The 229,184-nt window shown below is 59.4% G+C and carries 211 protein-coding genes, 2 tRNA genes and 2 pseudogenes (2 of these 215 cut by a window edge); 137 read left to right on the top strand and 78 right to left on the bottom strand.

Features of this window, described 5'->3' with window-relative positions:
• The 4 genes in view from FFH90_RS25640 to FFH90_RS25625 are tightly spaced (at most 59 nt apart) and all read left to right on the top strand, a layout consistent with a single transcriptional unit that may run on beyond the window.
• Positions 1–86, top strand: the final stretch of a protein-coding gene (locus FFH90_RS25640) for an efflux transporter outer membrane subunit (RefSeq protein WP_138866291.1). Its footprint begins 1,414 nt before the window's first position; only the last 86 of its 1,500 coding nucleotides appear in the window; its start codon lies off the left edge, out of view; the stop codon is at positions 84–86.
• A 59-nt stretch (positions 87–145) separates the two neighbouring features.
• On the top strand, positions 146–2,338 hold the full coding sequence (locus FFH90_RS25635; RefSeq protein WP_138866290.1) for an FUSC family protein: 2,193 nt from the start codon (positions 146–148) through the stop codon (positions 2,336–2,338).
• Positions 2,328–2,528, top strand: coding sequence for a DUF1656 domain-containing protein (locus FFH90_RS25630; protein WP_007896379.1), 201 nt, complete (start codon positions 2,328–2,330; stop codon positions 2,526–2,528). Before FFH90_RS25635 ends, FFH90_RS25630 begins: the two co-directional genes overlap by 11 nt.
• A gap of 10 nt (positions 2,529–2,538) precedes the next feature.
• Positions 2,539–3,402 (top strand): HlyD family secretion protein, encoded by an 864-nt coding sequence (locus tag FFH90_RS25625; protein WP_018927139.1) that lies wholly within the window; start codon positions 2,539–2,541, stop codon positions 3,400–3,402.
• Between the two features lie 45 nt (positions 3,403–3,447).
• Here FFH90_RS25625 and FFH90_RS25620 read toward each other — a convergent pair whose 3' ends face one another.
• Genes FFH90_RS25620 through FFH90_RS25610 form a run of 3 tightly spaced genes read right to left on the bottom strand, consistent with a single transcriptional unit; the run spans position 3,448 to position 5,214 of the window.
• Positions 3,448–3,846 (bottom strand): DUF4440 domain-containing protein, encoded by a 399-nt coding sequence (locus FFH90_RS25620; protein ID WP_111454319.1) that lies wholly within the window; start codon positions 3,844–3,846, stop codon positions 3,448–3,450.
• Positions 3,847–3,892: 46 nt separating this feature from the next.
• Positions 3,893–4,717: an SDR family oxidoreductase gene (locus FFH90_RS25615; protein WP_018927137.1), complete on the bottom strand. Its 825-nt coding sequence runs from the start codon at positions 4,715–4,717 to the stop codon at positions 3,893–3,895.
• A 32-nt stretch (positions 4,718–4,749) separates the two neighbouring features.
• Positions 4,750–5,214 carry a multidrug transporter gene (locus FFH90_RS25610; protein ID WP_138866289.1) on the bottom strand — a complete coding sequence of 155 codons (465 nt, stop codon included), beginning with the start codon at positions 5,212–5,214 and terminating at the stop codon, positions 4,750–4,752.
• Between the two features lie 178 nt (positions 5,215–5,392).
• Here FFH90_RS25610 and FFH90_RS25605 point away from each other — a divergent pair, with 178 nt between their 5' ends.
• The gene (locus tag FFH90_RS25605) at positions 5,393–8,110 is read left to right on the top strand and encodes an RHS repeat-associated core domain-containing protein (protein ID WP_138866288.1); all 2,718 of its coding nucleotides are present in this window, start codon (positions 5,393–5,395) and stop codon (positions 8,108–8,110) included.
• A gap of 82 nt (positions 8,111–8,192) precedes the next feature.
• Here FFH90_RS25605 and FFH90_RS25600 read toward each other — a convergent pair whose 3' ends face one another.
• The 13 genes from FFH90_RS25600 to yaaA form a co-directional block, all read right to left on the bottom strand.
• On the bottom strand, positions 8,193–9,644 hold the full coding sequence (locus tag FFH90_RS25600; RefSeq protein WP_138866287.1) for a mannose-1-phosphate guanylyltransferase/mannose-6-phosphate isomerase: 1,452 nt from the start codon (positions 9,642–9,644) through the stop codon (positions 8,193–8,195).
• Between the two features lie 258 nt (positions 9,645–9,902).
• Complete coding sequence (locus FFH90_RS25595) at positions 9,903–10,559, bottom strand: alginate O-acetyltransferase AlgF (protein WP_019581115.1); 657 nt, start codon at positions 10,557–10,559, stop codon at positions 9,903–9,905.
• Positions 10,560–10,574: 15 nt separating this feature from the next.
• A complete protein-coding gene (locus FFH90_RS25590; RefSeq protein WP_086944727.1) occupies positions 10,575–11,750 on the bottom strand; it encodes an alginate O-acetyltransferase in 1,176 nt (391 codons plus the stop codon).
• An 11-nt stretch (positions 11,751–11,761) separates the two neighbouring features.
• Positions 11,762–13,327 carry an MBOAT family protein gene (locus FFH90_RS25585; protein ID WP_018927131.1) on the bottom strand — a complete coding sequence of 522 codons (1,566 nt, stop codon included), beginning with the start codon at positions 13,325–13,327 and terminating at the stop codon, positions 11,762–11,764.
• Positions 13,328–13,581: 254 nt separating this feature from the next.
• Positions 13,582–14,715: a mannuronate-specific alginate lyase gene (locus tag FFH90_RS25580; RefSeq protein WP_306108680.1), complete on the bottom strand. Its 1,134-nt coding sequence runs from the start codon at positions 14,713–14,715 to the stop codon at positions 13,582–13,584.
• Positions 14,716–14,726: 11 nt separating this feature from the next.
• Positions 14,727–16,178: an alginate O-acetyltransferase gene (locus FFH90_RS25575; protein WP_018927129.1), complete on the bottom strand. Its 1,452-nt coding sequence runs from the start codon at positions 16,176–16,178 to the stop codon at positions 14,727–14,729.
• Positions 16,179–16,188: 10 nt separating this feature from the next.
• A complete protein-coding gene (algG, locus tag FFH90_RS25570; protein WP_111454314.1) occupies positions 16,189–17,790 on the bottom strand; it encodes a mannuronan 5-epimerase AlgG in 1,602 nt (533 codons plus the stop codon).
• A 26-nt stretch (positions 17,791–17,816) separates the two neighbouring features.
• Positions 17,817–19,304: an alginate export family protein gene (locus tag FFH90_RS25565; RefSeq protein ID WP_064620190.1), complete on the bottom strand. Its 1,488-nt coding sequence runs from the start codon at positions 19,302–19,304 to the stop codon at positions 17,817–17,819.
• On the bottom strand, positions 19,301–20,725 hold the full coding sequence (algK, locus tag FFH90_RS25560; protein WP_018927126.1) for an alginate biosynthesis TPR repeat lipoprotein AlgK: 1,425 nt from the start codon (positions 20,723–20,725) through the stop codon (positions 19,301–19,303). Before algK ends, FFH90_RS25565 begins: the two co-directional genes overlap by 4 nt.
• 9 nt (positions 20,726–20,734) lie before the next feature.
• The gene (locus FFH90_RS25555; protein WP_018927125.1) at positions 20,735–21,904 is read right to left on the bottom strand and encodes an alginate biosynthesis protein Alg44; all 1,170 of its coding nucleotides are present in this window, start codon (positions 21,902–21,904) and stop codon (positions 20,735–20,737) included.
• Between the two features lie 35 nt (positions 21,905–21,939).
• Positions 21,940–23,421: a mannuronan synthase gene (alg8, locus tag FFH90_RS25545; protein ID WP_370741111.1), complete on the bottom strand. Its 1,482-nt coding sequence runs from the start codon at positions 23,419–23,421 to the stop codon at positions 21,940–21,942.
• Between the two features lie 199 nt (positions 23,422–23,620).
• Positions 23,621–24,937 (bottom strand): nucleotide sugar dehydrogenase, encoded by a 1,317-nt coding sequence (locus FFH90_RS25540; RefSeq protein ID WP_064620187.1) that lies wholly within the window; start codon positions 24,935–24,937, stop codon positions 23,621–23,623.
• 835 nt (positions 24,938–25,772) lie between these two features.
• The gene (gene yaaA / locus FFH90_RS25535; RefSeq protein WP_111454313.1) at positions 25,773–26,552 is read right to left on the bottom strand and encodes a peroxide stress protein YaaA; all 780 of its coding nucleotides are present in this window, start codon (positions 26,550–26,552) and stop codon (positions 25,773–25,775) included.
• 322 nt (positions 26,553–26,874) lie between these two features.
• On the opposite strand from yaaA, the gene FFH90_RS25530 reads away from it, so the two are divergent.
• The 6 genes from FFH90_RS25530 to FFH90_RS25505 all read left to right on the top strand — a co-directional run bounded on the left by FFH90_RS25530 (position 26,875) and on the right by FFH90_RS25505 (position 32,051).
• Entirely contained in the window at positions 26,875–27,999 is a 1,125-nt protein-coding gene (locus FFH90_RS25530) for a polysaccharide deacetylase family protein (protein WP_018927121.1), read from the top strand.
• 335 nt (positions 28,000–28,334) lie between these two features.
• A complete protein-coding gene (locus FFH90_RS25525; protein WP_018927120.1) occupies positions 28,335–29,726 on the top strand; it encodes a PhoH family protein in 1,392 nt (463 codons plus the stop codon).
• A 141-nt stretch (positions 29,727–29,867) separates the two neighbouring features.
• Positions 29,868–30,341, top strand: a complete 474-nt coding sequence (moaC, locus tag FFH90_RS25520; protein ID WP_028940343.1) for a cyclic pyranopterin monophosphate synthase MoaC — start codon at positions 29,868–29,870, stop codon at positions 30,339–30,341.
• Positions 30,338–30,580 carry a molybdopterin converting factor subunit 1 gene (moaD, locus tag FFH90_RS25515; RefSeq protein ID WP_018927118.1) on the top strand — a complete coding sequence of 81 codons (243 nt, stop codon included), beginning with the start codon at positions 30,338–30,340 and terminating at the stop codon, positions 30,578–30,580. The genes moaC and moaD overlap by 4 nt, the downstream gene beginning before the upstream one ends.
• Before the next feature lie 3 nt (positions 30,581–30,583).
• Positions 30,584–31,036 carry a molybdopterin synthase catalytic subunit MoaE gene (moaE, locus tag FFH90_RS25510; protein WP_018927117.1) on the top strand — a complete coding sequence of 151 codons (453 nt, stop codon included), beginning with the start codon at positions 30,584–30,586 and terminating at the stop codon, positions 31,034–31,036.
• A 238-nt stretch (positions 31,037–31,274) separates the two neighbouring features.
• Positions 31,275–32,051, top strand: coding sequence for an ABC transporter substrate-binding protein (locus FFH90_RS25505; protein WP_138866286.1), 777 nt, complete (start codon positions 31,275–31,277; stop codon positions 32,049–32,051).
• Positions 32,052–32,137: 86 nt separating this feature from the next.
• Here the strand turns inward: FFH90_RS25505 and FFH90_RS25500 are convergent, their stop codons facing one another.
• The 5 genes from FFH90_RS25500 to FFH90_RS25480 form a co-directional block, all read right to left on the bottom strand.
• Positions 32,138–32,788 carry a transcriptional regulator gene (locus tag FFH90_RS25500; RefSeq protein WP_138866285.1) on the bottom strand — a complete coding sequence of 217 codons (651 nt, stop codon included), beginning with the start codon at positions 32,786–32,788 and terminating at the stop codon, positions 32,138–32,140.
• Between the two features lie 93 nt (positions 32,789–32,881).
• Positions 32,882–34,009, bottom strand: a complete 1,128-nt coding sequence (locus tag FFH90_RS25495; protein WP_064620178.1) for an FAD-binding oxidoreductase — start codon at positions 34,007–34,009, stop codon at positions 32,882–32,884.
• Between the two features lie 60 nt (positions 34,010–34,069).
• On the bottom strand, positions 34,070–35,017 hold the full coding sequence (locus tag FFH90_RS25490; protein WP_177431113.1) for an ornithine cyclodeaminase family protein: 948 nt from the start codon (positions 35,015–35,017) through the stop codon (positions 34,070–34,072).
• 139 nt (positions 35,018–35,156) lie between these two features.
• Positions 35,157–36,644, bottom strand: coding sequence for an ATP-dependent RNA helicase RhlB (rhlB, locus tag FFH90_RS25485; RefSeq protein ID WP_138866284.1), 1,488 nt, complete (start codon positions 36,642–36,644; stop codon positions 35,157–35,159).
• 85 nt (positions 36,645–36,729) lie between these two features.
• Positions 36,730–37,386, bottom strand: coding sequence for an alpha/beta hydrolase (locus FFH90_RS25480; protein ID WP_111454311.1), 657 nt, complete (start codon positions 37,384–37,386; stop codon positions 36,730–36,732).
• Between the two features lie 469 nt (positions 37,387–37,855).
• Between FFH90_RS25480 and FFH90_RS25475 the strand changes: the two genes are divergently transcribed.
• From FFH90_RS25475 to FFH90_RS25460, 4 genes are all read left to right on the top strand, one after another.
• Positions 37,856–38,887, top strand: a complete 1,032-nt coding sequence (locus FFH90_RS25475; protein ID WP_138866283.1) for an amino acid ABC transporter substrate-binding protein — start codon at positions 37,856–37,858, stop codon at positions 38,885–38,887.
• Between the two features lie 65 nt (positions 38,888–38,952).
• Positions 38,953–40,134, top strand: coding sequence for an amino acid ABC transporter permease (locus FFH90_RS25470; protein ID WP_018927109.1), 1,182 nt, complete (start codon positions 38,953–38,955; stop codon positions 40,132–40,134).
• Positions 40,135–40,144: 10 nt separating this feature from the next.
• Positions 40,145–41,242, top strand: coding sequence for an amino acid ABC transporter permease (locus tag FFH90_RS25465; protein WP_018927108.1), 1,098 nt, complete (start codon positions 40,145–40,147; stop codon positions 41,240–41,242).
• An 11-nt stretch (positions 41,243–41,253) separates the two neighbouring features.
• Complete coding sequence (locus FFH90_RS25460; RefSeq protein ID WP_007936266.1) at positions 41,254–42,018, top strand: amino acid ABC transporter ATP-binding protein; 765 nt, start codon at positions 41,254–41,256, stop codon at positions 42,016–42,018.
• A gap of 142 nt (positions 42,019–42,160) precedes the next feature.
• On the opposite strand, the pseudogene FFH90_RS25455 reads toward FFH90_RS25460, so the two are convergent.
• A pseudogene (locus FFH90_RS25455) lies at positions 42,161–42,619 on the bottom strand (transposase).
• 210 nt (positions 42,620–42,829) lie between these two features.
• Between FFH90_RS25455 and FFH90_RS25450 the strand changes: the two are divergent.
• The 5 genes from FFH90_RS25450 (at position 42,830) to FFH90_RS25430 (ending at position 46,751) form a co-directional block, all read left to right on the top strand.
• Positions 42,830–43,489, top strand: coding sequence for a FadR/GntR family transcriptional regulator (locus FFH90_RS25450; protein WP_018927106.1), 660 nt, complete (start codon positions 42,830–42,832; stop codon positions 43,487–43,489).
• Positions 43,479–44,795 carry a CynX/NimT family MFS transporter gene (locus tag FFH90_RS25445; protein ID WP_138866282.1) on the top strand — a complete coding sequence of 439 codons (1,317 nt, stop codon included), beginning with the start codon at positions 43,479–43,481 and terminating at the stop codon, positions 44,793–44,795. The genes FFH90_RS25450 and FFH90_RS25445 overlap by 11 nt, the downstream gene beginning before the upstream one ends.
• A gap of 100 nt (positions 44,796–44,895) precedes the next feature.
• Entirely contained in the window at positions 44,896–45,366 is a 471-nt protein-coding gene (locus tag FFH90_RS25440; protein WP_086944862.1) for a nuclear transport factor 2 family protein, read from the top strand.
• A 40-nt stretch (positions 45,367–45,406) separates the two neighbouring features.
• Positions 45,407–45,727, top strand: coding sequence for a GIY-YIG nuclease family protein (locus FFH90_RS25435; RefSeq protein ID WP_018927103.1), 321 nt, complete (start codon positions 45,407–45,409; stop codon positions 45,725–45,727).
• Between the two features lie 88 nt (positions 45,728–45,815).
• A complete protein-coding gene (locus FFH90_RS25430) occupies positions 45,816–46,751 on the top strand; it encodes a glutathione S-transferase family protein (RefSeq protein WP_138866281.1) in 936 nt (311 codons plus the stop codon).
• An 84-nt stretch (positions 46,752–46,835) separates the two neighbouring features.
• Here the strand turns inward: FFH90_RS25430 and FFH90_RS25425 are convergent, their stop codons facing one another.
• Both FFH90_RS25425 and yejK read right to left on the bottom strand, forming a co-directional pair.
• A complete protein-coding gene (locus FFH90_RS25425; RefSeq protein ID WP_018927101.1) occupies positions 46,836–47,186 on the bottom strand; it encodes a glutaredoxin family protein in 351 nt (116 codons plus the stop codon).
• Positions 47,186–48,190, bottom strand: a complete 1,005-nt coding sequence (yejK, locus tag FFH90_RS25420; protein ID WP_018927100.1) for a nucleoid-associated protein YejK — start codon at positions 48,188–48,190, stop codon at positions 47,186–47,188. Before yejK ends, FFH90_RS25425 begins: the two co-directional genes overlap by 1 nt.
• 397 nt (positions 48,191–48,587) lie before the next feature.
• Here yejK and FFH90_RS25415 point away from each other — a divergent pair, with 397 nt between their 5' ends.
• Positions 48,588–48,869 carry an HU family DNA-binding protein gene (locus FFH90_RS25415; RefSeq protein WP_007905514.1) on the top strand — a complete coding sequence of 94 codons (282 nt, stop codon included), beginning with the start codon at positions 48,588–48,590 and terminating at the stop codon, positions 48,867–48,869.
• A gap of 100 nt (positions 48,870–48,969) precedes the next feature.
• Here FFH90_RS25415 and rlmF read toward each other — a convergent pair whose 3' ends face one another.
• The 5 genes from rlmF to FFH90_RS25385 all read right to left on the bottom strand — a co-directional run bounded on the left by rlmF (position 48,970) and on the right by FFH90_RS25385 (position 55,654).
• On the bottom strand, positions 48,970–49,992 hold the full coding sequence (gene rlmF, locus FFH90_RS25410; RefSeq protein WP_018927099.1) for a 23S rRNA (adenine(1618)-N(6))-methyltransferase RlmF: 1,023 nt from the start codon (positions 49,990–49,992) through the stop codon (positions 48,970–48,972).
• A 175-nt stretch (positions 49,993–50,167) separates the two neighbouring features.
• The gene (locus FFH90_RS25405; RefSeq protein WP_138866280.1) at positions 50,168–53,014 is read right to left on the bottom strand and encodes a valine--tRNA ligase; all 2,847 of its coding nucleotides are present in this window, start codon (positions 53,012–53,014) and stop codon (positions 50,168–50,170) included.
• Between the two features lie 268 nt (positions 53,015–53,282).
• A complete protein-coding gene (locus tag FFH90_RS25395) occupies positions 53,283–53,666 on the bottom strand; it encodes a hypothetical protein (protein ID WP_018927097.1) in 384 nt (127 codons plus the stop codon).
• Positions 53,667–53,674: 8 nt separating this feature from the next.
• Positions 53,675–54,103, bottom strand: coding sequence for a DNA polymerase III subunit chi (locus FFH90_RS25390; RefSeq protein WP_018927096.1), 429 nt, complete (start codon positions 54,101–54,103; stop codon positions 53,675–53,677).
• 60 nt (positions 54,104–54,163) lie between these two features.
• Positions 54,164–55,654, bottom strand: coding sequence for a leucyl aminopeptidase (locus FFH90_RS25385; protein WP_138866279.1), 1,491 nt, complete (start codon positions 55,652–55,654; stop codon positions 54,164–54,166).
• Positions 55,655–55,948: 294 nt separating this feature from the next.
• Here FFH90_RS25385 and lptF point away from each other — a divergent pair, with 294 nt between their 5' ends.
• The 8 genes from lptF (at position 55,949) to pdxJ (ending at position 64,501) form a co-directional block, all read left to right on the top strand.
• Positions 55,949–57,067 (top strand): LPS export ABC transporter permease LptF, encoded by a 1,119-nt coding sequence (lptF, locus tag FFH90_RS25380; RefSeq protein WP_111454306.1) that lies wholly within the window; start codon positions 55,949–55,951, stop codon positions 57,065–57,067.
• Positions 57,060–58,121: an LPS export ABC transporter permease LptG gene (gene lptG / locus FFH90_RS25375; RefSeq protein ID WP_018927093.1), complete on the top strand. Its 1,062-nt coding sequence runs from the start codon at positions 57,060–57,062 to the stop codon at positions 58,119–58,121. Before lptF ends, lptG begins: the two co-directional genes overlap by 8 nt.
• Positions 58,122–58,358: 237 nt before the next feature.
• Positions 58,359–60,158: a translation elongation factor 4 gene (gene lepA / locus FFH90_RS25370; protein ID WP_018927092.1), complete on the top strand. Its 1,800-nt coding sequence runs from the start codon at positions 58,359–58,361 to the stop codon at positions 60,156–60,158.
• 5 nt (positions 60,159–60,163) lie between these two features.
• Entirely contained in the window at positions 60,164–61,018 is an 855-nt protein-coding gene (lepB, locus tag FFH90_RS25365; protein WP_018927091.1) for a signal peptidase I, read from the top strand.
• Between the two features lie 184 nt (positions 61,019–61,202).
• On the top strand, positions 61,203–61,892 hold the full coding sequence (gene rnc, locus FFH90_RS25360; protein ID WP_018927089.1) for a ribonuclease III: 690 nt from the start codon (positions 61,203–61,205) through the stop codon (positions 61,890–61,892).
• Entirely contained in the window at positions 61,885–62,787 is a 903-nt protein-coding gene (gene era / locus FFH90_RS25355) for a GTPase Era (RefSeq protein WP_111454305.1), read from the top strand. Before rnc ends, era begins: the two co-directional genes overlap by 8 nt.
• Positions 62,788–63,017: 230 nt before the next feature.
• Positions 63,018–63,707 (top strand): DNA repair protein RecO, encoded by a 690-nt coding sequence (gene recO / locus FFH90_RS25350; RefSeq protein ID WP_018927087.1) that lies wholly within the window; start codon positions 63,018–63,020, stop codon positions 63,705–63,707.
• 50 nt (positions 63,708–63,757) lie between these two features.
• On the top strand, positions 63,758–64,501 hold the full coding sequence (pdxJ, locus tag FFH90_RS25345) for a pyridoxine 5'-phosphate synthase (protein WP_138866278.1): 744 nt from the start codon (positions 63,758–63,760) through the stop codon (positions 64,499–64,501).
• A 65-nt stretch (positions 64,502–64,566) separates the two neighbouring features.
• Here pdxJ and mltF read toward each other — a convergent pair whose 3' ends face one another.
• Positions 64,567–66,027: a membrane-bound lytic murein transglycosylase MltF gene (gene mltF, locus FFH90_RS25340; protein ID WP_018927086.1), complete on the bottom strand. Its 1,461-nt coding sequence runs from the start codon at positions 66,025–66,027 to the stop codon at positions 64,567–64,569.
• Between the two features lie 274 nt (positions 66,028–66,301).
• On the opposite strand from mltF, the gene purL reads away from it, so the two are divergent.
• Together purL and FFH90_RS25330 are read left to right on the top strand one after the other, a co-directional pair.
• Entirely contained in the window at positions 66,302–70,198 is a 3,897-nt protein-coding gene (gene purL, locus FFH90_RS25335) for a phosphoribosylformylglycinamidine synthase (protein ID WP_018927085.1), read from the top strand.
• 19 nt (positions 70,199–70,217) lie between these two features.
• Positions 70,218–70,529 (top strand): YqfO family protein, encoded by a 312-nt coding sequence (locus FFH90_RS25330; RefSeq protein WP_018927084.1) that lies wholly within the window; start codon positions 70,218–70,220, stop codon positions 70,527–70,529.
• A gap of 185 nt (positions 70,530–70,714) precedes the next feature.
• On the opposite strand, the gene FFH90_RS25325 is transcribed toward FFH90_RS25330, so the two are convergent.
• Together FFH90_RS25325 and FFH90_RS25320 are read right to left on the bottom strand one after the other, a co-directional pair.
• Complete coding sequence (locus tag FFH90_RS25325; protein WP_086944740.1) at positions 70,715–71,218, bottom strand: murein L,D-transpeptidase family protein; 504 nt, start codon at positions 71,216–71,218, stop codon at positions 70,715–70,717.
• 66 nt (positions 71,219–71,284) lie between these two features.
• Complete coding sequence (locus FFH90_RS25320) at positions 71,285–71,836, bottom strand: NUDIX hydrolase (RefSeq protein WP_086944741.1); 552 nt, start codon at positions 71,834–71,836, stop codon at positions 71,285–71,287.
• 146 nt (positions 71,837–71,982) lie between these two features.
• Between FFH90_RS25320 and FFH90_RS25310 the strand changes: the two genes are divergently transcribed.
• The 5 genes from FFH90_RS25310 to purT all read left to right on the top strand — a co-directional run bounded on the left by FFH90_RS25310 (position 71,983) and on the right by purT (position 75,348).
• On the top strand, positions 71,983–72,582 hold the full coding sequence (locus FFH90_RS25310; protein ID WP_018927081.1) for a CoA pyrophosphatase: 600 nt from the start codon (positions 71,983–71,985) through the stop codon (positions 72,580–72,582).
• A gap of 68 nt (positions 72,583–72,650) precedes the next feature.
• Positions 72,651–73,175, top strand: coding sequence for a gamma carbonic anhydrase family protein (locus FFH90_RS25305; RefSeq protein ID WP_007936184.1), 525 nt, complete (start codon positions 72,651–72,653; stop codon positions 73,173–73,175).
• Positions 73,172–73,393 carry a DUF1289 domain-containing protein gene (locus FFH90_RS25300; RefSeq protein ID WP_018927080.1) on the top strand — a complete coding sequence of 74 codons (222 nt, stop codon included), beginning with the start codon at positions 73,172–73,174 and terminating at the stop codon, positions 73,391–73,393. The genes FFH90_RS25305 and FFH90_RS25300 overlap by 4 nt, the downstream gene beginning before the upstream one ends.
• Before the next feature lie 215 nt (positions 73,394–73,608).
• On the top strand, positions 73,609–74,076 hold the full coding sequence (locus FFH90_RS25295; protein WP_138866276.1) for a VUT family protein: 468 nt from the start codon (positions 73,609–73,611) through the stop codon (positions 74,074–74,076).
• 90 nt (positions 74,077–74,166) lie between these two features.
• Entirely contained in the window at positions 74,167–75,348 is a 1,182-nt protein-coding gene (gene purT / locus FFH90_RS25290; protein ID WP_018927078.1) for a formate-dependent phosphoribosylglycinamide formyltransferase, read from the top strand.
• 113 nt (positions 75,349–75,461) lie between these two features.
• On the opposite strand, the gene FFH90_RS25285 is transcribed toward purT, so the two are convergent.
• From FFH90_RS25285 to FFH90_RS25275, 3 genes are all read right to left on the bottom strand, one after another.
• On the bottom strand, positions 75,462–76,778 hold the full coding sequence (locus FFH90_RS25285) for an MFS transporter (RefSeq protein ID WP_019581065.1): 1,317 nt from the start codon (positions 76,776–76,778) through the stop codon (positions 75,462–75,464).
• 252 nt (positions 76,779–77,030) lie between these two features.
• A complete protein-coding gene (locus tag FFH90_RS25280; protein WP_138866275.1) occupies positions 77,031–78,263 on the bottom strand; it encodes a transporter associated domain-containing protein in 1,233 nt (410 codons plus the stop codon).
• A 12-nt stretch (positions 78,264–78,275) separates the two neighbouring features.
• Positions 78,276–79,088, bottom strand: coding sequence for an inner membrane protein YpjD (locus FFH90_RS25275; RefSeq protein ID WP_018927074.1), 813 nt, complete (start codon positions 79,086–79,088; stop codon positions 78,276–78,278).
• A 210-nt stretch (positions 79,089–79,298) separates the two neighbouring features.
• On the opposite strand from FFH90_RS25275, the gene ffh reads away from it, so the two are divergent.
• The 5 genes from ffh to rplS all read left to right on the top strand — a co-directional run bounded on the left by ffh (position 79,299) and on the right by rplS (position 82,870).
• Complete coding sequence (gene ffh, locus FFH90_RS25270; RefSeq protein WP_007941401.1) at positions 79,299–80,675, top strand: signal recognition particle protein; 1,377 nt, start codon at positions 79,299–79,301, stop codon at positions 80,673–80,675.
• 250 nt (positions 80,676–80,925) lie between these two features.
• The gene (rpsP, locus tag FFH90_RS25265; protein WP_003198088.1) at positions 80,926–81,177 is read left to right on the top strand and encodes a 30S ribosomal protein S16; all 252 of its coding nucleotides are present in this window, start codon (positions 80,926–80,928) and stop codon (positions 81,175–81,177) included.
• Between the two features lie 5 nt (positions 81,178–81,182).
• Positions 81,183–81,719, top strand: coding sequence for a ribosome maturation factor RimM (gene rimM / locus FFH90_RS25260; protein WP_019581061.1), 537 nt, complete (start codon positions 81,183–81,185; stop codon positions 81,717–81,719).
• Positions 81,701–82,474 carry a tRNA (guanosine(37)-N1)-methyltransferase TrmD gene (trmD, locus tag FFH90_RS25255; protein ID WP_172901170.1) on the top strand — a complete coding sequence of 258 codons (774 nt, stop codon included), beginning with the start codon at positions 81,701–81,703 and terminating at the stop codon, positions 82,472–82,474. Before rimM ends, trmD begins: the two co-directional genes overlap by 19 nt.
• A gap of 45 nt (positions 82,475–82,519) precedes the next feature.
• Positions 82,520–82,870 carry a 50S ribosomal protein L19 gene (rplS, locus tag FFH90_RS25250; RefSeq protein WP_003175895.1) on the top strand — a complete coding sequence of 117 codons (351 nt, stop codon included), beginning with the start codon at positions 82,520–82,522 and terminating at the stop codon, positions 82,868–82,870.
• A gap of 398 nt (positions 82,871–83,268) precedes the next feature.
• Here rplS and suhB read toward each other — a convergent pair whose 3' ends face one another.
• Positions 83,269–84,087 carry an inositol-phosphate phosphatase gene (gene suhB, locus FFH90_RS25245; protein WP_007941397.1) on the bottom strand — a complete coding sequence of 273 codons (819 nt, stop codon included), beginning with the start codon at positions 84,085–84,087 and terminating at the stop codon, positions 83,269–83,271.
• 146 nt (positions 84,088–84,233) lie between these two features.
• On the opposite strand from suhB, the gene trmJ reads away from it, so the two are divergent.
• The 21 genes from trmJ (at position 84,234) to FFH90_RS25140 (ending at position 103,148) form a co-directional block, all read left to right on the top strand.
• Positions 84,234–85,004, top strand: coding sequence for a tRNA (cytosine(32)/uridine(32)-2'-O)-methyltransferase TrmJ (gene trmJ / locus FFH90_RS25240; protein ID WP_018927071.1), 771 nt, complete (start codon positions 84,234–84,236; stop codon positions 85,002–85,004).
• A gap of 2 nt (positions 85,005–85,006) precedes the next feature.
• Positions 85,007–85,783, top strand: coding sequence for a serine O-acetyltransferase (gene cysE, locus FFH90_RS25235; protein WP_026286494.1), 777 nt, complete (start codon positions 85,007–85,009; stop codon positions 85,781–85,783).
• Positions 85,784–85,967: 184 nt separating this feature from the next.
• Positions 85,968–86,459, top strand: coding sequence for a Fe-S cluster assembly transcriptional regulator IscR (gene iscR, locus FFH90_RS25230; protein ID WP_003227911.1), 492 nt, complete (start codon positions 85,968–85,970; stop codon positions 86,457–86,459).
• A gap of 50 nt (positions 86,460–86,509) precedes the next feature.
• Positions 86,510–87,724 (top strand): IscS subfamily cysteine desulfurase, encoded by a 1,215-nt coding sequence (locus FFH90_RS25225; protein WP_007941393.1) that lies wholly within the window; start codon positions 86,510–86,512, stop codon positions 87,722–87,724.
• 85 nt (positions 87,725–87,809) lie between these two features.
• Positions 87,810–88,196, top strand: a complete 387-nt coding sequence (gene iscU / locus FFH90_RS25220) for a Fe-S cluster assembly scaffold IscU (RefSeq protein ID WP_003443374.1) — start codon at positions 87,810–87,812, stop codon at positions 88,194–88,196.
• A 34-nt stretch (positions 88,197–88,230) separates the two neighbouring features.
• Positions 88,231–88,554, top strand: coding sequence for an iron-sulfur cluster assembly protein IscA (iscA, locus tag FFH90_RS25215; RefSeq protein ID WP_007941391.1), 324 nt, complete (start codon positions 88,231–88,233; stop codon positions 88,552–88,554).
• 8 nt (positions 88,555–88,562) lie between these two features.
• Positions 88,563–89,084 carry a co-chaperone HscB gene (hscB, locus tag FFH90_RS25210; protein ID WP_018927068.1) on the top strand — a complete coding sequence of 174 codons (522 nt, stop codon included), beginning with the start codon at positions 88,563–88,565 and terminating at the stop codon, positions 89,082–89,084.
• A gap of 51 nt (positions 89,085–89,135) precedes the next feature.
• The gene (gene hscA / locus FFH90_RS25205) at positions 89,136–90,998 is read left to right on the top strand and encodes a Fe-S protein assembly chaperone HscA (protein ID WP_064620145.1); all 1,863 of its coding nucleotides are present in this window, start codon (positions 89,136–89,138) and stop codon (positions 90,996–90,998) included.
• A 3-nt stretch (positions 90,999–91,001) separates the two neighbouring features.
• Positions 91,002–91,343, top strand: coding sequence for an ISC system 2Fe-2S type ferredoxin (gene fdx / locus FFH90_RS25200; RefSeq protein ID WP_018927066.1), 342 nt, complete (start codon positions 91,002–91,004; stop codon positions 91,341–91,343).
• Positions 91,344–91,357: 14 nt separating this feature from the next.
• Positions 91,358–91,558 (top strand): Fe-S cluster assembly protein IscX, encoded by a 201-nt coding sequence (gene iscX / locus FFH90_RS25195; protein ID WP_007941386.1) that lies wholly within the window; start codon positions 91,358–91,360, stop codon positions 91,556–91,558.
• A gap of 92 nt (positions 91,559–91,650) precedes the next feature.
• Entirely contained in the window at positions 91,651–92,076 is a 426-nt protein-coding gene (ndk, locus tag FFH90_RS25190) for a nucleoside-diphosphate kinase (protein WP_018927065.1), read from the top strand.
• A 28-nt stretch (positions 92,077–92,104) separates the two neighbouring features.
• On the top strand, positions 92,105–93,253 hold the full coding sequence (gene rlmN, locus FFH90_RS25185) for a 23S rRNA (adenine(2503)-C(2))-methyltransferase RlmN (protein ID WP_007941385.1): 1,149 nt from the start codon (positions 92,105–92,107) through the stop codon (positions 93,251–93,253).
• A gap of 12 nt (positions 93,254–93,265) precedes the next feature.
• Entirely contained in the window at positions 93,266–94,024 is a 759-nt protein-coding gene (gene pilW / locus FFH90_RS25180) for a type IV pilus biogenesis/stability protein PilW (RefSeq protein WP_018927064.1), read from the top strand.
• On the top strand, positions 94,024–95,043 hold the full coding sequence (locus tag FFH90_RS25175; RefSeq protein WP_111454300.1) for a RodZ family helix-turn-helix domain-containing protein: 1,020 nt from the start codon (positions 94,024–94,026) through the stop codon (positions 95,041–95,043). Before pilW ends, FFH90_RS25175 begins: the two co-directional genes overlap by 1 nt.
• A gap of 3 nt (positions 95,044–95,046) precedes the next feature.
• Positions 95,047–96,156, top strand: a complete 1,110-nt coding sequence (gene ispG / locus FFH90_RS25170; RefSeq protein ID WP_003185136.1) for a flavodoxin-dependent (E)-4-hydroxy-3-methylbut-2-enyl-diphosphate synthase — start codon at positions 95,047–95,049, stop codon at positions 96,154–96,156.
• Positions 96,157–96,193: 37 nt separating this feature from the next.
• Positions 96,194–97,483, top strand: coding sequence for a histidine--tRNA ligase (hisS, locus tag FFH90_RS25165; RefSeq protein ID WP_018927062.1), 1,290 nt, complete (start codon positions 96,194–96,196; stop codon positions 97,481–97,483).
• 40 nt (positions 97,484–97,523) lie between these two features.
• Complete coding sequence (locus FFH90_RS25160) at positions 97,524–98,165, top strand: tetratricopeptide repeat protein (RefSeq protein WP_018927061.1); 642 nt, start codon at positions 97,524–97,526, stop codon at positions 98,163–98,165.
• On the top strand, positions 98,158–99,309 hold the full coding sequence (gene bamB / locus FFH90_RS25155) for an outer membrane protein assembly factor BamB (protein WP_064620135.1): 1,152 nt from the start codon (positions 98,158–98,160) through the stop codon (positions 99,307–99,309). The genes FFH90_RS25160 and bamB overlap by 8 nt, the downstream gene beginning before the upstream one ends.
• 135 nt (positions 99,310–99,444) lie before the next feature.
• The gene (der, locus tag FFH90_RS25150; RefSeq protein ID WP_018927059.1) at positions 99,445–100,917 is read left to right on the top strand and encodes a ribosome biogenesis GTPase Der; all 1,473 of its coding nucleotides are present in this window, start codon (positions 99,445–99,447) and stop codon (positions 100,915–100,917) included.
• 303 nt (positions 100,918–101,220) lie between these two features.
• Positions 101,221–102,369: a pyridoxal phosphate-dependent aminotransferase gene (locus FFH90_RS25145; protein ID WP_138866274.1), complete on the top strand. Its 1,149-nt coding sequence runs from the start codon at positions 101,221–101,223 to the stop codon at positions 102,367–102,369.
• Entirely contained in the window at positions 102,357–103,148 is a 792-nt protein-coding gene (locus tag FFH90_RS25140; RefSeq protein ID WP_138866273.1) for an amidohydrolase, read from the top strand. The genes FFH90_RS25145 and FFH90_RS25140 overlap by 13 nt, the downstream gene beginning before the upstream one ends.
• 68 nt (positions 103,149–103,216) lie before the next feature.
• On the opposite strand, the gene leuA is transcribed toward FFH90_RS25140, so the two are convergent.
• The 4 genes from leuA to FFH90_RS25110 all read right to left on the bottom strand — a co-directional run bounded on the left by leuA (position 103,217) and on the right by FFH90_RS25110 (position 108,524).
• Positions 103,217–104,896 (bottom strand): 2-isopropylmalate synthase, encoded by a 1,680-nt coding sequence (gene leuA / locus FFH90_RS25135; RefSeq protein ID WP_018927056.1) that lies wholly within the window; start codon positions 104,894–104,896, stop codon positions 103,217–103,219.
• 429 nt (positions 104,897–105,325) lie between these two features.
• On the bottom strand, positions 105,326–106,147 hold the full coding sequence (locus FFH90_RS25120; RefSeq protein ID WP_064620122.1) for a peptidoglycan DD-metalloendopeptidase family protein: 822 nt from the start codon (positions 106,145–106,147) through the stop codon (positions 105,326–105,328).
• A gap of 3 nt (positions 106,148–106,150) precedes the next feature.
• Positions 106,151–107,530, bottom strand: coding sequence for an exodeoxyribonuclease VII large subunit (xseA, locus tag FFH90_RS25115; protein WP_018927054.1), 1,380 nt, complete (start codon positions 107,528–107,530; stop codon positions 106,151–106,153).
• Positions 107,531–107,627: 97 nt separating this feature from the next.
• The gene (locus tag FFH90_RS25110) at positions 107,628–108,524 is read right to left on the bottom strand and encodes a LysR family transcriptional regulator (RefSeq protein WP_138866271.1); all 897 of its coding nucleotides are present in this window, start codon (positions 108,522–108,524) and stop codon (positions 107,628–107,630) included.
• Positions 108,525–108,624: 100 nt separating this feature from the next.
• Between FFH90_RS25110 and FFH90_RS25105 the strand changes: the two genes are divergently transcribed.
• The 4 genes from FFH90_RS25105 to guaA all read left to right on the top strand — a co-directional run bounded on the left by FFH90_RS25105 (position 108,625) and on the right by guaA (position 113,315).
• On the top strand, positions 108,625–109,392 hold the full coding sequence (locus tag FFH90_RS25105; protein WP_138866270.1) for a sulfite exporter TauE/SafE family protein: 768 nt from the start codon (positions 108,625–108,627) through the stop codon (positions 109,390–109,392).
• Positions 109,393–109,478: 86 nt separating this feature from the next.
• On the top strand, positions 109,479–110,027 hold the full coding sequence (locus FFH90_RS25100; RefSeq protein ID WP_111454295.1) for a sugar ABC transporter ATPase: 549 nt from the start codon (positions 109,479–109,481) through the stop codon (positions 110,025–110,027).
• Between the two features lie 141 nt (positions 110,028–110,168).
• Complete coding sequence (gene guaB / locus FFH90_RS25095; RefSeq protein WP_018927050.1) at positions 110,169–111,638, top strand: IMP dehydrogenase; 1,470 nt, start codon at positions 110,169–110,171, stop codon at positions 111,636–111,638.
• 99 nt (positions 111,639–111,737) lie between these two features.
• Positions 111,738–113,315, top strand: coding sequence for a glutamine-hydrolyzing GMP synthase (gene guaA / locus FFH90_RS25090; RefSeq protein WP_018927049.1), 1,578 nt, complete (start codon positions 111,738–111,740; stop codon positions 113,313–113,315).
• Positions 113,316–113,404: 89 nt separating this feature from the next.
• On the opposite strand, the gene FFH90_RS25085 is transcribed toward guaA, so the two are convergent.
• Both FFH90_RS25085 and treR read right to left on the bottom strand, forming a co-directional pair.
• The gene (locus tag FFH90_RS25085; protein WP_138866269.1) at positions 113,405–116,452 is read right to left on the bottom strand and encodes a membrane-targeted effector domain-containing toxin; all 3,048 of its coding nucleotides are present in this window, start codon (positions 116,450–116,452) and stop codon (positions 113,405–113,407) included.
• Between the two features lie 99 nt (positions 116,453–116,551).
• On the bottom strand, positions 116,552–117,256 hold the full coding sequence (gene treR / locus FFH90_RS25080; RefSeq protein WP_111454293.1) for a trehalose operon repressor: 705 nt from the start codon (positions 117,254–117,256) through the stop codon (positions 116,552–116,554).
• Between the two features lie 237 nt (positions 117,257–117,493).
• On the opposite strand from treR, the gene treP reads away from it, so the two are divergent.
• The 7 genes from treP (at position 117,494) to tadA (ending at position 126,801) form a co-directional block, all read left to right on the top strand.
• Entirely contained in the window at positions 117,494–118,936 is a 1,443-nt protein-coding gene (treP, locus tag FFH90_RS25075) for a PTS system trehalose-specific EIIBC component (RefSeq protein ID WP_138866268.1), read from the top strand.
• 41 nt (positions 118,937–118,977) lie between these two features.
• The gene (treC, locus tag FFH90_RS25070; RefSeq protein ID WP_138866267.1) at positions 118,978–120,627 is read left to right on the top strand and encodes an alpha,alpha-phosphotrehalase; all 1,650 of its coding nucleotides are present in this window, start codon (positions 118,978–118,980) and stop codon (positions 120,625–120,627) included.
• A gap of 93 nt (positions 120,628–120,720) precedes the next feature.
• The gene (locus FFH90_RS25065; protein WP_138866266.1) at positions 120,721–121,944 is read left to right on the top strand and encodes a carbohydrate porin; all 1,224 of its coding nucleotides are present in this window, start codon (positions 120,721–120,723) and stop codon (positions 121,942–121,944) included.
• A gap of 62 nt (positions 121,945–122,006) precedes the next feature.
• Entirely contained in the window at positions 122,007–124,535 is a 2,529-nt protein-coding gene (gene ptsP, locus FFH90_RS25060) for a phosphoenolpyruvate--protein phosphotransferase (protein WP_138866265.1), read from the top strand.
• A 2-nt stretch (positions 124,536–124,537) separates the two neighbouring features.
• Entirely contained in the window at positions 124,538–124,825 is a 288-nt protein-coding gene (locus FFH90_RS25055; RefSeq protein WP_138866264.1) for a PTS transporter subunit EIIB, read from the top strand.
• A gap of 102 nt (positions 124,826–124,927) precedes the next feature.
• Positions 124,928–126,304, top strand: a complete 1,377-nt coding sequence (locus FFH90_RS25050) for a multicopper oxidase family protein (RefSeq protein WP_064620084.1) — start codon at positions 124,928–124,930, stop codon at positions 126,302–126,304.
• Positions 126,304–126,801 carry a tRNA adenosine(34) deaminase TadA gene (gene tadA / locus FFH90_RS25045; RefSeq protein ID WP_018927040.1) on the top strand — a complete coding sequence of 166 codons (498 nt, stop codon included), beginning with the start codon at positions 126,304–126,306 and terminating at the stop codon, positions 126,799–126,801. Before FFH90_RS25050 ends, tadA begins: the two co-directional genes overlap by 1 nt.
• Positions 126,802–126,836: 35 nt before the next feature.
• On the opposite strand, the gene cmoB is transcribed toward tadA, so the two are convergent.
• From cmoB to plsB, 6 genes are all read right to left on the bottom strand, one after another.
• Entirely contained in the window at positions 126,837–127,793 is a 957-nt protein-coding gene (gene cmoB / locus FFH90_RS25040; RefSeq protein WP_018927039.1) for a tRNA 5-methoxyuridine(34)/uridine 5-oxyacetic acid(34) synthase CmoB, read from the bottom strand.
• On the bottom strand, positions 127,790–128,569 hold the full coding sequence (cmoA, locus tag FFH90_RS25035) for a carboxy-S-adenosyl-L-methionine synthase CmoA (protein ID WP_018927038.1): 780 nt from the start codon (positions 128,567–128,569) through the stop codon (positions 127,790–127,792). The genes cmoB and cmoA overlap by 4 nt, the downstream gene beginning before the upstream one ends.
• 216 nt (positions 128,570–128,785) lie before the next feature.
• Positions 128,786–129,421, bottom strand: coding sequence for a lysoplasmalogenase (locus tag FFH90_RS25030; protein WP_018927037.1), 636 nt, complete (start codon positions 129,419–129,421; stop codon positions 128,786–128,788).
• A 2-nt stretch (positions 129,422–129,423) separates the two neighbouring features.
• Positions 129,424–129,816, bottom strand: coding sequence for a protease inhibitor I42 family protein (locus FFH90_RS25025; RefSeq protein WP_019647790.1), 393 nt, complete (start codon positions 129,814–129,816; stop codon positions 129,424–129,426).
• Positions 129,817–130,015: 199 nt separating this feature from the next.
• Positions 130,016–130,705, bottom strand: a complete 690-nt coding sequence (locus FFH90_RS25020; RefSeq protein WP_138866263.1) for a DUF4197 domain-containing protein — start codon at positions 130,703–130,705, stop codon at positions 130,016–130,018.
• Positions 130,706–130,750: 45 nt separating this feature from the next.
• The gene (gene plsB / locus FFH90_RS25015) at positions 130,751–133,255 is read right to left on the bottom strand and encodes a glycerol-3-phosphate 1-O-acyltransferase PlsB (RefSeq protein ID WP_138866262.1); all 2,505 of its coding nucleotides are present in this window, start codon (positions 133,253–133,255) and stop codon (positions 130,751–130,753) included.
• A gap of 504 nt (positions 133,256–133,759) precedes the next feature.
• Here plsB and FFH90_RS25010 point away from each other — a divergent pair.
• Complete coding sequence (locus FFH90_RS25010; protein ID WP_007940478.1) at positions 133,760–133,969, top strand: cold shock domain-containing protein; 210 nt, start codon at positions 133,760–133,762, stop codon at positions 133,967–133,969.
• Between the two features lie 120 nt (positions 133,970–134,089).
• Here FFH90_RS25010 and FFH90_RS25005 read toward each other — a convergent pair whose 3' ends face one another.
• From FFH90_RS25005 to FFH90_RS24990, 4 genes are all read right to left on the bottom strand, one after another.
• Entirely contained in the window at positions 134,090–134,467 is a 378-nt protein-coding gene (locus tag FFH90_RS25005; protein WP_018927031.1) for a hypothetical protein, read from the bottom strand.
• Between the two features lie 95 nt (positions 134,468–134,562).
• Positions 134,563–135,372 carry a putative RNA methyltransferase gene (locus tag FFH90_RS25000; RefSeq protein ID WP_138866261.1) on the bottom strand — a complete coding sequence of 270 codons (810 nt, stop codon included), beginning with the start codon at positions 135,370–135,372 and terminating at the stop codon, positions 134,563–134,565.
• On the bottom strand, positions 135,372–136,523 hold the full coding sequence (gene dapE / locus FFH90_RS24995) for a succinyl-diaminopimelate desuccinylase (protein WP_138866260.1): 1,152 nt from the start codon (positions 136,521–136,523) through the stop codon (positions 135,372–135,374). Before dapE ends, FFH90_RS25000 begins: the two co-directional genes overlap by 1 nt.
• 142 nt (positions 136,524–136,665) lie before the next feature.
• On the bottom strand, positions 136,666–139,254 hold the full coding sequence (locus tag FFH90_RS24990) for a glycosyltransferase (protein ID WP_064621348.1): 2,589 nt from the start codon (positions 139,252–139,254) through the stop codon (positions 136,666–136,668).
• A 287-nt stretch (positions 139,255–139,541) separates the two neighbouring features.
• On the opposite strand from FFH90_RS24990, the gene tcdA reads away from it, so the two are divergent.
• Positions 139,542–140,354, top strand: a complete 813-nt coding sequence (gene tcdA / locus FFH90_RS24985) for a tRNA cyclic N6-threonylcarbamoyladenosine(37) synthase TcdA (protein ID WP_370741112.1) — start codon at positions 139,542–139,544, stop codon at positions 140,352–140,354.
• Between the two features lie 41 nt (positions 140,355–140,395).
• Here tcdA and FFH90_RS24980 read toward each other — a convergent pair whose 3' ends face one another.
• The 8 genes from FFH90_RS24980 to map form a co-directional block, all read right to left on the bottom strand.
• Positions 140,396–140,800 (bottom strand): SufE family protein, encoded by a 405-nt coding sequence (locus tag FFH90_RS24980; RefSeq protein ID WP_064620073.1) that lies wholly within the window; start codon positions 140,798–140,800, stop codon positions 140,396–140,398.
• Positions 140,797–142,002, bottom strand: coding sequence for an aminotransferase class V-fold PLP-dependent enzyme (locus FFH90_RS24975; protein ID WP_138866259.1), 1,206 nt, complete (start codon positions 142,000–142,002; stop codon positions 140,797–140,799). The genes FFH90_RS24980 and FFH90_RS24975 overlap by 4 nt, the downstream gene beginning before the upstream one ends.
• A gap of 94 nt (positions 142,003–142,096) precedes the next feature.
• Complete coding sequence (gene dapD, locus FFH90_RS24970) at positions 142,097–143,131, bottom strand: 2,3,4,5-tetrahydropyridine-2,6-dicarboxylate N-succinyltransferase (RefSeq protein ID WP_064620069.1); 1,035 nt, start codon at positions 143,129–143,131, stop codon at positions 142,097–142,099.
• A gap of 33 nt (positions 143,132–143,164) precedes the next feature.
• Complete coding sequence (locus FFH90_RS24965; protein ID WP_064620065.1) at positions 143,165–143,527, bottom strand: ArsC family reductase; 363 nt, start codon at positions 143,525–143,527, stop codon at positions 143,165–143,167.
• Between the two features lie 399 nt (positions 143,528–143,926).
• Complete coding sequence (locus FFH90_RS24955; protein WP_168206184.1) at positions 143,927–144,649, bottom strand: M12 family metallopeptidase; 723 nt, start codon at positions 144,647–144,649, stop codon at positions 143,927–143,929.
• 268 nt (positions 144,650–144,917) lie between these two features.
• A complete protein-coding gene (gene dapC, locus FFH90_RS24950) occupies positions 144,918–146,117 on the bottom strand; it encodes a succinyldiaminopimelate transaminase (RefSeq protein ID WP_064620059.1) in 1,200 nt (399 codons plus the stop codon).
• 157 nt (positions 146,118–146,274) lie between these two features.
• The gene (locus tag FFH90_RS24945) at positions 146,275–148,977 is read right to left on the bottom strand and encodes a [protein-PII] uridylyltransferase (RefSeq protein WP_064620056.1); all 2,703 of its coding nucleotides are present in this window, start codon (positions 148,975–148,977) and stop codon (positions 146,275–146,277) included.
• Between the two features lie 45 nt (positions 148,978–149,022).
• Positions 149,023–149,805 (bottom strand): type I methionyl aminopeptidase, encoded by a 783-nt coding sequence (gene map, locus FFH90_RS24940; protein WP_018927020.1) that lies wholly within the window; start codon positions 149,803–149,805, stop codon positions 149,023–149,025.
• Between the two features lie 372 nt (positions 149,806–150,177).
• Here map and rpsB point away from each other — a divergent pair, with 372 nt between their 5' ends.
• The 23 genes from rpsB (at position 150,178) to ispD (ending at position 176,336) form a co-directional block, all read left to right on the top strand.
• A complete protein-coding gene (gene rpsB / locus FFH90_RS24935) occupies positions 150,178–150,915 on the top strand; it encodes a 30S ribosomal protein S2 (protein WP_018927019.1) in 738 nt (245 codons plus the stop codon).
• A gap of 190 nt (positions 150,916–151,105) precedes the next feature.
• A complete protein-coding gene (gene tsf / locus FFH90_RS24930) occupies positions 151,106–151,969 on the top strand; it encodes a translation elongation factor Ts (protein WP_018927018.1) in 864 nt (287 codons plus the stop codon).
• Between the two features lie 210 nt (positions 151,970–152,179).
• A complete protein-coding gene (gene pyrH, locus FFH90_RS24925) occupies positions 152,180–152,923 on the top strand; it encodes a UMP kinase (RefSeq protein ID WP_003198235.1) in 744 nt (247 codons plus the stop codon).
• Positions 152,920–153,477: a ribosome recycling factor gene (gene frr, locus FFH90_RS24920; protein ID WP_007940501.1), complete on the top strand. Its 558-nt coding sequence runs from the start codon at positions 152,920–152,922 to the stop codon at positions 153,475–153,477. The genes pyrH and frr overlap by 4 nt, the downstream gene beginning before the upstream one ends.
• A 14-nt stretch (positions 153,478–153,491) precedes the next feature.
• A complete protein-coding gene (gene uppS / locus FFH90_RS24915; protein ID WP_064620052.1) occupies positions 153,492–154,247 on the top strand; it encodes a polyprenyl diphosphate synthase in 756 nt (251 codons plus the stop codon).
• Positions 154,247–155,053 carry a phosphatidate cytidylyltransferase gene (locus tag FFH90_RS24910; RefSeq protein WP_086944758.1) on the top strand — a complete coding sequence of 269 codons (807 nt, stop codon included), beginning with the start codon at positions 154,247–154,249 and terminating at the stop codon, positions 155,051–155,053. Before uppS ends, FFH90_RS24910 begins: the two co-directional genes overlap by 1 nt.
• Complete coding sequence (gene ispC, locus FFH90_RS24905; protein WP_138866257.1) at positions 155,050–156,240, top strand: 1-deoxy-D-xylulose-5-phosphate reductoisomerase; 1,191 nt, start codon at positions 155,050–155,052, stop codon at positions 156,238–156,240. The genes FFH90_RS24910 and ispC overlap by 4 nt, the downstream gene beginning before the upstream one ends.
• A 52-nt stretch (positions 156,241–156,292) precedes the next feature.
• Positions 156,293–157,645: a sigma E protease regulator RseP gene (rseP, locus tag FFH90_RS24900; RefSeq protein ID WP_064620049.1), complete on the top strand. Its 1,353-nt coding sequence runs from the start codon at positions 156,293–156,295 to the stop codon at positions 157,643–157,645.
• Positions 157,646–157,717: 72 nt separating this feature from the next.
• Entirely contained in the window at positions 157,718–160,096 is a 2,379-nt protein-coding gene (bamA, locus tag FFH90_RS24895; protein ID WP_018927013.1) for an outer membrane protein assembly factor BamA, read from the top strand.
• Between the two features lie 45 nt (positions 160,097–160,141).
• On the top strand, positions 160,142–160,645 hold the full coding sequence (locus FFH90_RS24890) for an OmpH family outer membrane protein (RefSeq protein WP_007940508.1): 504 nt from the start codon (positions 160,142–160,144) through the stop codon (positions 160,643–160,645).
• A gap of 3 nt (positions 160,646–160,648) precedes the next feature.
• Positions 160,649–161,704, top strand: a complete 1,056-nt coding sequence (gene lpxD / locus FFH90_RS24885) for a UDP-3-O-(3-hydroxymyristoyl)glucosamine N-acyltransferase (RefSeq protein ID WP_018927012.1) — start codon at positions 160,649–160,651, stop codon at positions 161,702–161,704.
• A 109-nt stretch (positions 161,705–161,813) separates the two neighbouring features.
• On the top strand, positions 161,814–162,254 hold the full coding sequence (gene fabZ, locus FFH90_RS24880) for a 3-hydroxyacyl-ACP dehydratase FabZ (RefSeq protein WP_007940511.1): 441 nt from the start codon (positions 161,814–161,816) through the stop codon (positions 162,252–162,254).
• On the top strand, positions 162,251–163,027 hold the full coding sequence (gene lpxA / locus FFH90_RS24875; RefSeq protein WP_018927011.1) for an acyl-ACP--UDP-N-acetylglucosamine O-acyltransferase: 777 nt from the start codon (positions 162,251–162,253) through the stop codon (positions 163,025–163,027). The genes fabZ and lpxA overlap by 4 nt, the downstream gene beginning before the upstream one ends.
• A 2-nt stretch (positions 163,028–163,029) precedes the next feature.
• Positions 163,030–164,157 (top strand): lipid-A-disaccharide synthase, encoded by a 1,128-nt coding sequence (lpxB, locus tag FFH90_RS24870; RefSeq protein WP_064620046.1) that lies wholly within the window; start codon positions 163,030–163,032, stop codon positions 164,155–164,157.
• Complete coding sequence (gene rnhB / locus FFH90_RS24865; protein WP_018927009.1) at positions 164,157–164,798, top strand: ribonuclease HII; 642 nt, start codon at positions 164,157–164,159, stop codon at positions 164,796–164,798. Before lpxB ends, rnhB begins: the two co-directional genes overlap by 1 nt.
• A gap of 82 nt (positions 164,799–164,880) precedes the next feature.
• On the top strand, positions 164,881–168,402 hold the full coding sequence (dnaE, locus tag FFH90_RS24860) for a DNA polymerase III subunit alpha (RefSeq protein ID WP_018927008.1): 3,522 nt from the start codon (positions 164,881–164,883) through the stop codon (positions 168,400–168,402).
• Between the two features lie 150 nt (positions 168,403–168,552).
• Positions 168,553–169,500, top strand: coding sequence for an acetyl-CoA carboxylase carboxyltransferase subunit alpha (locus FFH90_RS24855; protein ID WP_018927007.1), 948 nt, complete (start codon positions 168,553–168,555; stop codon positions 169,498–169,500).
• Between the two features lie 150 nt (positions 169,501–169,650).
• Positions 169,651–170,979, top strand: coding sequence for a tRNA lysidine(34) synthetase TilS (gene tilS / locus FFH90_RS24850; protein WP_064620043.1), 1,329 nt, complete (start codon positions 169,651–169,653; stop codon positions 170,977–170,979).
• A gap of 274 nt (positions 170,980–171,253) precedes the next feature.
• Entirely contained in the window at positions 171,254–172,885 is a 1,632-nt protein-coding gene (locus tag FFH90_RS24845) for a CTP synthase (RefSeq protein ID WP_026286489.1), read from the top strand.
• A 5-nt stretch (positions 172,886–172,890) separates the two neighbouring features.
• A complete protein-coding gene (gene kdsA, locus FFH90_RS24840; protein WP_015093773.1) occupies positions 172,891–173,736 on the top strand; it encodes a 3-deoxy-8-phosphooctulonate synthase in 846 nt (281 codons plus the stop codon).
• 157 nt (positions 173,737–173,893) lie between these two features.
• Positions 173,894–175,183 carry a phosphopyruvate hydratase gene (gene eno, locus FFH90_RS24835; RefSeq protein ID WP_007940523.1) on the top strand — a complete coding sequence of 430 codons (1,290 nt, stop codon included), beginning with the start codon at positions 173,894–173,896 and terminating at the stop codon, positions 175,181–175,183.
• A 170-nt stretch (positions 175,184–175,353) separates the two neighbouring features.
• A complete protein-coding gene (gene ftsB / locus FFH90_RS24830; RefSeq protein ID WP_007907178.1) occupies positions 175,354–175,632 on the top strand; it encodes a cell division protein FtsB in 279 nt (92 codons plus the stop codon).
• Positions 175,629–176,336, top strand: a complete 708-nt coding sequence (gene ispD, locus FFH90_RS24825) for a 2-C-methyl-D-erythritol 4-phosphate cytidylyltransferase (RefSeq protein ID WP_018927004.1) — start codon at positions 175,629–175,631, stop codon at positions 176,334–176,336. The genes ftsB and ispD overlap by 4 nt, the downstream gene beginning before the upstream one ends.
• Before the next feature lie 36 nt (positions 176,337–176,372).
• Here the strand turns inward: ispD and FFH90_RS24820 are convergent, their stop codons facing one another.
• A complete protein-coding gene (locus tag FFH90_RS24820; RefSeq protein ID WP_007907183.1) occupies positions 176,373–177,269 on the bottom strand; it encodes a LysR substrate-binding domain-containing protein in 897 nt (298 codons plus the stop codon).
• Positions 177,270–177,375: 106 nt separating this feature from the next.
• Between FFH90_RS24820 and FFH90_RS24815 the strand changes: the two genes are divergently transcribed.
• The 8 genes from FFH90_RS24815 (at position 177,376) to rpoS (ending at position 184,522) form a co-directional block, all read left to right on the top strand.
• Positions 177,376–178,488 (top strand): S-(hydroxymethyl)glutathione dehydrogenase/class III alcohol dehydrogenase, encoded by a 1,113-nt coding sequence (locus FFH90_RS24815; RefSeq protein WP_018927002.1) that lies wholly within the window; start codon positions 177,376–177,378, stop codon positions 178,486–178,488.
• Positions 178,489–178,496: 8 nt separating this feature from the next.
• On the top strand, positions 178,497–179,342 hold the full coding sequence (gene fghA, locus FFH90_RS24810) for an S-formylglutathione hydrolase (protein WP_064620040.1): 846 nt from the start codon (positions 178,497–178,499) through the stop codon (positions 179,340–179,342).
• 53 nt (positions 179,343–179,395) lie between these two features.
• Complete coding sequence (ispF, locus tag FFH90_RS24805) at positions 179,396–179,869, top strand: 2-C-methyl-D-erythritol 2,4-cyclodiphosphate synthase (protein WP_018927000.1); 474 nt, start codon at positions 179,396–179,398, stop codon at positions 179,867–179,869.
• Positions 179,866–180,924 (top strand): tRNA pseudouridine(13) synthase TruD, encoded by a 1,059-nt coding sequence (truD, locus tag FFH90_RS24800; protein WP_138866256.1) that lies wholly within the window; start codon positions 179,866–179,868, stop codon positions 180,922–180,924. Before ispF ends, truD begins: the two co-directional genes overlap by 4 nt.
• Positions 180,912–181,661, top strand: a complete 750-nt coding sequence (gene surE / locus FFH90_RS24795; protein ID WP_018926998.1) for a 5'/3'-nucleotidase SurE — start codon at positions 180,912–180,914, stop codon at positions 181,659–181,661. The genes truD and surE overlap by 13 nt, the downstream gene beginning before the upstream one ends.
• Positions 181,662–181,702: 41 nt before the next feature.
• The gene (locus FFH90_RS24790; RefSeq protein WP_173861137.1) at positions 181,703–182,338 is read left to right on the top strand and encodes a protein-L-isoaspartate(D-aspartate) O-methyltransferase; all 636 of its coding nucleotides are present in this window, start codon (positions 181,703–181,705) and stop codon (positions 182,336–182,338) included.
• Between the two features lie 211 nt (positions 182,339–182,549).
• On the top strand, positions 182,550–183,407 hold the full coding sequence (locus FFH90_RS24785; RefSeq protein ID WP_138866255.1) for a peptidoglycan DD-metalloendopeptidase family protein: 858 nt from the start codon (positions 182,550–182,552) through the stop codon (positions 183,405–183,407).
• Between the two features lie 107 nt (positions 183,408–183,514).
• A complete protein-coding gene (rpoS, locus tag FFH90_RS24780; protein ID WP_007940534.1) occupies positions 183,515–184,522 on the top strand; it encodes an RNA polymerase sigma factor RpoS in 1,008 nt (335 codons plus the stop codon).
• Positions 184,523–185,010: 488 nt separating this feature from the next.
• Here the strand turns inward: rpoS and fdxA are convergent, their stop codons facing one another.
• A complete protein-coding gene (gene fdxA / locus FFH90_RS24770; RefSeq protein WP_007940535.1) occupies positions 185,011–185,334 on the bottom strand; it encodes a ferredoxin FdxA in 324 nt (107 codons plus the stop codon).
• 142 nt (positions 185,335–185,476) lie between these two features.
• The gene (mutS, locus tag FFH90_RS24765; protein ID WP_026286487.1) at positions 185,477–188,056 is read right to left on the bottom strand and encodes a DNA mismatch repair protein MutS; all 2,580 of its coding nucleotides are present in this window, start codon (positions 188,054–188,056) and stop codon (positions 185,477–185,479) included.
• Positions 188,057–188,255: 199 nt separating this feature from the next.
• On the opposite strand from mutS, the gene FFH90_RS24760 reads away from it, so the two are divergent.
• The 24 genes and pseudogenes from FFH90_RS24760 (at position 188,256) to recX (ending at position 207,338) form a co-directional block, all read left to right on the top strand.
• A complete protein-coding gene (locus tag FFH90_RS24760) occupies positions 188,256–188,990 on the top strand; it encodes an XRE family transcriptional regulator (RefSeq protein ID WP_026286486.1) in 735 nt (244 codons plus the stop codon).
• 520 nt (positions 188,991–189,510) lie between these two features.
• Complete coding sequence (locus tag FFH90_RS24755) at positions 189,511–189,861, top strand: phage holin family protein (RefSeq protein ID WP_064620035.1); 351 nt, start codon at positions 189,511–189,513, stop codon at positions 189,859–189,861.
• 47 nt (positions 189,862–189,908) lie between these two features.
• Positions 189,909–190,421, top strand: coding sequence for a hypothetical protein (locus FFH90_RS24750; RefSeq protein ID WP_138866253.1), 513 nt, complete (start codon positions 189,909–189,911; stop codon positions 190,419–190,421).
• 3 nt (positions 190,422–190,424) lie between these two features.
• Complete coding sequence (locus FFH90_RS24745; RefSeq protein WP_138866252.1) at positions 190,425–191,036, top strand: phage baseplate assembly protein V; 612 nt, start codon at positions 190,425–190,427, stop codon at positions 191,034–191,036.
• A gap of 10 nt (positions 191,037–191,046) precedes the next feature.
• Positions 191,047–191,379 carry a phage baseplate protein gene (locus tag FFH90_RS24740; RefSeq protein ID WP_018926989.1) on the top strand — a complete coding sequence of 111 codons (333 nt, stop codon included), beginning with the start codon at positions 191,047–191,049 and terminating at the stop codon, positions 191,377–191,379.
• Positions 191,376–192,371 carry a baseplate J/gp47 family protein gene (locus FFH90_RS24735; RefSeq protein WP_138866251.1) on the top strand — a complete coding sequence of 332 codons (996 nt, stop codon included), beginning with the start codon at positions 191,376–191,378 and terminating at the stop codon, positions 192,369–192,371. Before FFH90_RS24740 ends, FFH90_RS24735 begins: the two co-directional genes overlap by 4 nt.
• The gene (locus FFH90_RS24730) at positions 192,368–193,003 is read left to right on the top strand and encodes a phage tail protein I (protein WP_138866250.1); all 636 of its coding nucleotides are present in this window, start codon (positions 192,368–192,370) and stop codon (positions 193,001–193,003) included. The genes FFH90_RS24735 and FFH90_RS24730 overlap by 4 nt, the downstream gene beginning before the upstream one ends.
• Positions 193,004–194,911, top strand: a complete 1,908-nt coding sequence (locus FFH90_RS24725) for a phage tail protein (protein ID WP_138866249.1) — start codon at positions 193,004–193,006, stop codon at positions 194,909–194,911.
• Between the two features lie 2 nt (positions 194,912–194,913).
• Entirely contained in the window at positions 194,914–195,336 is a 423-nt protein-coding gene (locus FFH90_RS24720) for a phage tail assembly chaperone (protein WP_138866248.1), read from the top strand.
• Positions 195,337–195,423: 87 nt separating this feature from the next.
• Positions 195,424–195,636 carry a hypothetical protein gene (locus FFH90_RS24715; RefSeq protein WP_138866247.1) on the top strand — a complete coding sequence of 71 codons (213 nt, stop codon included), beginning with the start codon at positions 195,424–195,426 and terminating at the stop codon, positions 195,634–195,636.
• 2 nt (positions 195,637–195,638) lie between these two features.
• Complete coding sequence (locus FFH90_RS24710; RefSeq protein ID WP_138866246.1) at positions 195,639–196,805, top strand: phage tail protein; 1,167 nt, start codon at positions 195,639–195,641, stop codon at positions 196,803–196,805.
• Positions 196,805–197,311: a phage major tail tube protein gene (locus FFH90_RS24705; protein ID WP_018926982.1), complete on the top strand. Its 507-nt coding sequence runs from the start codon at positions 196,805–196,807 to the stop codon at positions 197,309–197,311. The genes FFH90_RS24710 and FFH90_RS24705 overlap by 1 nt, the downstream gene beginning before the upstream one ends.
• A gap of 116 nt (positions 197,312–197,427) precedes the next feature.
• A complete protein-coding gene (locus FFH90_RS24700) occupies positions 197,428–198,009 on the top strand; it encodes a phage tail assembly protein (protein ID WP_138866245.1) in 582 nt (193 codons plus the stop codon).
• Positions 198,010–198,137: 128 nt separating this feature from the next.
• A complete protein-coding gene (locus tag FFH90_RS24695) occupies positions 198,138–200,297 on the top strand; it encodes a phage tail tape measure protein (RefSeq protein ID WP_138866244.1) in 2,160 nt (719 codons plus the stop codon).
• On the top strand, positions 200,297–200,680 hold the full coding sequence (locus tag FFH90_RS24690) for a phage tail protein (protein WP_086944772.1): 384 nt from the start codon (positions 200,297–200,299) through the stop codon (positions 200,678–200,680). Before FFH90_RS24695 ends, FFH90_RS24690 begins: the two co-directional genes overlap by 1 nt.
• Positions 200,673–200,885: a tail protein X gene (locus tag FFH90_RS24685; protein WP_111454266.1), complete on the top strand. Its 213-nt coding sequence runs from the start codon at positions 200,673–200,675 to the stop codon at positions 200,883–200,885. The genes FFH90_RS24690 and FFH90_RS24685 overlap by 8 nt, the downstream gene beginning before the upstream one ends.
• Positions 200,886–200,894: 9 nt before the next feature.
• A complete protein-coding gene (locus FFH90_RS24680; protein ID WP_086944774.1) occupies positions 200,895–201,911 on the top strand; it encodes a contractile injection system protein, VgrG/Pvc8 family in 1,017 nt (338 codons plus the stop codon).
• A 428-nt stretch (positions 201,912–202,339) separates the two neighbouring features.
• Positions 202,340–202,459: pseudogene (locus FFH90_RS30785) on the top strand (DUF2635 domain-containing protein); the annotation flags it as partial.
• 313 nt (positions 202,460–202,772) lie between these two features.
• Positions 202,773–203,378 carry a tail fiber assembly protein gene (locus FFH90_RS24670; protein WP_225602968.1) on the top strand — a complete coding sequence of 202 codons (606 nt, stop codon included), beginning with the start codon at positions 202,773–202,775 and terminating at the stop codon, positions 203,376–203,378.
• 703 nt (positions 203,379–204,081) lie between these two features.
• Positions 204,082–204,645 carry a glycoside hydrolase family 19 protein gene (locus FFH90_RS24660; RefSeq protein ID WP_138866243.1) on the top strand — a complete coding sequence of 188 codons (564 nt, stop codon included), beginning with the start codon at positions 204,082–204,084 and terminating at the stop codon, positions 204,643–204,645.
• Entirely contained in the window at positions 204,627–205,145 is a 519-nt protein-coding gene (locus tag FFH90_RS24655; protein WP_138866242.1) for a lysis system i-spanin subunit Rz, read from the top strand. The genes FFH90_RS24660 and FFH90_RS24655 overlap by 19 nt, the downstream gene beginning before the upstream one ends.
• 80 nt (positions 205,146–205,225) lie before the next feature.
• Positions 205,226–205,726, top strand: coding sequence for a CinA family protein (locus FFH90_RS24650; protein WP_019647843.1), 501 nt, complete (start codon positions 205,226–205,228; stop codon positions 205,724–205,726).
• Between the two features lie 83 nt (positions 205,727–205,809).
• Complete coding sequence (gene recA / locus FFH90_RS24645) at positions 205,810–206,862, top strand: recombinase RecA (RefSeq protein ID WP_007940559.1); 1,053 nt, start codon at positions 205,810–205,812, stop codon at positions 206,860–206,862.
• An 8-nt stretch (positions 206,863–206,870) separates the two neighbouring features.
• Complete coding sequence (recX, locus tag FFH90_RS24640) at positions 206,871–207,338, top strand: recombination regulator RecX (RefSeq protein WP_026286484.1); 468 nt, start codon at positions 206,871–206,873, stop codon at positions 207,336–207,338.
• Between the two features lie 42 nt (positions 207,339–207,380).
• Here the strand turns inward: recX and FFH90_RS24635 are convergent, their stop codons facing one another.
• On the bottom strand, positions 207,381–208,499 hold the full coding sequence (locus FFH90_RS24635) for a TIGR00730 family Rossman fold protein (protein ID WP_138866241.1): 1,119 nt from the start codon (positions 208,497–208,499) through the stop codon (positions 207,381–207,383).
• Between the two features lie 490 nt (positions 208,500–208,989).
• Here FFH90_RS24635 and FFH90_RS24630 point away from each other — a divergent pair, with 490 nt between their 5' ends.
• Positions 208,990–209,184, top strand: coding sequence for a hypothetical protein (locus tag FFH90_RS24630; protein WP_018926957.1), 195 nt, complete (start codon positions 208,990–208,992; stop codon positions 209,182–209,184).
• Here the strand turns inward: FFH90_RS24630 and FFH90_RS24625 are convergent, their stop codons facing one another.
• Positions 209,185–209,610 carry a PA3611 family quorum-sensing-regulated virulence factor gene (locus tag FFH90_RS24625; protein ID WP_018926956.1) on the bottom strand — a complete coding sequence of 142 codons (426 nt, stop codon included), beginning with the start codon at positions 209,608–209,610 and terminating at the stop codon, positions 209,185–209,187.
• Between the two features lie 190 nt (positions 209,611–209,800).
• Between FFH90_RS24625 and FFH90_RS24620 the strand changes: the two genes are divergently transcribed.
• The 3 genes from FFH90_RS24620 (at position 209,801) to FFH90_RS24610 (ending at position 211,857) form a co-directional block, all read left to right on the top strand.
• Positions 209,801–210,559 (top strand): tRNA-uridine aminocarboxypropyltransferase, encoded by a 759-nt coding sequence (locus tag FFH90_RS24620; protein WP_018926955.1) that lies wholly within the window; start codon positions 209,801–209,803, stop codon positions 210,557–210,559.
• A 209-nt stretch (positions 210,560–210,768) separates the two neighbouring features.
• Positions 210,769–211,419 (top strand): response regulator transcription factor ErdR, encoded by a 651-nt coding sequence (gene erdR / locus FFH90_RS24615; protein ID WP_138866240.1) that lies wholly within the window; start codon positions 210,769–210,771, stop codon positions 211,417–211,419.
• 75 nt (positions 211,420–211,494) lie between these two features.
• Positions 211,495–211,857 carry a diacylglycerol kinase gene (locus tag FFH90_RS24610; protein WP_018926953.1) on the top strand — a complete coding sequence of 121 codons (363 nt, stop codon included), beginning with the start codon at positions 211,495–211,497 and terminating at the stop codon, positions 211,855–211,857.
• Here FFH90_RS24610 and FFH90_RS24605 read toward each other — a convergent pair.
• The gene (locus FFH90_RS24605; protein WP_018926952.1) at positions 211,854–212,780 is read right to left on the bottom strand and encodes a LysR family transcriptional regulator; all 927 of its coding nucleotides are present in this window, start codon (positions 212,778–212,780) and stop codon (positions 211,854–211,856) included. The genes FFH90_RS24610 and FFH90_RS24605 overlap by 4 nt on opposite strands.
• A gap of 122 nt (positions 212,781–212,902) precedes the next feature.
• Here FFH90_RS24605 and fpr point away from each other — a divergent pair, with 122 nt between their 5' ends.
• Complete coding sequence (gene fpr / locus FFH90_RS24600; RefSeq protein WP_002554680.1) at positions 212,903–213,682, top strand: ferredoxin-NADP reductase; 780 nt, start codon at positions 212,903–212,905, stop codon at positions 213,680–213,682.
• Between the two features lie 149 nt (positions 213,683–213,831).
• Here fpr and tsaA read toward each other — a convergent pair whose 3' ends face one another.
• The 6 genes from tsaA to rimO all read right to left on the bottom strand — a co-directional run bounded on the left by tsaA (position 213,832) and on the right by rimO (position 219,000).
• Positions 213,832–214,530: a tRNA (N6-threonylcarbamoyladenosine(37)-N6)-methyltransferase TrmO gene (gene tsaA, locus FFH90_RS24595; RefSeq protein ID WP_018926951.1), complete on the bottom strand. Its 699-nt coding sequence runs from the start codon at positions 214,528–214,530 to the stop codon at positions 213,832–213,834.
• A 185-nt stretch (positions 214,531–214,715) separates the two neighbouring features.
• Positions 214,716–215,486 carry an SDR family oxidoreductase gene (locus FFH90_RS24590; RefSeq protein WP_138866239.1) on the bottom strand — a complete coding sequence of 257 codons (771 nt, stop codon included), beginning with the start codon at positions 215,484–215,486 and terminating at the stop codon, positions 214,716–214,718.
• Between the two features lie 192 nt (positions 215,487–215,678).
• Positions 215,679–216,149: a DUF1456 family protein gene (locus tag FFH90_RS24585; protein ID WP_018926949.1), complete on the bottom strand. Its 471-nt coding sequence runs from the start codon at positions 216,147–216,149 to the stop codon at positions 215,679–215,681.
• Positions 216,150–216,224: 75 nt separating this feature from the next.
• Positions 216,225–216,935 (bottom strand): rRNA pseudouridine synthase, encoded by a 711-nt coding sequence (locus FFH90_RS24580; RefSeq protein WP_019580978.1) that lies wholly within the window; start codon positions 216,933–216,935, stop codon positions 216,225–216,227.
• 128 nt (positions 216,936–217,063) lie between these two features.
• On the bottom strand, positions 217,064–217,537 hold the full coding sequence (locus FFH90_RS24575) for a GNAT family N-acetyltransferase (RefSeq protein ID WP_018926947.1): 474 nt from the start codon (positions 217,535–217,537) through the stop codon (positions 217,064–217,066).
• Between the two features lie 125 nt (positions 217,538–217,662).
• A complete protein-coding gene (rimO, locus tag FFH90_RS24570) occupies positions 217,663–219,000 on the bottom strand; it encodes a 30S ribosomal protein S12 methylthiotransferase RimO (RefSeq protein WP_018926946.1) in 1,338 nt (445 codons plus the stop codon).
• A gap of 290 nt (positions 219,001–219,290) precedes the next feature.
• On the opposite strand from rimO, the gene FFH90_RS24560 reads away from it, so the two are divergent.
• The gene (locus FFH90_RS24560) at positions 219,291–221,192 is read left to right on the top strand and encodes a potassium transporter Kup (protein ID WP_019580976.1); all 1,902 of its coding nucleotides are present in this window, start codon (positions 219,291–219,293) and stop codon (positions 221,190–221,192) included.
• A 61-nt stretch (positions 221,193–221,253) separates the two neighbouring features.
• Here FFH90_RS24560 and FFH90_RS24555 read toward each other — a convergent pair whose 3' ends face one another.
• From FFH90_RS24555 to FFH90_RS24530, 6 genes are all read right to left on the bottom strand, one after another.
• Positions 221,254–221,580 (bottom strand): DUF3077 domain-containing protein, encoded by a 327-nt coding sequence (locus tag FFH90_RS24555; RefSeq protein ID WP_086944782.1) that lies wholly within the window; start codon positions 221,578–221,580, stop codon positions 221,254–221,256.
• Between the two features lie 474 nt (positions 221,581–222,054).
• Positions 222,055–223,350 carry a virulence factor family protein gene (locus FFH90_RS24550; RefSeq protein WP_064619969.1) on the bottom strand — a complete coding sequence of 432 codons (1,296 nt, stop codon included), beginning with the start codon at positions 223,348–223,350 and terminating at the stop codon, positions 222,055–222,057.
• The gene (gene mprF, locus FFH90_RS24545) at positions 223,350–225,992 is read right to left on the bottom strand and encodes a bifunctional lysylphosphatidylglycerol flippase/synthetase MprF (RefSeq protein ID WP_018926943.1); all 2,643 of its coding nucleotides are present in this window, start codon (positions 225,990–225,992) and stop codon (positions 223,350–223,352) included. The genes FFH90_RS24550 and mprF overlap by 1 nt, the downstream gene beginning before the upstream one ends.
• A 278-nt stretch (positions 225,993–226,270) precedes the next feature.
• Positions 226,271–226,347, bottom strand: a tRNA-Met gene (locus tag FFH90_RS24540).
• A 216-nt stretch (positions 226,348–226,563) separates the two neighbouring features.
• Positions 226,564–227,786 (bottom strand): IS3 family transposase gene (locus FFH90_RS24535; protein ID WP_168206155.1). Its coding sequence is split into 2 segments (ribosomal slippage): positions 226,564–227,435 and positions 227,435–227,786, totalling 1,224 coding nucleotides; the frame shifts between segments, so codons are not numbered across the junction.
• A 98-nt stretch (positions 227,787–227,884) separates the two neighbouring features.
• Positions 227,885–227,961 (bottom strand) — tRNA-Met (locus FFH90_RS24530).
• 301 nt (positions 227,962–228,262) lie between these two features.
• On the opposite strand from FFH90_RS24530, the gene dinB reads away from it, so the two are divergent.
• A protein-coding gene (dinB, locus tag FFH90_RS24525) for a DNA polymerase IV (protein WP_138866238.1) crosses the window boundary here: on the top strand, positions 228,263–229,184 show its 5' portion. It continues 140 nt past the right edge of the window; 922 of the gene's 1,062 nt are visible here — the first part of the coding sequence; the start codon lies at positions 228,263–228,265; its stop codon lies off the right edge, out of view.

The raw sequence follows: 229,184 nt of genomic DNA, 5'->3' as shown, positions 1-229,184 counted from the left end.
CTTTGGGCGGAGGCCTTGGCGCTGGCAACGACGTCCCGAGTGCCGAGAAAACCCTGCCCCCGAAAACCCCGAGCCTTTTGAAGTGAGCACGACGTTTCAGGCACACCCACAGTTCCTCAAGCCCTAGACCATTGAGCAAAATTTCATGACTCCCTTGCCCGCACCTTTGCGCTGGCTGTACTCCCTTGAATGGCGCCGGGGGTTCTTCGACTGGGCGCGCAGCGACGGCGTGACCTGGGTCTACATTTTCAAGGTGCTGTTCGCCGCATTCCTCACGCTGTGGCTGGCCATGCGTCTTGAATTGCCGCAACCGCGCACCGCGATGATCACCGTGTTCATCGTCATGCAACCGCAAAGCGGCCAGGTGTTCGCCAAGAGTTTCTATCGCTTTCTCGGCACGTTGGCCGGGTCGGCGGTGATGGTCGCGCTGATTGCCTTGTTCGCGCAGAACACCGAACTGTTCCTCGGCTCGCTGGCGATCTGGGTCGGCCTGTGCACGGCTGGCGCAGCGCGTTGTCGCAACTTTCGCGCCTATGGATTTGTGCTCGCCGGATATACGGCGGCGATGGTTGGGCTGCCCGCTCTGGCTCACCCGGACGGCGCATTCATGGCTGCGGTCTGGCGAGTGCTGGAAATCTCCCTGGGGATTCTCTGCTCGACGCTGGTCAGCGCCGCGATCCTGCCGCAAACCGCCAGCGCCGCAATGCGCAATGCGTTGTATCAACGCTTCGGTGTGTTTGCGTTGTTCGTCACTGATGGCTTGCGCGGTCGCAGTCGGCGCGAAGCGTTTGAAGCAAGCAACGTTCGGTTCATCGCCGAAGCGGTGGGCCTGGAAGGACTGCGCAGCGTTACGGTGTTCGAAGACCCGCACATGCGTCGACGCAACGGGCGACTCAGTCGTTTGAACAGCGAGTTCATGGGCGTCACCACACGCTTCAATGCCCTGCATCAGTTGCTCGAGCGCCTGCGCGGCAGCGGCGCCGATCATGTTGTCGCGGCGATCAAACCAGGGTTGCAGGACCTGGCCGAAGTGCTCGACGGTTTCAGCGGCCGTGCGCTGACCAGCCCTGATGCCGCTCGCCTGGCCAGCGCCTTGGCGACCTATAAGGACAACTTGCCGGCGCGGGTGCGCAAGCTGCGGGCGAGCTTTCAGGAGAGCGATCCGAGCGACGCCGAGCAGCTGGATTTTCACACTGCCTACGAACTGCTTTATCGCTTCGTCGACGACTTGCACAGTTATGCACAGACCCACGCGTCCCTGGCCGATCACAGCCACGAACGGGAGCGTTGGGACGAACCCTTCACCCCGCAAACCAATTGGCTGGCCTCGGCCGCGTCGGGGATTCGCGCCGCGTTCATCCTTGTGGTGCTCGGCAGCTATTGGGTGGCCACCGCGTGGCCGAGCGGGGCGACCATGACCCTGATCGCCGCCGCCACAGTCGGCCTGTCAGCCGCGACGCCGAACCCCAAGCGCATGGCCTTTCAGATGGCCTGCGGGACCTTGCTCGGGGCGCTGATCGGCTTCGTCGAGATGTTTTTCATCTTTCCCTGGATCGACGGTTTTCCATTGCTTTGCGTGATGCTCGCGCCGGTGATCGTGCTCGGCTCGTTCCTCACTTCTCGGCCGCAATACGCCGGTGTCGGCCTGGGGTTGCTGATCTTCTTCAGCACCGGTTCGGTGCCGGACAACCTTACGGTCTACAACCCTTACGCCTTCATCAACGACTACATCGCCATGGTCATGGGCATGCTGGTGTGCGCGGCGGCCGGGGCAATCATTTTGCCGCCCAACAGCCGCTGGCTGTGGCGGCGGCTGGAGCAGGACTTGCGCGGGCAAGTGGTGTACGCCATCAGCGGCAAACTCAAAGGGCTGGCGTCGAGTTTCGAAAGTCGTACGCGGGACTTGCTGCATCAGGCCTATGGCCTCGCCGCAGGGCAGCCGCAGGTGCAGCGGGACTTGTTGCGCTGGATGTTGGTGGTGCTGGAAGTTGGCCACGCGATTATCGAACTGCGTAAGGAACAAGCGATTCTGCCGGTGCACCCGGCGTATGCCGAATCCCAGCCGTGGCGCCAGTCCATCCGGGTGATGGGGCGTTCGCTGGTGCGGCTGTTTCTGCAACCGGGCCAGAGCAATCTGGAGCGGGCGCTGGTCGCCGTCGACCACGCGATCGGCCGCGTGCAGGCCACCGACGAACCCTTCGCGCCGCACTTCGACACCTCTGCCTTGCGCCGGGTGAAGAGCTATCTGCACTTCATCCGCACCTCGTTGCTCGACCCGCAATCGCCGCTGGCCTCATACACCACTGCCAAGCCCCAAGGACTTGAACATGCCTCGTGAAATCGCCTTCCACGGCGTGTACATGCCGACCATGACCCTGATGTTTTTCATTGCGGCGGCGCTGGCCTGGGCGCTTGACCGGTTCTTGTCCGGGTTCGATCTGTACCGCTTCTTCTGGCACCCGGCGCTGCTGCGCCTGAGCCTGTTTACCTGTCTGTTCGGCGCCTTGGCGCTGACTGTCTACCGTTGAGAACACTTTGATGAAAAAGCTTTTCAGCCTGCTCGCGACCCTGCTGGTGCTGGCCCTTGCCCTGTGGATCGGCCGGACCTTGTGGGTGCATTACATGAACACGCCCTGGACCCGTGACGGCCGGGTGCGCGCCGACATCATCAATGTCGCCGCCGACGTGACCGGTGAGGTGGTGGAGGTGCCGGTACGCGACAACCAGTTGGTGAAAAAGGGCGACTTGCTGATGCGCATCGACCCCGAGCACTACCGTCTCGCGGTAAAACAGGCGCAGAGCCTGGTGGCCTCGCGCAAGGCCACGTGGGAGATGCGCAAGGTCAACGCCCATCGCCGCGCCGACCTCGACAACCTGGTGATCTCCAGGGAAAACCGCGACGACGCCACCAACATCGCCGACTCGGCCCTGGCCGATTACCAGAACGCACAAGCGCAACTGGAGGCCGCCGAACTGAACCTCCAACGCACCGAAGTGCGGGCGGCGGTGGACGGCTACGTCACCAACCTCAACGTCCATCGCGGTGACTACGCGCGCATCGGCGAAGCGAAAATGGCGGTGGTCGACATGAATTCGTTCTGGGTTTATGGCTTCTTCGAAGAAACCAAACTGCCGCATGTTCGCGTGGGCGATAAAGCCGACATGCAACTGATGAGCGGCGAAGTGCTCAAGGGCCACGTGGAAAGTATTTCTCGCGGCATCTACGACCGCGATAACCCGGAGAGTCGCGAGCTGATCGCTGATGTGAACCCGACCTTTAACTGGGTGCGTCTGGCGCAGCGGGTGCCAGTAAGGATTCACATTGATGAAGTGCCGGAGGGCGTGCTGTTGGCGGCGGGGATTACGTGTACGGTGGTGGTGAACCCCCCGGCTGGCGAATAACCTGTGGCGAGGGGGCAAGCCCCCTCGCCACAAAAAGTGGCCGTGTCAGCCTTGGCAAAACGTCTCATGCAAATGCCGCCAAACCACCTTGCCATCGGCCTGTTTCTCAAACACCGCCGAGGACCGCCGATCAGAATGCAGCCCCATCGCATCGGTCTGTTGCTCGCGGTAACTGACCACTGCGCCACTGTCATACAGCGCGACACCTCGCAACTCGCTGAGCTCAATCCTGAACCCGAGCTTCTTCCCGCCCGCCAGCAGAAACAATTCATTCAACGCCGCGAAATCCAGTACCCGGCCCAACGGCGAGACCATGGAAAACTGCGGTGAAAAACGCGTCAGCAATTGCTCAAGCTCGGCCTCGTCCCGTTCCTCGGCCAACCATTGCTCGATGGCTACGTGGGCCTGGATCACTTCGTCAAAGTATTCGGTGTAGTCGGTCATGCTGTTTCCTGAAAGTCTGAAAGTGTGTTTTGACGCCTTCGCGGTCTCAGAGCTGCCCGCGCAACCCGAACCGCTTCATCAACCCTGACTCCAGCAACCCTTTTGGCAATAACCCCGCCATCAACGGCAACGCCCGGCTGCCGTTACCCAAACGCACCAGACGCGGTGGTTTGCTCTGTTGCACAGCCTTGAGCAAACCGGCGGCAAATTCACTGGCCGGCGTTGGTTTATCTTGAGAGGCCTTGGCCCGTGCACGAATACCTTCACGCAGCGGAAACCACGGTGATTGTTCGGTGATCAGTTGCTCGGCTTCGTGGCCGGCATTCTTCGCGAAGCTGGAGGCGATGGCCCCAGGCTGAACTTCCATGACCCGCACGCCGAACGGCGCCAGCTCCATGCGCAGCGCATCGCTCAAGGCATGCACGGCGGCTTTCGAGGCGCAGTAGGCCCCGGCAAACGGCGTGACCAGAACCCCGGAAACGCTGCCGATGTTTATCACCAGCCCCCGGGCGCGACGCAGTACCGGGAACATCGCGCGAGTGACGCCGACAATCGCAAACACGTTAGTTTCGAACTGGCGCTGCATGGCCGGCACGCCGCCATCGAGCAGCGGCCCCATGGCGCCATAACCGGCATTGTTGATCAGCACATCGAGACCGCCGCGTTGCTGGTTGATCCGCTCGCTCAGCTGTTCGAGGGCCGGGCCATCGTTAACGTCCAGCTGCACGGCGGTGAAACCGGCGGCGGTGAGGGCTGCCACGTCTTCAGCCTTGCGGGCACTGGCCCAGACTTCGTAACCGGCATTTTTGAAGGTGTCGGCGAGGGCGCGGCCAATGCCGCTGGAGCAACCGGTAATCAACGCAACAGGCATGGCGCGGTCCTTGTGCAAAAGAAAAAGGGGGATCAGTCGGAGAAACTACCCTGCAACCGTTCAGCGCGAAATTCCAGGGTTTGCGGGCGGTAGCCGGGGCGCAAGGGCGGTAGCGGCAAGCAGTCTTCCCAACTGCCGCCGGCCTGCAATTCGCCGGGGCCGCGATAACGTGGCGCGGCGTATTGATTGTCGGCCAGGTTCACCGTATCGCCCGGCGCATACGCCGCGATGCGCCAGCGCAACTCGATCAGTGGCACGTCGTTGCCGTTTTTCATCGTGAGCTTCAATGGCCGATCTGCCGGGCAGTGCTCGGGTGCGTAAGTGATGCGCAGCTCAAGGCGTGCCAGTTGCTTGATTTCGCGATTGTCCATCCAGAACACCCACGTCGCCACCAGGCCCAATCCGACAGCGGCCGCCACGGAAACCGGCACGGCCTTGGTCGGGTAGCGCAGCAGCAGGATCAGCCAGGTGATGACCAGCAGGACGCCGATGAACATGTTTGAACGCTCCATGAACGGATAACCGACATCCTACCGAAGGGGCACGAGAATGGATATTCGGTGAGCAAGGGGTTGTACCGTTGGTCGGTACTGTAATTTCTGACAGTAGCCAGCCATGTTCTTGAAACGTTAGAAGACATTGGCCGACGGGGCTGTTATTCGATGGACGGTGGCGATGGAGATGCACCTCAAGACACCTACACTGACGGTCTTCGATCCGCGCGGCCTGTCGATCCGCTTGGTAGATTACTGGCGCGGCATCGAAAACCTGCCCGCTGAGGCTCGCATCAATCGCACTGCTCACAATGGCGCAGGACGTGCAGTCAAACAGTGGGATCCGCGGTTATGGGCGCTGCAAGAAGGCGATCCCCTGACCCCTCCCAATCTGATCACGGTGTATTCGCTGTCCGGGAACGCGTTGCGCACGGACAGCGTTGATGCCGGAACGCAGATCACCCTGCGCGGTCTGGCCGACGAAGTGTTGTCGGACTGGGACAGCCGCCAAACACGTCGCGAGGTCGAATATGACGATTTGCTGCGGCCCGTGGCGGTGTTCGAACAGGGCGCCGTGGAGCCCCGTCGCTGTGTCGAGCGCTTTACTTATGGCTACCCGGGCCAGGGTAATCAGGACCTTAACCAGTACGGCAAACTGATTCGCCATGACGACCCGGCGGGCAGCGTACTGTTCGACTCGTTTGCGATCAGCGGTGAAGGCATCGAAAACACCCGCCACTTCACCCTTGAGCCGGTAACCCCCGATTGGCCGGAATCGATTGATGATCGCCGACGGCTGCTCGAACCGGGGACTGGGGCGACGTCCAGGTGGCGTTTCGGCCCGTTGGGTGATGTGCTGGAACAGACCGATGCCAAGGGTAATCGTCAGACTTTCGGTCTGACCGTCGATGGCCGATTGCGCGAAAGCCGACTGCAATTGAAGGATCAATCCATTTGGCAAACGTTGGTCAGCGAGATCCGCTACAGCGCCCAAGGGCAAGTCGAAGAGGAGGTCGCGGGTAACGGGGTGCGGACGACGCTGGCCTATCGACCCGAAGACGGTTTGTTGATGGAGCGTCGGGCACAGGATGCCAGTGCCCGAATGTTGCAGCATCTGATCTACGACTATGACCGGATGGGCAATGTCTTGAGCATCGAGGACAAGGCCCTGCCCGTGCGCTACTTCGCCAACCAGCGCATCGACCCGATCAGTCGCTTCATCTACAACAGCCTGTACGAGTTGATCGAAGCCTTTGGCTGGGAGGCGGGCGGTCCCGATCAAGGACCCGAGTCGGTTGGTCGCACCGATCCGGCGGCGGTTAGCAACTATCGGCAGATTTACCACTATGACGAGGGCAGCAATCTGCTGAAGGTGACCCACATCGGCGCGCAAAAACATGGGCGCGATTTGAAAGCTGCCCGCTACAGCAATCGCTGCCTGCCCTGGCGCAACGGCGTGCCGCCCACTGAAGAGGACATCGCCGCCGCATTCGACGCCAAAGGTAATTTGCTGGAGTTGGACCAGGGACGGTTGTTGACCTGGGATCTGCGCAATCAATTGCGCTCGGTCAGCCCGGTGGAACGCGCCTCCCGACGCAATGACGGTGAGTGCTATTTTTACGATGGCGCTGGCCAGCGGGTGCGCAAAATCCGCGCGTTGCAGACCAGGGCTCGCACCGTGATAGCTGAAGTGCGTTACTTGCAGGGTTTGGAACTTCGTACCGACAGTGGCACCGGGGTGGTGTTGCAGGTCATCACCGCGCAGGCTGGCCTCAACACCGTGCGGGTGTTGCATTGGGACAGCGAGCCACCGTCCGGTGTCAACGATCAGTACCGCTACACCCTGGTCGATCACCTGAGCTCCTGCACCGTGGAACTGGCCGATGACGCGCAAATCATCAGCCGGGAAATTTTTTATCCCTTTGGCGAGACCGCGTGGTACGACGCGATTGAAGTGGACTATAAAACCATTCGTTATTCGGGCAAGGAACAGGATGCCACGGGGCTTTATTGCTATAGCTTCCGGTACTACATACCGTGGTTGCAGCGATGGGCGAGTACCGATCCGGCAGGCGCTGTGGATGGCTTGAACCTGTATCGGATGGTTCGAAACAACCCGTTAACGTTCTTTGACGAGCAGGGTGAAAACTCAAAATCCAACTCGGCAGTGCGTACCGCGATCGAGATTTTTGAATCGTATAAGGACAATTACAGCGATACGGATAGAGTGACTCCTTACAACATGATGAACACAATCACTCAGGACAAACTGAAGTTCAAAACAGCAAAGGCAACACCTACGGTGCTTGAAAAGACCAAGCCCCAGAGCTTTACCTTGCGCCATTACACGGTCTACGGGAGCAGCGGCGAAACACCTCCCTTTATGGAAATCGCGTCTAACTTTTCTTTGGTTCACAAGAACTTGAAGACGTTGGGCGGAAAGGGCGGCAATACCAATGAAAAGGATTGGACCAAGGCCGGAAACATGGGCTTCACCTTCTTTCTTCTGGCGATAAATGGAGAAGTGAATGAACGCAAGTTTCTCGGCTCGATGACACACTTTGCCGAATACGATCTTGAGGATGACAAGGCGCTGGAGGCAGCCTTGGGTAAAGATTTCGATAAGGTAGAGTTTTTTGCTTCTCCCGATGTACTCGATCCCAAACACTCTTCGGACCTGAGCGCGGTGCCAATGGTTAAAGGCCCACTGAAAGAATTGAAGGCGCTGCTGTTAGGCAACTCGGGAATCAGTCCGGTTCAGGTGGGGAGAATGAGTTCACGAGCATTACTTGACAGTATCGATAGTGCGTTTCATGGAACACTTGAGATCAAAATACCAGGATCAATAAAGGTCAGTGGCTGGCATAGAAAACCAGCCACAACCCGTAAGGCTGCATGAATGTGTAAAAAAGCCCCCGCCCAACCCGCTGCGGATAGGGAACGCAGCGGGCTGGACGAGGGCTTTTTGATTTGCTGATTGATTACTGCGCGATGGTTTTCACCGACACGCCGCGCTCGATCGGGGTGGAGCGACCGTAGATATCTTCAAACCGCTCGATATCGTCTTCGCCCAGGTAGCTGCCCGATTGCACTTCGATGATCTCGAGTGGAATCTTGCCCGGGTTGCGCAGACGGTGTACCGAGGCGATCGGGATGTAGGTCGACTGGTTTTCACAGAGCAGGAACACGTTTTCGTCGCAGGTCACTTCAGCGGTGCCGCTGACCACGATCCAGTGTTCGGCGCGGTGATGGTGCATCTGCAGCGACAGGCACGCGCCCGGCTTGACCGAGATGTGCTTGACCTGGAAACGACCGCCCATGTCCACCGAGTCGTAGGAACCCCACGGACGATAGACTTCGCAGTGGTTCTGGGTTTCGCTGCGGCCCTGTTCGTTGAGGGTGTTGACCATCTGTTTGACACCTTGGACCTTGTCCTTGTGGACGATCATCATGGCGTCCTTGGTTTCGACCACCACGATGTTTTCCAGGCCGATCACCGACACCAGTTTGCCGTTGCCGTGGATCATGCAGTTTTTGCTGTCCTGGATGACCACGTCGCCTTTGGTGACGTTGCCGTTGGCGTCCTTTTCATTGACTTCCCACAGCGACGACCAGCAACCGACATCGCTCCAGCCCGCGGTCAGCGGTACGACGCAGGCGCGCTGGGTTTTTTCCATCACCGAATAGTCAATGGAATTGTCCGGGCAGCAGGCAAAGGTGGCGGCGTCGATGTCAATGGTGTCGGCATCCTGCACGCTACGTTCCAGGGTCAGTACGCAGGTGTCGTAGATGTCCGGATCGTGCTTTTTCAGCTCTTCGAGGAAGCGGCTGGCGCGGAACAGGAACATGCCGCTGTTCCAGAAATAACCGCCGGACTGGACGAACTCGGTGGCGCGTTTCACGTCGGGTTTTTCGACGAAGTGCGAGACACGGCTGACGCCTTCCGGCAGCAGGGCATCGTTGGTGGATTTGATGTAGCCGTAACCGGTTTCCGGTTTGGTCGCCGGCACGCCGAACAGCACCATTTCGCCACGCTCGGCCGCCACAGTGGCCAGGGCCAGGGCGCGTTGCAGGGCTTTCTGGTCTTCCAGGACGTGGTCGGCCGGCAGCACCAGCATCAACTCGTCGCGACCTTCATTGACCAGCATCATCGCGGTCAGGGCCACGGCCGGCGCGGTGTTACGGCCGAACGGTTCCATCAGGATGCGCTGGGTTTCCAGTTTACGGGCGCTCAGCTGCTCGTTGACGATGAAGCGGTGATCCTTGTTGCAGACCACGATCGGGGTATCCATGCCTTCGAACACCAGGCGTTCCAGGGTTTGCTGGAACAGCGTGTGTTCGCCGGTCAGGGCGAGGAATTGCTTGGGGAATTGCTTACGGGAAAGCGGCCAAAGACGTGAACCGCTACCACCTGACAAGATCACCGGAATCATGTTGTTACTCCCTTAAATCGATTGGTTAGAGCCACGAACGTTCTGTCGTTTCACTCTTGTTTTTGTTCCGTAATCAGATCGGCTCACCGATTCTGTAGCAGCTGCCGAGCCTGCGAGGCTGCGTTCGGCGACGTAGTCGTCGTGAATCCCGTCAATGCGGTCATTCAGAAAGACCGAGTTGCTTGGATTGCGACTGCTTCGCAGTCGGACGCAGGCTTCGCCAGCTGCTACAGGGTGATCACCGTCCTGATGAATTAATCAGCGCGTCGAGACCGGGCGCTTGACCCAGACTGGCGACAGGCTGCTGCCGTTGCCGGTGACGTACAGCACCGCTGCTTCACCGCGCTCCAGGGCAACCGGCTTCACGTCGCCGACTTTCTTGTCGCCTTCGTACAGCGCCAGGCTGACTTTCACCGGGTTGATTTCACGCTCGCCACGGCCCTTGGCGGCCACGTTCGGCACCACATCGGTCTTGCCGTCGGCGGTTTTCAGAGTCAGGGCCTTGTCGCTGAGGTTCTGCACGCGTACCAGGGATTTCTGTTTGTTCTTGAACGGCGGCTCTTCGATCAGTTGTGGCGCGCCGCTGGCGTTGTTGACCAGAGTGTAATAGTGATCGCCGGCCAGTTTCACCGGCAAGGTCTGGCTACCGACCTTGGCGCTGTAGTCGCCGCCCGGCATGAAGCTGAAGTCAGTGCTGGACAGCGGCGCGACTTCGTTCAGGTTGGTGGTGCCGACTGTAGCACTGACTTCAGCGTTACCGGCGTTGTAGACCCGCACGAAGGTGGAGCCTTTCGGTGCGGTCGGGCCGTAGAGGGCGGCGTCGCCACCGGCAAAAGCCTGCATCGAGAGCACGCTCATGCCGGCAACGAGAGCGAAGGTCTTGGCGAGACGGCGAGGAGTAGTAGTGAAAGTCATGGGTGTACCTCTCTTTCAGTTTTGCGCCCGGTCGGGCGTCTCGGATTTGGTGTTTACAGCTACGTTTTGTTGGCGCGCGCCGGCTTGTTTAAGCTCTGCGACCCACTGCGGGTCGGCGTCACCGATTTCGTTGTTCACAGGCAGATATCGTTCAGGGAATTCCCAGATCAGCACTTGTGGCGGGCTGTTCTTGAAGGCATCGCTTTTCAGGTAGCTGAGCATCGGCAGAATCGGGCCATGGCCGTCTTCGGCGTAATTGACCACGTCGCTGTGCAGCGCTTCTTTCAGCGCACCGACGAAGTTCCAGTTAGGGTTGGCGCTGTAGCTGGTGCCGATCAGGGCCACCGGCACTTCCGTGTTGGCGAACAACGCGTCATCACCGGTCGGTTGATCCTGGGCCGCCACGGTGTTGCGCTTCTGCAAAGGTTCTGGCGCCGGCATCAGGTTTTCGAACAGCGGGTCCAGCGGCAGGAACAACCGCAGGTCGCCCTTGTGCGTCACCTTCTCCGCCGGTTCAGTGACGAAGTTTTGCGGTTCGCCGCTGAGCGGAGCCTTGTCGGCGATGGTTTTGGCCAGGGTCTGGGCAGCAACTTGTGCGCCTTCCGGGGTCCAGTGGGTGTCGGTACGCAGGAACACTTGCTGACCGTTGCGCTTGGCTTGTTGCAGCGGGCCGAGCAGGTCAGGGGCGAGGATCTTGTCGGCCGCCACGCGAGCGTGGAAGTCCTTGTACAGATTGGTGTGGATACTCGCTGGCTTCACTTCACCCAGGTGTTCCGGGTACAGACGCGTCTTGGCCGGAACAATCGCCATCACTAGTTGCACGCCTCGCTTTTTCAGTTCCTGGCGCACGCCTTCGACCAGCGCGTAGTTGCCTTGCAGGTTCAACTCTTCGTTGACGATCGGGTGGAACTCTTCATCGCTGTAGAGCCACTGATCGCGACCGAGCACCACGCCCGGACGACCTTCGTTGAACAGTTTGAAATCCAGCGCGGCCCAAAGGTTGGTGCCCAGGCGCTTGATCGGGAACTCGTCGTCATAGTGCGTCTCGACGGCTTTGGTCCAGCGCCCGTTGAGCACGGTGGCATCGGCGTTGGTACTGAAGCCGAAGAAGCTGCGTACCGACCACACGCCCAGGACCAGCAAGGTCACCAGGAACAGCGCGATGTAGAAGATGCGTAATGAGCGGGTCATGGTCAGATCCCTCAGAACTGGAAGTAAAGGAACGGCGAGAAGCTTTGCGCCGAGAGTTTGAGAATCGAGGCGATGAACAGCAGCAGTACCAGGGCGCGCATCACGTAACGGGACCAATCGGCGGTCCAATAGGCCGGTTGCACAGTCGCTTCAACGCCAACGGTGTAACCCGGCTCGTGGATGCTGGCCGGGTTGTCGCCCGGTACGGCTTTGATCATTCCAGGCGTCGCCGCGGCCGGGCCGTCGGTTTCGATGTTCACCGCAGGTTTGGTCTTGACCGGCGGCTGGTTGGTGTAGAAATCACGCAGGCCGAAGAACGCCAGGGTCACGTAAGCCACCACCAGGGTTGCCACTTGCAGACCGGTGAGGCTGGCCTGGTTGAGTTCCGACAGCGACCATTCGCCGAAGCTGAACATTGCGCCGTACATGCGACCGGCGACGTGCAGGTTCTCTGCGCGGAAGATCACCCAGCCCATCACCACCAGCAGGAAGGTCAGGACCCAGCGGATCGGGTTGAAGCTGCGCGGCGAAGTGTTCAGGCCGATGGCTTTTTCGATTGCCAGCCACATGCCGTGCCAGGCGCCCCAGACGATGTAGGTGATGTTCGCGCCGTGCCACAGACCACCGAGCAGCATGGTCAGGAACAGGTTGCGATAGGTCATCAGCGTGCCTTTACGGTTACCGCCGAGGGTGATGTACAGGTAGTCACGCAGCCAGGTGGAGAGGCTGATGTGCCAGCGCCGCCAGAACTCGGTGATCGACTGGCTGACGTACGGCTGTTTGAAGTTTTCCATGAAGCGGAAACCCATCATCAAGCCCAGGCCAATCGCCATGTCGCTGTAGCCGGAGAAGTCGAAGTACAGCTGTGCGGTGTAGGCCAGGGCGCCGAGCCAGGCATCGCCCGTGGTCGGGTTCTGCAAGGCGAAGCAATGGTCGGCGACCACCGCCAGGGTGTCGGCGATGAACACTTTCTTGATGAAACCCTGCATGAACCGCGTGGCACCTTCGGAGAACTTGTCGAGGGTGTGGGTGCGGTTGTTGAACTGGTCGGCCAAGTCGCGGAAACGCAGCACGGGGCCCGCGATCAAGTGCGGGAAGATCGCTACGAATGCGGCAAAGTCGATCAGGTTGCGGGTGGCCGGGGTATCGCCGCGGTAAACGTCGATGATGTAGCTGATGGACTCGAAGATGTAGAACGAGATCCCGATCGGCAACAGCACGTGGGTCAGGATGAACGGCGACAGACCGACCGAGGTCATCATCGCGTTGATGCTCTCCACGCCGAAGTTGGCGTACTTGAAGTAGCCCAGGATGCACAAGTCCACCGCGACGCCGAGCAGCAGCCAGCGCTGGGCCGGTTTGGTCCGGACACCAGCGGCGCCAACTTTCAGGCCGATCCAGTAGTTCCACAGCGTGACGGCTGCGAACAACGCAAGGAAGTCCACACGCCACCAGGCGTAGAACACGTAGCTGGCGATCAGCAGCAGCAAGTTGCGATAGCGTTGCCCGCTCAAGTAGTACAAGCCGAGAAAGATCGGCAAGAACAGAAACAGGAACACGTTGGATGAAAATACCATCCTGATCTCTCCATGTTTAACCAACAGTCAAGGGCCAACGGCCCCCCCAAACCCCCCACGAAAATCCGGGGGTGTATTACTCAATTCATGCCTGACACTGACCCTGTGGCGAGGGGGCTTGCCCCCGTTCGGCTGCGAAGCAGTCGTAAAACCGGTAAACGCGTTATGCCTGAGTCACCGCGCTGTCAGGTTTTGGGGGCGCTACGCACCCCAACGGGGGCAAGCCCCCTCGCCACAATGGATAGCGCTGAGCTTTAAGAGCCCTTGTTGCCTTTCTCGTTGGCCGGGTCGTAGACCTTGGTCAAGTCCCCGCCGAGGCGGAAAGACTTGAACGGCTGCATCTTGTGCTTGAGTTCCAGCACATTCGGCGCGCAGGTGTAGAGCGAGCAGAACGGTTCGAGCCAGGCGAATTTCGAGTCGATCTTGAGATCGGTCATGTCCTGGCCTTTACCGTTTTTCTTCTCGAATTGATCCGGGTCGTCCACGCCGGCCAGCACGCGATCACCCAGGCGTTTCAAGGCACCGTTGTTTTCCTGACGCAAATCCACACCGTTGGCCTGGGCGAAACTGGCGATCATCGCCAGCGGCGGCAGGGCATAGTTGTGGTAGGCGAGGGCGCGTTGCTGGCGCTTGAGTTCGTTAGGCAGGAAGCCTTGGGCATCGATCTGATTGGCGCCGACCTTGAATTCCTTCACGGCCCAGTCGAACAGGTCGCGGCGGTTGGTGGCGACCGACGTGGCCATCACCGACCAGGCGGCCCAATACGAGTGGTTGTTGGTCTGTTCGAGCGGCAGGTTGTCCCAATCGCTGACCACCTGATCGGCCATTTTGCTGAACCAGGCTTCAATCACCTGCGCTTGTTCCTGGTGGGTGGCCAGGGGATGGGAGTCAGAGAATTTCAGGCGGATATAGGACGACGCCATGCTGCCCAGCGCCCATTTGCGCATGGACTTGCCGGTGTGGTTGAAGTCCCTGGACATCAATGCATCGGCCTTGGCCCAGGCGGTCAACCAGTCGAGGGTGCATTCCAGTTGTTCCGGGCGACCGTCACGCATGAACTGCATCACTCGCTTGCTGGTGCCGCGCTCGATCTTGGTGATGTCGGCGGTGGTGTCGCGGAAGGCCTTTTCCGATTCCTCGTTCAGAGTCGAACGGGCCTTGTCGGAGCCTTCGTATTTGCTGCGAAACTGCAGGGCGCCGGTGTAGGGCGTCGGCATTGCGTCGCAGCCTTCGCTCTTGTCGCCGGTCTTGAATTTATCCACTGGCGCAAAATACCCCTGAGGCGGGCGCAGTGGCGCGGCGGCCTGGGTGGCGCCAGCGAACATCGCCAGAGCCAGCAGGGAAGGCGCGAGTAACTGTTTCAAAGCTCGGGTTTGCATGCAGTTCATAAGAGGTAGCCTCATTGCCCGGCTTGAGCAGTACGCTGCCCGGTGCCGGAGAACACGTTACGTTTGCAGATTTTCGCTTCGACTTTCTGCGGCGCGGCACCTGGTGTTTCAGGCCCCTGGACTTCAACGGCCAGCAGATTCTGCGAGGCCCAGTCTTCGTCCGTGCGCAACTCGAAGGCGAAACGCCCGTCGGTTTCGGAGGTTTCCGGTTTCTCGATCTTGATGTCCTCATGACGCCCATTCATGTACCAGAGGGTGGCATGCAAGGTTTTCACCGACGTATCGGCGAAGCGGATGTCGACCTGGTGGTCGCTGTTGCGCAGGTCCAGGTTCTTGCTGTTGACCAACAGTTCGTTTTTGCCCGGCTTCACCATGGCGCTGCTGCTCATCTGTGCATCCTTGCCTTCGCAACCGTTGTCGAGCAGCGCCATCATCTGGCGGTAGATGGTTTCCTGGTCGAGGCGATAAAGCGGTGAGAACTCCCAGATGAGAATCTTCGGTGGTTTGGTCTGGAACTCCTGGCTGCCCAGGTACTGCAGCATCGAACCTTCCAGGCCACCGCCGGGGAATGCCACGTTGAGGATGTCGGCGCCGATGGCCTCTTCGAGGAAACCGGCGAAGTTGTAGTTCTTGCCACTGTGGCTGGTGCCGACCAGGGTGATTTCCGGGTTGCCGGATTCACCGAACAGATCGCCATCCGCCGCTTCGCCCTTGGGCTCGGTGGTGAACTGATCCATGTACTGGATCGCGTAGCTGGTGCCACAGAGTTGACCCGCCATGTTGTGTAACGTTCCGGTCTTGCCCATGCGACCCGACTTATGGGTCTCGAATTCACGCTTGGGAATGTCGGCGAAGGCCGGCAACTGCTTGACCTTCTCGGCGACGATCTTCGCGGTGCGCTGGGCGCCATACGGGGTCCAGTGCTGGTCGCCGCGGAAGTAGAAATCGTGGGCGGGCAGGGTGTCGGGCAGCGATTCGTTGGTCAGTGGTGACAGGTCGGGGACCACGTAGCCCATCTGCGCGAAGCGCCCGAGCATGGTCTTGTAGTTGGTCAGGGCCTTGTCGAAATCGTATTTGGCTTTTTCTTCCGGGTTCAGCTTGTTGCGGTTCACCAGGCCACGGGTCGGCTGGTAAACGATGACCAGCTCCACGCCTTTGCTCTTGAACGCATCGTGCAGTTGTTTCAGGCGTTTGTAGCCGGCGGGTGTGGTGTCGAACTCGGTGCGCAAGTCTTCTTGGGTACGGAACAGCCAGTCGCCCTGGGCCTGCACCAGCGTGGTGAAGTTCTGCTGATAGCGGGTGGTGTAGTTCTTCGGGTCGTGGGCTGCCGGGCACAGGCTGCAGCACGGCTCGGCGCTGAAGCTCGGTGCCTTGGCGTCTTCGGCACGCACGCCAGTGCTGGCCGCGAGAATACCCGCGGTCAGGGCCGACAGGCTGAGTAATTTGATCAAGTGTGGGTGCATAAAATTATCCTCAGTCCCGCATTTCGGTCTGGCGTTCGACAGGGTCGATCAGCACGGCTTTCTGCTGGCGCACCAGCAGGTCGAGAATTTCATCCTGACGCTCGCCGAGAATTCCCGAGAAGCTGATGCCGCTGGTTTTGGTCGGTGCGAGCATCGACACGCGATACAACTCCACGCTCAGCGGCGAGTCGATCGACAGCGGTCCGCTGCCGTTGGCAGCCAGTTCACCACCGACCACGATCAGCGACACTTCGGCATCGAACGGGTCGAGCTTGATGTCCCGGTCGGTGTCGCTCAGGTCTTTGATGTGCCCGTAGACACCGGTCAGGCCGTTGGCCATCGAGACGTTTTCGTACAGGCGAATGTTCACGCTGTTACGAATCCGGATGCCGTGACGCTTATTGCTGATCACCTTGTTGCCCCACAACAGGTTGTCGGCACTCTCGTAGAGGGTGATGCCGTCGGTGTGGTTCTTGTAGATCTCGTTGTAGGCGATCAGGTTGTTCACGCTGTTACGGTCGATCACCAGGCCTGACAGGTGGTTGTCGTAGCTGCGGTTGTTGAAGATGAAGCTGTCGTTGACCTCACGGGAAATAATGATCCCGTGCTTCTTCTTGGTACCGTACACCGTGTTGTCGGCGATGATCAGACCGTGGGAACGGTCATGGGGGTCGATGCCGTAGACGATGTTGTCTTTGTAGGTGTTGCCCTTGACCACGAAGTCGCGGGTTTCGTAGCAGTAGAAGCCGTACCACATGTCCGAGAACTCGGAGCCGACGATCCAGCCGGTCGGTTCAGGGCGCTTGAGCACCTTGGCCATGTTCGGCGTGTACTGGGAAATACTCACGCCGTAGGACTTACTGTTGGCGTAACCGAAACTGGCGATCTTGCTGTTGGCGATGTAGGTCTCGGTGCCGCCCCAGGACAACAGGAACGGCCGGAATTCCTTGGGCGACGAGAAGGCCGCCGGGCCGTTGGCCTTCTCGCTCCAACCGGTGATCTTGGTATCACGCACAAACAGCTGACCGTCGTTGACCAGGAACGAGCCGGCCTCCTGGGACAGGCGCAGTTCCTGGGTCTGTTTGTCGATTTCCAGAATGCCGTGTCTGCCCACCACGATCGGCAACTTCGCCAGGAACACACCTGGCGACGTTTCGCTGAGGTACTGCTTGGGCAGCTTCTTGGTCAGGTCCTTGAGGTTCATGTAGCCGTCGTCGACGAAGATCGCCTGCGGGATGCCGTGCTGACGCACCACCCACTCGGCCATCTTGTTGTCGCCGCCGATGAAGTCCTTCAGGGCGTCTTCCTGCATCATCCGGCGCACGCTGATCTTGCCGGGTTTGGTGCGCACGATTTTCGCGGCAATAGCTTGGGCGGTGTAGCCAGAAGTGTCCGGCAGTTTCGGCTTGGCCAAGTCCAGCGGCGCGGTGGGTGCGCTGCTGACGGTGTAGGTCTTGGCCTGTTGCAGTCCTTTGGCTATGGTCGTCGGCTTGCTCTGCTGTTCAGGCTGGTGCACAGCCTTGACCGGTTCGACGGTGGCGAAGGCGGCTGTGCTGGCCAGCAGCAGCGCGCCGGCCAGCAGGCTGATCGAGCCTTTCTTGGCGCTGTTCATGTCGGGCACTCCCTTCGCGGTTTGCATCAGAAGCGCCAGATCACGTCGATAAACGCACGGTGCATGTACGAGTCGACTTCTTTGCCATAGGCATCGCCGGGCTTGAACACACCGCCACGGAACCGCACCAGGGCCGAAGGCTCATCGATCGACTGGCTCAACGCTGCCGGCAACAGGCCTTGCTTGAAGTACTTGGTGACCACCAGGTCCATTTCCTGACCGAGGTCCTTGTTGCCATCTTCCAGCGGCAGGGAGGTGCTGGAGAGGATCGCGCCGGTCGCGTCGTCGGTGTTGTTTTCAACAGCGTTGATGCCGTTGTTGCCCACCGGCTTGTTGCCGTCCACACGCCAGAACTTGTGGTAGATCAGGCTGGCGTCGTATTCGTCGTTGAGCATCCAGGAGCCGAACAGCGTAGCGGTCTGCATGTTGTTCATTTCGCCACGGAAGGCTTCGCCGAAACGGTGAACCCGCGAGCGAGTACCGGTGTAGTTCGAGCGGTTGCTTTCCAGGCCGTTCTGTTGGTACTCGGCGCTGGCGCGGGCATAGGCTGCACCGACTTGCCACTGCGGATCGAGACGCAGACGAACACCCAGGTCGGTAGCCCAGCCGTTCAGGTCTTCACCACGCTTGGCTTCTGCCGGGCGAGTGCCGTCGGCATTCAACGGGTTGACCGTGTCACGGTCGCCGTTCATGCCGGTGATGCTGCCCCAGTAATTGACGGTGTTGGTGTTGCGCCAGTTGTAGGCATCACTGTCGGCGGTGAGGCCGAGCCAGCTGATGTCGCCGTTCTGTTTCTTGTCCAGGGTATCGCCAGCCACGCCCGGCTCCGGATAGTCGAGCTTGCCGTTATCGTGGGTGTGATGACCGCGAATGCCGACCCAGTTACCGGGTGTCCACTGATACGCTGCATCGGCGTAGGCGTGCAGGCGATCCTTGTCTTTGGGGGACAGTTCTTTCAGGTCGGTACGGTATTCGCTGAAGCGTTCGGCGACACCGACGTTGGCGCGCAACAGGGTGGTGTCGAAGGTCCAGTTCAGGGCTTCGATGTTGGTGTCGCGCCATTGGCCGTCGTCGTTACGCAGGCGTTGGCGACCGAACTTGAGGATCTCGCCAGGGTAAGGCGTGAGGCCCTTGTAACCGACCCAGAACTCGCGCATCGCCAGGTAGTTTTTCCTGGTCTTGCGATCACCGCTGTCGGTGGTCTGGGTGCCGCTGTTGTCGGACTGCTGCAGGGTGTCGGTTTCGATGATGTCGGTGGACGTCACGGCCTGACCCATCGCGTAGGCGCTCCACGCGCCGCTTTCGCCATAGACCCATGGGCGCAGGTCGAGGCCGACGCCGTTAACGTCGCCGCCACCGGCGGTGCCCAGATCACTGTCGTTCTCGGACTGGCCGGTAACTTTGACTTCGAGACCGAAGTTCTTGTCTTCGGTCAGGGCCGCCAGGGTCGGGCACGACCACAGCAGGGCGAATGTCAGGCCAATACCGGCCTGCACGAATGGATTGAGTTTCATAGGGATTCCTCGCCGTCTTCTTCTTGCAAAGCGTGCAGTTCCAGCGTGTCCGGACTCACGGTGCTACGAATGGCTTGCTCTTGTTTGAGCAGGCGTTGGGCCTCGGCCAGCCGGTCAGGTGGCAGTTGCGCTTCGAGTGTTTGCGCAAGCTCAGTGGCTTGCGGGGTGTCTTGAGCCTTGGCCAATTGGCTGAAGACGTAAGCGTTGACCGGGTCGGGCCGGGTGCCCTTGCCTTGGGAGAACAGTTGGGCGATGGCGAAATCGGCGCTGTTCTGGCCGTTGCGCGCAGCGGTCAGCAGGTGATCCAGGGCTTTCTGCGGATAGACCTTGCCCAGGTAACCGCGACGGTAAATCTGGCCGAGGTAGTAATCGGCGGCGACTTCCCGGCCGAGGGCTTTCTTGAAGTGCTCTTCGGCGACCTTGGCGTCGGCCGGCACCATCTTGCCTTCGTAGTAGAGCTTGCCCAGCAACAGTTCGGCGCGCGGCTGGTCGGCGGCGCGGCCGTTGTCCAGGTACTTCATCATCGTGTCGACGTCGCCCAGTTCAGGGAAGTCGTAGAGCAATTGCGCCAGGCTGACCCAGGACGCCGGGTAGCCCGGGGCGATGCCTTCGAGCAGCGACTGAGCGGTTTTTTCGTCGGTCTTGCCCAGGCTCGCATCGCCCAGCACGCGGGCCACGCTGTCGACCCGTTGCGCGGAGACGGTGCCACGGCTGTGAGCAGCCTGCATCTGCTTGATCAACTCGGCCTGTTGTTCGGGCTGGCCACGTTTCTGATAGACCGTGGCCAGTTCGACGTAGCAGATGTCGGTGGTGTTCAACGCCGCTTTGCAGATCTTTTCCACGTCATTCAGGTGTTGGTCGTAAGTGCCCTGGGTGCGATAGAGCAGCACCTGGGCCAGACCTGCTTCCGGTTTGCCTTCGGCGCGCCATTGGCTGATCTGCTGCTGCGCGTTGACGTTGGGGAAGCTGTGTGGGAATTGCAGATACAGCATCGCCAACGGGATGAGGGTGTTGCCTTCGCCGTTGGTCGCGGCTTTCTTCAACAGTGCCTCGGCTTCGTGGTGTTCGGCTTCGGTGGCGCCAGGTTTGGCCACCAGCAGGCGACCCAGGCGAGCCTGAGCCCGCGGCGAGACGCTGGCTGCGGCGCGGTAAGTCGCCTCGGCCTTTTTGATCTGTGCCGGGTCGCGGCTGTCGACCTGAATGTCGGCCAGCCCAACCTGGGCTTCGCTGTAACCCAGGTCGGCCAGTTGCTGATAGTTCTGCGCCGCCAGCGTGGTATCACCGCGCTTGAGGGCTTCATTGGCCAGGCGCTGGTCGGGCAGGCCGGCGCAACCGGCCAGGCTTACGGCCAGTGCAACTGCACACAGTGATCCTATGTGGGTGCGCGGTGTTCTGAGGATTTGTGGAGTCGTCACGGGCATGTCCTCTGTTTAAAGACCGGCGGCCATGGCTTTGTTGATCAGCCAGTTCAGGTTCGGGCCACGGGTGCTGTTCACTTCCGCCGGGCGACCGGCGAGTGCGCTGTCCAGCGGCTCGTCAGGTTTGATCTGCACGCGGATATCGGATGACAGGTCTTCGCTTTTCAGGCTGGTGCTGCTGACGATCTTGCCGGTACGGGTCTGGTCTTCGCCGGCGATCTGGAAGCTGACCGTGGTGCCTGGGCGCACGTCGCCGAACTGGCGATAGGAGAAGCGTGCTTCAACGTTGGCTTCGGTATTGCGTGGCACCAGTTGGAAGATCACGTCACCTTTGTTGGCGTATTGACCGTTAGCCACCAGTTGCTGGGCCACGGTGCAATCGCACGGAGAGGTCAGGGTGCCGGTCATTTGCTTGCCGAAGAGCTCTTCAACCTTGGACGGTTGCAGTTGGTTTTCGTCCAGATGGCCTTTGAGTACGTCGAGCATGCTGGTGCTGAAGGTCGCCAGCGGGGCGCCTTTGGCGGCAACGCCGTCAGCCTTGATCAGGCTCTGCACGGTGCCGTCGCGCGGCATGGTGATGTTCATGCCTTGCACGCTGACCAGACCAGCCTGGGCGTGGCTGACGAAGTACATGCCGTACACCGATTTGAAGATAAAACCGAACGCCACCAGGCCGACCACGAAGATACCGGCGCTGAAGGTCACCGCTTTCAGACGGCCGAGCGCGGTCATGCCATGACCGCCGTCCTTGACCTTGCGCGCCTTGGTGAAGTTGTCGCGTTGCAGGGTTGCGAGCATTTCACCCACGCTGACGATGTCACCGGCCAGGTGCGAAGTAATCAGGTGGCGCAGGGTGGAAATGTCCCGGGGTTCCAGGTTCTGGAACTGGCAACCTACGCGGCCGGTCTGGCGGTCGACGGAGCGGATCTGCAACTCCACGTCCATGGCCAGACCGAGGTTGTCGATGACGAATTGCAGGCGGGCCTTGTGCACATCGCCGACCTTCAGCGGCAACTGACCGGCGTTGAACGCCAGGCCGCCGGCGGAAAGGTCGATGACCCGGGCTTCGACCGGGGTACGGTCAGGGCCGAAGAAACGCAGCTTGGCCGGAATTTTCACGCGGGCGTGTTGGCGCTGGGCTTCGGATTCGTGCACTACGTTGCTGTTGACGGCGGTATTCATATGGGCGATTTCCTAGTTAATTCAGGCGAGTTCGGTCAGACCATCATCAGCAGCACGGCGACAAAGATGCTGCCGGCGGAGAAGGTCATGGTCCGAGACGACCAGGTGTTGAACCAACGTTGAAAGCTGGCGAGATCACGGGTCAGAGAAGTGGGCTGGCGAGTCCAGGATTGTTGATCGAGGCGGAAGAACACGTAGATCTTCACCAGCGCGCCGACGATCTGGTTGTAATAGAGAATGGCCGGGTATGCCGGGCCGATCCGGTGACCGGAACAGGACAGCAACAGGGTCAGGATCAGGCGGGTGATGCCGATCCACAGCAGGTAAACCAGGATGAACGCGGTGCCGTACTTGAAGGTGGCGATGAGCGCCACCGTCAGGCCCAGCAGGGACGTCCACATCGACACGCGCTGATCGAACAGCACCACTGACGTGAACAGGCCGAGGCGTTTCATCCCCAGGCCCAAGGCGCGGGAGTTCTGCCGCAGGTTGTTGCCGTACCAACGGAACATCAGTTTGCGACTGGCCTTGATGAAGCTCTTTTCCGGCGGGTGTTCCACGGTATGGATCGCGGCGTCGGGCACATAGAACGTGTCGTAACCCAGGCGCATCAGGCTGAACCAGCTCGACTTGTCGTCACCGGTCAGGAACTTGAAGCGGCCCAGGCGCCAGTGTTGCAGCGAGTCGCTTTCCACGTCGGCGATGAAGTCCGGGTTGGTGACCACGGTGGCGCGGAACACCGACATCCGGCCAGTCATGGTCAGCACGCGCTTGGACAGGGCCATGGAGCACATGTTGATGTGGCGCTGGGCGAATCGCAGTTTGTGCCATTCGCTCATGATGTAGCCGCCGCGCACTTCGCAGAACTCGTTGGTGGTCAGGCCGCCGACATTGCCGAACAGCTGGAACCACGGCACGGTCTTGAGCACGACGCCTTCGGCCAGCACGGTGTCGCCATCGATCACGGCAACCACGGCACGGTCGTCCGGCAGGTGGCGGGAGATGGCGCGGAAACCATAGGCCAGGCCGTCGCGCTTGCCGGTGCCGGGAATGCGCACGAAGTCGAGCTTGACCCGTGTCGGTGGGTTCATGCGTTTCCAGAGGCTCTTGACCAGCAGCTCATCGGACATTTCGACGATGGAGCACACCACGGTGGTCGGCAGGCCGCAGTCGATGGCCTCGCGGATCACCGAGCTATAGACCTGAGCGGTGGTCAGTGCATCGATACGGAAGCTGGTGACCATCAGGAACACGTGGGACGGGTCTGCCTCTTTGCCCAGCTTGCGCACTTTGCGCCGCAGGTGCGGGTAGACCACGTACAGAAACAGCATGCCGCGCAAAAAGTGCGTGGCACCCATCGAGTAGCGCCAGATACCGACGATACCGATCAGGAAGATGAAGTCCTTCGACTCGGAGTCGAACGTGGACGGAGGCAACGCCAGGGCGATGCCCATTAATAAACTTAGGTAAAACAGCCAACCGGCGGCCTGAAGTAGGCCGTGCTTTAGCCTGTGCATAATCTGCATCCGTCTCGATCTCGGGCGGAGCCCGATTGGGTTAAGGCAGGCTTGTGAAAACTGGCGCCACCCGGTTTGGATAACGCCAGAATCCCTGTAGGAGCTGGCGAAGCCTGCGATCTTTTGATCTTTCGCTTGGGATTCAAGTGAGCTGGGAAAGATCGCAGCCTCGTTTCACTCGACAGCTCCTACAGGCGTGTTACCAGCAGATACCTTCGGTGCGCTTGCTGACGCTGGTGGCTTGAGACATGAAGCCGACTAGGTCGACCACTTGCTTGCCGTGCGGTGCTTCCAGTGCCAGGGCGCGGAATTTCTCATCACGGTTGCCGAGGATGATCACGTCGGAGTTGTTGATCACTTCCTCGAAGTTCGAGTTGAGCAAGGACGAGACGTGAGGGATCTTCGACTCGATGTAATCCTTGTTCGCACCGTGGACACGGGCGTACTCGACGTTGCTGTCGTAGATGCTCAGGTCGTAGCCCTTGCCGATCAACATTTCCGCCAGATCGACCAGCGGGCTTTCGCGCAGGTCGTCGGTGCCGGCCTTGAAGCTCAGGCCCAGCAGGGCGACTTTGCGTTTGTCGTGGCTGGAGACGATGTCGAACGCGTTCTGCACCTGGGACTCGTTACTGCGCATCAGCGAGTTGAGCAGTGGTGCTTCGACGTCCAGGGAACCGGCGCGGTAGGTCAGGGCGCGCACATCTTTCGGCAGGCAGGAGCCGCCGAATGCGAAGCCAGGACGCATGTAGTACTGGGACAGGTTCAGTGTCTTGTCCTGGCAGACCACTTCCATCACTTCACGACCATCGACGCCGACAGCCTTGGCGATGTTGCCGATCTCGTTGGCGAAGGTCACCTTGGTGGCGTGCCACACGTTGCAGGTGTACTTGATCATCTCGGCAACGGCGATGTCCTTGCGGATGATCGGTGCGTCGAGTTCTTCGTACAGCGATTGCAGAACGTCGCCCGAAGCCTTGTCGAACTCGCCGATGACGGTCATTGGCGGCTGGTCGTAGTCGGCGATCGCGGTGCTTTCACGCAGGAACTCAGGGTTCACGGCAACGCCGAAGTCGACGCCTGCTTTCTTGCCGGAGCAGTCTTCGAGAATCGGGATGACCACGTTTGCCACGGTGCCCGGCAACACAGTGCTGCGCACGACGATGGTGTGGCGGGTGGTTTTGTCACGCAGAACAAAACCGATTTCGCGGCACACAGCCTCGATGTAGTTCAGTTCCAGGTCGCCGTTCTTTTTGCTCGGCGTGCCGACGCAGATCATCGACAGGTCGGTGTCGCGAATCGCCTCGGCGAAGTTGGTCGTGCCGCGCAGGCGGCCAGTCTCGATGCCCTGTTTCAGAAGTTCGCCCAGGCCAGGTTCAACGATCGGCGAACGACCGGCGTTGATCATATCGATCTTGTCTTTGGCAACATCGACGCCAACGACGTCATGGCCCCGTGCAGACAGGCAACCGGCACAGACTGCACCGACGTAACCCAAACCAAATATGCTGATGCGCATCGCATTTACCTCTCAGTTAATCAAGACTGTGTTCAACAAGCCATTACATGGCCGGAGTTAATGGTGTTCAGCGGTCATAATGCACTCGCAAGTGCGGCCTTAAAGGCGTCACAATGCCGGGTGCAGGCATACTAAGTTCCGAGTGTCTAAATAAGTGCACTCAAGAAGTGCGCAACCAGGCCTTATTGTTATGACGTGCCCTGTTATGCAGCCGACCCTCTAATCAGAGGACGTTCGTGCAAAGGTCTTGCGCGCTCAATGCCAGGCCAGAAGCCCGTAAATCAAGCGGTTGGGTGCTCGGGTGAGCACGTTTATAGGGGCGCAGCCGTGGCCTTGTAGGGGATATTAATGATGCGTTATCTCCTGTCCTTCATGTGTTGCCCAAACAAGTGATCCATAAGTTCAAGTTAATATGACAACTTCGCTATCGGGACCGCTTCTCTGTGTAAGTTATCTCGTACGTTCGCCGAGAGAATCGTTACGGGTGGTATGAGCGACGCATTTGGACATAGTTCCAGTCCACCCATCGCGATTTCTGGAATTTCTTGAAATATTGAAAAAGATGGCACTGCTTTCATATTGATAGCACTTGCCGTTTCGCCCTTTATATATAGGGTGATTATTGCCTTGGGTACTTTTTTGCCACTACTCACAAAAATTTTCAGTGCCACTACTGAAAAAAATCAGCAAAGTCGAGTGAAACAAAAGTTAGAAAATCGAGTGCTTGTTTTTTGGCGCCAATAAGTCGGCGAAAAGGGCGGGGATTGTTCGAGGATCGAAGGGGTAGCGCACGACGAAGTTGTTGGTGTCGTGCGCGAATTGAGTGCGGGTCTGGTTACTCCGGTGCGTGATCGCGCAGGAACACCAGATTGTCCGGTTTAGACTGTTCGTTGCTGTAGCGATAACCCTGAACATCGAACTGCTTGAGGGCGACCGGGTCATTGATGCGTTCTTCGATGACGAAGCGGCTCATCATCCCGCGGGCCTTTTTCGCGTAGAAGCTGATGATTTTGTACTGGCCGTTCTTCAAATCCTTGAACTCGGTATTGATGATGCGCGCGTTCAAGGCGCTGCGTTTGACCGCCGAGAAGTATTCGTTGGAGGCCAGGTTCAGCAGTACATCGTCGCCCTGATCGGCCAGCGCTTCGTTCAGCCATTCGCTGATCCGCGTGCCCCAGAAGGCATACAGATCCTTGCCACGGGCATTGGCCAGCTTGGTGCCCATCTCCAGCCGATAGGGCTGCATCAGGTCCAGAGGGCGAAGCAGGCCGTACAGGCCGGAGAGCATGCGCAAGTGCTGCTGGGCGTAATCGAAGTCGGCTTCGCTGAAGGTTTGTGCATTCAGGCCGGTGTACACGTCACCCTTGAATGCCAGCAAGGCCTGCTTGGCGTTGGCAGGGGTGAAGGCCGGGGTCCAGCTGCCGAAACGTGCGGCATTGAGGCCGCCAATCTTGTCGGAGACGTGCATCAGCTCGCTGATCTGCGCCGGTGTCAGGTCGCGCAGTTGCAGGATCAGTTCCTGGGAGTGGTCGAGGTATTGCGGCTGAGTGAAGCGCTGGGTCGCCGGCGGTGTTTCGTAATCGAGGGTCTTGGCGGGGGAAATCACCATCAGCATGAAGTCGTCTCCTTTAATCGTGGGGGCGATTCTAGGGGGTTGTCTGTGTTGACTCCAGCTATGGGTGTCATAGGTGATCGGTGGTGTCGCCAGGTTTTGTGGCAGAAGAAGATCCTGTGGCGAGGGAGCTTGCTCCCGCTCGAGCGCGAAGCGGTCGCAATACAGGCGCATGGTTTTATCCAGAGAAAGTATTTGTCGGTTTGGGGCTGCTTCGCAGCCCAACGGGAGCAAGCTCCCTCGCCACAATGAGTTCGGCGCAGATGCGGGAATTTGAACGCTATCGGCTATAGTGCCGCGCGGGTTTTGTTATGGAGACATCCCATTGCGTATCGTTTTTCTATTCTTCGCCTCGCTGTTGAGTTTCGTCGCCCAGGCGGCGCCGGGCGATGTGGCGACGCTGGATCGCAGCACCTGGCCTGAGCGGCTCAGCAACCCGACCCTGTTCGACGTTGCCTCCCGGGCCGAAATCCTCATGTTCGCCCGCGTCCTGCTCGCCAGCGAATCGCTCGATGAAGCAAGCCTGGCTCAACGCCTGGGCCTGCGCACCGTCAATCTGGAGTCGGTCAACCAGCTGCGCCAGCGCATGTGGCAGCGGTTGCTGAGCAACTACAACTTCGCCCAGCAGAGTTGCGATCAGGATGCCTCTTTCTGTTTCCTCGTCGAGGACATGGATACCTTGCGTGAGCAAGCGGCCAAGTTTCAGATCAGCAACGACAGCTACTACATCAAGTGGGCCGAGCCGAGCCGGTTGTTCCACGCCCAGTATCTGGACGAGCAATTGCGCAAGGCGGCGCTGTTCCCGCAGACCAGCAGCGAAGTCGATCGTTTTGGCGACTATGAGCGCAATGGCGATGCCATGAATGATCGCCTGTTCCTGCTGACTTTCGACAGCGCTGCCAATGCCGTGCCGGATAACACTGCCTGGGTCACCGAGTACCTGCGCAAATCGAACATGAGCGCGACGTTCTTCGTCCTCGGCAAGGACATCCAGGCCCGTCTGGCTGAAGGTTCGGCGACCAGCCTGCAAGGGACCTATTCGCAGCAATGCGTTGGTGTGCAGGGTTGGGAGTTCCGTTCCCACAGCCACTGGCAAGACTGGCAGGACTCGGTGCGGCGCAGCGCCGAGCTGGTCAAGGGCAAGCTGCCGGAGAATTACGTGCCGCTGTTTCGTCCGCCCGATGGCCAGCGTCGGTCCGATGCTGAAGGCTTCTTCAGGTCTCAGGGTTTGCAGGTGGCACTGTGGGACATCGATGCCCAGGACGGCGCCGGCAAGCTCAAGGGCAGCCAGAGTGCGCAACGGGTGCTGACCCTGATGCTGCTGTGGCGGCACGGGGTGATCAACTTCAATGTGAAGCAGGACGCGCTGAAAACCGCGATGCCCTGGCTCATCACGCAAACGGCGCCAAGCGGGATCGGTTGGGAAAACTGTCAGGACGCGTTTCGCTGAAACGGGGAAAGCCCGTAAACATTGAGGTAGGGACGTTTTTGGAGGAGATTTCGATGCAGGCGGACTTCCGACTTTAGCGGGGTGCTGGCAGTCCGCCAAGTGCTATTGGTCATTCTGAAAAATAAACTTCAAAAAAACGTCAAAGTGCTTTTTTCTGTCATGTGTTTTGGAGTATTACGAAGACAGACCGCCGAAACCTGCAACACAGGTGGCGTCTTCCAAGACTCCGTTTGGGTTGCAATCACTTGAGTCTGAGCAGGTGATTTCGGTGGCCACTTCGAGGCGCAGCACTGTCATGGTATTGCGTCGACTGGCTCCCACAAAGGTGACCGAGTATGGATGATCACGGACGTAGCCCTTCCAACCAGCCAATCCTTTATGTACTCGATACCAACGTATTGATTCACGATCCAAACGCCCTGCTTAACTTCGAAGAACACCACGTCGCGATCCCGATGACCGTGCTTGAAGAGCTGGACAAGCTCAAGAGCGGGCCTCACAGCGTTGCAGCGGAATGCCGCCAGGCCATTCGGCTGATCGACAAGACCCTGGGCGATGCCAGCCCCGAAGACGTCGAACTCGGCGTTCCGATCCAGCGTGGCAAGGGCGGGCCCAAGGGCTTGCTGTCAATTCTGATGAGCAAGCGTGCCGAGCCGAACATCATTCTGCCCGAGCACCTGAACGACAACATCATCATCAACCAGCTGATCGACCTGCGCGCGCGTGATGCAAAACTGCCCGTGGTGCTGGTCACAAAAGACATCAACATGCGCCTCAAGGCCCGGGCTTGTGGGATCGCGGCCGAGGACTACAGTACCGACCAACTGGTCGACGACGTTTCGTTGCTGCCCAACGGTTACCACAACATGACCGGCTCCTTCTGGGACCGGGTGAGTAAAGTCGAAACCCGGCAGGATCATGGTCGCACCTGGCATCAGGTGCAGCTGATCGACAACCTGCCAGCCGTGCACGTTAACGAGTTCATCATCGACGAACAGGGCTTTGTCGGCTGGATCAAGGAAATCCAGGTCGACAAATTGTTGATCCTCGACCTGCATCAGGAGCCTCTGTTGCACCAGGAAGCCTGGGGCCTGAAACCGCGTGACATCTATCAAAGCCTGGCGCTGTACGCCTTGCTCGATCCGGACATTCATCTGGTGAACCTGTCCGGCGCGGCCGGTTCCGGTAAAACCATCCTGGCCCTGGCGGCGGCCATCGAGCAGACCATGGTCAGCAAACGCTACCGGCGCATCATTGCCACCCGCAGCGTGCAGGGGCTCGACCAGGAAATCGGTTTCCTGCCCGGCACCGAAGCGGAAAAGATGGAGCCTTGGCTGGGCGCCATCACCGACAACCTCGAAGCCTTGCACATGGATGACGAAAACACCCATGGCAGCGTCGACTACATCCTCAGCAAAGTGCCGTTGCAGTTCAAATCCCTCAACTACATTCGAGGCCGTAGCTTCCAGCAGAGCCTGATCCTGATCGATGAATGCCAGAACCTCACGCCGCACCAGATGAAAACCATCATCACCCGTGCTGGCGCCGGTTCCAAAGTGGTGTGCCTGGGCAACCTGGCGCAGATCGACACCCCTTACCTGTCCGCGACCAGCTCCGGGCTGACGTACCTGACCGAACGCTTCAAAGACTTCCCCAACGGTGTACACATCACCCTGCAAGGGGTGCCACGTTCGATTCTGGCCGAATACGCCGAATCGCATCTGTAACCCTCACCACAGAACCGGGCGACCTCAAAGTCGCCCGGTTTTTTTATGAGCAACACTTTCCCCTGTGGTGATCGGATAATCGTGCGTGCGGAAAATTGACCCGCAGGTTTACAATCGATGCTCCTGATCAGGAGTAACGCTGTGCTGACTCATCTCGATTCCCAAGGTCGCGCCAATATGGTCGACGTCACCGAAAAAGCCGTGACGTTCCGCGAAGCGACGGCCCAAGCGCTGGTGCGCATGCTGCCCGAAACCCTGCAGTTGATCGTCAGCGGCGGTCATCCCAAGGGTGATGTGTTCGCCGTGGCGCGGATCGCCGGCATCCAGGCGGCGAAGAAAACCAGCGATCTGATTCCTCTGTGCCATCCGTTGATGCTCACCGGCGTCAAGGTCGAACTCAGTGCCGAAGGCGACGACACCGTGCGCATCGTGGCGCGCTGCAAGTTGTCCGGGCAGACCGGTGTCGAGATGGAAGCGCTGACCGCCGCCAGTGTCGCGGCGTTGACCATCTATGACATGTGCAAGGCCGTGGACCGCGGCATGACCATCGAGAGCGTGCGGCTGCTGGAAAAACTCGGCGGCAAGAGCGGCCATTTTCAGGCGGAGCAGCCATGAACGTGACCGTGAAGTTTTTTGCCCGCTACCGTGAGGCGCTCGGCGTGGATTCGGTGAAGGTTGAAGGTGATTTCGCCACGGTCGACGATGTGCGTGCACTGCTGGCCCAACGTGAAGGCGCCGAAGTGTTGAGCGAGCAGAACCTGATGTGCGCCCGCAATGAAGACCTCTGCCAGCTCGATGAGCCAGTCGGCGATGGCGATGAAGTGGCTTTCTTTCCAACTGTGACCGGGGGCTGAGCCATGGCGATTCGTGTGCAGCCCACGCCGTTCGACCCGGGCGCTGAGGTCAACGCCATGCACGCAGCCAATGTGGGCGTCGGTGCGGTGGTGAGTTTTGTCGGCTACGTACGCGACTTCAATGACGGCCTCGACGTCGCCGGGATGTTTCTGGAGCACTACCCGGGCATGACCGAAAAAGCCCTGGGCAAGATTGCCGCGGAGGCCGAGCAGCGCTGGCCGCTGTTGAAGCTGGAAGTGCTGCATCGCATCGGCGCGCTGGAGCCGGGCGAGCCGATCGTCTTCGTCGGTGCCGCCAGCGCCCACCGTCAGGCAGCGTTCGATGCCTGCGCCTTTGTCATGGACTACCTGAAAACCCGCGCGCCATTCTGGAAGAAAGAAAACACCAGTGATGGCGCGCGCTGGGTTGAAGGGCGTGACAGCGATCATGCGGCGGCGGATCGCTGGAAGCAGTAATTCCTCCAGTGCTTTCGAATACGCCTTCGCGGTCCGACTTGTCCGCGAAGAGGCCTTCTGCATCACCCAAAAATCCACTGATTCCCCTCCCGACCAGAGGCGGGAAGATCTGTATGCGCCCGATTGACGGTTAATACATAAAAGTCCAGTATGGATTTATAAGTACAAAAAAGGCGTTCCCTGTTTCAGCTTTTTCTTCTGTCTTGCCAAACCAACAACAACCCGCGAGAGAACGAACATGAAGAAATTCCCCCTCATCACCGGTCTGGCCCTGAGCCTGTTGGCGTGCAGTAGCGTGTTCGCTGCCGAGAAAAGCCTGCGTATCGGTATTGAAGCGGCTTATCCGCCGTTCGCATCGAAAACCGACAAAGGTGAAATTGTCGGTTTCGACTACGACATCGGCAACGCCCTGTGCGCGCAGATGAAGGTCAAGTGTGTATGGGTCGAAGGCGAATTCGACGGTCTGATTCCTTCCCTCAAAGTGAAGAAAATCGACATGGCGCTGTCGTCCATGACCATCAATGAAGACCGTAAGAAGTCGGTGGATTTCACCCACAAGTACTACTTCACCTCATCGCGACTGGTGATGAAGGAAGGCGCGGCGGTCGATGACCAGTACGCCAGCCTCAAGGGCAAGACGGTCGGCGTACAGCGCGCAACCACCACGGATCGTTACGCCGCCGAGGTTTTCGAACCGAAGGGCATCAACGTCAAACGTTACGGCAACAACGAAGAAATCTACATGGACCTGGCGGCAGGTCGCCTCGATGCCATTTTTGCCGACACCATTCCATTGAATGACTTCCTGTCGATGCCGCGTGGCAAGGGTTACGCCTTTGTCGGGCCGGAACTCAAGGATCCGAAATACGTGGGTGAGGGCGCCGGGATTGCCGTGCGCAAGGGCAACACCGAGTTGGTCAGTGAACTGAACGCGGCCATCGACGGCATTCGCGCCAATGGCGAATACCAGAAGATTTCGGAGAAGTACTTCAAGTCCGACATCTACGGCGATTGATCGGAAAAAGATCGCAGCCTTCGGCAGCTCCTAAAGAGGACCACATTTCTCTGTAGGAGCTGGCGCAGCCTGCGATCTTTTGATTTTCAGCCCTTCAATTCCTTCAATTCCTTCAAATGCTTGTACACCGTCGCCCGGCCCATGTTCAGCACATTGGCCACGTAGTTGGAGGCGCTTTTGCCTTTGAAGGCGCCTTCGGCGTGCAGCGCCAGCACCAGTTCGCGTTTGTGGTCGCGGGTCAGCACATTCAGGCTCAACTGGCGCTCGCGCAGCCAGGCATGCAGAAAAGTGTTGATCCGTTCCTGCCAGTCATCGCGAAACAGTGAGTCCGGTTGCGGAATCAGCTTGGTCGGCGACAGGAACAAATCCAGCGCCGCCTTCGCGTTCTCGAACAACGAGATATTCAGGTTGATGCACAGCACTGCCAGCGGTTGCCCTTCGCTGTCGCGCAGCACGCTGCTGAGGCTGCGAATCTTCTGGCCGTCCCAGTTGAGCTTTTCGTACGGCCCGATGTTTCGTTCACTGACCTCTTCGCTGAGCATGTCCTCCAGCGACGAGTCGTCTCCAATTTCCCGTTTGGACAGGTTGTTGGCGATGTAGTCGACCTTTTGTGTGCGCAGGTCGTGCAGCACCACCTCGGCGTGAGGGAAGAACAACGTGGCGATGGCATCGGCAATCGCGCGGAAGTTGTCCATGGACACATTGTCCAGGGCCGAGTTTTTTTCAGGTGCGTTCATACAGTGGAGCTCCAGGCCAGCGTCAGTGCCCCTTTAAAAAGGGGCACTGGAAGTTTGCCGCAATCGTGTGGGCACGTCACCTGAGGATCAGGATCAACCCAGGCGGGCGGGGGAGAGCATCGCGGCGTCCAGACCGAAACGGGTGAGCTGTTCGGGCAAGGCTTCGCCGCGTACCAGTGCAGCACTGGCCTGGCCCATGGCCGGTGACGTCTGGATGCCGTAGCCGCCTTGTCCCGCCACCCAGAACAGGCCCGGTACGTGTTGATCGAAGCCGGACAGCAAATCCCCGTCGTGCACGAAACTGCGCAAGCCGGCCCAGGTGCGGGTCGGGCGGCGGATGGTCAGGGTGGTGGCCTCTTCGATCTGGTAGATGCCCATGGCGATGTCCAGTTCTTCGGGCTGCACGTCGTGCGGTTCCACCGGATCGGCGTTGGCCGGTGAGCCGAGGAACATGCCGGCGTCGGGTTTCATGTAGAACGATTCATCGAGACTGACCAGCATTGGCCAGTCATGGCTATCCAGGCCCTCGGGGCCGGCGAAGATAAAGGCTGCCCGGCGCTTGGGTTGCAGGCCCAGAGGCCGTGCACCGGCCAGCTCGCCAACCTTGTCGGCCCAGGCGCCGGCGGCGTTGATGATGATCGGGGCGCTGAAGGTCTGAGTGGCGGTTTGAACCTGCCATAGCCCTTCGGTATCCCGGGCCAGGCTCAGCACTTCACTGTCGGTATGCACCTCGCCTTTATTGCGCCGGATACCGCGCAGATAGCCTTGGTGCAGGGCATCGGTATCGATGTCGCTGGCGGTTGGGTCGTAGATCGCGCCATGGACTTTTTCCCGACGCAGGATCGGCAGACGCGCACAGGCTTCGTCGGCGCTGAGCAGTTGCATCTGCGGCACGGTGGCTTTGGCGCTCAGGTATTGATTGTTCAGCTCGGCCGGATCGCCCGTGAAGTCGACGGTCATCTCACCGCGCGGGGTCAGCAGCGGGTGTTCGCAGAAACCGGGCGGTGGTGCATCGAAGAAATCGCGGCTGGCCAGGGTCAATGCCCGAACCTGGGGCGTGCCGTAGGCGGCGGTGTAGAGCGCCGCCGAGCGTCCGGTGGAGTGATAGGCTGGATGGGATTCGCGCTCGAGCACAATCACCCGTCCGTGCTGCGACAGCCAGAAACCGGTGGAAGCACCGGCAATCCCGCCGCCGATAATGATGAAGTCTGCCTGGCTCATGAACGTCTCCTGATGGGGCGTAAATGCCGAAATTGTTGGGGATCCCTGTGGGAACGGGTGTTAGCCCAGTAGGCGGTAAATGGCATTGGCCAGTGCGATGTCTTCCAGGCCCAGGCCGATGGAGCGGAAGAACACAGGTCGGTCGTAGTCCGGGCGCTGCACTTTTCCGCTGAGCAAGTCGGGCAGGTCGCCGACTATCGAGCGCTTGTCCCAGCCATGCTGTTCACCGGCGATCAGCATTTCGCCGGCCGAGCCCGGGGTGGTCTGGCGATAGTCGCAGAATACCTGCATGTCATTGAGGCTCTGTGGCGGCACTTCATGGGCACGCGGAGCATTGGTGCTGATGGACGTGATCAGTGCCGGTTTGCTCAACATGGACGGGTCGATCACCGGGCCGGCGGACGAAGTACAAAGCATGATCACATCGGCGTCTTGAATCGCGGTTTCGCAACTGTCGGCGAGGGTCAGCCGTGGATCGAGGCTTTCGAGTTGCGCCAGCGCCTCGGCGTTCTTGCCGCGCAAGCTCGGTGAATACAGGCTGATGCTTTGCCAGTCTCGCAGGTTCTTCACGTAGTGCAGGTGCGCCTGGGCCACCTTGCCGCTGCCGATGATCGCCAGGCGTTGGGCCTTCAGCGGTGCGAGGGCATCGACCGCCACCGCCGTCGTCGCCGCGGTGCGTGCGGTGGTCAGTTCACCGGCATCGCAGAGCAGCAGCGGCTGGCCGGTCTGCATCGACATCAACAGCGTCCAGGCGGTCACCAATGGGCCTTGTTCACGCACGATGTAGGGCGATGTCTTGACGCCATACACGCCATCTTCGGCCAGCACGCCCAAGTAGTTGATGAAGTCCCCGGCACCTTTCGGGAATTCCACCAACTGCTGGGCCGGTTGCACGGCTTGCCCGGCGGCCAGGTCGCGGAACAGCTTGCGCAGGATCTGCGGCACGTCGACTTGCGCCAGCAGTTCGCAGGCCTGGGGTTGGGTGATCATGTAAGGCGTGCTGGGCATGGTCGGCTCCGGGTTCGGAAAGTAAACTAATTTGTCCATTATGGACTTTTAGTTGTGTCGAGCAAGCTCCTGTTGAAAAAACCGGACGAAAAAAAAGCGCAGTCCGTTTCCGGCTGCGCCTTTTATTCTGCGACCCGTGTTATGGGCGCTTGCGCTCAACCGCCCGCAGCAGATGCGTCGGTGGCGTTTCACAACTGATCTTGCGACCCAGCAGCGCCTCGATGGACGGTAGCTGGTAGGAGTCGTCTTCACCGGCAAAGCTGATGGACACACCATCGGCGCCGGCACGGCCAGTACGACCGATGCGGTGCACGTAGTCGTCCGGGACTTCCGGCAGGGTGAAGTTGATCACGTGGCTGATGCCGTCGATGTGAATGCCGCGACCGGCCACATCGGTGGCGACCAAAACCCGGATCTTGCCTTCGCGGAAACCTTCCAGGGTCTTGATGCGCTTGTGCTGCGGCACATCGCCGGACAGTTGCGCGGCGTTGACGCCATCGCGCACCAGGCGTTCTTCGATGCGCCGCACTTCGTCCTTGCGGTTGGCGAAGACCATCACCCGTTCCCAGCCGTTATCGTTGACCAGGTTATAGAGCAGTTTGTACTTGTCGGCGCCGGCCACTGCGTAGATGTGTTGCTCGACGTTTTCGCTGGCCACGTTCTGCGCTTCGATCTCGACGATCGACGGGTCGGTGGTCCATTGCTTGGCCAGGTTCATCACGTCGTCGGTGAAGGTCGCGGAGAACAGCAGCGTCTGACGTTCGTTCTTCGGTGGAGTCTGGCGAATGATCTGACGCACTTGCGGGATGAAACCCATGTCGAGCATCCGGTCGGCTTCGTCCAGCACCATGACTTCGACCATGTCCAGGTGCACGTCGCCGCGCTGGTTGAAGTCGAGCAAGCGGCCCGGAGTGGCCACGAGGATGTCGCAGTGACGGGCTTCGAGGTGCTTGAGCTGCTTGTCGAAGTCCATGCCGCCGACAAACGTCATGACGTTGAGGCCGGTGTACTTGGTCAGGTCGGCCGCGTCCTTGGCGATTTGCACTACCAGTTCCCGGGTCGGGGCGATGATCAGTGCTCGCGGTTCACCCATGTAGCGTTCTTTGGGCGGCGGGGTTTGCAGCAGCTGCGTGATGATCGAAATCAGGAACGCGGCGGTTTTGCCGGTACCGGTCTGGGCGCGACCGATGGCGTCTTTGCCCGCGAGGGTGAAGCCAAGCACCTGCGCCTGGATCGGCGTGCAATAAGGAAAGCCCAGGTCCTGAATGGCGTGCATCAGTTCGGGGGCGAGTTTGAAATCGTGGAAGCGGGTTTTGCCTTCCTGGGGTTCGACGACGAAGTCTTCGAGTTTCCAGGGGATGACCGGCGCCTTTGGCTTCGGTTCGCGGCGTGGTTTTGCCGGTTTCGGGGCTTCGCTGAGCGGCTGTTCAGAGGCAATGGCCGGAGCAGAGGGGGCGGTCGGTGTGGTCACCGGCTCGTGTTTCGGTGCCGCTACGGTTGCGGTCCGGCCAGGCTGATTACCGTCGGTACGGTGGCTGGGGGTATGAGAAGGAGCGCTGGAGCCTGGCGCGAGCTGCTCAGCCTCGCTTTTACCGAACATTTTCTTGAGTGCTTTGAGCACGGTCATCTCATCAATTGGTTAAGGAATGTACGCCGGCCAGTGTAATGCAAGAATCGGGCGCGGCGTAGTGCGATGGATCAAAGGGTAGCTTTTAGCGCAAACGCTCGGCGAGCCAGACGCCGATGTCGCGAATTTCTTCGGGTAACACTTCGTGGCCCATTGGGTATTCCTGCCATGTCACGGTGACACCATGCTGCTTTAAATACTCGTAGGCGGTCCGGCCCATGGAGTTTTGCACGACGTCATCATACTGACCATGCAACGACAACACGGGAATGCGCTGCTGGCTGGCGGAAAGCTCCAGTTCATCGCTGAATGTCGGGGCATAAGTCGAGAGCGCAAGTACACCGCCCAACGGTCCCTGCCATTTCAGGAAGGCTGTGTGCAAAACCACGGCGCCGCCCTGGGAAAAACCGGCGAGAAAGATCCGCGAGGCGTCTATTCCGCAGGCCTTCTGCGCTTCAATCAAATCCACGACCCGTTGCGCGGACTCCTCCAACTGCTCGCGGCTGATGGCGCGTGCCGGGCTCATGGCCAATATGTCGTACCAGCTTGGCATCTCGTAGCCACCATTAATGGTGACGGCGCGGGTCGGAGCCTGGGGCAAAACGAAACGGGTAGTGAGCAGGTTTTCCTGTAGCGCTTCAGCTACCGGCAAAAAATCGTAGCGGTCGGCACCCAGCCCATGCAGCCAGATTACGCAGGCATCTGCGGGCTTGACGGGTTGAAGAATCAGGGGCTCGGTCATGTCTGCTCCATTGTTGTGCGTGCGCTCTCATTGTGTGCGAGGTTCGAGTGCGCCATCGGTTGATCAGTTAAGAAGATGTCGCAAGGTTGAAAGTTTTGCTATTGACCTGTCGCTGAATCGCTTTAGCGAGCGGTCTGGTACGGGCTTTGCTATGGGGAACCCTGTGCAACCAATCTCGTGCCTGGCGGTAACACTATCAGTGTATGGCTAGTCGTGGGATAGCAAAGAATCCGGTGATGGATGTTCGCCAGTGGCCGCTACGGGCTTCGCGAACGTGAAAGGGCTACAGCCCGTTCGGCCGATTGGTGAGAAGTGAGTTATCCATGATGTGGATTTTCTCCTACTAGACTCATAGCGACGGTCCTTACGTCGGTTGACCCTAAAAAAAGCCAACAAGGGTCAGCAACGCCTCAAAAGGGTGCGACAGGGCTCAAGCTCCGACACAACAAGAGCAAAACTGGAGGTTTGAATGAAGATGTTGAAATCCACCCTGGCCGTCGTGACTGCAGCTGCAGTGCTCGGTGTCAGTGGGTTCGCTCAGGCGGGTGCAACCCTGGATGCAGTGCAGAAGAAAGGTTTTGTACAGTGCGGTGTGAGTGACGGTTTGCCGGGTTTCTCGGTTCCGGACTCTACCGGCAAGATCGTTGGCATCGATGCTGACTTCTGCCGCGCTGTAGCTGCTGCAGTGTTTGGTGATGCGACCAAGGTCAAATTCAGCCAGTTGAATGCCAAGGAGCGTTTCACTGCTCTGCAATCCGGCGAAATCGACATGCTGTCGCGCAACTCCACCATGACCAGCTCCCGTGACGCTGGCATGGGCCTGAAGTTTCCTGGCTTCATCACCTATTACGACGGCGTAGGCTTCCTGGCCAACAGCAAGCTGGGCGTGAAAAGTGCCAAGGAACTGGATGGCGCGACCATCTGTATTCAAGCCGGTACCACCACCGAGCTGAACGTGTCCGACTACTTCCGCGCCAACGGCCTGAAGTACACCCCGATCACCTTCGACACTTCCGATGAAAGCGCCAAGTCGCTGGAATCCGGTCGTTGCGACGTGCTGACCTCCGACAAGTCCCAGTTGTATGCACAGCGCAGCAAACTGGCCTCGCCGAAAGATTACATCGTTCTGCCTGAAACCATCTCCAAAGAGCCTTTGGGGCCGGTCGTGCGTAACGGCGACGATGAGTGGCTGGCAATCGTTCGTTGGGTTGGCTACGCGATGCTCAACGCCGAAGAAGCCGGTATCTATTCGAAGAACGTCGAGGCAGAAGCCAAGTCGACCAAGAACCCGGACGTTGCTCGTCTGCTGGGCGCCGACGGTGAGTACGGCAAGGATCTGAAGCTGCCGAAAGACTGGGTGGTGAAAATCGTCAAGCAGGTCGGTAACTACGGCGAAGTCTTCGAGAGAAACCTCGGCAAGGGCACTCCGCTGGAAATCGATCGTGGCTTGAACGCCCTGTGGACCAACGGCGGCATTCAATACGCACCACCAGTGCGCTGATGGTTCTATCGCCCGGTGGGCCAACCACCGGGTGATGTTCTGTTCCATTATTTCCGGGGCACTTCATGCAAAATTCAATCGGCGCACCAAAGCAGAGGTTCAGCCTCAGCGATCCGCGAGTGCGTGCGTGGCTGTTTCAGATCATTACGGTTCTCGCCGTGGTCGGGATGGGTTGGTACCTGTTCGACAACACTCAAACCAACCTGCAACACCGGGGCATTACCTCCGGTTTTAGCTTTCTTGAGCGCAGCGCCGGTTTCGGCATCGCTCAGCACCTGATCGACTACACCGAATCGGACAGTTATGCCCGGGTGTTTGTCATCGGTCTGCTCAACACCTTGCTGGTGACGTTCATCGGCGTGATCCTGGCGACGATCCTCGGTTTCATCGTCGGTGTGGCACGACTCTCGAAGAACTGGATCATTGCCAAGATGGCGACGGTTTATGTCGAGGTCTTCCGTAACATTCCCCCGCTGCTGCAAATCCTGTTCTGGTACTTCGCGGTGTTTCTCACCATGCCAGGGCCGCGCAATAGCCATAACTTCGGCGACACCTTCTTCGTCAGCAGCCGCGGCCTGAACATGCCGGCAGCGTTGATAGCGAACGGTTTCTGGCCGTTTGTGGCGAGCATCGTCGTGGCCATTGTCGCGATCGTGCTGATGTGCCGCTGGGCCAACAAGCGTTTCGAAGAGACCGGCGTACCGTTCCACAAATTCTGGGTAGGCCTGGCGATGTTCCTGGTGATCCCTGCGTTGTGCGCATTGATCTTCGGCGCGCCGCTGCATTGGGAAATGCCACAGCTGCAAGGTTTCAACTTTGTAGGCGGCTGGGTGCTGATCCCTGAACTGCTGGCACTGACCCTGGCCCTGACCGTGTACACCGCGGCGTTCATCGCCGAAATCGTGCGTTCGGGGATCAAGTCGGTCAGCCACGGCCAGACCGAAGCGGCTCACTCGCTGGGGCTGCGCAACGGTCCGACCCTGCGCAAGGTGATCATCCCGCAAGCCCTGCGCGTGATCATTCCGCCGCTGACCAGCCAATACCTGAACCTGGCGAAAAACTCCTCGCTGGCGGCCGGTATCGGTTATCCGGAGATGGTGTCGTTGTTTGCCGGTACGGTGCTGAACCAGACCGGACAGGCGATCGAAGTCATTGCCATCACCATGAGCGTGTACCTGGCGATCAGTATCAGCATTTCCCTGCTGATGAACTGGTACAACAAGCGCATTGCGCTGATCGAGCGGTAAGGAAGAGCGCATGACGACTCATACTTTCAAACCCGACATGCCTCCACCGAGCAGTAGCATCGGTGTTGTGGCGTGGATGCGGGCGCACATGTTTTCCAGCTGGATCAACACCCTGCTGACGCTGTTCGCGTTCTATCTGATTTACCTGATAGTTCCGCCGCTCGTGAGCTGGGCGATCCTCGACGCCAATTGGGTCGGCACCACCCGTGCCGATTGCACCAAGGCCGGCGCCTGCTGGGTGTTCATTGAGCAGCGCTTCGGCCAGTTCATGTATGGCTACTACCCGGTGGACTTGCGCTGGCGCGTGGACCTGACCGTGTGGCTGGCAGTTATCGGCGTGGCGCCGTTGTTCATCGCACGTGTTCCGCACAAGGCAATCTACGGCCTGAGCTTTCTGGTGCTCTATCCGATCATTGCCTACCTCCTGCTGCACGGTGGTGTATTCGGTCTGAGCCAGGTGGCGACCAGCCAGTGGGGCGGCCTGATGCTGACCCTGGTGATCGCTACCGTCGGTATCGTCGGCGCACTGCCGCTGGGTATCGTGCTGGCCCTGGGCCGTCGTTCGAACATGCCGGCGATTCGGGTGGTCTGCGTGACCTTCATCGAGTTCTGGCGCGGTGTGCCGTTGATCACGGTGCTGTTCATGTCGTCGGTGATGTTGCCGTTGTTCCTGCCCGAAGGCATGAACTTCGACAAATTGCTGCGGGCGTTGATCGGCGTGATCCTGTTCCAGTCGGCCTACATCGCCGAGGTGGTGCGTGGCGGTCTGCAAGCGATCCCTAAAGGTCAGTACGAAGCGGCTGCGGCAATGGGCCTCGGTTACTGGCGCAGTATGGGCCTGGTGATTTTGCCGCAAGCCCTGAAGCTGGTAATCCCTGGCATCGTCAACACTTTCATTGCGCTGTTCAAGGACACGAGCCTGGTGATCATCATCGGCCTGTTCGACTTGCTCAACAGCGTCAAGCAAGCCGCCGCCGACCCGAAATGGTTGGGCATGGCCACTGAAGGCTATGTGTTCGCGGCCCTGGTGTTCTGGATTTTCTGTTTTGGTATGTCCCGCTATTCCATGCATTTGGAACGCAAGCTGGACACTGGCCACAAGCGTTAGGAGCGTAGTTTATGAGTGAAGCGATCAAACAGCCTGTGAGTCCTCAAGGCATTATTCAGATGCAGGGCGTAAACAAGTGGTACGGCCAGTTCCACGTGTTGAAAGACATCAATCTGAACGTCAAGCAGGGCGAGCGTATCGTGCTGTGCGGCCCGTCGGGTTCCGGCAAATCCACCACCATCCGTTGCCTCAATCGCCTGGAAGAACACCAGCAGGGCCGTATCGTGGTCGATGGCGTGGAACTGACCAACGACCTCAAGCAGATCGAAGCGATCCGTCGTGAAGTCGGCATGGTGTTCCAGCACTTCAACCTGTTCCCGCACTTGACCATTCTGCAGAACTGCACCCTGGCGCCGATGTGGGTACGCAAGATGCCCAAGCGCAAGGCCGAAGAAATCGCCATGCATTACCTGGAACGCGTACGCATTCCAGAGCAGGCGCATAAATACCCGGGGCAACTGTCCGGTGGTCAGCAACAGCGCGTGGCGATTGCCCGTGCCCTGTGCATGAAACCGAAAATCATGCTGTTCGACGAGCCGACGTCGGCACTCGACCCGGAGATGGTGAAAGAGGTTCTGGACACCATGATCGGCCTGGCCGAAGACGGCATGACCATGCTCTGCGTGACCCACGAAATGGGCTTCGCCCGTACCGTGGCCAACCGCGTGATCTTCATGGACAAGGGTGAAATCGTCGAACAGGCCGCGCCGAACGACTTCTTCGACAACCCGCAGAACGAGCGGACGAAGTTGTTCCTGAGCCAGATCCTGCATTGATAGACGCTTGGCAGTGAAATAAACCCGGACTCTGTTCCGGGTTTTTTTTGCTCCAATGAAACGCTCCACCTGCTGACCGCGAACCCTGTAGGAGCCGGCTTGCTGGCGATGGCGGCATACCAGACGCCACCGAGTATCCCGGCTATAGCCATTTGGCATCCCACAATGGGTAATCGTGCACACGTGTGACAAGCCCCGCACGCAATGGATTGGCAACGATGTATCGGGCGACTGCTTGCAGATCCGCTTCACGGCGAATCGCGCGATCATGGAAACCTCTCTGCCATACCATCCCTCTGCGCTCCAGTCGCGCGTTTACCGCCCGCGCGCTGCGCGATTTGGTTGCCAGCACCAACGCCGACAACGAGTTGTTCTTCAGTTCGACCAGCCAATGAAAATGGTCGGGCATCACCACCCAGGCGAGGGAATCGACCCATTCTTCTGTCTGCGCCTGACGAAAGTGGTCTACCACCAGACGTCATGCCCGCCAGTCAGTAAAAAACGGGGTGCGATTCCAGGTGACAGCTGTCAGCAGGTAGATTTGGCCGGTTTGGGAATAACGTCCGGCGCGTAAGCGATTGGCATGGGGAAGATCGGGCATTCCATTGCCCTCCTGTGTTTTGAGAGAAACAGAAGGCTAGTACGCAATAGTGAGGGGCATTGCCAAAGTTCAGTTCTGAATGTGTCGGTACGATCGCCATCGCCAGCAAGCCGGCTCCTACAGGGTTTGCGTGAGCCCGTTGCCTTGTCGGACGAAGCTGACTAACATGTCAGAAAATTCATCCTATGATTGGATGAAAGGGCGAATCTTATGTCAGATATTTCTCCATTAATTAAACGATCTCTGGTCGATCAGGCCCTGGACCAGTTGCGCCTGCGCATTAATCAAGGTGTCTGGACGGTCGGCCAGCGCTTGCCCACCGAGCCGGAATTGGCGACGGAGCTGGGCATCAGTCGCAACACCGTGCGCGAAGCCATGCGCGTGTTGGCGTTTTCCGGGTTGATCGAGATCCGCCAGGGCGACGGCAGCTACCTGCGGGCGGTAGTCGATCCATTGGATACGATGAAGGCGCTGTCCCGCTGCTCTCAGGAACAGGCTCGGGAAACCCGGCACATTCTGGAAGTCGAAGCCATCGGTCTGGCTGCGTTACGCCGCACCGATGAAGACCTGGTGGCGTTGCGCGAGGCGCTGGGCGTCAGCGGCAGTCACTACCACGGCGATCTCGACACCTACATCGCCTGTGACCTGGTGTTCCACCGTCGTCTGGTGGACGCGGCGCACAACCCGACCCTCAGCGAGCTGTATCGCTACTTCTCCAGCGTCGTGGGCGCGCAGTTGCGTCAGACCCTGAACGTCACCCCCCGACGCCAAGCGGTGTTCGACCTGCATATCGAGCTGCTCGATGCCGTCGAACAACGCGACCCGGAACGGGCCAAAGCCCTGATGAGGCAATTGATCAATGAACCTTGAAACCGAGAATCCGATGCCCAGTCAGCAGGCGAGCCACAGCCGCATCACCGAGCTCAAGCGGACGGCGGAGCTCGAAGAGCTGTTGATCGACGCCGAGGCCGATGATGCAGAGGTTCAGCGAAGTCACCCGCTCCTGCGGCGCCCGTGGCTGTTGCTGCTAGGGCTGATTCTGGTGGCGCTGAACTTGCGTCCGGCGCTGTCGAGCATGGCGCCGATGCTCAGCGAGGTCTCGAAAACACTGGGGCTATCGGCTGCCCAGGCCGGTTTGCTGACCACCTTGCCGGTGCTTTGCCTCGGTCTGTTCGCGCCGTTGGCGCCGGTGCTTGCGCGACGTTTTGGTGCCGAGCGGGTGGTGCTGGGGATTCTCCTGATGCTGGCCGGCGGGATCATTTTGCGCAGCTCGTTCGGCGAGGTCGGCCTGTTCGCCGGCAGCGTGCTGGCTGGCGCCAGCATCGGGGTGATCGGCGTGCTGCTGCCCGGCATCGTCAAGCGCGACTTCCCGAAACAGGCCGGCACCATGACCGGCGTCTACACCATGGCCCTGTGCCTGGGCGCGGCCATGGCGGCGGGCGCGACCGTGCCGTTGAGCGAACATTTCGATAAGAGTTGGGCGCTGGGCCTTGGCTTCTGGGTGGTTCCGGCCTTGGTCGCGGCGATGTTCTGGCTGCCGCAAGTCGGTCAGAAACACGGCGCACATAACGTTGCCTATCGGGTCCGAGGCCTGTTGCGCGATCCGCTGGCCTGGCAAGTGACCTTGTACATGGGCCTGCAATCGTCTCTGGCTTACATCGTATTCGGTTGGCTGCCGTCGATTCTGATCGGTCGCGGTCTGACGCCAACCCAGGCCGGTCTGGTGCTGTCGGGTTCGGTGATTGTCCAGTTGATCAGCTCGCTGGCCGCACCGTGGCTGGCGACCCGTGGCAAGGATCAGCGGCTGGCGATCGTGATCGTCATGGCAATGACCCTCGGCGGCTTGTTCGGTTGCCTGTATGCGCCGATCGAAGGTCTGTGGGGCTGGGCAATCCTGCTGGGACTGGGGCAGGGTGCTACGTTCAGCCTGGCATTGACCCTGATCGTGCTGCGCTCGAGGGATGCCCATGTCGCCGCCAACCTGTCGAGCATGGCCCAGGGTTTCGGCTACACCCTGGCATCCATGGGGCCGTTCGCGGTCGGTGTGGTGCATGACTGGACTGGCGGCTGGAGCGCTCTGGGCTGGATCTTCGGTGTCATTGGTCTCGGCGCGATCATCGCCGGCCTAGGTGCCGGGCGTTCGCTGTACGTGCAGGTCGAAAGCGAAAAGATCTGATTCGCACACACTGTCGGTATTCGGGGTACGAATGCTGATGGTGTTTCGTCTGTTTGCAGATTATCGTGCTGGCAATCTGCCTATTTTCCGGAGCCTGCCCATGAGTGACGCCCACGACGCCTTGATCACCCGGTTCTACCAAGCCTTTCAGCGGCTGGATGCCGAGGCGATGAGCGCCTGCTATACCGACGACGTGGTGTTCAGTGATCCGGCGTTCGGCGAGCTGCGCGGGCGCGATGCCGGCGATATGTGGCGCATGCTCACCACCCGCGCCAAGGACTTCTCCCTGACCTTCGATAACGTGCGCAGCGATGAGCGCACTGGCGGCGCCCATTGGGTGGCGACGTACCTGTTCAGTCAGACCGGCAATATCGTGGTCAACGACATTCAGGCGCGTTTCGTGTTTCGCGACGGCAAGATCTGCGAGCACCACGACAGTTTTGATCTGTGGCGCTGGTCGCGTCAGGCGCTGGGTTTCAAAGGGCTGTTGCTGGGCTGGACGCCGGTGGTGAGAAACGCCGTGCGTGCTCAGGCCTTGAAGGGCCTGAAGGCATTCCAGGCCAGTCGCTGATAAGATCGCGGCTTGTTTTCTTTCAAGCCTTGATCGTCACGTGAGCACCTCGAGCGAATCTTCCGTCATTGCCGCCGAACCGTCGGTGCCTGTCAGCAAACCCTGGTTCGTCTACCTCGTTCGCGCGGCCAATGGTTCGCTCTACTGCGGGATCAGCGACGATCCCGTACGTCGCTTCGCCACCCATCAGAGTGGCAAGGGCGCGCGCTTCTTCCTGTCGAGCCCGGCCGTGGCGCTGGTTTATACCGAGCGCTGCCGCGATAAAGGCGAAGCGCTGCGCCAGGAGCGTTTGATCAAGAAACTCAAGAAAAGCGCCAAGGAATGTCTGGTGGCGAGTGCGGCTGCGGGCTTATCAATCTGACTGATAGGCGCCCATCAGGCAGATGGGTAGGCTGCCTGCCGATTGCGCGTTAAGCTGCGGGCTCCTTATCCGAGCGGCGGAGCCGAGCATGTCCGAGTTGATTCTGCATCATTACCCGACGTCCCCTTTCGCCGAAAAGGCCCGCTTGCTGCTGGGCTTCAAGGGGGTGTCCTGGCGCTCTGTGATGATCTCGCCGGTGATGCCAAAACCCGACCTGACGGCCCTGACCGGCGGCTACCGCAAGACGCCGGTGTTGCAGATCGGTGCTGATGTCTATTGCGACACCGCGTTGATCGCTCGTCGTCTGGAGCAGGAAAAAGCTTCACCGGCGTTTTTCCCGGAAGGCCAGGAAATGGTCACGGCGACCTTTGCGGCGTGGGCCGATTCGGTGGTGTTCCAGCATGCGGTCAGTCTGGTGTTCCAGCCAGAATCGGTAGCGGTGCGCTTCGGCAAATTGTCGCCGGAAGCGATCAAGGCATTTCTGGCCGATCGCTCCGGCTTGTTCAGCGGTGGCAGTGCCACTCGGTTGTCGGCCGAGCAGGCAAAGCATCAGTGGCCAACGATCATGGCGCGTCTGGAGCAGCAGCTTGAGCGTGAGCAGGGGGACTTCCTGTTCGGCGAACCGTCGATTGCCGACTTTGCCCTGGCTCACTCGCTGTGGTTCCTCAAGGCGACGCACGTGACGTCACCGTTAGTGGATGCATATCCGGCCGTTTCGGCGTGGTTTGGCCGCGTGATGGGTTTTGGTCATGGCGCATTCAGCGAGATGACGGCCGAGCAAGCGCTAGAGATTGCCCGCAATGCCATACCGGCCCCGTTGCCGGATGAGCAGTTCGATGAGCCGAACGGGTTCGAGGTTGGCCAGCAGGTGGTGATTGCAGCGACCGATTACGGGGTTGATCCGGTGGCGGGTGAGTTGATGTTTGCCGGCAGCGAAGAGTTGATTCTGCGCCGTGAAGACGAGCGGGCCGGTGTGGTGCATGTGCACTTTCCGCGGTTCGGGTTTCGTATCGAAGCGCAGTAACCTGGCATCACCGAAGATGGGATTGGTTACGATCTGTGGCGAGGGAGCAAGCCCCCTCACCACAGGATTGTTTGAAGCTGATGGTTATTTCAACGCAGCAAGCACCTGGTCCGGGTCATACCCGCGAATCAACGTTCCATTCACATCGATGATCGGAATCCCGCGTCCACCGAGTGCCTCATAGGCTTTGCGCGCCACGGCATCCTTCTCGATATCGAATTCCTTGTACGGAATGCCTTTCTGATCGAGGAAGCGCCGGGTCAGCTTGCAGTAGCCGCACCAGTCAGTGGCGTAGAGCACGACGTTGGCCTTGGCCTGGGTCTGCTCGGACACCACCTGCGAGGGGTGAAGTACCCGTTCGATCTTGCCCCAGTTCTGGTAAACCACGACCACCAGCAGGATCAGCAGGAATTTTTTCAACACGCCGCCGAGCATCAGTTGCGTCGCTTGAGCTGGTCGGTCAGTTGGGTCGGCAGGCCTTTGATGATCAACGTGCCGGCTTCTTCGTCGTATTCGATCTTCGAGCCCAGCAGGTGCGCTTCGAAGCTGATCGACAGGCCTTCGGCGCGGCCGGTGAAGCGGCGGAACTGGTTCAGGGTGCGCTTGTCCGCCGGGATCTCCGGGGACAGGCCGTAGTCCTTGTTGCGGATGTGATCGTAGAAGGCTTTCGGGCGATCTTCGTCGATCAGTTCGGACAACTCTTCCAGGCCCATGGGCTCGCCCATTTTGGCCTGGCTGCTGGCGTAATCCACCAGGGTCTTGGTCTTCTCACGCGCGGACTCTTCCGGCAGGTCTTCGCTTTCGACGAAGTCACTGAACGCCTTGAGCAGAGTGCGGGTTTCACCGGGGCCGTCGACGCCTTCCTGGCAGCCGATGAAGTCGCGGAAGTACTCCGAAACCTTTTTGCCGTTCTTGCCTTTGATGAACGAGATGTACTGCTTGGACTGCTTGTTGTTCTGCCACTCGGAGACGTTTATCCGCGCCGCCAGGTGCAACTGGCCAAGGTCCAGATGTCGCGAAGGGGTCACGTCCAGCTGATCGGTCACCGCCACGCCTTCGCTGTGGTGCAGTAGGGCGATGGCCAGGTAATCGGTCATGCCTTGCTGGTAATGCGCAAACAGCACATGGCCACCGACCGAGAGGTTGGATTCTTCCATCAGCTTTTGCAGATGTTCGACCGCCACCCGGCTGAAGGCCGTGAAATCACGACCACCGTCGAGGTATTCCTTCAGCCAGCCGCTGAATGGAAACGCGCCGGACTCCGGATGGAACAGCCCCCAGGCTTTGCCCTGTTTGGCGTTATAGCTTTCGTTCAAGTCGGCGAGCATGTTCTCGATGGCCGCGGACTCAGCCAGTTCAGAGTCGCGGGCGTGAAGAACTGCGGGTGTGCCGTCGGGTTTTTTGTCGATCAGGTGGACGATGCAATGACGGATCGGCATGGGCTTCTCGGCTGATTGGAGAGAGGAGGGCGTGCTCCCCCGAAAAAGCGCCCAGTGTACCGCAACCACTGGTTTTGGCGTGGTCCGAAGGGCAATTCGAAGCTCTCCGGCGACCCTGATGTGATTTTTTCCCGATTTAGAGCAATAAAGCTGACCAAATGGGTAGCTAGAGGCGGATATTTCCCCGTCTCTGTGCTAGTTTTGCCCGGTCTTACGCGAAGTCACTGCGTTAAGCGTGCATTCAGCATTTGTCAGGTCGAACCAAACCCTGATTTCGGTATCTATAACCCCGACTCGTCGTGGTTATGGCCGAGGGTGCCAGATCCAGAAGATCGGGCTCGATGGCTGACACTGCACTCTGCAATCCATATGAATTTGATAGGGAAGGAACACTACAATGGCTCTTACTAAAGACCAACTGATCGCCGACATCGCTGAAGCTATCGACGCGCCAAAAACCACCGCGCGTAACGCTCTGGACCAACTGGGCCAAATCGTTGCCGATCAGCTGGAAAACGGCGGCGAAATCACTCTGCCAGGTATCGGCAAGCTGAAAGTGACTGAGCGTCCTGCCCGTACCGGCCGCAACCCTTCGACTGGCGCTGCCATCGAAATCGCTGCCAAGAAAGTGATCAAGCTGGTTGTGGCCAAAGGCCTGACCGACGCTGTCAACAAGTAAGACTTGTTAAAAAAACCGTGCTCCGGAGCAATCCGGGCACGGTTTTTTTGTGTCTGCGATTCAGCGATTGATCAGGCTCAATCGCTGTCTCGGTTGTTACTCAGCTTTTGCGGGCCCAGCGCTCGCGCCAGACCTGTTGCTCGGATTTGGTCTGGAAGGTCCAGGCGACGAAGCGACTTTGCTTCTGCCCTTGGGACATTTCCACGACCTGGCTTTCCAATACGCCGGCCTTTTTCAGCGCCGTCTGGATCGCCGGCAGGTTCGAGGCTTTCGAGACCAGGGTGCTGAACCAAAGCACTTTGTGTTGAAAGTGCGCGCTCTCGGCGATTAGTTGCGTCACAAACCGTGCCTCGCCACCTTCACACCACAGTTCGGCCGATTGCCCGCCAAAGTTCAGCACCGGCAGTTTGCGTTTTGGATCGGCGCGGCCCAGCGCGCGCCATTTACGCACGCTACCCTTGGTCGCCTCGTCCATCGAGGCGTGGAACGGCGGGTTGCACATCGTCAGGTCAAAGCGTTCGCCAGGTTCGAGCAAGCCCAACAGAATGTGCTTGGGATTAGTTTGCTGGCGAAGCTGGATGGCTTTGTTCAGCCCGTTGGACTGCACGATGGCTTTGGCTGAGGCTACGGCTATCGGGTCGATTTCCGAGCCGAGGAAGTGCCAACGGTAGTCGCTGTAGCCGATCAGCGGATAGACGCAGTTGGCGCCCATGCCGATATCGAGCACCTTGACCGGCGCGCCGCGAGGGATCTCGCCGTCGTTGACGCTGGCCAGCAGGTCGGCCAGGAAGTGCACGTAGTCGGCACGGCCCGGAACCGGCGGGCACAGGTAGTCGGCCGGGATGTCCCAATGGGCGATGCCATAGAACGCCTTGAGCAGCGCCCGGTTGAACACTCGCACCGCGTCCGGGCTGGCGAAGTCGATGCTCTCCTTGCCGTACGGATTGATGATCACGAACTTCGCCAGTTCCGGCGTGCTCTTGATCAGCGCCGGGAAGTCGTAACGACCCTGATGGCGATTGCGCGGGTGCAGGCTGGCCTTCTCGCGTGGCTCCACGGCTTTGGCCGGGGTCGCGGGTTTAGGCTTTTTGCGCGCAGGTTTGGGTGTGCTGGGGGCGGTCATGGGCGAGGTCGATTCGGGTATGGCTAAAAGTGGCGGGTATTGTCCCACATCCAGCTGCTGCTCACCCAATTGTGAAGATCGCTGCATGTCCCTGTGGCAGCGGGTGTTTGGGAGAATGTAGCGGGCATAAAAAAGGGAGGCCGCTGGGGCCTCCCTGTTTTATTGCGATGTGCCGTTACAAACTGGCAATCCGCGCATGTTGCTCCGCCAGCTTGCCCAAAGCCTGTTCAGCTTCAGCCAGTTTGGCGCGTTCCTTCTCGATGACTTCGGCCGGGGCCTTGTCGACGAAACCGGCGTTGGACAGCTTGCCGCCGACGCGCTGAACTTCGCCCTGCAAACGCAGGATTTCCTTGTCCAGACGCGCCAGTTCGGCGTCCTTGTCGATCAGGCCGGCCATCGGCACCAGTACTTCCATCTCGCCAACCAGTGCGGTGGCGGACAGTGGAGCTTCTTCGCCTGCCTTCAGAACAGTGATCGATTCCAGACGCGCCAGCTTCTTCAGCAGAGCTTCGTTCTCGGTGAGTCGACGCTGATCTTCGGCGCTGACGTTTTTCAGGAACAGGTTCAGCGGCTTGCCTGGACCGATGTTCATTTCACCGCGGATGTTACGGGTGCCGAGCATCAGGCCCTTGAGCCATTCGATGTCGTCTTCGGCGGCCGGATCGATGCGTTCCTCGTTAGCCACTGGCCACGGTTGCAGCATGATCGTCTTGCCTTTGATACCGGCCAGCGGTGCGACGCGTTGCCAGATTTCTTCGGTGATGAACGGCATGAACGGATGAGCCAGGCGCAGAGCGACTTCCAGCACCCGAACCAGGGTGCGACGGGTGCCGCGCTGACGCTCGACCGGCGCGTTTTCGTCCCACAGCACAGGCTTGGACAGTTCCAGGTACCAGTCGCAATACTGGTTCCAGATGAACTCGTACAAGGCTTGTGCCGCCAGGTCGAAACGGAACTGATCGAGTTGACGGGTCACTTCGACTTCGGTGCGTTGCAACTGCGAGATGATCCAGCGATCCGCCAGCGAGAGCTCGTAGGCTTCGCCGTTCTGGCCGCAGTCTTCGCCCTTGTCCAGTACGTAGCGCGCGGCGTTCCAGATCTTGTTGCAGAAGTTGCGATAGCCTTCGACTCGGCCCATGTCGAACTTGATGTCACGACCGGTGGACGCCAGCGAGCAGAAGGTGAAGCGCAGGGCGTCGGTGCCATAGCTGGCGATGCCTTCGGCGAACTCGTCGCGGGTCTGCTTCTCGATCTTCTTCGCCAGTTTCGGCTGCATCATGCCGGAGGTGCGTTTCTGCACCAGCTCTTCCAGCTCGATACCGTCAATGATGTCCAGCGGGTCCAGGACGTTGCCCTTGGACTTGGACATCTTCTGGCCCTGGCCGTCACGCACCAGGCCGTGCACATAAACAGTCTTGAACGGAACCTGCGGCGTGCCGTCTTCGTTTTTCACCAGGTGCATGGTGAGCATGATCATCCGGGCAACCCAGAAGAAAATGATGTCGAAACCGGTCACCAGCACGTCGGTGGAGTGGAATTTCTTCAGGAATTCGGTCTGCTCCGGCCAGCCAAGGGTGGAGAAGGTCCACAGGCCCGAACTGAACCAGGTATCCAGAACGTCGTTGTCCTGTTGCAGCGCTATGTCGGCGCCCAGGTTGTGCTTGGCACGCACTTCGGCTTCGTCGCGACCGACGTAGACCTTGCCCGACTCGTCGTACCAGGCCGGAATCCGGTGGCCCCACCACAGCTGACGGCTGATGCACCAGTCCTGGATATCGCGCATCCACGAGAAGTACATGTTTTCGTACTGCTTTGGCACGAACTGAATGCGGCCGTCTTCAACCGCGGCGATGGCCGGCTCGGCCAATGGCTTGGTGGACACGTACCACTGGTCGGTCAGCCACGGCTCGATGATGGTGCCGGAGCGGTCGCCTTTAGGCACTTTCAGGGCGTGGTCGTCGACGCTGACCAGCAGGCCGGCGGCTTCGAACGCTGCCACGATCTGCTTGCGCGCTTCGAAGCGGTCGAGGCCGGCGTATTCGGCCGGGATCTTGCCGTCGATGCTCTCGTTCAGTGTGCCGTCGAGATTGAACACCTGGGCCGCAGGCAGCACATGGGCGTTTTTGTCGAAGATGTTCAGCAGCGGCAGGTTGTGGCGCTTGCCGACTTCGTAGTCGTTGAAATCGTGGGCCGGGGTGATTTTCACGCAGCCGGTGCCGAATTCAGGGTCGCAGTAATCGTCGGCGATGATCGGGATGCGGCGGCCAACCAGCGGCAGCTCGACAAATTTGCCGATCAGGGCTTTGTAGCGTTCATCGTTCGGGTTAACGGCCACGGCGGCGTCGCCGAGCATGGTTTCCGGACGCGTGGTCGCGACGATCAGGTAGTCGTTGCCTTCAGCGGTTTTGGCGCCATCGGCCAGCGGGTACTTCAGGTTCCACAGGAAACCTTTCTCGTCGTGGTTTTCCACTTCAAGGTCGGAAATCGCCGTGTGCAGCTTGGTGTCCCAGTTGACCAGACGCTTGCCGCGATAGATCAGACCGTCTTCGTGCAGGCGCACGAAGGCTTCTTTCACCGCCTCCGAGAGGCCGTCGTCCATGGTGAAGCGCTCACGGCTCCAATCCACGGACGAGCCGAGGCGGCGGATCTGACGGCTGATGTTGCCGCCGGACTGATCCTTCCATTCCCAGACTTTCTCGAGGAATTTCTCACGGCCCAGATCGTGGCGATTCTGGCCCTGAGCTTCGAGTTGACGCTCCACCAGCATTTGCGTGGCGATACCGGCGTGGTCGGTGCCTGGCTGCCACAGGGTGTTGCGACCCTGCATACGGCGGAAACGGATCAGGGCGTCCATGATCGCGTTGTTGAAGCCGTGACCCATGTGCAGGCTGCCGGTGACGTTCGGCGGCGGGATCATGATGGTGTAGGACTCGCCCTCGCCTTGCGGGGCGAAGTAGTTCTCGGACTCCCAGGTGTTGTACCAGGAAGTTTCAATGGCGTGCGGCTGGTAGGTCTTATCCATGCGCGGCGGGACCCTATTGGCATTTATTCAGGAAAAGCCGGGAAGTATAGCGGGGCACGGGGCGTAGGGCGAGCAGGGGCGGACAGGGCGCAGATCAAATTGTGAAAGGGACCCGTGGCGAGGGAGCTTGCTCCCGTTGGGGCGCGAAGCGGGCCCCGGCACCATAAAGTCAGGTGTATCAGGTACACCCGAGTGTTCGGGTTTTGCGGCTGCTTCGCAGCCGAGCGGGAGCAAGCTCCCTCGCCACAGAAGCCCGCTCGGCTCAAGGTTACTCGTACTGGCTAAGCAACCGTTCCATCCGTGCATCAAGGCGGCGTTTGATTTCGGTTTCGATGTGCGGGGCGAAGTCGTCGATCACGTCTTGCATGATCAATTGCGCGGCGGCGCGCAGCTCGCTATCCAGGTGCAACAGGGCATCGGGGCCCTTGTTGGCGGCAGGAGCCGGCTGGGCGGCCGGGGCGGGTGGTGGCGGTTCGACCTGGGGCGCATGGCCGACGGTGTCGAACAGCATGGGAATCTGTTCCTGGTCGCCTTCAATGACGGCGTCGGTCAGCAACGGCGGTTGCAGGTTGTCATCGCCGAGCAGTTGGCGGATCGACTCAAGGTCTTCCAGCAGGTGCACGGACTTTTGCGGTGGTTTTGGAGTGTCCATCGGAATGCTCAGAGTCGCTGTAAACGGTGATCTTGCAGAGGATAGCCCTGTTCGCGGTAGAAACGAAAACTCTCCCGCGCAGCCGCACGAATCGCCGGGTCTTCCACCACCACTTCCGCCACGCGGGCGAATTGTCTGGCAAAGGCCGGGACTTTCAGGTCGAGATTGACCAGCAGATCCTGATGCTGACCGCAGTCATCGCCAAGACCCAACACAATCAAACCGTCCGGCTCGCTTTCGGCAGGACCGTGGGGCACGAAGCTTTCGCCCTTGAACGCCCACAACCGCGCATCGAGCGCATCACGCTGGGCGGCATCGCTGCAATGCAGGTAAATGCGGTGGCCCATGCGCCAGGCTTTTTCGGTGAGCTTGCAGGCGAAATCCAGCCGCGCCGAAGGATCGGCGCTGGGCAGGATATAGAAGTCGACTTTGGTCATTGCGGTTCCTGAGTTGCAAGCGGCGTCACCCGAGAGTGACGCCGCTGCAAGTCATCGGTTTCAGGCTTTGGCGCGGTCCAGCAGGTATTGGGTCAGCAGGGGAACCGGACGGCCAGTGGCGCCCTTGTCCTTGCCGCCGCTGGTCCAGGCTGTGCCGGCGATGTCCAGGTGTGCCCAGTTCAGGTTCTTGGTGAAGCGCGACAGGAAGCAGGCGGCGGTGATGGTGCCGGCTTTCGGGCCGCCGATGTTGGCGATGTCGGCGAACGGGCTGTCCAGCTGCTCTTGATACTCATCGAACAGCGGCAGTTGCCAGGCGCGGTCGTCGGCGGCTTGGCCGGCGCTCAGCAGCTGGCCGATCAGTTCGTCGTTGTTGCCCAGCAGGCCCGAGGTGTGGGCGCCCAGTGCCACGACACAAGCACCGGTCAGGGTGGCGATGTCGATCACCGCTTGCGGCTTGAAGCGTTCGGAGTAGGTCAGGGCATCGCACAGCACCAGACGGCCTTCGGCGTCGGTATTGAGGATTTCAACTGTCTGGCCGCTCATGGTGGTGACGATGTCGCCCGGACGCGAAGCGTTGCCGCTCGGCATGTTCTCGGCGCAGGCCAGGATGCACACCAGGTTGATCGGCAGTTTCAGCTCAAGCACTGCACGCAGGGTGCCGAATACACTGGCGCTGCCACCCATGTCGTACTTCATTTCATCCATGCCGGCACCCGGCTTGAGGCTGATACCGCCGGTGTCAAAGGTGATGCCTTTGCCGACCAGCGCGTACGGCTTCTCGGATTTCTTGCCGCCGTTGTATTGCATGACGATCAGGCGCGGTGGCTGGGCGCTGCCCTGGCCGACGGCGTAGAACGAACCCATGCCCAGGTCCTTGATCTTCTTCTCATCGAGGACTTCGACCTTCAGGCTTTTGAACTCTTTGCCCAGGTTCTTGGCTTGTTCACCAAGGAACGTCGGGTGGCAGATGTTCGGCGGCAGGTTGCCCAGGTCACGGGTGAAGGCCATGCCATTGGCGATCGCGGTAGCGTGGACCACGGCGCGTTCGACTTCAGCCTGTGCCGCCTTGATGGTCACCAGGGTGACTTTCTTCAGGGAGCGCGGGTCGGCTTTCTGGCTCTTGAACTGTTCGAAGATGTACTCGCCGTCCACCAGGGTTTCGGCCAGCAGGCGGGTCTTGCCATAGCTGTCACGGCCCTTGATCACCACTTCGTCCAGGGCCAGCACTGCATCGCTGCCGCCCAGGCCTTTCAGGGTATTGAGGATGCCGGCGATGATTTTGCGGAACGGCCGATCGCCCAGTTCTTCATCCTTGCCCACGCCCACCAGCAGCACGCGTTCGGCCTTGAGGTTGGGCAGGCTGTGCAGCAGCAGGCTTTGGCCGACTTTGCCGGCCAGGTCGCCGCGCTTGAGCACTGCGCTGATAGCGCCGCCGCTCAGTTCGTCGAGCTGCTTGGCAACGGTGCCGAGCTTGCGGCCTTCGCGGACGGAGACCACCAGGGTGGCGGTCTTCAACGTTTCCGGGCTAACGCTTTTTACAACCAGTTCCATGTCCGGGTCCCTGAATTAATGGTCAAACTGCGCGACGCGCAGAGGCTTGCTTATAAGTAGAAAGGCGCCGGTGTGCTGCCAGCGACAAAGGCCGCAGTTTGAACCTCGCTGCCTGCGCCTGACAACCCTCGGTTATGCGAACTTCAGCGGTTCAGGTGCTTGCTTGAGCATGCGCAGTGACAGGCGCACTCAATCACAGGATAATGCGCATCTTTTTCGGCGGCTCTGCCCTGCGGGCCGGCTGATATGTTTGCTTGTTTGGCCGCTTAGCCTGACAACCCTGGAGTGTCTGGTTTGATTGTCTTCCGTTATCTATCCCGCGAAGTCCTGTTGACCTTGAGCGCCGTCAGCGCCGTGCTGCTGGTCATCATCATGAGCGGACGCTTCATCAAATACCTCGCCCAGGCGGCCTCTGGGCTCCTGGATCCAGGTTCGCTGTTCCTGATCATGGGCTATCGCCTGCCGGGCTTCCTGCAGCTGATTCTGCCTTTGGGGCTGTTTCTCGGGATCTTGCTGGCCTACGGTCGTCTGTACCTCGAAAGCGAAATGACCGTGTTGTCTGCTACTGGCATGAGCCAGCAGCGTCTGTTCGCCATGACTCTTTTTCCGGCCACCCTGGTTGCCCTGATCGTGGCGTGGCTGAGCCTGAGCCTGGCACCGCAAGGTGCCAACCAGTTCCAGCTGCTGTTGAACAAGCAGGATGCACTGACCGAGTTCGACACCCTCGAGCCGGGTCGCTTCCAGGCCTTGCGCGACGGCACTCGGGTGACCTACACCGAGCAACTGTCGGATGACCGCATCAATCTGGGCGGCGTGTTCATTTCGCAAAAGAATGTCAGTTCCGACAACAAGGATCGGGGGATTTCCGTACTGGTAGCCGAGAAGGGCCATCAGGAAATCAGGCCCGATGGCAACCGTTACCTGATCCTCGACAACGGCTACCGCTACGACGGTAATCCGGGTCAGGCCGACTACCGCGCCATCAAGTACGACGAGTACGGCGTATTGCTGGCCAAGCCGGACGTCAGCGACGAAGTGACCGACCGCGATGCGATGACCACCAGTTCCTTGCTGAGCAGCGACGACATCCGCTCGCGTACCGAACTGCAATGGCGCCTGTCCCTGCCGTTGCTGGTCTTCATCGTGACCCTGATGGCGGTGCCGCTGTCGCGGGTCAATCCGCGCCAGGGCCGTTTCCTCAAGCTGCTGCCGGCGATTCTTCTTTATATGGCTTACCTGACCATCCTGATTGCCGCTCGCGGCGCCCTTGAAAAGGGCAAGATCCCGCCGGCATTGGGTTTGTGGTGGGTGCATGCAATCTTCCTGGCCATCGGTCTGGGCTTGCTGTACTGGGAGTCGCTGAACTTGAAGATGGCGAGTCGCCGCAGCGCGCTGGAGGTGGCCCGTGGATAAGCTCGATCGCTATATTGGTAGCAGCGTGTTCATCGCGATCCTGGCGGTGCTGGGGATCATTCTGGGCTTGGCAACGCTGTTCGCCTTCATCGATGAGATGAGCGAAGTCAGCGATACCTACACGCTGATGGATGTCCTGAGTTACGTGTTGCTGACCGCGCCGCGCCGCCTGTACGACATGTTACCGATGGCAGCGCTGATCGGTTGCCTGATTGGTCTCGGCAGTCTGGCCAGTCACAGCGAGCTGACCATCATGCGTGCCGCCGGTGTGTCCATTGGTCGGATCGTCTGGGCCGTGATGAAGCCGATGCTGATCCTGATGGTGGTAGGGCTGGTGATTGGCGAGTACGTCGCGCCGGCCACGGAAATCACCGCTCAAGCCAACCGCTCGCTGGCCCAGGGCAGTGGCGATGCGCAAAGCGCCAAGCACGGTTTGTGGCACCGTCAGGGTGATGAGTTCATTCACGTCAACTCCGTGCAACCCAACGGTCTGTTGTACGGCGTGACCCGTTATCGTTTTGACGATCAACGCCACATGCTGTCTTCGAGCTTCGCCAAACGTGCGGAATTCGATACCGATCACTGGCAACTGACCGATGTCACGACCACGCTGTTCCATGACAAAAGTACCGAAGTGGTTACTGCCCCTGTGGAACGCTGGGAAATCGCCCTGAGCCCGCAACTGCTGAGTACCGTGGTGATGGCTCCCGAGTCGTTATCGATCAGCGGTCTGTGGAATTACATCCACTATCTGGCTGACCAGGGCCTGAGCAACGGTCGTTACTGGCTGGCGTTTTGGGTCAAGGTGTTGCAGCCGCTGGTGACCGCTGCATTGGTGTTGATGGCGATTTCCTTCATCTTCGGTCCGCTGCGGTCGGTGACCCTTGGTCAGCGGGTTTTCACTGGCGTACTGGTGGGCTTCACTTTCCGTATCGTCCAGGATTTGCTCGGGCCTTCGAGCCTGGTGTTCGGTTTCTCGCCGCTGTTTGCGGTGCTGGTGCCGGCCGGTGTCTGCGCCCTGGCCGGGGTCTGGTTGCTTCGCCGGGCCGGTTGATTGTAGGAGCCGGCTTACTGGCGATTGCATCGCTGCGGTCATCCAGACCCACCGCGGCGTCCCCATCGCCAGCAAGCCGGCTCCTACAAAAGTCGCCAAAAACGCCCCTGTCGCAAGACCGGGGCGTTTTTGTAGGCGCCGTCTGACCTGCAAACGTGACGCTTGCGCCGTGGATCAGGTACAATTCCCGGCTATTTTTCGGCGGGCTATGCCTGCAGCCTTTTTGAGTGTTGATCCGTGAGTGATTTGAGTCATATCCGCAATTTCTCCATCATCGCCCACATTGACCATGGCAAGTCGACGCTGGCCGATCGCTTCATCCAGATGTGCGGCGGCCTTGCCGAGCGCGAAATGGAAGCCCAGGTGCTGGATTCCATGGACCTGGAACGTGAACGCGGGATCACCATCAAGGCCCACAGCGTCACCCTGTATTACAAAGCCCGCGATGGCATTAACTACCAGCTGAACTTCATTGATACCCCGGGCCACGTCGACTTCACCTATGAAGTCAGCCGGTCGCTGGCGGCTTGTGAAGGGGCGTTGCTGGTGGTCGATGCCGGTCAGGGCGTCGAGGCGCAGTCGGTTGCCAACTGCTACACGGCGATCGAGCAGGGCCTGGAAGTCATGCCGGTGCTGAACAAGATCGACCTGCCACAGGCCGATCCGGAGCGCGTCAAGGAAGAAATCGAAAAAATCATCGGCATCGATGCCACCGACGCGGTCGAGTGCAGTGCCAAGACCGGCCTGGGCGTCGATGAGGTGCTCGAGCGTCTGGTTCACACCATTCCCGCGCCGACCGGCAACATCGAAGATCCGTTGCAAGCGTTGATCATCGACTCCTGGTTCGACAACTACCTGGGCGTTGTTTCCCTGGTTCGTGTGCGCCACGGTCGGGTGAAGAAGGGCGACAAGATTCTGGTCAAGTCCACCGGCAAGATCCACCTGGTGGACAGCGTCGGTGTATTCAACCCGAAGCACACCCCTACCGTCGACCTGAAGGCCGGTGAAGTAGGCTTCATCATCGCCAGCATCAAGGACATTCACGGTGCGCCAGTGGGCGATACCCTGACCTTGAGCTCGACGCCGGACGTCGATGTGCTGCCAGGTTTCAAACGCATTCAGCCTCAGGTGTACGCCGGCCTGTTCCCGGTCAGCTCCGACGACTTCGAAGACTTCCGCGAGGCGCTGCAAAAGCTCACCCTCAACGATTCGTCGCTGCAATACACACCGGAAAGCTCAGACGCACTGGGCTTCGGCTTCCGTTGCGGCTTCCTCGGCATGCTGCACATGGAAATCATCCAGGAGCGCCTGGAGCGCGAATACAACCTGGACCTGATTACCACGGCGCCGACGGTAATCTTCGAGCTGCTGCTCAAGACCGGCGAGACGATCTACGTCGATAACCCGTCCAAGCTGCCAGACCTGTCTGCCATCGAAGACATGCGCGAGCCAATCGTGCGCGCCAATATTCTTGTGCCGCAAGAGCACTTGGGTAACGTCATTACCCTGTGTATCGAAAAACGTGGCGTACAGGTCGATATGCTGTTCCTCGGCTCCCAGGTACAAGTGACCTACGACCTGCCGATGAACGAAGTGGTGCTGGACTTCTTTGATCGTTTGAAATCCACCAGTCGCGGCTATGCTTCTCTGGACTACCATTTCGATCGTTACCAATCGGCCAGCCTGGTGAAACTGGACGTGCTGATCAACGGCGACAAGGTCGACGCTCTGGCGCTGATCGTGCACCGTGACAACTCGCACTACAAAGGTCGCCAGTTGACCGAGAAGATGAAAGACCTGATTCCGCGGCAGATGTTCGACGTGGCAATCCAGGCCGCCATTGGCGGTCAGATTGTGGCGCGTACAACCGTCAAGGCACTCAGAAAGAACGTATTGGCCAAATGCTACGGTGGTGACGTCAGCCGTAAGAAAAAGCTGCTGGAAAAGCAAAAGGCCGGTAAAAAACGCATGAAGCAGGTCGGTAACGTGGAAATTCCACAAGAAGCCTTCCTTGCCGTGCTCAGGTTGGATAGTTAGGTCCTATGTCACTAAATTTCCCGCTGTTGCTGGTCATCGCCGTGTTCGTCTGCGGCCTGTTGGCGTTGCTCGATCTGCTGTTCCTGGCGCCACGGCGCCGGGCTGCCATCAACTCCTATCAGGGGAGCGTCAGCCAGGCTGACATGGTAGTGATCGAGAAACTGAACAAAGAGCCGCTGCTGGTCGAATACGGCAAGTCGTTCTTCCCGGTGTTGTTCATCGTGCTGGTGCTGCGTTCGTTCCTGGTGGAACCGTTCCAGATTCCTTCCGGCTCGATGAAACCAACCCTGGATGTCGGTGACTTCATTCTGGTGAACAAGTTTTCTTACGGGATCCGCTTGCCGGTGATCGACAAGAAAGTCATCGAAGTCGGTGATCCGCAGCGCGGCGATGTGATGGTGTTCCGCTACCCGAGCGACCCGAACGTCAACTACATCAAGCGTGTAGTGGGCCTGCCGGGCGATCAGATTCGCTACACCGCCGACAAGCGCCTGTTCGTCAACGGTGAGTCGATTGCCGAACAACTGGTCGGCTCCGAGCCGGGCACGTTGGGTAGCGCCGAGCTCTACAAGGAAAAACTTGGCGCCGCCGAGCACCTGATCCGCAAGGAAATGAGCCGCTACCGCGCAACGCCGGACCATTCGTGGACCGTGCCGGCCGGGCACTACTTCATGATGGGCGACAACCGCGACAACTCGAACGACAGTCGCTACTGGGATGATCCGAGCATTCCCAAGGATCTGCTGGGCATGGTTCCCGACAAGAATATCGTCGGCAAGGCCTTCGCAGTCTGGATGAGCTGGCCGGAACCCAAACTCGGTCACCTGCCGAATTTCTCGCGGGTTGGTCTGATCAAGTAATCACACACGGCGCTGTTGAACACAGCGCCGAATGCATTTCTGGAGTCGGCACAATCGGCGACAGGAGCATGAAAACAACGATATTCAGGACGTTATTTTTGAACACAGCGTTAATTGTCCCAAGCCTGCGCCGCATCAAGGCCCTGGCGGTGGAATCCAACCACGAACTCAGCGTGGGTAAACCGTGAGCGTCTCCTTAAGCCGTCTCGAGCGTCAGCTCGGTTACACCTTCAAGGATCAGGAACTGATGGTCCTGGCCCTGACTCACCGCAGTTTTGCCGGGCGCAACAACGAACGCCTGGAATTCCTCGGCGATGCCATCCTCAATTTCGTCGCCGGCGAGGCGCTGTTCGATCGCTTCCCGCTGGCCCGTGAAGGCCAGTTGTCGCGTTTGCGCGCACGCTTGGTGAAAGGTGAGACTCTGGCCGTACTGGCCCGTGGTTTCGACTTGGGCGAATACCTGCGCCTGGGCTCCGGTGAATTGAAAAGCGGCGGTTTCCGTCGCGAGTCGATTCTGGCCGATGCCCTCGAAGCGCTGATCGGTGCGATCTACCTGGACGCCGGCATGGAGGTGGCGCGCGAACGCGTGCTGGCCTGGCTGGCTGGAGAGTTCGAAGGCCTGACGCTGGTCGACACCAACAAAGATCCGAAAACCCGCCTGCAGGAATTCCTGCAGTCCCGTGGTTGTGAGCTGCCGCGTTACGAAGTGGTGGATATCCAGGGTGAGCCGCATTGCCGGACGTTCTTCGTCGAATGTGAAATCATCTTACTGAATGAAAAAAGCCGAGGTCAGGGTGTGAGTCGTCGTATTGCCGAACAGGTAGCGGCCGCCGCAGCACTGATTGCCCTGGGTGTGGAGAATGGCAATGACTGATTCAATCGCAACTCGCTGTGGCTATGTTGCCATCGTCGGCCGTCCCAACGTGGGCAAGTCCACGCTGCTGAACCACATTCTGGGTCAGAAACTGGCGATCACCTCACGCAAGCCGCAGACCACCCGCCACAACATGCTGGGCATCAAGACCGAAGGCGACGTTCAGGCGATCTACGTCGACACCCCGGGTATGCACAAGGGCGGCGAAAAGGCCCTGAACCGTTACATGAACAAGACCGCTTCGGCGGCGTTGAAAGACGTCGACGTGGTGATCTTCGTGGTTGACCGTACCAAGTGGACCGACGAAGACCAGATGGTCCTCGAGCGCGTTCAGTACGTGACCGGTCCGCTGATCGTGGCGCTGAACAAGACCGACCGCATCGAAGACAAATCCGAGCTGATGCCGCACCTGACCTGGTTGCAGGAACAGCTGCCGAACGCGCAGATCATGCCGATCTCGGCCCAGCACGGGCACAACCTTGACACGCTGGAGCGAGTGATCGCCGAGCACCTGCCGGAAAACGATCACTTCTTCCCGGAAGATCAGATCACCGACCGCAGCAGCCGCTTCCTTGCGGCGGAACTGGTACGCGAAAAAATCATGCGTCAGATGGGCGCCGAGCTGCCGTACCAGATCACCGTGGAAATCGAAGAGTTCAAGCAGCAGGGCAAAACCCTGCACATTCACGCTTTGATCCTCGTTGAACGTGACGGTCAGAAGAAAATCATCATTGGCGACAAGGGCGAGCGCATCAAGCGCATCGGCACCGAAGCGCGCAAGGACATGGAGCTGCTGTTCGACTCCAAGATCATGCTCAATCTGTGGGTCAAGGTGAAAGGTGGCTGGTCTGACGACGAGCGCGCCTTGCGTTCGCTGGGTTACGGCGACCTGTAAATCGTCCAGCAGCACATCGATTCAATTGTAGGAGCGAGCTTTTGTGGCGAGGGAGCTTGCTCCCGTTCGGCCGATCCGCGCCCGGGCGAAGCAGTCGTAAATCCTGGCATCGCGGTTTTACCTGAAACACTGAGGTGCATGGTTTTGGGGCCGCTTCGCAGTCCAGCGGGACGGTGCGGCGTTCCGACAAGCTCCCTCGCCACAGTGGATCTCCAGAGATTCGGAAACTGATGTCATCCAGCCCGCCCATCGGCCAACCCGCCTACGTGCTCCATTCCCGCGCCTACCGCGAAAGCAGTGCGCTGGTGGATTTCCTCACGCCGCAAGGTCGGCTGCGGGCGGTGTTGCGCAGTGCGCGGGGCAAGGCCGGGACGTTGGCGCGGCCGTTCGTGCCGCTGGAAGTCGAGTTCCGTGGCCGGGGCGAACTGAAGAATGTCGGCCGCATGGAAAGCGCCGGCGTTTCCACCTGGCTCAATGGCGAAGCGCTGTTCAGTGGTCTCTACCTCAACGAATTGCTGATCCGCTTGCTGCCCGCCGAAGATCCTCATCCCGCGGTTTTCGATCACTACGCCGCGACCTTGCTTGCCCTGGCCGAAGGTCGACCACTGGAACCATTGCTGCGCTCCTTCGAATGGCGACTGCTCGATGATCTCGGTTATGGCTTCGCGCTGAATACCGACATCCATGGCGACCCCATTGCGCCGGACGGTCTCTACCGCTTGCAGGTGGATGCGGGTCTGGAGCGGGTTTACTTGTTGCAACCAGGCCTGTTCAACGGTACCGAACTGCTGGCCATGGCCGATGCCGACTGGTCCGCGCCCGGTGCGCTGTCCGCCGCCAAGCGCTTGATGCGTCAGGCGTTGGCCGTTCACTTGGGTGGGCGTCCATTGGTTAGTCGTGAGTTGTTTCGAAAGCCGTAGTCTCCCCGTATGCTGTGCACCGAACTTCCCCCTTCTTCAGGAGCGCTTCCGTGACCACCAGCAATCGCATTCTTCTTGGCGTGAACATCGACCACGTTGCCACCCTGCGTCAGGCCCGGGGTACTCGTTACCCGGATCCGGTCAAGGCAGCGCTGGACGCGGAAGAGGCGGGCGCTGACGGCATCACCGTGCACCTGCGTGAAGACCGCCGGCACATTCAGGAGCGCGATGTCCTGCTGCTCAAGGACGTGCTGCAAACCCGCATGAATTTCGAAATGGGCGTCACCGAAGAAATGATGGCGTTCGCCGAGCGTATCCGCCCGGCGCACGTTTGCCTGGTGCCGGAAACCCGTCAGGAACTGACCACTGAAGGCGGTCTGGACGTAGCGGGGCAGGAAGCGCGGATCAAGGCGGCGGTGGATCGCCTGGCGAAGATTGGCTGCGAAGTGTCGCTGTTCATCGACGCTGACGAGCGGCAGATTGAGGCGTCCCGCCGTGTCGGCGCGCCGGCCATTGAATTGCACACCGGGCGTTACGCGGACGCCGAGACGCCAACCGAAGTTGCTGAAGAGCTCAAGCGTGTGGCCGATGGCGTGGCATTCGGTCTGGCCCAAGGCCTGATCGTCAACGCCGGCCACGGTTTGCACTATCACAACGTCGAGGCTGTTGCGGCAATCAAGGGCATCAACGAACTGAACATCGGCCATGCGCTGGTGGCCCATGCATTGTTCGTCGGGTTCAAGTCGGCAGTGTCGGAGATGAAGGCGCTGATTCTGGCGGCTGCAAAAGCTTAAAGCCAAACACAAAACAGTGTGGGAATGAGCAGGCTCGCTCCCACAATTTTGATGGGTGGTGGCTATTAGAGCGGTGGGGTTTCCTGGCTCGGCTTGGTCTTGTCGACCCCCGGCACATGCAGGTTGCCCTCGGCGACCTGGGTGCCTTCGAGCTGCGGCTGCGTGACCCACGTCAGGATGTCGTAGTAGCGACGGATGTTCGCCACGAAATGCACCGGTTCGCCGCCACGGGCGTAGCCATAACGAGTCTTGCTGTACCACTGCTTCTGCGAAAGGCGGGGCAGTATTTTCTTCACGTCCAGCCATTTGTCCGGATTCAACCCTTCCTTGGCCGCCAGTTTGCGCGCGTCATCCAGGTGACCGCTGCCCACGTTGTAGGCGGCCAGCGCGAACCACGTACGATCCGGCTCCTGGATCGACTCGTCCAGTTGATCCTTCATGTAGACCAGGTATTTCGCGCCGCCCATGATGCTCTGCTTGGGGTCTAGGCGATTGGAAACGCCCATGGCTTGCGCCGTGTTCTGGGTCAGCATCATCAATCCGCGCACGCCGGTCTTGGACGTGACCGCCGCTTGCCACAGCGATTCCTGATAACCGATTGCCGCCAGCAGGCGCCAGTCGACTTTTTCTTTCTTGGCGGACGCCTTGAAGTGCTGTTCGTATTTGGGCAGTCGTTGCTGCAAGTGCTGGGCGAAGGTGGTGGCGCCCATATAGCCGAGTACGTCGACATGCCCGTAGTAGCGGTCTTTGAGGCGTTGCAGGGTGCCGTTTTGCTTTACTTTGTCGAGGTAGGTGTTGATTTCGTTGAGCAGGCTGTTGTCATCGCCGGCGGCCACGGCCCAGCTCTGGTTGCTGGCATCACCGAGGTCGAAGGCGACCCGCACGTTGGGGAAGTAGACCTGGTTCATCGCCACTTCGTTGGAGTCGACCAGGGTCAGGTCGATCTGACCTTCGTCGACCATGCGCAGCAGATCGACGACTTCAACCGCGTCGGACTCTTCGTATTCAATGCCGGGATATTTCTTTTTCAGCTCTGCCAATTGCTCGGCGTGGGTGCTGCCCTTGAGCACGATGATCTTCTTGCCGACCAGATCGCCTGCGTCGGTCGGCCGCGACTGGCCGTTGCGATAGATGATCTGCGGGGTGACTTCGAGGTAGGAATGGGAAAACCGCACCTGCTTTTTGCGGTCCTCGCTGCTGACCAGGCCGGCAGCGGCCAGCACCGGGCCATTTGGCTTGCCCACCTGATTGAACAGGTCGTCGAGATTGTCGGCGGTTTCGATCTTGAGTTCGACCCCCAGATCGTCGGCGAAGCGCTTCACCAGCTCGTATTCGAAGCCGGTTTCACCATTGCGATCCTGAAAGTAGGTGGCGGGGCTGTTCCGGGTAACCACCCGCAGCACGCCATCCTCCTTTACGCGCTCCAGCGTGTTGGGTTTATCAACACAGCCACTGAGCATCAGGAAGAGTCCGGTTGCGATCAGCCATTTGGCGTACCGCGGACGCAAAGCCGTTGGGAAAAACATCTGCGCAGTATACGCAAAGGACCACGAGCGCCATATCTCGACAGAGAAGGGCTTGTCTGCTAGGGCTTCAAAAACCCGCTTGGAGCCCGCAGGAATGGGCCCGAACAGCATTTTATGACAGAAAAAATAACCCCCGGCGCGCACCTGTTCAGGGCCCGAATACCCGGCCCGACGTTCGGGTGCAACCGCGTGTACCGTTTCGGGTGATGTCGCGGGCGGTTTAGGCTAGAATGCACGGCCTCAAAGCACACCCCTTCCCGAGGCTGTCCCGAAGATGTTGATCCTGCGCGGCGCTCCTGCCCTTTCTGCCTTTCGCCACAGCAAACTCCTTGAGCAACTGAGCCAGAAGGTTCCAGCTGTCAGCGGCTTGTATGCTGAATTCGCTCACTTCGCCGAAGTTACCGGCGTCCTGACCGGCGACGAACAGCAGGTGCTCGCGCGCCTTCTGAAGTACGGCCCTAGCGTTCCGGTACAAGAGCCCACTGGTCGTCTGTTCCTGGTATTGCCGCGTTTCGGCACCATTTCGCCGTGGTCCAGTAAAGCCAGCGATATCGCTCGCAACTGCGGCCTGACCAAGATCCAGCGCCTGGAGCGCGGCATCGCGTTCTATGTCGCCGGCCAGTTCAGCGACGCCGAAGCGCAGCTGATCGCAGACGCGCTGCACGACCGCATGACCCAGATCGTGCTGGGCAACCTCGAACAAGCCTCCGGCCTGTTCAGCCACGCCGAACCCAAGCCCCTGACCGCGATCGACGTGCTGGGTGGCGGCCGCGCCGCGCTGGAAAAAGCCAACACCGAGCTGGGCCTGGCCCTGGCCGAAGACGAAATCGACTACCTGGTCAACGCCTTCCTTGGTTTGAAGCGCAACCCGCACGACATCGAACTGATGATGTTCGCCCAGGCGAACTCCGAGCACTGCCGTCACAAGATCTTCAACGCCAGTTGGGACATCGACGGTCAGAGCCAGGAAAAAAGCCTGTTCGGCATGATCAAGAACACCTACCAGATGCATAGCGAAGGTGTTCTGTCGGCTTATAAGGACAACGCCTCGGTCATCGTCGGTTCCGTGGCCGGTCGTTTCTTCCCGGACCCTGAAACCCGCCAGTACGGCGCGGTGCAGGAACCGGTGCACATCCTGATGAAAGTCGAAACGCACAACCACCCGACTGCGATTGCCCCGTTCCCGGGCGCATCCACCGGTAGTGGCGGCGAGATTCGCGACGAAGGCGCCACCGGTCGCGGCGCCAAGCCAAAGGCTGGCTTGACCGGTTTCACCGTGTCGAACCTGCAGATCCCGGGCTTCGAACAGCCGTGGGAAGTGCCGTATGGCAAACCCGAGCGCATCGTTACCGCGCTGGACATCATGATCGAAGGCCCGTTGGGCGGCGCTGCATTCAACAATGAATTCGGCCGTCCGGCGCTGACCGGTTACTTCCGTACCTTCGAACAGTCGATCACCACCCCTCATGGTGACGAAGTTCGCGGTTACCACAAGCCGATCATGCTGGCTGGCGGCATGGGCAACATCCGTGAAGAACACGTCAAGAAAGGCGAAATCGTCGTTGGCTCCAAGCTGATCGTGCTTGGCGGCCCGGCGATGCTGATCGGTCTGGGTGGCGGCGCGGCTTCCTCCATGGCCACCGGCACCAGCTCGGCAGACCTGGACTTCGCTTCCGTACAACGTGAAAACCCAGAGATGGAGCGTCGTTGCCAGGAAGTCATCGACCGTTGCTGGCAACTGGGCGACAAAAACCCGATCAGCTTCATCCACGACGTCGGTGCGGGTGGTCTGTCCAACGCCTTCCCGGAACTGGTCAACGATGGCGACCGCGGTGGCCGTTTCGAACTGCGCAACATTCCAAACGACGAGCCGGGCATGGCCCCGCACGAAATCTGGAGTAACGAATCCCAGGAGCGCTACGTTCTGGCAGTCGGCCCGGCGGACTTCGAACGCTTCAAGGCGATCTGCGAGCGTGAGCGTTGCCCATTCGCGGTAGTCGGCGAAGCCACTGCCGAGCCGCAACTGACCGTGACCGACAGCCACTTCGGCAACAGCCCGGTGGACATGCCGCTCGAAGTGCTGCTGGGCAAAGCCCCGCGCATGCACCGTTCGGTGGTTCGTGAAAACGAGCTGGGCGACGATTTCGATCCGTCGACCCTCGACATCGCCAACTGCGTCGAGCGCGTCCTGCATCACCCGGCCGTGGCCAGCAAAAGCTTCCTGATCACCATCGGCGACCGCACCATCACCGGCCTCGTGGCCCGTGACCAGATGGTCGGCCCGTGGCAGGTTCCGGTGGCCGACGTTGCCGTTACCGCCACCAGCTTCGACGTTTATACCGGTGAAGCCATGGCCATGGGCGAGCGCACTCCGCTGGCTCTGCTGGACGCTCCGGCGTCGGGCCGCATGGCCATCGGCGAAACCCTGACCAACATCGCCGCCTCGCGCATCGCCAAGATCTCCGACATCAAACTGTCGGCGAACTGGATGTCCGCTGCCGGTCACCCAGGTGAAGACGCACGTCTGTATGACACCGTGAAAGCGGTCGGCATGGAACTGTGCCCTGAGCTGGGCATCACCATTCCGGTGGGCAAGGACTCCATGTCCATGGCCACTCGCTGGAACGACGAAGGTGTCGATAAGGCGGTCACTTCGCCGATGTCGCTGATCGTGACCGGTTTCGCGCCAGTGGCTGACATCCGTCAGACCCTGACCCCGCAACTGCGCATGGACAAGGGCACCACCGACCTGATCCTGATCGACCTCGGTCGCGGCCAGAACCGCATGGGTGCCTCGATCCTCGCTCAGGTTCACGGCAAGCTCGGCAAACAGGCACCGGACGTCGATGACGCCGAAGACCTGAAAGCCTTCTTCGCAGTGATCCAGGGCCTCAACGCCGACGGTCACCTGCTGGCTTACCACGACCGTTCCGACGGTGGTCTGTTGACCAGCGTGGTGGAAATGGCGTTTGCCGGCCACTGCGGCCTGAGCCTGAACCTCGACGGTCTGGCAGAGACTTCCGCCGATATCGCCGCGATCCTGTTCAACGAAGAACTGGGCGCTGTGATCCAGGTTCGCCAGGACGCCACCGCGGATATCCTCGCGCAGTTCAGCGCTGCTGGCCTGGGCGACTGCGTATCGGTGATCGGTCAGCCGATGAACAACGGCGAGATCAGCATCACGTTTAACGGCGATACCGTATTCGAAGGTCAGCGTCGTCTGCTGCAACGTCAGTGGGCTGAAACCAGCTACCAGATCCAGCGTCTGCGTGATAACGCCGACTGCGCCGAACAAGAGTTCGACGTGCTGCTGGAAGAAGACAACCCGGGCCTGAGCGTCAAGCTCAGCTATGACGTCAACCAGGACGTCGCCGCGCCTTACATCAAGAAAGGCATTCGCCCACAGGTTGCCGTGCTGCGTGAGCAGGGCGTCAACGGTCAGGTGGAAATGGCGGCCGCGTTCGACCGTGCCGGTTTCAACGCGATCGACGTGCACATGAGCGACATCCTGGCTGGCCGTGTCGACCTGAACGACTTCAAGGGCATGGTCGCTTGCGGCGGTTTCTCCTACGGCGACGTACTGGGGGCCGGCGAAGGCTGGGCCAAGTCCGCGCTGTTCAACAGTCGCGCTCGCGATGCCTTCCAGGGCTTCTTCGAACGTACCGACAGCTTCACCCTCGGCGTGTGCAACGGTTGCCAGATGATGTCCAACCTGCACGAGCTGATCCCGGGCAGCGAGTTCTGGCCGCACTTCGTGCGTAACCGTTCCGAGCAGTTCGAAGCTCGCGTGGCCATGGTTCAGATCCAGGAGTCGAACTCGATCTTCCTGCAGGGCATGGCCGGTTCGCGCATGCCGATCGCCATCGCCCACGGTGAAGGCCATGCCGAATTCGCCAGCGAAGAAGCGTTGCTGCAAGCCGATCTGTCGGGTTGTGTGGCGATGCGTTTCGTCGACAACCACGGCAAGGTCACCGAGAAATACCCGGCCAACCCGAACGGCTCGCCGCGCGGTATCACCGGTTTGACCAGCCGCGACGGTCGCGTGACCATCATGATGCCGCACCCGGAGCGTGTGTTCCGCGCGGTGCAGAACTCGTGGCGTTCGGAAGACTGGAACGAAGACGCACCTTGGATGCGTATGTTCCGTAACGCTCGCGTCTGGGTGAACTAAGAGCGGGGAGCTGATTGCCGTGTACAAGCTCTGCTTTTTTGTTCCGGCCAGTCATGTTGAAGTGGTCAAAAGCGCTGTATTCGCCGCCGGTGGCGGGCGGATCGGGGCTTATGACCACTGTGCGTGGCAGGTGTTTGGCTTGGGTCAGTTTCGTCCGCTGGAGGGCAGTCAGCCGTTCATTGGTGAAGCTGGGCAGGTCGAGCAGGTTGAGGAATGGAAGGTTGAGCTTGTGGTCAGCGATGAGTTGATCCGGGCGGTGGTGGTGGCTCTGAAAGAGAGTCATCCCTATGAGACGCCGGCTTACGAGGTATGGCGGTTAGAGGATTTTTGATTCTCTGGCCGCTGCAATGAGAAACCCGCTGATTCTTCAGCGGGTTTTTTATTGCTCGGGATTTAACCTCTGACCTGATCCGTGATCTTCTGATATATTTTTTCGAAGCCGACTGAAGGTAGCAGCCAGAACACACTTGATCATTCCCACGCTCTGCGTGGGAATGATCATTATGGGGGGGGAAGTTACGGGCGGATTTCGATCATCGTGCCGTCCGGTACCAGACCCCAGACTTCACGCATGTCCATGTTGCGCATGGCGATGCAGCCATCGGTCCAGTCCAGCGTGTGGAACAGGTTTTCCGGGTTCTCTTCGGTGTCTGGAGTACCGTGGATCATGATCATGCCGCCAGGCTCGACGCCTTCGCGCCGGGCGCGGGCGGAGTCGCTGATGTTGGGGTAGGAGATGTGCATCGCCAGGTTGAAACGTTCGCTGGTCTTGCGCCAGTCCAGCCAGTAAAGGCCTTCGGGGGTGCGTTTATCACCTTCCATCAGTTTTGGGCCGATGGGGCGTTTGCCCAGGGAAATGCGATAGGTCTTGAACGGCTTGCCGTCGTTGATCAACTGCAACTGATGGGCAGATTTGAGGACCAGAACTTTTTCGATGACTTTGCCGTCCGGGGCGGCCGCGACGGAAGCCTGGGAGACTGCGACGAACGATAAGCAAAACAGGGCAAGCAACCAGCGCATTGAAACGATATCCCTAAGAGGTGTCGCGACTATTTTATTTATAGATGGTTTTTTACTAACAAGTGCTTAGATGATGGCAGGCTGAGCGAGTGGCGGGATCGATTCGGACCGCACGGGGTAGACCTCGGTCCGCCGGTCAGCGAAGAAGCATTCTAATGTACGGCCGACCGTGCGGAAAGCCAGTTCGCCCCAAGGAATGTCGGCCTCTTCGAACAGCTGCACTTCCAGGCTCTCGGGGCCTGCGCGAAAATCCAGATCCACAAGCTCGGCGCGAAAGAACACATGCACCTGACTGATGTGCGGCACATCGATCAGCGTATAGATGCTCAGGTTGCGTACCCGGGCGCAAGCTTCTTCGGCGGTCTCGCGAATGGCGGCCTGTTCGATGGTCTCACCGTTTTCCATGAAACCGGCGGGCAGGGTCCAATAACCGAGCCGTGGCTCGATGGCGCGACGGCACAGCAATACCTTCGAACCCCAGGTCGGCACGCAACCGGCGACGATATTGGGGTTCTGGTAATGAATGGTATGACAGCTGTCGCAGACAAAACGCAGGCGCGAATCGCCTTCGGGAATGCGCTGGGTTACCGGGTTGCCGCATTGACTGCAATATTTCATGCTTGGGTTCCTGAATGCTGCGCCTATCTTGGCGTGCAGCGGTGTCGGTCGGCAAGTTGTCGTTTCGCGACATGAGGCTTTTCGGGGGTTGGGCGGCCGGTGCGATTGGTGCATGATGCAGGGTAAGGCACAGATCGAGAAGACTCATGCTGGACGAGCTACTGCACCGGGTAAGCAATCACACACCGCGTACGCTGGAAACCGATCGACGTTTCCCCGAAGCCGCGGTATTGGTGCCCATCACGCGCAGTGACGAACCTGAACTGGTCCTGACCCTTCGCGCCAGCGGGCTCTCGACCCATGGCGGTGAAGTCGCTTTTCCCGGCGGTCGACGCGACCCTGAAGACCCTGATCTGATCTTTACCGCTCTGCGCGAGGCCGAAGAAGAAATCGGCCTGCCGCCGGGGCTGGTCGAAGTGATCGGCCCACTGAGCCCGCTGATCTCCCTGCACGGCATCAAGGTCACGCCCTATGTCGGCGTGATTCCGGATTTCGTCGAATACCTGGCCAACGATGCCGAGATCGCCGCAGTGTTCAGCGTGCCTCTGGAATTCTTCCGCAAGGACCCGCGCGAGCACACCCACCGCATCGACTATCAGGGCCACAGTTGGTATGTGCCGAGCTATCGTTATGGCGAGTACAAGATCTGGGGGTTGACGGCGATCATGATCGTCGAGTTGATCAACCTGCTCTATGACGCGAAAATCAGCCTGCATCAACCGCCCAAGAGTTTTATCAACACCTGAAGCCATCGCTCGTATGGCGTGAATCCTGCTTTTCGCTAGTGAGCCAGCCTGGTCGTGAGGACAACAAGATGAAATACCGCCTGGGCGACGCCCGCGTCGAGACCCACCCGCAGAGCTGGGTCGCACCCAATGCCGTGCTGGTGGGCAAGGTCAAACTGGAAGAGGGCGCCAACGTCTGGTTCAACGCCGTGTTGCGTGGCGACAACGAATTGATCCTGATCGGCAAGAACAGCAACGTGCAGGACGGCACCGTGATGCACACCGACATGGGCTATCCGCTGACCATCGGTACCGGCGTGACCATCGGTCACAATGCCATGCTCCACGGCTGCACGGTGGGCGATTACAGTCTGATCGGCATCAACGCAGTGATCCTCAACGGCGCGAAAATCGGCAAGAACTGCATCATCGGCGCCAACTCGCTGATCGGTGAAGGCAAGGAAATTCCGGACGGCTCGCTGGTCATGGGCTCGCCGGGCAAGGTGGTACGCGAACTGACCGAGCCGCAGAAGAAGATGCTCGAAGCCAGCGCCGCGCACTATGTGCACAACTCGCAGCGTTATGCCCGCGATCTGGTCGAGCAGGAACAATGAGCACACCTGAACGTGAGCGACCGGTCCCGTCGCCGTGCGTGAACATTTGTGCGCTGGATGAAGATGACATTTGCACCGGGTGTCAACGCACGGTGGAAGAGATCACCCGCTGGAGCCGGATGGACAACGAGGAGCGGCGCAAGGTGCTGGGGTTGTGTCATGAGCGGGCGAAATCGAGTGGGCTGATCTGGATGTTGCCTTCCAAATCCGATTCCTGATTTTTTGTGGTAGCGCGGCTTTTGTGGCGAAGGGGCTTGCCCCCGTTGCGTTGCGAAGCGGCGCTAAACCTGCGACTTCATTCTTTCAGGCGTACGGCGTTTGCTGATTTCACGACTGCTGCGCAGCCGAACGGGGGCAAGCCCCCTCGCCACAGGTTATCTGTGCGCTGAAGATGAAGTACCCTGTGCACAAAATTGACAGGTATCTCCCGTCCATGCTCTTCCTGATCGCCTACATCAGCAGCGTCGTGCTGATCAATTACGCCTTTTCCACCGCCCCGCACCTGGACATCATCTGGTCGGCCTGGGGTGGCCTGGTGTTCGTGCTGCGCGACATGGTGCAAACCCGCTTCGGCCATGGCGCGATCGCGGCGATGCTGGTGGCGCTGGGGCTGTCTTACGTTACCTCCGATCCCTCAATTGCTCTCGCCAGTGCCGCGGCGTTCGCCGTGTCCGAGTGCATCGACTGGCTGGTGTTCAGCCTCACCAAGCGCCCGTTGCACGATCGCCTGTGGATAAGTTCGGCCCTGAGCATCCCGCTGGACACCTTCATCTTCTTCGGCATGATCGATGCGCTCACACCGGGCGTGATCTTCACTGCGCTGGGTTCGAAGTTCGCGGGCGTCACCGTGGTCTGGTTGGCCATGGCCTGGCGCCTGCGCAAACAGGCTGTCGTCAGCTGAAGCCAAACCCTCAGGTTCATGTAAAATGCCGCGCTTTCTCCCCATGGGAAGCGCGCTTCCCTCGATGATCCGCTCCTTTGAGGACCTGAGATGACCCGTATCGGAACTCCATTGTCGCCAACCGCGACCCGCGTATTGATGTGTGGCTGTGGTGAGTTGGGCAAGGAAGTGGTGATCGAGCTGCAACGCCTGGGCGTTGAAGTGATTGCCGTGGATCGCTACGCCAATGCGCCGGCCATGCAAGTCGCCCATCGCAGCCATGTGATCAATATGCTCGACGGTGCCGCCCTGCGTGCGGTGATCGAAGCCGAGAAACCGCACTTCATCGTGCCGGAAATCGAAGCCATCGCCACCGCGACCCTGGTGGAGCTGGAGTCCGAAGGCTTCACCGTGATCCCGACTGCCCGCGCCGCACAGTTGACCATGAACCGCGAAGGCATCCGTCGCCTGGCCGCTGAAGAGCTGGACCTGCCGACATCGCCGTACCACTTCGCCGACACCTTCGAGGACTACCGTAAGGCAGTCGAAGACCTGGGCTTCCCGTGTGTGGTCAAACCGGTCATGAGTTCCTCGGGCAAGGGCCAGAGCCTGCTGCGCAGCGTCGATGACGTGCAGAAAGCCTGGGATTACGCTCAAGAAGGCGGCCGCGCCGGTAAAGGCCGCGTGATCATCGAAGGCTTCATCGACTTCGACTACGAAATCACTCTGCTGACTGTGCGTCACGTCGGCGGCACTACGTTCTGTGCGCCTGTCGGTCACCGTCAGGAGAAGGGCGACTACCAGGAATCCTGGCAGCCACAAGCCATGAGCCCGGTTGCTTTGGCCGAATCCGAGCGCGTCGCCAAAGCGGTCACCGAAGCCTTGGGCGGTCGTGGCCTGTTTGGCGTCGAGTTGTTCATCAAGGGTGATCAGGTGTGGTTCAGCGAAGTCTCGCCGCGCCCGCATGACACCGGTCTGGTGACCCTGATTTCCCAGGACCTGTCGCAGTTCGCACTGCACGCACGGGCGATCCTGGGCCTGCCGATTCCACTGATCCGTCAGTTCGGCCCATCGGCGTCGGCGGTGATTCTGGTGGAAGGGCAGTCGACTCAGACCGCTTTTGCCAACCTGGGTGCAGCGTTGAGCGAGCCGGATACTGCGTTGCGTCTGTTCGGCAAGCCTGAAGTCAATGGCCAGCGGCGGATGGGGGTTGCGTTGGCTCGCGACGAGTCTATCGAAGCTGCTCGTGCAAAAGCGACCCGTGCTGCTCAGGCTGTTGTAGTCGAGCTGTAAACCGAGGCGCGGCATTCGCGGGCAAGCCTCGCTCCTACAGGGATCACGTCAAGACGCAAGTGCGTTCGACAAATGACCCGTAGGAGCGAGGCTTGCCCGCGAAGCTTTTGGCTTCAGGCAACCCGATTCAAATCGTTATTGCGTGTCTCCTTCAGGCACAGCACTGCGATTAAGCTTAGTACTGCCGCCCCCGACACATACCCGCCGACATAACTCAAGCCACCCATCGCCACCAGTTTCTGCGCAAAGAACGGTGCCGCCGAGGCGCCGACAATACCGCCCAGGTTGTAAGCCGCCGATGCGCCGGTATAGCGCACGTGGGTCGGAAACAGCTCCGGCAGCAGCGCGCCCATCGGCGCAAACGTCACGCCCATCAGAAACAGTTCTATGCACAGGAACAACGCCACGCCCCAGGTCGAGCCATGGGTCAGCAGCGGTTCCATCAAGAATCCGGACAGAATCGCCAGCACGCCGCCGATGATCAGCACCGGCTTACGCCCGAAACGGTCGCTGGCCCAGGCCGACAGCGGTGTTGCGGCCGCCATGAACAGCACCGCGAAACACAGCAGGGCGAGAAAGGTTTCCCGGGTGTAGCCAAGCGTCGACACACCGTAACTCAGCGAAAACACTGTCGAGATGTAAAACAGTGCATAGCACACCACCATCGACCCGGCGCCCAGCAGCATCGGTGCCCAGTATTGGCTGAACAGCTCGACCAGCGGAATCTTCACCCGCTCCTGGCGAGCCACGGCGTTGGCGAACACCGGGGTTTCGTGGAGCTTGAGGCGTACGTACAAGCCGACCATCACCAGCGCGGCACTGAGCAGGAACGGAATCCGCCAGCCCCAAGAACGGAACTGCTCGTCGTTCAGGCTCATGGCCAGGGTCAGGAACAGGCCGTTGGCCGCCAGAAACCCGATCGATGGGCCGAGTTGTGGAAACATGCCGAACCAGGCGCGCTTGCCTTTGGGCGCGTTCTCCGTGGCCAGCAATGCGGCGCCGCCCCATTCACCGCCAAGCCCCAGGCCCTGGCCGAAGCGCAGCACGCAAAGCAGGATCGGCGCCCAGGCGCCAATACTGTCGTAACCCGGCAGTACGCCGATCAGCGTGGTGCACACGCCCATCAGCAGCAAGGACGCAACCAGTGTCGATTTTCGCCCGATACGGTCACCGAAATGGCCGAACAGCGCCGAACCCAACGGCCGCGCAAGGAAAGCGATACCGAAGGTGAGGAATGCCGACAGCATCTGTGCGGTGCCGGAGGTTTGCGGAAAGAACACCGGGCCGATCACTAATGCTGCGGCGGTGGCATAGACGTAGAAGTCGTAGAACTCGATGGCCGTGCCGATGAAACTCGCGGTAGCCACGCGGGTGGCGGAGTTTGTCGGTTGGGCAGGCGCGGTGTCGCTGAACGTTGTGCTGGTCGTCATGTCGTTATCCCTGACAGTCATGTGCCCCAGTGGAGCGAATTATTATGGTCGAATACCCAGGGATGTGGGTTGAGGATCGGTCGCTGTTCAAGGTAGGAACAGTCGCCGCAGTGGTACGGATGGTGTCGAAGATCTGGCCGGAACCTGCTGCATGCGGGGTAAGCATGTGGTTCGGTGGGAGGCTTGGGTAAGCCGGCTCGATTATAGGAAGGTGGCTAACTATCGAACAAGAGGGGCGGTTGTTTTAACCCGTTAACGGATAAGCGCAGGCGCTGAGCTGGTATGCCAGATCAGCACGCGCGTGACGCGATTTTCTTCAGTCTCCACAATCTCCAGCCGGTATCGTCCGATCTTCAGGCACACCGCACTGTCCGGAATCGTCTCCAACGCCTCGGTCACCAAGCCGTTTAGGGTTTTCGGACCATCGCTGGGCAAATGCCAGCCGAGGCTCTTGTTCAGCTCGCGGATGGACGCTGCGCCATCAATCACCAGTCGGCCATCGGCCTGCGGGTGAATGTGCGGGTTATCCAGGCTGTGCTGGCTTTCGAACTCTCCGACGATTTCTTCGAGAATATCTTCCAGGGTCACGATACCCAGTACTTCCCCGTACTCGTCGACCACCATGCCCAAGCGCCGCTGCTGCTTGTGGAAATTCAGCAATTGCAGTTGCAACGGTGTGCTTTCCGGCACGAAGTACGGTTCGTGACTGGCCGCCAGCAGCGCTTCCACAGTCAGGCTTGAATCCGGCAACAAATGACGGATCTGCCGGGTGTTGAGCACCGCTTCGACCTGGTTGATGTCGCTGTGGAATACCGGCAGGCGGGTGCGCCTGTTGTGGCGCAGTTGCTCGATGATTTCTTCGAGGGGGTCGTCCAGGTTGATCCCGTCGACGTCGCTGCGTGGCACCAGAATATCGTTGACCGTGATGTTATCCAGTGCGTGGATACCTGACAGTGGGCGATAGGCCGCGTGTTCGTGATCGTCGTGCCGATCTGCCGGTGTCTCGTCTTCGCTTTGCTGCACCACGTTGATTTTGCGGGCGAATGGCCGCATCAGCAGTTGGCTGATGCCATTGAGTAGCCATGCGGCGGGATAGACGATTTTCAGCGGTATGCCGAGCAGTGTGTTGCCCAAGGCCAGGACGGCATCCGGATAGCGTGCGGCGAGGGCGCGTGGCAGGTAGTCGGCGAACACCAGCAACATTGCGCCGGCACCGAGGCAGGCAATCCAGGGGCCGTTTTGCGCCCAGGTGAAAATCGCCAGCAAGGTGCTGATGACCACCACCAGCGCGCGGCACAAGGTGTTGCAGAGGATCAGGCTGTTGAGCGGGAAGCTCAGCTTGGCCACGGGTTTGTCGCTGGAACGCGAGGCCGTGCGCTGGGCCAGTAATTGCTGTTGCGCAACTTCGATGGCGGTAAACAGCCCCGACCATAAAATCAGCAGGGCCAGCACCGCGAGCATCGGTCCTATGGGCAAGTCGTCCATTAATGCCGCCCGTCAGATGTGCAGAATGTATTCGCGGACCAGTTTGCTGCCGAAATACGCCAGCATCAGCAGGCAGAAACCGGCAAGGGTCCAGCGGATGGCTTTGTGTCCGCGCCAGCCGAGACGGTTGCGCCCCCAGAGCAGCACGCTGAACACGATCCAGGCCAGGCACGCCAGCAGGGTTTTATGCACCAGGTGCTGGGCGAACAGGTTCTCGACGAACAGCCAGCCGGAAATCAGCGACAACGACAGCAGGCTCCAGCCGGCCCAGAGGAAACCGAACAGCAGGCTTTCCATGGTTTGCAGCGGCGGGAAGTTCTTGATCAGCCCGGACGGATGCTTGTGCTTGAGCTGATGGTCCTGAACCAGCAGCAGCAAGGCCTGGAACACCGCGATGGTGAACATGCCGTAAGCGAGGATCGACAAGAGAATGTGGGCGAGAATGCCTGGCTCTTCGTCGATGACCTGCACCGTGCCGGCGGGGGCGAACTGTGCCAGCAACACTGTTGCGGCGCCCAGCGGGAACAGCAATACAAGCAGGTTTTCCACTGGAATCCGTGAGCAGGCCAGCAGGGTCAGGGCGATGACCGCTGCGGCAATCAGGCTGGCGGCGCTGAAAAAGTCCAGGGCCAGGCCGACCGGAGTCAGCAGATAGCTGATCAGGCTGGCGCTGTGGGCCAGCACGGCCAGTACGCCGAGCGTGACCAGCAGGCGTTTGTTCGCCTTGGCACCGGTGGCCAGGCGAGTGCCTTGATAGAAGGTCGCAGCGGCATATAAGCAGGCGGCGGCGAGGGTGGTAAGCAAGCTGGGTGACAAGGGGAGCATAAATCCTGTTAGGCAGGCCCGAAAGGCGTTGAGTTTGGCATAGAACCCATACGGCACGAAAGACCATACAAGCTGACGGCGAGGTGTCCGCCAGACGCAGTCTTCGCTATAATCCGCGACCTGCCCACGCCGCAGGCTCGCCGAGCACATGTTGATTCCGGTCTGGGCCGCCATTATCCCGGTCTACACAGGGCCTGAAAGGATCGCGCAATGTTTGAAAACTTAACCGACCGTCTCTCGCAGACGCTGCGCCATGTCACCGGCAAGGCCAAGCTGACCGAAGACAACATCAAAGACACCCTGCGCGAAGTGCGCATGGCGTTGCTCGAAGCCGACGTCGCCTTGCCGGTGGTCAAAGACTTCGTCAATTCGGTGAAGGAGCGCGCTGTCGGCACCGAGGTGTCGCGCAGCCTGACGCCGGGCCAGGCCTTCGTGAAGATCGTCCAGGCCGAACTCGAAAGCTTGATGGGCGCAGCCAACGAAGATTTGAACCTGAGCGCCGTTCCACCGGCCGTGGTTCTGATGGCCGGTTTGCAGGGTGCGGGTAAAACCACCACCGCCGGCAAACTGGCGCGCTTCCTTAAAGAGCGCAAGAAGAAGTCGGTCATGGTCGTGTCCGCGGACGTTTACCGTCCTGCGGCGATCAAGCAGCTGGAAACCCTGGCCAACGATATCGGCGTGACGTTCTTCCCGTCCGACCTGAGCCAGAAGCCGGTTGACATTGCGCAAGCGGCTATTAAAGAAGCCAAGCTGAAATTCATCGACGTGGTCATCGTCGACACCGCCGGTCGTTTGCACATCGACGAAGAGATGATGGGCGAGATCAAGGCGCTGCACGCCGCGATCAATCCGGTCGAAACCCTGTTCGTGGTCGATGCCATGACCGGCCAGGACGCCGCCAACACGGCCAAGGCCTTCGGTGATGCATTGCCGCTGACCGGTGTGATCCTGACCAAGGTCGACGGTGATGCCCGTGGCGGTGCCGCACTGTCGGTACGTGCCATTACCGGCAAGCCGATCAAGTTCATCGGTATGGGCGAGAAGAGCGAAGCGCTCGAGCCGTTCCACCCTGAGCGTATCGCATCGCGCATCCTCGGCATGGGCGACGTGCTCAGCCTGATCGAACAGGCCGAAGCGACCCTCGACAAGGACAAGGCCGACAAGCTGGCCAAGAAGCTGAAGAAGGGCAAGGGCTTCGACCTCGAAGACTTCCGCGATCAGCTGCAACAGATGAAGAACATGGGCGGTCTCGGCGGCCTCATGGACAAACTGCCGAATATCGGTGGTGTGAACCTGGCGCAGATGGGCAATGCCCAGGGTGCGGCAGAGAAGCAATTCAAGCAGATGGAAGCCATCATCAATTCCATGACCCCGGCCGAGCGCCGCGACCCTGAGCTGATCAGTGGTTCGCGCAAGCGCCGGATCGCCATGGGTTCCGGCACCCAGGTGCAGGACATCGGTCGCTTGATCAAGCAGCACAAGCAGATGCAGAAGATGATGAAGAAATTCTCCGCGAAAGGCGGAATGGCCAAAATGATGCGCGGCATGGGCGGTATGTTGCCCGGCGGCGGCATGCCCAAGATGTAAAGAATTCGCGCAGGAGCTTGCTCCTGCGCCGACCCACACGGACGTGGGATCTCCAGCAAACCCGCACTTGGCGGGAGCTGACTGGCCATCTTCAGCGATGGCTCTATAGCAAATCTGGATGGCACGCCGATAGGCGCCGGAAAAAGACATTTGCAAAAGTCCGGATATTCCTTAGAATATGCGGCCTTTCGGGCACCTATGCCCGCTGTGCATTTAGATTTGCAGCACCGACTACAGGAACGATGTTCACATGCTAACAATCCGTCTTGCCCTTGGCGGCTCCAAAAAGCGCCCGTTTTACCACTTGACCGTAACCGACAGCCGCAACCCGCGTGACGGTTCGCACAAGGAACAGGTTGGTTTCTTCAACCCTGTTGCTCGTGGTCAAGAAGTTCGTCTGTCCGTGAACCAAGAGCGCGTAGCCTACTGGCTGAGCGTTGGTGCACAGCCTTCTGAGCGCGTTGCTCAGTTGTTGAAGGAATCTGCTAAGGCTGCGGCCTGAGCAATATGAACGCGACGCCAGCTGTTGCTGATGATTTGATCGTTATCGGCAAGATTTACTCTGTTCACGGCGTTCGCGGCGAAGTGAAGGTGTATTCCTTTACTGATCCGATTAAAAACCTGTTGGACTACAAAACCTGGACGCTCAGGCGCGAAGGCAACGTAAAACAGGTCGAGCTGGTCAGCGGACGCGGGAACGACAAGTTCCTGGTCGCAAAGCTCAAGGGTCTTGATGATCGTGAAGAAGCTCGTCTTCTGGCTGGTTATGAGATCTGCGTGCCGCGCAACCTGTTCCCTGAATTGACCGATGGCGAGTACTACTGGTACCAGCTGGAAGGTCTGAAGGTCATCGATACTCACGGGCAATTGTTCGGGAAAATCGATCATCTTCTGGAAACCGGCGCCAATGATGTAATGGTGGTCAAGCCTTGCGCTGGCAGCCTGGATGATCGCGAACGCCTGTTGCCGTATACCGAGCAATGCGTGTTGGCCGTCGATCTGGCAGCGGGCGAGATGAAGGTGGAATGGGATGCGGACTTCTAAACGTGGCTAACCTGCGCGTAGAAGTGATCAGTTTGTTTCCCGAGATGTTCTCCGCCATCAGCGAGTACGGCATCACCAGTCGGGCGGTGAAACAGGGGTTGTTGCAGCTTACCTGTTGGAATCCGCGAGACTACACGACGGATCGACATCACACTGTGGATGATCGCCCATTTGGCGGTGGTCCGGGCATGGTGATGAAGATCAAGCCCCTGGAAGATGCTCTGGTTCAGGCCAAGGCAGCAGCCGGGGAGGCGGCGAAGGTAATTTACCTGTCCCCCCAAGGCCGTCAACTGACACAGTCGGCGGTGCGCGAGTTGGCGAATCTGGATGCATTGATCCTGATTGCCGGCCGCTATGAAGGCATTGACGAGCGTTTTATTGATGCTCATGTCGATGAAGAGTGGTCGATTGGCGACTATGTACTGTCTGGCGGCGAGCTGCCGGCGATGGTCCTGATCGATGCGGTTACACGACTGCTGCCTGGAGCTTTAGGGCATGCGGACTCCGCTGAGGAAGATTCCTTTACGGATGGTTTGCTGGATTGCCCGCACTACACCCGACCGGAGGTGTATGCGGATCAGCGTGTTCCCGACGTATTGCTAAGTGGCAATCACGCGCACATCCGGCGTTGGCGTTTACAGCAGTCCCTTGGTCGGACCTATGAACGACGCGCCGATCTTCTGGAAAGCCGCTCGCTTTCTGGAGAAGAGAAGAAGCTGCTCGAGGAATACATCCGCGAGCGGGACGATAGTTAACAACGTATCGATGGTAGATCCGACGATTTACCTTAGGAGCACAGCATGACTAACAAAATCATCCTTGCACTCGAAGCAGAGCAGATGACTAAAGAGATCCCTACCTTTGCCCCGGGCGACACCATTGTCGTTCAGGTGAAAGTGAAGGAAGGCGATCGTTCGCGTCTGCAAGCGTTCGAAGGCGTAGTTATCGCCAAGCGTAACCGCGGCGTAAACAGTGCTTTCACCGTTCGTAAAATCTCCAACGGTGTTGGCGTAGAGCGTACTTTCCAGACCTACAGCCCGCAAATCGACAGCATGGCTGTCAAGCGTCGCGGTGATGTACGTAAGGCCAAGCTGTACTACCTGCGTGACCTGTCCGGTAAAGCAGCTCGCATTAAGGAAAAACTGGCTTAAGTCCAGCTTCCGATGCCGAAAGGCTGGCCTGCTCAGGTTGGCTTTTCAAGAAAATGCCTCGTATCGAAAGATGCGGGGCATTTTTCGTTATGGCTGCATATATAAAAAACTGCGGCGCTCTTTCTGTAGCTGCTGCCGAAGGCTGCGTCTGGCTGTAGCAGCTGTCGAGCTCCAGCGAGGCTGCGTCCGGCTGCGAAGCAGTCGTGAATCCGGCTAATGCGGTCTGTCTGGCGTGCCGTAATCTCTGATTATGCGACTGCTGCGTCCGAGCGCAGGCTTCGCCAGCTGCTACGGATTGCGTTACGGCTTAACTTGGTCGTATTAGTCGCACAAAAGAAAACGCCCCGAACCAGTCGGGGCGTTTGCTTTAAGTGTTGCGGCTTTTTGGGCTTGGGTGCTTAGCGCTTCAGCGAAGCTGGCAGGTGTGGCTGGATCGCTGTCAGTACTGCCTTGAAGCACTTGGTGTTGCCGGCAACGACGTGACCTTTCTCCAGGAAGTCGTGACCGCCGGTGAAGTCGCTCACCAAGCCGCCGGCTTCCTGGATCAACAGGGCGCCTGCAGCCATATCCCACTCGGACAGGCCTGACTCCCAGAAGGCGTCGAAACGGCCGGCAGCCACGTAGGCCAGGTCGAGGCTTGCCGAGCCGGCGCGGCGGATGCCGGCGGTCTGGCCAACCAGGGCGCGGAACATGCCCAAGTAGTTGTCGAGGTTGTCCATCTGGTCGTCACGGAACGGGAAGCCGGTACCCAGCAGGGCGCCGTCCAGGCTGGTACGGCCGCTGACGCGCAGGCGACGACCGTTCAGTTGAGCGCCGCGACCACGGCTGGCGGTGAATTCTTCCTGGCGAACCGGGTCCAGAACAACAGCGTGTTCCAGGCGGCCGCGGTATTTGCAGGCGATGCTGACAGCGAAGTGAGGAATGCCGCGCAGGAAGTTGGTGGTGCCGTCCAGTGGGTCGATGATCCACAGGTATTCTTCGCCTTCGATGCCGGTGCCGGCGTGCAGGCCGGTTTCTTCACCCATGATCGAGTGATTCGGGTAGGCCTTGCGCAGTGCGTCGATGATTTTCTGTTCGGCGGCGCGATCCACCTCGGATACATAATCCTTGGCGTCTTTTTCGTCGACCTTGATGGTATCCAGGCGCTCGATGGAGCGGAAGATCAATTCACTGGCGCTGCGGGCGGCGCGCAGCGCGATATTCAGCATGGGCTGCATGGATGTGTCACCTAAGGTTGTTAAAGAAAGCCGGGCATTCTATCAGAAAGTTTCTACAGGAGAAGGTCGACGTTCGCTTTCATGGCTTAACGGTAGGAGGAGCTGTAAGATTCGGCTCCCCCATTCAATGTTCGAGAGCGCCTCCCTTGCTGCAAAACATTCGTGTCGTCCTGGTCAATACCAGTCATCCCGGAAATATCGGTGGTGCTGCGCGTGCCATGAAGAACATGGGCCTGTCGCGACTGGTGCTGGTCGAGCCGCGGTTGTTCCCGCACCACGAGGCCGATGCGCGTGCGTCCGGCGCCGGGGACATCCTTGAAAACGCGCAAGTCGTCGCCACCTTGGAAGATGCCTTGGTCGGCTGCAATCTGGTGCTGGGTACCAGTGCTCGTGATCGTCGCATTCCCTGGCCGTTGCTCGATCCCCGTGAGTGCGGTGCAAGGGTGGTCGAGGAGGCGGGGCAGGGTGCCGAGATCGCATTGGTGTTCGGTCGTGAAGATTCCGGCCTGACCAACGAAGAGCTGCAGCGATGTCATTATCACGTGCACATTCCATCAGACCCCGAGTTCAGTTCGCTGAACCTCGGGGCGGCGGTGCAGGTGTTGAGCTATGAAGTGCGCATGTCCTGGCTGGCGGCCCAAGGTCAGCCGAGCAAGGTCGAGAAGGAGGAAGTGGCGTCCACCAAGAGTGGTGAGCTGGCGACCATGGATGAGCTGGAGCGATTCTATGAGCACCTGGAGCAAACCCTGGTGGCCATCGAATTCCTCGATCCGGAAAAGCCACGGCACTTGATGGCGCGCCTGCGCCGGTTGTACGGACGCAGCTCGGTCAGCCGAGCGGAAATGAATATATTGCGTGGCATCCTCACGGAAACCCAGAAGGCGGCCCGTGGCGAGCTTCTAAAGCGGAAGGATTAATGATGTTCGAGCGTTTGCGTGAAGATATCCAAAGTGTTTTTCATCGTGACCCGGCGGCGCGTAATGCTTTTGAGGTCCTGACCTGCTATCCGGGCATGCATGCCATCTGGATCCATCGCCTGTCATCGCTCCTGTGGCGCACAGAGCTGAAATGGCTGGCGCGGCTGGTGTCGAACTTCGGTCGCTGGTTAACCGGGATCGAGATTCATCCGGGGGCCAAGGTCGGTCGTCGCTTCTTTATCGATCATGGCATGGGCATCGTTATTGGTGAGACTGCCGAGATCGGCAACGATGTCACCCTTTATCAGGGCGTGACCCTTGGTGGCACCAGCTGGAACAAGGGCAAGCGTCACCCGACCCTGGAAGACGGCGTGGTGGTTGGCGCGGGCGCCAAGGTGCTCGGCCCATTCACTGTCGGTGCCGGGGCCAAGGTGGGTTCCAATGCCGTGGTCACCAAGGCAGTTCCGCCGGGTGCGACGGTGGTGGGGATTCCGGGGCGGATTATCGTCAAGTCCGACGATGAGCAGGATGCCAAGCGCAAGGCCATGGCCGAGAAGATCGGCTTCGATGCCTACGGTGTCGGCGAAGACATGCCGGATCCGGTGGCACGGGCGATCGGTCAGTTGCTCGATCACTTGCAGGCGGTCGATGGGCGTCTGGAGGGTATGTGTGGAGCGCTGAAGGATCTGGGCAGTAATTACTGTGCCAAGGATCTGCCTGAACTGCGTGAAGAAGACTTTGCCTGTGTGAAGGGCAAGGACGAAAGCAGGGCCAGCTGATTCACGGCAGGGTCGCATTCGGGCATTTGCACCGCGCTGGTTGGTGTGCCATTGCACCGCAGACCCTGCTATGATGCGCGCGCTCTTTTGCGGGTAAACCTGAGTAATACGCTAGGTCTTATAGTTGACTTAAATACTCGGGAATTGCATACTCGCCCCATTCCGAACTCCGTGGTAATTGTCCATGCGACTGACTACAAAAGGCCGATACGCCGTGACCGCCATGCTTGACCTGGCGTTACACGCGCAGCACGGGCCGGTGTCCCTGGCCGATATCTCCGAGCGCCAAGGCATCTCCCTGTCCTACCTCGAGCAGCTTTTCGCCAAATTGCGCCGTAGCAATCTGGTGTCCAGTGTTCGCGGTCCGGGCGGTGGCTACCAATTGTCCCGCGACATGCAGGGCATCCAGGTCGCCCAGGTAATCGATGCGGTCAACGAATCGGTCGATGCAACCAAGTGCCAGGGCCAGGGCGATTGCCATTCCGGCGACACCTGTCTGACTCACCATTTGTGGTGCGATCTTAGCCTGCAGATTCACGAATTTCTGAGCGGTATCAGCTTGGCTGACCTTGTAACTCGCCGTGAGGTGCAAGAAGTAGCCCAGCGTCAGGACCAGCGTCGTTGCAACAGCAAGGCGCCACGCCTGGACAAGATTGAAGCGTCCGCCGTCGAATGACAGCCAAAGAGCTAGCGGCACGCCAGCCAGCCTGATTTAGGAGATAGTCCATGAAATTGCCGATTTACCTTGATTACTCTGCGACCACCCCGGTTGATCCGCGTGTCGCGCAAAAGATGAGTGAATGCCTGCTGGTCGACGGAAACTTCGGTAACCCGGCGTCCCGTTCCCACGTGTTCGGCTGGAAAGCCGAAGAGTCCGTCGAGAACGCTCGTCGTCAGGTCGCTGATCTGGTTAACGCCGACCCGCGTGAAATCGTCTGGACCTCCGGTGCCACCGAGTCCGACAACCTGGCAATCAAGGGGGCGGCGCATTTCTACTCCACCAAAGGCAAACACCTGATCACCACCAAGATTGAGCACAAGGCTGTCCTCGACACCATGCGCCAACTGGAGCGTGAAGGTTTCGAAGTGACCTACCTCGATCCTCGTGAAGATGGCCTGGTCACTCCGGAAATGGTCGAAGCTGCCCTGCGTGACGACACCATTCTGGTATCGGTCATGCACGTGAACAACGAAATCGGCACCATCAACGACATCGCCGCCATCGGTGAGCTGACCCGCTCCCGGGGTATTCTGTTCCACGTCGACGCCGCTCAGTCCACCGGCAAGGTCGAGATCGACCTGTCGAAACTGAAAGTTGACCTGATGTCGTTCTCTGCCCACAAAACCTATGGCCCTAAAGGCATCGGCGCGCTGTACGTCAGCCGCAAGCCGCGTGTGCGCATCGAAGCGACCATGCACGGCGGCGGTCATGAGCGTGGCATGCGTTCCGGCACCCTGGCGACTCACCAGATCGTCGGCATGGGCGAAGCGTTCCGTGTGGCCAAGGAAGACATGGCTGCCGAGAATGCACGCATCAAAGCGCTGAGCGACCGTTTCTTCAAACAGGTTGAAGGCCTGGAAGAGTTGTACGTCAACGGCAGCATGACCGCCCGCGTACCGCACAACCTGAACCTGAGCTTCAACTACGTCGAAGGCGAGTCGCTGATCATGGCGCTCAAGGATCTGGCGGTTTCGTCGGGTTCGGCCTGCACCTCGGCATCGCTTGAGCCTTCGTACGTGCTGCGCGCCCTGGGCCGCAACGACGAACTGGCACACAGCTCGATTCGCTTCACCTTCGGCCGTTTCACCACCGAAGAAGAAATCGACTACGCCGCGCAGAAAGTCTGCGAGGCCGTCACCAAGCTGCGCACTCTGTCGCCGCTGTGGGACATGTACAAAGACGGCGTCGACATTTCGAAAATCGAGTGGGCGGCACACTGATATTCAAGTCGCCGCAACCGGGCCCTGCGAATCCACGATTGGCAGGGCTTCAAGAGCGACTCCTGATGAGTGAGGATTAAGAATCATGGCTTACAGCGAAAAGGTCATCGACCACTACGAGAACCCGCGCAACGTCGGCAAGATGGATGCAGAAGATCCTGATGTCGGCACCGGCATGGTCGGCGCTCCGGCGTGCGGTGACGTGATGCGTCTGCAGATCAAGGTCAACGAACAAGGCATCATCGAAGACGCCAAGTTCAAGACTTACGGTTGCGGTTCGGCAATCGCCTCCAGCTCCCTGGCGACCGAGTGGATGAAAGGCAAGACTCTGGATGAAGCAGAGACCATCAAGAACACTCAACTGGCCGAAGAACTGGCCCTGCCGCCAGTGAAAATTCACTGCTCTGTACTCGCTGAAGACGCTATCAAGGCGGCCGTTCGCGACTACAAGCAGAAGAAAGGCTTGATCTGACTTTCAAGATTTGGCGACGAGTAAGGAGTCACCGATGGCTATCAGCATGACAGAAGCGGCTGCTCAACACGTGCGACGCTCCCTCAACGGGCGCGGCAAGGGTGATGGGATTCGTCTGGGTGTTCGCACCACGGGCTGTTCCGGCCTTGCCTATGTGCTGGAGTTTGTCGACGAGGTGGGCGCGGACGATCAGGTGTTCGAAAGTCACGGCGAGAAAGTGATCATCGACCCGAAAAGCCTGGCCTACCTGGACGGCACCGAGCTTGATTTCGTCAAGGAAGGGTTGAACGAAGGCTTCAAGTTCAACAACCCCAACGTACGCGGTGAGTGTGGCTGCGGCGAAAGCTTCAACATCTGAGGCTGCTCGTGGGTACTCCTTGTCATTTCGCTTTATTTGAGCTGCAACCGAGTTTCAATCTGGACCTCGATCAGCTGGCTACGCGCTACCGTGAGTTGGCGCGCGGCGTTCATCCGGACCGCTTTGCCGACGCTTCCGAGCGTGAGCAGCGGCTGGCGCTCGAGCAATCCGCGAGCCTCAACGAGGCCTACCAGACGCTCAAAAGCCCCCCCAAGCGCGCGCGATACTTGCTCGCATTGAGTGGTGGCGAGTTGCCGCTGGAGGTCACGGTGCATGATCCGGAGTTTCTTCTGCAGCAGATGGAGTTGCGTGAAGAGCTCGAGGATCTGCAGGACAGCGCCGACATGGCGGGTATCGCCACGTTCAAGCGCCGCCTCAAGGCAGCTCAGGATGAACTGAACCAAAGCTTCGCAGCTTGCTGGAATGATGCGGCGCAACGCGAACGGGCCGAACGCCTGATGCGGCGCATGCAGTTCCTCGACAAGCTCACCTACGAAGTGCGCCAGTTAGAAGAGCGCCTCGACGATTAACCCAGTGCCGCTCCGGTCGCACGCCTGATATACAGATAAGTCCTGATCACGATGGCCCTACTGCAGATCGCCGAACCCGGCCAAAGTCCTCAACCGCACCAGCGTCGTCTGGCTGTGGGGATCGACTTGGGCACTACCAATTCGCTGGTCGCTGCATTGCGCAGTGGTCTTTCCGAGCCTCTGGCCGATGCGCAAGGGCGGGTTATCCTGCCGTCTGCCGTGCGCTATCACGCCGATCGCGTCGAAGTCGGCGAATCGGCCAAACTGGCTGCCGCTACCGATCCTCTGAACACTGTGCTGTCGGTCAAGCGCTTGATGGGACGTGGTTTGTCCGACGTCAAGCAATTGGGCGATCAGCTGCCGTACCGTTTTGTCGACGGCGAGTCGCACATGCCGTTCATCGACACGGTGCAAGGTCCGAAAAGCCCGGTCGAAGTCTCCGCCGATATCCTCAAGGTGCTGCGTCAGCGCGCCGAAGCGACCTTGGGTGGCGAACTGGTCGGCGCAGTGATCACCGTTCCGGCCTATTTCGATGATGCTCAGCGTCAAGCCACCAAGGATGCGGCCAAGCTGGCCGGCCTGAACGTGCTGCGCTTGCTCAATGAACCGACCGCTGCTGCGGTGGCTTACGGTCTGGATCAACAGGCTGAAGGCCTGGTTGCCATTTATGACCTGGGCGGTGGCACCTTCGATATTTCGATTCTGCGTCTGACCGGCGGTGTGTTTGAAGTGCTGGCTACCGGTGGCGACAGCGCGTTGGGTGGCGATGACTTCGATCACGCCATTGCTGGCTGGATCATCGAGAGTGCCGGTCTGTCGGCCGACCTCGATCCGGGCGAGCAGCGCAATCTGCTGCAAACCGCGTGTGCGGCCAAAGAAGCCCTGACCAGTGCCTCGTCCGTCGAAGTCGCATATGGCGACTGGAAGGCGGGGCTGACCCGTGAAGCGTTCAATGCGCTGATCGAGCCGATGGTTGCCCGCAGCCTGAAAGCCTGTCGTCGCGCGGTGCGTGATTCCGGCATTGAGCTGGAAGACGTTCATGCGGTGGTCATGGTCGGCGGCTCGACTCGCGTACCGCGCGTTCGCGAAGCCGTTGCGCAAGCCTTCGGTCGCGAACCGCTGACCGAAATCGACCCGGACCAAGTCGTGGCCATCGGTGCCGCGATCCAGGCCGATACCCTGGCTGGCAATAAGCGTGACGGCGGCGAACTGTTGTTGCTCGACGTGATTCCGTTGTCCCTGGGGCTGGAAACCATGGGCGGCCTGATGGAGAAGGTGATTCCGCGCAACACCACCATCCCTGTCGCCCGGGCCCAGGACTTCACCACTTATAAAGACGGCCAGTCGGCCATGGCGATCCACGTATTGCAGGGCGAGCGTGAGTTGATCAGCGACTGCCGCTCCCTGGCACGCTTCGAATTGCGCGGTATTCCAGCGATGGTTGCTGGTGCGGCGAAAATTCGCGTGACCTTCCAGGTCGATGCCGACGGTCTGCTCAGTGTCTCGGCCCGCGAATTGGGTTCGGGTGTCGAAGCCAGCATTCAGGTCAAACCGTCCTACGGCCTGACCGACGGCGAAATCGCCAAAATGCTCAAGGATTCGTTCCAGCACGCCAATGACGACAAGGTTGCCCGCGTATTGCGTGAACAGCAGGTCGATGCCCAGCGCCTGATCGAAGCAGTGCAGGGTGCTCTGGATGTCGACGGCGAACGCTTGCTCGACGCCGAAGAGCGCATGGTCATCGAATTGCAGATGCAGGAACTGACCGAATTGATGAAAGGCACCGATGGTTACGCCATTGAGCAGCAGACCAAGCGTCTGTCGCAAGTGACCGATGCCTTTGCTGCCCGCCGCCTGGACTCGACGGTGAAAGCCGCTCTGGCGGGGCGCAATCTGAATGAAATCGAGGAATAATTGATGCCGCAGGTCATTTTTCTGCCACACGAGAAGTTCTGTCCGGAAGGCATGGTTGTGGAGGCTGAGCCTGGCATATCCATTCTCGAGCTGGCCCATGAACACCATATCGAGATGGAAAGCGCTTGCGGCGGCGTCTGCGCGTGCACCACTTGTCACTGCATCATTCGTGAGGGTTTCGACTCGCTGGAAGAGGCTGATGAGCTGGAGGAAGACTATCTTGATAAGGCTTGGGGGCTGGAAGCCCAGTCGCGTCTGGCCTGTCAGGCAAAAGTCGGGACTGAAGACCTGACCGTCGAAATTCCGAAATACTCGCTCAACCATGCCGCCGAAGCGCCGCACTGATTCAAGGAACTTTCATGAGCCTGAAATGGGTTGATGTGCTGGAAATCGCGATCCAGCTGGCTGAGTCAAAGCCGGATGTGGACCCGCGTTACGTGAACTTCGTCGATCTGCACCAGTGGGTGCTGGCATTGCCGGAGTTCAGTGATGATCCGACACGCGGTGGCGAGAAGGTGCTTGAAGCCATTCAGGCCGCCTGGATCGAAGAAGCAGACTGAGTCTGCACCGTACGCAGTTAGGCAATACCAAAGAACCCGCGTATAATTCGCGGGTTTAATTTTTCGCAAATTACCGTTTCTGGAGTTACACCATGGCTGTTCAACGTACTTTCTCCATCATCAAGCCTGACGCTGTTGCTAAAAATGTTATCGGCGAGATCACCACTCGTTTCGAAAAAGCAGGCCTGCGCGTTGTAGCTTCGAAACTGAAGCAACTGTCCAAAGCCGAAGCTGAAGGCTTCTACGCTGAGCACAGCGCTCGTGGTTTCTTCAACGACCTGGTTGCTTTCATGATTTCCGGTCCGGTTGTCGTTCAGGTTCTGGAAGGCGAAAACGCTATCGCTCTGAACCGTGAGCTGATGGGCGCTACCAACCCTAAAGAAGCTGCTCCTGGCACCATCCGCGCTGACTTCGCTGATTCCATCGACGCCAACGCCGTACACGGTTCGGACTCCGAAGCCGCTGCTGCTCGCGAAATCTCGTACTTCTTCGCAGCTACTGAAGTAACCACTCGCTAAGCATCGGCTTAAGAGTGAAGGTGAATCCATGACTACATCGACTGTAAAAACCAACCTGCTGGGTCTGACTCAACAGGAAATGGAAAAATTCTTCGACTCGATCGGGGAGAAGCGTTTCCGTGCCGGTCAGGTAATGAAATGGATTCACCACTTTGGCGTCGATGATTTCGACGCCATGACGAACGTCAGCAAGGCCTTGCGCGAAAAGCTCAAGGCTGTTGCTGAAATTCGTGGTCCGGAAGTGGTCAGCGAGGACATCTCCAGCGACGGTACCCGTAAGTGGGTGGTGCGCGTGGCGTCCGGCAGCTGCGTCGAGACCGTTTACATTCCCCAGGGCAAACGCGGCACCTTGTGCGTTTCGTCCCAGGCAGGCTGTGCCCTGGACTGCAGTTTCTGCTCCACCGGCAAGCAAGGTTTCAATAGCAACCTCACCGCCGCGGAAGTCATCGGCCAGGTGTGGATTGCCAACAAATCCTTTGGCAGCGTCCCGGCAACCGTCGACCGTGCCATCACCAACGTGGTGATGATGGGCATGGGTGAGCCGCTGCTGAACTTCGACAACGTCGTGGCCGCCATGCATCTGATGATGGATGACCTGGGCTATGGCATCTCCAAGCGCCGCGTAACCCTGTCGACTTCGGGTGTGGTGCCGATGATCGATGAGCTGTCCAAGCACATCGATGTTTCCCTGGCGTTGTCCCTGCACGCACCAAATGACGCATTGCGTAACCAATTGGTGCCGATCAACAAGAAGTATCCGCTTAAGATGCTGCTGGAATCGTGTCAGCGCTACATGTCGTCCCTGGGCGAAAAGCGCGTACTGACCATCGAGTACACCTTGCTCAAGGACATCAATGACAAGGTCGAACACGCGGTCGAAATGATCGAGTTGCTCAAGAATGTTCCGTGCAAGATCAACCTGATTCCGTTCAACCCGTTCCCGCACTCCGGTTACGAGCGTCCGAGCAACAATGCGATTCGCCGTTTCCAGGATCAGCTTCACCATGCAGGCTTCAACGTCACCGTGCGTACCACTCGCGGTGAAGACATCGATGCCGCGTGTGGCCAATTGGTAGGGCAGGTGCTGGATCGCACCCGTCGCAGCGAACGTTATATCGCCGTGCGTGAGTTGAGCGCCGACAACGATATGCCGCAAAACGCTGCGAACAATAATTAAGAGAGGATCTCTATGTCCCTGCGCTTCGCGCTGCTTGTGCTGTTGGCCAGCCTGTGTGCTGGTTGTGTCCTGTCGGGCGATTTCAACCCGATGAAGACCAGCAAGGGCCGTGATGAAGCGCGTGCCGCCTACGTGCAGCTGGGCCTGGGGTACTTGCAGCAGGGCATGACCGAGCGCGCCAAGGTCCCGCTGAAGAAGGCGTTGGAACTGGATGACTCGGATGCTGACGCCAACGCGGCCTTGGGGCTGGTGTTCCAGGCCGAGATGGAGCCGGAACTGGCCGATCAGCATTTTCGCAAGGCGCTGTCTTCCCGTCCCGCCGATGCGCGAATCCTGAACAACTACGGCAGTTTTCTGTTCGAAGAAAAACGTTACAAAGAGGCGTACGAGCGCTTTGAACAGGCGGCCGCCGATACTCTGTATCCTGAGCGTTCGCGGGTTTTCGAGAACCTCGGCATGACCGCTTCAAAGCTGGGCCAGCGTGACCTGGCTCGCCAGCAACTGGAAAAAGCCCTGCGTTTGAACCGCCAACAGCCACGTGCCTTGCTGGAAATGGCTGAGTTGTCATTCGAAGACAGGCATTATGTGCCCGCGCGTGACTATTACGATCGTTTTAGCCTGCTCACCGAGCAAAATGCACGTAGTCTATTGCTCGGCGTTCGGCTGGCAAAAGTGTTTGAAGATCGCGACAAGGCCGCCAGTTATGGCCTGCAATTAAAACGACTCTATCCCGGTACGCCGGAATATCAGCAATACCTGTCGGAGCAATGATGAAAGCGGCGCATCCCGAAGTTGTAGCAGCGAATCGCGTTAACCCCGGTGAGACTTTGCGCCAGGCCCGCGAAAGCAATGGCTGGTCGCTGGCCGAAGTGGCCCTCAAGCTCAACCTCACCGTCAATTCCCTGAGTAATCTGGAAGCCGGCGCTTTTGACAAGCTGCCTGGCCACACCTTTGCTCGTGGCTATATTCGCGCGTACGCCAAATTGCTGGGCATGGACCAGGCTGTTCTGGTTCAGCAGTTCGACCAATCCACCGGCACCGACTCCCAGGGCAGCAACGTCCACAGCCTGGGGCGTATCGAAGAGCCGGTTCGGGTTTCCCACACCATTTTGCGAATTGTCAGCCTGCTGTTGCTGATCGCGGTGATTGGTGGTGGTTTTGTCTGGTGGCAGGATCAAACCTCATCGCGCACCAAGGACCTGGTCAGCCTGGCTCCGGAACACGTTGAAGTCGAAGGCGCCGATGGCACCACCCAGATCCATCCGCTGGACGAGCCGGAAGACCAGGCGGTTGCGCAAGGTGAGTCTGAAGGTGAAACGCCTCTGGCGTTGCCGCAGGCGGAGGAGCCTGCCAACGCCGAAGCAAGCGCGCCGGCGCCAACACCCGCTCCAGCAGCCCCGGTAGCAACACCTGCGGCTCCGGCCCACAATACTGCTCCGGTTGTCGCGACACCGGCAGCGCCAGTTGTTGCCGCTGTACCGGCAGCGGTTGCGACGGCTCCGATTGCGCCGGCCGTTGCAGCTGCTGCTCCAGCAGCTCCGGTTGCGGGCCAGGGCCAGGTTCAACTGCAATTCAGCGCCGATTGCTGGACTCAAGTGACCGACGGCACGGGTAAAGTGTTGTTGAGTGGTCTCAAGCGTAAAGGCGAAAGTGTTTCCGTCAGCGGCAAGCCGCCCTTTGCCGTGCGTCTGGGCTTTGCCCGTGGCGCGCAGGTCAGCTACAACGGGCAGGTGGTTGATGTCGCTCCGTTCACCAGTGGCGAGACTGCTCGCCTGAAGTTAGGTCAATAAGTCATGCACGGCGAATCTCCAATCAAGCGTCGCGAATCCCGGAAAATCTGGGTCGGTAACGTGCCTGTTGGCGGCGATGCGCCCATCGCTGTGCAGAGCATGACCAACAGCGACACCAATGACGTGGCCGCCACCGTGGCCCAGATCAATCGTCTGGAAGCCGCCGGCGTCGATATCGTTCGGGTTTCGGTGCCGGACATGGACGCCGCCGAAGCCTTCGGCAAGATCAAGCAACTGGTCAAGGTGCCGTTGGTGGCTGACATCCACTTCGACTACAGGATCGCTCTGCGCGTAGCCGAACTGGGCGTCGATTGCCTGCGCATCAACCCAGGCAACATCGGTCGTGAAGACCGCGTACGTGCGGTGGTCGATGCCGCCCGTGATCGCGGGATTCCAATCCGTATCGGCGTGAACGCCGGTTCCCTGGAAAAAGACCTGCAAAAGAAATATGGCGAGCCGACTCCGGCTGCGCTGGTCGAGTCCGCCCTGCGTCACGTCGAACACCTCGAACGCCTGAATTTCCAGGACTTCAAGGTCAGCGTAAAAGCTTCCGACGTGTTCATGGCCGTTGAAGCCTACCGCTTGCTGGCCAAGGAAATCGTCCAGCCGTTGCACCTGGGCATCACCGAAGCCGGTGGTTTGCGTTCAGGCACAGTGAAATCCGCCGTGGGCCTCGGTATGCTGCTCGCCGAAGGGATTGGCGATACTATTCGCATCTCGTTGGCGGCCGACCCGGTCGAGGAAGTGAAAGTCGGCTACGACATTCTCAAATCCCTGCACCTGCGTTCCCGTGGCATCAACTTCATCGCCTGCCCGAGCTGCTCGCGGCAGAACTTCGATGTGGTCAAAACCATGAACGAGCTGGAAGGTCGCCTCGAAGACTTGCTGGTGCCGCTGGATGTCGCGGTAATCGGTTGCGTGGTCAACGGGCCGGGCGAAGCCAAGGAAGCCCATATCGGCTTGACCGGCGGCACGCCAAACCTGATTTACATCGACGGCAAGCCGTCGCAGAAACTGACGAATGACAATCTGGTGGATGAGCTTGAACGCTTGATCCGCCAGAAAGCGGCCGAAAAGGTCGAAGCCGACGCGGCTGTAATCGCTCGCGGCTGAGCCTGACTGAAGAGCCGAACGAATTTAAGGATTTAAAGTGAGCAAGTCTCTGCAAGCCATTCGTGGCATGAACGACATCCTGCCCGAACAGACTCCCCTGTGGCGTCATTTCGAGGGCACCGTTTCGCGTTTGCTGGATAACTACGGTTACAAGCAGATCCGCATGCCGATCGTCGAGTTCACCGAGCTGTTCAAGCGCTCCATCGGTGAAGTGACCGACATCGTCGAAAAAGAGATGTACACCTTCGAAGACCGCAACGGCGATTCCCTGACCCTGCGCCCTGAAGGCACAGCGGCCTGCGTGCGTGCGGTGCTCGAACACGGCATTACCGGCGGCGGCCAGGTGCAGAAACTCTGGTACATCGGCCCGATGTTCCGCCACGAACGTCCGCAGAAAGGCCGTTATCGCCAGTTCCACCAGATTGGTTGTGAAGTCTTCAACCTCGACGGTCCGGACATCGACGCCGAGCTGATCGTGCTGACCTGGCGCCTGTGGGGCGAGCTGGGTATCCGCGATGCGGTCAAGCTCGAACTCAACAGCCTGGGCACTGCCGAATCCCGTGGTCGTTATCGCGAAGCACTGGTCGAGTACCTGACCGCTCGCCTGGATCAACTGGACGAAGACAGCCAGCGCCGTCTGAAGACCAACCCGCTGCGGGTCCTGGATACCAAGAACGCCGACACTCAAGCGGTGCTGGCCGACGCGCCGAAAATGGCCGACTACCTCGACGAAGAATCCCGCGTGCACTTCGAGGGCCTCAAGGCTCGCCTGGACGCCGCCGGCATTCCTTATGTGATCAACCCGAAGCTGGTTCGCGGGCTGGATTACTACAGCAAGACCGTATTCGAATGGGTCACCGACCAATTGGGCGCCCAGGGCACGGTATGTGCCGGTGGTCGTTACGACGGTCTGGTGGAGCAGATGGGCGGCAAGCCGACCCCGGGCGTCGGTTTCGCCATGGGCATCGAGCGTCTGGTGCTGCTGCTTGAAACTCTGGAGCAGATCCCCGAAGAGATCTCCCGTCAGGTTGACGTCTACCTCTGCGCCTTCGGTGAAGCCGCCGAGCTGGCCGGTCTGACCCTGAGCGAGCGTGTTCGTGATCAACTGCCCAACCTGCGCCTGCAAATCAATGCCGGGGGCGGCAGCTTCAAAAGCCAGTTCAAGAAAGCCGACAAGAGCGGTGCGCTGTACGCATTGATCCTCGGTGACGACGAAATGGCCCAGCAAGTGGTAGGTTTCAAACCCCTGCGTGGCCAGGGCGAACAACAAAGCATTGCCTGGGATGCGCTTGCTGCACACCTGGCCACCTGCGTCGTGCAGGGTTGAAGCTGTCAAACAGCCGATTTAGCGATTAAGGAGTATTGGGGTGTCGAGTACCGAAGACGAACATGTGGCGGAGTTGAAGGAGTGGTGGACACGCAACGGCAAGCCCCTGGTTACTGGCGGCCTGTTGGCGCTGGTCATCGTGTTCGGCTGGCAGGCCTTTCAGAAGTATCAGAGCAATCAGTCGCAAGGCGCCTCGATTCTCTACCAGCAATTGCTGGAAACCACGCTGACGCCTGACGGCAAGCCTGATGCTGCACGTGTTTCGGATCTGGCCGGCAAGCTCAACAGCGAGTTCGGCGGCACTGCCTACGCGCAATACGGCAGCCTGTTCGTGGCGAAAGTCGCGGTCGACAGCGGCAAGCTGGACGACGCAGCCAGCGAGCTGAAAGCCATTGTCGACAAACCGGCCAACCCGGCTCTGGGTGAAATCGCCCGTCAGCGCCTGGCGCAGGTGCTGGCCGCGCAGAACAAGGTCGATGAAGCCCTGAAACTGCTCGAAGGCGATGCCGACAAGGCCTTCCTGGCCACTCGCGAAGAACTCAAGGGCGACTTGCTGGTGCAACTGGGTCGTACCGACGAAGCGAACGCAGCGTATCAAAAAGCCAAGGCGGCACTGTCGGATGAAGCGGCGGTCGGTGGCCTACAAATCAAGCTGGACGACCTGGCCAAAGGGGATGCGTGACGTGATCCGTTGGAAACATGCAGCATTGCTGGCTCTGGCCATTCTGGCCGCGGGTTGCAGCAGCAACAGCAAAAAAGAGTTGCCACCGGCCGAGCTGACCGACTTCAAGGAAGAAGTGGTTCTGCACAAGCAGTGGAGTCGTTCGATCGGTAACGGTCAGGGCGAAACCTACAACATGCTGGTTCCGGCGATCGATGGCGATACCATCTATGCCGCCGACGTCACCGGTGTGGTGATGGCGATGGATCGCAGCAATGGCGACGTCAAGTGGAAGAAAGATCTCAAACTGCCTGTCTCCGGCGCCGTTGGCGTGGGTTACGGTCTGGTCATGATCGGCACGCTCAAGGGTGAAATCGTTGCCCTGGATGCCAGCAGCGGTGAAGAGAAATGGCGCGCTCGCGTGACCAGCGAAGTTCTCGCACCACCGGCCACCAACGGTGACGTTGTTGTGGTTCAGACCCAGGATGACCGTCTGATCGGTCTGGATGCCTCTACCGGCAACCAGCGCTGGTTGTATGACAGCACGCCAGCGGTCCTGACCCTGCGCGGCACCAGCGCACCGATCGTCACCAACCGCCTCGCGGTGGCTGGCCTGTCGACCGGTAAAGTGGTTGCTCTTGATGTGTCCAACGGCGTGCCGGTTTGGGAACAGCGTGTAGCGATTCCACAAGGTCGTTCGGAGCTGGAGCGTGTGGTCGATATCGACGGTGGCTTGCTGCTGTCCGGCGGTACACTGTATGTCGCCAGCTACCAGGGTCGCGTCGCGGCACTGGACCTGGAAAGCGGTCGTCAGCTCTGGCAGCGTGATGCTTCCAGCTATGCCGGCGTCGCCCAGGGTTTTGGCAGCGTCTATGTGAGCCTGTCTTCGGGCACTGTTGAAGGCGTCGACGAGCGTTCCACCACTGCATTGTGGAGCAACGATTCACTGGCCCGCCGTCAACTGTCGGCTCCGGAAGTGTTCTCCAGCTACGTTGCAGTCGGTGACCTGGAAGGTTACCTGCACCTGCTGAGTCAGGTGGACGGTCGTTTCGTCGGCCGCGAGCGCATCGACAGCGACGGCCTGCGTGCACGTCCGCTGGTGGTGGGTGACACGATTTATGTGTATGGCAACAGCGGCAAACTGGAAGCCCTGACCATCAAGTAAAGACTATGCTTGGGGTTTAACCCCCAAGCGGCCTTGTTCTGCAAGGCTCGCAGCGCTTTCAAGCGCTGCCCCGAGCACCAGCCGCTGCCTCGCAGCGGCTTTTGTATTTTCTGAAATAACGAAGTGGAGAGCCGCATGGTTCCCGTAATCGCCCTGGTGGGCCGACCGAACGTCGGCAAGTCCACCTTGTTCAACCGCCTGACCAGGACTCGCGACGCCATCGTCGGCGACTTGTCCGGTCTGACCCGTGATCGCCAATACGGTGAGGCCAAGTGGCAAGGGCGTTCCTACATTCTGGTCGACACTGGCGGTATCTCCGGTGACGAGCACGGTATGGACGAAAAAATGGCCGAGCAGTCGCTGCTGGCCATTGAAGAAGCGGATGTCGTTCTGTTCCTGGTAGATGCCAAGGCCGGTTTTACCGCCGCCGACCAGATGATCGCCGAGCACTTGCGCAAGCGTAACAAGCGTTCCTACGTGGTCGCCAACAAGGTCGACAACATCGACCCTGAAATGGCCCGCGCCGAATTCGCCCCGTTGGGCATGGGCCACGCGATCCCGATCGCCGGTGCCCATGGTCGTGGCATCACCCAGATGCTGGAAATCGCCCTGAGCGACTTCCCGAAAGACGAAGAAGAACCGCAAGAAGGCGAAGAGGAAGAGATCGTTGCCGAAGGTGAGGAAGCCAAGCGCATTCCTGGCCCAAGCGAAAAAGACGGTATCAAGATCGCCATCATCGGTCGTCCGAACGTCGGCAAGTCGACCCTGGTCAACCGCATGCTCGGTGAAGACCGGGTGATCGTGTATGACCAGCCCGGTACTACCCGCGACAGTATCTACATCCCGTTTGAGCGTAACGATGAGAAGTACACGCTGATCGACACCGCTGGTGTGCGCAAGCGCGGCAAGATTCACGAAGAAGTCGAAAAGTTCTCCGTGGTCAAAACCCTGCAGGCGATCAAAGACGCCAACGTGGTGATCTTCGTGATGGACGCCCGCGAAGGCGTGGTGGACCACGACCTCAACCTGCTGGGCTTTGCCCTTGAAGCCGGTCGTGCGCTGGTGATCGCGATCAACAAGTGGGACGGCATGACGCCGAGCGAGCGCGACTTCGTGAAGGTCGAGCTGCAACGTCGACTGTTCTTCGTCGACTTCGCCGACATCCACTTCATCTCGGCCCTGCACGGCACTGGCGTAGGTAATCTCTACGCGTCGGTACAGAACTCGTTCAAGTCCGCGGTCACCCGCTGGCCGACCAACCGCCTGACCCAGATTCTGGAAGATGCGGTCGGCGAGCACGCGCCACCGATGGTCAACAACCGCCGGATCAAGCTGCGTTATGCCCACTTGGGTGGTGCGAACCCGCCGATCATCGTGATCCACGGTAACCAGATCGAGAAGGTGCCGAAGTCTTACGTCCGTTACCTGGAAAACACTTACCGTCGTGTGCTCAAGCTGGTCGGTACGCCGATCCGCATCGAGTTCAAGGGCGGCGAGAACCCGTACGAAGGCAACAAGAACTCGCTCACCGACCGTCAGGTCAACAAGAAGCGTCGTTTGATGTCGCACCACAAAAAGGCCGACAAGAAGCGCCGCGATAAGCGCTGATTCAAGGCCTCACTCTTTTTGTGAGGGCTTGTTGTGGCGAGGGAGCTTGCTCCCGCTGGACCGCGAAGCGGCCCCAGTATCTGCAACCGAGATCGTTCAGTTGGAACGCATCGGTTGATTTGCGACTGCTGCGCAGCCGAGCGGGACGGTGCGGCGTTCCGACAAGCTCCCTCGCCACAAGTTATGCGGTGTACATTAGAAGAAGGGTGCCGGTTGGCGCCCTTTTTTTGTGGGCGTCGTTTGGGCTATCCTCGGGCTCTCCCGTGCCGCCGTTAGAGCCGGGTGTAGCCCAGGGAATCACCGATGATCACCAGTAAGCTGCCGAATGTCGGCATCACTATTTTCACGCAGATGTCTCAGCTCGCGACGCAAACCGGGGCGATCAACCTGTCCCAGGGTTTTCCCGATTTCGACGGCCCGCAGGCCCTGCGCGATGCAGTCGGTCGGCATATCGCCAGTGGCCACAACCAGTATTCGCCGATGACCGGCTTACCGGCGTTGCGTCAGCAGATCGCGGCGAAGATCGCTCGCAGCTACGGCGCGCATGTTGATGCCGACAGCGAAGTGACGGTCACCCCCGGCGCGACCCAGGCGATCTTCTGCGCGATTCAGGCGGTGATCCACGGCGGCGATGAAGTGATCGTGTTCGATCCGTGCTACGACAGCTACGAGCCCTCGGTCGAGCTGGCCGGTGGTCGCTGTGTGCATGTGCAACTCGGCCTGAAGGACTTCGCCATCGACTTCCAGAAGCTCGCCGAAGCCCTGAGCCCGCGCACGCGGATGATCATCCTCAATACCCCGCACAACCCAAGCGGTGCGCTGATCAGCCGTGCCGAGCTGGATCAGCTGGCGGCGTTGATCCGCGACCGCGACATCTATGTGATCAGCGACGAAGTCTATGAACACCTGGTGTTCGACGGTGTGTCTCACGCCAGCGTATTGGCCCATGAAGAGCTGTATCAGCGCGCTTTCGTGGTCAGTTCGTTCGGCAAGACGTACCACGTCACTGGTTGGAAAACCGGTTATGTCGTGGCGCCGCCGGCCCTTAGCGCGGAGCTGCGCAAGGTGCACCAGTACGTCAGTTTCTGTGGCGTGACGCCGTTGCAGTACGCGTTGGCCGATTACATGGCCGAGCACCCGGAACACGTCGAAGAGCTGCCAGGCTTCTATCAGGCCAAGCGCGATCTGTTCTGCGATCTGCTGACGCCATCGCGCTTCAGTTTTACCCGCGTGGCCGGTACTTATTTCCAGTTGGTCGATTACTCGCAGATTCGCCCGGACCTCAATGATGTAGAGATGGCGCTGTGGATGACCCGCGAGCATGGCGTCGCGAGCATTCCGATCTCGGTGTTCTACCAGACTCCACCTGAAGGCCAGCGCCTGGTGCGTCTGTGCTTTGCCAAGCGCGAGGAGACCCTGCGTGAAGCAGCGGCAAAACTATGCCTGATCTGAGTACTCTGCCCAATCTGAATCTTGCGCTGATCCAGACCACCTTGGCCTGGCACGATCGTCAGGCCAATCTGGAGCATTTCGAGCCGTTGCTGGAACAGGCTCGCGGTGCGGACCTGATCATCCTGCCGGAGATGTTCACCACCGGTTTCTCCATGGAATCGGAAACCCTCGCCGAGCCGGAAAATGGCGCCACCAGTAAATGGATGCGGGCTCAGGCGGCGAAGCTGGGCGCGGTGGTGACCGGCAGCATCATCGTCCAGGCGGCTGACGGTAGCCATCGCAATCGTCTGTTGTGGGCACGGCCGGACGGGGAGGTGTGGCACTACGACAAGCGTCACCTGTTCCGCATGGCCGGGGAGAACAATCACTACACCCCGGGCGAGCGTCAGGTGCAGTTCGAGTTGAAGGGTTGGCGAGTGCGGCCGCTGATTTGCTACGACCTGCGCTTCCCGGTCTGGAGTCGCGATCCGCAAGACACTGACTTGCTGCTGTACACCGCCAACTGGCCGGGCGCACGGCGTCAGCACTGGAACCGATTGCTGCCGGCACGGGCGATCGAAAACCTCTGCTATGTGGCGGCGGTGAACCGTATCGGTACCGATGGCAAAGGCTTTGCGTATACCGGTGACAGTCAGGTCCTGGATTTTCAGGGCGAGACGCTGCTCGGTGCAGGTGATGCCGATGGTGTGTTCAAGGTCGTACTGGACGCGGCGGAACTGGCGGCGTATCGCACACGGTTCCCGGCGAATCTGGATGCGGATACCTTCGAGTTCACCTGACCGATCGTTGAGCAACAAAAAAGGCCCCGAGGTTTTCACCCCGGGGCCTTTTGCATTTGCAGCGAAGCTTACGCCGCTTTCGCTTCCGGCTGGCTCAGGGAGCGGTTCAGTGCGCTGAACAGGGCCTTGAAGCTGGCAGTGGTGATGTTTTCGTCGATGCCGACGCCATGCACCGCACGCTCACCGTTCACCCGCAGTTCAATGTAGGCCGCGGCCTTGGCATTGGTGCCCGCGCCGATGGCGTGTTCGTTGTAGTCCATGATTTCCACCGGGATCGGCAGGCCGGCCACCAGTGCTTCCAGGGCACCGTTGCCCTTGCCGCGCCAGTGCAGGTTGGTTTCGCCCTGACCTTTGCTGGAAACTTCGACTTCCACGGCGCTGTGTCCGTTTTCTTCCTGCAGGCGATGGCTGACCAGCGCGTAAGGGGTGTTGGCCTGCAAGTACTCGCTGTGCAGCAGCGCGTGGATCTGCTGGGCGGTCATCTCCAGGCCGAGGCGATCGGTTTCACGCTGCACGACCTGGCTGAACTCGATTTGCATGCGGCGCGGCAAGCTGATGCCGTATTCCTGTTCCAGCAGATAAGCGATACCGCCCTTGCCCGACTGGCTGTTGACGCGAATCACCGCCTCGTAGCTACGGCCAATGTCGGCCGGGTCGATCGGCAGGTACGGCACTTCCCACAGGGCGTCCGGTTGCTGCTGGGCGAAGCCCTTGCGGATTGCATCCTGGTGCGAGCCGGAGAACGCGGTGTGAACCAGGTCGCCGACGTACGGGTGACGTGGGTGCACCGCAATCTGGTTGCACTCTTCGACGACTTTGCGCACGCCATCGATGTCGGAGAAATCCAGCTCAGGGTTGACGCCCTGGGTGTAGAGGTTCAATGCCACGGTGACGAGATCGACGTTACCGGTACGCTCGCCGTTGCCGAACAGGCAGCCTTCGACACGGTCGGCGCCGGCCATCAGGCCCAGCTCGGTGGCGGCGACGCCGGTGCCACGGTCGTTGTGGGTGTGCAGGCTGATGATCACGCTGTCACGACGGTTGATGTGACGACCGAACCATTCGATCTGGTCGGCATAGATGTTCGGGGTCGCGCATTCGACGGTGGCGGGCAGGTTGAGGATCACCTTGTGCTCAGGCGTCGGGTTCCACACCTCGATCACCGCGTCGCAGACTTCCTTGGCGAATTCCAGTTCGGTGGCGCTGAAGGTTTCTGGGGAGTATTCGAAGGTCCACTCGGTGTCCGGCTGCTGGGCGGCATATTTGACGAACAGCTTGGCGGCGTTCACGGCGATGGCCTTGATCCCGTCCTTGTCCTGGTTGAAGACAATGCGGCGGAAGGAAGGGGAGGTCGCGTTGTACAGGTGAACGATGGCCTTCTTGGCACCGCGCAGGGATTCAAACGTGCGCGCGATCAAGTCTTCACGGCCCTGGGTCAGCACCTGAATGGTGGTGTCGTCCGGGATGTGGCCGCCTTCGATCAGGGTACGCACGAAGTCGAAGTCGGTTTGCGAAGCAGCCGGGAACGAGGCTTCGATTTCTTTCACACCGACTTGCACCAGGGTCTTCCAGAAACGCAGCTTCTTGACCGCGTCCATTGGCTCGATCAACGACTGGTTGCCGTCACGAAGGTCCGAGCTGCACCAGATCGGCGCTGCAGTGATGGTCTTCGATGGCCAGGTGCGATCCGGCAGGTTGATGGTCGGGAACGCGCGGTATTTCGAAGACGGGTCTTTGAGCATGCTCATTGGAAAATCCTTATTGTGTGGGCCGAAAAAAGGCGGCCTGCCGGTGGATCAAATGTTCTGGTAAAGCATCAGACGAGGCACCGCGATTCAGCCTGGCAGTCGTGCACTGACGAGGCACAGGCTGCGGTGCTGGCGGAGCTGAATGAGGGTGTGAGAGGTTTTCATGCCTTCAACCCTAACCGCGGGGGGAAAGGATGGCAAGCAGTCGAAAAACTTTGAGAGGAATACTCGAAAAGCGGGTTTTTGCGAGATTTTATTGCTCGTAAGAAGCAGGATCGTTTTGTCGCTTGCGCAGTGTCTCAGCCATGCGCAATCGATAGAAGAGGGGTTGAGTGGGTTGAGAGTGTTCGGTTGACCTGTGGGTTTCGGTGATGCTCAGGCCGTCTTCGCGGGCTCGCCCGCGAAGAGGCCATCTGCCTCAACCACTGCTTATGGCTGAAACGCACCAATGAAAATCGCCGGGTCCACCCGCGCATCGTTCAAGCTGACGTTCCAGTGCATATGCGGCCCGGTCGCGCGGCCAGTTGAGCCGACTTTCCCGACCACCTCACCACGCGCCAGTTGCTGGCCGACTTTCACGTCGATCTTCGACATGTGGCAGAACATGCTGATAAAGCCCTGGCCGTGGTCGACGAACACCGTATTGCCGTTGAAGAAGTAATTCCCGATCAGGATTACCTTGCCGGCGGCCGGGGTTTTGATCGGCGTGCCGGCGGGTACGGCAAAGTCGAGGCCCGCATGGGGATTGCGCTCTTCGCCATTGAAAAAGCGGCGCACGCCGAACTTGCTCGACAGCGGCCCATCGACTGGTTTGTCCAGCAACAGGTTGCTCGGGGTATTCGGGCTGAAGCTGCGGTAAGCCTGGATCTGCTCGGCCAACTCGCCCTCGATGCGCTTGAGATTCGCCGGGTTCGGATTGACCTGCTGCGTATTCTTCAGGGTGATGTGCTGTTCCGGGTATTTCTTGTTGCCGACGGTGAAGCTCAGGTTGCGACCACCGCTGCTCAGCGACTGGCTGCCCGGTTTGACCGTCAGCGGCACGCCGACGATGGCCAGCCAGTTGTTCTGCTCTTTGACCACCAATACGGGTTTGCCTTGATAACTGGCTTTCGGCGCCTGGGCGGAGCTGCCCAGATCAACCACTGCCACGCCGCCCGGCACCGGTTTGTTCAACAGGCGGGTGATGTAACTGTCGGCGTGGGCGTTGAAGGTCAGGCACAGCAACAGCAATGGAGCAAAAAAGCGCGGCATGGATCAATCCAGTAAAGAGAGGGTGACAGGCGTCAGGTGATTGTCTTCGACCCGCACTTGCAGTTCGCCATCGCCGAGTTTGGCTTTCAGGCGCTGGCCGGTGTGGGTTTGCGCGGCGCTGCGGATCGCGTTGCCGCGCTCGTCCAGCAGAATGCTGTAGCCACGAGCGAGGGTCGCCAACGGGCTGACCACATGCAGCGTCTGCATCTGACTTTGCAGTTGCAGGCGACGGGATTTAAGCCCTTCGCGCATGGCCCGGGGCAGGCGCTCGGCGAGGCTGTCGAGGCGCTGGCGAAGCATCGCCAGTTGTCGCCCGGGATGTTGCCCGGCGAGGCGGGTTTCCAGGCGGATCAAGCGCTCGCGACGGGTGTTGAGGCTACGTTCGAAAGCGCGGCGCAGGCGCATGTCCAGATCATCCAGGCGTTGCGCTTGCTGACGCAGGCGTTCGCCGGGATGGCGCAAGCGCCGAGAGATGCCTTCCAGACGCAGCCGATCGCGCATCAAGCGGTCACGCATGCGCATCACCAGTCGTCGGTGCAGGCTTTCGACCCGACGCACCAGATCGCTGGAGTCAGGCGCCAGCAGTTCGGCGGCGGCGGACGGCGTCGGCGCGCGAACGTCGGCGACGAAGTCACTGATCGATACGTCGGTTTCATGGCCGACGGCGCTTACGATTGGCGTCACACAGGCGTCCACGGCGCGGGCCACGGCTTCTTCGTTGAAACACCAGAGGTCTTCCAGCGAGCCGCCGCCACGGGCCAGGATCAGCGCATCGAAACCACGGGCGTCCGCCAGTTTCAGCGCGCGGACAATTTGCGCAGTGGCTTCGCGACCTTGTACGGCGGTAGGGATCAGCGTCAGTTGCACCTGCGGCGCACGGCGGCGGAACACACTGATGATGTCGCGGATCACCGCGCCGGTGGGTGAACTGATGATGCCGATGCGTTGCGGGTGCGCCGGCAGCGGCACTTTGCGTTCGGCACTGAACAGGCCTTCTGCGCTGAGTTTTTCCTTCAAAGCATCGAAGGCCAGACGCAGGGCGCCGTCACCAGCCGGCTCCACGGTGTCGAGAATCAGTTGGTAGTCACCACGGCCTTCAAACAGCGAAACCTTGCCACGAACCTTGACCGCCAGGCCATCCTTCAGCGCCTGGCGAACCCGCGCGGCGTTCTGCCGGAACAGTGCGCAACGCACCTGGGCGCCGCTGTCCTTGAGGGTGAAGTACACATGGCCGGACGCCGGGCGGGCGAGGTTGGAGATTTCGCCTTCGACCCAGATGTTGCTGAACACGTCTTCGAGCAACACCCGCGCGCGGCCGTTGAGCTGGCTGACAGTCAGGACTTCCCGGTCCAGGCCGAGTCTTGCAAAGGGATCTTTAATCATGGGGCGCAGTTTAAAGGCATTCGGCGATCAATCTCCATGATCCGGCGAAAATCCCCTGTGGGAGCCCCCTCGCCACAGGTCGCTCCCCACAGGTTTGCTACGGCAGCCGGGTGAAGTGTTCAACGAATTGCTGAACCAGCGCGGTGGGATCTTGCCGGCAGGCGAGGGCGACGGTGCTGTGGCAATCCGGGTCGGCCAAGGGGAGAAAATGGATGTCCGGCGGCGCAATGTCCTGCATCGATTCCGGTAACAGCGCGATGCCGAACCCGGCCTGGATCAATTGAAGTTGCGTGGTTTTGCGTGACACCACCCGAGCCGCCCGGGGAAAGAACCCTTGGCGCATGCACAACTCGGCAGACAGATAGCTCAGACCGCCGCGCTGTGGATGAGGGATGGAAATAAACGCTTCATCCTTCAACTGTGCCAGATCGATGCCGTGTGCGGACTTTTCCACAGCCAGCCGATGATTCGGCGGCACTGCCAACAACAGACGCTCGCTGTACAGCGGAACAATCTGCACCCCTTCACGCTGGCGCAGCACCGGCAGGCGCAACAGACCCACATCCAGGCGACCTTCGGCCAATTCTTCCAGTTGTGCTTCCGAGGACAGCTTGACGATGTCCATCGACACCCCGGCATGCAGATCCAGATAAACGCTGATGCCGCGCAGCAGTCGACCACTCATGGGCACGGTGCTGGAATGGCTCAGGCGCAAGACGCCCAGTTGACCGGTGCCCACTTGAGTGGCCATTTCGCTGGCCTTGGTCAGTTCGTTCAGCAGGTTTCTGGCCCGAGGCAAAAAGGCTTCACCCGCTGCCGTCAGGCGGGGCTGGCGGGCGGTTCGTTCGAACAGTGGCGTTTGCAGGCGGGTTTCCATGTCCTTGATCTGCCGGCTCAAGGCTGACTGAGCAATAAACAGTCGTTCGGCCGCTGCGCTGAAGCTGCCGCTCTCGGCGATTTCCACGAAGTAACGCAATTGGCGGGTTGAAAGCACCAGGTATGCCTTTTTGAGATGGGTGATCGATTTTGAAGATATTAGTCGCAACGCCCGGCGCTGGCTAAAGTCATCACAGGAATAAAAGGAAGCCGTGTCGATGAATGTGCTGGAGTTGTTGAGCCAATGGCCGTGGGGTGTGGTGGATTGGTTGGTGATCGGATTGGGTGTTGCCCTGGCCTACATCGTGTTCGGCATTGCCGGTTTTGGCACCGCGCTGGTGGCGGGGCCGATTCTGATTCTGTTCATGCCACTGTCGAAAATCGTGCCGCTGTTGGTGCTGCTGGATTTCGTCGCCGCGTTCGGCAATCTGCTGCCCTCGCGTCGAGATGTAGAGCGGTCCGAATTGCTGCGACTGCTGCCGTGCATGGCGGTGGGTTGCACGTTGGGGGTGATTTTTCTGCTGAACCTGAAATCCGATGTGTTGCTGCTGTTGATGGGGCTGTTTATCAGCGCCTATGCGATTTACAGCCTGTGGATCAAAACCCGTCCGACACGATTATCCGCCGGGTGGGCGGTGCCGATGGGCACGGTGGGCGGGATGTTCGGGGCGCTGTTTGGCAGTGGCGGCTTTCTATATGCGATCTATTTGAACAGTCGGTTACCCAAGGACGAGGCTCGGGCCACCCAGAGTGCGTTGATCAGTTGCAGCACCGTGGTGCGTTTGAGCCTGTTTGCCGTCGCCGGTGTGTATGCCGAGCTACCCTTGTTGGTATTGGCGCTGTGTTTGTTGCCGGCGATGGCGCTGGGGCTGTGGATCGGTCGGCGATTGATCATGAAGTTGTCCCGCGAGGCTTTCGTGCGGTTGGTGACCTGGCTGGTGCTGGCCAGCGGGATTGCCTTGATCGGGCGTTATTTGAGCACTTGACCAGATTTCGTCAGGGATTAAGCTGCCGGCCGCCCTGACAATCGGCGCACCGCAGCAACATCCCTTTGACGCAGTAGGCTTGCACCATGAATTCGCAAAGCATCATCGTCCCGAAAATCTCCACACTGCCGGTACACGAACCCCGGGCCCGGGCGGTCGTGCGGTGGCTGGTGCGCAAGAACATTATTAAAGAAGAGCTGACCACCTGTGGCCGCACCGGCAATCACATGGCCCACGCCATCGCCGACGGCGCCCGCGCCGTGGTCCTGCATCCTGAAGCGCTGCCGTTCGGCGAGCCGATCAATGGGCTGGAGGTCATCACCAAGCGTTGCATCTATACACCGGCCAAGGGTTTCCTCGAAGAAGCCGGCTGCGCCGAGTGCCGCAAGGAGATCGGCGAAGCGCTGTTCGAAAGCCTGGAAGACTGGATGCCGGGGCGCACCGATAACTTCACCTGCCCTGAGTGCGGGCATGAAGACGACATCAACGGCTTTCTGTTTTTGCAGGAATGCGGCTTTTCCAACCTGGGGTTCATCTTCAACAATTGGCTCGAGGCCGGGTTCAAGCAGGACTTTATCGATGAGTTTGCCGATTGGCTGGATCAGCCCGTGAGTTGGGTCAAAGTCGAACTCTAAATGCCGGCGTTGGTCCCCTATGGGGGACAATGTTTCTCCGTATGTCAGTAATGCCAATAATAGACAGAGTTTTACATTGAACCCGAGGGGGTGTCTGACTATAATGGCGCGCTTCCATTTTCCCGCTCGGGAGCCCCCGCGATGCTGCGTATCAGCCAAGAAGCTCTGACATTCGACGACATTCTCCTAGTGCCCGGTTATTCCGAGGTGCTTCCTAACGAAGTCAGTCTCAAGACCCGCCTTACCCGTGGCATCGAGCTGAATATTCCACTGGTTTCCGCCGCTATGGACACCGTTACTGAAGCCCGTCTGGCAATCGCCATGGCTCAGGAAGGTGGCATCGGCATCATCCACAAGAACATGACCATCGAGCAGCAAGCTGCCGAAGTGCGCAAGGTCAAGCGTTACGAAGCCGGTGTGGTCAAGGACCCGATCACCATCGAGGCCGATGCCACGGTGCGTGAACTGTTCGAACTGACCCGCCTGCACAACATCTCCGGCGTTCCGGTACTGCACGATGGCGACCTGGTCGGCATCGTCACTTCCCGTGACGTGCGTTTCGAAAACCGCATGGACGTCAGCGTCCGTGAAGTGATGACGCCTAAAGAGCGTCTGGTCACGGTCAAGGAAGGCGCCAACAAGAACGATGTGCGTGAATTGCTGCACAAGCACCGTATCGAGCGCGTGCTGATCGTCGACGACAAATTCGCCCTCAAAGGCATGATGACCGTCAACGACATCGAAAAAGCCAAGGCTTACCCGCTGGCCAGCAAGGACGATCAAGGTCGTCTGCGTGTTGGCGCAGCAGTCGGCACCGGCAAAGACACCGGTGACCGCGTAGCTGCCCTGGTCCATGCCGGTGTTGACGTGGTGGTGGTCGACACTGCCCACGGTCACTCCAAAGGTGTGATCGACCGCGTTCGCTGGGTCAAGCAGAACTTCCCTGAAGTGCAGGTCATCGGCGGCAACATCGCCACCGGCGCTGCCGCCAAGGCCCTGGCCGAAGCCGGCGCTGACGCAGTCAAGGTCGGTATCGGCCCAGGCTCGATCTGCACCACCCGTATCGTCGCCGGTGTCGGCGTCCCGCAAATCAGTGCCATCGCCAACGTCGCCGCTGCCCTTGAAGGCACCGGTGTTCCGTTGATCGCCGACGGCGGCATCCGTTTCTCCGGTGACCTGTCCAAGGCCATCGTGGCCGGTGCCTCCTGCGTGATGATGGGCTCGATGTTCGCCGGTACTGAAGAAGCGCCAGGCGAGATCGAACTGTTCCAGGGCCGTTCGTACAAGGCTTATCGCGGCATGGGTTCGCTGGGCGCCATGTCCCAGGCTCAAGGTTCCTCCGACCGTTACTTCCAGGACTCCTCCGCGGGTGCCGAGAAGCTGGTTCCGGAAGGTATCGAAGGGCGTGTTCCTTACAAGGGCACCCTGAGCGCCATCATCCATCAACTGATGGGCGGCCTGCGTTCCTCGATGGGCTACACCGGTAGCGCCGACATCGAAGAAATGCGCACCAAGCCTGAGTTCGTGCGGATCACCGGTGCTGGCATGGCCGAGTCCCACGTCCACGACGTACAGATCACCAAAGAAGCGCCAAACTACCGCGTAGGTTGAGGCTTCAAGCAAATCGTTAAGCAACCGGGGCTGTTCTATTCAGCCCCGAGTTGTTTCTGAATCACGACTGTTTCTGAATTACTTAGACGAGACTGAATCATGGCCCTCGACATTCACGCTCACCGCATCCTGATCCTCGACTTCGGTTCCCAGTACACCCAACTGATCGCCCGCCGCGTGCGTGAAATCGGCGTTTACTGCGAACTGCATCCGTTCGACATGGACGAGGAAGCCATTCGCGAATTCGCTCCAAAAGGTGTGATCCTCGCCGGCGGCCCCGAGTCCGTGCACGAAGCCGACAGCCCTCGCTGCCCGCAAGCGGTGTTTGACCTGGGCGTGCCAGTCTTCGGTATCTGCTATGGCATGCAGACCATGGCCGAGCAACTGGGCGGCAAGGTTGAAGGTTCCGACCTGCGTGAGTTCGGTTACGCCCGTGTCGACGTAGTCGGCAAGAGCCGCCTGCTCGACGGCATCGAAGACCATATCGACGCTGATGGCCTGTTCGGCCTCGACGTATGGATGAGCCACGGTGACAAGGTCACCAAGATGCCGGAAGACTTCCACATCCTGGCCAGCACCCCGAGCTGCCCGATTGCCGGCATGTTCAACGATGACCGTGCCTACTACGGCGTGCAGTTCCACCCGGAAGTGACCCACACCAAGCAGGGCGGTCGCATCCTGTCGCGCTTCATCCTCGACATCTGTGGCTGTGAAGCCCTGTGGACGCCGTCGAAGATTGCCGAAGACGCCATCGCCCAGGTCCGTGCCCAGGTTGGCACCGACAACGTACTGCTCGGCCTGTCCGGCGGCGTGGACTCCTCGGTGGTTGCCGCGCTGCTGCACAAGGCCATTGGCGATCAGCTGACCTGCGTGTTCGTCGACAACGGCCTGCTGCGTCTGCACGAAGGCGAGCAAGTGATGGCCATGTTCGCCGAGAACATGGGCGTCAAAGTGATCCGCGCCAACGCCGAGGACCAGTTCCTCAACAACTTGGCTGGCGAGTCCGATCCAGAGAAGAAGCGCAAGATCATCGGCCGTACCTTCATCGACGTGTTCGATGCCGAATCCTGCAAGCTGGACAACATCAAGTACCTGGCCCAGGGCACCATCTACCCGGACGTGATCGAGTCGGCTGGCGCGAAAAGCGGCAAGGCGCACGTGATCAAGTCGCACCACAACGTGGGCGGCCTGCCGGAAGAAATGAACCTCAAGCTGGTTGAGCCGCTGCGCGAACTGTTCAAGGACGAAGTCCGTCGTCTGGGCCTGGAACTCGGCCTGCCGTACGACATGGTCTACCGTCACCCGTTCCCGGGTCCGGGCCTGGGCGTGCGGATCCTCGGTGAAGTGAAGAAGGAATACGCCGACCTGCTGCGTCGCGCCGACCACATCTTCATCGAAGAACTGCGCAAGGCCGACTGGTACCACAAGGTCAGCCAGGCGTTCGTAGTGTTCCAGCCGGTGAAATCGGTTGGCGTTGTCGGCGATGGCCGTCGTTACGCCTGGGTCGTTGCCCTGCGTGCCGTGGAAACCATCGACTTCATGACCGCGCGTTGGGCACACCTGCCTTACGAACTGCTGGAAACCGTCAGCGGCCGGATTATCAATGAAATCGAAGGCATCTCCCGCGTTACTTACGACGTGTCGAGCAAGCCGCCAGCGACGATTGAGTGGGAGTGATCCCGCTCTGACTGATCGTCGGTAACAACCGAAAGGCCCCGTGAATGTGAGTTCACGGGGCCTTTCGCGTTTCACGGTGCGGTGTTTCCCTACACTGGCAAGCGTCCTTCGAGTTTCATGCCCATGCCGGTGAGCGCATGGGAAAGGCTGATCAGGTTGGGGTAAGGTTTTTGATGGATGTCAGTCCAGGCGGGGCGATTGACCAGGTATTGCCCATCGGCCGTTCGTTCAACCAGAGTCTCTGTGATCAGGCCGGTTCTGCTGCGATGGACCAATGTCCAGGTTCCGTCAGATTCCTTGAAAGTGAACATTCCCTGGCGGAACAGCAGTTGAGCGATGCCGTCCGGGGTTCGTTGCAGTATGGGCATCGGTACTTGCAGGTTGATATCGGCATACAAGGTGTCGAAATCGCCATGATAGTTAACGGGGGGCGGGCTGGCATTGCGGCCCACCTCTATGCCGTGGTCTATCTCTATATGCAGGCTACGCTCGGGAAGTACTTCCTCGATACGCAAGCCGATACCGCCATTCAGTTCGCTGAGGCCGGCAATGCCTCTAAAGGTATTGGTGTTTTCCTGGCCCGTCAGCACGACCCATTTACCTGATCTGCCAAGCGCTTCATTGGCACGCATGATCGTGGTGGTGAGGTAGTTTTTAATGGATTGTTCCTGAACATCAATGAGGGACGATTCTGGATATCGGTAACTTGCCAGGCAATCGGTCGACTGGATCCGGATACCGTTCTCGCGAGCCACCTTGACGACCTCAAGAGGGGTGAACTGCCCGGCAGGATCGCTTTGTAACTGTTTCAAATACTTTTCGAGCATGCCGTCCATCTTTGCGCCTCTGCCGAAAATATTCAGGTCCATTTGATTGAAGTCATTGAGCAAGCGATGCATATAGATCGTCTTGACGCCTTGCCTGGCCAACGTCTGCATGTTCTCGATGAGGAACCGCATGCTGGCAATACGATCCTGGCTTTCTCCAATCACTAATCCCGGCGAAGCATCGAATATTTCCTGAATGAGTTCCGGGACAGTCATCGACGGCGTGATGACGGGTTGTACCGGGCGTGTCGGCAATGAGGCAAAAAAGTTTTCTTTGGAGAAGAAAGCACGAGCATCTCTCAATAGAGCTGTGCGATGTCCCGCGACGAACTCTTCATAGGGTGTCACCCCTTGTATGCGTCCGTTGGGAAGGTTGATTATTTTTATGTGCGTTTCTTTCTTACCTAGCCCCAGGAAGTTGAGCGACCGCCCATTGGAGGTGTCGTACTTCGTCGAGGGCACGCTAAATGATTCCGGTGGTCGGACATGGTCGGGAAACCGGGAAGGACCCGGAACAGCGGCGAGGTCGTCGTTGCCACCACCCTTCAAACCGGATTTGGGCGTCAACTCCCACTCGCCATCGGCGTTCAAACGCACGGGGATCGATCCTGAGGACGCGTGAGGGGTTGCCGGATCGATGATCGCCCAGGTGCCACCGCCGTTGATGTCGGCTTCGTAGCGCACGTAATAGGCTGCGTCGTTCATCATGATGGCAGTCGAGGGGTTGGAGTTGAGCGAGTAAATGCCCTGGAACTTGCCGCTGGTGGCAAGTGGCGCCTCACTTTCCAGAATCTCGTTACTTTGCCAGTGCTCCGGTACTTCAAGGTTCTGTGCCGGCGCCGGTTTCAGGGGGATGAACTCTGGAAGTTGAGTGGTTGCGCGCCCTGAACCGTCGGACAGCTCCTGTTCTTGCGTACCGATCGGTTCGGCAGGATTGTTGGCCTCCCGCAGCCTGGCCATTTCGGCGGCTTCGGCGGCCTCGGCCGAAGCGCCGACCTCCTCCAGAACATCGACCTCCTTGAGCAGCGGAAGGTTGAACAGAAGGTTGATGCCAGCCAGTACGGCGCCTTTTACGCCGGCCTTGCGCTCCGCCACCGTTTTGCCGTTCACGGCCTTGTCGATGTTCAAGCCCATTGAGGCGATGCTGGCGCCAATCACCGGCAGTGCAATCGGCCAGCCGAGCAGCGCCAGCGGCCCGAAGACGTGCAGGCCGGCGCTCAGGTAACCCAGCCACATGCCTTTACGCAGTTGTCCGTTGGTCACCAGAGACAGATCGGCCTCTTGCGACATTGCGCTCTGCACATTACGGCTCAACCAGGAAAACGCGTCACCGCTGATGGTGATGTTTTTTTGATTGATCAGATGGTGATCGTATTTGCCCCACGTACCCACCAATTGGTTCATCAGGGGCGTAATGTTGTCGTGGATCTCCTGACGCACCGACAGCGGGAAGTGGGTCATGAATTCGGTATAACGCGCGTCATCGTTCATTTGCAGCAGGATCCACCAATGCATGTCCGTCAACGTCGGGTGCACGTGGAACGCTTCTGTGGCCCCCGGGACATAGGTGATTTGCCGTCCGCTACCGTCATCGATACGCAGAATATCCGTGGCGACATGCCCGGCGACGTCCAGGGCGCACACCCGCAGATCTGCTGGTGCAGAGGTTTGCGCACGCAAGGTCTCCAGGGAGATCGGCCAGCATTTGTCAGCGGCGACGGCCCGGATGACGGTTTGGAACTCTTCCTCCTGCAGCGTACCGTTTTCCCGCGCCTCGATGGCTTTACTCAGATAGTTGCATTTCGCCAAGGTCCGGTAGTCATCGAAATGCGCGCTCCAGTAGGCGTTCAGCTTGTCCCGGTAACGGTCACTGAAGGTCTCGTGCCAGAAATCCTTGAGCACTGCGCTGGGGTACATCCGGACTTCGTTGGTTTCGTTGTAAATGCTGGCGGTTGCGTCGGCGGTGTAAAACCCGCCGTAACAGTCCAGCTGATCGAAATAGTCCTGATCAGTGACGTAGTACCGATGAATCACCAGCTGCGTCAGGGTCATTGACTGACTGGGTTTAGGGTAATGCTCCCAGCCCAGGAAGGTCTGGGTGCTGCTGGCCGTGACATTGCCAAAGCGATGCCACCAGACCTGATCCGGGTCCAGGCCGGTAATGCCGTGTTTTTTCAGGATTTCAGTGGCCATCACATGGGCTTCTTCGTGCAAATCGGGACAGGCAGTCACGATGACGGGTGCGATGGTCAGCAGGTGCTGTTTGTCTGCGGTATCGGGCAGCGTTTCACTTGTTTGATCGGTAGGCATGTTCTCGCTCCTTGAGAAATGGGCTGAGAGGATTGCCCATTTGCTCGAGGGAGGTGCACTACATAGTTATGTACAAACACGATTCTGCAACGTGTAGGGTCAGCGCCGTGCCACATCCGAAAAGTAGAACTTGTCGAGGGTATGCCGCGATTCGGTGTACTCGAACTGGCGGCCGTCCTGCAGGAAGGTCTGGTTACTGACCACGATCACATGGCTCTGGCCGTCGAGGTCCAGGTGTTGCTGGTCATCCTTGCTCCGGGGCACCGCTTCGATGGTGCGTTGGGCGTAAGCGATTTGCAGTTGCAGGGTCTGTTCGATGAAGGCGTAGATCGACTGCTCGGCAATGTCGCGGGTCAGGCCGGGAATCACGTCGCTGACGAAATGGTTGATGTCGAGGATCACCCGTTTGCCGTCGATCCGCCGTACACGCTTGATCCGCGTGATCAAGCTGCCTTCAGCCGCCTTGATGTGTTCGAGCAGCGGGCCTTCGAGGGGAATCTGGGTGAATTCGACCACTTCGGTGCTGACGTCGTTGCCCAGTCGCGGGTAGGTTTCCTGGAAGCTGACGATGCCGCCGAGCTGAAACTCGATCGGGTTGGTGGACAGCACGAAGGTGCCTTTGCCGTGGACTTTCTGGGCGAAACCGCGCTCCTGCAATTGCTCGATGGCCTTGCGCACGGTGCCGCGACTGGCCTGGTAGCTGTCCATCAATTCGGTTTCGGAAGGCAATCGGGCGCCGCGTTCCAGACGTTCGGTGGTAATGCTGGCAAGCAGATCGCTGTAGATCTGGTTGTATTTACTCATGGGGATGGCTCTGTGCCGCGTTGTGCTCAAGGTTTTGAACCTTAAGGGCAGGGTAGGGGTTTGTCCATGCGGCTTTGGGTTTCTTTGACTTAGGGGGTAGGAAATATCGCCGCCTGTCGGGTTCAGGATAAACAAAATCAAACTCGTCTGTACGAGTTGTTGCTTTAACTCGTACAGACGAGTATTTTTCGCTTCGGCGTGCTGCCAATAACAAAAAACTACAGCGGAAGAACAAGCATGAGCCATGACTATCCGAACATCGTCACCGAGCTGCTGCAAAGCCTCGGTGGCAGCGACAACCTCGAGCAGGCCGCGCACTGCGTCACACGCCTGCGCCTGGCCCTCAAGGACCCGAGCCTGGTCGACAGCGCCACGCTGAACCGGATCGATCTGGTCAAGGGTTCGTTCTATACCGGCGGCCTGTTCCAGGTGGTGATCGGCCCTGGCGAAGTGGAAAAGGTCTACGCCGAGCTGCGCCGACAGACCGGTCTCGCCGTCTCGACCATCGCCGACGTCAAACAGAAAAGCGCCGACAAGATCAACGCCATGCAGCGACTGGTGCGGGTGTTTTCCGACGTATTCATGCCGATTCTCCCGGCGCTGATCATTGCCGGCCTGCTGATGGGCATCAACAACCTGATCGGCGCCAAGGGCATGTTCATCGAGGGCAAGACCCTGCTGGACGCCTATCCGACGCTGGACGGGCTCTGGAGCCTGATCAACCTGATGGCCAACACGTCCTTCGTGTTCCTCCCGGCGCTGGTGGGCTGGTCGGCGGCCAAGCGCTTTGGCGGCAGCGAAATCCTCGGCATTGTGCTCGGCCTGATGCTGGTGCACCCGGATCTGCTCAACGCCTGGAACTACGGCAAGGCAGTCGCAGGTCTCGACGGCCAGAGCCTGCCGTACTTCGATATCCTCGGTTTGTTCCAGATCGAAAAGGTCGGCTATCAGGGGCAGATCCTGCCGATCCTGCTGGCGGCCTACGTGATGAGCGTCATCGAAAAATGGCTGCGGGCGCGGGTGCCGAACGCGGTGCAATTGCTGGTGGTGCCGATCACCACCATCGTGGTCACCGGCGTGCTGGCACTGGCCGTGATCGGCCCGGTGACCCGGCATCTGGGGATTCTCATCACCGAAGGCGTCGTCACTCTGTTCGACCTGGCGCCTATGGTCGGTGGCGCGATTTTCGGTCTGCTCTACGCACCGCTGGTGATCACCGGCATGCACCACATGTTTCTCGCGGTCGACTTGCAACTGATCTCCACCCAGGGCGGTACCTTCATCTGGCCGATGATCGTCATGTCCAACCTCGCCCAAGGCAGCGCGGCACTGGCGGTGTTCTACATGACCCGCAGTGTGCGGGACAAAAGCATGGCCTCGACCTCGGCGATTTCTGCCTACTTCGGCATCACCGAACCGGCCATGTTCGGGGTCAACCTGCGCTACAAGTTTCCGTTCTATGCCGCCCTGATCGGTTCGGCCCTGGGCTGCATCTTCCTGTCGCTGAACAAGGTCCAGGCTTCGGCAATCGGCGTTGGCGGCTTGCCCGGTTTCATCTCGATCATCCCGCAGTTCATTCCGATGTTCGTGGTCGGGATGGTGATTGCCATGGTCGTGCCGTTTGTTTTGACCTGCGGGTTGAGCATGAAGATTGTCCGGCCCGGGTATCGGGTCGCCTGATAGATCGCATTCGCCAGTACCTATTCAAAAAGGAATCCGCCATGCAAGACTGGCAACGTTCGGTGATCTACCAGATCTACCCGAAGAGTTTTCACAGCCACGCCGGCAACCCCACGGGGGATTTGCTCGGCGTCGTGGCCAAGCTCGATTACCTGCACTGGCTGGGTGTCGATTGCCTGTGGATCACGCCATTCCTGCGTTCGCCCCAGCGCGACAACGGTTACGACATCAGCGATTACTACGCCATCGACCCGAGTTACGGGACCATGGCTGACTGCGAGTTGCTGATTGCCGAAGCCGGCAAGCGCGGGATCAAGCTGATGCTCGACATCGTGGTCAACCACACCTCGATCGAACACACCTGGTTCCAGCAGGCCCGCAGCAGCCTCGATAGCCCTTACCGCGACTTCTATATCTGGCGCGACCAGCCGAACAACTGGGAATCCAAGTTCGGCGGTTCGGCCTGGGAGTACGAAGCCCAGACCGGCCAGTATTATCTGCACTTGTTCGACCACACGCAGGCCGACCTGAACTGGGACAACCCCAGGGTGCGCGCTGAAGTCTTCAAGATGATGCGGTTCTGGCGCGACAAAGGCGTGGGCGGGTTCCGCCTGGACGTGATCAATCTGATTTCCAAACCGGCGGACTTCCCCGAGGACAGCTCCGACGGTCGGCGTTTCTACACCGATGGCCCGAACGTCCACGAGTACTTGCAGCAGATGCACCGCGAAGTGTTCGAAGGTCATGACCTGATCAACGTCGGCGAGATGTCGTCCACCAGTCTGGAACACTGCATTCGCTACTCGCGGCCGGAGTCGAAAGAGCTGTCGATGACCTTCAACTTTCATCACTTGAAGGTTGATTACCCGAACCTGCAAAAGTGGATTCGCGCCGATTTCGATTTCCTCGAGCTCAAGCGCATCCTCTCCGACTGGCAGACCGGCATGCAGGCCGGCGGTGGCTGGAACGCGCTGTTCTGGTGTAACCACGACCAGCCGCGGGTGGTTTCGCGGTTTGGTGATGACGGCGAGCATCGGGTGGTGTCGGCGAAGATGCTCGGCACCGCTCTGCATTTCCTCCAGGGCACGCCGTTTGTGTATCAAGGCGAAGAGCTGGGCATGACCAATCCGGGGTTCGATCACATCGATCAGTACCGCGATGTCGAGACTCTGAACATCTTCCGGCTCAAGCGCGAGGCCGGTGCCAGCGACGCCGACAACATGGCGGCGATCATGCAGAAGTCCCGGGACAACAGTCGCACGCCGATGCACTGGAGCGCCGAGCCGAACGCTGGTTTCAGCGCTGTCGAACCGTGGATCGGGGTGCCGGCCAATGCCGCGCAAATCAACGTCGCCCACCAACTCGACAACCCGGATTCGGTGCTGCATCACTACCGTCAGCTGATTGCCCTGCGCCGCAGTGAAGCGCTGATGTCCGATGGCGTGTACCGGCAGTTGTTGCCTGAACACACGCAAATCTGGGCGTACGTGCGTGAAGGCAATGGTGAGCGTTTGCTGGTGTTGAATAACTTTTATGGCACGCCGTGCGAAGTTGAACTGCCACCGGAGGTGATCAGCGAAGCGATGGCACAACGTCTGGTGATCAGCAATTACCCGGACTGTCCGCCACAACATCGGCAGGTCTTTTTACGGCCCTATGAGTCGTTCGTTCTGCACCTGACCAACATTTAAAAACACTGTTTCGAACAACACGCAGAACACTGCGCGGGGGAGTTTTGCGCGCCGGTTTTGCTGCATCACACAATAAAAATAATGAGGTGGTTCTTGAAAACAACAATAAATCGCAGTCTTGTAGCGGCGGGCGTGTGCCTGGCACTACCACTGTCAGCCCAGGCGCTGGAATTCGCCGGTTACTTGCGCAGCGGCGTCGGGACCTCGGTTAACAGCGGTAAACAGCAGTGTTTCCAGCTACCGGGAGCGCAGACCAAATACCGCTTGGGTAACGAGTGCGAGCAGTACGCCGAACTTGAATTGCGCCAGGATCTGTACACCCTGGACGATGGTTCGGTGCTCAGCGTCGACGGCATGGCATCGCTGTATAACCAGTACGACAAGGACCTGACGTTCAACGGTGACAACGGCTCGGTGCGCATGCCGCAGATGTACGCGCAATGGTCGAACATGCCCAGCCTCAATGGTGGTTCGCTGTGGGCCGGTCGGCGTTACTACAAACGGAATGACATCCATATTTCCGACTTTTACTACTGGAACCAGAGCGCCACCGGCGGCGGTATCGAGGACGTGCTGATCGGCGATCTGAAGTACAGCTACGCCTTCTCGCGCAAGGACAACCTGTACCAGAAGGACTACATCAACCGTCACGATTTCAACGTCGCCGGCTTCAACACCAACCCCGGCGGTGAGCTGGAGTTCGGCTTGAGCTACATCGACAAACCCGACAGCCGCGACGCTCACCGTGGCTGGGCGATCACCACCCAGCATGTGCAGAAGGGCTTTCTGGGCGGCAAGAACAAACTGGCCTTTCAGTACGGCGAAGGCCCCGGCACGGGGTTGGGCTATACCGGTAACGTGAAGCTGGACGACAGCAGTAAAAGTTATCGCGTGGTGGAGTTCTTCGACTGGCAAGTGACGCCGCGCTTCGGCGGGCAGGTCGAGGCGGTTTATCAGAAGGACATTCGCCCCGACGGCGCTGACCAGAACTGGATTTCCCTCGGGATTCGCCCAGCCTATGCAATCACCGAGCAAATCAAACTGGTGACCGAGCTGGGCCATGATCAGGTCGAGGCCACAGGCGGCACGCGCAAACTGAGCAAGTTCACCGTCGCCCCGACCTGGTCGCCCAAGGGCCCGGAATTCTGGGCGCGCCCCGAGGTGCGTCTGTATTACACCTATGCCAGCTGGAACGAGGCGGCCAAACGGGCGGCCAATGAACTGGCGGCAGGTTCGGCGTTATCCGACACCGGTGCCTTCGGCACGGCGCGGCATGGTTCGAACGTCGGATTGCAGGTCGAGTACTGGTGGAAATAAGCGATGCTGTCGGGGCCTCGCGCTCCATCGGCACTTCAAAGAACAAAACAGCAGGTGACGTCATGGCCATACCCCAACAATTGCAACTGCTGGCACCCTTGTCCGGCGTGCTGATGCCGCTGGACCAGGTGCCCGATCAGGTGTTTTCCAGTCGCGTGATCGGTGACGGTCTGTGCATCGACCCGACCACGTCCACCTTGTGCGCACCGCTGGCTGGAGTGATCAGCAATGTGCAGGCCAGCAGGCATGCCGTCAGCATCACCGACGACAACGGCGTGCAGGTGTTGATGCACATTGGCCTCGACACTGTGAACCTGGCTGGCAAGGGCTTCACCCGGTTGGTGGAGGAAGGTCAGCGGGTTGAGGTGGGGCAGGCGCTGATCGAGTTCGATGCCGATTACATTGCCTTGAACGCCCGCAGTTTGTTGACCTTGATGCTGGTGGTCAGCGGCGAGCCGTTTACCTGGCTGGCCCCTGAAACGGGGGTAGTGCAAAACGGTCAGCCGTTGCTGAGCTTGAATCCGTCTGAAGTAGTGGCCGATGAGCCGGAGGAGGGCGAGGCACTGTTCTCAAAACCGCTGACGCTGCCCAATCTCAATGGCTTGCACGCCCGCCCTGCGGCGGTGTTTGCCCAGGCGGCGAAAGGTTTTTCGGCGAGTATTTGTCTGCATAAACAGCAGGACAGCGCGAACGCCAAATCCCTGGTGGCGATCATGGCGTTGCAGACCGCTCACGGCGACATCGTGCAAGTCAGCGCGGCGGGCGCGGATGCCGAAGTGGCGATCAAGACCCTGGTCGAGTTGTTGGCCGCCGGGTGCGGAGAAGCCGTGACGGTGATGGCAGAGGTTGAAACGGTTGCGGCTGATGCTTCATCGCTGAAGGTGCTGCGCGGCGTCTGTGCATCGGCGGGGTCGGCGTTTGGTCAGGTGGTGCAGATCGCGCAGCAGACCCTTGAAGTCATTGAATCCGGTCGGGGCGCGCAAGTTGAGCGCGAGCACCTGTCCCAGGCGTTGGCGACGGCGGTCCTGGACCTGCAGCAGTTGCGTGACCAGGCCACGGGGGACGCCCAGGCAGATATCTTCAAGGCGCATCAGGAACTGCTCGAAGACCCAAGCCTGCTGGATCAGGCCCTGGCACTGATCGACGCCGGCAAAAGCGCCGGTTTCGCCTGGCGGGCGGCCACAGAGTCGACGGCTACCTTGTTCAAAAAACTGGGCAATGCCTTGCTGGCCGAACGGGCAGCGGATTTGGCCGACGTTGGTCAACGGGTGCTCAAGTTGATTCTCGGCGTAGAGGATCAAGCGATGGAGTTGCCGGAAGGGGCGATTCTGATTGCCGAGCAACTGACGCCCTCCCAGACCGCTGGCCTGGACACGCGCAAGGTGCTGGGGTTCGCGACGGTCGGCGGTGGCGCCACCAGCCACGTGGCGATTCTCGCCCGGGCCTTCGGCTTGCCGGCGATCTGCGGTTTGCCGGTTCAGGTGCTGGCACTGGCCAATGGCACCCGGGTTTTGCTCGATGCCGACCAGGGCGAGTTGCAGCTGGATCCCGAGCTGGCCGCCATCGAGCAGTTGCAAGCCAATCGTCAGCGACAAAAGAAACGCCGGCAATATGAATTGGAAAATGCCGCGCTGGCTGCCTGTACCCGCGATGGTCATCACGTTGAAATCACCGCCAACATCGCTTCGCTGGCCGAAGCGGAACAGGCCATGACACTGGGCGGCGAAGGCGTCGGTCTGTTGCGTTCGGAGTTTCTTTATCTGGATCGCAACCATGCACCGAGCCATGACGAGCAAGCGTCCACCTACAGCGCTATCGCCCGAGCATTGGGGCCAGCGCGCAGTCTGGTGGTGCGGACCCTGGATGTCGGCGGCGATAAACCATTGGCCTACGTGCCGATGGACCGCGAAACCAACCCGTTCCTGGGCATGCGCGGCATTCGTTTGTGCCTGGAGCGTCCGCAGCTGTTGCGCGATCAGTTCAAGGCGATCCTGAGCAGTGCCGGGTTGGCTCGGCTGCACATCATGTTGCCGATGGTCACGCAATTGTCGGAGTTGCGGCTGGCCCGTCAGCTGCTTGAAGAGGAAGCGCTGGCAGCAGGGCTCACGGAACTGCCGAAACTGGGGATCATGATCGAAGTGCCGGCAGCGGCGCTGATGGCGGATCTGTTTGCGCCCGAGGTGGATTTCTTCTCCATTGGCACCAACGACCTGACCCAATACACCCTGGCCATGGACCGCGATCACCCGCGACTGGCCAGTCAGGCGGATAGCTTTCATCCATCGGTGCTGCGCTTGATCGCCGGTACAGTGAAAGCTGCCCATGCCCATGGCAAATGGGTCGGTGTGTGCGGTGCCTTGGCTTCGGAACATCTGGCGGTGCCGTTGTTGCTGGGGCTTGGCGTGGATGAGTTGTCGGTGAGCGTGCCGCTGATTCCGGCGATCAAGGCGGCGGTTCGCGAAGTCGACCTGCTGGACTGTCAGGCCATCGCCCAGCAAGTGCTGGGGCTGGAAAGTGCCGGGCAGGTACGCGAGGCATTGCGGCTGCACCACGAGGCCACGGTCGATACTTCACTGGTTCTGGAGAACTGAACATGTTCGAGAAAATGCAGCGGGCGTTCTGGAAAGCGTTGACCCCGGATCTGGTGGTGGATGAGACAAAACCGGTAGCTCAAGCCGTTTCCGGGCTGGCACCAAATGTCGTGGCCGCACTGGGCGGTGCGGATAACCTCAAGTCACATCAGCCCGTGGCGCTGACCCGGATGCGGGTGGAGTTACGGGATGTGGCGCGGATGGATCGGCAGGCGTTGACGGCGGCTGGAGTGCCAGGCGTGATGATGCTGGACGGTGGAGTGGTGCATCTGCTCACCGGTTTGCAGTGATCGTTCCCACGCGTTGCCCTTACTGTTTCTCATCCGCAGGTGTATCGTATTCGCCTTTTGCAGGCACCGCGCCTGTGGCTGATACGTGAGGTAGTTGAGTTCATGTCCTTTACCCGTCGACAAATACTCGGTGGTCTGGCCGGTCTTGTGGTGGTTGGCGTGGGGGCCGGTGGCGCGTCGCGTTACTGGCTGGGCAAGATGGCCGACGCTGAGGCCGGCCACGACTATGAGCTGATCGCCGCCCCGCTGGACGTCGAACTGGTGGCCGGGCACAAGACCGAGGCCTGGGCGTTCGGCCCCTCGGCGCCGGGCACTGAGTTGCGCGTGCGTCAGGGCGAATGGCTGCGGGTGCGCTTCATCAACCACTTGCCAGTGGCGACCACCATTCACTGGCACGGCATCCGTCTGCCGCTGGAAATGGACGGCGTGCCCTACGTGTCGCAATTGCCGGTACTGCCGGGCGAATACTTCGACTACAAGTTCCGTGTGCCCGACGCCGGCAGCTATTGGTATCACCCGCACGTGAACAGCAGCGAAGAACTCGGTCGCGGGCTGGTCGGTCCGCTGATCATCGAAGAGCGCGAGCCCACCGGTTTCAAGTACGAAAAGACCTTGAGCCTCAAGAGCTGGCATGTCGATGAAGAAGGCGCTTTCGTGCCGTTCAGCATTCCTCGTGAAGCGGCCCGTGGCGGTACGGCTGGGCGCCTGTCGACCATCAATGGCATCTCGCAAGCAGTGATCGACTTGCCTGCCGGGCAGATCACCCGCGTACGCCTGCTCAACCTCGACAACACGCTGACTTATCGCCTTAATATTCCCGGTGTCGAAGCGCAGATCTACGCGCTGGACGGCAACCCGATTGAACCGCGCCCACTGGGCAAGGAATACTGGCTCGGCCCGGGCATGCGCATTTGCCTGGCAATCAAGGCTCCGCCGGCCGGCGAAGAACTGTCCCTGCGCAACGGTCCAGTACGCCTGGGCACCTTGCGCTCAGTGGCCAATACCGACGCGCCGACCGAGTGGCCGCCGGCACTGCCCGCCAACCCGGTGGCCGAGCCAGACCTGGCCAACGCCGAGAAACTCAACTTCAATTTTGAATGGGTGGGCTCGGTGTCGGTCAACGTCGACAATGGCAAGCCGCCCAGCCTGTGGCAGATCAACGGCAAGGCCTGGGATATCACCGACAAGACCTGCGCCGACCGACCGATTGCCAAGCTCGAAAAGGGCAAAAGCTATATTTTCGAATTGAAAAACATGACTCAGTATCAGCACCCGGTCCATTTGCACGGCATGAGCTTCAAGGTTATTTCTTCGAACCGGCACAAGGTTATCCCGTACTTCACCGACACTTACCTGTTGGGCAAGAACGAGCGCGCGCAAGTGGCGCTGGTGGCGGATAACCCGGGCGTCTGGATGTTCCACTGCCATGTGATCGACCACATGGAAACCGGCCTGATGGCCGCCATCGAGGTGGCGTGATGCGTCAGATACGCCCCGCGGCAATTATCGACCGCAGCCGTGATCGTGATTTCATGCGCGAAGCCCTGGCCCTCGCCGCCGAAGGCGCGGCGCTGGGTGAAGTGCCGGTGGGTGCTGTGCTGGTGCAGGACGGTGAAATCATCGGGCGCGGTTTCAATTGCCCGATCAGCGGCAATGACCCCAGCGCCCACGCCGAGATGGTCGCGATCCGCGCCGCCGCCCAGGCCGCCAGCAACTATCGCCTGCCGGGCAGTACGCTATACGTGACGCTGGAGCCGTGCAGCATGTGCGCCGGGCTGATCGTGCATTCGCGGATTGCGCGGGTGGTGTATGGCGCGCTGGAGCCCAAGGCCGGAATTGTGCAGAGCCAGGGGCAGTTTTTTACCCAGGGCTTTTTGAATCACCGGGTGCTGTACGAAGGCGGGGTGTTGGCCGAGGAGTGCGGGGCAGTGTTGAGCGAGTTCTTCAAGGCCCGTAGGGCCAAGCCAGCGGATTAGGCGGCGACAGGTAGGCCGCCTTGCCCGCGAAGCTTTTACTTGCGGGCAACAATCACCGCACGCATCGGCGCCGGCAGCCCTTCGATCGTTTTGCTGTGATCATCCGGATCAAGGAAATCGCTCAACGACTGATACTTCATCCATTCCGTCCCGCGTTGTTCCTCGACCGTGGTCATGCTCACATCCACGCAACGCACATCGCTGAACCCGGCGCGACGCAGCCACAGCTCCAGCGCCGGCACCGACGGCAGGAACCAGACATTGCGCATCTGTGCGTAACGGTCTTCCGGCACCAATACCTGTTGTTGATCGCCTTCGATCACCAGCGTCTCCAGCACCAGTTCACCGCCCTTGACCAGGCAATCCTTCAGCGCCAGCAAATGCTCGATCGGCGAACGACGGTGGTAAAACACGCCCATGGAAAACACGGTGTCGAACCCTTCCAGATTCGGCGGCAGGTCTTCGAAAGGGAAGGGCAGGTGCCAGGCATTGGGCTCGGACAGGTAACGCTGTACGGCCTGGAACTGGCAGAAGAACAGCCAGTTCGGATCGACACCAATTACGCTGTCGGCCCCGGCGCCGAGCATACGCCACATGTAATAGCCGTTGCCGCAGCCGACATCGAGGATGCGTTTGCCCTTCAGGTCCAAATGTGGAGACACCCGGGACCACTTCCAGTCCGAGCGCCATTCGGTGTCGACATGCACGCCGAACAGGTCAAACGGCCCTTTGCGCCAAGGTGACAAGCCCATCAGCGCGGTGCGCATTTGCGCGCGGGTTTCATCGTCGCAATCGGTGTCCAGCTTAAGGCCGTTCAACAAGTCGACTTCGCTCGGCTGGATCTTCGGCAACGCATCCAGAGCGCTCTGCCAGCGCTCCAGATCGCCGTGACCTTTTTCCATTTTCTTGTCGAGTTGCACTTGCAGGGTGTTGGCCCATTCGGCCAGCGGAGTACCGGCCAGACGGCGGGCGAGGGGGGACAAATCAATCATGGCAAGGCAATCAACGAGGCAAAATTAAGACACTGGAACCACGGCACGACTTTCGAGAAACCGGCGGCCAACAGGCGTTCGCGATGTTCTTCGAGGCTGTCGGGCTTCATGACATTTTCGATGGCGCTGCGCTTCTGGGCGATTTCCAGTTCGCTGTAGCCGTTGGCGCGTTTGAAGGCCACGTGCAGGTCAGTGAGCAGCGCGTGTTCTTCGGGGTCATTGAAGCGCAGCTTCTCCGAGAGAATCAGCGCGCCACCGGGCAACAGCGATTGGCGGATGCGCGCGAGCAGCGCGGTGCGCTGGTCCGGGGCGATGAATTGCAGGGTGAAGTTCAGCGCCACCACCGAGGCCGGCTGAAATTCCAAGGCAAGGATGTCGCCTTCGATCACTTCCACCGGCAGCAACTCCTGGAACATCGAGTCCTGGCCGTTGAGGTATTCGCGGCAACGCTCGACCATGGCCGCGGAGTTATCCACAGCGATGACGCGGCAGCCGTCGGTGCGCACGTGGCGGCGCAAGGCCTGGGTCACGGCGCCCAGCGACGAGCCCAAATCGTAGAGCACGCTGTTTGGCTGAGCGAATTGCGCGGCGAGCACGCCGAGGTTTTCAACGATGGTCGGATAACCCGGCACCGAGCGCTTGATCATGTCCGGGAACACCCGCACCACGTCCTCGTTAAAGGCGAAGTCAGGCACCTGGGCCAAAGGCTGGGCGAAAAGGCGATCGGATTCTTTGCTCACGGCGGTTCCAGCGGTGTAGGTGGAAAAGGCCGGCATTTTAGCCAACTTGGCGCGGGGATGCGCGGGTTTGCTGATAAACCGCCGGACTAACCTCGGTTAATGCAGAGACATGCTGTTGTGGCGAGGGAGCTTGCTCGCGCTCGGCTGCGCAGCAGTCGTCATCCGGTAAGTGGGTTTTGTCTGGGAAGTTGGTGTCGCCTGGGTTGGGGCTGCTTCGCAGCCCAGCGGGAGCAAGCTCCCTCGCCACAGGATTCAGCGCGGTTCCTGGGTGAACGCCGACGCCGCAATCCCCCATTGCCCCAGCCAGTAACTCAGGATGATCACGTAAGGCGCGGCATGAAATGGCATCACAAACCGGTTAATGCCAATCACGCTGTCAGAACACACAAACGCCACCGCGCCCGCCGCTGCCAGCAGCGCCGAGCGTTTGGGCACATCGGTGCCGAGTCGGGCCAGGGCGCGCCAGAGCATGGCGCTGATAGCCAGGCCGTAGACGATCACCGGGACCAGCAGCGGCCCCAAGCCATTGGAAATCAGAATCCCCAGCAGCACGGCACCCACGCCGAAGGCGAGGATCAGCGGCAACACAGCCAGACGCCGGCAATCGCTCAAATAAGCCTTCAGATACGCCAGATGCGCGAGCAAAAATGCTCCAAGTCCAAACACGAACAAGTCTTGCGGCCATGCCAGCAACACATCGCCGACCAAGGAGAAAATCAAACCCAGGCTGATCCAGCGTCGATACTCGCTGGGCGGTGCATCGTGCAACCAGCCGAGCAGGGCCAGCACAGGCATCGGTTTGACCAGCAGGCAGAGCAGCGCGGCATGCACGCTCAGGCCATACACAAAGGTCACCGCGCCCATCAGCGCCAGAATCAGCCAGCCCACGATCAGTTAACCGCGATGGCGCAGTCGAAGGTTTGCACCGCCGGTACTTCCGGTGCCCACGGTTGTGAGTAAGTCAGCCGCAGGCGGCCAGTGCCGGTGGCGAAGGCCTGGAAACGCCAGGTCGAGATGCCGGCACTGCCGACGATCCCGGCGTCTTCCGGGTTGCTGTAAACCTCGGGGCTGAGCGCGCGCAACACACCACCGGCTGAATCCTGGATCGCCCAGCGGTAACCCGTGGTCGGGTTGCTCGGCAGCGTCAGGATCAGGGTTTGCCCGTTGTGCAGTTTCGCCGGGCATTCGCTTTGTTTTTCCACGGTCAGGTTCTGTTTCGGTTGCGAGGCGCAAGCACTCAGCAGAGCAAGGGCGAGGGGGACAAACAGGCGAGTTGGGGACATAAGATCAGCGGCTCCGGCGTTCACGACGAACGGCGAGCATAACTGAAGATGAGACAAATTGTGACGGCCGCCCATTAGGGATGATCGGGCACGGGAGGTGGGTAATGCCCGTCAGTCAAGTGCAGTCCATGTGGGAGCGGGCCTGTGGCGGTGCGGCATTCCGACAAACCCCCTCGCCACAGGCCCGCTGCCAGTGAGTTTAGAGTGTGCCGAAAACTTTCTTCGCCAAACTGGTCGCCGCTGCCGCAGGGTTCTTGCGAATGTTTTCTTCCTGTTTGCCAATCATCTCGAACAACCCGTTCAACGCCTGCTCGGTGACGTAGCTTTCGATGTTGGCATTTTTCGCATCCAGCACACCCAGCGTCGCGGCTTGCCCGGCGAACGCGTTGTATTGTTGAGCCAAACCCACCTGGTCGGTGGCTTGCTTGACGATCGGCAAGAACTTGGTGCGGATCTGTTCGCGGCTGGTTTTGCTCAGGTACTGAGTGGCCGAATCCTGGCCGCCGCTGAGAATCCCCTTGGCATCTTCCACGGTCATCTTCTTCACCGCATCCACCAGAATCGGCTGAGCCTGCGTTACCGCCGCTTCAGCTGCCTTGTTCATGCTGGTTTCCAGTTGATCGACCTGATCGCCCATGCCGAACTGTTTCATTTTCTTGGCGACCTTGCCCAGTTTTCCCGGCAGTTCGATTTTCACGTCCGGGTTGTCGCTGAAGCCGCCGGGTGTGCCCAGTTGTTTGACAGCCAGCTGCGCGCCTTGGGTCAGGGCGTCCTTGAGCCCGCCGGTGGCGTCTTGTTGCGACAGGTCACTGAGTGACAGTGCCAGGGCGTTGGCGCAAATCATCAAGCCTGCGCACAGGCCGGCGAAGCGAAGGGTAGGGCGGAGCATGGTGGCTTCCTTGTTCGTAAATAAGGTTGGGAACGATGTTGAAATTTAGTCGGTTTGCGCCGCCGTCGCGACTTGGTCCGCCGCATCTTCACTGCGATGCAGTGCCACCTGACGGATCGACAAGCGAATCTCCGCTGGCAGCACCCGTTTGGCCGCACCTTCGGCCAGTTCACCCAGCAGTTCGTGGTAGCTCAGCTTGCCGGCTTCGTCGCGGCGCAGCACGTCGAGGTCCAGCATTGTCTGGATGAAATGACGGAACAGGCTCTTGTCGAAGAACTCCGGGGCGTTCAGGCCGTGGAGGATCGACAGGCGCTGGGCCATGACGGTGCACAGGTCTTCCAGTTCTTCGGCGCTGATGCTGTTCTGGCCGCTGTTGAGCAGCAGGGAAACGGTCATGTAGAAGCGCTGCAAGGTCTGGGCAATGCTTTTCGACAGCAGCGTCAGCAATACGAAATGCCGCGAACTTGGTGCCGGGCGCAGGTACACGTCCTTCTCGAAACGCAGCAGGCCTTGCTCGACGAAGGCTTCGAGCCACTGATCGATCACGCCATCGAGTTCGTCCAGTGTCCAGCGAATGAACAGCTCCGATTGCAAGTACGGGTACAGCGCACGGGTGTAGCGCAGGATCTGCTCGCGGCTCATGCGCGACGCGCTCTGGAAGAAACTCGCCAGCAGCGACGGCAACGCGAAAATGTGCAATACGTTGTTGCGGTAGTAGGTCATCAGGACGGCGTGCTGTTCGTCCAGGTACAGAATCTTGCCCAGCGCATCGTTCTGCTCAGACAGCAGGTTCATGTCCTTCACATGTTCGATCAGCGCGCGGCCGTCACCGTCCGGCAGGGTGGTGTGCGGCGAGTAGGGAACCTTGCGCAACAGCGCCAGATACAAATCGAGCACCCGCGCCATGGCGCGATCGTCCAGGGCCAGGCGGCTGGTGGACAGCAGCGCCAGGGCTACCAGATTCACCGGGTTGATCGCCGCCGCTTCGTTCAGATGCTGCGCGACTTTCTCGCCAAGGCGGTTGGTGGTCTCGTTGAGCCAGGCCGGTTTGAATTGCGGGCCGTGTGCCTGTTGGCGCCAGTCTGGCTGTTCGCTGTCGAGGAACTCCGCCAGTTTGATCGGCTCACCGAAGTTCACCGCGACCTGACCGAAACGCTGTTTGAGCGCGCCGATGACTTTGAAGATGTCGAAGATCGACTCTTTCTTCTTGCTCGCGCCACGCAATTCGCCGAGGTAGGTGCGGCCTTCCAGCACGCGCTCGTAACCGATGTACACCGGCACGAACACGATCGGCATGCGCGACGAACGCAGGAAGCTGCGCAGCGTGATCGCGAGCATCCCGGTTTTCGGTTGCAGCATGCGCCCGGTACGCGAACGGCCGCCTTCGACGAAGTACTCGACCGGGAAACCTTTGGTGAACAGAGTGTGCAGGTATTCGTTGAACACCGAGGTATAGAGCGGATTGCCCTTGAAGGTGCGGCGCATGAAGAACGCACCGCCGCGACGCAACAGACCGCCGATCCCCGGCATGTTGAGGTTGATCCCTGCGGCGATGTGCGGCGGGGTCAGGCCGTTGCGGAACAGCAGATAGGACAGCAGCAGGTAGTCGATGTGGCTGCGGTGGCAGGGGACGTAGATCACTTCGTAACCCGGGGCGACCTTTTGCACGCCTTCGATGTTGTTGACCTTGATCCCGTCGTAGATCTTGTTCCAGAACCAGCTCAGCACCACTTCCATGAAGCGGATCGCGGTGTAGGTGTAGTCGGAGGCGATTTCGTTACCGTAGCGCAAGGCCTGGGCCTTGGCTTTTTCCGGGGAGATGTTTTCGCGCTCGGCTTCGTCGAGGATCGCTTGCTTGACCAGCGGCTGGTTGAGCAGGCCTTTTACCAGGTTACGCCGGTGGGAAATGTCCGGGCCGATCACCGCGGCTTTCAGATTGCGGAAGTGCACCCGCAGAATCCGCTGGGCCATGCGCACCGTGCGCTCGTGGCCCTTGTTGTGTTCGATCAGTTCGCGCAGATGGATCGGCGCCGAGAACTGCACCCGGGTTTTGCGCCCCAGCACGATGATGCTCAGCAACCGGCGCAACCGCCCGGTGACCGCCCAGCTGTCGGCGAACAGCAGCTTCCATGGGCTCGACTCGCTGTCTGGCGACTGGCCCCAGAACACGCTGACCGGGATGATCTGCGCGTCTTCGGCGGCGTTCTGGCTCAGGGCGCTGACCAGACGGGTCAGGGTTGGCGGCGCACCGCGTTTGTCCTGACGGCCGAGCCAGTCGGGATCCGGTGTCAGGTAAAAGAACGCGGCGGGCTCCACCAGCGCACCCACCGCTACCGGCAGTACCGGACGGGGCAGGCCGGCCTTGCTGCATTCGGTATCGACCACGGCAAGGTCGGTCAGCGAAGGATTTTGCAGGACGTAGAACACCGGCCGGCTGCGGTCGAGGTTAAGGGTGAACGACGACTGGTTGATCGTCTCTGAGCGAACCCAGAGGTACAGCAGTCGGCGCAGGGTGCCAAACACAAGACGGCGGAACGGGGAACGGGTCATACGGCTTCTGCGTGAGTGAATAAAACCGAGCAGTTGCTCGGGCGGGCGTAGGGGGCTTTCTCAATTGGTTTCCACGCCGCGTTGTCGCCTTAAAGCGAGCCAGGCAAGGCGCAGGCCGCTGGGAATGGTTGTTCCCTTTCCAAGGCCTGCAACGCAGGCTGGCCCGCTTTAAGGCACAACCCGAAGGGCCGGGCCTGCTGTTGTGCAGGGCTGCGTTGCTCGAAGCTTATTTGGAATGACCAAACCACGCTTCTCGCGCCTTGCCCTGCACAACAGCAGACCCGGCGCGGTGTGGAAACCAATTGAGAAAGCCCCCTAGTGTGCCGGATTCATCGAAAATCGGCAAAAAAGCGGCGAAGTAAACTCCTATTGAGAGTTTTCGCACCTGTCATATACTCGGCGGTCTGTCGCCGAGGCCCTTCAATGGACGTCGGATGCAGGCTGACGTTCCTCAAGGCTTTCCTGCGAAAAGCCCATTCAATAATAAAAAGGGAGTATGAACAGATGGCAACACGCGAAACCGGCAACGTGAAGTGGTTCAACGACGCCAAGGGTTATGGCTTCATTCAGCGCCAGGACGGGGTGGACGTGTTCGTGCACTACCGCGCGATCCGTGGTGAGGGGCATCGCTCGCTGACTGAAGGTCAGCAGGTTGAATATGCGGTGGTGGAAGGGCAGAAGGGATTGCAGGCTGAGGATGTTGTAGGTCTGTAAACCCGCAGAACCCTGTAGGAGCGAGCGGTGCGGCGATCCGACTTGCCCGCGAAGGCGTCATCACTGGCGCTAAAAGCTTCGCGGGCAAGCCTCGCTCCTACAGATTTATGCTTACGCAGATTACGCGGTTTTCCAGGTGATCTCTTCTTCACCATCGACACTGATGCGAATCCAGCGATCTGCCGTTTCCTCACCTTCTTCCTCGACCCAGCTACCCGGCGCACAACGCACTTCGACGTTCAATGCGGCAAATGCAGCGCGGGCGCAAGCGATGTCGTCTTCCCATGGGGTCTGGTCGCTTTCCAGGTACAGGCTGTTCCATTTGCCTACGGCTTTGGGCAGCCAGGTCACTGGCACGCTACCAGCCTTGCACTTGTAGGTCTGGCCTTTCTGAACCCAGTCGGTGCACGGGCCTAGAGCCGCGCCGAGCCAGGCCGCGATGGCTTTGTGATCGACGTCGGCGTCTTTCAGGTAAATCTCGATGTCCGGTTGGCGCATGGATGTCCTCACTGCGGGTCTGAAAAATCCATTCGCGGATTTAGCCGGCCTTGAGCCTTTACTCAAGACCAAAAATTAAAGTTGTTCTCTAACTGCTACTGCAGAACGAAATAATCGTAGCGCATCGAAACGGTGACCTCGAACGGTTCCACTTGTTCAATGACTGCTGTCCGGCGTTCGGCACTGGCGCGCCAGCCGTGGGGTGTCATCGCCAAGAGGTTCGCGCGATCCTGACCATTGACCAGCGTCAGTTTGAATTCCAGGGTTTCGCTGTGTTGCAACGCCATGCCTTCCGGCACCAGCGCCAGGTGCTTGTCGTCGGTGTACTCGCGCACTTCGTCATACAGCCGCTCACGCAATTCCATCAGATGGCCGCTGGTCGGCCCGACTTTCATCAAGCCGCCACCGGGGCTGAGCAGACGTTTGGCTTCTTCCCAGTCCAGCGGGCTGAACACGCTGGCCAAAAACTGGCAACTGCCCGAGGCCAATGGCACCCGCGCCATGCTGGCGATCAACCAGGTCAGCGCAGGGTTGCGCTTGCAGGCGCGTTTGACCGCTTCCCGGGAAATGTCCAGGGCATAGCCATCGGCGTTGGGCAAGGCTTCGGCGATTTGCGCGGTGTAATACCCCTCGCCACAACCGATGTCCAGCCAGCGCTGCGGCGCATAACCGGCCGCCAGTTCCGCCAGACGCTCGGCCACCGGCGCGTAATGGCCGGCGTTCAGAAAGTCGCGACGGGCTTCGACCATCGCCTGGTTATCCCCTGGGTCTCGGCTGTTCTTGTGCTGCACCGGCAGCAGGTTCAGGTAACCCTGCCGTGCGCGGTCGAAACGATGCCCGGCGGGGCAGGCCACGCCGTTGTCCACCGCGTTCAGCGGTTCGCTGCAGATCGGACAGGCGAGCATCAGGCGAGCAACTTGATCAGGGTCTGGTAGTAGATTTCGGTCAGCACGTCGAGGTCGGCCGCCAGTACACGCTCGTTGACCTGGTGGATCGTCGCGTTGACCGGGCCCAGTTCAACCACTTGGGTGCCCATGGTCGCGATGAAGCGCCCATCTGAAGTGCCGCCGCTGGTGGAGGCTTTGGTGTCACGACCAGTGATGTCCCTGATGCTCGCCGACACCGCGTCGAGCAGCGCGCCTGGCTCGGTGAGGAACGGCAGGCCGGACAGCGCCCAGTCGATGTGCCAGTCCAGGCCATGCTTGTCGAGAATGTCGGCGACGCGCTTTTGCAGGCCTTCGACGGTGGACTCGGTGGAGAAGCGGAAGTTGAACACCGCCACCAGATCACCCGGAATCACGTTGGTCGCGCCGGTGCCGGAATTGACGTTTGAGATCTGGAAACTGGTCGGCGGGAAGAAATCGTTGCCGTGGTCCCAGTGCTCGGCGGCAAGTTCGGCGAGCGCCGGGGCGGCGAGGTGGATCGGGTTCTTCGCCAGGTGCGGATACGCCACGTGGCCCTGCACACCGCGCACGGTCAATTTGGCGCCGAGGGAGCCGCGACGGCCGTTCTTGACCACGTCACCCACCAGGGTCGTGCTCGACGGCTCGCCGACGATGCACCAGTCCAGACGTTCCTTGCGGGCGGCAAGGCGCTCGACCACAGCCTTGGTGCCGTGATGGGCCGGGCCTTCTTCGTCGCTGGTGATCAGGAACGCGACCTTGCCCTTGTGATCCGGATAGTCGGCGACGAAACGCTCGGCCGCCACGGTCATGGACGCAAGGCTGCCTTTCATGTCTGCCGCGCCACGGCCGCAGAGCATGCCGTGTTCGTCGATCACCGCGTTGAACGGATCGATCTGCCAGGCCGCCACCGGACCGGTCGGCACCACGTCGGTGTGACCGGCGAAGCACAGCACCGGACCGTCATGTTTGCCGTGGGTCGCCCAGAAGTTATCCACATCTTCGATGCGCATCGGCTCCAGCATAAAACCGGCATCGCCCAGGCGCTGCATCATCTGCTTCTGGCAATCGGCGTCGACCGGCGTCACGGATGGACGGCGGATCAGGTCGATGGCGAGTTGAAGTGTCGGCGAAAGGTCGGCGTGGGCCGTCATGTAAGAACTCCGAGGTGCGCACGGTAAACATGTAGGAGCTGCCGAAGCAGCTCCTACCGAGTTTGTTGGCATTGAAAAAGGCGATCATTCTAAAGCAAAACGGCGGCCCGAAGGCCGCCGTTTGACGTTATCTAATAACGGATTACGCCGGTACCGGCGCAGCTTCTACCGAAGGTTTGGGCAGCGACGACAGGAACGCCATGATCAGCGCCGCCAGGTACGGCAGCGACTGCACCAGCAACATGGTCACCCAGAAGCGCATGTCGTTGCTGGGTATACCCTGCACCAGGAAGATCCCCAGTGCCGCGCCCCACAGCAGCAGCATGATGAACAGCTCTTCGCGAGCCTCCGAAATCGCCACCCAGAAGCCGTGGTTATCGGCATTCTTCGGTGTGCGGAAGAACGGAATGCTGCTGGTGAAGAAACCGTACAGCACCGCTTTGGCGATGGTGTGCGATAACGCCAGCCCGGCCAGCGCGGCGCAGAAGGCGTCTTTCAGGTTGACCCCGACCGCGCGGCGGTACAGGAAGATGATCTTGCCCACCTTGAACACGAACAGCGCCAATGGCGGGATCGCGAAAATCAGCAGCGGTGGATCGACCCGTTGCGGCACGATGATCATCGCCGCCGACCACAACAGCGCGCCGACGGTGAAGAAGATGTTCATGCCGTCCGCCACCCACGGCAGCCAGCCCGCGAGGAAGTGGTAACGCTGGCCACGGGTCAGCTCGGTGTCCTTGCCGCGCAGCAGGCTGGCGGTGTGACGCTTGATGATCTGAATCGCGCCATAGGCCCAGCGGAAACGCTGTTTCTTGAAGTCGATAAAGGTATCGGGCATCAGGCCTTTGCCGTAGCTGGTGTGGTAGTACGCCGCCGACAGACCTTTTTCGAACACGCGCAGACCCAACTCGGCGTCTTCACAGATACACCAGTCGGCCCAGCCCAGTTCCTCGAGCACCGAGCGCCGGGTCATGGTCATGGTGCCGTGCTGGATGATCGCGTCACGGTCGTTGCGGGTGACCATGCCGATATGGAAGAAGCCTTTGTATTCCGCATAGCAGAGCTTCTTGAAGGTGCTTTCGTTCTGGTCGCGGTAATCCTGTGGCGACTGCACCACGGCGATTTTCGGGTCGGCGAAGTGCGGCACCATGTGCTTGAGCCAGTTCGGGTCGACGCAGTAGTCCGAGTCGATCACCGCAATCACTTCGGCATCTTTGGCGGTATGTGGAATCAGGTAATTCAGTGCGCCACCCTTGAAACCAGCCAACGGTGCGACGTGGAAGAACTTGAAGCGTGGGCCAAGAGTTTCGCAATAATCACGCACCGGTTCCCAGACCGCCGGGTCCTTGGTGTTGTTGTCGATGATCAGGACTTCGAAGTCCGGATAGTCGAGATTGGCCAAGGCGTTGAGGGTCTGTTTGACCATCTCCGGCGGCTCGTTGTAGCAAGGAACGTGAATTGACACCTTCGGCCGGTAGTCCGATTCGCCCACCACGGGCAGGAATTCACGCCGGCGTTTGTGGGTCCAGACCGCTTCGGCCAGTTCATGGGCTTCCGTCAGCAGAACGATAAACACCCCGAGTGCACCGAGGGCTAGCAGGAAACCCACCGTCAAGCTGAACCAGGTGCTGTATTGCTGGCTGTAGTCGTAACCGATCCATACCAGCACCGAACCGCAGAGGAACGCGATAAAGGTCAGGAAGGTACGACCACGTTGGCGCAGGGCCGAGCCGTCGATCATCAGCAAGGTCAGGGATAGCAGGGCCAACACGGCAGAGCCGATCGCCAGCACACGCCATTGCGGGATCGCGACCACCGGGCCTTCGAAGTTGAATTTCTGCTGGCGTGCGGCGTTGAACACGCCCCAGTACGCGCCTACCGAGCCTTCGTCAGTGGCCTTCCACGGTTGGTCAAATGCTTCGATCACGAAGTAGTTGAAACCCTGGCGGTTGAGCTTGTTGACCAGTGTGCGCAAGTAAATGGCCTGGTCCGCCGGCGACGCATCGGCGCCACCGCGCATACGGCCGTTGCTCGGCCAGCCGACTTCGGAGAGCAGCAACGGTTTTTTCGGGAACATCTTTTTCAGGTCACGGGCGCGGTCGAGAACGAACTGGCCGGCCTTGTCCACAGGGATGAACTCCCAGTAGGGCAGAACGTGAGCTGCGATCAGGTCGACGTGCTTGGCCAGTTCCGGGTGTTCTTCCCAGACGTGCCACTGTTCGGAGGTGGTGACCGGAACCTTAACGGCCGCGCGCACACGATCCAGGATCACGCTCAGCTCGGCAGCAGTGATTTCCTTGCGGAAGATCGCCTCGTTACCGACCACGACGCGAACCACGCTGCGGGAGGTGTTGGCCAGTTGGATGGCGCGCTGAATCTCGCGCTCGTTGCGCTCCTGGTCCGGGCTGATCCAGATCCCCAGGGTTACCCGCAGGCCGAACTCTTCCGCCAGTTTGGGAATGTCCTCCAGCGTGCCGTCGACCGAGTAGGTCCGGATGTTGTCCGTCAGCTTGCTCATGATCTCCAGGTCGCGACGCATTTCATCGTCGGTCGGATACTGGTCTTTCTGCGGGTACTGGCCTTGTTGAAACGGCGAGTACGAGAAGCCGGAGATCTGTTCAGGCCAGTTGGGGGCGGAGACCGGGCGATTGACCAACGCCCAGAAACCGGTGAACAAGGCGGCGATTGCTAGAACCACTACCAGGTTGAGTCCAAATTTACGCGATGACATAGCTTTTTCGGGTTCCAAAGGCTGTGGAACGAAGGAACGGTTGGCGGCCGGCTGCCAGGTGGCAGGGGCGCGCATCCTACACTGGAGGTTCTCTGACCGTACAGCGAACAGGGAAACGCCCGACATTGGGCAGTCCAGGTCGACTTAAGTTCTTTGACCAGAGCGTTGTAGTCCAATTCCGATCAATTTTTTGTCAATTAAAGCAGTCGACACCGCCGTTCATAGTGCAAAGATGCTCTTGGCCGCCCATAGCCCTATAATGCGCGCCGGTTTTTGGGGTAATGGTCATGAGTACAGAAGATCCGCGGTTTGCTGGTATCGCCCGCTTGTATGGCATTGAAGGCATGGAGCGCTTGCGCGCGGCCCATGTGGCGATCGTCGGCGTCGGTGGTGTCGGTTCCTGGGCGGCGGAAGCGGTTGCCCGGTGTGGCGTGGGCGAGATATCGCTGTTCGACCTGGACGACGTCTGCGTCAGCAACGTCAACCGTCAGCTGCATGCGCTGGACAGCACCGTCGGCAAGCCCAAGGTCGAGGTGATGGCCGAGCGCCTGCGCGGGATCAACCCGGACTGCACGGTGCATGCGGTGGCGGACTTCGTCACCCGCGAAACCATGGCCGAATACATCACGCCGAACATCGACTGCGTGATCGACTGCATCGACAGTGTCAACGCCAAGGCGGCGCTGATTGCCTGGTGCAAGCGGCGCAAGATCCAGATCATCACCACCGGCGGCGCGGGAGGGCAGATCGACCCGACGCTGATCCAGGTCTGCGATCTGAATCGCACGTTCAACGATCCGCTGGCGTCGAAAGTGCGCTCTACATTGCGCCGCGACTATGGCTTCTCCCGTACCGTGACCCGCCACTACAGCGTGCCGTGCGTGTTTTCCACCGAGCAACTGCGCTACCCGAAACCCGATGGCAGCATTTGCCTGCAGAAGAGTTTTGTCGGGGACGGCGTGAAGCTCGACTGCGCCGGGGGCTTTGGCGCGGTGATGATGGTGACGGCGACGTTTGGCATGGTCGCGGCGACCAAGGCTGTGGATAAGATTGTGGCGGGCGTGCGGCGTCCGGCGGATCGGATCAAACCTCAGGTTTAATGGTTGTGGTTCGATCGTTCCCACGCAGAGCGTGGGAGCGATCAGTGCGCTAGCTCACGCATCCGCTGCAACACCGCATTCAAGCCATTGCTACGGGACTGGGACAACTGGCGACCCAGCCCCAGCTGACTGAACCAATCCGCCAAATCCACCTGTTGCAACTCAACTGCGGACAACCCGTTGACCCGCGCCAGCAGCAACGCCACCAACCCGCGAATCAATCGCGCATCGCTGCTGGCGCTGAATTGCCAGTGCCCGTCCTGCAACGTGCCGACCAGCCAGACCTGGCTTTCACAGCCATGCACGCGGTTGGCGTCGACTTTATCCACATCGCTCAACGCAGGCAGACGGTCGCCCCACTGCATCAACAGCCGCGCCCGCTGTTCCCAGCTCGCCGCCTGCTGAAACGTGTCCAGCGCTGTAATGGCATCGACGGGCAAGGTCATCGCAACAACTCCAGGGCCTGATCCAGTGCTTCGAAAAAGCGCTCAAGGTCTTCGGAATTGTTGTACAGCGCCAACGACACCCGAATCGCCCCGGCCAGTTCAAAGCTTTTGAGCAACGGCATGGCGCAATGATGACCGGCGCGCACGGCGATGCCCTGTTCTGTCAGCAAATGCGCCAAATCAGAGTTATGCACACCCTCGACGACAAAACTGGCCAGGGCCAGCTGCGGTTTGCCCAGCAGGCGAATGCCGTTGCGCGCTTCCAGGCCTTTGAGCAGATAGTCATGCAGCGCCGCTTCGTGGGCGGACACGGCGTCTTGATCCAGCCCGGTCAAGTAGTCCAGCGTTGCGCCCAGACCGATCACACTGGCGATCGGCGGCGTACCGGCCTCGAACCCCAGCGGTGCGGACCGAAAGCGAGCATCGTGGTAGTTGGCGTCCAGCACCATTTCGCCGCCGAACTGCCAGGGGCGCAGCTGTTGCAGCGCTTCGTTGCGTCCGAACAGCACGCCCAGGCCATCGGGGCCATAGAGTTTGTGGCTGGAAAACACGTAGAAGTCGCAGCCCAGTGCCTGCACATCGTGCCGACCATGAACCACGCCTTGAGCGCCATCGACCACGGTCAGCGCGTTGTGTGTCTTGGCCATCGCCAACAGCGCGGGCAACGGTTGCCAGGCGCCCAGCACGTTGGACAGCTGGCTGACCGCCAGCAAACGGGTTCGCGGACCGATCAACTGCGCGGCGACATCCAGGTCGATCAAACCATCGACATTCAGCGGCAGGATCACCAGCTTCAGGTCGCGACGGTGGGCCAGTTGCTGCCACGGCAACAGGTTGGCGTGATGCTCCAGAGCGCTGATGACAATTTCATCGCCTGGATTGAAAAGGTGTTCCAGGCCATAGGCCAGGAGGTTCAGCGCGGAAGTCGCACCGTGGGTAAAGATAATCTGTCCGCAATCGCCGGCATTGAGCCATTGTGCAACTTTGCGGCGGCTGTCCTCGAACGCCTGGGTGGCATGGGCGCCGGGCAAGTGTTGCGCCCGATGCACGTTGGCCGCGCCGTTGGCGTAGTAATGCGCCAGGGCATCCAGCAGGGCTTGAGGTTTTTGCGTGGTGGCGGCGTTGTCCAGATAGGTCTGGTCTTGCCGTTGCAGTGCGGCGATGGCCGGAAAATCGGCGCGCCAGGGAGAAGGAATCATCATGTTGTTCGGCCCTGGTGACATGGGCGGGTGTACGCCTGACCTTGCAGGAGCGAGCGATGCGGCGCTCCTACAAGGTGATCGTTTGACGCTCTGCTTAGTTGTGAGCGTGCAGCGCTTCGTTCAGTTCGATGGCCGACTTGTGGGTTTTGCACTCCACGGCACCGGTTTCCGAATTGCGGCGGAACAACAGGTCAGGTTGACCGGCCAGTTCACGGGCCTTGACCACTTTGACCAGCTGATTCTTTTCGTCGAGCAGCGCCACCTTGGTGCCGGCTGTCACGTACAGGCCCGACTCAACGGTGTTGCGATCGCCCAACGGGATGCCGATACCGGCATTGGCGCCGATCAGGCAGCCTTCGCCCACCTTGATCACGATGTTGCCGCCACCCGACAGGGTGCCCATGGTCGAGCAGCCGCCGCCCAGGTCCGAACCCTTGCCGACGAACACGCCAGCCGACACGCGGCCTTCGATCATGCCCGGGCCTTCGGTGCCAGCGTTGAAGTTAACGAAACCTTCGTGCATCACGGTGGTGCCTTCGCCCACGTAGGCGCCCAGACGAATACGTGCCGCGTCAGCGATACGCACGCCGGCCGGTACCACGTAGTCGGTCATTTTCGGGAACTTGTCCACCGAGAACACTTCCAGCAGCTCGCCGCGCAGGCGGGCTTCCAGTTGATGCTCGGCCAGTTCGGACAGGTCGATCGCACCCTGGCTGGTCCAGGCCACGTTCGGCAGCAGCGGGAAGATCCCGGCCAGGTTCAGGCCGTGCGGCTTGACCAGGCGGTGGGACAGCAGGTGCAGCTTGAGGTAAGCCTCAGGCGTGGAGCTCAGCTGTGCGTCTTCGGCCAGCAGCGTGGCGACCAGCGGCTTGTGGCTCTCGGCCAGACGGGTCAGCAGCGCAGCTTGTGCAGCGTCGACGCTTTTCAGCGCTTCAGCCAGTTGCGATGCCTGAGCAGTGCTGAAGGCGATGGCCTGATTGCCTTCGGTGTAGCCCAGAACCGGTGCAATGGCAGCGACCAGTTCGGCCGACGGATTGAGCAGTGGCTGCGCGTAAAACACTTCCAGCCATGCGCCTTGACGGTTTTGAGTGCCGACACCAAAGGCCAGGCTGAACAGGGTAGTGGACATGTTGATACCTCTAACAAAATGGAACGGGCTGCCTTACTTGAGTGCGGCCGCGTAGATATCTGGCTTGAAGCCAATCAGGGTTCTGTCACCGAGATCGAGCACCGGGCGCTTGATCATCGAGGGTTGTGCGAGCATCAGTTCGATGGCTTTCGGCTGGTCGAGATCGGCTTTGCGTTCGTCGTCGAGCTTGCGAAAGGTCGTGCCTGCACGGTTCAACACCACTTGCCAGCCGTGCTCCTCGCACCATTGGGTCAGGTGTTCACGGTCGATTCCGACCGCTTTGTAATCATGGAAGTCATAGCCGACAGCGTGTTCATCGAGCCAGGTGCGCGCCTTTTTCATGGTGTCGCAGGCTTTGATGCCGAAAAGGTGCAACGTTTTGCTTGAAACGGTCAAGGAATTGCCCCCTTTGCAGGTGCTGAAAATAAAAGGTGACGGATTATGCCATGACCGGACAGTTTCGCGTCGACTGTGGTCGGGTTTGTCTTTTTGTCTTGGCAATCGACTGTTCTATACGACATAGGTGCAACGATCGGCCTGCAGTCTAAGCCGCTAATATGGCACTTCAATGCTGTCGATTGCTCGTGAACCGCGCTTTATGCGCGATGTTGAGTGTACGGCCGTTTGCCCACAGCTTTGAGTAGCTGACGAGCGAGCGCTTGCGTCGAGACTTGATGGTTGAAGCAGCGTTGGCTGGGTTTTTATTGACGGTGTGGATGAAGTATAAGGCTCTATAATGTGTAGCTTTATATTGACTGTCAGAGGCAGCTTATCCACCCCTGACAGTGTTTGGGTTTATCTCCCGCTGTAAATTTCTGTCATCAGCTTTACGTCGTTTGCAGATAAGCGATTGTTACGCGCTATCGCTACACCGTCGAGAGTAAGTTCAGCCTGGATAGGGTAGTGCATGATTGAGGTGCGGTCATAAGGCGATGTTCGGGTTTTTGGTTTTTCCAATTTTTTTAACAGGTTGGAATAGATCTCCTCTCTTGACCATTTTTGTGTTCGGCTCATGAATTCGTAAACGGCAGTTTCGTTCCAGTTAATATTGGCATCTGGATGTTGATGTTCGTGTTTAAGCCCAAGAGCGTGACCAAACTCATGCAGCACGTTACCGAAGAAAACTTGATTTAGTCCTTGCCATTGCAAATTCATGGTCGGTTCATCTTTCGGTACAAGCAGTGCGTCAGTGCCAACAACGGACCAATTCCCTGAATGGAAGTCGTCAGATATCCGGATATCACCCTCTGAACCTTCGACGAAAAGGATGCGAACGTCAAAGACGGCAGGTATCCATTGGTGGATTGCTCCTTGTGTGGCCTCGATGAACCAACGGTTTGTGCTCAGAAAAGCCACTTTTAGTGTCCGAGCTTTTTTCCAGAATTTGGTGTGGTCGCCTACAGCGCGTTTTTGTCGGCCTCCTGGTATTGTCTGGGGCGCGTTCGCTAGGTCTTCATTGATTGCCGCATCATAAGAAGCCTGAATATCATCGAGCTCAATGCACTTGCATAAGTTCATACTCGTCATCCTTGTGAGTGTGTTGTTTGAGGTCTCCGTTATTGGAGATGCATTGGTTTGTTTATCTATGTGATTTTGTTTTGGTCTAATGTTCAGGCGGGTTTTATAGTGTGTGTTGCTTGGTGTCGTCAATTGGCGGGCGAAAGGGATATGTAAGTTTTTTTTGTTGGGGGTGTTGTTGTGTGTGCTGGGTGTGGAGGTGTTATTAAATAAATGGCTTGGTTGATGATGCTCCGCACTACATTGCATAGTGCGGAGCTTTTATGAGTTATTTATTGCGTGTAATAAACGCGCGAATTCGCTCTGCGGCTTCAATGCATTCTGCCAACGGTGCAACCAGCGCCATACGTACTCGGCCTGCTCCGGGGTTTGAGCCGTTCACTTCGCGAGACAGGTAAGACCCTGGTACGACCGTCACGTGTTCCTCGGCAAACAGATCCCGGCAGAACGCCGCGTCGTCGCCATTTACGTTTGGCCACAGATAGAAACCGCCATCCGGGCGCTGCACATCCATCACCGGGCTGAGGATTTCCAATACCGCATCGTATTTCTCACGGTACAGCGCACGGTTGGCCCGCACATGCACTTCGTCGTTCCACGCGGCAACGCTGGCCAGTTGCGTTTGAACCGGCATCGCACAGCCGTGGTAAGTGCGATACAGCAGGAACCCCTTGAGGATGTCTGCATCGCCGGCCACAAAGCCCGAACGCAGGCCTGGCAGGTTGGAACGCTTGGACAGGCTATGAAACACCACGCAACGCTTGAAATCTTTGCGGCCTAGTTCAACGCAGGCGCTGAGCAAGCCGGGTGGCGGGGTCTGCTCATCGAAGTACAGTTCGCTGTAGCACTCGTCAGCGGCGATCACGAAATCGTATTCGTCGGCCAGGGCGATCAGTTTTTTCAGGGTTTCAACCGGGATCAACGCGCCGGTCGGGTTGCCCGGCGAGCACAGGAACAGGATCTGGCAACGCTTCCAGATGTCTGGCGAAACAGCGTCGAAATCCGGGTTGAAGCCGTTTTCGTCAAGGCATGGCAGGTAATGCGGCTTGGCTCCGGCCAGGAACGCCGCGCCTTCGTAGATCTGATAGAACGGGTTCGGGCTGACCACCAGCGCGTCTTCACCACGGTTGACCACGGTCTGGGTGAATGCGAACAACGCTTCGCGGGTGCCGTTGACCGGCAGCACGTTGCGCGCGGGGTCGAGCCAGCCATTTGGAACGCTGAAACGGCGTTCGCACCATGCGGCGATCGCTTCACGCAGGGCCGGGATGCCGAGGGTGGTCGGGTATACGGCCATCTGATCCAGATTGCTTGCCAAGGCTTCGGCGACAAAGCTTGGCGAGCGATGCTTCGGTTCGCCGATGGACAACGCGATGGCGCGTTTGTCCGGGTTTGGCGTGACGCTGCCGAGCAGGGCGCGGAGCTTTTCGAACGGGTAGGGCTGCAACTGGTTCAGAGCGTTGTTCATGGGGGCCTCGTTCAATATGGGAGCGGGCCTGTGTGGCGAGGGAGCTTGCTCCCGTTGGACTGCGCAGCAGTCGCAAGCTTTTGGGGTCGCTTCGCGACCCAGCGGGAGCAAGCTCCCTCGCCACACAAGCCCGCTCCCACAGGGGGATTGGGTTGATTCAGATGCTGATGCGCGAATGTTTGATATCGGGTTCCTGGTTGACGCTCAGCTGTTTGACGATTGCATCCTGCAAGCGGCTGCACAGCAAGGGGTCGGACAGCGGCTGATTGTTGGCGTCGGTGATGAAGAACACGTCTTCCACGCGCTCGCCCAAGGTGGCGATCTTGGCGTTCTGCAGCGACAGGTCGAACTCGAGGAAGATCGTGCCGATCCGCGCCAGTAACCCAGGACGGTCGGGTGCGCTGAGTTCCAGCACGGTCACCGGACGCTGGGCATCGTTGTGGATTGTCACCTGTGGCGCAAAGGTAAAATGTTTGAGTTGACGCGGCACCCGACGCTGGATAATCGTTGGGTAGTTGTCCGGATTGCGCAGGGCTTCGGTCAGGCCTTCGCGGATCTGCTTGACCCGCGCCGGGTTGTCGCCGATCGAGTCGCCATCGGTGTCGAGCACGATATAGGTGTCGAGGGTGAACTGGCTGCTGGAGGTGATGACCCGGGCGTCGTGAATGTTCAGGTTGAGCTGGTCCATCGCCGCCACGGTCACGGCGAAGAAGTCGTGCTGGTCCGGCGCATAAATGAAGATCTGCGTACCGCCCTCGAACTCGCGCTGGGTGGTTTCCTTGATCAGCACCAGCGGGCCGCCGTCGGCCGGCTGCTGCAAGATTGCATCAGTGTGCCAGGCCACGTCGCCGGCGGTGTGACGCAGGAAGTAGTCATCGCCCAGTTGTGCCCACAACTGCTCGACGTCGTCCGGGTCGGTGCCGCCGCGTACCAGAATGTCCAGCGCTGCGCTTTGGGTCTGGCGGATCTGTTCTTCGCGATCCACCGGGTTTTCCAGGCCGCGACGCAAGGCGCGCTTGGTCTCGGTGTAGAGCTGGCGCAACAGGCTCGCGCGCCAGGAGTTCCATAGCGTCGGGTTGGTCGCGTTGATGTCGGCAACGGTCAGCACATACAGATAATCGAGGCGGGTTTCATCGCCGACAATCTGCGCGAAATCGTGGATCACATGCGGGTCGGACAAGTCCTTGCGCTGGGCGGTGGTCGACATCACCAGGTGGTTTTGCACCAGCCAGACGATCAGGCGGCTGTCCCAGATCGGCAACTGATGGCGCTGGCAAAAGGCTTCGGCGTCCACTGCGCCGATTTCCGAGTGGTCGCCATGCCGGCCCTTGCCGATGTCGTGGTACAGGCCGGCCAGGTAAATCAACTCCGGCTTGGGCAGTTTGGCCATGAGCTTGCTGGCCAGCGGGAATTTTTCCGACACCTGGGTGTACTGCAACTTACGCAGGTGCTTGATCAGGTTCAGGGTGTGCGCGTCGACCGTATAGATGTGAAACAGGTCGTGCTGCATCTGCCCGACAATAAAGCCGAACTCCGGCAGATAACGCCCAAGGATCCCGTAACGGTTCATCCGCCGCAGGTTGCGGTGGACGCCGATCTTGCACTTGAACAATTCGATGAACAGGCTGGTATTGCGAATATCGTTGCGGAAGTCGTCGTCGATCAAATGACGGTTCTCGCGCAGCAGGCGGATGGTGTCGGCGCGTACGCCTTTGATCTCCGGCTGCTGGGCCATCAGCACGAAGATTTCGAGCATGGCGAACGGCGTGCGGCGGAACACATTGTTGTTGCGCGCCTCGATGTAGCCGTCGTGCAGCTGGAATCGCGAGTTGATCGGCTGGGGCGGTGCCTCGTCTTCGGGGGCCAGGATCACTTCTTCGAAGTGCTGGATGATCAAGTCGCTGAGCTGGGCAATGCTCATGACCACCCGGTAGTACTGCTGCATGAAGTTTTCGATGGCGTGCTTGGCGTCATTGCCGACGAAACCCAGCAGCCCGGCAATTGTGCGCTGGTGATCGAACAGCAGGCGGTCTTCGGCGCGGCCGGCGAGCATGTGCAGCGCATAACGCACTTTCCACAGGAATTCCTGGGACGAAGCCAGCAGGGCGTTCTCGCTCTCCACCAGGAAACCTTCGCCGGCCAGGGCCCGCAGGTTCAGGGTGCCGTACTCACGACGGGCAACCCACAGAATCGTCTGGATATCCCGCAGGCCACCGGGCGAGCCCTTGACGTTGGGTTCCAGGTTGTACTCGGTGTCGTTGTACTTGTGGTGACGGGCTTTCTGTTCGGCGCGCTTGGCCAGGAAGAACTCCTTGCTGGGCCACATGTGTTCTGTGCTGGTCACGTCCAGCATGCGCTGGCGCAGGCGCTCGGGACCGGCAATGGTGCGGCTTTCCATCAGGTTGGTGATCACCGTCAGGTCGGCGCGGGCTTCCTCGGCGCATTCGTCAACCGAGCGAACGCTCTGGCCGACTTCCAGGCCGATGTCCCACAGCAACGTCAGAAAACGCTCGATTGAATCACGGAAAATTTCGTGGTCGGCGCCGCCCAGCAGGATCAGCAGGTCGATGTCAGAGTAGGGGTGCAACTCGCCACGACCGTAGCCGCCGACCGCGACCAGCGCGATGTCGGCTTCGAAGTTCCAGTTGAATTGCTCCCAGGCCTTTTGCAGGATGTTATCGACGAACCAGGCACGATCCTCGATCAGCCGGCGAATCTCCCGGCCGCTGCGAAACCGCTCGTCGAGCACTTCGCGGGCCTGACGGATCGCCTTCTTGAAAGCAGCGATAGGGCTTGCCTTCAGGGCCAGTTCAGCCTGGAACTGGCCGCGGTCGAAGAGTTCGGGATCCACCTGCGGCATCGATTGGCTTTCCTTTCTATAAGGCTGGGAACGGCGCGGGCGGGATCAGGCCGAAACGCGCGGGATGGTATCGTCGCTGCGCAGGGTGAAGATCTCGTAGCCGGTATCGGTCACCAGCAGAGTGTGTTCCCATTGCGCCGACAACTTGCGGTCCTTGGTGATCGCGGTCCAGCCATCGCCCAGCACCTTGGTGTCGGCCTTGCCCTGGTTGATCATCGGCTCGATGGTGAAGGTCATGCCGGCTTTCAGTTCCATGCCGGTGCCGGCGCGGCCGTAGTGCAGGATCTGCGGTTCTTCGTGGAACACCTTGCCAATGCCGTGGCCGCAGAACTCGCGAACCACCGAGAAACCGTTCTTTTCCGCGTGCTTCTGGATCACTTCACCGATATCGCCCAGGCGGCAGCCGGGTTTCACCAGTTCGATGGCCTTGTACATGCATTCCTGTGTCACCTGGGACAGACGCTCGGCCCAGACTGGCACGGTGCCGACGTGGAACATGCGGCTGGTATCGCCGTGGTAGCCGTCCTTGATCACTGTGACGTCGATGTTCAGCGTGTCGCCATCCTTCAACGGCTTCTCGTTCGGGATGCCGTGGCAGACCACGTGGTTGATCGAGGTGCAGATCGACTTCGGAAAGCCCTTGTAGTTGAGCGGGGCAGGAATGGCTTTCTGCTCGTTGACGATGTAGTCGTGGCAGATGCGGTCCAGCTCTTCGGTGGTAACGCCCGGCTTGACATAATCGGCAATCATTTCCAGCACATCGGCGGCCAATTTGCCGGCGATCCGCATTTTTGCGATGTCCTCTGGGGTTTTGAGGGTGACGGTCATACAGGCTCTCTCTGCGCTCAATGGCGCCTTCTAAAACGAAATGGGCATTGCGCGAACGATCGTCGCGGCCCTGAAAAACGCAATTCTACCAGACGATCAGGGCAAATCTGAGCTTCTGTGCATCGCTTCTCTCTATAGGATGGCGCATTCTTGGGGGATTCCAAGGGCGGGATCAAAAGCATTCGCCAGGTTTTCAGAATGCGGGTTCCGTTTTTTCCGGCCTTGTGATATAAAATGCGCCGCTTTCCGGGGTACCCTGAAAAGCTTAAATCCACACACGTGTCGACACGATGACCTGGGTGCCTTCAGCTGATGCTGCTGGTTGGTCATTGGGATACGTGGAGGCCAAACCCGACTTATTAAGGAACTATCATGTCCCAAGTCAACATGCGCGATATGCTGAAGGCCGGTGTGCACTTCGGTCACCAAACCCGTTACTGGAATCCGAAAATGGGTAAGTACATTTTCGGCGCGCGTAACAAGATTCACATCATCAACCTTGAAAAAACCCTGCCAATGTTCAACGAAGCTCTGACTTTCGTAGAGCGTCTGGCCCAGGGCAAAAACAAGATTCTGTTCGTCGGCACCAAGCGTTCCGCTGGCAAGATCGTTGCTGAAGAAGCAGCACGTTGCGGTTCGCCGTACGTCGATCACCGCTGGTTGGGCGGCATGCTGACCAACTTCAAAACCATCCGTGCTTCCATCAAGCGTCTGCGTGACCTTGAAGTGCAAGCTGAAGACGGTACTTTCGCCAAGCTGACCAAGAAAGAAGCGCTGATGCGCACTCGCGATCTTGAGAAGCTGGATCGTTCCCTGGGTGGTATCAAGGACATGGGCGGTCTGCCAGACGCTCTGTTCGTTATCGACGTTGATCACGAGCGCATCGCGATCACCGAAGCCAACAAGCTGGGCATCCCGGTTATCGGCGTAGTCGATACCAACAGCAGCCCGGAAGGCGTTGACTACATCATCCCAGGCAACGATGACGCAATCCGCGCTATCCAGCTGTACATGGGTTCGATGGCTGACGCTGTTATCCGTGGTCGCAACAATGTTGCTGGCGGCACTGTAGAATTCGTAGCTGAAGAAACTCAGGCTGCAGCTGAGTAATTGACGCCCTGGCGTTGACTCAGTAAGCAAAAAGGGGGCTTGGCCCCCTTTTTGCCACCTCGAAAACCATTTGTCGGCGCCCACTGCTTTATCTGTAACGTGCGGCAGCTAACAAGGGTGGTTCGGGAAGAATTGATCGCCCGTTCGATCGGGTGGAATGGTTGAAAACCTATCCAAGAGGAATTTGAAAATGGCAGAGATTACTGCAGCGTTGGTCAAAGAACTGCGCGAGCGTACCGGCGAAGGCATGATGGACTGCAAAAAGGCCTTGACCAAGGCTGGCGGCGACATCGAAAAAGCCATTGATGACATGCGCGCTTCGGGCGCCATCAAGGCTGCCAAGAAAGCCGGCAACGTTGCCGCTGAAGGCGCAATCGCTCTCAAGGAAGACGGTAAATCCGCCGTTCTGCTGGAAGTGAACTCGCAGACCGACTTCCTGGCTCTGCAGGACGACTTCAAGGCATTTGTTGCTGCCAGCATTGAAAAAGCGTTCGCTGACAAACTGACCGATGCTGCTCCGCTGATCGAAGCGCGTGAAGCTGATCGTCTGGTTCTGGTTGGCAAGGTTGGCGAAAACGTCAACATTCGTCGCCTGGCTCGCGTTGAAGGCGATGTTGTTGGTGGCTACCTGCACGGCAACAAGATTGGTGTTGCGGTTGTTCTCAAGGGCGGCGACGTTGAGCTGGCCAAAGACATCGCTATGCACGTAGCGGCTACCAACCCTGAATTCCTGCTGCCGTCGGAAGTTTCCGCTGAAGCGATCGAGCGCGAGAAAGGCGTGTTCCTGACCCTCAACGCTGACAAGATTGCCGGCAAGCCAGAAAACATCGTTGAAAACATGGTCAAAGGCCGTATCAGCAAGTTCCTGGCTGAAGCGAGCCTGGTTGAGCAGGCGTTCGTCAAGAACCCTGAAATCAAGGTCGGCGACCTGGCCAAGAAAGCCGGTGCTGAAATCGTTTCTTTCACCTACTTCAAAGTAGGCGAAGGCATCGAGAAGCCAGTAGACAACTTCGCAGAAGAAGTTGCTGCCCAGCTGGCTGCCAGCAAGCAATAAGACGGTTTTTTAACTGTCGCCCTGAAGAGGCTGCCCGCTTACGCGCGCAGCCTCTTTTCAGATGGGGTTGCCAATTTTATTTGGTTTCCTTTTGGAACTGGCTTACAAAGCCATGTTCCGATGGCGCTGAAGCAGCGCCAAGCTAGAGTGAACGCCAGCTGTAAACAGCTCGCAAAGAATTTTTAAAATACGCCGCAGGAGAGATTCGCAATGGCTCAGCAGGGCAGTGGTTATCAGGCTCGCTATAAACGCATTCTACTCAAGCTTAGCGGCGAGGCCCTGATGGGCTCGGAAGAGTTCGGGATCGATCCGAAAGTTCTGGATCGCATGGCACTGGAAGTTGGCCAACTGGTTGGCATCGGTGTTCAGGTCGGTCTGGTGATCGGCGGGGGTAACCTGTTCCGTGGCGCAGCGCTCAGCGCCGCCGGCATGGATCGGGTCACTGGCGACCACATGGGCATGCTGGCCACTGTGATGAACGCCCTGGCGATGCGCGATGCGCTGGAACGTGCCAATATCTCGGCCATCGTGATGTCGGCCATTTCCATGGTTGGCGTGACCGATCACTATGATCGCCGCAAAGCCATGCGCCACCTGAACTCCAAGGAAGTCGTGATTTTCGCGGCCGGTACTGGCAATCCGTTCTTTACAACAGACTCGGCTGCCTGCCTGCGCGCAATCGAAATCGATGCCGATGTGGTGCTCAAGGCAACGAAGGTTGATGGCGTCTACACCGCTGACCCGTTCAAAGACCCGCATGCCGAGAAGTTCGATCATCTGACCTACGATGAAGTGCTGGATCGCAAGCTGGGTGTGATGGATCTGACGGCCATTTGCCTGTGCCGCGACCACAAGATGCCGCTGCGCGTGTTTAATATGAACAAACCCGGTGCCCTGTTGAATATCGTACATGGCGGCGCTGAAGGAACCCTGATCGAGGAAGTTCAACAATGATCAACGAAATCAAGAAAGACGCTAAAGAGCGCATGCAGAAATCCGTAGAATCGCTGGCGCACAACTTCGGGCGTATCCGTACCGGCCAGGCGCACCCAAGCATTCTGGAAGGCGTGATGGTTCCGTACTACGGCGCCGACACTCCGATCAAGCAAGTGGCGAACATCACCGTTAAAGACGCCCGTACCCTGCAAGTCGTTGCCTTCGAGCGCAACATGCTGGGCGCGGTCGACAAGGCTATCGGTAGCGCTGGCCTGAATCTCAACCCGACCAACCTGGGTGAGTTGCTGCTGATCTCCATGCCGGCCCTGACCGAAGAAACCCGCCGGGGCTTCACCAAGCAGGCTCGTGATGTCGCTGAGGATGCCCGTGTTGCCGTGCGCAACATCCGTCGCGATGCAAACAGCTCGCTGAAGGACCTGGTCAAGGAAAAGGAAATCAGCGAAGACGAAGAGCGTCGTGCCACTGGCGAGATCGACGATCTGACCAAGAAATTCGTGGCTGAAATCGACGCTAAGTTGGCGGAGAAAGAAAAAGACCTGATGGCCGTATAAGGGTCGAGTTTTAAATGGACAAGACCAAGCAGACTGCGCCGTCCGCGGTGCCGCGCCATGTCGCGATCATCATGGATGGTAATAATCGTTGGGCGAAAAAACGCTTTATGCCGGGTGTCGCCGGGCATAAAGCGGGTGTGGATGCTGTTCGTGCGGTCATCGAGGTGTGTGCGGAGTCCGGGGTTGAGGTATTGACCCTGTTTGCGTTCTCCAGTGAGAACTGGCAACGCCCGGCCGATGAGGTCAGTGCCTTGATGGATCTGTTCTTCAGGGCGCTGCGTCGCGAGGCCAAGCGCCTGAACGACAACAACATCAGTTTGCGCATCATCGGCGACCGTTCGCGTTTTCATCCAGAGCTTCAAGCTGCCATGCGTGAAGCCGAGGCTATGACTGCCGGCGTCAATCGCTTTATCCTGCAGATCGCCGCCAACTACGGTGGTCAGTGGGACATCGCGCAAGCTGCGCAACGTCTGGCGCGCGAAGTTCAGGCCGGGCATCTGCGCCCTGAAGACATCACTCCCGAGCTGTTGCAAACCTGTCTGGCGACCGGCGATCTGCCGTTGCCGGACTTGTGCATCCGTACCGGTGGCGAGCATCGCATCAGTAACTTCCTGCTGTGGCAACTGGCTTACGCCGAGTTGTACTTCTCCGACCTGTTCTGGCCGGACTTCAAACACGACGCCATGCGCAAGGCGCTGGCTGATTTCGCTTCTCGCCAGCGTCGCTTCGGTAAAACGAGCGAGCAGGTCGAGTCTGGAGCCCGGGTTTAATGCTTAAACAACGAATCATCACGGCACTGATTCTGCTGCCGATTGCCCTGTGCGGGTTTTTCCTGCTTGAAGGGTCCGGTTTTGCGCTGTTTATCGGGCTGGTGGTGACGCTGGGGGCATGGGAATGGGCGCGCCTGGCGGGTTTCGCCGGCCAGGCGATCCGTGTTGCTTTTGCAGCTGTGGTCGCGCTGATGCTGTTTGTCATGCACATCCTGCCGGGGCTCGCGCCTTGGGTGCTGGGTGCCTCGGTGCTCTGGTGGGGCGTGGCCACCTATCTGGTGCTGACTTATCCGCGGTCCAGCGAACACTGGGCCAGCGCCGCCTGCAAACTGGCGATCGGTTTGTTGATTCTGTTGCCGGCCTGGCAAGGTTTGATCCTGATCAAGCAGGAGCCCTTGGGCAACTGGCTGATCATGGCCGTGATGGTGCTGGTCTGGGGCGCCGATATCGGTGCGTACTTTTCCGGCCGAGCCTTCGGCAAGCGCAAGCTTGCACCACAGGTCAGCCCTGGCAAGAGCTGGGAGGGCGTGTACGGCGGCTTGCTGCTGAGCCTGGTGATCACGGCAATCGTCGGTTTTGCGCGGGACTGGAGTTTCGCTCAGATGCTGATGGGCCTGTTCGGTGCCGCGGTCATCGTGTTCATTTCGGTGGTGGGCGACCTCACCGAAAGTATGTTCAAGCGCCAGTCGGGGATCAAGGACAGCAGTAATCTGCTGCCGGGGCACGGCGGTGTGCTGGACCGCATCGACAGTCTGACAGCGGCGATTCCGGTGTTCGCTGTGCTGCTGTGGATGGCGGCATCGTGAGTCGCCCACAACAGATTACCGTGCTGGGGGCGACCGGCTCGATTGGTCTGAGCACTCTGGACGTCATCGCCCGTCACCCCGAACGCTATCAGGTATTCGCCTTGAGCGGTTTCACTCGTTTGAGTGAGCTGTTTGCGCTGTGCGTGCGTCATACGCCGCGTTTCGCGGTCGTGCCGGAATCTGGCGCTGCCCGGGGCTTGCAGGACGAATTGCATGCGGCTGGCCTGTCGACCCGTGTTCTGGTGGGAGAGGAGGGTTTGTGTCAGATCGCCTCGGATCCGGAAGTCGATGCGGTAATGGCGGCGATCGTCGGGGCGGCGGGTTTGCGTCCGACCCTGGCGGCGGTCGAGGCCGGCAAAAAGATTCTTTTGGCCAATAAAGAAGCGCTGGTGATGTCCGGTGCGCTGTTCATGCAGGCCGTGCGTAAAAGCGGTTCGGTACTGCTGCCGATCGACAGCGAACACAACGCGATTTTCCAGTGCATGCCGCAGGACTTCTCTCGTGGTTTGGGCGCGGTCGGTGTACGCCGGATTCTACTGACAGCCTCTGGTGGCCCGTTCCGGCAGACGCCCCTGGCCGAACTGGCGCATGTTACCCCCGAGCAAGCGTGTGCTCACCCGAATTGGTCCATGGGGCGCAAGATTTCGGTGGATTCGGCCAGCATGATGAACAAAGGGCTCGAGCTGATCGAGGCCTGCTGGCTGTTCGACGCTACGCCCTCTCAGGTCGAAGTGGTGATTCACCCGCAAAGCGTGATTCATTCGCTGGTCGACTATGTCGATGGTTCGGTGCTGGCGCAGCTGGGTAATCCGGATATGCGCACACCAATTGCCAATGCCCTGGCGTGGCCGGAGCGGATCGACTCGGGCGTTGCGCCGTTGGATCTGTTCGCCATCGCTCGCCTGGATTTCCAGGCACCCGATGAAGAGCGCTTCCCTTGCCTGCGCCTTGCGCGTCAAGCCGCCGAGGCAGGTAACAGCGCGCCGGCCATGCTCAATGCCGCGAATGAAGTGGCTGTGGCGGCCTTTCTCGACGGACGGGTTCGCTATCTGGAAATCGCGAGTATTATCGAGGAAGTATTGAACCTCGAGCCTGTGGTTGCGGTTGATGATCTCGAGGCAGTGTTTACGGCCGATGCGAAAGCACGGGTACTGGCCGGGCAATGGTTGAGTCGTCACGGCCGATAAGTGCTGCAATACGTTGGCCCATGCAGCACCGATAGGATTGCGGAGAAAGTAGATGAGCGCGCTCTATATGATTGTCGGCACCCTGGTAGCGCTGGGCGTGCTGGTCACCTTCCACGAATTCGGCCATTTCTGGGTCGCACGTCGCTGTGGGGTCAAAGTGCTGCGTTTCTCCGTGGGCTTCGGCATGCCGCTGCTGCGCTGGCACGACAGCAAAGGCACTGAATTCGTGGTTGCCGCCATACCGCTGGGTGGCTACGTGAAAATGCTCGACGAGCGCGAAGGTGAGGTGCCGGCCGATCAGCTCGATCACGCCTTCAATCGCAAGTCCGTCCGTCAGCGCGTTGCTATCGTGGCAGCCGGTCCGATTGCCAACTTTCTATTGGCGATGGTGTTTTTCTGGGCATTGGCAATGCTGGGCAGCGAGCAGGTGCGCCCGGTTATCGGCGCGGTCGAATCCGGCAGTATCGCCTCCAGGGCAGGTTTGAGTCCGGGGCAGGAAATTATTGCCATCGATGGCGAGCCCACTTCCGGCTGGGCTGCGGTGAACCTGCAACTGGTCCGCCGCCTGGGCGAGAGCGGTTCCCTGCAAGTGCTTGTCCGCGAACAGGGCTCCACCGTGGATTCGCCTCGTGAGCTGGTGCTGGACAAGTGGCTCAAGGGGGCTAACGAGCCGGATCCTATTCACTCGCTGGGTATTCGCCCCTGGCGTCCGGCATTGCCGCCGGTGCTGGCCGAAATTGATCCGAAAGGGCCGGCGAAGGCTGCGGGTTTGAAGGCTGGAGACCGCCTGTTGACCTTTGATGGCAAGGCACTGGATGACTGGCAGCAAGTAGTCGACATCGTCCGTTTGCATCCGGATACCAAAATCATGCTGCGCGTTGAGCGCGACGGTGCTCAAATCGACGTCCCTGTGACGCTGGCCGCGCGCGGCGAGAGCAAGGCACCCACTGGCTATCTGGGCGCAGGGGTGAAAGCGGTCGATTGGCCACCAGAGATGATTCGCGAAGTCAGTTACGGTCCGGTGGCCGCGATTGGGGAGGGTGCCCGACGCACCTGGACCATGAGCGTACTGACCCTCGACTCGCTCAAGAAAATGTTGTTCGGCGAGCTCTCGGTAAAAAACTTGAGTGGACCGATAACCATTGCTAAAGTGGCGGGCGCTTCTGCCCAGTCGGGCATCGCTGATTTCCTGAATTTCCTTGCTTATCTGAGTATTAGCCTGGGTGTTCTGAATTTGCTGCCCATTCCTGTACTGGATGGGGGGCATTTGTTGTTTTATCTGATCGAGTGGGCGCGTGGTCGTCCCTTGTCGGATCGGGTGCAAGGTTGGGGGATACAGATCGGTATCAGTTTGGTGGTCGGGGTGATGTTGCTTGCTCTGGTCAATGATCTGGGTCGACTGTAACGCTTCGCTGAATTGCGAATCTGCCGCATTTTGCGGCAGTTTTTATTGCCAGTTGGAATAAGAAAGGACTTCATGAAACGTCTGCTGCTAACTGCGGTTCTCACCGTATTGATGATCGCCGAAGTTCACGCCGAGTCCTTCACTATCTCTGATATTCGCGTCAATGGCCTCCAGCGGGTCTCCGCGGGTAGTGTCTTTGGTGCCTTGCCGTTGAACGTCGGCGAGCAGGCGGATGATCGTCGCCTGGTGGAATCCACTCGTGCGCTGTTCAAAACCGGGTTCTTTCAAGATATCCAGCTGGGCCGTGAAGGCAACGTCCTGGTCATTACTGTAGTCGAGCGTCCGTCGGTCGCCAGTATCGAGATCGAAGGCAACAAGGCGATCTCCACTGAAGACCTGATGAAGGGCCTCAAACAGTCCGGTCTGGCCGAAGGCGAGATCTTCCAGCGCGCGACCCTCGAAGGTGTGCGTAACGAGCTGCAGCGTCAATACGTCGCTCAGGGCCGCTACTCGGCTACCGTCGACACCGAAGTGGTGCCGCAGCCGCGTAACCGCGTTGCCCTGAAGGTCAACATCAACGAAGGTACCGTAGCGGCGATCCAGCACATCAACGTGGTGGGCAACACTGTTTTTCCTGATGAAGACCTGATCGACCTGTTCGAACTCAAGACCAGCAACTGGCTGTCGTTCTTCAAGAACGATGACAAGTACGCTCGTGAAAAGCTCTCCGGTGACCTGGAGCGTCTGCGTTCCTATTACCTGGACCGTGGCTATATCAATATGGATATCGCTTCGACCCAGGTGTCCATCACCCCGGACAAGAAACACGTCTATATCACCGTCAACGTCAACGAAGGCGAGAAGTACACCGTTCGTGACGTGAAACTCAGCGGCGACCTGAAAGTGCCTGAAGACCAGGTCAAGTCCCTGCTGCTGGTTCAGAAAGGCCAGGTGTTCTCGCGCAAGCTGATGACCACCACCTCCGAACTGATTACCCGCCGCCTGGGTAACGAGGGTTACACCTTCGCTAACGTCAACGGCGTGCCTCAGCCTCACGATGAAGACCACACGGTCGATATCACATTCGCTGTCGATCCGGGCAAGCGTGCTTACGTGAACCGCATCAACTTCCGTGGCAACACCAAGTCCGAAGACGAAGTGCTGCGCCGTGAAATGCGTCAGATGGAAGGCGGCTGGGCTTCGACCTACCTGATCGACCAATCCAAGACCCGCCTGGAACGTCTGGGCTTCTTCAAGGAAGTCAACGTCGAGACGCCGGCCGTGCCGGGTGTCGATGATCAGGTTGACGTGAACTACAGCGTTGAAGAGCAGGCTTCCGGTTCGATTACCGCCAGCGTTGGTTTCGCCCAGAGCGCCGGTCTGATCCTTGGTGGTTCGATCACTCAGAACAACTTCCTGGGTACCGGTAACAAGGTCAGCATCGGCTTGACTCGCAGTCAGTATCAAAGCCGTTATAACTTCGGTTATGTCGACCCCTACTGGACAGCTGACGGTGTGAGCCTGGGTTACAACGCTTTCTATCGTACGACCGACTACAAAGACCTCGATGTCAACGTAGCCAGCTACGCCGTAGACAGCCTGGGCGCAGGTGTCAACGTTGGTTATCCGATCAGCGAGACTTCGCGTCTGACGTTTGGTTTGTCTGCACAACAAGACAAGATCAAGACGGGTCTTTACACCGTCGACGAAATCTTCGACTTCGTTAACAAGGAAGGTGATCAGTACCTCAACTTCAAGGCATCGGCCGGTTGGTCTGAATCCACCTTGAACAAAGGGGTACTGGCGACCCGTGGTCACTCCCAGAGCTTGACTGCGGAAGCCACGACACCGGGCAGCGACTTGTCGTTCTTCAAGCTCGATTATCGCGGTCAATTGTTCCAGCCGTTGTCAGAAAACTACACCATGCGCCTCCACACCGAGCTGGGCTATGGCGATGGTTATGGTTCGACCGACGGCTTGCCGTTCTATGAAAACTATTACGCCGGTGGTTTCAACTCGGTTCGTGGCTTCAAGGACAGCACCCTGGGGCCTCGTAGTACGCCGAGCCGGGGCGTGAACCCGGGCACCGCAACCGACCCGGACCAGGATCCACTGCCGTTTGGTGGTAACGTCCTGATTCAGGGTGGTGTAGAAGTTCTATTCCCTATGCCGTTCGTGAAAGATCAGCGTTCCTTGCGCACTTCGGTATTCTGGGACGTGGGTAATGTGTTCGATTCGACTTGCAAGCAGAGCACCAACGCCGATGGTTCCAAGTCCAACACTCAGTGTAACGACGTCAGCCTGAGCAACATGGCCAGTTCGGTGGGTGTCGGTGTGACATGGGTTACCGCCCTTGGTCCGTTGAGCTTCGCCTTGGCGATGCCAGTCAAAAAACCGGACAGCAATGCCGAGACTCAAGTGTTCCAATTCTCCCTCGGCCAGACGTTCTAAGCGTCTGACCCAAGATAATGACAATGGATTTTGTAGGAGTGCATCGTGCGTAAGTTGACTCAATTGGTTCTCCTGGCGACCGTGCTGGTTGCAGGTCCGGCTTTTGCCGACATGAAAATCGCCGTTCTGAACTATCAGATGGCACTGCTGGAATCCGATGCGGCGAAGAAATACGCCGTGGATGCCGAGAAAAAATTCGGCCCGCAACTGACCAAGCTCAAGAGCCTGGAAAGCAGCGCCAAGGGTATCCAGGACCGTCTGATGGCCGGTGGCGACAAGATGCAGCAAGGCGAGCGTGAACGTCTGGAGCTCGAGTTCAAGCAAAAGGCCCGTGATTTCCAGTTCCAGTCCAAGGAGCTGAACGAAGCCAAAGCCGTTGCCGACCGTGAAATGCTGAAGCAGCTCAAGCCGAAACTGGACAGCGCTGTGGAAGAAGTCATCAAGAAAGGTGCTTATGACCTGGTCTTCGAGCGTGGCGCAGTGATTGATGTCAAGCCTCAGTACGACATCACTCGCCAGGTTATCGAGCGCATGAATCAGCTGAAGTAACCCATGACAGCGACTATAAAGCTCGGCCAGTTGGCCGAGTTCCTCGGCGCCACCTTACGTGGCGACCCGGAGAAAGAAATTACTGGGCTGGCCACTTTGCAAGAGGCTGGCCCAGCTCAGTTGAGCTTTCTGGCAAATCCTCAATACCGTAAATACCTGGCTGACAGTCAGGCCGCAGCCGTGCTGCTGAAGGCCGCTGACGCTGAAGGTTTTGTCGGTGATGCGCTGGTGGTGGCTGATCCATATCTGTCTTATGCGCGCATTTCCCACCTGTTCGATCCCAAGCCCAAGGCGCCGGCCGGTATTCATCCGACAGCGGTAGTGGCAGCGGATGCGGTGGTCGATCCGGCGGCGAGCATCGGTGCCTTTGCGGTCATCGAAAGTGCAGCGCGCATTGGCGCCGGTGTGACCGTTGGTGCGCATTGCTTCATCGGTGCACGCTGCGAAATTGGCGAGGGCGGCTGGTTGGCCCCGCGCGTCACGCTGTATCACGACGTGCGCATCGGCAAACGGGTGGTGATTCAATCCGGTGCCGTGCTCGGTGGTGAAGGCTTCGGTTTTGCCAACGAGAAAGGTATCTGGCAGAAAATTGCCCAGATCGGCGGCGTCTCGATCGGAGACGACGTGGAAATAGGCGTAAATACCGCTATCGATCGTGGCGCGCTGGCCGATACCGTCATTGGTAATGGTGTGAAGCTCGACAATCAGATTCAGATTGCCCACAACGTCCAGGTTGGTGACCACACGGCCATGGCCGCGTGCGTGGGAATTTCCGGCAGCACCAAAATCGGCAAGCATTGCATGCTTGCCGGTGGCGTAGGGCTGGTGGGGCATATCGACATTTGCGACAACGTTTTCCTGACCGGGATGACCATGGTGACCCACTCGATTACCGAGCCGGGCTCCTATTCTTCCGGTACGGCGATGCAACCGGCAGCCGAATGGCGCAAAAGCGCGGCACGTATCCGTCAGCTCGATGACATCGCGCGACGTCTGCGACAGCTGGAAAAGCGTGTAGGGGACGTGACCCCTGACGGTAATGCTTCATCAGATGGCTGATACCATTTCCATATCAAGTGTGCACAGCCGCTAGACTGCCTCCCTTGATTTGCTAGAGGAGTGCGCGTCAGTCGCGCGCTCCCAATCTTTACATAGGCTTCCCCCCGAAATGATGGACATCAACGAGATTCGCGAATACCTGCCTCACCGTTACCCGTTCCTGCTGGTGGACCGGGTCGTGGATCTGGATGTGGAAGGCAAGCGCATTCGCGCCTACAAGAATGTCAGCATCAACGAACCGTTCTTCAATGGTCACTTCCCTGCGCATCCAATCATGCCGGGCGTACTGATCATCGAAGCGATGGCTCAGGCTGCCGGGATCCTTGGTTTCAAAATGCTCGACGTGAAACCGGCCGATGGCACGCTTTACTACTTCGTCGGCTCCGACAAACTGCGCTTCCGTCAGCCGGTGCTGCCGGGCGATCAATTGATCCTTGAAGCCAAGTTCATCAGCTGCAAGCGTCAGATCTGGAAGTTCGAATGCCAGGCTTCGGTCGATGGCAAGCCAGTCTGCTCCGCTGAAATCATCTGTGCGGAACGCAAACTATGAGTTTGATTGACCCTCGCGCAATCATCGATCCGACGGCCATCCTGGCCGACGACGTCGAAGTCGGCCCTTGGTCGATTGTCGGCGCAGGTGTGGAAATCGGCGAGGGGACAGTGATCGGGCCGCATGTGATTCTCAAGGGCCCGACCCGAATCGGTAAGCACAACCGCATCTACCAGTTTTCTTCGGTAGGTGAGGACACGCCCGATCTGAAATACAAGGGCGAGGAAACCCGTCTGGTCATCGGTGACCACAACGTCATCCGTGAAGGCGTGACGATTCACCGCGGGACCATTCAGGACCGTTCGGAAACGACCCTGGGCGATCACAACCTGATCATGGCCTATGCCCACATCGGTCACGACAGCGTTATCGGCAATCATTGCATCCTGGTCAACAACACCGCGTTGGCAGGGCATGTGCACGTTGAAGACTGGGCGATCCTGTCCGGCTTCACCCTGGTTCACCAGTATTGCCACATTGGCGCCCACAGCTTTTCCGGCATGGGCACTGCCATTGGCAAAGACGTTCCAGCGTACGTCACGGTATTCGGCAACCCCGCTGAAGCTCGCAGCATGAACTTCGAAGGCATGCGCCGTCGCGGCTTCAGCGAAGAGGCGATCCACGCGCTGCGTCGTGCCTACAAGGTGGTTTACCGCCAGGGCCTGACAGTCGAGCAAGCGCTCGCCGAGCTGGCCGAACCCTCGCTGCAGTTCCCGGAAGTCGCGGTGTTCCGTGATTCCATCCAGTCTTCGACCCGCGGCATCACCCGCTAATCATGGCCAATCTGCGTATTGCGCTGGTGGCGGGTGAGGCTTCCGGTGACATTCTGGGTGCGGGTCTCATGCGTGCGCTCAAGGCACAGCATCCGGCGGTCGAGTTCATTGGTGTCGGCGGTCCGCTGATGCAGGCCGAAGGCCTGACCTCGTATTTCCCGATGGAACGCCTTTCTGTCATGGGGCTGGTGGAAGTGCTGGGCCGTTTGCGCGAGCTGTTGGCCCGTCGCAAGAAACTGGTTGCGGACCTGATCGCCGCGAAGCCGGACGTGTTCATCGGTATCGATGCCCCGGACTTCAACCTCAATATCGAACTCAAGCTGCGTCAGGCCGGGATCAAGACCGTGCATTACGTCAGCCCGTCGGTCTGGGCCTGGCGACAGAAGCGGGTGCTGAAGATTCGCGAAGGTTGCGACCTGATGCTGACGCTGTTCCCGTTCGAAGCTAAATTTTATGAAGAGAAGGGCGTGCCGGTACGGTTTGTCGGGCATTCCCTGGCCGATGCGATCCCGCTTGAGGCCGATCGCACCGCCGCGCGGGCCGAACTCGGTTTGCCGGAAGGGCCGTTGGTTGCCCTGATGCCGGGTAGTCGTGGCGGTGAAGTCGGGCGCCTCGGTGCGTTGTTCCTCGACACCGCCCAGCGCCTGCGGGCCATGCGTCCGGGCGTGCGATTCGTCATGCCGTGCGCCAGTCCGGAGCGCCGGGCCCAGTTGGAAGAGTTGCTGGCTGGTCGCGATCTGCCGCTGACCTTGCTCGACGGCAAATCCCATCTGGCGCTGGCGGCGTGCGACGCGGTGTTGATCGCTTCGGGCACCGCGACCCTGGAAGCATTGCTGTACAAGCGGCCGATGGTGGTCGCTTATCGCCTGGCACCGCTGACGTTCTGGATTCTCAAACGGATGGTGAAGAGTCCCTACGTCTCGTTGCCGAATTTGCTGGCCCAGCGCCTGCTGGTGCCAGAGTTGTTGCAGGACGATGCGACAGTCGAAGCCCTGGCCCAGACTCTGTCGCCGCTGATCGAAGGTGGCGAGGAGCAGACCCGAGGCTTTGACGAAATCCACCGAACCCTGCGACTGGACGCCTCCAATCAGGCAGCGGACGCGGTACTGAACCTGATTGGCAGAGCATAATGAGCAAAGCAAGCAAGCAGCTGGGCCTGGATTTTATGCTGGTCGATGAAGTTGAAGATCTGGTGGCAGGTGTCGATGAAGTCGGTCGCGGCCCGCTGTGCGGTGCCGTGGTGACCGCCGCGGTGATCCTTGATCCGAGCCGGCCGATTCTCGGCCTCAACGATTCGAAGAAACTCACCGAAGCCCGCCGTGAAAAACTCTACGACGAAATCTGCGAAAAAGCCCTGAGCTGGTGCATTGCTCGCGCCGAAGTCGAAGAAATTGACGAGTTGAACATCCTTCATGCCACCATGCTGGCCATGCAGCGCGCGGTCGAGGGCCTGCACATTCAGCCGAAGCTGGCGATGATCGACGGCAACCGTTGCCCGAAACTCTCGATGCGCGCCGAAGCGGTGGTGCAAGGCGACAGCAAAGTGCCGGCCATCGCTGCGGCGTCAATTCTGGCCAAGGTCAGCCGTGATCGTGAAATGGCGGCGTTCGAACTGATTTACCCGGGTTACGGCATCGGTGGCCACAAAGGCTACCCGACGCCCGTTCATCTGGAGGCGCTGACGCGTCTGGGGCCGACACCGATTCACCGCCGCTCGTTCGCCCCGGTACGCCTGGCGTATGAAGCGCGGGAAAACCTGATCGAGGGTTAGTCGCAGGCTGATGTTTTACTCAAGGCCCGGTACAATCCGGGCCTTGTTGTCTTCACGTTTCTAGTTTCTAGACAGGATCACTATGCCGGCTTCATTCGTTCATCTACGCCTGCACACTGAATATTCCCTGGTCGACGGTCTGGTGCGGATCAAACCGCTGGTCAAGACCCTGGTCGGCATGAACATGCCTGCCGTGGCGGTCACTGACCAGAACAACATGTGTTCCCTGGTCAAATTCTATAAAGCCGCCATGGGCGCCGGGATCAAGCCGATCTGTGGCGCCGACCTGTGGCTGTCGAACAAGGATCCGGACAACCCCTTGAGCCGGATCAGCCTGCTGGCGATGAACGCCACAGGTTATCGCAACCTCACCGAACTGATCTCCCGTGGTTTCATCGACGGCCAGCGCAATGGTTCGATCATCATCGAGCGCGAGTGGGTGGCCGAAGCCAGCGAAGGCTTGATCATGCTGTCGGCGGCGAAAGAGGGCGAAATCGGCCTGGCGATGCTCGGCGGCAACCCGGACGAAGCCGAAACCCTGGCTCGCGAGTGGATGGCGGTGTTCCCGGATCGTTTCTATCTGGAAGTCCAGCGCACCAACCGCCCCAACGACGAAGAACAACTGCACGGCGCCGTGGCCCTGGCCGAGAAAATCGGCGCGCCGCTGGTGGCGACCAACGACGTGCGCTTCATCAAGCAGGAAGACTTCGAAGCCCACGAAACCCGCGTTTGCATCGGTGAAGGCCGCGCCCTCGACGATCCGCGGCGTTCGAAGAATTACAGCGATCAGCAATACCTCAAAAGCGCCGAGGAAATGGCCGAGCTGTTCAGCGACCTGCCTGAGGCGCTGGAGAACACAGTCGAGATCGCCAAGCGCTGCAACATCGAAGTGAAGCTGGGCAAGCACTTCCTGCCCAACTTCCCTATTCCCGATGGCATGACCATCGACGAGTACTTCCGCAAGGTTTCCTTCGACGGTCTGGAAGAACGCCTCAGCGTTCTGCTGCCCAAGGACACCACCGAAGACTACGAAGCCAAGCGCCAAGTCTATGTCGACCGGCTGAATTTCGAGCTGGATATCATCATCCAGATGGGCTTCCCCGGTTACTTCCTGATCGTGATGGACTTTATCCAGTGGGCCAAGAACAACGGCGTACCGGTGGGGCCTGGCCGTGGGTCGGGTGCCGGGTCGCTGGTGGCCTACGTGCAGAAGATCACTGACCTTGACCCGCTGGAATATGACCTGCTGTTCGAACGTTTCCTTAACCCGGAACGGGTTTCCATGCCCGACTTCGACGTCGACTTCTGCATGGACGGTCGCGACCGCGTGATCGATTACGTGGCCGAGAAATACGGCCGTAACGCGGTAAGCCAGATCATCACCTTCGGTTCCATGGCGGCCAAGGCTGTGGTCCGTGACGTGGCGCGGGTGCAGGGCAAGTCCTACGGCCTGGCGGATCGTCTGTCGAAGATGATTCCGTTCGAAGTCGGCATGACCCTGGAAAAAGCCTACGAACAGGAAGAAATCCTGCGCGACTTCATCAAGGTCGATGAAGAAGCCGCGGAAATCTGGGAAATGGCGCGCAAGCTCGAAGGCGTTGTGCGTAACGTCGGTAAACACGCCGGTGGTGTGGTGATTGCGCCGACCAAGCTGACCGACTTCTCGCCGATCTATTGCGACGAAGCGGGCGACGGTCTGGTAACTCAGTTCGACAAGGATGACGTTGAGGCTGCCGGTCTGGTGAAGTTCGACTTCCTGGGGCTTCGGACCCTGACGATCATCGACTGGGCGCTGAAAACCATCAACCGCGACCGCGCCAAGGTCAACGAACCGCCGCTGGACATCGCGTTCATCCCGCTGGATGACAAGCCGACTTACACGCTGCTGCAAAAAGCCGAAACCACCGCGGTGTTCCAGCTCGAATCGCGCGGCATGAAAGAGCTGATCAAAAAGCTCAAGCCCGACTGCCTGGAAGACTTGATCGCACTGGTGGCCCTGTTCCGTCCGGGCCCGCTGCAATCGGGCATGGTGGACGACTTCATCAACCGTAAGCACGGTCGCGCCGAACTCGCGTACCCGCACTCGGACTACCAGTACGACGGCCTCAAGCCGGTATTGGCGCCGACTTACGGCATCATCCTGTATCAGGAACAGGTGATGCAGATTGCCCAGGTCATGGCCGGTTACACCCTCGGCGGCGCGGACATGCTGCGTCGAGCCATGGGTAAGAAAAAACCCGAAGAAATGGCCAAGCAGCGCGGCGGTTTCATTGAAGGTTGCGCCACCAACAATATCGACGCTGACCTTGCCGGTAACATTTTCGACCTGGTAGAAAAATTCGCCGGTTACGGTTTCAACAAATCCCACTCCGCTGCCTACGGCCTGGTGTCGTACCAGACCGCGTGGCTGAAAGCCCACTATCCGGCGCCGTTCATGGCCGCGGTACTGTCGGCGGATATGCACAACACCGACAAGGTCGTGACCTTGATCGAAGAAGTGCGGACCATGAAGCTGCGCCTCGACGCGCCAGACGTGAACACCTCGGAGTTCAAGTTCACGGTGAACGACGAAGGCCGCATCATTTACGGTCTGGGCGCGATCAAGGGCGTGGGCGAAGGCCCGGTCGAAGCGATTACCGAGGCGCGGCAAGACGGGCCGTTCAAGGACCTGTTCGATTTTTGCGCGCGGGTCGACCTCAAGCGTATCAACAAACGCACCCTCGACGGCTTGATCCGCAGTGGTGCCCTGGACCGCCTAGGCCCGTATTTCCACGATGAGCAGAAAGCCTATCAGGCCAACATCGACCGCAACCGCGCGGTGTTGTTGACGGCCATGGAAGAGGCGATCAAGGCGGCCGAACAAACCGCTCGTACCCACGACAGTGGGCATGCCGATCTGTTTGGCGGTCTGTTCGTTGAAGAAGACGCCGACGTCTACGCCAATCACCGCAAGGCCAAGGAGCTGACCCTCAAGGAACGCCTGAAAGGCGAGAAAGATACCTTGGGCCTGTACCTCACCGGCCACCCGATCGACGAATACGAAGGCGAGATCCGTCGCTTCGCCCGTCAGCGCATCATCGACCTGAAGCCGGCTCGCGACACGCAAACGGTCGCGGGCATGATCATCGCCCTGCGAGTGATGAAGAACAAAAAGGGCGACAAGATGGGCTTCATCACCCTCGACGACCGCTCCGGGCGGATCGAAGCCTCGTTGTTCGCCGATGCGTTCCATTCCGCACAGTCGTTGTTGCAGACCGATGCGATGGTGGTGGTCGAAGGCGAAGTCAGCAACGACGACTTCTCCGGTGGCCTGCGGTTGCGGGTCAAGCGGGTGATGAGCATGGAAGATGCGCGCACCAACCTGGCCGAAAGCCTGCGCCTGAAGTTGCATGCAAAGGATCTCAAGGGCGATCAGCTACGCTGGTTGGGCGAGTTGTTGAAGCGTCATCGCGGTGCGTGCCCGATCACCATGGACTACACCAGCCCCGATGCGAAGGCCTTGTTGCAGTTTGGCGAGACCTGGCGGATCGACCCGGCGGATGCCTTGATTCAAGCCCTGCGTGACCAGTTCGGGCGAGACAACGTCTTCCTCCAATACCGTTGACGGTCAGGCGCCATTCCTTACCATGGGAACGCGCCTGATCCCGACCCGAATTTTTAATCTCGACCTGAACGCGCCTGTCCCTTAAGGTAGGGCGCGAATAGACAACCGGCCGGCCCAAGCTCTCTTGGACGCGACCCTAGACGGACGCCTATGAACCCGAATTTTCTAGATTTCGAACAGCCGATCGCCGACCTGCAAGCCAAGATCGAAGAGTTGCGCTTGGTCGGTAATGACAATTCGCTGAATATCGGCGATGAGATCTCCCGCCTACAGGACAAGAGCAGCACGCTGACCGAAGACATCTTCGGCAAGCTGACCAGCTGGCAGATCGCGCGTCTGGCGCGTCACCCGAAACGTCCGTACACCCTGGACTACATCGAACACATCTTCACCGAGTTCGATGAGTTGCACGGCGACCGTCACTTCTCCGACGACGCTGCCATCGTTGGCGGTGTTGCCCGTCTGGACGACCAGCCGGTGATGGTTATCGGTCACCAGAAAGGTCGCGAAGTGCGCGAGAAGGTTCGCCGCAACTTCGGCATGCCGCGCCCTGAGGGCTACCGCAAGGCGTGTCGCCTGATGGAAATGGCCGAGCGTTTCAAAATGCCGATCCTGACCTTCATCGACACCCCGGGCGCTTACCCTGGCATCGACGCCGAAGAGCGCAACCAGAGCGAAGCGATTGCCTGGAACCTGCGCGTCATGGCTCGCCTGAAAACCCCAATCATCGCCACCGTGATCGGTGAGGGTGGTTCCGGTGGTGCGCTGGCAATTGGCGTCTGCGATCAGCTGAACATGCTGCAATATTCGACCTACGCGGTGATTTCGCCGGAAGGTTGCGCCTCGATTCTGTGGAAAACTTCCGAGAAAGCCCCGGATGCCGCTGAAGCGATGGGCATCACTGCCGAGCGTCTGAAGGGCCTGGGCATCGTCGATAAAGTGATCGGCGAGCCGTTGGGCGGCGCTCATCGTGATCCGGCCGCTGCCGCTGCCTCGATCCGCGCCGAGCTGAGCTCGCAACTGGCGATGTTGAAGAAGTTCGACAACGACGCGCTGCTGGCCCGTCGTTACGAGCGTCTGATGAGCTACGGTCTCTGATCTGATCGCGCTATAGCCTTGTGGGAAGAGCCGGGCGACGTTCGTCTGCTCGCGATTGCGGTATAACAATCAACAAATATGTTGAATGTTAAGCAGCCTTCGCGAGCAGGCTCGCTCCCACAATGGGTCTATGTGAAGCGACTGACGTCTATGAGCCCTAAGACGATTGATCTGCCAGCCAGGCTTCTCCATGGGCTGGTTCCGTGGCGTAACGCCACAACCTGGCGCATCGCCTTCTCCGGTGGTCTCGATTCCACCGTCCTGCTGCACCTTCTCGCACACCTCGCAAAAACCGAATCCTTGCCGGCGTTGACCGCCATTCACGTCCACCACGGCCTGCAGGCTGCGGCTGATGCGTGGCCGGAACATTGTCAGTCGGTCTGTGATGCGTTGGGTGTACCGCTGGAGGTTGTGCGTGTTCAGGTTGAGCGCGGCGCGAGCCTCGAGCGTGCGGCGCGGGATGCGCGTTACGGCGCCTTCATCGCGGCGACTCACGCCGGTGAAGTACTGCTCACAGGTCAGCACCGTGACGATCAAGCGGAAACCCTGTTGTTTCGGCTGATGCGCGGGGCAGGGGTGAGAGGTTTGTCGGGGATGCCGAGTGAGCGTCCTTTGGGGCGTGGGCATCTGCTGCGACCACTGCTTGATGTCACTCGCGCCGAGCTTGAGGCCTACGCCACTGAATATCAGCTGAACTGGATCGAAGATCCGTCGAATCAGGACCCGCAGTTCTCGCGCAATTACCTGCGTCATCAGGTGTTCCCCGTGTTGACCGCGCGCTGGCCGCAAGCAGTGGCGACCATGGCTCGCAGCGCTGCGCATCTGAGTGAGGCGCAGGGGTTGCTCGACGATCTGGCGCAAATTGATCTGGCCCAGGCCGGCACCGACAGTGATTTCGATTGGCTGGGGTTGCCGTCGCTGGAGCTGGCGCCCCTGGAAAAGCTCTCTGATGCACGCCAGCGCAATGCGCTGAGTCATTGGCTCAAACCGCTGACGTCTTTGCCGGACAGTGACCATTGGTCGGGTTGGCAGGATTTGCGCGATGCGACTGGCGACGCACGTCCGGTCTGGCGATTGGCGGCGGGCGAACTGCATCGCGCTGGTGGGCGTCTCTGGTGGTTGTCAGGTGGATGGTTGCGCACTCCGCCATCCCCGGTGTCCTGGGCTGACCCCGCGGTATTGCTGGCGTTACCGGATAATGGCGTGCTCACACTCACCGGCCAGATCCCCGATGGCCCGTTGCAGATCCGCTATCGTGAGGGCGGCGAAGTCATGAGTTTGCCCGATCGCGGTCACCGTGACTTGAAGCGTTTGCTCAACGAAAGCGGTGTGCCGGGCTTCGCCCGTGGCAGATTGCCGCTGGTCTACAGGGGCCAGCAATTGCTGGCGGTGGCGAACCTGCGGGGGCTGAATGGCAGTGAGCGCAGTGGCTGGTATTTGCATTGGCAGCCGCCGATCGAAGATCAAGGTTTGAGCTGAAAGGGGCTTTCCGGTAGACTACGCTCCCTTCTTGATACAACTTCTGTGGATTCGCCTGAATCGCAGGAGTTGCCGATTACCAAGCAGTCTTTGCTGGGCGATTCCAAAAAATGTGTAGCGAGCAACCTACCGGTGTTTCATCTTCCGGTCTGTCCCAACGCGGCGGTTTTTTTGAAAGGTGCACTGTGATTAATGCAGGTGATCGGGGGCTTCGGCCTTCCTTCGCTTTCCCCGGCGGCTCGGACCGCTTTAACGCAGACTTCTAGGGTTTTTCATGACGCGCTACATATTCGTCACGGGCGGTGTTGTTTCTTCATTGGGGAAAGGCATTGCCTCGGCTTCATTGGCGGCCATCCTGGAGGCGCGGGGACTTAAGGTCACCATGCTGAAGCTGGACCCGTACATCAACGTTGACCCGGGCACCATGAGCCCGTTCCAGCACGGTGAAGTGTTCGTCACCCACGACGGCGCCGAGACCGACCTGGACCTGGGCCACTACGAGCGGTTCATCCGCACGACCATGACCCAGAACAACAACTTCACCACTGGCCGTGTCTACGAACACGTCCTGCGCAAAGAGCGCCGTGGTGATTACCTGGGCGCAACCATTCAGGTGATCCCGCACATCACCGACGAAATCAAGCGCCGGATCATCAAGGGCGCCGGCGATGCCGACGTGGCCATGGTCGAAATCGGTGGCACCGTGGGTGACATCGAGTCGCAACCGTTCCTCGAAGCGATCCGTCAATTGCGTTTCGAAGTCGGCGCCAAGCGCGCGATGCTGATGCACCTGACACTGGTGCCGTACATCGCCACTGCCGGCGAAACCAAAACCAAGCCAACCCAGCACTCGGTCAAGGAACTGCGTTCCATTGGCCTGCAGCCTGACGTGCTGGTGTGCCGCTCCGATCACCCGATCGACATTTCTTCGCGTCGCAAGATCGCGCAGTTCACCAACGTTGAAGAGCGTGCGGTGATTGCGCTGGAAGACGCCGACACCATCTACAAGATCCCGGGCATTCTGCACTCCCAGGGCCTGGATGATTTCGTCGTCGAGCGTTTCGGCCTGCAATGCGACAGCGCCGATCTGTCCGAGTGGGAAGCGGTGGTTGATGCCAAGCTGAACCCGGAGCACGAAGTCACCATCGCCATGGTTGGCAAGTACATGGAACTGCTGGACGCCTACAAGTCGCTGATCGAGGCGATGAGTCACGCCGGCATCAGCAACCGCACCAAGGTCAACCTGCGCTACATCGATTCCGAAGACATCGAAAACCAGGGCACCGCGCTGCTGGAAGGCGTCGACGCGATTCTGGTACCGGGCGGCTTCGGTCTGCGTGGTGTTGAAGGCAAGATCACTGCCGTTCAATACGCTCGCGAAAACAAGGTTCCATACCTGGGTATCTGCCTGGGCATGCAAGTGGCCGTTATCGAGTTCGCTCGTAACGTCATGGGCTGGAAAGATGCCAACTCCACTGAGTTCGATCGCACCAGCGGTCACCCGGTGGTCGGTCTGATCACCGAGTGGGAAGATGCCACCGGCGCCGTCGAAATCCGTACCGAATCGTCCGACCTGGGCGGCACCATGCGCCTTGGCGCTCAGGACTGCCTGCTTGAGCCAGGTTCCCTGGTGCACGATTGCTACGCCAAGGATGTGATCGTCGAGCGTCACCGTCATCGCTACGAAGTGAACAACAACCTGCTGCCGCAAATCATCGAGGCCGGCCTGAAAATCTCCGGTCGTTCCGGTGATGGCGCGCTGGTTGAAGTGGTTGAAGCACCGGATCACCCATGGTTCGTCGCTTGCCAGTTCCACCCAGAGTTCACCTCGACGCCACGCGACGGTCACCCGTTGTTCAGCGGTTTCGTTAAAGCCGCTTTGGCTCAACACCAGAAGAAGGCGTAATCCTGATGGCGCAGAAGATCATCCGCGTAGGCGATATCGAGATTGCCAACGACAAGCCAATGGTGCTGTTCGGTGGCATGAACGTGCTGGAAAGCCGTGACATGGCGATGCAGGTCTGCGAAGAGTACGTAAAGGTCACCGAAAAACTCGGTATCCCTTACGTGTTCAAGGCCAGTTTCGACAAGGCGAACCGTTCTTCTGTGACCTCTTATCGTGGCCCCGGGCTGGAAGAGGGCATGCGGATTTTCCAGGACATCAAGCAAGCCTTTGGCGTACCGATCATCACCGACGTCCACGAGCCTGATCAGGCCGCGGTCGTCGCTGAAGTCTGCGACATCATCCAGTTGCCGGCCTTCCTGTCGCGCCAGACCGATCTCGTGGTCGCGATGGCCAAGACCGGCGCGGTGATCAACATCAAGAAAGCCCAGTTCCTCGCGCCCCAGGAAATGAAACACATCCTGAACAAATGCGTGGAAGCCGGTAACGATCAGTTGATTCTCTGCGAGCGTGGTTCGAGCTTCGGCTACAACAATCTCGTGGTCGACATGCTCGGCTTCGGCATCATGAAGCAGTTCGAATACCCGGTGTTCTTCGACGTGACCCACGCGCTGCAAATGCCCGGCGGTCGCTCCGATTCCGCCGGTGGTCGTCGTGCCCAGGTCACTGACCTGGCCAAGGCCGGCATGAGCCAGTCGCTGGCCGGGCTGTTCCTCGAAGCCCACCCGGACCCGGACAACGCCAAATGCGACGGCCCTTGCGCCCTGCGTCTGGACAAACTGGAGCCATTCCTGGCCCAGCTCAAAGCACTGGACGAACTGGTGAAGAGTTTTCCGACGGTAGAAACCGCGTAAACCTCAATTCTCCGGTAAAGTACCGCACGGTTTAAATGCTCAGGCCCTCGGGCTTGAGCCTTATCGTCCGCAAGCCTGCCCGCTGTCTGTCACTTGCCGACGATAAAAGATTTCCTTCAGCTGCGTCGTTTTCGTCAACTTTGGAGTGTTTACAACAATGGCAAAAATCGTCGACATCAAAGGTCGTGAAGTTCTCGACTCCCGTGGCAATCCCACTGTGGAAGCAGACGTGCTTCTCGATAACGGCATCATCGGCAGCGCATGCGCGCCATCCGGTGCTTCCACTGGCTCGCGTGAAGCGCTCGAGCTGCGTGATGGCGACAAGAGCCGTTATCTGGGTAAAGGCGTGCTCAAGGCCGTAGCCAACATCAACGGTCCGATCCGCGACCTGTTGCTGGGCAAAGACCCAAGCGACCAGAAAGCGCTGGATCACGCGATGATCAAGCTCGATGGCACTGAGAACAAAGCGACCCTGGGCGCCAACGCGATCCTCGCCGTTTCCCTGGCCGCGGCCAAGGCAGCAGCACAGGACCAGGACCTGCCGCTGTACGCTCACATTGCCAACCTGAACGGTACCCCGGGTGTTTACTCGATGCCGGTTCCGATGATGAACATCATCAACGGTGGCGAGCACGCCGATAACAACGTCGACATCCAGGAATTCATGGTTCAGCCGGTTGGCGCCAAGTCTTTCTCGGAAGGTCTGCGCATGGGCACCGAGATTTTCCATCACCTCAAAGCCGTTCTGAAGGCCCGTGGCCTGAGCACTGCCGTTGGTGACGAAGGTGGTTTCGCGCCGAACCTGGCCTCCAACGAAGACGCTTTGAAAGTGATCTCCGAAGCCGTGGCCAACGCCGGTTACAAGCTGGGCACCGACGTGACCCTGGCCCTGGACTGCGCGGCCAGCGAATTCTATGAAGATGGCAAGTACAACCTGTCCGGCGAAGGCCAGGTGTTCACTGCTGAAGGTTTCGCCGACTACCTGAAAGGTCTGACCGAGCGTTACCCGATCATCTCCATCGAAGACGGTCTGGACGAGTCCGACTGGGCTGGCTGGAAAATCCTCACCGACAAGATCGGCGAGAAGACTCAGCTGGTAGGCGACGACCTGTTCGTGACCAACACCAAGATCCTGAAAGAAGGCATCGATAAAAAGATCGCCAACTCGATCCTGATCAAGTTCAACCAGATCGGCACCCTGACCGAAACCCTGGAAGCCATCCAGATGGCCAAGGCCGCTGGTTACACCGCCGTGATCTCGCACCGCTCCGGCGAAACCGAAGATTCGACCATTGCCGACCTGGCCGTGGGCACCTCGGCTGGCCAGATCAAGACCGGTTCGCTGTGCCGTTCCGACCGCGTTTCCAAGTACAACCAACTGCTGCGTATCGAAGAGCAGTTGAATGGCAAAGCCAAGTACAACGGCCGCAGCGAATTCCGCGGCTGAGTGGTAAACGATAAAAAGACACCGGATTGTGTCGGAAAAATCGCGACAGCGACGGATTTGCCACTAATCTGATGCCTTAAGAGCACAAGCCTGGTTCTTCCAGGCTTCGTGCTATCAGAAGCTTCAAAGTTTGGCATGGCTGTCTTTTTTCACTGGATACCTGATATTCGATGCGCAGTCCCAATTGGTTGTTCCTCGTCTTGCTCTTGCTGCTGGCCGGCCTGCAGTATCGCCTGTGGGTGGGTAATGGCAGTCTGGCGCAAGTGGCCGAGCTGAAGCAGCAGATTGCGGATCAACACGCCGAGAACGAGGCGTTGCTGGAGCGCAATCGGGTGATGGACGCCGAAGTCAGTGAGTTGAAAAAGGGCATGGAGACCGTTGAAGAACGGGCTCGCCATGAGTTGGGCATGGTCAAGGATGGTGAAACCCTTTACCAGTTGGCCCAATGATTGAGTCGTTACCGGCCTTCTGGGCCGTGATTCCTGCCGCGGGCGTCGGTGCCCGTATGGCCGCGGACCGTCCCAAGCAATACTTGCAACTGGGCGGGCGCACTATTCTCGAACACAGCCTTGGCTGTTTCCTCGATCATCCTGCCCTGAAGGGGTTGGTGGTCAGTCTTGCCATCGACGATCCTTACTGGCCGAACCTGGCCTGTGCTGCCGATCCGCGTATTCAGCGGGTTGAAGGTGGCGCCGAGCGTTCCGGATCAGTGCTCAACGCCTTGCTGCATCTGCATGCCCAGGGCGCTGACGATGAGGATTGGGTGTTGGTTCACGATGCCGCGCGACCGAATCTGGCGCGCGATGATCTTGATAAATTGCTCAGTGAACTGGCTGACGACCCGGTGGGCGGCCTATTGGCGGTGCCTGCGCGCGACACCCTCAAACGGGTCGACAAGCACGGGCGTGTGCTGGAAACGGTGGATCGCAGTGTGATCTGGCAGGCTTATACACCGCAGATGTTTCGCCTTGGAGCATTGCATCGGGCGCTGGCGGACAGCCTGGTGGCGGATGCTGTCATCACCGATGAAGCCTCGGCGATGGAGTGGGCAGGTATGGCACCCCGTTTGATCGAAGGTCGATCCGATAACATCAAAGTCACTCGCCCCGAAGACCTTGAGTGGTTGCGCCAGCGTTGGGTGAACCGCCGTTAAAAGATCGCAGCCTATGCCGGCTGCGATCTTTTTCTCTTAAACTCGATATTCCGGCCGTTCGGCTAACCCTTCCTTCAAATAATCCACTAACTTGCGTACTTTCGGTGACAGATGCCGCTGCTGTGGATAAAGCGCCCAAACCGCTGTGTTCGGTGGTTGGTGGGCTTCCAGCAGCGAGATCAATTCGCCGTTTTTCAGGTGCTCCAGTACGTAGTAGTCCGGCAACTGACACAACCCAACCCCTTGTAGCGCGGCATCCAGCACCGCCTGCCCACTGTTGCAGCGCCAGTTTCCCTGTACTCGCTGGGAAAATTCCCGCCCGTTCTGTTCCAGTTGCCAGATATCCGAGCTGCCGATGAGGCAGTTGTGGCGACTCAGTTCCGACAAACTGTGTGGGCGACCATACCGTTCCAGGTAGGACGGCGAGGCGCACAGGTACATGCGCCGTGGTGCCAAACGAGTCGCGACCAATCTTGAATCCTGCAGGCGGCCGAGGCGGATGGCCAGGTCCAGCCCTTCGTGCACCAGATCGAGCGGGCGGTTGCTCAGTTCGATGTCCACACGCAGTTGTGGATACAGCCCCATGAAGCGAGTCACCAGCGGCACAATGAATCGTTCGCCGTAGGCCACGGCGCAGGTCATGCGCAGCATGCCCTTGGGTTCGCTGGTCAGGTCGCCGACAGCGCGCAACGCTTCTTCGCGGCCGTCCTGCAAACGTTGGCAATGTTGCAGAAAGGTTTGCCCGGCTTCGGTCAGCGTGACCCGGCGGGTGCTGCGATAGAGCAAGCGGGTTTGCAGTCGCTCTTCCAGTCTTACGATTTGGCGACTGATGTGGGAGGAAGACACCCCAAGGCGTTCAGCCGCGGCGGTGAATTGGCTGCACTCTGCGACGGCGACGAACTCGTCGATGCCTTCCCAGCGGTTTTCGGACATCAGGATTATCCCTGCATGGCAATAATGTTTTGCTTTTGTCCCGATTATTCATCGTATGCGGCTGTATTACACTCCCTGTCTCGTTTTTATTCACTGGAGAGTCAGCATGATCAAGTCGCGCGCCGCCGTTGCCTTCGAGGCCAAGAAGCCCCTCGAGATCGTTGAAGTCGATGTCGCCATGCCCAAGGCGGGCGAAGTCCTGCTGCGCGTCGTCGCTTCCGGTGTCTGCCATACCGATGCCTACACCCTCTCGGGCGCGGACCCGGAAGGTATCTTTCCGTCGATCCTGGGCCACGAAGGTGGCGCGGTGGTCGAAGCGATCGGCGAGGGCGTGACCTCGGTTGCGGTGGGCGATCATGTGATCCCGCTGTACACCCCGGAATGTGGCAAGTGCAAATTCTGTCTGTCGGGCAAAACCAACCTCTGCCAGGCGATTCGTGCAACCCAGGGTAAAGGCCTGATGCCGGACGGCACTTCGCGCTTCTCCTACAAGGGCGAAACGATTTTCCACTACATGGGCACCTCGACGTTTTCCGAGTACACCGTGCTGCCGGAAATCTCCGTCGCCAAAATTCCTAAAGAAGCACCGCTGGAAAAAGTCTGCCTGCTGGGCTGTGGCGTCACCACCGGCATCGGTGCGGTGATCAACACTGCCAAGGTCAAACCGGGTGACACCGTTGCCATCTTCGGCCTGGGTGGCATCGGACTGTCTGCCGTGATCGGTGCGGTCAAAGCCAAGGCTGGCCGGATCATCGCCATTGACATCAACCCGGCCAAGTTCGAAATCGCCAGGCAATTGGGCGCCACGGACTGCGTGAACCCGAAAGACTTCGATCGTCCGATTCAGGAAGTGATTGTCGACATGACCGATGGTGGCGTCGACTTCTCGTTCGAATGCATCGGTAATGTCCAATTGATGCGTGCCGCACTTGAGTGCTGCCACAAAGGTTGGGGCGAGTCGGTCATCATCGGTGTGGCCGGCGCAGGCCAGGAAATCTCCACCCGTCCATTCCAGTTGGTCACCGGTCGCGTCTGGCGCGGTTCGGCGTTCGGTGGCGTGCGTGGCCGTACCGAGTTGCCAAGCTATGTCGAAATGGCCCAGACCGGCGAGATCCCGTTGGATACCTTCATCACCCACACCATGGGCCTGGAAGATATCAACAAGGCGTTTGACTTGATGCATGAAGGCAAAAGCATCCGTAGCGTCATTCATTTCTGAGGTCGCTTATGAGCCTGGAAAATATCTCCTGCCAGAAAAGCTTCGGCGGCTGGCACAAGCGTTACCGGCACCGCTCCGACGTGCTCGGTTGCGACATGGTGTTTGCCGTGTACCTGCCGCCGCAAGCGGAGCAGGGCGGTAAACTGCCAGTGTTGTACTGGTTGTCTGGCCTGACCTGTACCGACGAGAACTTCATGCAGAAGGCCGGTGCCATGCGCATGGCCGCCGAGCTGGGGCTGATTATCGTCGCACCGGACACCAGCCCACGCGGTCCCGAAGTGCCGGGCGATCCGGATGGTGCCTGGGACTTCGGTCTCGGTGCCGGTTTTTATCTGAATGCCACGCAGGAACCGTGGTCGCGGCACTATCGGATGCATGACTATGTCGTGCAGGAATTGCCGGCATTGGTTGAGGCGCATTTCCCGGCATCGGAAAAGCGTGGCATCAGCGGCCACTCCATGGGTGGTCATGGTGCGCTGGTCTGCGCCTTGCGCAATCCGGGGCGTTACCAGTCGGTGTCGGCGTTCTCGCCGATCAACAATCCGATCGATTGCCCATGGGGGCAGAAAGCCTTTTCCCGCTACTTGGGGGAAGACCGGTCGAAATGGCGCGAGTGGGATGCCTGTGCATTGATCGCCGAAGCCGACGAGAAACTGCCGCTGCTGGTGGATCAGGGTGATCGCGACGATTTCCTCGCCACCCAGCTCAAGCCAGAAGCCCTGCAACAGGCGGCGAAACTTGCCGGTCATCCGCTGACGTTGCGTTTGCAACCCGGCTACGACCACAGTTATTTCTTCATCGCGAGTTTCATCGACGACCACTTGCAGCATCACGCGCGCGCTCTAAGCGCCTAATGTCTGACAAAGCAGGTAGAATCACGCCCTGACAAAAATCGGGGCGTTTTTTTATGCGTATTGGCCACGGCTATGATGTGCACCGTTTCGGTGAAGGCGATTTCATCACGTTGGGCGGTGTGCGGATTGCACACAGCTTCGGGCTGCTTGCCCATTCCGACGGTGATGTCCTGCTGCACGCCTTGAGCGATGCGTTGCTCGGCGCTGCCGCGCTGGGTGATATCGGCAAGCATTTTCCGGACACCGATCCGCAATTCAAGGGCGCCGACAGCCGCGCGCTGTTGCGTCATGTCGTCGCACTGATCCACGCCAAGGGCTGGAAAGTCGGCAACGTCGATAACACCATCGTCGCCCAGGCCCCGAAAATGGCCCCGCATATCGAATCGATGCGCGCGCTGATTGCCGCGGATCTTCAAGTTGAGTTGGATCAAGTGAACGTGAAAGCTACCACCACCGAAAAGCTTGGCTTTGTCGGTCGCGAAGAAGGTATTGCCGTGCACTCCGTTGCCTTGTTGCTGCGCGCATGAACGAGGCGCAATTGCTCGGCCCACGGGCCTACGGTGACGCTCTCGGCAGCGCGGTGCTGAAAGCCACGGCGGAAGATTTCCAGGTTGATGAAGTCCTCGATATTCCCCTGAGTGGCGATGGCGAACACCTATGGATCTGGGTGGAAAAGCGCGGTCTGAATACCGAAGAAGCGGCACGGCGGATTGCCAAGGCTGCGGGCGTGCCATTGCGTACCGTCAGCTACGCTGGCCTCAAGGACCGTCAGGCGTTGACTCGCCAGTGGTTCAGCGTGCAACTGCCCGGCAAGGCTGATCCAGATCTGTCGGCAGCGGAAAACGACACGCTGAAGATTCTCAAGACCGGTCGGCACAGACGCAAGCTGCAACGCGGTGCCCATTCGGCCAACGGCTTCACGTTGCGCCTGACTCAATTCGCTGGCGACAAGGCCGCGATCGAAGAGCGTCTGCAACTGATCGCCAGGCAAGGTATTCCCAATTATTTCGGCGCCCAGCGTTTCGGGCATGACGGCGGCAACGTCGTCGACGCCCGTGCCTGGGCTGCGCGCAAAGCCCTGCCGGAACAACGCAATGTGCGTTCGCGCCTGCTCTCCACTGCGCGTAGTTTTCTGTTTAATCAGGTGCTGGCGGCACGCGTCGCCGATGGTACTTGGCAGTGTGCTCAGGTCGGCGATCTGCTGGCGTTCACTGACAGCCGCAGTTTCTTCCCGGCAGGTGAAGCCGAGTGCAGTGACCCGCGTCTGGCGATTCTCGACTTGCACCCGACCGGCCCACAGTGGGGCGAAGGTGACTCGCCGGCGTCGGGGGCTGTCCATGAACTGGAGCAGGCAATCGCCGCGCGCGAAGCGGATCTGCGCGATTGGTTGATTAACGCCGGTATGAGCCACGAACGTCGCATCCTGCGGCTGCCCATTGGCGGGTTGACGTGGCATTATCCCGAGCCTGACATTCTGCAACTGGAATTCGTCCTCCCGGCCGGATGCTTCGCCACCGTATTGGTGCGTGAACTCGTCGATCTGGTGCCGGTGGGGCAGACGGACAGCCCATGCGTATTCTGATTTCTAACGACGATGGGGTAACCGCACCCGGTCTCGCCGCGCTTTATGCTGCGCTGGCGGATTACACCGAATGCGTGGTTATCGCCCCGGACCAGGACAAAAGCGGCGCCAGCAGCTCGCTGACGCTCGACCGTCCGTTGCACCCGCATACCTTGGCCAATGGCTTTATCAGCCTCAACGGAACGCCTACCGATTGCGTGCACCTGGGCCTTAACGGCTTGCTGGAGTTTGAACCGGACATGGTGGTTTCCGGTATTAACCTGGGTGCGAACCTGGGGGACGACGTGCTGTATTCCGGTACTGTGGCGGCGGCCCTTGAGGGACGTTTCCTGGAGCGTCCTTCGTTTGCCTTTTCGTTTGTCTCACGGCAAGTGGAGAACCTTCCCACGGCGGCCTATTTTGCGCGCAAACTGGTAGAGGCCCACGCGGACCTCGATCTGCCACCGCGCACGGTACTGAACGTGAACATTCCCAACTTGCCGCTGGAGCATATCCGCGGTATCCAGCTGACCCGCCTGGGCCATCGCGCCCGCGCCGCTGCGCCGATAAAAGTGGTCGATCCGCGTGGTAAATCCGGTTACTGGATCGCTGCGGCGGGTGACGCCGAAGATGGCGGCCCGGGCACTGATTTCCATGCGGTGATGCAAGGCTATGTTTCAATCACGCCACTGCAACTGGATCGCACCTTTAATGATGCCTTCAGAAGTCTCGATGGCTGGCTGGAGGGGCTGCGCTAATGGCTCGTGAACAAGACGATATTCTGCACCGCGGCATCGGGATGACCTCCCAGCGGACCCGTGAGCGTCTGATTCAGCGCCTCTATGAAGAAGGGGTGTCCAACGCCAAGGTGCTGGAAGTCATCCGCCGCACACCGCGTCACCTGTTCGTCGATGAGGCGCTGGCCCACCGCGCTTATGAAGACACGGCGCTACCGATTGGCCATAACCAGACCATCTCCCAGCCTTATATGGTGGCGCGCATGAGCGAGCTGCTGCTGGAAGCCGGCCCGTTGGACAAGGTGCTGGAAATCGGTACTGGTTCGGGTTACCAGACAGCGGTGCTGTCGCAACTGGTCGAGCGGGTTTTTTCCGTCGAGCGCATCAAGGTTCTGCAAGATCGAGCCAAGGAGCGCCTGGTGGAGCTGAACCTGCGCAATGTGGTATTTCGCTGGGGCGATGGCTGGGAAGGCTGGCCGGCGCTGGCGCCTTATAACGGCATCATTGTGACCGCCGTGGCCACCGACGTGCCTCAGGCGCTGCTCGATCAATTGGCACCGGGCGGGCGATTGGTGATTCCGGTCGGCTCTGGTGAAGTTCAACAATTGATGCTGATCATCCGTGAAGAACAAGGCTTTTCCAGGCGTGTTCTGGGGGCGGTGCGCTTTGTGCCACTACTCAACGGGCCGCTGGCCTGAGCATTTGTTTCAACGTGCTGAATTCTCTTCGATTGCCCAGGTCTTACAGCGGCATCGATGGGTTAAACAGAATTCATCATCAGGCAGCAAACGTGTGCGTGAAGCGAATCCGCTTCATTAAAGGTAAAGCCTGTTCGGCCCGTTATACTTGCGACATTTCGTGCCGAAACACGGCAATTCATATTTTCAGCCACCACAAAGGGAGCGGCGGGTGAGTCTCACAGTCGTTGCGCAGCGAATGGGTATAACGAGCTTTCAGCGTCTGGTGACTGGTCTTGTCTTGAGTACCTTGCTGGTCGGTTGTTCCAGCACCAAATCGAGTAGCGTGGGAGTTGTCGATCGCAACAATGCGGTCGCCCAGCGTCCGGCCGTAACCACCGGCCAGTACATTGTTCGACCCAAGGACACGTTGTTTTCCATCGCCTTTCGCTACGGCTGGGACTACAAAGCCCTCGCGGCAAGGAACAACATTCCTACGCCTTACACGATCCATCCGGGTCAGACGATTCGCTTCGACGGTCGCAACGATTCAACGCCGGCAGCGGTGGTGAGTTCGTCCAGTTCCTCGCCTTCGTCGTCGAGCAAAACCACGGTAATTCGGCGTCAGGCAAATGGCACAACGACCAGTACAACGGTGCTCGCACCGTCCGTCGCCAGCAAACCGGCACCCGCTCCACTGCCTCCTGCCGGTCCGGCCCCGACGGGCTGGGGGTGGCCTTCTAATGGCATTCTGATTGGAAAATTCTCTTCAAACGGTAGTTTGAATAAAGGAATTGATATCGCCGGAGATTTGGGACAGCCTGTTTTAGCTGCGTCTGATGGGACGGTGGTATACGCCGGGAGTGGCTTAAGGGGCTACGGCGAATTAGTCATCATCAAACACAGCGATACCTACGTCAGTGCCTACGGTCACAACCGCAGGCTGTTGGTTCGGGAGGGGCAGCAGGTCAAAGTCGGACAGACAATTGCCGAAATGGGGTCAACGGGTACAGACCGGGTGAAACTGCATTTTGAGATTCGCCGACAAGGTAAACCTGTAGATCCGCTGCAGTTCCTGCCACGTCGTTGATTTGTTAGCCAAGCCTGTTCCGTCACGTAGAGGGAACAGGCTCCAGCGTTGCCAGGGATCAAGGCGCCGCTTGAGCTTGAGGTCGAACTCACCAAAGGACTATAACAATGGCTCTCAGTAAAGAAGTGCCGGAGTTTGACATCGACGATGAGGTTCTCCTTATGGAGACCGGCATCGCTATGGATTCGATGTCGAATGATGAAGGGGATGCACCACCTTCCGTTCGTGCCAAATCCAGACACTCCGCTTCGTTAAAGCAACACAAGTACATCGACTACACCCGGGCACTCGATGCCACGCAGCTGTACCTCAATGAAATCGGCTTTTCCCCATTGCTCTCCCCGGAAGAAGAAGTTCATTTTGCACGCCTGTCGCAAAGTGGTGATCCGGCCGGACGCAAGCGCATGATTGAAAGCAACCTGCGGCTGGTGGTGAAAATCGCCCGGCGTTACGTCAATCGTGGGCTGTCGCTGCTGGACCTGATCGAAGAGGGTAACCTCGGCCTGATCCGGGCAGTGGAAAAGTTCGATCCAGAACGCGGCTTCCGCTTTTCGACCTACGCCACCTGGTGGATTCGTCAGACCATCGAACGCGCGATCATGAATCAGACCCGGACCATCCGGCTACCTATTCATGTGGTCAAAGAGCTCAACGTGTACTTGCGGGCTGCACGGGAGCTGACTCAAAAGCTCGACCATGAACCCTCACCCGAAGAAATTGCCAACCTGCTGGAGAAACCGGTAGGCGAGGTCAAGCGCATGCTTGGCCTGAACGAGCGGGTTTCTTCGGTCGACGTCTCGCTGGGTCCGGATTCGGATAAAACCCTGCTGGACACCCTGACCGACGACCGCCCGACCGATCCATGTGAACTGTTGCAGGATGACGACCTGTCGCAGAGCATCGATCAATGGCTTTCGGAGCTGACCGACAAGCAACGCGAGGTGGTCGTACGCCGCTTCGGCTTGCGAGGTCACGAGAGCAGTACGCTTGAAGATGTCGGCCTGGAAATCGGCCTTACCCGGGAGCGGGTCAGGCAAATCCAGGTTGAAGGCCTCAAGCGTCTTCGGGAGATTCTCGAGAAAAACGGCCTGTCGAGTGAGTCGCTGTTCCAATAAGCCATTCGCTCAACCGTCAACCAAAAGCCCCGACTGGTTCGGGGCTTTTTGTTGTCGGCAAGATGAGAGAGGCGCGTTGGTATTGGCGCCACCTCAGGTTTGTAGTCTCGTGGTGTAAGTCTTTGCTTACTCTTTCGTAAGTGTTCATTATTTTTACACCCTGGTAGTTGTCTATTCGAAGGATGCTGTATTTATAAGTTATTGATTTATATGATTATTTTATTGAGTTAACAGCATATTACAGATGATTTCAGTCATGGAGGCCGATTGCTCTTGGTGGGGAATCCTCTAGTATTTGAACTGTGTCGACGGATAGACACGCCCTTCAAGGAAGAGGGGAACGGACATCGCAGGATGCGATTCATCAGGACGATGAAAAGGAATACATGGAATAGGGAAAAAATGTGGGCGGGTCAAACCGCCCCTTTTTTTTGCCTGCAGAAAAGTAAAAAGGCCCGCAAGGGGCCTTTTCGGGAACGCGAGGGAAATCAGCGTTCGAGGTGTTCGATCTTGCCTGGCTTGCCATCCCATTCAGCGGAATCGGGCAATGGATCTTTCCGTTCAGTGATGTTTGGCCATACCTCGGCCAATTCCATGTTCAGCTGAATGAAGTTTTCCATGCCGGCGGGAACTTCATCTTCAGAGAAGATGGCCACGGCAGGGCATTCTGGTTCGCACAGGGCGCAGTCGATGCACTCATCCGGGTGAATCACCAGGAAGTTCGGGCCTTCGTAAAAGCAGTCCACCGGACAGACTTCTACGCAGTCGGTGTACTTGCACTTGATGCAGTTGTCGGTGACGACGAAGGTCATTTCTAATTTTCTCCTCAGGCGGCGGCAGCGGAGCCCCTTCAGGACGGGGTCGCCAGGTTCGGGAGCGATAGTCTGCAGGCCAGGCTATGAGCCTGCAGCATCCCAAACCGCGCGAGATTCTAACAGCTTGCAGGCAAGTGCGTTAGATCCGTGTCTTTAATGTATAGAGCATTTCCAAAGCCCTGCGTGGTGTCAGGTCATCCAGATCAAGTTTGGCCAGTTCATCCAGCACCGGATGCGGCAGGCTGGCGAACATGTCGCTCTGTTGCGGCGCAACGGATTTGCCTTTGGCCGGCGTCGGCACTTCATGGGGCAGCGCCGTGGATTCCAGCCGGCTCAAGTGTTCACGGGCACGCACGATCACTTCGCTCGGCACCCCGGCCAACTGTGCAACCGCCAGGCCATAGCTCTGGCTGGCAGGCCCAGGCAGCACGTGGTGCAGGAACACGATGCGTTCGTTGTGCTCGGTGGCATTGAGGTGCACGTTGGCTACTAGCGGTTGGGCTTCCGGCAGCACCGTCAGCTCGAAATAGTGAGTGGCGAACAGTGTATAGGCCCGCAGTTGCGCCAGACGCTCGGCCGCCGCCCACGCCAGGGACAGGCCGTCGAAGGTGCTGGTGCCGCGACCGACTTCGTCCATCAGCACCAGGCTGCGCTCGGTGGCGTTGTGCAGGATGTTCGCGGTTTCGCTCATTTCGACCATGAAGGTCGAACGCCCGCCCGCCAGGTCGTCGCTGGAACCGATCCGGGTGAAGATCCGGTCGACCAGGGACAATTCGCAACTGGCCGCCGGCACGAAGCTACCGATGTGCGCCAGCAGCACGATCAACGCGGTCTGGCGCATGTAGGTGGATTTACCGCCCATGTTCGGACCGGTGATCACCAGCATGCGGGTGCTGTCATCGAGGCTCAGGTCGTTGGCCACGAACGGTGTGGTGAGTACTTGCTCGACCACCGGGTGACGACCCTGGCTGATGCGCATGCAGGGCTCGCTGACGAAGCGCGGGCAGTTCAGGTCCAGATTCAGTGCACGCTCGGCGAGGTTGCTCAGTACGTCCAGTTCGGCCAGTGCGGCAGCGGTGTCCTGCAAGGGCGGCAATTGAGCGATCAGGTCTTCGAGCAGTGCTTCGTAGAGCATCTTCTCGCGCGCCAGGGCACGGCTCTTGGCCGACAGCGCCTTGTCTTCGAACGCTTTCAGTTCCGGGGTGATGAAGCGCTCGGCACCCTTGAGGGTCTGGCGACGGATATAGTCCGCCGGAGCCGACTCGGCCTGCTTGCTCGGCAACTCGATGAAGTAGCCGTGAATGCGGTTGTAACCGACTTTCAGGTTGGCCAGGCCGGTGCGGGCCTTCTCCCGGGCTTCCAGATCGATCAGGAACTGCCCGGCGTTTTCGCTGAGCGATTGCAGCTCGTCGAGTTCGCTGTCGTAACCGGTTTTCAACACGCCGCCGTCACGGATCACCGCTGGCGGGTTGTCGATGATGGCTTTTTCCAGCAGCGCCGCGAGTTCTGGATAGGTGCTGGTGGTCGTCGCCAATTGCATGATGTGCGGAGCTTCAAGCTCGGCCATCGCCACCTGCAACTCTGGCAGTGCGCCGAGGGCATCGCGCAGACGCGCCAAGTCACGAGGGCGGGCATTGCGCAGGCCGATCCGCGCCAGAATCCGCTCGATGTCACCGATTTCCTTGAGCTGCGGCTGCAGTTTCTCAAAGCGATAACGATCAAGCAGGCAGGTGATCGAAGTCTGACGTGCCAGCAATACGGTCAAATCCCGCAGCGGACGGTTCAGCCAGCGGGTCAGCAAACGGCTGCCCATGGCGGTCTGGCAGCGGTCGACCACCGATTGCAACGTGTTGTCGCGACCACCGGCCAGGTTGGTATCCAGTTCCAGGTTGCGCCGGCTGGCGCCGTCCAGCACCACGGTGTCGTCCAGGCGTTCATGACGCAGGCTGCGCAAGTGCGGCAGGGCGGTGCGCTGGGTTTCCTTGGCGTAGCTGAGCAGGCAGCCAGCAGCGCCGATGGCCAGGGTTAGGTTCTCGCAGCCGAAACCTTTCAGGTCCTGGGTGGAAAACTGCTGGCAAAGACTTTTCAACGCCGAGTCACGCTCGAAATCCCACGGCGCACGGCGACGAACCCCACGGCGTTTTTCCGCCGGCAAATCCTTCGGCCAGTCATCCGGGATCATCAGCTCAACCGGGTTGACCCGCTCCAGTTCCGCCAGCAGGTTTTCCCAGCCCTTGATCTCCAGCACCGTGAAGTTGCCGCTGGTGATATCGAGCACAGCCAGGCCGAACAGACGCTCGTCACCCAGCACCGCCGCGATCAGGTTGTCCCGGCGCTCATCCAGCAGCGCTTCATCGCTGACCGTACCGGGCGTGATGATGCGCACCACCTGACGATCCACCGGCCCTTTGCTGGTGGCCGGGTCACCGACCTGCTCACAGATCACCACCGATTCGCCGAGCTTCACCAGTTTCGCCAGGTAACCTTCCGCAGCGTGGTAAGGAATCCCACACATCGGAATCGCCTGACCCGCCGATTGCCCACGAGCCGTCAGGGTGATGTCCAGCAACTTGGCGGCCTTCTTCGCGTCTTCATAGAAGATCTCGTAGAAGTCGCCCATGCGATAGAACATCAGCTGGTCGGGGTGCTGGTTCTTCAGGCGCCAGTATTGCTGCATCATTGGCGTGTGGGAGGACAGATCGGAGACGGCTTTATTCATCGGATATAGGCAAATTCGTTGAAAGGTGTGGGGCAAAGGAGGGGCATCGGCCCGGCTTTTCCGCGATGGGCGCAAGGTTACCATGGGCGGTCCGCCCGACGCAGGCATGAAAGCCTTAAGGCTATTTTTCGTGGGTCTATGCACAAATTATGCAATTTGGCATTTGTCTTCCGAAAAAAGATCAAGCACTATTCGCGTTATGCAAAAACGCAATGTTTCTACCGTCTTAAGAGCGCTGCTCGATCAGCACGGGATCTCCCCCACGGAGCTTCACCGTCGCACTGGCGTGCCTCAATCCACTCTCTCGCGCATCCTCAGCGGGAAGATCGTCGATCCTTCGGATAAACATATCTCGAAGATTGCCGAATACTTTGCTGTGAGCACCGATCAGTTGCGGGGCCGCGCGGATGTCGCGCCGGCTGCCGGCGCCGGGCGTGATGAATTGCATTCGGAACTCAAGGACATAAGCCTGTGGGACGACGATACGCCTGTCGATGACGACGAGGTGTCGGTCCCCTTTCTTCGCGAGGTTGAATTGGCTGCTGGATCAGGAAGATTCGTCATCGAAGAGAGTGAGCGCTCTAGCCTGCGCTTCGGCAAGCGCAGCTTGCGCCACAACGGTGTGCAGTTCGACCAGGCCAAATGCGTGACCGTGCGTGGCAACAGCATGTTGCCGGTACTGCGCGACGGTGCCACGGTGGGGGTGAATGCCGGTAAATGCGGGATTGGCGACATCATCGACGGCGACCTGTACGCCATCAACCACAACGGCCAGTTACGGGTGAAACAGCTTTATCGCCTGCCGACCGGGATTCGCCTGCGCAGCTTCAATCGCGATGAGCATCCGGACGAGGACTACAGCTTCCAGGAAATCCAGGAAGAGCAAATCGTCATCCTTGGTCACGTCTTCTGGTGGGGCATGTACGCCCGCTAACCTCACCGCTGTCAGATAAAACCCGTCGCCCGACGGGTTTTTTTTCGCCTGCCGAAAACCGCCAACGCCTTTGTTTGTGGGGCTTTCATGCGTCTGTGCATTTTCAATGCATAAATAAATGCATTTATGCATTGACTGTATATGCATTCATGCATATTCTTTGTCTCAAGCCGCTCAACAAAGCGGCTCGAAACGAAGCTCTTTAGTTCCACCACAAAGGCAGCGATGAACCGGCCTCAACGGTTCAGAGGGTTGGCAACTGACCCGGGTGTGCAGCGTAAAGCACCAGAAGCAGTTATCCGGCGGGCAGGGACCGCGGTCGGAAAAACAATTTGAATGGACTCGTACCGCGCCAGTAGCGCCGAAAAGTCAGCTTCCTTTTTGACACAAGATTAAAGGAAGGCGAAGGAGCGCATTACTGAAAAGCCCGGAATGCTCCGGGCTTTTTGGAATGCCTACCTCAAGAGACATCGATTGAATCCAACACACATCACTCATCAATTACCCCAGGAGGCGTGACATGACAAACGAGCAACAAGCGTTGCTGGACATGCCGATCTGGCTCGTCATCCTCCTCGCGGTAGCGGGTGGGGTGTCCGGCGAAATGTGGCGCGCCGACAAGGAGGGCGCCCGTGGCTGGTCACTGCTGCGGCGCCTGGCCCTGCGGTCCGGGGCCTGCATGATCTGCGGCGTCTCGGCGATCATGCTGTTGTACGCCGCGGGCCTGTCGATCTGGGCCGCCGGCGCCTTTGGCTGCCTGACGGCGATGGCCGGGGCGGACGTGGCCATCGGACTTTACGAACGTTGGGCCGCCAAGCGGATTGGCGTTTGTGAAGTGCCACCGCGCGATTCTCACCCCGATCAACAGTGAACCGGCGTCGCTGATCTTCGTATTGCCATAGGAATAGGAGGCCATTGATGCCCGCTGTCATCGAAAAACCGTCGCAGCTGTTTTCTGCCATTGCCGAGACGTTGCGTATCGCCATTCCTGGCTTGAAGGTCGGGAGTCATCAAGACTTTGATGGCACTGTCGATTTGCCCTGGGTGTTGATCGCCATCGAACGCGATGCGCCGGGCATCCGTGCCAACGACGGACGTATCGCTCATGTCCTGACGGTTTCCTTGCAAGCCGTGTTGCCCGGCGCAGGGTTGGCGGCGTGCGATCTGGCCAGTGAGTTGAAAAGTCTGGTCGTCGATAACCGCTGGAAACTGCCGGGCGAGCAATGCGATCTGCCGATGAACATTGATGGCATCCCGTCCACGTTCATCAGCGATGCACGGGAGTACACCGCCTGGACCGTTTCATTTACCCAAACCCTGTACCTCGGCCCGACGCTGCTCGAAGACCCGTTGGGCATCCCGAAATTTGCCCGTACCTGGGAGGTGTCGAACATCGACGACCCGGATCAATACACCGCACTCGAGGGCTGACCCATGTTTGATGCGCTGTTACGTATGCAACTGGGGCCGATCATCGAGCGTTTGGCCGAGATGGAAACCGAGCTCGAAGACTTGCACCGGCGTGCTGACAGTTTCTGTCGCATCGGCGTGTGTCAGGAAGTCGATGCGGCCAGCAATACCTGCAAGGTCCGTCATGGGGAACTGCTCACCCCGGCGATCCGGTTTTTCAACCCAAGCGCCGGGGTACAGAGCGAGTCGCGGATTCCTTCCGTGGGTGAGCAGTGTTTGCTGCTGAACCACGGCGGTGGCGAGGGCGGCGGGCAGTCGGTGGCGTTGTTCGGTCTCAACGGCGGTCAGTTCCCGCCCGTCTCGACACAGGCATCGCTGACGCGTCGCCTTTATCAGGACGGCACGGAAAACGGTTACGACCACGCCAGTCATGTCCTGCACTGGAAGAACGGCCCTGCGGCGTTCACCGGTTCCCGTGAATCCCTCGAGTTGAACATCGGCCCGGCGAGGCTGGCGATGAGGCCTGAGGCCATCGAATTGCAACTGGGCGCCGTCGGCCTGCGGCTCGACGCTTCCGGTGTGCATCTGAGCGGCCCGTTGGTGGATCACCAGGGTCGCGTCATCAGTACTGCATAAAGAGCTTCCCATGATCGGAATCGATAGAAACACCGGCGCAACGGTCGACGACTGGCTGCAGTTCGTGCAGCGCGCCACCCGGGCGCTGACCACGCCGTTGGGCACGCGTCAGAAGCGCCCTTTGTATGGTTGCGCACTCACTGAGTTGCTGGGGCAGAACCTCGGCGACGACCTGCTGATTCTCGCCCAGAGCCATGCCGCCCAAGCGTTTTACAACAAGTACAACGGCATCGACGATTTCGAGCCGCAGGTCATTGTGGCCAGCCGCTACGGTGCCGGGTTGTTATTGCGTTTCGCCGGCACCTGGAAAAACCGCCAACAGACCTTCGAGGTGGTGGCATGAGTATGTTGATACCTGGCCAGAACCAGTTGGCCGAACCGGCAATCGTCACGGTCGAAGCGTTCGAGGATCTGCTCGCGGAGTTCAAGACCTTCGTTGTCGAGTACGTCGGCGCCCGTTCCCCCGAGAGCGCGGCCAAGCTTGCGGTCAGCCTGGAAAACGAAAGCGAGTTGCTGACCCTGGCCCTTGAGGCGTTTTGTGTGCGGCTGCAAACCCACGAACGTAAATACAACGCTCGCATCAAGCAGATGCTGGCGTGGTGGGCCACCAGCACCAACCTCGACGCGCGCCTCGCGGACATGGGGCTTGAGCGCCAGTTGCTGGACCCGGGCGATCCGGCGGCATTCCCGCCGATCGATCCGGTCTACGAGAGCGATGACGACGCCCGGTTGCGTTATTACCTGGCGCCCCATGCACCGGCGGCGGGCTCGCGGATGCAGTATCGGCGCGAGATCTTCACCCTTGGCGAACGGCCTGTCGTGAAGGTGGAAACCACAGCGGCGGGTGTGGTGACGGTCACTTACACCTTCGACCCGGACGGCTATGTCGCACAGGTCAAGGACGGCAACGGGCGCCGGACCGCGCCAGGCGAAGTCACGGTTACGGTGCTTTCCCGAGAGGGCGATGGCACGCCGTCCGAAGCGCTGCTTGACGGTGTTCGCCAGCATTTCGCCCGGCCTGATGTCCGGCCCGAAACGGACCTGGTTACCGTGCAGGGCGCGCAAATCAAGAACTACAAAATCCGGGTGATCGCGAAGATCAACCCGGGCCCCGATTCAGGGCTGACCAAGCTTGCCGCGCAACAGCAGCTGCAGGCGTATGCCGATGCCTGTCATCGCCTGGAAGGGCGAGTGGACCCGAGCTGGATCGACTACACGCTGCACAGCGCCGGGGCGGTTCAACTGCAAATCCTTGAGCCGGTAGCGCCGATTGTGACGAGCGCTTTTCAAGCGCCGTATTGCACGGGCGTCGAGGTCGAGGTGGATACGTTATGAGTGACGACACACCTCGCCCGAGCCTGTTGCCGGCCAACAGCTCACCGCTGGAAAGGGCGCTTGATCTCGGTTTCGCCCGGTTGCTTGAGCGCATCGACCCGCCGTTCCCCGAACTGATGAACCCCGCCAAAACACCGCTGGCGTTCCTGCCGTACCTGGGCGCGGATCGCGGGGTCAGCGAATGGAGCACCGAGGCGACCGAGGCGGAAAAACGCCTGACGGTGGAACTGGCCTGGCCCACCGCACGGCAGGCCGGGACGCGAAAAGCACTGGAAAACGCGGCCAAGGGATTGCAATTGATGCCTGAGGTGCGCGCCTGGTACGAACAAACACCACCCGGCCCGCCTTACAGCTTTTCCGTCAGGGCCTTCACCGAACAGCCCTACAGCGAAGAAATCGACGCCCGTCTCGACCGACGCCTGGCCGATGCCAAAAGCGAACGCGACACCTTGAAGGTTTCCGTCGGCTTGAGCGCATTCGGCAGTCACGTCATCGGCGCCGCCACCGTATGCGGCGAGCTGACCACGGTTTATCCGATCGTCATCGAAGGGCTTGAAGCCTCGGGTCAGGCCTTCATGGCCGCTGGGCTCTACACCGTCGAAACCTCCACTATTTATCCTCAGGGGTCCTAAATGGCCGACTATTACACCCTGCTCACCAATGCGGGGATCGCCTACGAAACCGCCTGCAAGGCAGCGGGCACACCGATCAAGCTGTCGCAGATTTCCGTCGGTGACGGCGGCGGCGCGGTTTACAACCCGGCTGCCACTGCCACGGCACTGAAACGCGAAGTGTGGCGCGGGCCACTCAATGCACTGTTCCAGGATGAGAATAATCCGAGTTGGTTGCTGGCCGAAGTGACTATCCCGCCTGAAGTGGGCGGCTGGTATGTGCGTGAGGCCGGGATCTGGACTGATACCGGCATTCTGTATGCGATCGTCAAGTATCCGGAGTCGTTCAAGCCGGTGCTGGCGACTTCGGGCTCGGGGAAAGAGTTCTACATTCGTTCGATTTTCGAGACCAGTAATGCGGCGTTGGTGACGTTGTTGATTGACGACGCGGTTGTTAAGGCGACGCGGGCGTGGGTCATGAGTTACCTCGCCGAAGAACTTGGCAAACTCGACGGCAAGCAGTCTGTGCGTGTCGCGGCAACCGGCAACGTGGTGTTGAATGGTGCTCAGCAGATTGACGGTGTTGCGGTGGTGGCGGGGGATCGGGTGTTGCTGCCGAACCAGACGCTGGCCAAAGATAACGGCTTGTGGGTGGTTAGCAATGGCGACTGGATGCGGGCAAGCGATGCCAGCACCAGTGCGAAAGTTACCCCGGCCCTGACTGTGATGGTCGAAGAGGGCACGGTGAATGGTGATTCGCTGTGGCACCTGACCACCAACGGGCCGATTACCCTGGGAACGACGGCGCTGACGTTTGAAATGTTGGCCGGGCGGACGGGGATTCAGCCGGGGACTTACAAGAGTCTGACTGTGGACAAGTATGGCCGGGCAACCGGCGGTTCGAACCCTGAAACGCTGGCCGGGTTTGGTATCAAGGATACGTACACCAAGGCTGAAATCGAGGCGATGATCGCCGTGGCTTCGGCGCTGCCGGTCGGTGCGATGGTGGCGTTCCCCGTGAACAAGATTGCGCCCGGGTTTATGGAGATCGACGGCAGTGTTAAGAGCATTGCGGTCTATCCGGATCTGGCAGCGTTCTTCGGTACGGCGTTCAACAAGGGGGATGAAGGGGCGGGTAATTTCCGTTTGCCAGAATCGCGCGGCGAGTTCTTGCGCGGTTGGGACCATGGACGCGGTGTTGACGCTGGGCGCGGCATTGGCAGCTATCAAGTAGGCCAGAACGAAAGTCACAACCACCGTTATTTTGACGTTGCAAAAGCCAACATCGACCCTTATGGGGCGTCAGCACTTGGCGTCGTTAATGGTGTCGCTCAGTCTATAGCTGAGGGTGGATACCTGGCCGCTACGGGGGGGGACAGCGCGCAGTTGGTCGCGACCACTAACACGGTTAACTCCGGTGGAAGCGAGGCACGTCCGCGCAACTTGGCGGTTATGTGGTGCATCAAGGCCTGGAATGCTCCGATCAATCAGGGAAACATTGATATCGCCGCGCTGGCTGCGTTGGCTGCTCCCGCTACTGAAACCAATCAGGGTACAGCCAAGGTCGCTACACAGAGTCAGGCGGATGTCGGAGCCGATGACACTACCTTTATTACGCCTAAAAAAATGCGTTGGGGGATTACGGCCAACCTTAACGCTAACGGCTACATCATTTTCCCTACGTGGATGTTCAGCTTCATTATCCAGTGGACCACTGTCGGTAATATTCCAGCGGGTGCATCAGGGTCTGTTGCTTGGCCTATTGCTTTCCGAGCTGCGTGTCTTTTTGGGGGGGCTTGTCCTGTTGGGGTAGCCTCTAACAATTCGGCGGGAAATATCGTGCCCGGTGCCGTTTCAACCACGGGTATCAATTTATATAACTGGGGGGTGATTAGCGCGTCTTCCCGGGCATGGGGGTTTGGAGTTTGAACATGCAGCGATTTTACAGCCAATCTACCGGTTGCACTTATCTCCAGGGCTTTCATACGCAAATGCCCGAGGACGCAAAGCCCATTGCCGAGGAGCACTATCAAGCTGTTTTGGCAAATCCGGTGCCGGGAAAGGTTCGCGGTCATGATGCTGACGGGTTGCCGATGCTGGTCGATCCGTCACCCGAAGATCTGGCCGCGACGGAGAGAGCCTGGCGGAACTGCGAAATTCTGCGGGTGCAATGGATTCGTGACCGCTACCGAGACGAGCAGGAACTGAGCCGGCCGCCCTCGATCACGTCGGAACAATATTCGGGGTTGCTGGATTACATGCAGATGTTGCGCGACTGGCCAGAACAGCAGGAGTTTCCCGCTGAACAGTTCCGTCCGGTACCACCCGCCTGGATCGTCAAGCAAACCCAGTAAACGCCCCGCACCGCCGGGGCGTTTTCTTTTCCTCAACACCTGAAAGCCCCTTCCTCAAGGGGCTTTTTCATTTCTGGAGAAACCCAAATGGCACTACGCCAAACCTACACCGTGCTCCTCCCATTCCCCACTGGAGGTGGCCACTGGTCGAGCGTCGGTCAAGAACTCGACCTGCTCGATGTGGAGGCCAGTGCGTTGCGCACCGCCGGCCGCCTGGAGCTGACCGCTAAAACCGAGGCCGTCGAATCGGCCTCTACAACCACCCCGGCCAAAAAGGCCGCTGCCAAGAAGGCTGAATAACCATGGCTGAGGTTTTGAACTTCGAGCACAACGGCATTACCGTCAATGCCACTGAATCCCCCGAGGCCATGGGTGGCCTGGGTGACAACGTCATCGGTCTGGTCGGCACCGCGCCGAAAGCGGATCCGCTGATTCCGCGCAATGCGCCGTTCCGCATCAACAGCTTCACCACCCAGGCACTGCTGGATCCGACCGGCACTGAATCGGGCACGCTGTTCCATGCGGTGTTCCAGATCCTGAAAGTGGTCAAGGTGCCGGTCTACGTGGTCATCGTCGAAGAGGGCGCGACCCCGGCCGACACCGTGAACAACGTGATCGGCGGCATCGAGCCAGTGACCGGTCGCAAACTGGGCCTGGCCGCGCTTGGCGGTGTACCGGAAGACCTGACGATTATCGGTGCACCGGGTTTCACCGGCACCAAAGCAGTGGCCAGTGAGTTCGCCTCGTTCGGCAAACGCATCAAGGCTCGCGTGGTACTCGACGGCAAGGATGCCGCAGTCGCCGATCAAGTGACTTACAGCCAGGAGCTGGGCGGTGCGGACCTCGGTTTCGACCGTTGCCTGCTGGTGCACAACATGCCGTCGGTGTACTCCAAGGCCGCGAAGAAAAACGTGTTCCTGGCACCGTCGAGCCTGGCCATCGCCGCGCTGGCCAAAGTCAAGCAATGGGAGAGCCCGGGCAACCAGGTGACCTACGCCGAAGACGTTTCGCGCGTCGTGGAATACAACATCCTCGACACCTCCACCGAAGGCGATCTGCTCAACCGTTACGGCATCAGCTACTACGCCCGAACCATCCTCGGCGGCTTCTCGCTGCTGGGTAACCGCTCCGTCACCGGCAAGTTCATCAGCTACGTGGGCCTTGAAGATGCGATCAGCCGCAAGCTGGTGAAGGCCGGTCAGAAGGCCATGGCCAAGAACCTGACCAAGTCGTTCATGGATCAGGAGGTCAAGCGCATCAACGACTGGCTGCAAACCCTGGTCGCCGACGAAACCATCCCGGGCGGCAGTGTGTACCTGCACCCTGAGTTGAACAGCGTCGAGAAGTACAAAAACGGTACCTGGTACGTGGTCATCGACTACGGCCGCTACGCGCCGAACGAACACATGATTTATCAACTCAACGCCCGCGATGAAATCATCGAGCAGTTCCTGGAGGACGTTCTCTAATGTTTACCAACCGCGTAAGACAGGCCATCGCGGCCACCCTGCAAGGCCTGCCGTTGTCGGCGACCGTGGAAGAGTTCACCCCGCCGAAGATCGAGTTCGACATGGAAAACATGGTCGGCGGCCGCTTCATCGTCGAGGAGATGGCCAAGAGCGCCAAGGCCCTGGGCGCCAAGTTGATCCTGCAGGGCGCCGGTCCCGAAGTGATGCTGGCGCTGGGCGTGAAGCTGGGCGACGACATTCTGCTGAACGTGCGTGAAGCCGGTCAGGATCAGGACGGTAACACCTGGTTCACCTACCACACCGTCGGCGGCAAGCTGAAGGTCCTCGAAGAAGCCATCGTGAAAATGGGTGAAAAGCCCAAGACCACCCTCGAGCTGTCCTGCCGCACCTACAACCGCCTGGAAAACGGCGTTCCGGTGATCGATGTCGACGTGCGCACCCAGAAGTTCGTGCTCAACGGCGTCGACATTCTCGGTGATGCCCGCCGCGCCGTGTTGCTGCCGTAACACCAAGGCCAGCCAAGACGCACAACCTGTGGGAGCGGGCAAGCTCGCTCCCACAAGGATTGTGGCGAACAGTTTCCTGTGCAGCCCCTTTCATGAATCACCAAGGAATTACTTACATGTCCTGGATGCCTCCCAAGCATGTCCTGTTGTCGCCGATTACCGGTGATGACGGATCCGAGATCGAGCAGATCCAACTCAAACCGTTGTACTACGCCGCGCAGAAAGAGGCCCTGGCCCGTGCCGGCGATGATGAGGACGATCAGTTCTTCGAGCTGGCCAAGTTGGCCACGGGGTTGTCGGTCAAGGAACTGGACCAGCTCAAACGCCCGGACTACGTGAGCATCGCGCAGTACGTGCATGAGATGTCGACTCGCCCTGCTTCGTACTTTCTGGAACAGCAAGCGCAGGGCGAACAATCGGTAGACCCCGATCAAGTGTCACTGCTGCAACCGCTCAACGTGGCAGGCCGCAGCATGACCTCGCTGACCCTGGAAATGCCGGTGCTGCGCGCGACCAAAGCGATGAAGAAACTGAAAACGGCCAAAGAACGCGCCGAGTTCATCACCGCCCATTGCACCGGGCTGATGCTGCCCGATCTGGACCTGCTGACCGTGCCCGACTGGACACAGCTTCAGGTACGCATCGACGATTTTTTAAACAAACCGGCGGACTTCTTTCGGAGCGCGACATCGAAGTAATCCTCGATGTGGTGCCGCTCATTTACTCGGTAAGTGAGGCGGAAATTCTGGAGTGGGACGCCGGCAAGGCCTTGCGCCGCTACGACATTGCGATCACTCGCCTTGGCGTGAAACAGGAGTAGAGCAGGATGGCAGGCAGTAAGTATTCGCTGTCCGGTGCGGCAAGCATCGAATTGCCGCAACTGGGCAGCGCCTCTGAAACGTCGGGCCTGAACCTGGCCCTGACCACGGCCAGCCTCGACATCCGTCTGCTGGTGTCGGAACAGGTAAAACTTCGCGAAGCACTGGCGTTGCTGAACATTGCCCTGTCGTCGCAGCAGTCGCTGCTCAAGGCGACTGCTTCGGTGCCTGCGGCAAGCAGTGAGCCAAAGTCCAAGTTAAAGGCTGAGGTTGATCAGCGCACGCCACCGGATTTGCTCAAGTCGGCGATGGCGACCGAGTTGGTGATGGTTGAGCTCAACCAGGTGCTGAAACTGGACAACGTCCAGTTGCAGAAACTGTCGCAGGCTAATCTGAAAATGGCCACTGACAAGCAGGTTGTTCCGAGCGGGGCAACGGCGGTTCAACTGGCCCAGGTCGAGTTGGCGGCGGCGAAGGCAGGTATCGGGGACGGGCTCGACCCGGCTAAAAAGCAGGACGAACTGCTGAACTTCACCCGAGATAGCGCGGTGACGGCGTCGGCGTTCAATCTCGACGTCAAGGCCGCCAGCGAGATGCTGTTGGGTTGGCGTAATTCGATGAAGCTGGATCGGGGACAAAGCCTGAGTCTGGCGGATGCAACCAACCATCTCGGCAACAGCGGTCTGAATGTCAAAGCGGCAGACATCGGTTCTGTCGTGCAACGCAGTGGCGAGGCGGGCATCGCCGCGGGAATGACGCCGGAACAGATGGCGGCGCTCGCGGCGGCGTTCTTGAACAGCGGCGCGGACAAGTCCGGTGCCGGTGAGGCTTTGAAAGGCTTCACCACGGTTTTGGCCAAGGGGGGCGCGGCTTCACCGGAACAGCGCAAGGCCTGGTCTGATCTGGACGGCAAATTCAATCCCGGGATGTTGGCTGATGGCCTGCGCAAGGACGCACCGGGAACGATCAACCTGGTGCTTGAAGCGCTGAAGAAAAAACCAGCAGAAGAACAGCAGTCACTGACCAAGACATTGTTCGGTGATAACGCGGCGATTCTTGAACTGCTGAAAAAACCGGAAGACGTTCAAAAGGCGTTTTTACTGGTGTCCGAGCGAACATCCGACGGGACGTTGCCGAAATTCAACGGCTCCGTAGCGAAATCCGCCGAGGCGCTGGGTGAAACCTCGCAAGGGCGCTGGAATGCGCTGGATGCGAGTAAGAACCGGATGTTTGCGGCGGGCGGCAATGCCCTGGCGCCGTTGACTGATGGTTTGATGGTGTCGCTCGGTGCATTGGCCGATGGCTTGAGCGGGGTTGCTGAAGCACAACCGAAAGCTACTGCAGGATTACTGGTGCTCGCGGGAGCCATTGCGTTGGCGCGTGGTGCTGAAATCAAGGTTGCGATGGCCTCGGCCATCACCGCCGCGGCGACAAAACTTCTGGTTCTGGCAGGTGCGCGACCGATTCCCGAAACGGGGGATCTGACAGCCGATGCCAAGGCACGCGGTGGTAAGGGCAAAAAGCAATCCCGAGGCGCAAGGGCCGGAAAAAGCGCAGCTCCTGGAAAAGCCGCGATCAAGCCCATCCCCAAAAGCGCTACCAAGCTGCCACGTATGTCGACCGGGAGTCGCTTGCTGGGTGCCGCCAGAATGGGCTCGGCAGTCACCAGACGGGTCGCGCCGCTGATGCTGCTCAGTGCTGGTTACGATGCCGTCAAAGGCTTGCAGGCCGGTGATACCAAAGCGGTCGGCGGGGCGCTGGGCTCGGCCGGTGGCGGGCTCGCCGGTACTTATGCCGGCGCTGCTGCTGGCGCCCTGATCGGCAGCGTGGTGCCTGTTCTGGGCACGGCGGTCGGTGGCGTAATCGGTGGTTTGTTGGGTGGTGTGGCGGGCAGTTGGGGAGGGGAGTGGCTGGGTGAAAAACTCGCCGCGCCCGCCGACAAGCTCGCCGCGCCAGATCAGGTCAGCAAAGACCTGACCAACGCCCAGACGAGTAATCAGCAGAACACGGTTAACGCGAACATCTACATCAACGGCCAGGATCAGGCCAGCGCCAGTCAATTGGCGAATCTGGTTGTGCAACAGATCACGGGTCAATTCGGACTCATGACCATGCCCAACTCACTCGCCATGCGAAGTGATGCGGCCCTGACTGACGGAGGTACGTGATGCGTCAGCAAATGGCACTCGGCAGTTTCATTTTCGGCCTGTCCAGAAACTTCGCTTACCACACCCTGCTGCACACCTCGGACGGCGGCTGGAAAAGCATCGACATCCTCACCAGCAAACCCAAATCCAGTCAGGTCGGCCAAGGCCTGCAAGGGCTGACGATAACAGGCAAGTCGATGTACGCGACCGCCATGGATCGGCTCGATGAGCTGCGTGCCTTGCAGGCGCTGCGCATCCCTTTGCCCTTGGTTGACGGCATCGGCCGCAACTGGGGCCTGTGGCAGATCAACAAGGTGTCGGAAACCCAAAACAACATCCTTGATGACGGCACCGCGATGGTGGTCGATTGGATTATCGAGTTGACGGAGTTCGCCAATGCGTAGGGTTCGAAGTATCGCCGGTGATTCGGTGAATCTGTTGCTGTACCGCGAGCTTGAGCGTTGTGACGATGCCACCGAGGAAGTGCTTTGGCGTCTTAATCCGGAGCTTGCCGAATGGGGGCCGATATTGCCGGCGGGTGTGTGGGTTGTGCTGCCGGAAGTGGATTCGAAACCCGTCGCACCCACACCGGTTTCGGCCTGGGATTAAGGAGGCAGCATGTCACTGGGTTTCACGCCTGCGGTAGAAATTTACGGCGCAAACGCTGCGCTGCTCAACGAACGATTGCTCAGTTGGACGCACATCGACGCAGCGGGGATCGAGTCCGATCAACTGACGCTCGTGATCAGTCTGGATGGGCTTGAAGGGTTGCCCAGCCTGGGCGGGAAAATCGGTCTGCGGGTCGGCTATCTGGAGTCGGGGCTGGTGGATAAAGGCGAGTTCGTCATTACCCGACGCACGCCGACGCTGTTCCCTCTGCGTCTGACGCTGGTGGCCACGGCGGCGCCGTTCAGTGCGGCGGATCAGACCGGGTTCAAACAGCGCCGATCGGTCAGCCATGGTCCGACGACCTTGGGTGCGCTGTTTCGTCAGTTGACGTCCAGGCACGGGTTTTCCCCTCGTGTGGCCCCGGACCTGTCACTGATAAAAATCGCGCACATCGACCAGTCCAACGAAACCGACATGGGTTTTCTGACGCGATTGGCCTACCTGCATGACGCCGTCGCCAAACCGGTCAACGAGCTGTATGTGCTGGCACGGCGCGGTCAGGCGAAATCGTTATCGGGCAAAGTTCTGCCGACCATAAAGCTGTCGGTGACGAGCAACAATCGCCCAGGGGATCACGCCTTTATCTCCGCCGTTCTGGATGAAACCGCCCGGGCGAAATACCAGGGCTGCAAGACCAGTTGGTGGGACGCGGCGGCCGGCAAAGTGCGTGTCGAGGAGAGTGGCATCGCACCGTTCAAGACCCTCCGCCAGCGTTTTCAGAGCGCAGACGATGCCCGGGCCGCCGCCGAAGGCGAGACCCGCCGGATGATGCGCGAAGCACTCAAGGTGACGATCGAATGCCCTGGCAATCCGGGGTTGTCCGCTGAAGGGGTCGTGCTGCTGGACCCCACCTGGCCGGATTTCATGCGTGGTCGATGGTCGATCGACAAGGTCACCGCCACCGGCGACCGGGAAAAAAGCTATCGCTGCAAGATTGACGCGACCTGCCTGGACGCCAAGGCATAGCACAGTCCGAAATCACCCCGAGCCGAACGCAGCCTTCGGCAGCTGCTACAAAAACTGCGTCGCTGCTCACTCATTTCATTCGATCCTGGAGCGCCCTCATGAAGATCACGCCGATCCTCACGCAGCTGCGTGCGCAATGCCCGACCCTGGCCAATCGTGTGGCCGCGGGCATCGACCTCGCCACCCTGCAAGCCAGCAACCCGCTCGCCACGCCTTGCGCCTACGTCGTCCCCATCACCGATGTGGCGAGCAAAAGCGTGGCGCAAAACCTGATGCTGCAACCGATCCGCGACCGCTTCGAAGTCACCCTGGTGCTCGACACCATGGACGCCGCTGCAGCGTTGGATCAACTGCACGATTTACGCGCCGAACTTTGGCGCGCGCTGGTGGGGTTCAAGCCCGGCAGCGACTACAGCGACACTGCCTACGACGGCGGCGATCTGTTGCCCCTCGAGGGCCGTGAAGTGCCGGACAACGCCTGGTGGCGTCGACGTCTGGCCGATGGCGATATCACTACCAAAGCCGTGAACGCGGCGAAACCACAGGGAATGTCCCCAACAAATATCATTGGCGAGAACCCTGGCGCGTCTGTGTTCGGTGCCGGCTCGAATGGCTGGTAGTTGGCAAGTTGATATATTGAAGTCACACAGGCATGAACTAAAAGGCGACATGTTGGGTGTTCCCTCAGGTGCCGGATCAGTCGCTCCCGATGCTCTATTCAATCAAGTTCCGAGCTGTCTTGGTTTTACCGAAGTTACCCAAGTTACCGTAGTTACCGGAGGTATAGAAGCGCGTTCACGAAATGTCGCCTACCCAGGCGGAATAAAATTCATCTGAAATTAACGCTCGTCTGCGTTTTTAATGGATGCTCAAGATTTTTCAATAGAGGTGTTTATGGTTTATTACTATGTTTCTGAAACAACGAAGGAACTCGTCGGTCCGGTGGAGTTGCCGGTGATCCCCGGTGTGGGCGTTGTCCTGCCAGGCAATGCCATAGAGTTGCCGGAAGCATTACCGGCCGCCGAAACTGGCTATGTCTGGGTTTGGCGTAACGGTGCCGCGTCGCAACTGATCGATTTGCGCAACCGCGAGGCGTATCGCAAAGACACAGGTGGCGTTGAAATCTGGTTCGAGTTGGGCCCGTTGCCTGACTATCTGACCCTCAAGCCTCGTCCCGGCGAATATTATTTTTGGTTGAATGATGACTGGGTGCTGGACTTGGCTGCCGAACTAACAGGCAAAACCGCTCAAGCCAACGCCCAGCGAGACAGTCGTCTGTTTCAGATTGTTATTCGCGTCGCGCCGCTGCAATACGCTTATGAACTAGGTGAGGCCACCAGTGTTCAACTGGCCACTCTGCAAGAGTGGAAACGCTATGCGCTCAAGTTGATGGACATTGAACAGCAACCGGACTTCCCGATGATCATTGACTGGCCGGCTTCACCTGTCAGTGGCGTAACCGTATAAACCCTGAAACTTATTGATAACTGGAAGTGCAGTCGTGTGTTATCAGCACACGGCTGCCTGCAAAATACCAACGGAAGGACATACCGTGGACTATCCCAATAGTGTCCCCAGCGCCAGTTTGGTGGACGTCAAGTTTGTCGATGGAAACCCGATCACGGGGACTCCGGGTTCTTTGATCCCTGCCAGCTGCGGCAACGGTGTCACTCTGGAGTTGTTGAAAGTCATCGAGGCTGCCGGTATCAAACCGTCAGAGGCGAGTAACGATCAACTGCTGACGGCGTTGCGCAGTAACAAGCTGTTTGTGACCGCGCCACAGTTCGAGACAAGTACGCTTCGTCCTTCTCCGGCGTCTATGGCAACGTCGGTTACCAGAAGTATCCCAGTGGAAGCATTGAACAATGGGGCGTCGGCACCACGGATGCCAATGGCGATGTCTACATCACCTTCCCGATCTCGTTTCCGACGGCTTTTTCTTCGCTCGTGGCCACCCATGTGGGCGGCGATGGTGCGATGGTCATCCTGGTCGGGGGACCGGTACCAAACAGGGCTGCCGGCTGAAAGCCCGGAATTTTTTCGATCAGGTACAGGCGGGATTGGCCGCAAGGGTCGTTCTTTCCTGTCAGCGAGCAACGACCCAGTACGCCACTTTGGCTGGCTGGATATCTTTGACACGAACCAGACACGCGTCAGGGCCTAGGGCTATATGACAGTTACGCAGCAACAACTACAGATCGTTATGCCCAGCGCTCGCTCCCAAGCGGGCGTTTTCATTTCTGCCCTCAACACAGCCATGTCTCGTCGCAACATCAACACCCCGAAACGCATCGCCGCCTTCCTCGCGCAAGTCGGCCATGAATCGGGACAGTTGCAGTACGTACGCGAACTGGGCAGCACGCAATACCTGAGCAAATATGACACCGGCACCCTGGCCGCCCGTTTGGGCAACACTCCGGAACCTGACGGCGACGGTCAAAAATACCGTGGCCGAGGCCTGATCCAGATCACCGGGCGTAACAACTACCGCCAATGCAGTCTCGGCCTGTTTGGGGACGAACGTCTGCTGGCTCTGCCTGAATTGCTGGAGCAACCGCAATGGGCGGCCGAGTCCGCCGCCTGGTTCTGGGAGCAGAATGGCCTGAATGAGTTGGCCGATCGCGACCAGTTCAACAGCATCACTCGCCGTATCAACGGTGGGCTGAACGGGTTGCAGGATCGCCTGGAAATCTGGGCGCGGGCGAGGGCGGTGCTATGCCAGTCTTCGGTCTGAACGGCTGGCGATTGATCGGTCTGCTGGTGCTGGCCGGTTGTTCGGCGGCGCTGGCCTGGCAGTTTCAGGATTGGCGCTACGGCCGGCAACTGGCGGAACAGGCCAGGGTGCACGCCGAGAGCCTTAATCAACTGACTCTGGCGACCGCCACCGAGCAACAGGCCGAACAAAACAAGCGTCTGGCGCTTGAACAGCGACTGTCGGCCAGTGAACAAACCCATTATCGAGCGCTTAGCGATGCCGAACGTGATCAAGGTCGCCTGCGCGATCGTCTTGCCACTGCTGATGTGCGCCTGTCAGTCCTCCTCGATGCCCATGACGCTGCCTCAACCTGTGCAGTGCCAGCTGCCTCCGGCACCGGCGGCGTGGATCATGGCGCCGCGAGAGCCCGACTTGACCCGGCGCATGCTCAACGAATTATCGCCATCACCGACGCCGGTGACAGCGGATTGATTGCCTTGCAGGCCTGTCAGGCCTATGTCAGGGCTCTGGCTCACTAACATTTTGATCGATCCTGAACCTTGCAAGTGCGATTCGCTCGTGTACGGTAGGCCTCATTCCGCTCGATCAGGAGAGAGCCGTGAAAGAGATCACTCATCTGGCCGATCTACTCGGCAGACGCTTGCAGCTTCTCAATGCCCACGTCACTGCCGCCGAGTCCTGCACCGGCGGTGGGATCAGCGAGGCGATCACCCGCATTCCGGGGAGCTCGGCGTGGTTCGAGGCCGGTTATGTCACCTACTCAAACCGTCAGAAAACCCAGCAATTGAATGTCCCGGCCGAGTTGTTTTCAACCGTCGGTGCGGTCAGTCGCGAGGTGGTCGAGGCCATGGTCCGGGGCGCACAGGAAAAAAGCCGGGCGCGTTTTGCCGTGGCGGTCAGCGGTGTGGCGGGGCCGGATGGCGGTTCGCCGAACAAGCCCGTGGGCACGGTGTGGCTGGCCTGGGGCGTCGGTGAGCAGGTGTTCAGCGAGGTCCAGCACTTTGCCGGTAACCGCGACGAGGTCCGCCGACAAACGGTGAAGGCCGCGCTAGAGGGGCTGCTGCGGCATACCGCTGGAGAAATCTCAAATCAGGGGTAGGCGATCCTGAAACGCTGTGGAATAATACTGGCTACTTATACAGGTGTTGGCCGTCAGGCCTTATTGATTACGTGAGGACTTTAATGGACGACAACAAGAAGAAAGCCTTGGCTGCGGCCCTGGGTCAGATCGAACGTCAATTCGGCAAGGGTGCCGTAATGCGTATGGGCGATCAGGACCGTCAGGCGATCCCGGCCATTTCCACTGGCTCTCTGGGTCTGGACATCGCGCTCGGCATTGGCGGTCTGCCAAAAGGCCGTATCGTTGAAATCTACGGTCCTGAATCCTCCGGTAAAACCACCCTGACATTGTCGGTGATCGCCCAGGCTCAAAAAGCCGGCGCGACCTGCGCATTCGTCGACGCCGAACACGCTCTCGACCCTGAGTACGCCGGCAAACTGGGCGTCAACGTCGACGACCTGCTGGTTTCCCAGCCGGACACCGGCGAGCAGGCACTGGAAATCACCGACATGCTGGTGCGTTCCAACGCCGTTGACGTGATCATCGTCGACTCCGTGGCCGCTCTGGTGCCAAAGGCTGAAATCGAAGGCGAAATGGGCGACATGCACGTGGGCCTGCAAGCCCGTCTGATGTCCCAGGCGCTGCGTAAAATCACCGGTAACATCAAGAACGCCAACTGCCTGGTGATCTTCATCAACCAGATCCGCATGAAAATCGGCGTGATGTTCGGCAGCCCGGAAACCACCACCGGTGGTAACGCGCTGAAGTTCTACGCATCGGTTCGTCTGGACATCCGTCGTACTGGCGCGGTGAAAGAAGGTGATGAAGTCGTCGGTAGTGAAACCCGCGTCAAAGTCGTGAAGAACAAGGTGGCTTCGCCGTTCCGTCAGGCCGAGTTCCAGATTCTTTACGGCAAGGGCATCTACCTCAACGGTGAGATGATCGACCTGGGTGTGCTGCACGGTTTCGTCGAGAAGTCCGGTGCCTGGTATGCCTACAACGGCACCAAGATCGGTCAGGGCAAGGCCAACTCGGCCAAGTTCCTGGCAGACAATCCGGAAATCGCCGCGACTCTCGAGAAGCAGCTGCGCGACAAGCTGCTGACCCCGGCACCGGACGTCAAGGCTTCGGCCGTCAGAGAGACCGAAGACGACCTGGCTGACGCTGATATCTGATCGATCCGATGACCGCCGTACTCGATACACTCGTCGCGGTGCGGCGAACCGCAATGGACCTGCTCGCGCGACGCGAGCACGGTCGAGTCGAGCTGACGCGTAAACTGCGTCAGCGCGGCGCCCCCCCTGAAATGATCGACACAGCACTCGACCGCTTGACGGAAGAGGGCTTGTTGTCCGAATCCCGTTACCTCGAAAGCTTTGTTTCCTACCGTGCCCGTTCCGGTTATGGCCCTTTGCGCATTCGCGAAGAGCTGAGCCAGCGTGGCCTGCAACGTACCGACATTGAGCTCGCCTTGCGCGAGAGTGGTATCGATTGGCAGGAGCAACTGGAAGACACCTGGCGGCGCAAGTTTTCCGGGCATTTACCGATAGACGCCCGAGAACGTGCCAAACAGGGCAGGTTCCTGAGTTATCGGGGATATTCCATGGAAATGATCAGCCGCTTGTTCAGCGGCCGAGGGATGGACGATTGACTGAAACGGCTCGCTATTTCGATAGCGGGCCGTTTTTTTGCATCACGTTACCTTGGACGGTTCCCGTGTGCGTTGCTGCGCCTGGGGTCTGGACTGGGCCCAGTTTTCCGGCAGGTTGATGTAATCCACCAATTCTCGCAGACGGCCATGATCACGAGCGTTGAAGGTAAAGGACAAGCGCACCAGATGGCTGAACTGCGCTTCGTCGTGCTCCTCGCCACTGTAGGCATGCTGATGGAAATGATCGCTCAGGCACAGGTCGGCGAATGCCTCCTGCATGTGTTCAAGTGCCCGGTCGCTGAGCTTGTGGTTCATGCGAATCACGAACTGATGCTTGAGCCAGCGGCTGGAGTGGAAGTTGCTGTAGAACTGGTTGATCTGCTCCACAGCATCTTCGGCGCTATAGACCAGGCTCAACAGCTTCATGTCGGTCGGCAGGATATAGCGATTTTCCTCCAGTTGATGGTGAATGAAGTCCAGCGCGCCTTGCCAGAATGTGCCGCCTGGCGCATCCAGTAGCACCACGGGCACCAGCGGGCTTTTGCCAGTCTGGATCAGGGTCAGCACCTCCAGTGCTTCATCCAGCGTACCGAAACCGCCTGGGCACAGGACCAGCGCGTCGGCTTCCTTGACGAAGAACAGCTTGCGGGTAAAGAAAAAGTGGAAGGGCAGCAGGTTGGCGGTGCCATTGACCGTGGGGTTGGCATGTTGCTCGAAGGGCAGGGTGATATTGAATCCCAGGCTGTGTTCCAGGCCGGCACCTTCATGGGCCGCCGCCATGATGCCGCCACCGGCACCGGTGATGACCATCAGGTCCGAGCGCGCCAGGGCGGCGCCCAGTTCTCGGGCCAGACCATATAGCGGGTGTTCTATCGGCGTGCGGGCCGAGCCGAAAACGGTAACTTTACGCCGTCCCTTGAACTGCTCCAGCACACGGAAAGCGTGCTCGAGTTCACGCAGGGTTTGCAGGGTGATCTTGGCATTCCAGCGGTTGTGATCTTCCTGGGCCATGCGTAGCACGGTCAGGATCATGTCGCGGTAAATCGGGATGTTGGGGCTGTTGGGTGAAACCAGGTTGAGTTGTTCTTCGACCTTGCTGGTGAGGTCGTGGCCGCTTTCTTGAAAATGACGGCTCAGTAGGTCATTCGGTTGGTAAGGCATTCAACTTCTCCTTCTGCACAGAACCCTCGGCCCCGACAAAACAATTGTCGGCGCCGCGACACCCCTTGTGTCGCTGTCTGCCCAAGCCCATGCCTGGGCGCTCTACTTGACTCGGTTGCAATCGAGCCATTCATACGGGCTCTGCTTATCCCTTGAATGAAAGAAACGTTCGCACAATAAGACACCGTAATGGGCAGCCCCTTTTCTGCCCTTAAAAAACAACATGAACACTTTGAATTTAGACCCTCGCAACGATTTTCGCTGGCTTGATCATTGCGCCGCAAAGTCTTTCCTGGCAACCGCTTATTGACGATTTGCAAGGTGCTTTCACCGCTCGTCTGAACGCAAGCCGCATGTCTCGCGCTCTGATTTACTAAGTTACAGGCGTGACACGACAACTTTGCGTCAACGGCAGGACGCAACATTCAAGCAATTCAGGGATTTATCGCGTGATCAACGGCGATCAATGCATGCAGGGAGGCGGGAAACCATGCCCAGAGTGACTCTGGAGATCGATGCGCAACTGTATCGATTGCTGAAAGCATCGGCCGAGACTCATCATTTGAGTCTCGAAGAAGAGTGCTGCCGACGTCTGGAGGGTGGTGAGCGACGTTCGCGTTACTTGCAGGCGCTGTTGGCAGAGCTGCGCGCCGAGGATGAACAGCGGCGCGCCAATGCCAGGTAATTATTTCTTCTTCGCGGGAGTCTCTTTCGGGCAGTCCGAGTCCTGGAAGCTTGCGGAGCCGACCGGACGGTTGGTCTTCACCTCGGTGAAGTCGTAACGCATGATCGCGCCCTTGGCCATCAGCTTGCGGAACCCTGGGTTTCTGCATACGGAGGCGCCAAGCTGGAAGTACACCGCTTTGGGATCGGCGCGCATTTTTTCGGCGTGGCTGCTTTGCACGCTCAAGTGGTTGATCAGCACTTTTCCTTCGGCAGTGTAGCCCTGATCAAGAATGTCTTCGTTGATCGCCCGTGGAGTGCCAACGCTGCTTTGTACGGCGACGTTTCGCAGCTCTCTGTTGAGATTCTGCTCACTCAAGGATGCAGCCTGAGCGCTAAAGGACGACGCCAGCAAAATGGCAGCGGTGGGAACGATAAGGCGCAGCATGAAACTCTCCTGGTTCAGTGACTGGTGGTTCGACCAGGCACATGACTGTGCGTTCAGTGGCGGCGAATTATAGGGGAGGAGGTCTGAGCGGTACAGGCTTGCACCGGCTGCTCTGATAAACTGCCGCGACTTTTTTGCCCTTGCGAGTGTTTTTCGTGTCGATTTTCCATCCACTACGGTGCTGCCTGCGATGAACCCTGTCACCCCGCGCTTTGCCGCAAACGCCGTCGCCCGCTTGCGCGATCAGCGAGAGGAGGAGGGCATCAAGCCGATTCAGGCCCGTGGCTGGAGAGCGCCGCGATGCCGTGATTGCCGCGTGATTGAAAGTCATTGCCTGTGTGCCTGGCGCCCGTCGGTCGAGGCCCGCTCGGGCGTGTGCCTGATCATGACCAACAAAGAAGTATTCAAGCCAAGTAACACCGGTTGGCTGATCGCTGATGTGGTGCGTGACAATCATGCATTCATCTGGTCGCGTACCGAGACTGATGAGCAACTGCTGGCGCTGTTGGCCGATCCGCAATGGCAACCGTACCTGGTGTTTCCGGGCGAATACGTCGAACCCGAGCGAGTTACCCACAGTGTCGCGGTCGATAGCACCAAGCGCCCGCTGTTCATTCTGCTGGACGCCACCTGGACCGAAGCCCGGAAGATCTTTCGCAAGAGCCCGTATTTTGATCGCTTGCCGATCTTGAGCCTGCTGCCCGAAAAACTGTCACGTTATCGACTGCGCCGCTCCACCCGTAGTGAACATTTATGCACCGCTGAAGTGGCTGCACTGTGTCTCGATCTGGCCGGTGATACCGAGGCTGCGTCAGCGCTGGACGCTTATTTCGACGTGTTCAGTCAGCATTATCTGGACGCGAAAAAACAGCTGGACATGAACCTCGCCACACCGGCCCACGCCGAGCTGATGCGGTTTGTTCATAACGACGTCCCCGCCATGTTCTGATTGTCGCCCATACTGCAAAGAACTGTACCGGTTATGTATCTTGACCACCCCGGTTTCGCTGGGCATGCTTGGCGCCGATTGGGGCGCGGCCATCGTTTGATACGCCGTATTTTTACGTGAATAGCCATGTGATTGGCGTTGAACGTGCCCTGTTGGTGCATCTGCGTGGCTGCACCTGGAGTTGTTTGAAAAACAGGATCATTTGAAAAATGGCCACATACGAAATCCTGATTGCCGATGACCACCCTCTTTTTCGTAGTGCCTTGCATCAAGCATTGACCCTGGGCCTGGGCCCGGATGTCCGGCTGGTGGAAGTGGCGAGCATTGCCGAGCTGGAAAGCCGTCTGACCGAAAAGGCCGATTGGGACCTGGTGTTGCTGGACCTGAACATGCCAGGGGCCTACGGTTTTTCCGGGCTGGTGCTGTTGCGCGGTCAGTACCCGCAGATTCCAGTGGTGATGGTGTCGGCGCAGGAAGAAGCGTCGATCATGGTGAAGTCCCGTGAATTCGGCGCCAGTGGTTTCATTCCCAAGTCCAGTGATTTGAGTGTTATTCAAAAAGCCGTGCGCGCGGTGCTCGATGGTGACGTTTTCTGGCCGCCCCAGGCCTTCGACGCCGTCAGCGTTTCCGACGAAGCCAAGGCTGCCAGTGAAGGCCTGGCCAGCCTGACGCCCCAGCAGTTCCGGGTGTTGACCATGGTCTGTGAAGGTTTGCTGAACAAGCAGATTGCTTACGAATTGAGCGTTTCCGAAGCGACGATCAAGGCCCACGTCACCGCGATTTTCCGTAAGCTGAATGTACGGACCCGGACTCAGGCGGCGCTGCTCTTGCAACAACTTGAGTCAATTTCGAGCCACTAAGGTGTTATGTATTCACGCTTTTTTGACTTTGCTTGCTCTAGCTTTCCCACTCCTTTTTGGTCAGTTGCTTACTCTATGTCACCTTTCAAAGGCCAGACCGGCCTAAAACGCATCCTCAACGCCTCCGGCTATTCCTTTGACGGCCTGCGCGCGGCCTTCACTGGCGAGGCGGCCTTCCGGCAACTGGTGTTGCTCAATGCCATCCTGATTCCGCTGTCGTTCTTCCTGAATGTCAGCCGTGTCGAGCAGGCGCTGCTGATTGCAGTCTGCCTGTTGGCGCTGATCGTCGAATTGCTCAACTCGGCGGTCGAAGCGGCCATCGACCGCATTTCCCTGGAGCGGCACCCACTGTCCAAGAACGCCAAGGACATGGGCAGCGCCGCTCAACTCGTAGCGTTGAGCATGATCGCGCTGGTGTGGGCGGTGATCCTGCTTTAAGCGATGGCAGGCAGAACGATCTCGTCGCTGCGCTGAACCCCGGCGGTGAAGGCGCGGCACAGTTCGAGGAACTCGCGCATCGCCGAGGTCTGGTATTTCTGTTTGTGCCAGATGAAATAGAACTGCCGCGCCAGGTCCAGATCCGGTGTTTCTACCGGCACCAAGCTGCCACGACGGAACGCATCGCGCAGCGCCAGGCGCGAAATGCAGCCAATCCCCAAACCCGATTCCACCGCGCGCTTGATCGCTTCGGTGTGTTCCAGTTCCAGGCGAATGTTCAGCGCGCTGCGGTGGTGACGCATGGCCTGGTCAAAGGTCAGCCGCGTGCCCGAGCCTTGTTCTCGGAGAATCCACGCCTCATGACTCAGCTCCTCCATGGTGGCAATACCGCGTTGAGCCAGCGGATGCTGGGGCGCGCAGAACACCACCAGTTCATCTTCGACCCAGCTCTGCACTTCGATGTCCGGATGGCTGCAGTCGCCTTCGATTAGACCCAGATCAATTTCATAGTGAGCCACCTGTTGCACGATGTTGGCGGTGTTCTGCACATGCAGCTTCACCTGGCTTTCCGGATGGCGCTGCATGAAGCTGCCGATCAGCAGGGTGGCCAGGTAATTGCCGATGGTCAGGGTCGCACCGACCGCCAGGGAGCCGAAACCGGACTTGCCGTTGAGCAAGTCTTCGATTTCCTTGGCCTGATCGAGCAGGGCCACCGCTTGCGGCAATAGCTGTTTGCCGAGTGCGTTGAGGCTCAGCCGTTTGCCGGCGCGATCGAACAGTTGACAGCTGCACTGGCGCTCCAGCTCGGTGATCGAGGTGCTCGCCGCCGATTGCGAGAGGTTGAGCAGGCCCGCGGCACGGGATACGCTTTCCTGCTGGGCGACGGCGACGAATACTTGAAGTTGACGGAGAGTAAATCGCATATCGATATAACCGATAACCCTTATCTTAATAATCCATTTAACAGATATTGTCGCTGCCATTAGAATGCGATGCAATTGTGCACATCATTGGCGCAGGCAAAATCTCCAGGAGTCCCACGTACATGAGCAACATGAACCACGAGCGTGTCCTCAGTGTTCATCACTGGAACGACACTCTGTTCAGCTTCAAGTGCACCCGCGATCCGGGCCTGCGCTTCGAGAACGGTCAGTTCGTGATGATCGGCCTGCAACAGCCCAACGGCCGGCCGCTCATGCGCGCTTACTCGATTGCCAGCCCGAACTGGGAAGAGCATCTCGAGTTCTTCAGCATCAAAGTGCCTGATGGCCCGCTGACTTCCCAGTTGCAGCATCTGAAGGAAGGCGACGAGATCATCATCAGCAAGAAGCCTACCGGCACCCTGGTGCTGGATGACTTGAAGCCTGGCAAGCATTTGTACCTGCTCAGCACCGGTACCGGTCTGGCGCCGTTCATGAGCGTCATCCAGGACCCCGAAACCTACGAGCGTTTCGAAAAGGTGATCCTGTGCCACGGCGTGCGTTACGTCAACGAAGTCGCTTACCGCGAATTCATCACCGAGCACCTGCCGCAGAACGAGTTCTTCGGTGAGGCCCTGCGTGACAAGTTGATCTACTACCCGACCGTGACCCGCGAGCCGTTCGAAAACGAAGGCCGCCTGACCGACCTGATGCGCAGTGGCAAGCTGTTCAGCGACATCGGCCTGCCGCCGATCAACCCGCAGGACGACCGCGCCATGCTGTGCGGCAGCCCGAGCATGCTCGACGAGACCAGCGAAGTGTTGAACAGCTTCGGCCTGACTGTTTCGCCGCGGATGCGCGAGCCGGGTGATTACCTGATCGAGCGTGCGTTCGTCGAGAAGTGACCGAAGGTCACTTGTAGGAGCCGGCTTGCTGGCGATGGCAAACTTCAAAGCGCTATCGCCAGCAAGCCGGCTCCTACATTCAATGGCGTAGTGCACAGAAAAGCCCGCATGACCTGAGAAGGTCATGCGGGCTTTTTCGTTTCCGGGGTTCAGGCTTTTGCGGGAATGACTTCCAGGACGCGGATCACGCCCGTCTCAGGGTAATGCCAGCGCACATCCAGATCCCAGAACTGCGCGCCGTATTCGCGCTCAGGCGTAGGAATCTGGTACGCCGGGCGTGGGTCTTGTGCCAGGCATTGCTCGATCAACTCGACCAGAGGCTCGCCAAGCCGCTGAGCGTGGCCGTGGGCCTGTTGCAGGGCCGAGTCCGTCCACTGCACGGGAATCAGCAGCGGCGGGGCGCTGGCGATGTCGTTGGACGCCGTGTCGATGATGTCGGCGTAGGGCACGTAGGGTTTGATGTCGAGAACTGGCGTGCCGTCCAGCAAGTCGATGCCGGAGATCCACAGTCGATTGGCTTCGACCTTGTCCAGTTTGACCACCGACTGGCCGATGCCGTTAGGACGATGCGTCGCGCGGGTGGCGAACACGCCCATGGATTTGTTACCGCCCAGACGCGGAGGGCGGACTTTGAGGCGTGGCTTTTCTTCCAGCGCTTGATGGAACAGGAACAGCAGCCACACGTGGCTGACCTGCTCCAGCCCCTGCACCGCATCACCCTGATCAAACGGCGCCACCAGCTCCAGTACGCCCCGAGCGGCCGGGGCCAGTTGCGGTTGACGCGGAATGGCGAACTTCTCCTTGAAGCAGGAGCGCACGAAGCCGATGGGGGAAACGCTGTAGGTCATGGTCTGGGGTCGAGGCCGGGATTAGGGCGGCATGATAACCCGAGCGGCCTCGAGATCGGTGCTGCCTATTACTCCGTCATCGCGGGCAAGCCACGCTCCCACAAGGTTCTCGAGTGAACGCAAATGTTGTGTACGGCATAAAACCTGTGGGAGCGTGGCTTGCCCGCGATAGCCGCGCCGCCGATCTAGAGACTAAACCCGCCATCCAAAGGAATGACATTCCCGGTCATATACGCCCCGGCCGTACTTGCCAGGCTAATCGCCAGCGCCGCCATTTCTTCCTCCCGGCCCCAGCGCTTCATCGGAATCAACGCCGTGTCCTCGGCCAGCGCCTGCTCATCGTTGCCGATGTGCTGAGTCATCTTGCTCGGGAAACGTCCCGGTGCGATTACGTTGACGTTGATGTGCTGGCTCACCAACTCTCGCGCCAGAATCCGCGACAGTTGATGCAGGGCGGCTTTGCTCGGGCCGTAGGCATACGCCTGTTCGCCGAAGGAAGAAATCCCGGCCACCGAACCGATGTTGATGATCCGTGCCGGATTCGCCGCCGAACCGGCCTTGCGCAGCAGCGGTAGAAATTGCTGGATGCAGTTGAACGCCGAGGTGACGTTGAGCTGCATGACTTTTTCCCAGCCCTTGACCGGGTAACTCTCCAGCGGCGCACCCCAGGTGGTACCGGCATTGTTCACCAGAATATCCAGCTGACCGATCTGTTCGCTCAATTGCGCGGCCAGTTGTTGAACGCCTTCTTCATGCGCCAGGTTGGCGGCCACGGCGTGGCAAATCCCGAAGGCACTCAGCTCATCGGCAGTTTGCTGACAGGCTTCGGCATCCCGGGCGCACACGTACACGATGGCGCCGGCCTCGACATAAGCCTTGGCGATCATTTTGCCGATACCGCGGGTGCCGCCGGTCACCAGAGCGGTGCGGCCTTGCAGAGAGAAGTAGGGATGCATGGCGAGTCCTGAGAGCTGAGGGTCAATACACCCTAGTCTTCAGCCGCCGGAAGCGGAGCCACTATTTTTGCGCGGAATGAACATCTATACAGATTGGTCTGCGACCGCCCTGTAGGAGTCGGCTTGCTGGCAATGGCGTTCTCAAGATCGCCATCGCCAGCAAGCCGGCTCCTACAGGGCGCGCGGCGCGATTTACTGCGGGCGCACGCGCAGGGTCAGGCCCTTGAGGAAGTTGCGCAGCAATTGATCGCCGCACGGGCGGTAGTTGGTGTGGCCGAATTTGCGGAACAGCGCACTCAGCTCAGGCTTGGATACCGGGAACTCGGCGGCCTTGAGGATCGCGTGCATGTCGTCTTCCTTCAGTTCGAAGGCGACACGCAATTTCTTCAGGATGATGTTGTTGGTCACCGGCACTTCGATCGGCTGCGGCGGACGGCTTTCGTCCTTGCCACGCTTGAAGATCACCAGGCCATCGAGGAAATGCGCCATGACTTCGTCCGGGCAGCGTACGAAACCTTCCTCGTCTTCTTCTTTCTTGTCGAGGTACGTCACCAGGTCTTCCAGCGTGACGTCCATGCCGCCGAGCTTGATGATCTCGATGACTTTCTTGTCGCTGATGTCGAGCATGTAGCGCACGCTGCGCAGTACGTCGTTATGAATCATGTGTGCAGTCCTGATATTTCGCTGTGGGCGCCGCATGAAGCTGCGGCGCCGAAATGTATGGCGGCGGGAAAAGCCTTAGAACTTCTCTTTGCCGGACAGGTAGCGCCATTGCCCCAACGGCACTTTGCCGATGGACACACCGCCGATGCGGATGCGGCGGATGGCGACGACCTTGAGGCCGACGGCCTGGCAGAACAGGGCGATCACGCCCGGTTGTGGGTTTTTCATGGCAAAGCGCAGGCGGTTTTCGTTCTGCCAGCTGGCCTTGACCGGCGGCAGTTCCTTGCCCTTGTACGTCAGGCCGTGGTTCAGGCGGTTGAGGCCGTGAGCCACCATGTCGCCTTCGACCTCGACCACATATTCCTGCTCGATCTTGCTGGCATCGGCGGTGAGTTTGCGCAGAATTTTCCAGTCCTGGGTGAACACCAGCAGACCGCTGGCGTTGGCCTGCAGGTCGGCGCTGGCGGTCAGGCGCAGGAAGTGGCCCTTGAGCGGACGTTTGCCGTAGCGGTGTTCTTCGCTCAGGGTCGCGGCGCTGAGGGTCGCCATGGCGCTGTCCGCGTCCATGCCTGCCGGAACGTTCATCAGGATGGTCACCGGCTCCGGCGCGGTGGCCTTGGCCTCTGGGTCGAGCTCGACTTTCTGGGTGTCGACCTTGAACTGCGGCTCGTCGATGACTTCACCGTCGACGGTGACCCAGCCGCCCTCGATGAACAGCTCAGCCTCCCGACGGGAGCAGCCGACGAGTTCGATGAGGCGTTTGGAGAGACGAATCGGGTCAGTCATGACAGGGCCGTAACAAAAAAGGGGTGGGCATTGTACCTGCCTGGCGCCGGTTAATCGCGGGTCCATTTGCCTCATGTGTTTTTAATGTGGGAGCGAGCAAGCCCGTTCCCACATGGCGCCATGGTGTGTCAGCCATTGCGCGCCAGTTGCTGGCCCTGGCGCAAACGCATGTGCAGCAACGGGTAAGGCTGGCCCATACCGTCATGCTCCGAACGACCAATTACCTCGAAGCCCTGCTTGAAGTAAAAACCCAGGGCCTGTGGGTTCTGCTCGTTGACGTCCAGCTCATCGGCGTTCAGGTGTTCCAGGGCATAGCGCAGTAATTGCTTGCCCAGGCCTTGGCCACGGTGATCCGGATCGATGAACAGCATTTCGATCTTGCCCGCTGCCACGCCGGCGAACCCGGTGATGCGCTGGCGCGAGTCTTTGGTGCAGATCAGCATGACGGCGTCGAGGTAGCGGGTCAGGACCAGGTTCTTCAGCAGTTCGATGTAGCTGTCGGGCAGAAAGTCATGGGTAGCGCGCACCGAGGCTTCCCACACGCGGGTGAGTTCTTCGTAGTCGCTCTGTTTCGGTGTGTAAATGACCGAATGTTGGCGCATGGCCGCTTGCTCCTTCTGTTAAGAGCCGTTCCCGTAAGGCTGCGAGTTTTTTCTCCCACAAAACGATAGACGTAAAAAAGCCCCGCATCTCGTCAAGAGAGCAGGGCTTTTCGTATTTTTTGCGTTTAGATCTGTTCAGCCCACAGGTCGTATTCGTCGGCGTCAGTCACTTTGCACCAGACCTTGTCGCCCGGCTTCAGGTTGCTGCCGTTGTCGATGAACACGTTGCCGTCGATTTCCGGGGCATCGAAGAAGCAGCGGCCAACCGCGCCTTGCTCGTCGACTTCGTCCACCAGCACTTCGATCTCACGGCCGATGCGCATTTGCAGGCGTGCCGAGCTGATGGCCTGCTGGTGCGCCATGAAGCGATCCCAGCGGTCTTGCTTGACGTCGTCCGGAACGATCTCCAGGTCCAGATCGTTGGCCGGTGCGCCTTCGACGGGCGAGTACTGGAAGCAGCCGACGCGGTCCAGCTGGGCTTCGGTCAGCCAGTTCAGCAGGTACTGGAAGTCTTCTTCGGTTTCGCCGGGGAAGCCGACGATGAAGGTCGAACGGATGATCAGGTCCGGGCAGATTTCGCGCCAGTTCTTGATGCGGGCCAGGGTCTTGTCTTCGAAAGCCGGGCGTTTCATGGCTTTGAGGACTTTCGGGCTGGCGTGCTGGAACGGGATGTCCAGGTACGGCAGGATTTTCCCGGCGGCCATCAGCGGGATCAGCTCGTCGACGTGCGGGTACGGATAAACGTAGTGCAGGCGAACCCAGACACCGAGGGTGCTCAGGGCTTCGCAGAGTTCGGTCATGCGGGTTTTCACCGGCGCGCCGTTCCAGAAACCGGTGCGGTATTTCACGTCGACGCCATAGGCGCTGGTGTCTTGGGAAATCACCAGCAGCTCTTTGACGCCGGACTTGACCAGGCGCTGGGCCTCGTCGAGCACGTCACCGACCGGGCGGCTGACCAGTTTGCCGCGCATCGACGGGATGATGCAGAAGCTGCAGCTGTGGTTGCAGCCTTCGGAAATCTTCAGGTAGGCGTAGTGGCGCGGGGTCAGTTTGATCCCTTGCGGCGGCACCAGGTCGATCAGCGGGTTGTGGTCCTGACGCGGCGGCACGACGTCGTGCACGGCGTTGACCACTTGCTCGTACTGCTGCGGACCGGTCACGGCCAGCACACTCGGGTGCACGTTACGGATATTGCCTTCTTCGACGCCCATGCAGCCGGTCACGATGACCTTGCCGTTTTCCTTGATGGCTTCGCCGATCACTTCCAGGGACTCAGCCTTGGCCGAGTCGATGAAGCCGCAGGTATTGACCACCACGACGTCGGCGTCCTGATAAGTGGACACAACGTCGTAGCCTTCCATGCGCAGCTGGGTAAGGATGCGCTCGGAGTCGACCAGTGCTTTCGGGCAACCCAGGGATACGAAGCCAACCTTTGGATTGGCCGGCGCAGGAGTGGTGGACATGTCTAACCTCGGTATTTGTGACGCCTCCAGCCGATGACGGCAAGGCGACAGACGGGCGCTATGTTGCACCCTCTGGTCAAAAAGTGCGCAATTCTAACGATGGGCGGCGCACTTGACCAGCTTTATGCAGGGAAATACGACGAGTGCTGCGCTATGCTTCGCGCCTTTACGCTTTACCGATTTTTTACAGTCAATAAATCGTCTGTAACAACAAGTAAAACAGTGCATGCTGCACCACAAATCATAGTGCTTCTTTGAAGAAGCCCGGATCTGAGTAGTAGGAGTGATGGATGGGGCAGGCAAGTAGTCAGGCGATAGCCGGCGGACATTCGGCGGCGAAGCCGATCAGCATGCTGGTTGCGGCGGTCGGAGTGGTTTATGGCGACATCGGCACGAGCCCGTTGTACACCCTAAAAGAAGTGTTTTCCGGTGGCTATGGCGTGCCCGTCAACCATGACGGCGTGCTGGGCATTCTGGCGCTGATCTTCTGGTCGCTGATCTGGGTCGTGTCGATCAAATACATGATGTTCGTGCTGCGTGCCGACAACCAGGGCGAAGGCGGGATCATGGCCTTGACCGCGCTGGCACGACGAGCGGCGGGGGGGCATGCAAAATTGCGCACGCTGCTGGTTGTCTGCGGGCTGATCGGCACGGCGCTGTTCTACGGCGACAGCATGATCACCCCGGCGATTTCCGTTCTTTCGGCGATCGAAGGGCTGGGGCTGGCCTTCGAAGGCATTGACCATTGGGTGGTGCCGCTGTCGTTGATCGTGCTGGTGGCGCTGTTTCTGATCCAGCGTCATGGTACGGCCCGGATCGGCATTCTGTTCGGGCCGATCATGGTCACCTGGTTTCTGGTACTCGGCGCGCTGGGCGTGTACGGCATCAACCAACACCCGGAAGTGTTGCAGGCGATAAACCCGGTGTGGGGCGTACGCTTCTTCATGGACCATCCAGGCATGGGGATCACGATTCTTGGCGCCGTGGTGCTGGCGTTGACCGGTGCCGAGGCGCTGTACGCGGACATGGGCCACTTCGGTCGCAAGCCGATCGCTCGGGCCTGGTTCATCCTGGTGTTGCCCGCACTGGTACTGAACTACTTCGGTCAGGGCGCATTGCTGCTCGGTGATCCGGAAGCCGCCCGCAACCCGTTCTATCTGCTGGCGCCAAGCTGGGCGCTGATCCCGTTGGTCGCGTTGTCGACCATGGCCACGGTGATTGCCTCGCAAGCGGTCATCTCCGGTGCATTCTCCCTGACCCGCCAGGCGATCCAGCTCGGCTACATTCCGCGCATGCGCATACAGCACACCTCCAGTGCCGAACAAGGGCAGATTTATATCGGCGCGGTGAACTGGGCGCTGATGGTCGGCGTGATCCTGCTGGTACTGGGCTTCGAGTCCTCCGGTGCCCTGGCCTCGGCCTACGGCGTGGCGGTGACCGGGACCATGCTGATGACCACGATTCTGGTGTCGGCGGTGATGCTGCTGCTGTGGAAGTGGCCACCGGTTCTTGCGGTCCCGGTGTTACTCGGCTTCCTGTTGGTGGACGGTCTGTACTTCGCCGCCAACGTGCCAAAAATCGTTCAGGGTGGTGCGTTCCCGGTGATCGCCGGTATCGCACTGTTCGTCCTGATGACCACCTGGAAACGCGGCAAGCAACTGCTGGTCGATCGCCTGGACGAAGGCGGGTTGCCGCTGCCGATCTTCATCAGCAGTATCCGCGTGCAACCGCCACATCGGGTCCAGGGCACCGCTGTGTTCCTTACCGCTCGCCCGGATGCCGTGCCCCACGCGTTGTTGCACAATCTGCTGCATAACCAGGTGCTGCACGAGCAAGTGGTGTTGCTGACAGTGGTGTACGAAGACATCCCGCGCGTACCGCCGCAACGACGTTTCGAGGTCGATTCCTACGGCGAAGGCTTCTTCCGGGTCATCCTGCACTTCGGTTTCACCGACGAGCCGGACGTGCCGCAAGCACTGAAACTGTGTCATCTCGATGACCTGGACTTCAGCCCGATGCGCACCACGTACTTCCTCAGCCGCGAGACAGTTATCGCCTCCAAGCTCGAAGGCATGGCCCGCTGGCGCGAGGCGTTGTTCGCCTTCATGCTGAAAAACGCCAATGGCAACCTGCGTTTCTTCAATCTGCCGCTGAACCGGGTGATTGAACTAGGTACCCAGGTCGAGATGTAAGCCCCCATGAAAAAGCCCCCGTTGCCATGAAGGTAGCGGGGGCTTTTTTGTGTCTGTGCCTTTACTTGCTTTCAGGCAATTCTTCTTCAGATTCGGTCTTTGTTCGGGCGGGTCGCGGGGTCAGCACCTTCACCACATCATCAATCACCGCCTTACTCATCGCCGTCAAATAATGCGCGGCCCAGGCGTGGCGGTCGGTGTCTTTTGCGTAGGCTGCATCCTCGGTAAATGATCTGGCGAGGAACAGCAGGTCGGAGGCTTGTGACAATGCATCAACGATGGGGACGCCGGCGCGGACGTTGAATAGCGCCTGATCCGAGCAGTAGATGAGAGGGGTGAAGCCGAGGGTTTTTAGTTCTGAAATCGCGGAAACATCAATTTTAGTCATAGTCAAAAATCCTAGTTGAGGAGCTGACTCATTCGTTTCCAAGCGAATGGGTGACAGCTGTACGCAGGTTGGAAACCGGGAACTAGGAAACCGGCACGCCCGAGGGCGTCCCACGCACAGCTGCCATAACTCATGATCACAAAAAACGCATGCAATCATGAAGGGGCGCTGTTGCGGCTAGTATCCGACGGGTTTCCAAGCCCGATCGCTGAATGGTCAGCGACGTCCGGAGAGTATCCCGTCGAAGAAAAACGCAACAAGGCGGCAAAGTGCCCAAAAAGCGAGATTCGGAGTTTGCCTACAAGGTCTGCGGGCGTCATCCGATATTGTGACACCTTCTGTAAACGAGACTAAACATGTCCCCATTTATCTGAGTTCAGCGCAGCCCCCTGTGGTGCGGTTAAATTGCGTGCTAATGAAAAAGCCCCCGCAACCATAAGGTGTCGGGGGCTTTTTTGTATCCCGGGACTCAGATCACTCCTGAGCCGCCGTCTCCTTCGCTTGACGCTTCACGATGGCATCCACCAACCGCTGTGCCAACGCCGGGTAGTTCTCGTCGAAGTGATGGCCGCCAGGCAGTTTCATCGCTTCGCCCACGGCGGTCTTGTCGGTGCAGCCGCTCTCGTCGACTTCTTCCTCTCCGTAGATGCACACCACTTTCGCCGGCGGCAGCTTGGCCATTTCCGGGCCGGTGGCGGCTTCTTTGCCGGCGTTGCCGAGCCAGCCTTCGACTTCGATCTCGAAGCTGCCGGTGCGGGCGAAGGCCAGCAGGATGATTGCGTCGACCCGCTGCTGTTCGGCTTCCGGCAGACGGTTGTAGATGGCCGGCAGAACGTCGGCGCCGAATGAGTAGCCGGTCAGGATGAAGCGCTTGGTGCCCCATTTCTGCCGGTAGTGCTGCATCAGTTCGGTCAGGTCCAGGGCGCTTTGTTCCGGGCTCTTGTGCTGCCAGTAGTAGCGCAGGGTATCGATGCCGACCACCGGGTAGCCGATCTTGGCCATCTCGCCGGCCACGTCGCGGTCCAGGTCGCGCCAGCCGCCGTCGCCGGAGAGGAATAGGGTCACGGTGTCCTTGGCTTGGCCGGCTGGCACTTCGACCACCGGAATCTGCAGGCCGCCAGCGGCTTTATCGCCACCGACGAGGGTTTTGCGCAGTTCGTTGTTCAGTACTTGCGGCAGGTTGATGTCGTAGTCGCTGATGCTGGTTTCGGCGTTGGGCTGGTCACGCACGAAGCCGGCGCTGGTGTCGTCCGGGTTGTCGTTCCAGGCCACCAGCCAGTGACCGTGGGCGGCACTTTTTGGCAGCAGATGAGTGCAGCCAGGTTTCTCCAGGGCCAGGTCAACCGAAATGGCCTGGGCCTTGTCGTCCTTCTGCTCGGCCAGCCAGCGCCACGCCAGCACGGCGCCAGGGCCGATGCCGCTGACCAGGGTTGCCGGGCCTTTGAGCTCTCTGAGGCCTGCCTGCAGAGCGCGACTTTGCTGGATGCAGTCCTTGGGCAGGATCACCTGGACGATCTGCGCCGAGCCGCTGCGGCTCAGGGTCATCAATTGTTTATCGCTGAGCTTCTGCTCTTCATTGACCGCCACCAGCACCTGCGCGCGCGGCGTGGTGCCGGGGATGACGCGGGTCATCGCGGCGCCATCGGCTGGCGTCAGCAGTTCGAGGGTCGGTTCGGGTGCCGGGCGTTTCAGGTACCAGTAACCGCTACCGACAATCAGGGCCAGCACTACCAGTGTGGCCAGTACGTACCGCAGGGAGCGTTGAATCATCAGCGTTTCACCAATCCAGTCAAGCCGCCCGCAATCAGGGCGGCAGTGTCGGCCAGGGCCACCAGCGGATCGAGTCCGGCGGGCACGGCCATATAACGGGGTTCCCAGTCAGGCTGGAACTTGTCTTTGAAGCGGCGCAAACCTTGGAAGTTATACAGCTGCTCACCACGGCGGAACACCATCGAGCCCAAGCGCTGGGTCAGTGGTGCGCCGCGCCGGGGTTGCAACCCCGACAATGGCACCATGCCCAGGCTGAAGCGCGCGTATCCATGATTTTTATAATGTTGAATCAGGCCGACCATCATGAATTCCATGGTCAGCTTAGGGGCGTCGGGGTGTGCGCGCATCAGGTCGAGGCTGGCCAGTTCATGACCGTAGGTCTCGAGCAGGTTGGCGAACGCCACCGGGCGCCCTTCGAAACGAATCACCGCGACACGGAAGTGCTTGAGGTAGTCATCGCTGAAACGCCCAAGCGAGAAGCCTTTCTCGCGCACATTCTTGCCGGTCAGCCAGGCATCGGAAATCACCTTGAGCTCGTCCATCGGCGCTTGCCCCGGCTCATGGATCTCCAGCGACAGGCCGTCACGGGTGCCACGGTTCCAGGTGTAGCGCAGGTCCTTCATCTCTTTGCCTTTGGCTTCGAGATCGAAACGCTTGAGGTCGACCCGGGCTTCTTCGCCGAGCTTGATCGCAGTCAGGCCGATGTCCATGTAGTACGGCAGGTTCTCGGCACGCACTTGATAAAACACAGGGCGGGCGTGGTGGATATCGCACAGGTCACGGAACTGCCAGATCATTTCCGCCCGTTGCTGGGTCGGGCCGATCGGGTCATACAGCGCTACCAGGCTGCGGCCACGGCGGGCGTACATCAGGAACGCCTCGTCGTTGGGGTGAAACAGCAGCGCCTTGTCACCGGTCAGGGCCAGGCCGCCATCCGGTTGGGACGAGGCCATGAGGATATTAGCCGCGCGCTCCAGTTCATCGGAGGTTGGCAGGTGGATTATCGGACGCGCGGTACGCAGCAGCCACGTCAGGGACACCACCACCAGCAGCACCGCGGCACCCAGCAACGAACGCAAACCTCGCGGGGCGTCGGCGTCGAGGGTGAACTGCCACCAGAGTTGATGGCTGTACGGAACGTCCTGATAGGCGAACAGCAGCAACCAGATCGATGCGCCGAGTACGCAAAGACTCGACACCAGATACAGCGGCGAAAACGGCAGCTCGGTCAGGCGGCTGGGACGGTAAAACGAACGCCGGAAAACCCCCAGCAAACTTGCTGTCAGGGTCATCAGGCTGGCTTCTTCCCAATCGAAGCCTTTGAGCAGAGAGAGCACGGCGCCGACCAACAACAGAATAGTGGTCAGCATCCACGCGGCCGACAGGCGGCGACGCAAGCCCTGAGCCAGCAGCAGGCAGAGCACGCCCACCAGGCTGGCGCCGAAGTGCGAGGCGTCGACCAGTCGATGCGGGATCAGAAAGCCGATGTGTTCAAGGCGCGTATCGATCTCCGGCGTTACGCCAGAGAACAGCAACACCACGCCGGACAGGAACACCAGCACCGCCAGAATCGGCGCGGCCAGGCCTGAGGCGGCGCGTAGCGTCTGGCGTGTCTGAAACAGGCGCTGGCCTTCGTTGATCAGCAGCAGTACGCAAGCCACCAGCAGCGGCAAGATCACGTAGATCAGGCGGTAGAGCAGCAGGGCGGCAGCCAGTGGTGCGGCACCGAGCTTGTCGGCGAAGGCCGCCAGCAAAATCGCTTCGAACACCCCGACACCGCCGGGTACATGGCTGAGCACGCCAGCGGCCAGGGCCAATAGATAGACCAGCAGGAACGCACCGAAGGGTGGCGCTTCGGGCAGCAACAGATAGAGCACTGTCGCGGCGGCGGCCACGTCCAGGGCTGTGATGACCAGTTGCAGGAAGGTCAGGCGGCGGCCCGGCAGGCGCAAGGTGCGGCGGCCGACCTTGACCAGTAGGTTGTCCGGGTAAGGCTGTTCCGGCAAGCGACGGCGGTAGATACCGATCGCCAGTACCGTGGCGAGCAGCAGCACGGCCCCTGCAATCGCACCCAGCAACGTCTCGGAGAAACCCAGGGCCAGCGAGGCGGCGGGCAGGTTGCTGAGGGTGGCGAGGGCGGCCAGGGGCGGGAGGGCGCAGCCGAGCGAGAGGCTGGCAAACAGCGTCATGTGCGCGACTTCCGAAGCCCCCACGCCATGCCGTGCATATAGACGGTAGCGAACCGAGCCCCCCGACAGCAGCGACAGACCGATGGCATTGCCGATGGCGAAGGCGGTGAAGCCCCCCAGCGCCACGACTCGCGGCGCCAGTGTCACGCCGGCATAACGGCTGGCCGACCATTCGTAACCCAGCAGAATGATGAAGCCGACGACGGTCGCGCCTAACGCTCCCAGCAAGGCCGGTCTCGGCACTTCCAGGATCGAGTCGTGCAGCGCGTACAGATCGAGTTCGCTCAGCAGGTGACGACAGGCAATCAGCGCGATGGCGAACAGCAGCAAAGTGACCGCCAGACCGATGGGTTGACGGTATTTGCTGATTCGATCCAGCAAGCGCAGACGCTCGGCTTTGATCGGTTGTGTCGCTGTGACGGTGTCTTGTGGATCAGACGAGTTGGCGCGCATCAATCACCTCTTGGATTGTGCGCGACAGGATGGAGGTATCCAGCCAAGTTACCAATCCCTGTAGAAAAAAATAATCACAAATATTAACGCGTCTCACCGGGTATCGGCGATGGCGCATCACCAGTCGTCGAGGGTTTTTCTTGCGGTTCAGCCTAGGTCTGAACTCACAGTCTGGCGACCCTGAACGGCTCACTGCACAGTGACAGATCATTGTTGCGAAAGGACTTTTTCAACAGATACAAAAAAGGCCACTCTTTCGAGTAGCCTTTTTTGATGTTTGGTTGCGGGAGCCGGATTTGAACCGACGACCTTCGGGTTATGAGCCCGACGAGCTACCAGACTGCTCCATCCCGCGTCTGTGTGGCGGCATTCTACAGGCGAACGCCGTAGTGTCAACCGTTAATCCAAGTATGGGTCAAATAAACCAGAATCAGCGCTGAACGGTCGCCGAGGAACGCTAAGTTTCGGAATCAGAAGGATTTCTCGTTTCTGCTCGGTAAAGCATGAAACGCTGATTTTTTATAAAACAGGCACTGTCTAGTCCTGAAATAGGTTTACACCTGTTTCACCCTCAAAACGCCCGATGCACCGCATCGGGCGTTTTGCATTTCAACGATAGGTGCGGACGTTTGCTGTTGTAGATGCTTATCGACTCGTCGACCATTCGAATCGCCTCGGCCAGATCTCTAGGTCGGTGAAGCAGAAACTCTGTCTTCAAGATCCCGTTCACACGCTCTGCCAAAGCGTTCTGATAACAGTCATACCCGTCGGTCATCGAGCACCTGATTCCATGTTTGGCGTGCAACTTCTGGTAGAGATCAGAGCAGTATTGCGAGCCGCGATCTGAGTGATGCACCAGCGTCTGATCCGTTCTTCTGCCCCGTAGAGCCTTACTCATCGCCTGGATGACCGATTCGGTGTGCAGGGTTTCATGCACGTGATGGCCGACGATTTTGCGAGAGTAGGCATCGGTCACCAAGCTCACATAGGCAACGCTTTGTTGGGTCGGCAAATAGGTGATGTCCGCCACCCAGACCTGCTCGGGTCCCGTGGCAGTCACTTGATCAGGGCCAGGTTTTAACCGGTTCGGATGTCGGCGGAAGCGATGATGGCTGTCAGTGGTCTTGTGATAGGCGCGCTTGCGAGGAACCAGTTGCCGATTGTCTCGCAAGATATCGAATAGCCGATCTCGACCTACCGTTTGCGTCAGCTCAGGCTCCGCCTGCATAAGGCCATGCAGCTTGCGAGTGCCCAGCCGGGGCATCTGAAGACGTGTTTCCAGGACAAAACCCAGCACTTTCTGAGCATGACTGGCTTGCGCGTCATAAGCCCGGTTTCGTTTGTAGTACGCCTGCCGGGATATGCCCAGAAACTGGCAAGCCCTCTGAATGCTCAGGCCTTGGACTTGCCCTTGGGTGAGGACTTGCCGGATCGCTTTTTTACGATAGAAACCCCGTAATCGTTCTTCAACACGTCAACCACCGCTTCGAAGAATTGGGCTTTCTGATTGGCAAGGGCCAGTTTTTCCTCCAGCTCCTTGATTCGCTGCTCAGGGGTCAGCGGCAAACTTTGTTCGTCCATCGGTCGGCTCCTCTGGGCGCGAATAGAGGCGCCTTGGCTCCAGTCCTGCCGCCCATGCTTGCGTAACCACACCAGCACAGTCGACCGCCCCTGAATCCCGTAGCGCCGTTGAGCCTCTTTATAACTCAACTCGCCTTTTTCGACCTGATCGACGACTGCCAATTTAAAGCCCAGCGTGTAATCTCGCTGGCTGCGCCTTTTCCCCGTATCCATTGGTTCCTCCTGAAGATAAGTCAGAAGGTGTAAACCTTATTCAGGACGAGACACACGCACAAAAAAGGCCACTCTTTCGAGTAGCCTTTTTTGATGTTTGGTTGCGGGAGCCGGATTTGAACCGACGACCTTCGGGTTATGAGCCCGACGAGCTACCAGACTGCTCCATCCCGCGTCTGTGTGTCGGCATTCTACAGAGGATCGCCGGGCTGTCAACCTTCAATCTCGGTAAAATCTGTTCCTGTTCAATCGCTTAGGTGAAAGCAGGGGGTGTGGATCGGGCTGAAACGCAGGCAGGGCAAGGCTTTTGGCTCTATCGGTAGGTGGCTTTCGATTGAGAAAATAAATTCCTCCGGTACTTTTCCTACCGCTTGAAAAGAAGATTCAGACTACTGGTGCTATATACAGGTGTCAGTGAGATACTGCCGGTACGACACGCCGATACTTCATTTCTTCGCCATGAACACCGCTTTTATATGACGCAGCGAAAAATCATCCACGTCGATTGTGATTGCTTCTATGCCGCCATCGAGATGCGTGACGACCCGCGCCTGGCCGGTAAGCCTTTGGCGGTGGGCGGCTCGGCGGATCGGCGTGGGGTGATTGCTACCTGTAACTATGAAGCGCGGGCGTATGGCGTGCGCTCGGCCATGTCTTCCGGACATGCCTTGAAACTGTGTCCGGACCTGACCATCGTCAAGCCGCGCATGGAGGCCTATAGAGAAGCGTCGAAGGAAATACATACGATCTTTCGCGATTATACCGACCTGATCGAGCCGCTTTCCCTGGACGAGGCTTACCTCGACGTGTCGGAGAGTGCGCATTTTGGTGGCAGCGCCACGCGAATCGCCCAGGACATTCGTCGCCGGGTGTCCAATCAGTTGCACATCACTGTGTCGGCCGGCGTGGCGCCGAACAAGTTTCTTGCCAAGATCGCCAGCGACTGGAAGAAGCCCAATGGCTTGTTCGTGATCACGCCTGATCAGGTGGAAGACTTTGTCAGCGGCTTGCCGGTGAGCAAGTTGCACGGTGTTGGCAAAGTGACCGCTGACAAACTGGGCAAGCTCGGCATCGTCGATTGCGCGCAATTACGCGAGTGGAACAAATTGGCGCTGGTGCGTGAATTCGGCAGCTTCGGCGAGCGACTCTGGAGCCTGGCCCGTGGGATCGATGAGCGGTTGGTGCACAACGACAGTCGTCGGCAGTCGATCAGCGTTGAAAACACCTATGACGTGGACCTGCCGGATCTGGTGAGTTGTCTGGATAAATTGCCGGAGCTGCTGGAGTCCCTGAATGGCCGAATGGCGCGGATCGACAGCAGCTATCGCCCGGGCAAACCGTTCGTCAAAGTGAAATTCCACGATTTTACCCAGACTACGTTGGAGCAAGCCGGGGCAG

The sequence above is a fragment of the Pseudomonas sp. ATCC 43928 genome, assembly GCF_005938665.2.
GTDB lineage: Bacteria > Pseudomonadota > Gammaproteobacteria > Pseudomonadales > Pseudomonadaceae > Aquipseudomonas.
Note: the sequence above shows the minus strand (reverse complement) of the source record. Positions and strands in the feature narration are given on the sequence as shown.

Excerpts from the sequence above, each read along its gene's own strand:
- FFH90_RS25635 (WP_138866290.1), top strand. The coding sequence starts at position 146 with ATGACTCCCTTGCCCGCACCTTTGCGCTGGCTGTACTCCCTTGAATGG.
- FFH90_RS25630 (WP_007896379.1), top strand. The coding sequence starts at position 2,328 with ATGCCTCGTGAAATCGCCTTCCACGGCGTGTACATGCCGACCATGACC.
- FFH90_RS25625 (WP_018927139.1), top strand. The coding sequence starts at position 2,539 with ATGAAAAAGCTTTTCAGCCTGCTCGCGACCCTGCTGGTGCTGGCCCTT.
- FFH90_RS25620 (WP_111454319.1), bottom strand. The coding sequence starts at position 3,846 with ATGACCGACTACACCGAATACTTTGACGAAGTGATCCAGGCCCACGTA.
- FFH90_RS25615 (WP_018927137.1), bottom strand. The coding sequence starts at position 4,717 with ATGCCTGTTGCGTTGATTACCGGTTGCTCCAGCGGCATTGGCCGCGCC.
- FFH90_RS25610 (WP_138866289.1), bottom strand. The coding sequence starts at position 5,214 with ATGTTCATCGGCGTCCTGCTGGTCATCACCTGGCTGATCCTGCTGCTG.
- FFH90_RS25605 (WP_138866288.1), top strand. The coding sequence starts at position 5,393 with ATGGAGATGCACCTCAAGACACCTACACTGACGGTCTTCGATCCGCGC.
- FFH90_RS25600 (WP_138866287.1), bottom strand. The coding sequence starts at position 9,644 with ATGATTCCGGTGATCTTGTCAGGTGGTAGCGGTTCACGTCTTTGGCCG.
- FFH90_RS25595 (WP_019581115.1), bottom strand. The coding sequence starts at position 10,559 with ATGACTTTCACTACTACTCCTCGCCGTCTCGCCAAGACCTTCGCTCTC.
- FFH90_RS25590 (WP_086944727.1), bottom strand. The coding sequence starts at position 11,750 with ATGACCCGCTCATTACGCATCTTCTACATCGCGCTGTTCCTGGTGACC.
- FFH90_RS25585 (WP_018927131.1), bottom strand. The coding sequence starts at position 13,327 with ATGGTATTTTCATCCAACGTGTTCCTGTTTCTGTTCTTGCCGATCTTT.
- FFH90_RS25580 (WP_306108680.1), bottom strand. The coding sequence starts at position 14,715 with ATGAACTGCATGCAAACCCGAGCTTTGAAACAGTTACTCGCGCCTTCC.
- FFH90_RS25575 (WP_018927129.1), bottom strand. The coding sequence starts at position 16,178 with ATGCACCCACACTTGATCAAATTACTCAGCCTGTCGGCCCTGACCGCG.
- algG (WP_111454314.1), bottom strand. The coding sequence starts at position 17,790 with ATGAACAGCGCCAAGAAAGGCTCGATCAGCCTGCTGGCCGGCGCGCTG.
- FFH90_RS25565 (WP_064620190.1), bottom strand. The coding sequence starts at position 19,304 with ATGAAACTCAATCCATTCGTGCAGGCCGGTATTGGCCTGACATTCGCC.
- algK (WP_018927126.1), bottom strand. The coding sequence starts at position 20,725 with ATGCCCGTGACGACTCCACAAATCCTCAGAACACCGCGCACCCACATA.
- FFH90_RS25555 (WP_018927125.1), bottom strand. The coding sequence starts at position 21,904 with ATGAATACCGCCGTCAACAGCAACGTAGTGCACGAATCCGAAGCCCAG.
- alg8 (WP_370741111.1), bottom strand. The coding sequence starts at position 23,421 with ATGCACAGGCTAAAGCACGGCCTACTTCAGGCCGCCGGTTGGCTGTTT.
- FFH90_RS25540 (WP_064620187.1), bottom strand. The coding sequence starts at position 24,937 with ATGCGCATCAGCATATTTGGTTTGGGTTACGTCGGTGCAGTCTGTGCC.
- yaaA (WP_111454313.1), bottom strand. The coding sequence starts at position 26,552 with ATGCTGATGGTGATTTCCCCCGCCAAGACCCTCGATTACGAAACACCG.
- FFH90_RS25525 (WP_018927120.1), top strand. The coding sequence starts at position 28,335 with ATGGATGATCACGGACGTAGCCCTTCCAACCAGCCAATCCTTTATGTA.
- moaD (WP_018927118.1), top strand. The coding sequence starts at position 30,338 with ATGAACGTGACCGTGAAGTTTTTTGCCCGCTACCGTGAGGCGCTCGGC.
- moaE (WP_018927117.1), top strand. The coding sequence starts at position 30,584 with ATGGCGATTCGTGTGCAGCCCACGCCGTTCGACCCGGGCGCTGAGGTC.
- FFH90_RS25505 (WP_138866286.1), top strand. The coding sequence starts at position 31,275 with ATGAAGAAATTCCCCCTCATCACCGGTCTGGCCCTGAGCCTGTTGGCG.
- FFH90_RS25500 (WP_138866285.1), bottom strand. The coding sequence starts at position 32,788 with ATGAACGCACCTGAAAAAAACTCGGCCCTGGACAATGTGTCCATGGAC.
- FFH90_RS25495 (WP_064620178.1), bottom strand. The coding sequence starts at position 34,009 with ATGAGCCAGGCAGACTTCATCATTATCGGCGGCGGGATTGCCGGTGCT.
- FFH90_RS25490 (WP_177431113.1), bottom strand. The coding sequence starts at position 35,017 with ATGCCCAGCACGCCTTACATGATCACCCAACCCCAGGCCTGCGAACTG.
- rhlB (WP_138866284.1), bottom strand. The coding sequence starts at position 36,644 with ATGACCGTGCTCAAAGCACTCAAGAAAATGTTCGGTAAAAGCGAGGCT.
- FFH90_RS25480 (WP_111454311.1), bottom strand. The coding sequence starts at position 37,386 with ATGACCGAGCCCCTGATTCTTCAACCCGTCAAGCCCGCAGATGCCTGC.
- FFH90_RS25475 (WP_138866283.1), top strand. The coding sequence starts at position 37,856 with ATGAAGATGTTGAAATCCACCCTGGCCGTCGTGACTGCAGCTGCAGTG.
- FFH90_RS25470 (WP_018927109.1), top strand. The coding sequence starts at position 38,953 with ATGCAAAATTCAATCGGCGCACCAAAGCAGAGGTTCAGCCTCAGCGAT.
- FFH90_RS25465 (WP_018927108.1), top strand. The coding sequence starts at position 40,145 with ATGACGACTCATACTTTCAAACCCGACATGCCTCCACCGAGCAGTAGC.
- FFH90_RS25460 (WP_007936266.1), top strand. The coding sequence starts at position 41,254 with ATGAGTGAAGCGATCAAACAGCCTGTGAGTCCTCAAGGCATTATTCAG.
- FFH90_RS25450 (WP_018927106.1), top strand. The coding sequence starts at position 42,830 with ATGTCAGATATTTCTCCATTAATTAAACGATCTCTGGTCGATCAGGCC.
- FFH90_RS25445 (WP_138866282.1), top strand. The coding sequence starts at position 43,479 with ATGAACCTTGAAACCGAGAATCCGATGCCCAGTCAGCAGGCGAGCCAC.
- FFH90_RS25440 (WP_086944862.1), top strand. The coding sequence starts at position 44,896 with ATGAGTGACGCCCACGACGCCTTGATCACCCGGTTCTACCAAGCCTTT.
- FFH90_RS25430 (WP_138866281.1), top strand. The coding sequence starts at position 45,816 with ATGTCCGAGTTGATTCTGCATCATTACCCGACGTCCCCTTTCGCCGAA.
- FFH90_RS25425 (WP_018927101.1), bottom strand. The coding sequence starts at position 47,186 with ATGCTCGGCGGCGTGTTGAAAAAATTCCTGCTGATCCTGCTGGTGGTC.
- yejK (WP_018927100.1), bottom strand. The coding sequence starts at position 48,190 with ATGCCGATCCGTCATTGCATCGTCCACCTGATCGACAAAAAACCCGAC.
- FFH90_RS25415 (WP_007905514.1), top strand. The coding sequence starts at position 48,588 with ATGGCTCTTACTAAAGACCAACTGATCGCCGACATCGCTGAAGCTATC.
- rlmF (WP_018927099.1), bottom strand. The coding sequence starts at position 49,992 with ATGACCGCCCCCAGCACACCCAAACCTGCGCGCAAAAAGCCTAAACCC.
- FFH90_RS25405 (WP_138866280.1), bottom strand. The coding sequence starts at position 53,014 with ATGGATAAGACCTACCAGCCGCACGCCATTGAAACTTCCTGGTACAAC.
- FFH90_RS25395 (WP_018927097.1), bottom strand. The coding sequence starts at position 53,666 with ATGGACACTCCAAAACCACCGCAAAAGTCCGTGCACCTGCTGGAAGAC.
- FFH90_RS25390 (WP_018927096.1), bottom strand. The coding sequence starts at position 54,103 with ATGACCAAAGTCGACTTCTATATCCTGCCCAGCGCCGATCCTTCGGCG.
- FFH90_RS25385 (WP_138866279.1), bottom strand. The coding sequence starts at position 55,654 with ATGGAACTGGTTGTAAAAAGCGTTAGCCCGGAAACGTTGAAGACCGCC.
- lepB (WP_018927091.1), top strand. The coding sequence starts at position 60,164 with ATGTCACTAAATTTCCCGCTGTTGCTGGTCATCGCCGTGTTCGTCTGC.
- era (WP_111454305.1), top strand. The coding sequence starts at position 61,885 with ATGACTGATTCAATCGCAACTCGCTGTGGCTATGTTGCCATCGTCGGC.
- recO (WP_018927087.1), top strand. The coding sequence starts at position 63,018 with ATGTCATCCAGCCCGCCCATCGGCCAACCCGCCTACGTGCTCCATTCC.
- mltF (WP_018927086.1), bottom strand. The coding sequence starts at position 66,027 with ATGTTTTTCCCAACGGCTTTGCGTCCGCGGTACGCCAAATGGCTGATC.
- purL (WP_018927085.1), top strand. The coding sequence starts at position 66,302 with ATGTTGATCCTGCGCGGCGCTCCTGCCCTTTCTGCCTTTCGCCACAGC.
- FFH90_RS25325 (WP_086944740.1), bottom strand. The coding sequence starts at position 71,218 with ATGCGCTGGTTGCTTGCCCTGTTTTGCTTATCGTTCGTCGCAGTCTCC.
- FFH90_RS25320 (WP_086944741.1), bottom strand. The coding sequence starts at position 71,836 with ATGAAATATTGCAGTCAATGCGGCAACCCGGTAACCCAGCGCATTCCC.
- FFH90_RS25310 (WP_018927081.1), top strand. The coding sequence starts at position 71,983 with ATGCTGGACGAGCTACTGCACCGGGTAAGCAATCACACACCGCGTACG.
- FFH90_RS25305 (WP_007936184.1), top strand. The coding sequence starts at position 72,651 with ATGAAATACCGCCTGGGCGACGCCCGCGTCGAGACCCACCCGCAGAGC.
- FFH90_RS25300 (WP_018927080.1), top strand. The coding sequence starts at position 73,172 with ATGAGCACACCTGAACGTGAGCGACCGGTCCCGTCGCCGTGCGTGAAC.
- FFH90_RS25295 (WP_138866276.1), top strand. The coding sequence starts at position 73,609 with ATGCTCTTCCTGATCGCCTACATCAGCAGCGTCGTGCTGATCAATTAC.
- purT (WP_018927078.1), top strand. The coding sequence starts at position 74,167 with ATGACCCGTATCGGAACTCCATTGTCGCCAACCGCGACCCGCGTATTG.
- FFH90_RS25285 (WP_019581065.1), bottom strand. The coding sequence starts at position 76,778 with ATGACGACCAGCACAACGTTCAGCGACACCGCGCCTGCCCAACCGACA.
- FFH90_RS25280 (WP_138866275.1), bottom strand. The coding sequence starts at position 78,263 with ATGGACGACTTGCCCATAGGACCGATGCTCGCGGTGCTGGCCCTGCTG.
- FFH90_RS25275 (WP_018927074.1), bottom strand. The coding sequence starts at position 79,088 with ATGCTCCCCTTGTCACCCAGCTTGCTTACCACCCTCGCCGCCGCCTGC.
- ffh (WP_007941401.1), top strand. The coding sequence starts at position 79,299 with ATGTTTGAAAACTTAACCGACCGTCTCTCGCAGACGCTGCGCCATGTC.
- rpsP (WP_003198088.1), top strand. The coding sequence starts at position 80,926 with ATGCTAACAATCCGTCTTGCCCTTGGCGGCTCCAAAAAGCGCCCGTTT.
- rimM (WP_019581061.1), top strand. The coding sequence starts at position 81,183 with ATGAACGCGACGCCAGCTGTTGCTGATGATTTGATCGTTATCGGCAAG.
- trmD (WP_172901170.1), top strand. The coding sequence starts at position 81,701 with ATGGGATGCGGACTTCTAAACGTGGCTAACCTGCGCGTAGAAGTGATC.
- rplS (WP_003175895.1), top strand. The coding sequence starts at position 82,520 with ATGACTAACAAAATCATCCTTGCACTCGAAGCAGAGCAGATGACTAAA.
- suhB (WP_007941397.1), bottom strand. The coding sequence starts at position 84,087 with ATGCAGCCCATGCTGAATATCGCGCTGCGCGCCGCCCGCAGCGCCAGT.
- cysE (WP_026286494.1), top strand. The coding sequence starts at position 85,007 with ATGTTCGAGCGTTTGCGTGAAGATATCCAAAGTGTTTTTCATCGTGAC.
- iscR (WP_003227911.1), top strand. The coding sequence starts at position 85,968 with ATGCGACTGACTACAAAAGGCCGATACGCCGTGACCGCCATGCTTGAC.
- FFH90_RS25225 (WP_007941393.1), top strand. The coding sequence starts at position 86,510 with ATGAAATTGCCGATTTACCTTGATTACTCTGCGACCACCCCGGTTGAT.
- iscU (WP_003443374.1), top strand. The coding sequence starts at position 87,810 with ATGGCTTACAGCGAAAAGGTCATCGACCACTACGAGAACCCGCGCAAC.
- iscA (WP_007941391.1), top strand. The coding sequence starts at position 88,231 with ATGGCTATCAGCATGACAGAAGCGGCTGCTCAACACGTGCGACGCTCC.
- hscA (WP_064620145.1), top strand. The coding sequence starts at position 89,136 with ATGGCCCTACTGCAGATCGCCGAACCCGGCCAAAGTCCTCAACCGCAC.
- fdx (WP_018927066.1), top strand. The coding sequence starts at position 91,002 with ATGCCGCAGGTCATTTTTCTGCCACACGAGAAGTTCTGTCCGGAAGGC.
- iscX (WP_007941386.1), top strand. The coding sequence starts at position 91,358 with ATGAGCCTGAAATGGGTTGATGTGCTGGAAATCGCGATCCAGCTGGCT.
- ndk (WP_018927065.1), top strand. The coding sequence starts at position 91,651 with ATGGCTGTTCAACGTACTTTCTCCATCATCAAGCCTGACGCTGTTGCT.
- rlmN (WP_007941385.1), top strand. The coding sequence starts at position 92,105 with ATGACTACATCGACTGTAAAAACCAACCTGCTGGGTCTGACTCAACAG.
- pilW (WP_018927064.1), top strand. The coding sequence starts at position 93,266 with ATGTCCCTGCGCTTCGCGCTGCTTGTGCTGTTGGCCAGCCTGTGTGCT.
- FFH90_RS25175 (WP_111454300.1), top strand. The coding sequence starts at position 94,024 with ATGAAAGCGGCGCATCCCGAAGTTGTAGCAGCGAATCGCGTTAACCCC.
- ispG (WP_003185136.1), top strand. The coding sequence starts at position 95,047 with ATGCACGGCGAATCTCCAATCAAGCGTCGCGAATCCCGGAAAATCTGG.
- bamB (WP_064620135.1), top strand. The coding sequence starts at position 98,158 with ATGCGTGACGTGATCCGTTGGAAACATGCAGCATTGCTGGCTCTGGCC.
- der (WP_018927059.1), top strand. The coding sequence starts at position 99,445 with ATGGTTCCCGTAATCGCCCTGGTGGGCCGACCGAACGTCGGCAAGTCC.
- FFH90_RS25145 (WP_138866274.1), top strand. The coding sequence starts at position 101,221 with ATGATCACCAGTAAGCTGCCGAATGTCGGCATCACTATTTTCACGCAG.
- FFH90_RS25140 (WP_138866273.1), top strand. The coding sequence starts at position 102,357 with ATGCCTGATCTGAGTACTCTGCCCAATCTGAATCTTGCGCTGATCCAG.
- leuA (WP_018927056.1), bottom strand. The coding sequence starts at position 104,896 with ATGAGCATGCTCAAAGACCCGTCTTCGAAATACCGCGCGTTCCCGACC.
- FFH90_RS25120 (WP_064620122.1), bottom strand. The coding sequence starts at position 106,147 with ATGCCGCGCTTTTTTGCTCCATTGCTGTTGCTGTGCCTGACCTTCAAC.
- xseA (WP_018927054.1), bottom strand. The coding sequence starts at position 107,530 with ATGATTAAAGATCCCTTTGCAAGACTCGGCCTGGACCGGGAAGTCCTG.
- FFH90_RS25105 (WP_138866270.1), top strand. The coding sequence starts at position 108,625 with ATGAATGTGCTGGAGTTGTTGAGCCAATGGCCGTGGGGTGTGGTGGAT.
- FFH90_RS25100 (WP_111454295.1), top strand. The coding sequence starts at position 109,479 with ATGAATTCGCAAAGCATCATCGTCCCGAAAATCTCCACACTGCCGGTA.
- guaB (WP_018927050.1), top strand. The coding sequence starts at position 110,169 with ATGCTGCGTATCAGCCAAGAAGCTCTGACATTCGACGACATTCTCCTA.
- guaA (WP_018927049.1), top strand. The coding sequence starts at position 111,738 with ATGGCCCTCGACATTCACGCTCACCGCATCCTGATCCTCGACTTCGGT.
- FFH90_RS25085 (WP_138866269.1), bottom strand. The coding sequence starts at position 116,452 with ATGCCTACCGATCAAACAAGTGAAACGCTGCCCGATACCGCAGACAAA.
- treR (WP_111454293.1), bottom strand. The coding sequence starts at position 117,256 with ATGAGTAAATACAACCAGATCTACAGCGATCTGCTTGCCAGCATTACC.
- treP (WP_138866268.1), top strand. The coding sequence starts at position 117,494 with ATGAGCCATGACTATCCGAACATCGTCACCGAGCTGCTGCAAAGCCTC.
- treC (WP_138866267.1), top strand. The coding sequence starts at position 118,978 with ATGCAAGACTGGCAACGTTCGGTGATCTACCAGATCTACCCGAAGAGT.
- ptsP (WP_138866265.1), top strand. The coding sequence starts at position 122,007 with ATGGCCATACCCCAACAATTGCAACTGCTGGCACCCTTGTCCGGCGTG.
- FFH90_RS25055 (WP_138866264.1), top strand. The coding sequence starts at position 124,538 with ATGTTCGAGAAAATGCAGCGGGCGTTCTGGAAAGCGTTGACCCCGGAT.
- FFH90_RS25050 (WP_064620084.1), top strand. The coding sequence starts at position 124,928 with ATGTCCTTTACCCGTCGACAAATACTCGGTGGTCTGGCCGGTCTTGTG.
- tadA (WP_018927040.1), top strand. The coding sequence starts at position 126,304 with ATGCGTCAGATACGCCCCGCGGCAATTATCGACCGCAGCCGTGATCGT.
- cmoB (WP_018927039.1), bottom strand. The coding sequence starts at position 127,793 with ATGATTGATTTGTCCCCCCTCGCCCGCCGTCTGGCCGGTACTCCGCTG.
- cmoA (WP_018927038.1), bottom strand. The coding sequence starts at position 128,569 with ATGCCGGCCTTTTCCACCTACACCGCTGGAACCGCCGTGAGCAAAGAA.
- FFH90_RS25025 (WP_019647790.1), bottom strand. The coding sequence starts at position 129,816 with ATGTCCCCAACTCGCCTGTTTGTCCCCCTCGCCCTTGCTCTGCTGAGT.
- FFH90_RS25020 (WP_138866263.1), bottom strand. The coding sequence starts at position 130,705 with ATGCTCCGCCCTACCCTTCGCTTCGCCGGCCTGTGCGCAGGCTTGATG.
- plsB (WP_138866262.1), bottom strand. The coding sequence starts at position 133,255 with ATGACCCGTTCCCCGTTCCGCCGTCTTGTGTTTGGCACCCTGCGCCGA.
- FFH90_RS25010 (WP_007940478.1), top strand. The coding sequence starts at position 133,760 with ATGGCAACACGCGAAACCGGCAACGTGAAGTGGTTCAACGACGCCAAG.
- FFH90_RS25005 (WP_018927031.1), bottom strand. The coding sequence starts at position 134,467 with ATGCGCCAACCGGACATCGAGATTTACCTGAAAGACGCCGACGTCGAT.
- FFH90_RS25000 (WP_138866261.1), bottom strand. The coding sequence starts at position 135,372 with ATGCTCGCCTGTCCGATCTGCAGCGAACCGCTGAACGCGGTGGACAAC.
- dapE (WP_138866260.1), bottom strand. The coding sequence starts at position 136,523 with ATGACGGCCCACGCCGACCTTTCGCCGACACTTCAACTCGCCATCGAC.
- FFH90_RS24990 (WP_064621348.1), bottom strand. The coding sequence starts at position 139,254 with ATGTCATCGCGTAAATTTGGACTCAACCTGGTAGTGGTTCTAGCAATC.
- tcdA (WP_370741112.1), top strand. The coding sequence starts at position 139,542 with ATGAGTACAGAAGATCCGCGGTTTGCTGGTATCGCCCGCTTGTATGGC.
- FFH90_RS24980 (WP_064620073.1), bottom strand. The coding sequence starts at position 140,800 with ATGACCTTGCCCGTCGATGCCATTACAGCGCTGGACACGTTTCAGCAG.
- FFH90_RS24975 (WP_138866259.1), bottom strand. The coding sequence starts at position 142,002 with ATGATGATTCCTTCTCCCTGGCGCGCCGATTTTCCGGCCATCGCCGCA.
- dapD (WP_064620069.1), bottom strand. The coding sequence starts at position 143,131 with ATGTCCACTACCCTGTTCAGCCTGGCCTTTGGTGTCGGCACTCAAAAC.
- FFH90_RS24955 (WP_168206184.1), bottom strand. The coding sequence starts at position 144,649 with ATGAACTTATGCAAGTGCATTGAGCTCGATGATATTCAGGCTTCTTAT.
- dapC (WP_064620059.1), bottom strand. The coding sequence starts at position 146,117 with ATGAACAACGCTCTGAACCAGTTGCAGCCCTACCCGTTCGAAAAGCTC.
- FFH90_RS24945 (WP_064620056.1), bottom strand. The coding sequence starts at position 148,977 with ATGCCGCAGGTGGATCCCGAACTCTTCGACCGCGGCCAGTTCCAGGCT.
- map (WP_018927020.1), bottom strand. The coding sequence starts at position 149,805 with ATGACCGTCACCCTCAAAACCCCAGAGGACATCGCAAAAATGCGGATC.
- rpsB (WP_018927019.1), top strand. The coding sequence starts at position 150,178 with ATGTCCCAAGTCAACATGCGCGATATGCTGAAGGCCGGTGTGCACTTC.
- tsf (WP_018927018.1), top strand. The coding sequence starts at position 151,106 with ATGGCAGAGATTACTGCAGCGTTGGTCAAAGAACTGCGCGAGCGTACC.
- pyrH (WP_003198235.1), top strand. The coding sequence starts at position 152,180 with ATGGCTCAGCAGGGCAGTGGTTATCAGGCTCGCTATAAACGCATTCTA.
- frr (WP_007940501.1), top strand. The coding sequence starts at position 152,920 with ATGATCAACGAAATCAAGAAAGACGCTAAAGAGCGCATGCAGAAATCC.
- uppS (WP_064620052.1), top strand. The coding sequence starts at position 153,492 with ATGGACAAGACCAAGCAGACTGCGCCGTCCGCGGTGCCGCGCCATGTC.
- FFH90_RS24910 (WP_086944758.1), top strand. The coding sequence starts at position 154,247 with ATGCTTAAACAACGAATCATCACGGCACTGATTCTGCTGCCGATTGCC.
- rseP (WP_064620049.1), top strand. The coding sequence starts at position 156,293 with ATGAGCGCGCTCTATATGATTGTCGGCACCCTGGTAGCGCTGGGCGTG.
- bamA (WP_018927013.1), top strand. The coding sequence starts at position 157,718 with ATGAAACGTCTGCTGCTAACTGCGGTTCTCACCGTATTGATGATCGCC.
- lpxD (WP_018927012.1), top strand. The coding sequence starts at position 160,649 with ATGACAGCGACTATAAAGCTCGGCCAGTTGGCCGAGTTCCTCGGCGCC.
- fabZ (WP_007940511.1), top strand. The coding sequence starts at position 161,814 with ATGATGGACATCAACGAGATTCGCGAATACCTGCCTCACCGTTACCCG.
- lpxA (WP_018927011.1), top strand. The coding sequence starts at position 162,251 with ATGAGTTTGATTGACCCTCGCGCAATCATCGATCCGACGGCCATCCTG.
- lpxB (WP_064620046.1), top strand. The coding sequence starts at position 163,030 with ATGGCCAATCTGCGTATTGCGCTGGTGGCGGGTGAGGCTTCCGGTGAC.
- rnhB (WP_018927009.1), top strand. The coding sequence starts at position 164,157 with ATGAGCAAAGCAAGCAAGCAGCTGGGCCTGGATTTTATGCTGGTCGAT.
- dnaE (WP_018927008.1), top strand. The coding sequence starts at position 164,881 with ATGCCGGCTTCATTCGTTCATCTACGCCTGCACACTGAATATTCCCTG.
- FFH90_RS24855 (WP_018927007.1), top strand. The coding sequence starts at position 168,553 with ATGAACCCGAATTTTCTAGATTTCGAACAGCCGATCGCCGACCTGCAA.
- tilS (WP_064620043.1), top strand. The coding sequence starts at position 169,651 with ATGAGCCCTAAGACGATTGATCTGCCAGCCAGGCTTCTCCATGGGCTG.
- FFH90_RS24845 (WP_026286489.1), top strand. The coding sequence starts at position 171,254 with ATGACGCGCTACATATTCGTCACGGGCGGTGTTGTTTCTTCATTGGGG.
- kdsA (WP_015093773.1), top strand. The coding sequence starts at position 172,891 with ATGGCGCAGAAGATCATCCGCGTAGGCGATATCGAGATTGCCAACGAC.
- eno (WP_007940523.1), top strand. The coding sequence starts at position 173,894 with ATGGCAAAAATCGTCGACATCAAAGGTCGTGAAGTTCTCGACTCCCGT.
- ftsB (WP_007907178.1), top strand. The coding sequence starts at position 175,354 with ATGCGCAGTCCCAATTGGTTGTTCCTCGTCTTGCTCTTGCTGCTGGCC.
- ispD (WP_018927004.1), top strand. The coding sequence starts at position 175,629 with ATGATTGAGTCGTTACCGGCCTTCTGGGCCGTGATTCCTGCCGCGGGC.
- FFH90_RS24820 (WP_007907183.1), bottom strand. The coding sequence starts at position 177,269 with ATGTCCGAAAACCGCTGGGAAGGCATCGACGAGTTCGTCGCCGTCGCA.
- FFH90_RS24815 (WP_018927002.1), top strand. The coding sequence starts at position 177,376 with ATGATCAAGTCGCGCGCCGCCGTTGCCTTCGAGGCCAAGAAGCCCCTC.
- fghA (WP_064620040.1), top strand. The coding sequence starts at position 178,497 with ATGAGCCTGGAAAATATCTCCTGCCAGAAAAGCTTCGGCGGCTGGCAC.
- ispF (WP_018927000.1), top strand. The coding sequence starts at position 179,396 with ATGCGTATTGGCCACGGCTATGATGTGCACCGTTTCGGTGAAGGCGAT.
- truD (WP_138866256.1), top strand. The coding sequence starts at position 179,866 with ATGAACGAGGCGCAATTGCTCGGCCCACGGGCCTACGGTGACGCTCTC.
- surE (WP_018926998.1), top strand. The coding sequence starts at position 180,912 with ATGCGTATTCTGATTTCTAACGACGATGGGGTAACCGCACCCGGTCTC.
- FFH90_RS24790 (WP_173861137.1), top strand. The coding sequence starts at position 181,703 with ATGACCTCCCAGCGGACCCGTGAGCGTCTGATTCAGCGCCTCTATGAA.
- rpoS (WP_007940534.1), top strand. The coding sequence starts at position 183,515 with ATGGCTCTCAGTAAAGAAGTGCCGGAGTTTGACATCGACGATGAGGTT.
- fdxA (WP_007940535.1), bottom strand. The coding sequence starts at position 185,334 with ATGACCTTCGTCGTCACCGACAACTGCATCAAGTGCAAGTACACCGAC.
- mutS (WP_026286487.1), bottom strand. The coding sequence starts at position 188,056 with ATGAATAAAGCCGTCTCCGATCTGTCCTCCCACACGCCAATGATGCAG.
- FFH90_RS24760 (WP_026286486.1), top strand. The coding sequence starts at position 188,256 with ATGCAAAAACGCAATGTTTCTACCGTCTTAAGAGCGCTGCTCGATCAG.
- FFH90_RS24755 (WP_064620035.1), top strand. The coding sequence starts at position 189,511 with ATGACAAACGAGCAACAAGCGTTGCTGGACATGCCGATCTGGCTCGTC.
- FFH90_RS24750 (WP_138866253.1), top strand. The coding sequence starts at position 189,909 with ATGCCCGCTGTCATCGAAAAACCGTCGCAGCTGTTTTCTGCCATTGCC.
- FFH90_RS24745 (WP_138866252.1), top strand. The coding sequence starts at position 190,425 with ATGTTTGATGCGCTGTTACGTATGCAACTGGGGCCGATCATCGAGCGT.
- FFH90_RS24740 (WP_018926989.1), top strand. The coding sequence starts at position 191,047 with ATGATCGGAATCGATAGAAACACCGGCGCAACGGTCGACGACTGGCTG.
- FFH90_RS24735 (WP_138866251.1), top strand. The coding sequence starts at position 191,376 with ATGAGTATGTTGATACCTGGCCAGAACCAGTTGGCCGAACCGGCAATC.
- FFH90_RS24730 (WP_138866250.1), top strand. The coding sequence starts at position 192,368 with ATGAGTGACGACACACCTCGCCCGAGCCTGTTGCCGGCCAACAGCTCA.
- FFH90_RS24725 (WP_138866249.1), top strand. The coding sequence starts at position 193,004 with ATGGCCGACTATTACACCCTGCTCACCAATGCGGGGATCGCCTACGAA.
- FFH90_RS24720 (WP_138866248.1), top strand. The coding sequence starts at position 194,914 with ATGCAGCGATTTTACAGCCAATCTACCGGTTGCACTTATCTCCAGGGC.
- FFH90_RS24715 (WP_138866247.1), top strand. The coding sequence starts at position 195,424 with ATGGCACTACGCCAAACCTACACCGTGCTCCTCCCATTCCCCACTGGA.
- FFH90_RS24710 (WP_138866246.1), top strand. The coding sequence starts at position 195,639 with ATGGCTGAGGTTTTGAACTTCGAGCACAACGGCATTACCGTCAATGCC.
- FFH90_RS24705 (WP_018926982.1), top strand. The coding sequence starts at position 196,805 with ATGTTTACCAACCGCGTAAGACAGGCCATCGCGGCCACCCTGCAAGGC.
- FFH90_RS24700 (WP_138866245.1), top strand. The coding sequence starts at position 197,428 with ATGTCCTGGATGCCTCCCAAGCATGTCCTGTTGTCGCCGATTACCGGT.
- FFH90_RS24695 (WP_138866244.1), top strand. The coding sequence starts at position 198,138 with ATGGCAGGCAGTAAGTATTCGCTGTCCGGTGCGGCAAGCATCGAATTG.
- FFH90_RS24690 (WP_086944772.1), top strand. The coding sequence starts at position 200,297 with ATGCGTCAGCAAATGGCACTCGGCAGTTTCATTTTCGGCCTGTCCAGA.
- FFH90_RS24685 (WP_111454266.1), top strand. The coding sequence starts at position 200,673 with ATGCGTAGGGTTCGAAGTATCGCCGGTGATTCGGTGAATCTGTTGCTG.
- FFH90_RS24680 (WP_086944774.1), top strand. The coding sequence starts at position 200,895 with ATGTCACTGGGTTTCACGCCTGCGGTAGAAATTTACGGCGCAAACGCT.
- FFH90_RS24670 (WP_225602968.1), top strand. The coding sequence starts at position 202,773 with ATGGATGCTCAAGATTTTTCAATAGAGGTGTTTATGGTTTATTACTAT.
- FFH90_RS24660 (WP_138866243.1), top strand. The coding sequence starts at position 204,082 with ATGACAGTTACGCAGCAACAACTACAGATCGTTATGCCCAGCGCTCGC.
- FFH90_RS24655 (WP_138866242.1), top strand. The coding sequence starts at position 204,627 with ATGCCAGTCTTCGGTCTGAACGGCTGGCGATTGATCGGTCTGCTGGTG.
- recA (WP_007940559.1), top strand. The coding sequence starts at position 205,810 with ATGGACGACAACAAGAAGAAAGCCTTGGCTGCGGCCCTGGGTCAGATC.
- recX (WP_026286484.1), top strand. The coding sequence starts at position 206,871 with ATGACCGCCGTACTCGATACACTCGTCGCGGTGCGGCGAACCGCAATG.
- FFH90_RS24635 (WP_138866241.1), bottom strand. The coding sequence starts at position 208,499 with ATGCCTTACCAACCGAATGACCTACTGAGCCGTCATTTTCAAGAAAGC.
- FFH90_RS24630 (WP_018926957.1), top strand. The coding sequence starts at position 208,990 with ATGCCCAGAGTGACTCTGGAGATCGATGCGCAACTGTATCGATTGCTG.
- FFH90_RS24625 (WP_018926956.1), bottom strand. The coding sequence starts at position 209,610 with ATGCTGCGCCTTATCGTTCCCACCGCTGCCATTTTGCTGGCGTCGTCC.
- FFH90_RS24620 (WP_018926955.1), top strand. The coding sequence starts at position 209,801 with ATGAACCCTGTCACCCCGCGCTTTGCCGCAAACGCCGTCGCCCGCTTG.
- erdR (WP_138866240.1), top strand. The coding sequence starts at position 210,769 with ATGGCCACATACGAAATCCTGATTGCCGATGACCACCCTCTTTTTCGT.
- FFH90_RS24610 (WP_018926953.1), top strand. The coding sequence starts at position 211,495 with ATGTCACCTTTCAAAGGCCAGACCGGCCTAAAACGCATCCTCAACGCC.
- FFH90_RS24605 (WP_018926952.1), bottom strand. The coding sequence starts at position 212,780 with ATGCGATTTACTCTCCGTCAACTTCAAGTATTCGTCGCCGTCGCCCAG.
- fpr (WP_002554680.1), top strand. The coding sequence starts at position 212,903 with ATGAGCAACATGAACCACGAGCGTGTCCTCAGTGTTCATCACTGGAAC.
- tsaA (WP_018926951.1), bottom strand. The coding sequence starts at position 214,530 with ATGACCTACAGCGTTTCCCCCATCGGCTTCGTGCGCTCCTGCTTCAAG.
- FFH90_RS24590 (WP_138866239.1), bottom strand. The coding sequence starts at position 215,486 with ATGCATCCCTACTTCTCTCTGCAAGGCCGCACCGCTCTGGTGACCGGC.
- FFH90_RS24585 (WP_018926949.1), bottom strand. The coding sequence starts at position 216,149 with ATGATTCATAACGACGTACTGCGCAGCGTGCGCTACATGCTCGACATC.
- FFH90_RS24580 (WP_019580978.1), bottom strand. The coding sequence starts at position 216,935 with ATGACTGACCCGATTCGTCTCTCCAAACGCCTCATCGAACTCGTCGGC.
- FFH90_RS24575 (WP_018926947.1), bottom strand. The coding sequence starts at position 217,537 with ATGCGCCAACATTCGGTCATTTACACACCGAAACAGAGCGACTACGAA.
- rimO (WP_018926946.1), bottom strand. The coding sequence starts at position 219,000 with ATGTCCACCACTCCTGCGCCGGCCAATCCAAAGGTTGGCTTCGTATCC.
- FFH90_RS24560 (WP_019580976.1), top strand. The coding sequence starts at position 219,291 with ATGGGGCAGGCAAGTAGTCAGGCGATAGCCGGCGGACATTCGGCGGCG.
- FFH90_RS24555 (WP_086944782.1), bottom strand. The coding sequence starts at position 221,580 with ATGACTAAAATTGATGTTTCCGCGATTTCAGAACTAAAAACCCTCGGC.
- FFH90_RS24550 (WP_064619969.1), bottom strand. The coding sequence starts at position 223,350 with ATGATTCAACGCTCCCTGCGGTACGTACTGGCCACACTGGTAGTGCTG.
- mprF (WP_018926943.1), bottom strand. The coding sequence starts at position 225,992 with ATGCGCGCCAACTCGTCTGATCCACAAGACACCGTCACAGCGACACAA.